The sequence below is a fragment of the Flavobacterium sp. 245 genome (genome assembly GCF_004362055.1).
GTDB lineage: Bacteria > Bacteroidota > Bacteroidia > Flavobacteriales > Flavobacteriaceae > Flavobacterium.
The window spans coordinates 115,344-346,029 of the sequence record NZ_SNXB01000004.1 but is presented as its reverse complement, the minus strand read 5'-3'; the positions used below and the strand labels follow the sequence as shown (position 1 = coordinate 346,029).

The 230,686-nt window shown below is 33.2% G+C and carries 187 protein-coding genes (2 of these 187 only partly in view); 84 read left to right on the top strand and 103 right to left on the bottom strand.

Going from position 1 to position 230,686, the window contains the following annotated elements; all coding sequences use genetic code 11:
- The 6 genes from asnB (EV145_RS10260) to secDF all read left to right on the top strand — a co-directional run.
- Window positions 1-192, top strand: the end of a protein-coding gene (gene asnB / locus EV145_RS10260) for an asparagine synthase B (protein ID WP_133525126.1). It extends 1,485 nt beyond the left edge of the window; the window shows 192 of its 1,677 coding nt (coding positions 1,486-1,677); its start codon lies off the left edge, out of view; its stop codon occupies window positions 190-192.
- Window positions 193-506: 314 nt separating this feature from the next.
- The gene (gene asnB, locus EV145_RS10255; RefSeq protein ID WP_133525125.1) at window positions 507-2,114 is read left to right on the top strand and encodes an asparagine synthase B; all 1,608 of its coding nucleotides are present in this window, start codon (window positions 507-509) and stop codon (window positions 2,112-2,114) included.
- A 207-nt stretch (window positions 2,115-2,321) separates the two neighbouring features.
- The gene (locus EV145_RS10250) at window positions 2,322-5,054 is read left to right on the top strand and encodes a M16 family metallopeptidase (RefSeq protein WP_133525124.1); all 2,733 of its coding nucleotides are present in this window, start codon (window positions 2,322-2,324) and stop codon (window positions 5,052-5,054) included.
- A 358-nt stretch (window positions 5,055-5,412) separates the two neighbouring features.
- A complete protein-coding gene (gyrB, locus tag EV145_RS10245; RefSeq protein ID WP_133525123.1) occupies window positions 5,413-7,353 on the top strand; it encodes a DNA topoisomerase (ATP-hydrolyzing) subunit B in 1,941 nt (646 codons plus the stop codon).
- A gap of 109 nt (window positions 7,354-7,462) precedes the next feature.
- Entirely contained in the window at window positions 7,463-8,398 is a 936-nt protein-coding gene (gene mdh / locus EV145_RS10240; RefSeq protein WP_133525122.1) for a malate dehydrogenase, read from the top strand.
- Window positions 8,399-8,625: 227 nt separating this feature from the next.
- The gene (secDF, locus tag EV145_RS10235; RefSeq protein WP_133525121.1) at window positions 8,626-11,598 is read left to right on the top strand and encodes a protein translocase subunit SecDF; all 2,973 of its coding nucleotides are present in this window, start codon (window positions 8,626-8,628) and stop codon (window positions 11,596-11,598) included.
- Between the two features lie 455 nt (window positions 11,599-12,053).
- Here the strand turns inward: secDF and lgt are convergent, their stop codons facing one another.
- The 6 genes from lgt to EV145_RS10205 form a co-directional block, all read right to left on the bottom strand.
- Complete coding sequence (gene lgt / locus EV145_RS10230) at window positions 12,054-12,986, bottom strand: prolipoprotein diacylglyceryl transferase (protein ID WP_133525120.1); 933 nt, start codon at window positions 12,984-12,986, stop codon at window positions 12,054-12,056.
- A gap of 66 nt (window positions 12,987-13,052) precedes the next feature.
- Window positions 13,053-13,301, bottom strand: a complete 249-nt coding sequence (gene yidD / locus EV145_RS10225; RefSeq protein ID WP_133525119.1) for a membrane protein insertion efficiency factor YidD — start codon at window positions 13,299-13,301, stop codon at window positions 13,053-13,055.
- 162 nt (window positions 13,302-13,463) lie between these two features.
- A complete protein-coding gene (cysS, locus tag EV145_RS10220; RefSeq protein ID WP_133525118.1) occupies window positions 13,464-14,942 on the bottom strand; it encodes a cysteine--tRNA ligase in 1,479 nt (492 codons plus the stop codon).
- A gap of 104 nt (window positions 14,943-15,046) precedes the next feature.
- Window positions 15,047-15,412 carry a four helix bundle protein gene (locus tag EV145_RS10215; RefSeq protein ID WP_133525117.1) on the bottom strand — a complete coding sequence of 122 codons (366 nt, stop codon included), beginning with the start codon at window positions 15,410-15,412 and terminating at the stop codon, window positions 15,047-15,049.
- Between the two features lie 94 nt (window positions 15,413-15,506).
- Window positions 15,507-16,178 (bottom strand): GTP cyclohydrolase I FolE, encoded by a 672-nt coding sequence (gene folE, locus EV145_RS10210; protein ID WP_133525116.1) that lies wholly within the window; start codon window positions 16,176-16,178, stop codon window positions 15,507-15,509.
- A 185-nt stretch (window positions 16,179-16,363) separates the two neighbouring features.
- Complete coding sequence (locus tag EV145_RS10205; RefSeq protein WP_133525115.1) at window positions 16,364-17,560, bottom strand: pyridoxal phosphate-dependent aminotransferase; 1,197 nt, start codon at window positions 17,558-17,560, stop codon at window positions 16,364-16,366.
- Window positions 17,561-17,683: 123 nt separating this feature from the next.
- On the opposite strand from EV145_RS10205, the gene EV145_RS10200 reads away from it, so the two are divergent.
- The 5 genes from EV145_RS10200 to EV145_RS10180 all read left to right on the top strand — a co-directional run bounded on the left by EV145_RS10200 (window position 17,684) and on the right by EV145_RS10180 (window position 25,479).
- Window positions 17,684-19,012, top strand: a complete 1,329-nt coding sequence (locus tag EV145_RS10200) for a PDZ domain-containing protein (protein WP_133525114.1) — start codon at window positions 17,684-17,686, stop codon at window positions 19,010-19,012.
- A 150-nt stretch (window positions 19,013-19,162) separates the two neighbouring features.
- Window positions 19,163-21,790, top strand: a complete 2,628-nt coding sequence (locus EV145_RS10195) for a gliding motility-associated C-terminal domain-containing protein (RefSeq protein ID WP_133525113.1) — start codon at window positions 19,163-19,165, stop codon at window positions 21,788-21,790.
- A 32-nt stretch (window positions 21,791-21,822) separates the two neighbouring features.
- The gene (locus EV145_RS10190) at window positions 21,823-22,752 is read left to right on the top strand and encodes a type IX secretion system membrane protein PorP/SprF (protein WP_133525112.1); all 930 of its coding nucleotides are present in this window, start codon (window positions 21,823-21,825) and stop codon (window positions 22,750-22,752) included.
- Window positions 22,753-22,762: 10 nt separating this feature from the next.
- Window positions 22,763-24,895: an OmpA family protein gene (locus EV145_RS10185; RefSeq protein ID WP_133525111.1), complete on the top strand. Its 2,133-nt coding sequence runs from the start codon at window positions 22,763-22,765 to the stop codon at window positions 24,893-24,895.
- A gap of 98 nt (window positions 24,896-24,993) precedes the next feature.
- On the top strand, window positions 24,994-25,479 hold the full coding sequence (locus EV145_RS10180) for a hypothetical protein (RefSeq protein ID WP_133525110.1): 486 nt from the start codon (window positions 24,994-24,996) through the stop codon (window positions 25,477-25,479).
- 118 nt (window positions 25,480-25,597) lie between these two features.
- On the opposite strand, the gene EV145_RS10175 is transcribed toward EV145_RS10180, so the two are convergent.
- On the bottom strand, window positions 25,598-25,978 hold the full coding sequence (locus EV145_RS10175; protein WP_133525109.1) for a DUF1573 domain-containing protein: 381 nt from the start codon (window positions 25,976-25,978) through the stop codon (window positions 25,598-25,600).
- A gap of 244 nt (window positions 25,979-26,222) precedes the next feature.
- Between EV145_RS10175 and EV145_RS10170 the strand changes: the two genes are divergently transcribed.
- The gene (locus tag EV145_RS10170) at window positions 26,223-28,859 is read left to right on the top strand and encodes a valine--tRNA ligase (RefSeq protein ID WP_133525108.1); all 2,637 of its coding nucleotides are present in this window, start codon (window positions 26,223-26,225) and stop codon (window positions 28,857-28,859) included.
- 90 nt (window positions 28,860-28,949) lie between these two features.
- Here the strand turns inward: EV145_RS10170 and EV145_RS10165 are convergent, their stop codons facing one another.
- From EV145_RS10165 to EV145_RS10145, 5 genes are all read right to left on the bottom strand, one after another.
- Window positions 28,950-30,266 carry an APC family permease gene (locus tag EV145_RS10165; RefSeq protein ID WP_133525107.1) on the bottom strand — a complete coding sequence of 439 codons (1,317 nt, stop codon included), beginning with the start codon at window positions 30,264-30,266 and terminating at the stop codon, window positions 28,950-28,952.
- Between the two features lie 193 nt (window positions 30,267-30,459).
- Window positions 30,460-32,688 carry a TonB-dependent siderophore receptor gene (locus EV145_RS10160; RefSeq protein ID WP_133525106.1) on the bottom strand — a complete coding sequence of 743 codons (2,229 nt, stop codon included), beginning with the start codon at window positions 32,686-32,688 and terminating at the stop codon, window positions 30,460-30,462.
- A 256-nt stretch (window positions 32,689-32,944) separates the two neighbouring features.
- The gene (locus EV145_RS10155; protein ID WP_133525105.1) at window positions 32,945-33,670 is read right to left on the bottom strand and encodes a DUF4198 domain-containing protein; all 726 of its coding nucleotides are present in this window, start codon (window positions 33,668-33,670) and stop codon (window positions 32,945-32,947) included.
- A gap of 323 nt (window positions 33,671-33,993) precedes the next feature.
- The gene (locus EV145_RS10150; protein WP_133525104.1) at window positions 33,994-34,557 is read right to left on the bottom strand and encodes a PepSY-associated TM helix domain-containing protein; all 564 of its coding nucleotides are present in this window, start codon (window positions 34,555-34,557) and stop codon (window positions 33,994-33,996) included.
- 94 nt (window positions 34,558-34,651) lie between these two features.
- The gene (locus tag EV145_RS10145; protein WP_133525103.1) at window positions 34,652-36,976 is read right to left on the bottom strand and encodes a TonB-dependent receptor; all 2,325 of its coding nucleotides are present in this window, start codon (window positions 36,974-36,976) and stop codon (window positions 34,652-34,654) included.
- 238 nt (window positions 36,977-37,214) lie between these two features.
- Between EV145_RS10145 and EV145_RS10140 the strand changes: the two genes are divergently transcribed.
- Complete coding sequence (locus tag EV145_RS10140) at window positions 37,215-38,375, top strand: MFS transporter (protein ID WP_133525102.1); 1,161 nt, start codon at window positions 37,215-37,217, stop codon at window positions 38,373-38,375.
- Window positions 38,376-38,445: 70 nt separating this feature from the next.
- On the opposite strand, the gene EV145_RS10135 is transcribed toward EV145_RS10140, so the two are convergent.
- From EV145_RS10135 to EV145_RS10110, 6 genes are all read right to left on the bottom strand, one after another.
- Window positions 38,446-38,934 (bottom strand): hypothetical protein, encoded by a 489-nt coding sequence (locus tag EV145_RS10135; RefSeq protein ID WP_133525101.1) that lies wholly within the window; start codon window positions 38,932-38,934, stop codon window positions 38,446-38,448.
- A gap of 23 nt (window positions 38,935-38,957) precedes the next feature.
- Window positions 38,958-39,455 carry a hypothetical protein gene (locus tag EV145_RS10130; RefSeq protein WP_133525100.1) on the bottom strand — a complete coding sequence of 166 codons (498 nt, stop codon included), beginning with the start codon at window positions 39,453-39,455 and terminating at the stop codon, window positions 38,958-38,960.
- A 4-nt stretch (window positions 39,456-39,459) separates the two neighbouring features.
- A complete protein-coding gene (locus EV145_RS10125) occupies window positions 39,460-39,936 on the bottom strand; it encodes a DUF6265 family protein (protein ID WP_133525099.1) in 477 nt (158 codons plus the stop codon).
- A gap of 132 nt (window positions 39,937-40,068) precedes the next feature.
- Window positions 40,069-42,369 carry a type IA DNA topoisomerase gene (locus EV145_RS10120; protein WP_133525098.1) on the bottom strand — a complete coding sequence of 767 codons (2,301 nt, stop codon included), beginning with the start codon at window positions 42,367-42,369 and terminating at the stop codon, window positions 40,069-40,071.
- Between the two features lie 269 nt (window positions 42,370-42,638).
- A complete protein-coding gene (locus EV145_RS10115; protein WP_133525097.1) occupies window positions 42,639-43,739 on the bottom strand; it encodes an acyltransferase family protein in 1,101 nt (366 codons plus the stop codon).
- A 144-nt stretch (window positions 43,740-43,883) separates the two neighbouring features.
- The gene (locus EV145_RS10110; RefSeq protein ID WP_133525096.1) at window positions 43,884-44,312 is read right to left on the bottom strand and encodes a copper resistance protein NlpE N-terminal domain-containing protein; all 429 of its coding nucleotides are present in this window, start codon (window positions 44,310-44,312) and stop codon (window positions 43,884-43,886) included.
- Window positions 44,313-44,578: 266 nt separating this feature from the next.
- On the opposite strand from EV145_RS10110, the gene EV145_RS10105 reads away from it, so the two are divergent.
- Window positions 44,579-45,595 (top strand): hypothetical protein, encoded by a 1,017-nt coding sequence (locus EV145_RS10105; RefSeq protein ID WP_133525095.1) that lies wholly within the window; start codon window positions 44,579-44,581, stop codon window positions 45,593-45,595.
- A gap of 88 nt (window positions 45,596-45,683) precedes the next feature.
- Here EV145_RS10105 and EV145_RS10100 read toward each other — a convergent pair whose 3' ends face one another.
- The 7 genes from EV145_RS10100 to EV145_RS10070 all read right to left on the bottom strand — a co-directional run bounded on the left by EV145_RS10100 (window position 45,684) and on the right by EV145_RS10070 (window position 51,965).
- Window positions 45,684-47,594 carry a S9 family peptidase gene (locus EV145_RS10100; RefSeq protein ID WP_133525094.1) on the bottom strand — a complete coding sequence of 637 codons (1,911 nt, stop codon included), beginning with the start codon at window positions 47,592-47,594 and terminating at the stop codon, window positions 45,684-45,686.
- A 258-nt stretch (window positions 47,595-47,852) separates the two neighbouring features.
- The gene (locus EV145_RS10095; RefSeq protein WP_133525093.1) at window positions 47,853-49,319 is read right to left on the bottom strand and encodes a hypothetical protein; all 1,467 of its coding nucleotides are present in this window, start codon (window positions 49,317-49,319) and stop codon (window positions 47,853-47,855) included.
- Window positions 49,320-49,390: 71 nt separating this feature from the next.
- Complete coding sequence (locus tag EV145_RS10090) at window positions 49,391-49,630, bottom strand: hypothetical protein (protein WP_133525092.1); 240 nt, start codon at window positions 49,628-49,630, stop codon at window positions 49,391-49,393.
- An 18-nt stretch (window positions 49,631-49,648) separates the two neighbouring features.
- On the bottom strand, window positions 49,649-50,143 hold the full coding sequence (locus tag EV145_RS10085; protein ID WP_133525091.1) for an SRPBCC family protein: 495 nt from the start codon (window positions 50,141-50,143) through the stop codon (window positions 49,649-49,651).
- Window positions 50,144-50,161: 18 nt separating this feature from the next.
- Entirely contained in the window at window positions 50,162-50,518 is a 357-nt protein-coding gene (locus tag EV145_RS10080) for a lysozyme inhibitor LprI family protein (RefSeq protein ID WP_133525090.1), read from the bottom strand.
- 203 nt (window positions 50,519-50,721) lie between these two features.
- Window positions 50,722-51,051: a hypothetical protein gene (locus tag EV145_RS10075; RefSeq protein ID WP_133525089.1), complete on the bottom strand. Its 330-nt coding sequence runs from the start codon at window positions 51,049-51,051 to the stop codon at window positions 50,722-50,724.
- A 434-nt stretch (window positions 51,052-51,485) separates the two neighbouring features.
- A complete protein-coding gene (locus tag EV145_RS10070; RefSeq protein ID WP_133525088.1) occupies window positions 51,486-51,965 on the bottom strand; it encodes a hypothetical protein in 480 nt (159 codons plus the stop codon).
- 632 nt (window positions 51,966-52,597) lie between these two features.
- Between EV145_RS10070 and EV145_RS10065 the strand changes: the two genes are divergently transcribed.
- Window positions 52,598-53,152: an REP-associated tyrosine transposase gene (locus EV145_RS10065; RefSeq protein WP_133525087.1), complete on the top strand. Its 555-nt coding sequence runs from the start codon at window positions 52,598-52,600 to the stop codon at window positions 53,150-53,152.
- A gap of 381 nt (window positions 53,153-53,533) precedes the next feature.
- Here the strand turns inward: EV145_RS10065 and EV145_RS10060 are convergent, their stop codons facing one another.
- The 7 genes from EV145_RS10060 to EV145_RS10030 form a co-directional block, all read right to left on the bottom strand.
- Window positions 53,534-54,424, bottom strand: coding sequence for a DUF2971 domain-containing protein (locus tag EV145_RS10060; protein WP_133525086.1), 891 nt, complete (start codon window positions 54,422-54,424; stop codon window positions 53,534-53,536).
- A 366-nt stretch (window positions 54,425-54,790) separates the two neighbouring features.
- Window positions 54,791-55,111 carry a hypothetical protein gene (locus EV145_RS10055; RefSeq protein WP_133525085.1) on the bottom strand — a complete coding sequence of 107 codons (321 nt, stop codon included), beginning with the start codon at window positions 55,109-55,111 and terminating at the stop codon, window positions 54,791-54,793.
- Window positions 55,112-55,368: 257 nt separating this feature from the next.
- A complete protein-coding gene (locus EV145_RS10050) occupies window positions 55,369-55,989 on the bottom strand; it encodes a hypothetical protein (protein ID WP_133525084.1) in 621 nt (206 codons plus the stop codon).
- A gap of 164 nt (window positions 55,990-56,153) precedes the next feature.
- Entirely contained in the window at window positions 56,154-56,360 is a 207-nt protein-coding gene (locus tag EV145_RS10045) for a hypothetical protein (protein WP_133525083.1), read from the bottom strand.
- Window positions 56,361-56,805: 445 nt separating this feature from the next.
- The gene (locus EV145_RS10040; RefSeq protein WP_133525082.1) at window positions 56,806-57,390 is read right to left on the bottom strand and encodes a hypothetical protein; all 585 of its coding nucleotides are present in this window, start codon (window positions 57,388-57,390) and stop codon (window positions 56,806-56,808) included.
- Window positions 57,391-57,481: 91 nt separating this feature from the next.
- Window positions 57,482-58,297, bottom strand: a complete 816-nt coding sequence (locus EV145_RS10035; RefSeq protein WP_133525081.1) for a hypothetical protein — start codon at window positions 58,295-58,297, stop codon at window positions 57,482-57,484.
- 80 nt (window positions 58,298-58,377) lie between these two features.
- Window positions 58,378-59,925: a DUF262 domain-containing protein gene (locus EV145_RS10030; RefSeq protein WP_133525080.1), complete on the bottom strand. Its 1,548-nt coding sequence runs from the start codon at window positions 59,923-59,925 to the stop codon at window positions 58,378-58,380.
- Between the two features lie 420 nt (window positions 59,926-60,345).
- On the opposite strand from EV145_RS10030, the gene prfA reads away from it, so the two are divergent.
- Entirely contained in the window at window positions 60,346-61,422 is a 1,077-nt protein-coding gene (gene prfA, locus EV145_RS10025; RefSeq protein WP_133525079.1) for a peptide chain release factor 1, read from the top strand.
- 778 nt (window positions 61,423-62,200) lie between these two features.
- Window positions 62,201-63,532, top strand: a complete 1,332-nt coding sequence (locus EV145_RS10020) for a DUF5723 family protein (RefSeq protein ID WP_133525078.1) — start codon at window positions 62,201-62,203, stop codon at window positions 63,530-63,532.
- A 360-nt stretch (window positions 63,533-63,892) separates the two neighbouring features.
- Here EV145_RS10020 and EV145_RS10015 read toward each other — a convergent pair whose 3' ends face one another.
- The 11 genes from EV145_RS10015 to EV145_RS09965 all read right to left on the bottom strand — a co-directional run bounded on the left by EV145_RS10015 (window position 63,893) and on the right by EV145_RS09965 (window position 70,446).
- Window positions 63,893-64,276 carry a hypothetical protein gene (locus EV145_RS10015; RefSeq protein WP_133525077.1) on the bottom strand — a complete coding sequence of 128 codons (384 nt, stop codon included), beginning with the start codon at window positions 64,274-64,276 and terminating at the stop codon, window positions 63,893-63,895.
- Window positions 64,277-64,306: 30 nt separating this feature from the next.
- Complete coding sequence (locus EV145_RS10010; protein ID WP_133525076.1) at window positions 64,307-64,669, bottom strand: hypothetical protein; 363 nt, start codon at window positions 64,667-64,669, stop codon at window positions 64,307-64,309.
- A gap of 46 nt (window positions 64,670-64,715) precedes the next feature.
- Window positions 64,716-65,000: a YtxH domain-containing protein gene (locus tag EV145_RS10005; RefSeq protein WP_133525075.1), complete on the bottom strand. Its 285-nt coding sequence runs from the start codon at window positions 64,998-65,000 to the stop codon at window positions 64,716-64,718.
- 48 nt (window positions 65,001-65,048) lie between these two features.
- A complete protein-coding gene (locus EV145_RS10000; RefSeq protein WP_115886438.1) occupies window positions 65,049-65,201 on the bottom strand; it encodes a lmo0937 family membrane protein in 153 nt (50 codons plus the stop codon).
- 38 nt (window positions 65,202-65,239) lie between these two features.
- Window positions 65,240-65,884, bottom strand: a complete 645-nt coding sequence (locus EV145_RS09995; RefSeq protein WP_133525074.1) for a porin family protein — start codon at window positions 65,882-65,884, stop codon at window positions 65,240-65,242.
- A gap of 37 nt (window positions 65,885-65,921) precedes the next feature.
- Complete coding sequence (locus EV145_RS09990; protein WP_243739243.1) at window positions 65,922-66,494, bottom strand: DUF4142 domain-containing protein; 573 nt, start codon at window positions 66,492-66,494, stop codon at window positions 65,922-65,924.
- A gap of 212 nt (window positions 66,495-66,706) precedes the next feature.
- On the bottom strand, window positions 66,707-68,491 hold the full coding sequence (locus tag EV145_RS09985) for a CHASE3 domain-containing protein (RefSeq protein ID WP_133525072.1): 1,785 nt from the start codon (window positions 68,489-68,491) through the stop codon (window positions 66,707-66,709).
- Window positions 68,492-68,505: 14 nt separating this feature from the next.
- Window positions 68,506-68,955, bottom strand: a complete 450-nt coding sequence (locus EV145_RS09980; protein WP_133525071.1) for a response regulator — start codon at window positions 68,953-68,955, stop codon at window positions 68,506-68,508.
- Window positions 68,956-68,976: 21 nt separating this feature from the next.
- On the bottom strand, window positions 68,977-69,528 hold the full coding sequence (locus EV145_RS09975) for a helix-turn-helix domain-containing protein (protein WP_133525070.1): 552 nt from the start codon (window positions 69,526-69,528) through the stop codon (window positions 68,977-68,979).
- Between the two features lie 159 nt (window positions 69,529-69,687).
- Entirely contained in the window at window positions 69,688-69,873 is a 186-nt protein-coding gene (locus EV145_RS09970) for a CsbD family protein (RefSeq protein WP_133525069.1), read from the bottom strand.
- A 99-nt stretch (window positions 69,874-69,972) separates the two neighbouring features.
- Window positions 69,973-70,446 carry a Dps family protein gene (locus tag EV145_RS09965; RefSeq protein ID WP_133525068.1) on the bottom strand — a complete coding sequence of 158 codons (474 nt, stop codon included), beginning with the start codon at window positions 70,444-70,446 and terminating at the stop codon, window positions 69,973-69,975.
- A gap of 348 nt (window positions 70,447-70,794) precedes the next feature.
- Here EV145_RS09965 and pyrF point away from each other — a divergent pair, with 348 nt between their 5' ends.
- The 3 genes from pyrF (at window position 70,795) to EV145_RS09950 (ending at window position 74,836) form a co-directional block, all read left to right on the top strand.
- Window positions 70,795-71,622 (top strand): orotidine-5'-phosphate decarboxylase, encoded by an 828-nt coding sequence (gene pyrF / locus EV145_RS09960; RefSeq protein WP_133525067.1) that lies wholly within the window; start codon window positions 70,795-70,797, stop codon window positions 71,620-71,622.
- Between the two features lie 159 nt (window positions 71,623-71,781).
- Entirely contained in the window at window positions 71,782-72,582 is an 801-nt protein-coding gene (locus EV145_RS09955) for an ABC transporter substrate-binding protein (RefSeq protein WP_133525066.1), read from the top strand.
- Between the two features lie 760 nt (window positions 72,583-73,342).
- Complete coding sequence (locus EV145_RS09950; protein WP_133525065.1) at window positions 73,343-74,836, top strand: catalase; 1,494 nt, start codon at window positions 73,343-73,345, stop codon at window positions 74,834-74,836.
- A gap of 262 nt (window positions 74,837-75,098) precedes the next feature.
- Here the strand turns inward: EV145_RS09950 and purU are convergent, their stop codons facing one another.
- From purU to EV145_RS09925, 5 genes are all read right to left on the bottom strand, one after another.
- The gene (gene purU, locus EV145_RS09945) at window positions 75,099-75,953 is read right to left on the bottom strand and encodes a formyltetrahydrofolate deformylase (RefSeq protein ID WP_133525064.1); all 855 of its coding nucleotides are present in this window, start codon (window positions 75,951-75,953) and stop codon (window positions 75,099-75,101) included.
- A gap of 162 nt (window positions 75,954-76,115) precedes the next feature.
- Window positions 76,116-76,832 (bottom strand): DUF4197 domain-containing protein, encoded by a 717-nt coding sequence (locus EV145_RS09940; protein WP_133525063.1) that lies wholly within the window; start codon window positions 76,830-76,832, stop codon window positions 76,116-76,118.
- A gap of 294 nt (window positions 76,833-77,126) precedes the next feature.
- Entirely contained in the window at window positions 77,127-77,552 is a 426-nt protein-coding gene (locus tag EV145_RS09935; RefSeq protein ID WP_133525062.1) for a cytochrome c oxidase assembly factor Coa1 family protein, read from the bottom strand.
- 249 nt (window positions 77,553-77,801) lie between these two features.
- A complete protein-coding gene (locus EV145_RS09930) occupies window positions 77,802-78,143 on the bottom strand; it encodes a hypothetical protein (protein WP_133525061.1) in 342 nt (113 codons plus the stop codon).
- A 175-nt stretch (window positions 78,144-78,318) separates the two neighbouring features.
- Complete coding sequence (locus tag EV145_RS09925; protein WP_133525060.1) at window positions 78,319-79,869, bottom strand: murein L,D-transpeptidase; 1,551 nt, start codon at window positions 79,867-79,869, stop codon at window positions 78,319-78,321.
- Between the two features lie 296 nt (window positions 79,870-80,165).
- On the opposite strand from EV145_RS09925, the gene EV145_RS09920 reads away from it, so the two are divergent.
- Window positions 80,166-83,606 carry a methylmalonyl-CoA mutase family protein gene (locus EV145_RS09920; protein ID WP_133525059.1) on the top strand — a complete coding sequence of 1,147 codons (3,441 nt, stop codon included), beginning with the start codon at window positions 80,166-80,168 and terminating at the stop codon, window positions 83,604-83,606.
- 80 nt (window positions 83,607-83,686) lie between these two features.
- Here the strand turns inward: EV145_RS09920 and EV145_RS09915 are convergent, their stop codons facing one another.
- Window positions 83,687-84,073, bottom strand: a complete 387-nt coding sequence (locus EV145_RS09915) for a flagellar motor protein MotB (RefSeq protein ID WP_133525058.1) — start codon at window positions 84,071-84,073, stop codon at window positions 83,687-83,689.
- 306 nt (window positions 84,074-84,379) lie between these two features.
- Here EV145_RS09915 and EV145_RS09910 point away from each other — a divergent pair, with 306 nt between their 5' ends.
- Window positions 84,380-84,793, top strand: a complete 414-nt coding sequence (locus tag EV145_RS09910; RefSeq protein WP_133525057.1) for a hypothetical protein — start codon at window positions 84,380-84,382, stop codon at window positions 84,791-84,793.
- Between the two features lie 53 nt (window positions 84,794-84,846).
- Here EV145_RS09910 and EV145_RS09905 read toward each other — a convergent pair whose 3' ends face one another.
- The 4 genes from EV145_RS09905 to EV145_RS09890 form a co-directional block, all read right to left on the bottom strand.
- The gene (locus EV145_RS09905; RefSeq protein ID WP_133525056.1) at window positions 84,847-85,233 is read right to left on the bottom strand and encodes a secretion protein; all 387 of its coding nucleotides are present in this window, start codon (window positions 85,231-85,233) and stop codon (window positions 84,847-84,849) included.
- A 374-nt stretch (window positions 85,234-85,607) separates the two neighbouring features.
- Window positions 85,608-86,015 (bottom strand): T9SS type A sorting domain-containing protein, encoded by a 408-nt coding sequence (locus tag EV145_RS09900; RefSeq protein ID WP_133525055.1) that lies wholly within the window; start codon window positions 86,013-86,015, stop codon window positions 85,608-85,610.
- Window positions 86,016-86,375: 360 nt separating this feature from the next.
- The gene (locus EV145_RS09895; RefSeq protein WP_133525054.1) at window positions 86,376-86,777 is read right to left on the bottom strand and encodes a T9SS type A sorting domain-containing protein; all 402 of its coding nucleotides are present in this window, start codon (window positions 86,775-86,777) and stop codon (window positions 86,376-86,378) included.
- A gap of 437 nt (window positions 86,778-87,214) precedes the next feature.
- Window positions 87,215-87,616 carry a T9SS type A sorting domain-containing protein gene (locus EV145_RS09890; RefSeq protein WP_133525053.1) on the bottom strand — a complete coding sequence of 134 codons (402 nt, stop codon included), beginning with the start codon at window positions 87,614-87,616 and terminating at the stop codon, window positions 87,215-87,217.
- Window positions 87,617-88,066: 450 nt separating this feature from the next.
- On the opposite strand from EV145_RS09890, the gene EV145_RS09885 reads away from it, so the two are divergent.
- From EV145_RS09885 to EV145_RS09875, 3 genes are all read left to right on the top strand, one after another.
- Window positions 88,067-88,939, top strand: coding sequence for an AraC family transcriptional regulator (locus tag EV145_RS09885; protein ID WP_133525052.1), 873 nt, complete (start codon window positions 88,067-88,069; stop codon window positions 88,937-88,939).
- A 169-nt stretch (window positions 88,940-89,108) separates the two neighbouring features.
- Complete coding sequence (locus tag EV145_RS09880) at window positions 89,109-89,978, top strand: alpha/beta hydrolase (RefSeq protein WP_133525051.1); 870 nt, start codon at window positions 89,109-89,111, stop codon at window positions 89,976-89,978.
- An 85-nt stretch (window positions 89,979-90,063) separates the two neighbouring features.
- Window positions 90,064-90,573, top strand: coding sequence for a hypothetical protein (locus EV145_RS09875; RefSeq protein WP_133525050.1), 510 nt, complete (start codon window positions 90,064-90,066; stop codon window positions 90,571-90,573).
- 59 nt (window positions 90,574-90,632) lie between these two features.
- On the opposite strand, the gene EV145_RS09870 is transcribed toward EV145_RS09875, so the two are convergent.
- The 3 genes from EV145_RS09870 to EV145_RS09860 form a co-directional block, all read right to left on the bottom strand.
- The gene (locus EV145_RS09870) at window positions 90,633-92,018 is read right to left on the bottom strand and encodes a T9SS type A sorting domain-containing protein (RefSeq protein WP_243739242.1); all 1,386 of its coding nucleotides are present in this window, start codon (window positions 92,016-92,018) and stop codon (window positions 90,633-90,635) included.
- Window positions 92,019-92,419: 401 nt separating this feature from the next.
- On the bottom strand, window positions 92,420-93,391 hold the full coding sequence (locus EV145_RS09865) for a TerC family protein (RefSeq protein ID WP_133525048.1): 972 nt from the start codon (window positions 93,389-93,391) through the stop codon (window positions 92,420-92,422).
- A gap of 174 nt (window positions 93,392-93,565) precedes the next feature.
- Window positions 93,566-94,582: a glutamine synthetase beta-grasp domain-containing protein gene (locus EV145_RS09860; protein ID WP_133525047.1), complete on the bottom strand. Its 1,017-nt coding sequence runs from the start codon at window positions 94,580-94,582 to the stop codon at window positions 93,566-93,568.
- A 427-nt stretch (window positions 94,583-95,009) separates the two neighbouring features.
- Between EV145_RS09860 and EV145_RS09855 the strand changes: the two genes are divergently transcribed.
- The 12 genes from EV145_RS09855 (at window position 95,010) to EV145_RS09800 (ending at window position 108,794) form a co-directional block, all read left to right on the top strand.
- Complete coding sequence (locus EV145_RS09855) at window positions 95,010-97,199, top strand: glutamine synthetase III (RefSeq protein ID WP_133525046.1); 2,190 nt, start codon at window positions 95,010-95,012, stop codon at window positions 97,197-97,199.
- 424 nt (window positions 97,200-97,623) lie between these two features.
- Entirely contained in the window at window positions 97,624-98,211 is a 588-nt protein-coding gene (locus tag EV145_RS09850) for a hypothetical protein (RefSeq protein WP_166638435.1), read from the top strand.
- 64 nt (window positions 98,212-98,275) lie between these two features.
- On the top strand, window positions 98,276-98,761 hold the full coding sequence (locus tag EV145_RS09845; protein ID WP_133525044.1) for a hypothetical protein: 486 nt from the start codon (window positions 98,276-98,278) through the stop codon (window positions 98,759-98,761).
- Between the two features lie 4 nt (window positions 98,762-98,765).
- Window positions 98,766-99,500, top strand: coding sequence for a CsgE family curli-type amyloid fiber assembly protein (locus tag EV145_RS09840; RefSeq protein WP_133525043.1), 735 nt, complete (start codon window positions 98,766-98,768; stop codon window positions 99,498-99,500).
- A gap of 72 nt (window positions 99,501-99,572) precedes the next feature.
- The gene (locus EV145_RS09835; RefSeq protein ID WP_133525042.1) at window positions 99,573-100,037 is read left to right on the top strand and encodes a curli assembly protein CsgF; all 465 of its coding nucleotides are present in this window, start codon (window positions 99,573-99,575) and stop codon (window positions 100,035-100,037) included.
- Window positions 100,038-100,090: 53 nt separating this feature from the next.
- Window positions 100,091-101,467, top strand: coding sequence for a CsgG/HfaB family protein (locus tag EV145_RS09830; protein WP_133525041.1), 1,377 nt, complete (start codon window positions 100,091-100,093; stop codon window positions 101,465-101,467).
- 73 nt (window positions 101,468-101,540) lie between these two features.
- Entirely contained in the window at window positions 101,541-103,043 is a 1,503-nt protein-coding gene (locus EV145_RS09825; RefSeq protein ID WP_243739241.1) for a carboxypeptidase-like regulatory domain-containing protein, read from the top strand.
- A 153-nt stretch (window positions 103,044-103,196) separates the two neighbouring features.
- The gene (locus EV145_RS09820) at window positions 103,197-104,375 is read left to right on the top strand and encodes an AIR synthase related protein (RefSeq protein WP_133525040.1); all 1,179 of its coding nucleotides are present in this window, start codon (window positions 103,197-103,199) and stop codon (window positions 104,373-104,375) included.
- A 94-nt stretch (window positions 104,376-104,469) separates the two neighbouring features.
- Entirely contained in the window at window positions 104,470-104,826 is a 357-nt protein-coding gene (locus EV145_RS09815; protein WP_133525039.1) for a hypothetical protein, read from the top strand.
- Window positions 104,827-105,066: 240 nt separating this feature from the next.
- The gene (locus EV145_RS09810; RefSeq protein ID WP_133525038.1) at window positions 105,067-105,678 is read left to right on the top strand and encodes a GNAT family N-acetyltransferase; all 612 of its coding nucleotides are present in this window, start codon (window positions 105,067-105,069) and stop codon (window positions 105,676-105,678) included.
- A 268-nt stretch (window positions 105,679-105,946) separates the two neighbouring features.
- Complete coding sequence (locus tag EV145_RS09805; protein ID WP_133525037.1) at window positions 105,947-108,280, top strand: GH92 family glycosyl hydrolase; 2,334 nt, start codon at window positions 105,947-105,949, stop codon at window positions 108,278-108,280.
- Between the two features lie 70 nt (window positions 108,281-108,350).
- Window positions 108,351-108,794, top strand: a complete 444-nt coding sequence (locus EV145_RS09800) for a hypothetical protein (RefSeq protein ID WP_133525036.1) — start codon at window positions 108,351-108,353, stop codon at window positions 108,792-108,794.
- A 161-nt stretch (window positions 108,795-108,955) separates the two neighbouring features.
- On the opposite strand, the gene EV145_RS09795 is transcribed toward EV145_RS09800, so the two are convergent.
- From EV145_RS09795 to EV145_RS09725, 15 genes are all read right to left on the bottom strand, one after another.
- Complete coding sequence (locus EV145_RS09795) at window positions 108,956-110,815, bottom strand: PDZ domain-containing protein (RefSeq protein WP_133525035.1); 1,860 nt, start codon at window positions 110,813-110,815, stop codon at window positions 108,956-108,958.
- 101 nt (window positions 110,816-110,916) lie between these two features.
- The gene (locus EV145_RS09790; RefSeq protein ID WP_035648923.1) at window positions 110,917-111,195 is read right to left on the bottom strand and encodes a DUF2805 domain-containing protein; all 279 of its coding nucleotides are present in this window, start codon (window positions 111,193-111,195) and stop codon (window positions 110,917-110,919) included.
- A gap of 120 nt (window positions 111,196-111,315) precedes the next feature.
- On the bottom strand, window positions 111,316-112,143 hold the full coding sequence (locus EV145_RS09785) for a sterol desaturase family protein (RefSeq protein ID WP_133525034.1): 828 nt from the start codon (window positions 112,141-112,143) through the stop codon (window positions 111,316-111,318).
- Window positions 112,144-112,340: 197 nt separating this feature from the next.
- The gene (locus EV145_RS09780) at window positions 112,341-112,583 is read right to left on the bottom strand and encodes a GlsB/YeaQ/YmgE family stress response membrane protein (RefSeq protein WP_133525033.1); all 243 of its coding nucleotides are present in this window, start codon (window positions 112,581-112,583) and stop codon (window positions 112,341-112,343) included.
- Between the two features lie 41 nt (window positions 112,584-112,624).
- Entirely contained in the window at window positions 112,625-113,332 is a 708-nt protein-coding gene (aqpZ, locus tag EV145_RS09775; protein WP_133525032.1) for an aquaporin Z, read from the bottom strand.
- Between the two features lie 34 nt (window positions 113,333-113,366).
- Window positions 113,367-113,723, bottom strand: coding sequence for a DoxX family protein (locus tag EV145_RS09770; RefSeq protein ID WP_133525031.1), 357 nt, complete (start codon window positions 113,721-113,723; stop codon window positions 113,367-113,369).
- Between the two features lie 87 nt (window positions 113,724-113,810).
- Window positions 113,811-114,707 (bottom strand): EamA family transporter, encoded by an 897-nt coding sequence (locus tag EV145_RS09765; protein WP_133525030.1) that lies wholly within the window; start codon window positions 114,705-114,707, stop codon window positions 113,811-113,813.
- Between the two features lie 220 nt (window positions 114,708-114,927).
- Window positions 114,928-116,076, bottom strand: a complete 1,149-nt coding sequence (locus EV145_RS09760) for a peptidylprolyl isomerase (protein WP_133525029.1) — start codon at window positions 116,074-116,076, stop codon at window positions 114,928-114,930.
- 33 nt (window positions 116,077-116,109) lie between these two features.
- Complete coding sequence (locus EV145_RS09755; protein ID WP_133525028.1) at window positions 116,110-117,186, bottom strand: peptidylprolyl isomerase; 1,077 nt, start codon at window positions 117,184-117,186, stop codon at window positions 116,110-116,112.
- Window positions 117,187-117,201: 15 nt separating this feature from the next.
- A complete protein-coding gene (gldI, locus tag EV145_RS09750; RefSeq protein ID WP_133525027.1) occupies window positions 117,202-117,891 on the bottom strand; it encodes a gliding motility-associated peptidyl-prolyl isomerase GldI in 690 nt (229 codons plus the stop codon).
- Between the two features lie 6 nt (window positions 117,892-117,897).
- Window positions 117,898-118,905, bottom strand: coding sequence for a DHH family phosphoesterase (locus tag EV145_RS09745; RefSeq protein ID WP_133525026.1), 1,008 nt, complete (start codon window positions 118,903-118,905; stop codon window positions 117,898-117,900).
- A gap of 131 nt (window positions 118,906-119,036) precedes the next feature.
- A complete protein-coding gene (locus EV145_RS09740) occupies window positions 119,037-120,272 on the bottom strand; it encodes a voltage-gated chloride channel family protein (RefSeq protein WP_133525025.1) in 1,236 nt (411 codons plus the stop codon).
- Window positions 120,273-120,432: 160 nt separating this feature from the next.
- Window positions 120,433-120,816: a RidA family protein gene (locus EV145_RS09735; protein ID WP_035648901.1), complete on the bottom strand. Its 384-nt coding sequence runs from the start codon at window positions 120,814-120,816 to the stop codon at window positions 120,433-120,435.
- Window positions 120,817-120,965: 149 nt separating this feature from the next.
- Entirely contained in the window at window positions 120,966-121,271 is a 306-nt protein-coding gene (locus EV145_RS09730; RefSeq protein WP_133525024.1) for a chaperone modulator CbpM, read from the bottom strand.
- Window positions 121,261-122,181 (bottom strand): DnaJ C-terminal domain-containing protein, encoded by a 921-nt coding sequence (locus tag EV145_RS09725; protein ID WP_133525023.1) that lies wholly within the window; start codon window positions 122,179-122,181, stop codon window positions 121,261-121,263. Before EV145_RS09725 ends, EV145_RS09730 begins: the two co-directional genes overlap by 11 nt.
- Before the next feature lie 311 nt (window positions 122,182-122,492).
- Here EV145_RS09725 and EV145_RS09720 point away from each other — a divergent pair, with 311 nt between their 5' ends.
- Window positions 122,493-123,215: a hypothetical protein gene (locus EV145_RS09720; RefSeq protein ID WP_133525022.1), complete on the top strand. Its 723-nt coding sequence runs from the start codon at window positions 122,493-122,495 to the stop codon at window positions 123,213-123,215.
- A 135-nt stretch (window positions 123,216-123,350) separates the two neighbouring features.
- Here EV145_RS09720 and EV145_RS09715 read toward each other — a convergent pair whose 3' ends face one another.
- A complete protein-coding gene (locus EV145_RS09715; RefSeq protein ID WP_133525021.1) occupies window positions 123,351-123,878 on the bottom strand; it encodes a hypothetical protein in 528 nt (175 codons plus the stop codon).
- A 212-nt stretch (window positions 123,879-124,090) separates the two neighbouring features.
- On the opposite strand from EV145_RS09715, the gene guaA reads away from it, so the two are divergent.
- The 4 genes from guaA to EV145_RS09695 all read left to right on the top strand — a co-directional run bounded on the left by guaA (window position 124,091) and on the right by EV145_RS09695 (window position 130,192).
- The gene (gene guaA / locus EV145_RS09710; RefSeq protein WP_133525020.1) at window positions 124,091-125,620 is read left to right on the top strand and encodes a glutamine-hydrolyzing GMP synthase; all 1,530 of its coding nucleotides are present in this window, start codon (window positions 124,091-124,093) and stop codon (window positions 125,618-125,620) included.
- A gap of 61 nt (window positions 125,621-125,681) precedes the next feature.
- Window positions 125,682-127,598 carry a LysM peptidoglycan-binding domain-containing protein gene (locus EV145_RS09705; RefSeq protein ID WP_133525019.1) on the top strand — a complete coding sequence of 639 codons (1,917 nt, stop codon included), beginning with the start codon at window positions 125,682-125,684 and terminating at the stop codon, window positions 127,596-127,598.
- 96 nt (window positions 127,599-127,694) lie between these two features.
- Entirely contained in the window at window positions 127,695-129,791 is a 2,097-nt protein-coding gene (locus EV145_RS09700) for a LysM peptidoglycan-binding domain-containing protein (protein ID WP_133525018.1), read from the top strand.
- A complete protein-coding gene (locus tag EV145_RS09695; protein ID WP_133525017.1) occupies window positions 129,791-130,192 on the top strand; it encodes an OsmC family protein in 402 nt (133 codons plus the stop codon). The genes EV145_RS09700 and EV145_RS09695 overlap by 1 nt, the downstream gene beginning before the upstream one ends.
- A gap of 53 nt (window positions 130,193-130,245) precedes the next feature.
- On the opposite strand, the gene EV145_RS09690 is transcribed toward EV145_RS09695, so the two are convergent.
- The 5 genes from EV145_RS09690 to EV145_RS09670 form a co-directional block, all read right to left on the bottom strand.
- Window positions 130,246-132,102, bottom strand: a complete 1,857-nt coding sequence (locus EV145_RS09690; protein ID WP_133525016.1) for a glycoside hydrolase family 35 protein — start codon at window positions 132,100-132,102, stop codon at window positions 130,246-130,248.
- Between the two features lie 85 nt (window positions 132,103-132,187).
- Window positions 132,188-133,564, bottom strand: coding sequence for a Gfo/Idh/MocA family protein (locus EV145_RS09685; protein WP_133525015.1), 1,377 nt, complete (start codon window positions 133,562-133,564; stop codon window positions 132,188-132,190).
- Window positions 133,565-133,634: 70 nt separating this feature from the next.
- Window positions 133,635-134,957 (bottom strand): DUF3472 domain-containing protein, encoded by a 1,323-nt coding sequence (locus EV145_RS09680; protein ID WP_133525014.1) that lies wholly within the window; start codon window positions 134,955-134,957, stop codon window positions 133,635-133,637.
- Between the two features lie 81 nt (window positions 134,958-135,038).
- On the bottom strand, window positions 135,039-136,736 hold the full coding sequence (locus EV145_RS09675; RefSeq protein ID WP_133525013.1) for a RagB/SusD family nutrient uptake outer membrane protein: 1,698 nt from the start codon (window positions 136,734-136,736) through the stop codon (window positions 135,039-135,041).
- 10 nt (window positions 136,737-136,746) lie between these two features.
- Window positions 136,747-139,809 carry a SusC/RagA family TonB-linked outer membrane protein gene (locus tag EV145_RS09670; RefSeq protein ID WP_133525012.1) on the bottom strand — a complete coding sequence of 1,021 codons (3,063 nt, stop codon included), beginning with the start codon at window positions 139,807-139,809 and terminating at the stop codon, window positions 136,747-136,749.
- 628 nt (window positions 139,810-140,437) lie between these two features.
- Between EV145_RS09670 and EV145_RS09665 the strand changes: the two genes are divergently transcribed.
- Entirely contained in the window at window positions 140,438-141,076 is a 639-nt protein-coding gene (locus tag EV145_RS09665) for a sugar-binding protein (protein ID WP_133525011.1), read from the top strand.
- Between the two features lie 197 nt (window positions 141,077-141,273).
- On the opposite strand, the gene EV145_RS09660 is transcribed toward EV145_RS09665, so the two are convergent.
- Entirely contained in the window at window positions 141,274-142,311 is a 1,038-nt protein-coding gene (locus EV145_RS09660) for a LacI family DNA-binding transcriptional regulator (RefSeq protein WP_133525010.1), read from the bottom strand.
- 233 nt (window positions 142,312-142,544) lie between these two features.
- Between EV145_RS09660 and EV145_RS09655 the strand changes: the two genes are divergently transcribed.
- The 7 genes from EV145_RS09655 (at window position 142,545) to yidC (ending at window position 152,606) form a co-directional block, all read left to right on the top strand.
- The gene (locus EV145_RS09655; RefSeq protein WP_133525009.1) at window positions 142,545-143,636 is read left to right on the top strand and encodes a galactokinase family protein; all 1,092 of its coding nucleotides are present in this window, start codon (window positions 142,545-142,547) and stop codon (window positions 143,634-143,636) included.
- A gap of 9 nt (window positions 143,637-143,645) precedes the next feature.
- Window positions 143,646-144,521 carry a sugar phosphate nucleotidyltransferase gene (locus tag EV145_RS09650; protein WP_133525008.1) on the top strand — a complete coding sequence of 292 codons (876 nt, stop codon included), beginning with the start codon at window positions 143,646-143,648 and terminating at the stop codon, window positions 144,519-144,521.
- Between the two features lie 174 nt (window positions 144,522-144,695).
- The gene (locus tag EV145_RS09645) at window positions 144,696-146,069 is read left to right on the top strand and encodes a sugar MFS transporter (RefSeq protein WP_166638434.1); all 1,374 of its coding nucleotides are present in this window, start codon (window positions 144,696-144,698) and stop codon (window positions 146,067-146,069) included.
- A 31-nt stretch (window positions 146,070-146,100) separates the two neighbouring features.
- Window positions 146,101-148,029: a glucosamine-6-phosphate deaminase gene (gene nagB, locus EV145_RS09640; protein WP_133525007.1), complete on the top strand. Its 1,929-nt coding sequence runs from the start codon at window positions 146,101-146,103 to the stop codon at window positions 148,027-148,029.
- A gap of 215 nt (window positions 148,030-148,244) precedes the next feature.
- The gene (locus EV145_RS09635) at window positions 148,245-148,478 is read left to right on the top strand and encodes a DUF3820 family protein (protein WP_133525006.1); all 234 of its coding nucleotides are present in this window, start codon (window positions 148,245-148,247) and stop codon (window positions 148,476-148,478) included.
- Between the two features lie 522 nt (window positions 148,479-149,000).
- Window positions 149,001-150,614, top strand: a complete 1,614-nt coding sequence (locus EV145_RS09630; protein ID WP_133525005.1) for a CTP synthase — start codon at window positions 149,001-149,003, stop codon at window positions 150,612-150,614.
- An 81-nt stretch (window positions 150,615-150,695) separates the two neighbouring features.
- The gene (gene yidC, locus EV145_RS09625) at window positions 150,696-152,606 is read left to right on the top strand and encodes a membrane protein insertase YidC (protein ID WP_133525004.1); all 1,911 of its coding nucleotides are present in this window, start codon (window positions 150,696-150,698) and stop codon (window positions 152,604-152,606) included.
- A gap of 55 nt (window positions 152,607-152,661) precedes the next feature.
- Here the strand turns inward: yidC and EV145_RS09620 are convergent, their stop codons facing one another.
- On the bottom strand, window positions 152,662-153,639 hold the full coding sequence (locus tag EV145_RS09620) for a fasciclin domain-containing protein (protein ID WP_133525003.1): 978 nt from the start codon (window positions 153,637-153,639) through the stop codon (window positions 152,662-152,664).
- A gap of 309 nt (window positions 153,640-153,948) precedes the next feature.
- Between EV145_RS09620 and EV145_RS09615 the strand changes: the two genes are divergently transcribed.
- Together EV145_RS09615 and EV145_RS09610 are read left to right on the top strand one after the other, a co-directional pair.
- A complete protein-coding gene (locus EV145_RS09615) occupies window positions 153,949-154,653 on the top strand; it encodes a toxin-antitoxin system YwqK family antitoxin (RefSeq protein ID WP_133525002.1) in 705 nt (234 codons plus the stop codon).
- A 119-nt stretch (window positions 154,654-154,772) separates the two neighbouring features.
- The gene (locus EV145_RS09610; RefSeq protein ID WP_133525001.1) at window positions 154,773-155,330 is read left to right on the top strand and encodes a DUF4956 domain-containing protein; all 558 of its coding nucleotides are present in this window, start codon (window positions 154,773-154,775) and stop codon (window positions 155,328-155,330) included.
- Here EV145_RS09610 and EV145_RS09605 read toward each other — a convergent pair whose 3' ends face one another.
- The gene (locus tag EV145_RS09605; RefSeq protein WP_133525000.1) at window positions 155,331-157,208 is read right to left on the bottom strand and encodes a PEP/pyruvate-binding domain-containing protein; all 1,878 of its coding nucleotides are present in this window, start codon (window positions 157,206-157,208) and stop codon (window positions 155,331-155,333) included.
- Between the two features lie 143 nt (window positions 157,209-157,351).
- On the opposite strand from EV145_RS09605, the gene mnmA reads away from it, so the two are divergent.
- From mnmA to EV145_RS09585, 4 genes are read left to right on the top strand one after another with little or no spacing between them, the layout of a single operon-like run.
- The gene (gene mnmA / locus EV145_RS09600; RefSeq protein WP_133524999.1) at window positions 157,352-158,539 is read left to right on the top strand and encodes a tRNA 2-thiouridine(34) synthase MnmA; all 1,188 of its coding nucleotides are present in this window, start codon (window positions 157,352-157,354) and stop codon (window positions 158,537-158,539) included.
- Window positions 158,540-158,584: 45 nt separating this feature from the next.
- Window positions 158,585-160,189 carry a S8 family serine peptidase gene (locus EV145_RS09595; RefSeq protein WP_133524998.1) on the top strand — a complete coding sequence of 535 codons (1,605 nt, stop codon included), beginning with the start codon at window positions 158,585-158,587 and terminating at the stop codon, window positions 160,187-160,189.
- A gap of 12 nt (window positions 160,190-160,201) precedes the next feature.
- A complete protein-coding gene (locus tag EV145_RS09590) occupies window positions 160,202-161,146 on the top strand; it encodes an NAD(P)H-dependent flavin oxidoreductase (protein ID WP_133524997.1) in 945 nt (314 codons plus the stop codon).
- A 20-nt stretch (window positions 161,147-161,166) separates the two neighbouring features.
- On the top strand, window positions 161,167-161,577 hold the full coding sequence (locus tag EV145_RS09585) for a hypothetical protein (protein ID WP_133524996.1): 411 nt from the start codon (window positions 161,167-161,169) through the stop codon (window positions 161,575-161,577).
- 66 nt (window positions 161,578-161,643) lie between these two features.
- Here EV145_RS09585 and EV145_RS09580 read toward each other — a convergent pair whose 3' ends face one another.
- The 4 genes from EV145_RS09580 to EV145_RS09565 form a co-directional block, all read right to left on the bottom strand.
- Window positions 161,644-163,614, bottom strand: coding sequence for a DUF3857 domain-containing protein (locus tag EV145_RS09580; RefSeq protein WP_133524995.1), 1,971 nt, complete (start codon window positions 163,612-163,614; stop codon window positions 161,644-161,646).
- A complete protein-coding gene (locus EV145_RS09575; RefSeq protein ID WP_166638433.1) occupies window positions 163,595-165,547 on the bottom strand; it encodes a DUF3857 domain-containing protein in 1,953 nt (650 codons plus the stop codon). The genes EV145_RS09580 and EV145_RS09575 overlap by 20 nt, the downstream gene beginning before the upstream one ends.
- Window positions 165,522-168,776, bottom strand: a complete 3,255-nt coding sequence (locus EV145_RS09570) for a toxin-antitoxin system YwqK family antitoxin (protein ID WP_133524993.1) — start codon at window positions 168,774-168,776, stop codon at window positions 165,522-165,524. Before EV145_RS09570 ends, EV145_RS09575 begins: the two co-directional genes overlap by 26 nt.
- Window positions 168,777-169,036: 260 nt before the next feature.
- Window positions 169,037-169,471 carry a DUF4268 domain-containing protein gene (locus tag EV145_RS09565; protein ID WP_133524992.1) on the bottom strand — a complete coding sequence of 145 codons (435 nt, stop codon included), beginning with the start codon at window positions 169,469-169,471 and terminating at the stop codon, window positions 169,037-169,039.
- A 92-nt stretch (window positions 169,472-169,563) separates the two neighbouring features.
- Between EV145_RS09565 and EV145_RS09560 the strand changes: the two genes are divergently transcribed.
- Together EV145_RS09560 and EV145_RS09555 are read left to right on the top strand one after the other, a co-directional pair.
- A complete protein-coding gene (locus tag EV145_RS09560; RefSeq protein WP_133524991.1) occupies window positions 169,564-170,214 on the top strand; it encodes an NUDIX hydrolase in 651 nt (216 codons plus the stop codon).
- Window positions 170,215-170,340: 126 nt separating this feature from the next.
- Window positions 170,341-171,150 carry a lysophospholipid acyltransferase family protein gene (locus EV145_RS09555; protein ID WP_133524990.1) on the top strand — a complete coding sequence of 270 codons (810 nt, stop codon included), beginning with the start codon at window positions 170,341-170,343 and terminating at the stop codon, window positions 171,148-171,150.
- Between the two features lie 216 nt (window positions 171,151-171,366).
- On the opposite strand, the gene EV145_RS09550 is transcribed toward EV145_RS09555, so the two are convergent.
- Together EV145_RS09550 and EV145_RS09545 are read right to left on the bottom strand one after the other, a co-directional pair.
- A complete protein-coding gene (locus EV145_RS09550; protein ID WP_133524989.1) occupies window positions 171,367-171,999 on the bottom strand; it encodes a hypothetical protein in 633 nt (210 codons plus the stop codon).
- Between the two features lie 8 nt (window positions 172,000-172,007).
- Complete coding sequence (locus tag EV145_RS09545; protein WP_059118031.1) at window positions 172,008-172,502, bottom strand: RNA polymerase sigma factor; 495 nt, start codon at window positions 172,500-172,502, stop codon at window positions 172,008-172,010.
- Between the two features lie 149 nt (window positions 172,503-172,651).
- Between EV145_RS09545 and EV145_RS09540 the strand changes: the two genes are divergently transcribed.
- Both EV145_RS09540 and EV145_RS09535 read left to right on the top strand, forming a co-directional pair.
- On the top strand, window positions 172,652-175,414 hold the full coding sequence (locus EV145_RS09540) for a carboxypeptidase-like regulatory domain-containing protein (protein ID WP_133524988.1): 2,763 nt from the start codon (window positions 172,652-172,654) through the stop codon (window positions 175,412-175,414).
- A 4-nt stretch (window positions 175,415-175,418) separates the two neighbouring features.
- Window positions 175,419-179,963 carry a TonB-dependent receptor plug domain-containing protein gene (locus tag EV145_RS09535; RefSeq protein WP_133524987.1) on the top strand — a complete coding sequence of 1,515 codons (4,545 nt, stop codon included), beginning with the start codon at window positions 175,419-175,421 and terminating at the stop codon, window positions 179,961-179,963.
- A 71-nt stretch (window positions 179,964-180,034) separates the two neighbouring features.
- Here the strand turns inward: EV145_RS09535 and EV145_RS09530 are convergent, their stop codons facing one another.
- Window positions 180,035-181,096 carry a DUF3810 domain-containing protein gene (locus tag EV145_RS09530; RefSeq protein ID WP_133524986.1) on the bottom strand — a complete coding sequence of 354 codons (1,062 nt, stop codon included), beginning with the start codon at window positions 181,094-181,096 and terminating at the stop codon, window positions 180,035-180,037.
- 176 nt (window positions 181,097-181,272) lie between these two features.
- Here EV145_RS09530 and EV145_RS09525 point away from each other — a divergent pair, with 176 nt between their 5' ends.
- On the top strand, window positions 181,273-182,733 hold the full coding sequence (locus EV145_RS09525) for an aminoacyl-histidine dipeptidase (RefSeq protein ID WP_133524985.1): 1,461 nt from the start codon (window positions 181,273-181,275) through the stop codon (window positions 182,731-182,733).
- Between the two features lie 276 nt (window positions 182,734-183,009).
- Here the strand turns inward: EV145_RS09525 and EV145_RS09515 are convergent, their stop codons facing one another.
- From EV145_RS09515 to EV145_RS09480, 8 genes are all read right to left on the bottom strand, one after another.
- Window positions 183,010-183,564 (bottom strand): GrpB family protein, encoded by a 555-nt coding sequence (locus EV145_RS09515; RefSeq protein WP_133524984.1) that lies wholly within the window; start codon window positions 183,562-183,564, stop codon window positions 183,010-183,012.
- A gap of 135 nt (window positions 183,565-183,699) precedes the next feature.
- Entirely contained in the window at window positions 183,700-184,095 is a 396-nt protein-coding gene (locus tag EV145_RS09510; protein WP_133524983.1) for a hypothetical protein, read from the bottom strand.
- A gap of 205 nt (window positions 184,096-184,300) precedes the next feature.
- Window positions 184,301-185,029: a carbon-nitrogen hydrolase family protein gene (locus tag EV145_RS09505; RefSeq protein ID WP_133524982.1), complete on the bottom strand. Its 729-nt coding sequence runs from the start codon at window positions 185,027-185,029 to the stop codon at window positions 184,301-184,303.
- Window positions 185,030-185,244: 215 nt separating this feature from the next.
- Window positions 185,245-186,555, bottom strand: a complete 1,311-nt coding sequence (locus EV145_RS09500) for a DUF389 domain-containing protein (protein ID WP_133524981.1) — start codon at window positions 186,553-186,555, stop codon at window positions 185,245-185,247.
- A 178-nt stretch (window positions 186,556-186,733) separates the two neighbouring features.
- The gene (locus EV145_RS09495) at window positions 186,734-187,507 is read right to left on the bottom strand and encodes a carboxypeptidase-like regulatory domain-containing protein (RefSeq protein ID WP_133524980.1); all 774 of its coding nucleotides are present in this window, start codon (window positions 187,505-187,507) and stop codon (window positions 186,734-186,736) included.
- A 208-nt stretch (window positions 187,508-187,715) separates the two neighbouring features.
- Entirely contained in the window at window positions 187,716-189,617 is a 1,902-nt protein-coding gene (locus tag EV145_RS09490; protein WP_133524979.1) for a DEAD/DEAH box helicase, read from the bottom strand.
- A 204-nt stretch (window positions 189,618-189,821) separates the two neighbouring features.
- Window positions 189,822-190,400, bottom strand: a complete 579-nt coding sequence (locus EV145_RS09485) for a non-canonical purine NTP diphosphatase (RefSeq protein ID WP_133524978.1) — start codon at window positions 190,398-190,400, stop codon at window positions 189,822-189,824.
- Window positions 190,372-190,770, bottom strand: coding sequence for a DUF2809 domain-containing protein (locus tag EV145_RS09480; RefSeq protein WP_133524977.1), 399 nt, complete (start codon window positions 190,768-190,770; stop codon window positions 190,372-190,374). Before EV145_RS09480 ends, EV145_RS09485 begins: the two co-directional genes overlap by 29 nt.
- A gap of 215 nt (window positions 190,771-190,985) precedes the next feature.
- Here EV145_RS09480 and EV145_RS09475 point away from each other — a divergent pair, with 215 nt between their 5' ends.
- The 5 genes from EV145_RS09475 to EV145_RS09455 all read left to right on the top strand — a co-directional run bounded on the left by EV145_RS09475 (window position 190,986) and on the right by EV145_RS09455 (window position 194,943).
- The gene (locus EV145_RS09475; protein ID WP_133524976.1) at window positions 190,986-192,164 is read left to right on the top strand and encodes a glycoside hydrolase family 88 protein; all 1,179 of its coding nucleotides are present in this window, start codon (window positions 190,986-190,988) and stop codon (window positions 192,162-192,164) included.
- 132 nt (window positions 192,165-192,296) lie between these two features.
- Entirely contained in the window at window positions 192,297-193,076 is a 780-nt protein-coding gene (locus EV145_RS09470) for a hypothetical protein (RefSeq protein WP_133524975.1), read from the top strand.
- A complete protein-coding gene (locus EV145_RS09465; RefSeq protein WP_133524974.1) occupies window positions 193,076-193,801 on the top strand; it encodes a hypothetical protein in 726 nt (241 codons plus the stop codon). The genes EV145_RS09470 and EV145_RS09465 overlap by 1 nt, the downstream gene beginning before the upstream one ends.
- Before the next feature lie 90 nt (window positions 193,802-193,891).
- Window positions 193,892-194,296: a hypothetical protein gene (locus EV145_RS09460; protein WP_133524973.1), complete on the top strand. Its 405-nt coding sequence runs from the start codon at window positions 193,892-193,894 to the stop codon at window positions 194,294-194,296.
- Window positions 194,297-194,505: 209 nt separating this feature from the next.
- Window positions 194,506-194,943, top strand: coding sequence for a hypothetical protein (locus tag EV145_RS09455; RefSeq protein WP_133524972.1), 438 nt, complete (start codon window positions 194,506-194,508; stop codon window positions 194,941-194,943).
- Window positions 194,944-195,015: 72 nt separating this feature from the next.
- On the opposite strand, the gene EV145_RS09450 is transcribed toward EV145_RS09455, so the two are convergent.
- Window positions 195,016-196,530: an FMN-binding glutamate synthase family protein gene (locus tag EV145_RS09450; protein WP_133524971.1), complete on the bottom strand. Its 1,515-nt coding sequence runs from the start codon at window positions 196,528-196,530 to the stop codon at window positions 195,016-195,018.
- Window positions 196,531-196,567: 37 nt separating this feature from the next.
- Window positions 196,568-197,347 carry an NYN domain-containing protein gene (locus EV145_RS09445; RefSeq protein ID WP_133524970.1) on the bottom strand — a complete coding sequence of 260 codons (780 nt, stop codon included), beginning with the start codon at window positions 197,345-197,347 and terminating at the stop codon, window positions 196,568-196,570.
- A 202-nt stretch (window positions 197,348-197,549) separates the two neighbouring features.
- Here EV145_RS09445 and EV145_RS09440 point away from each other — a divergent pair, with 202 nt between their 5' ends.
- The 4 genes from EV145_RS09440 (at window position 197,550) to EV145_RS09425 (ending at window position 200,815) form a co-directional block, all read left to right on the top strand.
- Window positions 197,550-197,996, top strand: a complete 447-nt coding sequence (locus EV145_RS09440; RefSeq protein WP_133524969.1) for an RrF2 family transcriptional regulator — start codon at window positions 197,550-197,552, stop codon at window positions 197,994-197,996.
- Window positions 197,997-198,035: 39 nt separating this feature from the next.
- Window positions 198,036-198,557 carry an azurin gene (gene azu, locus EV145_RS09435; RefSeq protein ID WP_133524968.1) on the top strand — a complete coding sequence of 174 codons (522 nt, stop codon included), beginning with the start codon at window positions 198,036-198,038 and terminating at the stop codon, window positions 198,555-198,557.
- Window positions 198,558-198,676: 119 nt separating this feature from the next.
- Window positions 198,677-199,408, top strand: coding sequence for an iron-sulfur cluster repair di-iron protein (ric, locus tag EV145_RS09430; RefSeq protein WP_133524967.1), 732 nt, complete (start codon window positions 198,677-198,679; stop codon window positions 199,406-199,408).
- Between the two features lie 183 nt (window positions 199,409-199,591).
- Window positions 199,592-200,815 (top strand): hypothetical protein, encoded by a 1,224-nt coding sequence (locus EV145_RS09425; RefSeq protein WP_133524966.1) that lies wholly within the window; start codon window positions 199,592-199,594, stop codon window positions 200,813-200,815.
- Between the two features lie 39 nt (window positions 200,816-200,854).
- Here the strand turns inward: EV145_RS09425 and EV145_RS09420 are convergent, their stop codons facing one another.
- Genes EV145_RS09420 through nirK form a run of 3 tightly spaced genes read right to left on the bottom strand, consistent with a single transcriptional unit; the run spans window position 200,855 to window position 203,700 of the window.
- A complete protein-coding gene (locus EV145_RS09420; RefSeq protein WP_133524965.1) occupies window positions 200,855-201,445 on the bottom strand; it encodes an SCO family protein in 591 nt (196 codons plus the stop codon).
- 16 nt (window positions 201,446-201,461) lie between these two features.
- Window positions 201,462-202,238: a formylglycine-generating enzyme family protein gene (locus EV145_RS09415; protein WP_133524964.1), complete on the bottom strand. Its 777-nt coding sequence runs from the start codon at window positions 202,236-202,238 to the stop codon at window positions 201,462-201,464.
- 16 nt (window positions 202,239-202,254) lie between these two features.
- Window positions 202,255-203,700 carry a copper-containing nitrite reductase gene (nirK, locus tag EV145_RS09410; protein ID WP_133524963.1) on the bottom strand — a complete coding sequence of 482 codons (1,446 nt, stop codon included), beginning with the start codon at window positions 203,698-203,700 and terminating at the stop codon, window positions 202,255-202,257.
- A 257-nt stretch (window positions 203,701-203,957) separates the two neighbouring features.
- On the opposite strand from nirK, the gene EV145_RS09405 reads away from it, so the two are divergent.
- Window positions 203,958-205,220: an aminotransferase class I/II-fold pyridoxal phosphate-dependent enzyme gene (locus tag EV145_RS09405; protein WP_133524962.1), complete on the top strand. Its 1,263-nt coding sequence runs from the start codon at window positions 203,958-203,960 to the stop codon at window positions 205,218-205,220.
- A 122-nt stretch (window positions 205,221-205,342) separates the two neighbouring features.
- Window positions 205,343-205,825: a hypothetical protein gene (locus EV145_RS09400; protein WP_133524961.1), complete on the top strand. Its 483-nt coding sequence runs from the start codon at window positions 205,343-205,345 to the stop codon at window positions 205,823-205,825.
- Between the two features lie 154 nt (window positions 205,826-205,979).
- Here the strand turns inward: EV145_RS09400 and EV145_RS09395 are convergent, their stop codons facing one another.
- A complete protein-coding gene (locus tag EV145_RS09395; protein ID WP_133524960.1) occupies window positions 205,980-207,098 on the bottom strand; it encodes a GNAT family N-acetyltransferase in 1,119 nt (372 codons plus the stop codon).
- Between the two features lie 50 nt (window positions 207,099-207,148).
- The gene (locus EV145_RS09390) at window positions 207,149-208,117 is read right to left on the bottom strand and encodes a transporter (protein WP_133524959.1); all 969 of its coding nucleotides are present in this window, start codon (window positions 208,115-208,117) and stop codon (window positions 207,149-207,151) included.
- Window positions 208,118-208,241: 124 nt separating this feature from the next.
- Between EV145_RS09390 and EV145_RS09385 the strand changes: the two genes are divergently transcribed.
- The 6 genes from EV145_RS09385 to EV145_RS09360 all read left to right on the top strand — a co-directional run bounded on the left by EV145_RS09385 (window position 208,242) and on the right by EV145_RS09360 (window position 216,412).
- The gene (locus tag EV145_RS09385) at window positions 208,242-208,529 is read left to right on the top strand and encodes a DUF4834 family protein (RefSeq protein ID WP_133524958.1); all 288 of its coding nucleotides are present in this window, start codon (window positions 208,242-208,244) and stop codon (window positions 208,527-208,529) included.
- Between the two features lie 50 nt (window positions 208,530-208,579).
- Window positions 208,580-211,027, top strand: a complete 2,448-nt coding sequence (locus tag EV145_RS09380; RefSeq protein WP_133524957.1) for a YfhO family protein — start codon at window positions 208,580-208,582, stop codon at window positions 211,025-211,027.
- 289 nt (window positions 211,028-211,316) lie between these two features.
- Window positions 211,317-212,603 carry a glycosyltransferase family 4 protein gene (locus EV145_RS09375; protein ID WP_133524956.1) on the top strand — a complete coding sequence of 429 codons (1,287 nt, stop codon included), beginning with the start codon at window positions 211,317-211,319 and terminating at the stop codon, window positions 212,601-212,603.
- A 45-nt stretch (window positions 212,604-212,648) separates the two neighbouring features.
- The gene (locus EV145_RS09370; RefSeq protein ID WP_133524955.1) at window positions 212,649-214,118 is read left to right on the top strand and encodes a lipopolysaccharide biosynthesis protein; all 1,470 of its coding nucleotides are present in this window, start codon (window positions 212,649-212,651) and stop codon (window positions 214,116-214,118) included.
- Window positions 214,119-214,319: 201 nt separating this feature from the next.
- Window positions 214,320-215,867: a mechanosensitive ion channel family protein gene (locus EV145_RS09365; RefSeq protein WP_243739240.1), complete on the top strand. Its 1,548-nt coding sequence runs from the start codon at window positions 214,320-214,322 to the stop codon at window positions 215,865-215,867.
- A 245-nt stretch (window positions 215,868-216,112) separates the two neighbouring features.
- Window positions 216,113-216,412: a hypothetical protein gene (locus tag EV145_RS09360; RefSeq protein ID WP_133524953.1), complete on the top strand. Its 300-nt coding sequence runs from the start codon at window positions 216,113-216,115 to the stop codon at window positions 216,410-216,412.
- A 146-nt stretch (window positions 216,413-216,558) separates the two neighbouring features.
- Here the strand turns inward: EV145_RS09360 and uvrA are convergent, their stop codons facing one another.
- Window positions 216,559-219,354: an excinuclease ABC subunit UvrA gene (gene uvrA, locus EV145_RS09355; RefSeq protein ID WP_133524952.1), complete on the bottom strand. Its 2,796-nt coding sequence runs from the start codon at window positions 219,352-219,354 to the stop codon at window positions 216,559-216,561.
- A gap of 258 nt (window positions 219,355-219,612) precedes the next feature.
- On the opposite strand from uvrA, the gene EV145_RS09350 reads away from it, so the two are divergent.
- From EV145_RS09350 to EV145_RS09325, 6 genes are all read left to right on the top strand, one after another.
- On the top strand, window positions 219,613-222,414 hold the full coding sequence (locus tag EV145_RS09350; protein WP_317128116.1) for a triple tyrosine motif-containing protein: 2,802 nt from the start codon (window positions 219,613-219,615) through the stop codon (window positions 222,412-222,414).
- 241 nt (window positions 222,415-222,655) lie between these two features.
- Window positions 222,656-225,721: a SusC/RagA family TonB-linked outer membrane protein gene (locus EV145_RS09345; RefSeq protein WP_133524951.1), complete on the top strand. Its 3,066-nt coding sequence runs from the start codon at window positions 222,656-222,658 to the stop codon at window positions 225,719-225,721.
- An 11-nt stretch (window positions 225,722-225,732) separates the two neighbouring features.
- Complete coding sequence (locus EV145_RS09340; RefSeq protein ID WP_133524950.1) at window positions 225,733-227,232, top strand: RagB/SusD family nutrient uptake outer membrane protein; 1,500 nt, start codon at window positions 225,733-225,735, stop codon at window positions 227,230-227,232.
- An 11-nt stretch (window positions 227,233-227,243) separates the two neighbouring features.
- Window positions 227,244-228,857: a PKD domain-containing protein gene (locus EV145_RS09335; RefSeq protein WP_133524949.1), complete on the top strand. Its 1,614-nt coding sequence runs from the start codon at window positions 227,244-227,246 to the stop codon at window positions 228,855-228,857.
- Window positions 228,858-228,868: 11 nt separating this feature from the next.
- On the top strand, window positions 228,869-230,539 hold the full coding sequence (locus EV145_RS09330; protein WP_133524948.1) for a family 16 glycosylhydrolase: 1,671 nt from the start codon (window positions 228,869-228,871) through the stop codon (window positions 230,537-230,539).
- An 80-nt stretch (window positions 230,540-230,619) separates the two neighbouring features.
- Window positions 230,620-230,686: the 5' portion of a family 16 glycosylhydrolase gene (locus EV145_RS09325; protein ID WP_133524947.1), read on the top strand. It continues 692 nt past the right edge of the window; only the first 67 of its 759 coding nucleotides appear in the window; the start codon lies at window positions 230,620-230,622; its stop codon lies off the right edge, out of view.

Sequence of the window (230,686 nt, the reverse complement as noted above, 5' to 3'; positions counted from 1 at the left end):
GAGTACTATTACCGTTCAATTTTTACCGAACATTTTCCAAGTGATGCCGCTGCATTATGCGTGCCTCAAGAAGCAAGTGTTGCGTGCAGTACAAAAATCGCTTTAGAGTGGGATGAGGCTTTCAAAAACATGAATGATCCTTCAGGAAGAGCAGTAGCAAGTGTTCATGACGATGCTTACGTAAAAGCTTAAATAAGTTAATTTCTTAGAATTAGTATATATTTTTTTGAAAAACGTTCTCTTAATTGAGGACGTTTTTCTTGTCTTAAATTGTTAGATTATATGTTTTCAGATAGTTAAAAATAATTTAGGCAATAATTTGACTTTCTTTTTATATTTGACATTCGTCGAAATAAAGTTAAATGCCTGATATTATAATAGGATTATAAAGGAAAAGCAGAAAATAATATTTAGTTTTGCTGTAGATTATAAATTATAATCGTTTTTGCAGCTAATTGGCTTCATATAGTGAGTTTGAAGAAAATAATAAGTAAAAAAAATAGAATATGTCTGGATTATTAGCCGTAATAGGCAAAGGAAAAGACCCAAAACTTGTACAAGAGCTTTCAGCAAGAATGTCTCATCGCGGACCAGATGAAAGTGATTTGCACATTATGGATAACGGAAGTGTGCTTTGCCATGAAAGTTTATCAATTGTTGACTTAAAAACAGGCAAGCAGCCTATTCAAGGAACAAATAGAGCGTGGATGATTCATGATGGTGAGATCTACAATTATGAAGAATTAAAAAGTACGATTTTAAAAGATCATACATTCAGAACCAATTCAGATTCAGAAGTGATTGTTCATTTGTATGAAGAATTTGGATATAATTTCTGTAATAAACTTGATGGAGATTTTGCTTTCGTAGTAATCGATGGAGACGATTATATTGCAGGCAGAGACCCAATTGGAGTGAAGCCATTATATTATGGACTTGACGAAAGAGGAAGAATTTATTTTTCATCTGAAATGAAATCAATTGCAGACCAATGCAAATCGTTTTCAACTTTTCCTCCAGGACATTATTATACTGCTAAAACTGGTTTTGTAAAATATTATCAGCCAGAATGCGAGGATCATAAAAAAGCAGTAGAAAATCTGGATTTAGGCTTAATTCGTGAGAGTTTAATTGAGGCAACTCGCAAGCGTTTATTGAGCAATGTTCCCTTAGGAGCTGTATTGTCTGGAGGTTTGGACACTTCATTGATTTCATCTATTACTTCAAGACTTTTGAAAGAAAACGGACAAAAGCTACATTCATTTTCGATTGGTTTAAATGCTGATGCGCCTGATAATATTGCGGCAAGAAAAGCAGCGGCGTTTTTAGGGACCGAACATCATGAAATTCATTTTTCGGTTGAAGAAGGTGTTAAAGTATTGGAACAAGTAATTTATCATATTGAAACGTATGATATTATTTCAGTACGATCTGGTGTGCCAATGTATTTGTTGTCAAAGGCAATTGCAGATGCAGGAATAAAAGTTGTTCTTTCGGGTGAAGGTGCAGATGAGATTTTTGGTGGGCATTTATATTTTAGAAACGCTCCCTCTACAGAAGCATTTCAGGATGAAACTATAGAAAGAGTGCAAAAACTCTTTACTGCAGATTTGTTGCGTGTTGATAAAACAACAATGGCGCATGGTTTAGAAGCTAGAGTTCCATTTTTAGATACTTCGTTTTTAGATGTTGCAATTCGAATCAAACCGGAAGAGAAACAACCAAAAACATATGATGGCATCGAGAAATATATTTTAAGAAAAGCGTTCGATACGCCAGAAGATCCGTATTTGCCGTCAGAAGTTTTATGGCGTCAAAAAGAGCAGTTTTCTGATGGAGTAGGATACAAATGGGTGGATGAATTGATTGAATATTGTGCTTCGCAAATAACAGATGAACAGCTGGCTGGTGCAAGTGCAGAATTTCCATATAATTCTCCAACAACAAAAGAAGCTTATTTATACAGAAGTATTTTTCACAAATATTATCCTCAGGTAAGTGCTGCGCACACAGTGCGTAAATGGATTCCGAAATGGCAGGATAATCTTGATCCGAGTGGAAGAGCCAATGCTGCGCACGTAAAAGCACCAGGCGTTGAGCTTTCAAAATCTTGAATTGCATTTTAAATAAAGTTTTTCAAAACTATACATCATACAAACCGAGACAGCATTTTAATGCAGTTTCGGTTTTTTTTATTCTGAATTTAATATTTTACGGAATGCCGTAAAATATTAAAAGTAAGTTAATAAGGATTTTCTGTTTAAGAAAAATATTATATTTGATTACCAAGAATAATATAAATTCAAACCATTTATCAATTTATGAGAAACTTATTACTAAGCGGAATTTTATGCTGCTCGTTAATTTCTATTAGCTCAGTTTATGCACAAAAATCGGAGGTGCCAAAATTTATTACAAATGTCGAAGGCGTCAAAGAATATTCTTTACAAAATGGATTAAAAGTTCTTTTGATTCCAGATGCTTCACAAAGCAACATGGTGGTCAATATTGTTTACAATGTAGGTTCGAGAAATGAGGGTTATGGTGAGAAAGGAATGGCACATTTGCTGGAACATATGCTTTTTAAAAGCACCAAGAATCTAGGAGATATTAAAAAAATGCTTTCAGATAAAGGAGGGAATGCCAACGGAACTACTTGGCTTGACCGAACAAATTATTATGAAGTTTTTCCATCAAATGATGAAAATCTGAAATGGAGTATTCAAATGGAAGCAGACAGAATGATAAACGCGACGATTCTGCAAACCGATCTTGACAAGGAATTTTCAGTTGTGAGAAATGAGTTTGAAATAGGAGAAAATAATCCGGATCGTGTTTTACAGGAAAGAATCGTTTCTACAGCTTATTTATGGCATAATTACGGAAATAGCACTATTGGAAGTAAAGAAGATATCGAACGTGTAAAAGCAAATACGCTTAGAGTTTTTTATGAAAAGTACTATCAACCAGACAATGCAACGCTAATTGTTGCTGGTAAATTTGATGAACAAAAAGCACTACAATATGTTGGTCAGTATTTTGGAGCTGTTCCAAGACCTAAAAGAGTTTTAGATAAAACCTATACAATTGAGCCTGCACAAGATGGTGAAAAATTTGTAGAGTTAAAAAGAGCGGGGGAAAGCAAAAATATAGGAGCATTGTATCATACAGTTTCTTATGCTGATAAAGATTATGCTGCACTAGATGCTTTGGGAGAAATTTTAACCGCAGATCCATCAGGATATTTATATAAATCATTGGTTGAAACTCAAAAAGTGTCTAGCTTGTATTTTTGGCAACCAACAGTGAGAGACGCGAGTTATATGTATTTTGGATTTAATGTAGCCAATGATAAAGATATTAAGGCAACACAAGATATTGTACGAGCGGAGTTGGATAAGATTATCACAACAAAATACACTGATCAAGATGTAAGCAGAGCTCAGGCGAAAATAATTAAACAAATTGATGGAATTAAAAATAACACGATTTCATTTGCAATCAACTTGACTGAAATTATAGGTTCTGGAGATTATAGATTGGGGTATTTGTACCGTGATGCTGTTGAAAAATTAACTAAAGAAGATATTCAGCGCGTTGCAGAAAAGTACTTTAGAAGCAATAATAGAACAGTAGGTATTTTTATTCCATCAAAAGACGAACAAAGATTAAAACCAGTAGAATATACAGATGAGCAAATTGTTGCAATAACGAAAGATTATAAAGGAAAAGCTTTAGAAAAAGAAGTTGCAGCTTTTGAAGCATCGATTAAGAATTTAAAACAAAATTTGACAGAAGGAAAGCTAACAAATGGCGTAAAATATGGCTTGATTAAAAAAGAAATTAAAGGCGGAAAAGTGCAGGCTAATTTTAGTTTTCCGGTTAGTAATGAAAAAGATCTTGCTGGAAAATCAGATATTGGTGGCATTATGGCGCAATTGCTGAAAACAGGAACAACTACAAGAAGCAAGGAGCAAATTCAAGATCGTTTAGATCAATTGAAATCAAGCGTTTATTTCAATTTTGATCATCAAACTTTGTCTGTTTATGTAAATACTTATAAAGATAGTTTCAAAGAGGTTATGGGCATATTAGAAGATGTGCTTCTTAATTCAACTTTTCCGCAAAATGAATTGACTAAAACAATAGCAGAATATAATACTTATTTGGAAGGAAACTTAAATGATCCACAATCTATTGCTTTTACAGAAATTGCTAGACAAACGACAAAATATCCAAAAGGCAGTATTTTTTACACGTCGACTACACAGGAAGAAATAGATGCTTTTAAAAGTATAAAACAATCTGAAATTGTAGATTTCTACAAAAACATCCTAGGCGGAAATAACGGTATTGGAAGCGTAGTTGGAGATTTAGATGTAAAATCAACTGGAGAAATTCTGCAAAGTACATTCGGGAAATGGAATTCTAAATCTAAATATGAACGTGCTGTTCCAACTTATTTTGAAACACAAAAATTAGATAAAGATATTATTACTCCAGACAAGGAAAATGCAGTTGCAGTAGGAAGAGTCAATTTTAAAATGGACACGAAAAATGCAGACTACCCGGCGTTTGTTATGGCAAATGAAATCTTAGGAAGTGGTGGTTTTTTAAGTGCGAGAATTCCAATGAGATTAAGAGAAAAAGATGGAATAAGTTATGGAGCAGGCTCTTTTGTTACTATTCCAATTTCAAATGATATTGCGTCATGGAGTTATTATGCCTTTTTAAATCCAACGAAAAAAAATGCAGTTGAATCGGCAGCGAAAGAAGAAATTGCAAAAGCATTAAAAGATGGATTTACTGCAGAAGAGTTAAAATCGAATTTGGTAAGCTGGCAGAATGAAAGAAAAACCAGTTTAGGTAATGATAATACTTTGATGAGACTTGTAAATACCTATTTGCAATATGGAGTTCCACTTGAAGATTATGATGATCTAGAAAATAAAGTTAAAGGGCTTAAAGTTGAAGAAGTTAATACTGTTTTGAGAAAATACTTGAGCTTAGATAAAATGACTTCAATTTACGCGGGAGATTTCAATAAAAAATGATAAAAGCGTAAAATTGCAATTTTTCTAAATTCAAATTTGGAATTAAAATATAAAAAGCCAAAATGCATTCAAAAATGTAGTTTTGGCTTTTTTTTATAAAGTATAAAATCCAATTTTGGAGTTTGATATTTTACAAATTGGAATTTTAGAAGAGCTGATTTTTTACGGCATTCCTATTTTTGGAATTTAGAATTTAGGGAAATTAGAATTTGAACCTTCTTTTAGGATTATTTTTTGGTTTTTCAGACAATTGTGTTAATAACTTAAGCGCTTTAAATAGTATTTTAACGGATATATAATTTGCGTTTTTATATATTTGCGTGTTAGACAATAATTACATTTTTTTAGAATAAATTATATGAGCGAAGAAATCAAGAAGAACAATTATTCAGCAGATAGTATTCAGGCATTAGAAGGAATGGAGCACGTAAGAATGCGTCCATCGATGTATATTGGAGATGTGGGGGTTCGAGGGCTTCATCATTTGGTTTATGAAGTTGTTGACAACTCTATTGATGAGGCGATGGGAGGTCATTGCGACACTATTGGAGTTGCTATAAATGAAGACGGTTCAGTAACTGTTGAGGACAACGGTCGTGGTATTCCTGTAGATTTACATAAAAAAGAAGGCGTTTCTGCACTTGAGGTAGTAATGACTAAAATTGGTGCCGGAGGTAAATTTGATAAAGATTCTTATAAAGTTTCTGGAGGTTTGCACGGTGTTGGGGTTTCGGTTGTAAACGCACTTTCGGTTCATATGAAATCGACTGTTTTTAGAGATGGAAAAATCTATGAGCAGGAATATGAAAGAGGAAAATCATTATATCCGGTAAAACAAATCGGAGAAACAGATAAAAGAGGTACGCGTCAGACTTTCTATCCTGATAATACCATCTTTACACAGACTACAGAGTTTTCATACGATACTTTATCTGCTCGTATGCGTGAGCTTTCTTTCTTAAACAAAGGAATCACAATTACGTTTACAGACAAAAGAGAAGTGGATGAAAAAGGGGAATTCAAAAGTGAAGTTTTCCATTCTGATGAAGGATTAAAAGAATATATCCGTTATTTAGATGGTAATCGTGAGCCAATTATTTCTCATGTAATCAGTATGGATCACGAAAAAGGTGAGATTCCAGTTGAAGTTGCCTTGATTTATAATACAAGTTATACAGAAAATATTTTTTCTTACGTAAATAATATCAATACACACGAAGGAGGAACGCATTTGCAAGGTTTTAGAAGCGGTTTGACAAGAACGCTTAAAAAATACGCCGATGCTTCTGGAATGTTGGATAAACTGAAATTTGAAATTTCAGGAGATGATTTCCGTGAAGGTTTAACAGCTATTATTTCTGTAAAAGTAGCGGAGCCTCAATTTGAAGGACAGACAAAAACAAAGCTTGGAAATAGGGAAGTAGTTTCTCCGGTTTCTCAGGCAGTTGGAGAAATGTTAGAAAATTATTTGGAAGAAAATCCAAATGATGCCCGTATTATTATTCAGAAAGTAATCCTAGCTGCGCAAGCTCGTCACGCTGCAAAAAAAGCACGTGAAATGGTACAGCGCAAAACCGTTATGGGCGGTGGCGGATTGCCAGGGAAATTATCAGATTGTTCTGAGCAGGATCCAGCAAGATGTGAGGTTTACCTAGTCGAGGGAGATTCGGCAGGTGGAACTGCAAAACAAGGTCGTGATCGTAACTTCCAAGCAATTTTGCCATTACGAGGTAAGATCTTGAACGTTGAAAAAGCGATGCACCACAAAGTATTCGAAAACGAAGAGATCAGAAATATTTTTACCGCTTTAGGAGTAACAGTTGGTACAGCAGAAGACAGTAAAGCGCTTAATATTGAAAAACTAAGATATCATAAGGTAATCATCATGTGTGATGCCGATGTCGATGGTAGTCACATTTCTACCTTAATATTAACGTTCTTTTTCCGTTTCATGAAAGAACTTATTGAAGAAGGACACGTGTATATTGCTGCGCCACCTTTGTATATGGTGAAAAAAGGAAACAAAAAAGAATATGCATGGAACGATGTGCAACGTGATCAGGCAAATGAAAGAATGGGCGGAAGTGCAAATATCCAGCGTTATAAAGGTCTTGGAGAGATGAATGCAGAGCAATTATGGGAAACCACAATGGATCCTTCATTTAGAACTTTACGTCAAGTAACTATTGATAGTCTTGCTGAAGCTGATCGTGTTTTCTCTATGTTAATGGGTGACGAAGTGCCGCCTCGTAGAGAATTTATCGAGAAAAATGCGGTTTACGCAAATATTGACGCATAAAATGAAAAATTAATAATTCCAATTCGTTTAATTGTTTAAATTTACTAGACAATTAAGCGAATTGTCTGTTTAAGGAATAGACAAATTAATAACCGATAAAGTATAAAATATGAAAGTTACCATTGTAGGAGCAGGAAATGTTGGAGCTACATGTGCAGATGCTATTTCTTATAGAGGAATTGCAAGTGAAGTAGTGCTGTTGGATATTAAAGAAGGTTTTGCCGAAGGTAAAGCGTTGGATATTATGCAATGTGCCACAAACACGGGTTTTAATACCAAAGTTTCTGGTGTTACCAACGATTATTCTAAAACTGCTGGAAGTGATGTAGTAGTAATTACATCTGGAATTCCAAGAAAACCAGGAATGACTAGGGAAGAATTAATAGGTATAAATGCAGGAATTGTAAAAACAGTTGCTGAAAACGTGCTTAAATACTCTCCTGATACTATAATTGTTGTTGTTTCAAATCCTATGGATACAATGACTTACTTAGCTTTAAAAGCGACAGGCTTGCCAAAAAACAGAATAATAGGTATGGGAGGTGCGTTAGACAGCTCGCGTTTTAGAACTTATCTTTCTCTGGCATTGGATAAACCTGCAAATGATATCTCTGCAATGGTAATTGGAGGACATGGCGATACAACTATGATTCCATTAACACGCTTAGCATCTTATAACGGAATACCTGTATCGCAATTTCTTTCAGAAGAAGTGCTTCAAAAAGTTGCAGCTGATACAATGGTAGGTGGAGCAACTCTAACTGGTTTGCTAGGAACGTCAGCGTGGTATGCTCCAGGAGCTTCTGTGGCGTATTTAGTGGATAGTATTTTGAATGATCAGAAAAAAATGATTGCATGTTCTGTTTTCGTTGAAGGCGAGTATGGGCAGAGCGACATATGTATTGGAGTGCCGTGTATAATTGGTAAAAATGGCGTTGAAGAAATTGTAGATATAAATTTAAATGACCAAGAAAAGGCGTTATTTTCGAAAAGTGCCGATGCAGTTCGTAACATGAATGATGCTCTAAAGTCGATTTTAGTATAATAAAAACAGTAAAAAAAAGAAAAGGCTGCACTTTTGCAGTCTTTTTTTTGAGATTAATTAATAAATAAATTGCTTAATCATTTCGAGAATTATATATTTGCTCGGTTTAAAAAAAATGTTGTAATTCGTGATCTCGATTTTTTAGTTTTAAAATCTCATGTCAGGGCTTATTTTAGGGAATTTAGAACCAAAAACAAACAATAAAACATAATTAATTTTTAGTAATAATGCAGAATAAAGGACTTATTAAATTTTTCGCAATTCTATTTGCATTGGTAAGTATTTACCAACTTTCATTCACTTTTGTGGCAAATAATGTCAAAGGTGAGGCTAAAGCTTTTGCAGGAGATAATCCTGATAAAGAGCTAAAATATTTAGATTCTATTGGTAAAGAGAAAGTATTTGATCTTGGTTTTACGGATTATACTTACAATGAAGTAAAAAACAAACAGCTAAATAAAGGTCTTGACTTAGAAGGAGGAATCAACGTGATTCTTCAAATCTCTGTTAAAGACGTTTTAAAAGGTTTAGCAAATAATTCTAAAAATCCAGTATTTAATAAATCATTAGCTGATGCAACTGCAAATTTAGAAGGAAACAAAACGTATTTAAATAAGTTCTTTGAAGCTTTTGAAGCAAATTCAAACGGAACTACAAAATTAGCTTCTCCAGATATCTTTGCAAACAAAAGTATGCAAGGTGAAGGCGGAATCGATTTTAAGATGTCTGATTCTGAAGCTCAAAAAGTAATTAAAAGAAAAGTTGCTGAATCTATCGAAAGTGCTTACAAAGTATTAAGAGAGCGTATCGACAAATTTGGTGTTACACAGCCAAATATTCAAAAATTAGGAGAGACAGGAAGAATCTTAGTTGAACTTCCAGGTGCTAAGGATGTTGATAGAATCAAAAAATTATTAGGAGGAAAAGCTCAATTAGAGTTTTGGGAAACTTATAAAATTGAAGAAATCGGAAACTTCTTAGTAGCTTCTAATGAGGCTTTGAAAAAGACTGAAGTTAAAACAACAGAAACTAAAACTGTTGCTAAAGATTCATTGAATGCTTTATTGACTGATGCTAAAGATTCTGTTGATACTAAAAAAGGAAACAATCCATTGTTTGACAAAATGATTGGTCAAGGTGGTGGACCGGTTTTAGGGTACTTTGCTCCTAAAGATACTGCAACAGTTAATGCATATTTCAAAAGACCAGATATCAGAGTTTTATTGGCTGCTGACCAACACAATGCAAAATTTGTTTGGAGTAAACCAACGACATTAAAAGATGCTAAAGGAAAAGAAGTTGAAGCAGTTGAATTATATGCTTTAAAAGGTAACAGAGATAACGTTCCTGCAATGAGCGGTGGTGTTGTAACTGATGCAAAAGATACTTTTGATCAATTAGGTAAGCCAGCTGTTTCTATGCAAATGAACAGCCAAGGTGCTAAAGTTTGGGAAGAATTGACAGGAAGAGCTTTCAACCAAAAAGGTTATATTGCTATTGTTTTAGATGATATTGTTTACTCTGCTCCTGGAGTTACAAGTGGACCAATTGCTGGTGGAAGATCTGAAATTACAGGATCTTTTGATGTAGCTGAAACTAAAGATTTAGCTAACGTTTTAAACGCAGGTAAATTACCAGCTTCTGCAGATATTATTCAGTCAACTGTTGTTGGACCATCTTTAGGTCAGGCTGCAATTGATGCTGGAACTATCTCATCTGTATTAGGATTTTTATTAGTTTGTTTATGGATGGTATTCTATTATGGTAAAGCTGGCTGGTACGCTAACCTTGCTTTGTTATTGAACTTACTATTCTTATTCGGAATTATGGCAAGTTTTGGTTTTGTATTGACATTGCCTGGTATTGCTGGTATCGTATTAACATTAGGTACTGCGGTAGATGCGAACATTATTATATTTGAAAGAGCAAAAGAGGAACTGCGTGAAGGTAAATCATTGTCAGAAGCTGTTGTGGCTTCTTACGGATGGCACGGTGCAATGCGTTCTATTATTGACGCTAACGTTACACACGTTTTAACTGGAGCAATCTTGTTTATCTTTGGAACAGGACCAATTAAAGGTTTTGCTTTGACATTATTAATTGGTATTGTAACTTCATTGTTTACATCAATTTTTATTGCTAGAATTTTTATCGACAGAAATATTGCTGGAAAAGGTGATTTAACTTTCTCTACAAACATTACTAAAAACTGGTTTACTAATTTCCACTTTGACTTTATTAAAATCAAAAAATTCACTTATATCTTCTCTTCAATTGTAGTTGTTGTGAGTTTAGTTTCTATCTTCTTCGTTAACGGATTAGATGAAGGTGTTGATTTTGTTGGAGGTAGAACTTTCCAAGTTAAATTTGAAAAACCGGTTGATGCTACAGTAATTTCAGATGAATTATCTGCTGCTTTTGGAACTCCTGTTGAGGCTAAAGTTTTAGGTGATGATGATCAGTTGAAAATTACAACTAAATACAAAATTAAAGAAGATGGCGTAGCTGTCGATGAGGAAGTAAACCAAAAGTTATATCAAGCTTTACATAAGTATTACCCAAATACTACTTATGATAAATTCATCAACTCTTTTGATGGTAAAAAAGTTGGGGTTTTACAAGCTTCTAAAGTTGGAGCTTCAATCTCTGAGGATATCAAAACTAACTCTTACTGGGCAGTTCTTGGTGCTATGGCTGTTATTTTCTTATACTTAATGATTTCTTTCCGTAAATGGCAATATTCATTAGGTGCGATTGCTGCTGTTGCGCACGACGTTATCTTTGTATTAGGAATCTATTCATTATGCTATAAATTCATGCCATTCCATATGGAAATGGATCAGCACTTTATCGCGGCAATCCTTACGGTAATTGGATACTCTATGAACGATACTGTAATTGTATTTGACAGAATTAGAGAGTTTATCATTGGAAACCGTAAAGGAAGTTTTGAAGATATCGTAAATGCTTCTATTAATACTACATTATCTAGAACGTTGAATACGTCATTAATGATGATCATTGTATTATTGACGATGTTTATTTTTGGTGGAGAATCAATCAGAGGATTTATCTTTGCGATGTTAATTGGTATCGTTGTAGGAACTTATTCTTCATTATTCATCGCTACGCCAGTATTGGTTGACACGATTTCTAAAGATGATAAGCATACAATCGAAGACAAACATAATAAGGCTTAATTAAACCTTAGTTTATATAAAAAAAGATCCAGTGAAAACTGGATCTTTTTTTTGCGCTTTTTTGGTTTGATCTATATTTTTTAAAGTTCTAATAAAATCAGTAAATCTATTTAGCTTAGTATTTTTTCTCTGTATTGATTTGTGATAATAGGGGCGTAAAAGGTTGTTCTGCGGTCTTGCTAAAACATCTTTTAAAAACAAAAGTATCTAGTCTAGCCCCGATGGAAGCGATATCCTTTTTACTGCTTCTTTAGCAGGAAAAAGATATAGCGTACAGCGGGACGAGTGCTGTTTTGAAAATTAGGCTTCTGCTTCAAATAAAATAAATAATAAGTATCAGTAAAAAAGAGCTTTCATGGGGATTCAATAATAGTCGTAATTTTTAGGAAATAGGAGATATAAAAAAGTCCAATACATTTTTTGTATTGGACTTTAAAACTTTATGAATTATCTTTTTAAGACGTGGCTAATGGATTTCTTTGCGCTCTAATGACAAAGAAAAGGCCTACAATGATAAAAGGTATGCTTAACCATTGTCCGGTTGAGAAATAGCCTAAATCGCTTTCAAAACCGCCTTGACTTTCTTTTACAAATTCAACTATAAAGCGAACAACAAATAAAAGCACTAAAAATAATCCGAATAAGTATCCAGATTTAAGTCTTGCGTTTGTTTTCCAGTATAAGAAGTATAAAATAGCAAATACGAAAATATAACAGAATGCTTCGTATAATTGTGTTGGATGTTTTGCTGGAACCAGAGCTAATAAATCGGCAAATTTTGGATCATGAGCGATTGCGCTGTATGCTTCTGATGGGTTTTCAATTCCGGTTTTTTGTGCCGCTTCATTTTTACTGAATGTATCATGTAAAAAACGAATTCCGAATGCAGATGTTGTTTCGTGTCCGATAATTTCAGAATTGAAAAAGTTTCCTAAACGAACAAAAATGGCGCCACTTGCAACCGGAATAACGACACGGTCTAAAATCCATAATAAAGGACGCTTTAAAACTTTTTTGCTGTAAAAATACATTGCCACAATAATTGAAATTGCGGCTCCGTGACTTGCTAACCCTTGAAATCCTGTGAATTCAAATTTTGGTTCAAATCTGAAAGGCAAGAAGATTTCAAGTAAATGATTTCTAAAATATTCCCAGTCATAAAAGAAAACATGTCCTAGGCGTGCGCCTGCTAAAGTGGCTAAAACGGTCCAAACAAATAGGGAATCTAGTTTGTCAAGAGATTCATTTTCACGTTCAAAAATCTTTTTCATTAGGAACCATCCCAAACCAAAAGCAATTACGAACATTAAACTGTAATAACGAATCATAAAAAATCCCAGATCTATTCCTTCAGAAGGATTCCAAACCAAGTTTAAGGCGTGTGTCATGTAGTATTGTGTTTTTTATTAATTGTAAAAATAAATATTTAAAATAGAGCTCCTCTTTATAAAAAGTTAATGTTTGTGTGAACATTTCTTTTCTGGAACGGGGTCATAACCGGTTCTTCCCCACGGATGGCAACTTAAAATACGTTTCATTCCTAAATATCCTCCGTAAAATAATCCGTGTGTTTGCAATGCCTGAATCATATAAGTAGAACATGTTGGTTCGAATCTGCATGATGAAGGTGTAAAAGGTGAAATCGCAGTTTGGTAAAAGCGCACAAGCATTACAAATGGGTATATTAGAATTTTTGAAAACATACTATTTAGTGATCAGTGTTCAGTTTTTTAGTATTCATTTTAACTTGCAGTTCAAAATCCAAACCTTCTTTGTTAGTAACCAGTGGTCAATTTTTTAGCTTTCGGTTTAACTTATAGTTCAAATCTGAACACTAAAAAACTGAATACTGCGCACTTTTTTTGCTAAATACTAAAAGAGGTTCCTTCTTTACCATCTTTAAGCTGAATTCCCAAAGCGATTAACTGATCACGAATTTGGTCAGAAAGGGCAAAGTTTTTGTCAGCTCTGGCTTGATTTCTCATCCCGATAAGCATGTTTACAACGCCTTCTAATTTATCATTATTGCTATCGGCTCCTTTTTCATCACTTAGTCCAAGTACATTAAAGACAAAAGCATTAATTGCTGCTGTAAAAGTTTTTAGATCTTCGGCAGTGATTGTTTCTTTTCCGTCTTTTAATAAATTGATATAACGCACTCCTTCAAATAACTGAGCAATTAAAATTGGTGTGTTGAAGTCGTCGTTCATTGCGTCGTAGCACAGTTGTTTCCAGGCTTGAAAATCAATAGAACTTGAATTACTTGCTGCAATAGTTGGCAAAGCATCAAGTGCTTCCATTAATCTTTTGTATCCTTTTTCTGCAGCTGTGATGGCATCATCAGAAAAGTCTAAAATGCTTCTGTAATGTGCTTGAAGCATAAAAAATCTAGTTACTGATGCAGAAAAAGCTTTGCTTAATATTGTATTATCTCCGCTTAGAATTTCGCCTGGCAATATATTGTTTCCAGTTGATTTTGCCATTTTCTTTCCGTTTAAGGTCAGCATATTGGCATGCATCCAATAATTAACTGGAGATTGTCCTGTGCAAGCTTCATTTTGAGCAATCTCACATTCGTGATGCGGGAATTTCAAATCCATTCCGCCGCCATGAATGTCAAAATGATTACCTAAATATTTTGTACTCATTGCAGTACATTCTAAATGCCAGCCTGGGAAACCATCGCTCCAAGGCGAAGGCCATCTCATGATATGTTCTGGTTCTGCTTTTTTCCAAAGTGCAAAATCCTGTGGATTTCGTTTGTCAGATTGGCCGTCAAGATCACGTGTATTGGCAAGCATATCTTCGATATTTCTTCCGCTTAGAATGCCGTAATTGTTGGTTTCATTGTATTTTACAACATCAAAATAAACTGATCCATTGGCAACATAACCAATCCCTTTGTCAATAATTTTTTTGATGATTTCTATCTGTTCGATAATATGTCCAGTAGCTGTTGGCTCAATGCTTGGCGGTAAAAAATTGAAAGCTTTTAGAATATCATGAAAATCGACAGTATAGCGCTGTACAACTTCCATTGGTTCTAATTGCTCTAAACGTGCTTTTTTAGCAATCTTATCTTCACCTTCATCAACATCATCTACAATATGACCAACATCGGTAATATTACGAACATAACGAACTTTATAATCTAGATGTAAAAAGTATCTGAAGATTACATCAAAAGACATAAAAGTTCTTACGTTTCCTAAATGCACATTACTATAAACTGTTGGTCCGCAAACATACATTCCAACATTTCCTTCATGGATTGGTTTGAAATTTTCTTTTTCACCTGATAGTGAATTGTATATTTTTAGAGGTTGACTGTTATATAGTGGCATATTATTTTTTACTGTTTAATCGTTTAACTGTTTAATCGTTTAATCGTCTAACTGTTGATTTGTTTAATCGCAGTAAACGTCTGATCGTTTTAATTAACTTCTTGTTATTCTTTAGAAAGATAGTATTTTTTTAAACTGTTTATTTGATTGCAGATTTTTTCAATTTTTTCACGAGATTCGATATATTCTGTTTCAGAAACGTAATTTAAATCTTTTGAAATAATTAAATGATTCAGAGTTTCCATCGCAGATGAATAAGATATCGTTAAAAAATGCGCTTTATCTTTATTCGTATTTCTTGAAGTTCCTTCAGCAATATTTGTTGCAATTGATGATGAACTTCTTTTTATTTGAGATGTTATTCCAAATAATTCATTCGATGGAAATTTAGTAGTTAATTTGTAAATATCCAAAATGAATATTCTTGCATTTTGCCAGACTTCTAACTTTTCAAATGAAAAAACGTACATTCTTTTCTGTTTAACTGTTGAATTGTTTAATCGTTTAATCGGAAATTATACTTTTGACAAAGCGATTAAACAAATTAACGATTTACCGATTAACCTAAAACTGAGTTTCTAGTTTAATATAATCAAGAAATTCTCTTTTCGTTTGAGGGTCTTTGAATTTTCCGCCAAATTCAGAAGTTACTGTACTGCTTTCAATATCTTTGATTCCTCTTGAGTTAACACAAAGGTGTTTAGCATCAATAACGCAGGCTACATCTTCGGTACCTAAAGCTTTTTGAAGTTCCTGAACAATCTGCATAGTTAAACGCTCCTGAACCTGAGGTCTTTTAGCATAATATTCAACAATACGGTTCATTTTTGATAAGCCAATAACTCTTCCGCTTGAAATATAAGCAACGTGAGCACGCCCAATGATTGGCAGTAAATGGTGTTCGCAAGTAGAGTAAACGGTAATGTTTTTTTCCACTAACATTTCACCGTATTTGTAATTATTATCGAAAGTAGAAGCTTTTGGCTGTTTTGCAGGGTTTAAACCTCCAAAAATTTCTTTTACAAACATTTTAGCTACTCGGTTAGGAGTGCCTTTTATGCTGTCATCTGTTAAATCCATTCCAAGTGTCTGCAGAATGTTTTCAACATCTTTTTTAATTTTTTCTATTTTTTCTTCATCAGTTATGTCAAAAGCGTCCGCTCTTAGAGGGTTTTTTGCATTACTGCTGAAATGACTGTCACCTATTTCGTCTAAAAAATCTTCGTTGTTTATCATTAAAAACTACTATTATGATGGGTATATCTTTTTAAGGGGGTAAAGATAATTAATAAATAGGAAACCTTTTCTATGGTTTTTATTATTTAATCGATCCTTTTTGGATATAATTTAAAATTGATACAAAAAACAAAAGACAATAACGTTTATGGTTATTGTCTTTTGAAAGTTTAAGTTTAGTTTGTTTATCTATTGTTGTACGCTAGCAAAGCTTCTTTTAAGATGTTTACCGCTGTAATTAGATCTTTTTTGTTTAAAACGTAAGCAATTCGAACTTGATTCAAGCCCATTCCGGGAGTCGAATAAAATCCTTTTGCAGGTGCAATCATAACGGTTTCTCCATTTAAATTGTAGTTTTCTAAAAGCCATTGCGCAAAATCATCAGAATCTGCAATTGGTAATTGAGCAATACAGTAAAAGGCGCCTTTTGGCTTAGTTACAATAACACCTTCAATTTTATTTAATTCTGAAATTAAAGTGTCGCGACGTTCTTTGTATTCTGCAATAACTTCATCAAAATAACTTTGAGGAGTGTCAATAGCAGCTTCGCAGGCAATCTGTTCAATTGTTGGCGGACTTAAACGTGCTTGAGCAAATTTCATAACCGTTGCTAAAACATCTTTGTTTTTTGTTACCAAACAGCCAATTCTTGCGCCACACATACTATAACGCTTTGAAACAGAATCAACCATGATAACATTTTGTTGTACATCATCAAGATTCATAACAGAAAAATGCACATCGTCTCCGTCGTATAAAAATTCACGATAGACTTCATCAGCAATTAAATACAAGTCATGCTTTTTGATTAAGCTTGCTAGCTGTTTAATTTCTGTTTCAGAATATAAATATCCGGTTGGATTACCCGGATTACAAATTAAAATCGCTTTTGTTTTTGGTGTGATCAGTTTTTCAACTTCCTCAATGCTTGGCAAAGCAAATGCCGTTTCAATAGTAGAAACAAGAGGCACTACCGTTGCACTTGTTGAAGATGCAAATGCATGGTAATTAGCATAAAAAGGTTCTGGAATAATAATTTCATCTCCAGGATCAGTAATTGTGGCCAGCGCAAATAGTAAGGCTTCAGAACCACCAGTTGTTATAATGATGTCTTCTGTGTTAACGTTTACATTTTGGCGCTGGTAAAATTTTGCTAATTTTTTTCTATAGCTTTCATATCCTGCTGATGGACTGTATTCTATAAGAGTTAAATCAATATTTTTTACCGCCTCGATGGCCACTTCGGGTGTCTTGATATCCGGTTGACCAATGTTTAAGTGATACACTTTGTGTCCTTTTTTCTTTGCTAAATCTGCAAAAGGAGCCAGCTTGCGTATCGGAGATTCAGGCATGTTTCTGCCTTTGTGTGAAATTGTTGGCATGAGTATAAATTATTGAAGTGCAAATTTGCATTTTTTTTTCGAATTTAACGTAAACATTATGAGGTGTTATCGAAATGTAACAATTATCAATATTTTTATTAATTTTATATTAAAATATTAGCAATGAAAAAATATTTCATGTTGTTTTTTGGGCTTTTGGTATCTTTTAACATTCACGCTCAAGGTGATTTTTTGATACAAGGCCATTCCAGTAAAATCACAATCCCGTTTAAATTGATTAATAACCTCGTTTTTATTCCGATAAAAGTAAACGGGGTTGAATTGAATTTCTTATTGGATTCTGGTGTTGAAGAGACAATTTTGTTTAGTATGGAAGAGCAAAAGGAAGTCAGCTTTAATAATGTTGTAAAAATTAAACTTAGAGGATTAGGAAGCGAGGAAGAAATAGAAGGTTTGAAATCAACTAATAATATTCTAGAAACGCATGGTATAAAATCTGACAATCATTTGGTGTATATTATTTTGGATCAAAATTTTAATTTGTCATCGCATATTGGAATTCCAGTAAATGGCATCATTGGATATAAATTTTTTAAAAATAATTTAGTCGAAATTAATTACGCAAAGAAAAAGGTTTACGTTTATCAGAATAACAATGAAATTAAAGAGAAATTGGCAAAGAAATTTAAGGAAATTCCAATTTCCATAGAAAGATCTAAACCTTATATTACTACACATGCAGTGGTTGACAGTGTCGAAATTCCTGCGAAACTGCTTATTGATATTGGAAATAGTGATGCTTTTTGGATTTTTGAAAATAATAAAATCAAATTGCCTAAGAAAAACTTTCCTGATTTCTTAGGAAAAGGCTTTAGTGGTGATATTGAGGGACATCGTGCGAAAATATCTAAATTTTCAATTGATGAATTTGATTTTAAAAATCCAATTGTTTCGTTTCCAGATTCGACTTCTATTCGCAATGTAAAGATGGTGCCCGGACGTATTGGCTCAATAGGTGGCGAGGTTTTAAAGCGTTTTACTGTAGTTTTGGATTATAAAGACCAAAAACTCTATCTTAAAAAAAACAGTAAATTTTCTGAACCATTCACTTATAATAAAAGCGGTATTACAGTGCAACACAATGGATTGCAATGGGTGCAGGAAACAGTACATTTAGAAACCGTACAAGTCGCGACATCAATTTCAGATGTTAATCCTTATGATGGTAAAAAAGATGATAATTTTAAATATAAGTTTTCGTTAAAGCCAGTTTACGAAATTGTGAATATTCGCAAAAAATCGGCTGCTGAAAAATGCGGTCTGCAAAAAGGAGATGTAATTGTCAGTATAAATAGTACACTGCCATATAAATATTCATTACAGCAAATAAATAGTCTTTTAAAATCGGAGGAAGATGTTTGGATAACTCTTGAAGTTGAACGCAATAGCCTGATACTGAAATTTAGGTTTAGACTGGAAGATGAACTGTAATAAAGGACATTTTAGAAAGTTTTTTGCGTCATAATCAATAGAATGACTATTTTTGGAACGTAACGACACTTTTGTGATAAAATAATTGTTAAATTGTTTTTATTATTTACATAGTGCTTCTAATTATAATGTTTAGCCAAATATAATTTTATGGTCAAAAAATACATTAATTGCCTTCGAATCATACTTTTTTTTGCTTTTTTATCTGTAATCCCAAATAAAATTTATGCACAATGTGCAGGTGAGGACGGAATATTAACCGTTTGTGATATTCCGGCTGCAAGCAGTAAAGCAATTGATTTATATGCACAGCTTACAGGCTCTCCTCTTTCTGGCGGCGTTTGGACAGATGTTGATAATTCAGGAGGTTTAGATCTAGATACAGGAATTTTAAATGCACAGCAAATCCGCCGAAGCGGGATTTTTAGATATCTGTACACTGTTGACGGAATTGGACTTTGTCCTGATAATACAGCAACTGTTACGGTGACTATTGGAGGATATTCTGGAGTGACTTCTCCTAATGTATCTGTCTGTAGTGCAATTGGTGAGTTTAATCTTTTTTCTGCCTTTAATGGAGTAGACATTAGTCCGCAATCAAACGGACAATGGCATAATGATACTACAAATCAAAATGTAAATGCTATTGTGAATGTTACAGACATGGTAGGAACTTTTCAGTATACCTACACCATGCCTGCAAGAGGAACATGTCCGGCTATGTCATCAACAGCCTTTGTGACCATTTTTAGAGCACCAAGATCCGGTACTGCTGGAAGTTTGCGATTGTGTGCAAGCGACGGTTTGTCAGCTTATACTGATTATGATTTGAATAATCTTCTTTCAAATCAAGATCCTGGAGGCACATGGACTGAAGCCAGTAATACTGGTGAGCTTACATATGTAGGAGATCATTTTGTAAATGTTCAGAGGATTTATACGAATCGCGGAGCAGGTAGCTACAGTTATAATTATACAGTAAAATCTACTAATCCAATTTGTTCAGATGAACAGACAACTGTTAGAATCATATTGGAACAAAAACTTGATTTTACAGGTGCAAAACTTAAAATTGATGCCAATAATATTTGCGAAACCGAAATACCCACAGCAACTTATACAGGAACTATTACAAAAGGACCAGCTGCAATCCCAAATGGCGATTACAATGTTTCATTTAGTGTTTCTGGTCCAAATGGTGGAAGTGAAACTTTGCCAGCAAATTTTATTAATGGCATTTTGGTTTTCCCATTAAAATCAGATTATTTTCAAAAAGTTGGCAGTTATACGGTTACAATTACAAATCTTTATGCAACAAATAGTGTAAGAGCATGCCGTAACATCATTAATAATCTTTCAGAAGTTGTAAATATATATCCAATTCCTGATTTAGCGGGAGCAAAAATAACACCGATAAATACCTGTCAAAATACAATTACAGAAGTTAAAATAATAGATGCTGTAAAAATTGTTGACGGGACTTATGATATTCTTTACAACATTTCGGGGGTTAATAATGCTTCGTCCCAAACGGCCTCTGCGACTTTTGCTGGAGGAAATGCCTCTTTTTTTATTCCTGCCATTTTAAGTTCTCAAAGCGGAAATGGAACTATTCAAATTGTCAAAATCACTCATACAATTTCTGGTTGTACGAATAGCGCAAATGTACAAGGTGCCATTGTTGTAAACCCTTTGCCTAATGTTTTAAATTTAAGAATACAAGCACCAACGGTTTGTTTTGGATCTGCAGTTACGGCTTCGGTTACAGGCTTAGGCGCATTGACAGATGTTACATTGTCGTACACGCTTTCTGGCGCAAATACTGCTACGGTACAGACAATCTCTTTACTACCTGTAAGCGGTAATGCAAGTTTTGTTATTCCTGCTGGTTTGCTTGTCAATACTGGCTCAACAACAATTACAGTTTCTAACTTAAAAAATAATATTACTGGTTGTGAGAGTGCTGTAACAGGAACTGCTTCAACATTTGCAATAAACCCTATTCCGTTTGCACCAATGGCAACAGATCAAACTTTTTGTAAGTCGGATAATGCTATAATTGGTAATTTGGCGCCAAGCGGAACACAGTTTAAATGGTATAATTCACCAACGTTAACAACGCCTCTAGCCAATACGTATGTTCTAAAAAGCGAAACATATTATGTTACCGAAACTACTTTGTCATGTACTTCGTCGGCAACAATGATTAAGGTTACAGTAGAAGATACGCCTGCGCCCGAATTGGCAGATCAGGCCAAATTTTGCGGAATAGATAATCCGACGCTTTCCGATTTGTCAAATAAAACAAATGTGCCTTTGTCTGTTGTTTGGTATGATGCTCCTAAGAATGGAAATATTCTTCCGGCAACTACTCTTTTGCGTGAGAATATTACTTACTACGGATTTGATTTTGATACAACAACTGGTTGTCTTTCTTTTGATAGCCTTCCTGTTATTCCTGATTTAACAGATTGTAATACGGTACCTGATACCTTCTTTGTGCCAGATGGATTTTCACCAAATGGCGACGGTATAAACGACACTTTTGTTATTCCGGACATTGATTTTTTATATCCGGATTATACACTTGAAATTTTCAACCGATACGGAAATGGAATGTATAGAAGTTATAAAAATAAACCAGGCTGGGACGGTATAAATTACGAAACGCAAGGGCTTAGCCATGGCGTTGCACCTAATGGAGTTTATTTTTACATTCTCAATTTTAATAAAGACAATAAACCTCCACAACAGGGACGTCTTTATTTAAATAGATAATTTCTTTCTTGCATTCCTAATATATTTTTCAAATGAAAAAAATAATACTCTTTATAAGTTTTCTCTTTTATATAAGCACCGTTTCTGCGCAACAAGATCCAGAGTATACGCATTATATGTATAATATGAGCGTAGTAAATCCTGCCTACGCTACAGGTGTTCCGGCGATGATGAATTTTGGAGGATTGTATAGAACGCAATGGGTTGGTGCAGTTGGAGCTCCAAAAACGTTTACTTTCTTTGGACATAGCGCTTTAACTGAAAAGGTCGAAGTTGGTCTATCCTTTATTTCTGACGATATTGGAGACGGTGCTAAAAAAGAAAATAATATTTACGCCGATTTTGCTTATGTGTTGAACTTAGGAGGAAAAAATAAACTTTCTTTAGGACTTAAAGCTGGTGTATCTTCAATGCAGACGAACTTTAATGGATTCCGATTTAGTGATCCCGATGTTGATAGGGCTTTCGCCGAAAATATTAATGCAACAAAACCAAATATTGGAGTTGGAGCTTATTATTTTAGAGACAATTTGTATCTGGGATTTTCAGCGCCTAATTTATTGAAGACAAAATACATCGAGGAAAAATCAGGGGTAAATGCTTTTGGCGCTGAAGAAATACACATGTTTTTTACAGGAGGATATGTTTTTCAAATTAATGATAATTTAAAATTGAAACCGGCATTTATGTCTCGACTTGTAAAAGGAGCTCCAGTTTCTGTTGATTTGACAGCAAATGCATTGTATAATGAGAAGTTTGAATTAGGGGTGGCCTATAGAATTGATGATTCAGTAAGTGCTTTATTTAATTTTAATGTTACGCCTACTCTTAGAGTTGGTTATGCATACGATTATACATTATCAAATTTAGGGCAGTTTAATTCTGGCACGCACGAAATTATGCTCCTTTTTGACTTAGATTTATTAGGAAAAGGATTTGATAAATCACCTAGATTCTTTTAAAATGAAAAATATGAAAAAACTCCTAGTTATTATATTCGTATTTTCAATACAATTTACAAACGCCCAAGATAAAGAATTGGCCAGAGCCAAGCGATTCTTCGATAAAACATATTATGCCGAATCGATTGTTTTATATGAAAAATTAGCAGAAGAAAAACCTTCGCAGGAAGTCATTAAAAACTTGGCAGACTCTTATTATTATACCAATAATTTAGTAAAAGCACAGCGTTATTACAGACTTTTATTTCAAAATTACAGTAAGGATTTAAATCGTGAATATTATTTCAGATATGCTCAGACTTTAAAAGCAACAAATAGTTATGCCGATGCAAATGTGGCACTGAAACAATATTACGCTTCCTCGACTACTAGCAAAGATTCTGTTTATTTTCAAAAGGAACTAAAAGAGCTTGAAAATGTTTCGGCCATAGGAAACCGATTTGAAATTAAAAATCTAGCACTAAATACGCCAAATTCAGAATTTGGAGCTGTTAAGTATAAAGACAATTTGGTTTTTGCAGCTGTAAAATTAAAGCCAGGATTATTTGATAAAAAGTTTAAATGGGACAATGAAACCTATTTAAATTTAGTTTCAGTTCCTTTGAATGAAATTAATGCAGCTGAACCAAACATAAGTTATTTTGCATCAGAATTAAAAACTGGAATGCACGAAGCAAATGCAGTTTTTACAAAAGATGGAAAAACAGTTTATTTTACGCGAAACAATTCAAAAAATAAAACAAGAAAAACAAACGATCAAAAAGTTTCGAATCTTCAAATTTTTAAAGCGGAATTAGTTGAAGGAAAATGGACTAATGTTGCCGCACTTCCGTTTAATAGTCCAAATTATTCTGTTGAGCATCCAGCATTGAGTGCTGATGAGAAAGTGTTGTATTTTTCTTCCGATATGCCGGGGTCTGTAGGATCTTTTGATATTTATTCAGTAAATGTCAACAAAGGAGCGTTTGATACACCAAAGAATTTAGGTCCAATTATCAATACCGATAAAAGAGAACAGTTTCCTTTTGTGGCTTCTGATAACAAACTTTATTTTTCTTCTGATGGACATTTGGGTTACGGATCGCTTGATGTTTTTGTTTCAGAGATTAGCGGAAATGAATATTCAGAACCCGTAAATATCGGATTGCCTCTAAACTCTAATTTAGATGACTTTTCTTTTAATATTGACGCCACTACAAAAGAAGGATTTTTTGCTTCTAACAGAGAAGGAGGAAAGGGAAGCGATGATATTTATCAATTTAAAGAAACAAAAGAACTAATTGTAGAAGACTGTAAACAGTTTATTGCCGGCACAATCACAGATATTGATACAAATTTGGCGCTAGAAAATGCCACAGTAATGCTACAAGATGCTGATAAAAAGACATTAAATACAATTACAACTTCAGCAGATGGAAAATTCAGTTTTACGGTTGCCTGTGAAAGTTCCTATACTGTGGTTGCTTTTAAGGAAAAATATACAAACGAATCTAAGACTTTGACAATCGGGATAACCCGAAATATTACCAATGATGGTTCATTGGCACTTAAATCTTTAGAAGCAATTAAATTAGAAGAAAAACAGCTTGCTGAGAATAAAAGAAAACAAGAACTTATTTTAGAAGAAGAGAATAAGAAAAAAGAAGCGTTGGCAATTATTGCGTTAAATGAAGCTACTAAAAAAGCGAAAGCTGACGAAATAAAAGCGGAAGAAGTTAAGAAAAAAGAGAAGGTAACAGAGATTTTAAAACAGGAAAAAGACGTTGTAAAAGATGATAAGGACCGATTGATTATCAAAACAGATCCTATTTATTTTGATTACAATATGTGGTACATCCGTAAAGAATCAAAAGTTGTTTTAGGCAGAGTTGTTGCTTTAATGAACAAATATCCAGGAATGGTAATCGAAATTGGTTCTCACACAGACTCGAGAGGAAATGCTAAATTTAATGAAGAACTCTCGCAAAAAAGAGCCAATTCAACTAGAGAATTTATTATTCAGTCGGGAATAAATGCAAGTCGAGTTTCAGCGAAAGGTTATGGAGAATCGGTGCCAATTATAAAGTGCAAAACAGATGACGCCTGTTCAGAAGAAGATCATGAATTAAACAGAAGATCTGAATTTGTTATTAAGAAATTATAGATTTTATAAAAAACATAAATTTAATTAAGAAGCCTTTTTTTTGGCTTCTTTTTTATTTAATTTTATAAAATAACCGTATCAAAATAAAACATCAAATTATGAAAAATCTGACCTTATCATGTTTGCTTATTACCTGCATTGGATTGCAAAGCTGTAAAAATGAAGAAAAACAAAAAGAAATTGAAGCAGCAAAAGCCGAAGGTGAAAAGGTGGTTAGCAGTGAATGTTATCGAGCAATTTATGAAAAAGATACTCTTCAGTTAAAGTTAAATACTTTAAAGAATGGGAAAATAGCTGGAAATATGATTATGAAAGTGGCTCAGGCAACAGAAACAACTGGTGAGATTGCAGGTGAATTTCACGGAGACACTTTGTTTGCCGATTATACTTTTGTTGAAGTAACCAATAAAAATAAAACCTTCAAAAATCCAATGGCGTTTTTAAAACGAGACAATAAGCTTATTTTAGGAAAGGGAGAGATGCAGACTACAATGGGAGTTACCTATTTGCTAAAAGATAAACCAATTGATTTTGATCGTGTAAAATATAAATTTGACAGCGCGGAATGTGCTGATAAAAAATAAGAGAAAGATTTTACAATATTAATTATAGGAACCTGTTGGGTTTAACCTAAAAAGAGATAATAAAAAAGCCGTTTCTATATTCAGAAACGGCTTTTTGTATTTTAAGATTTTAATTTATTTATAAAACTTCACCTTTGATTTTTAAGGCAACTCTTCCGTCAGGATAATTGACAGCATTGGTTTCTACTGTAATTGTTTTACGAATAGGACCAGAAGCCATGTTATATTTTACATCAATTTTTCCTTTTTTGCCAGGCTGAATCGCAGCGGCTGGTTTAGTAACTACAATAGAACTTACAGTTGATTCTGCTCCAATAATTAACAGTGGGGCATCACCAGTATTAGTGAATTCAAAAGAGCGTACTCCATTATCACTTTTCGAAATTTTTCCATAATCAATTGTATTGTCCTGAGCCGAAAATTCAATTTTTGGACCATTTTGTGCGTAACCGATTGCACTAAACAATACGATTGCAATAAAAGAGGCAACATTTTTCATTTTGAAAATTATTTTAAATTGTAAGTAAATATACATTCTTTTAATTAACACACAAATTTATAATTCGCTTTTTATAGTGTCTTTAATTATTTACTTTTGCTGTCAGTTATAAATACAAAAATTGAACCAAAGTTTTGTTGGTTATTTGTTTAACTGTTTAATCGTTTAATTGAATCATTCAATACGATTAAACAAATGAGCGAATTAACGATTAAACGAATTAACGATTAAACAACCTATTTAAATGACAATTCCAGCACAATTTGACGCTAAGACGATTGAGAATAAATGGTATGATTACTGGATGAAAAACAATTATTTTCATTCAGAACCAGATCATAGAACGCCATACACTATTGTAATTCCGCCTCCAAACGTCACTGGTGTCCTGCATATGGGACATATGCTGAATAACACTATTCAGGATGTTTTAATTCGTCGTGCACGTTTAAAAGGTTTCAACGCTTGCTGGGTTCCGGGAACGGATCACGCATCAATCGCAACTGAGGCAAAAGTTGTAGCAAAATTAAAAGCAGAAGGAATCAATAAAAATGATTTGACTCGTGAAGAATTCCTAAAACATGCTTGGGAATGGACAGATAAATATGGGGGAACAATTCTTGAGCAGCTTAAGAAATTAGGTGCATCTTGTGATTGGGAAAGAACCAAATTTACAATGGACCCGGATATGTCAGCTTCAGTAATTCGTTCTTTTGTTGATTTATATAACAAAGGATTAATCTACAGAGGATACCGAATGGTAAACTGGGATCCGGAAGCCAAAACAACGTTATCTGACGAAGAAGTTATTTACGAAGAACAACAAGGAAAATTATTTTTCTTAAAATATAAAATTGAAGGTTCAGAAGATTTCCTGACGATTGCAACAACACGTCCGGAAACTATTTTTGGAGATACTGCCATTTGTATAAATCCAAATGATGAGCGTTTTACACATTTAAAAGGAAAGAAAGCCATCGTTCCAATCTGTGGTAGAGTAATTCCGATTATTGAAGATGAATATGTAGATGTTGAATTCGGAACAGGATGTTTGAAAGTAACGCCTGCGCATGATATGAACGATAAAACTTTGGGAGAAAAACACAATCTTGAAATCGTTGATATCTTTAATGAAGATGCTACACTAAATAGTTTCGGATTACATTATCAAGGAAAAGATCGTTTTGTGGTTCGTACTGAAATTGCAAAAGAACTAGAAGAAATTGGAGCTTTGGCGAAGACCGAAATCCATTTAAATAAAGTTGGAACATCTGAAAGAACCAAAGCGGTAATCGAGCCAAGATTATCAGATCAATGGTTCTTGAAAATGGAAGATTTGGTAAAACCTGCAATCCAATCAGTATTGGTTGATGGTGATATTAAATTGCACCCAAAACGTTTTGAAAATACTTACGCTCACTGGTTAAATAATATCCGTGATTGGAATATCTCTCGCCAATTATGGTGGGGACAACAAATCCCGGCGTATTATTATGGAGACGGAAAAGAAGATTTCGTAGTTGCAGAAAATATTGAAGATGCCTTAGTTTTAGCAAAAGAAAGAACCAACAACCAACAACTAACAACCGACAACTTAAAACAAGATGTTGATGCCTTAGATACTTGGTTTTCGTCTTGGTTATGGCCAATGTCAGTTTTTGGCGGAATAATGGATCCTGAAAGTGCAGATTATAAATATTATTATCCAACAAACGACTTGGTAACGGGTCCGGATATTTTGTTTTTCTGGGTTGCGAGAATGATTATTGCGGGTTACGAATATGCAGGAGAAAAACCATTTACAAATGTATATTTGACTGGTTTAGTTCGTGATAAACAACGTCGTAAGATGTCTAAATCATTAGGAAATTCTCCTGATCCTTTAGACTTGATCGAAAAATTCGGTGCCGATGGTGTTCGTGTAGGATTGCTTTTAAGTGCTTCTGCAGGAAACGATATTATGTTTGATGAAGAATTGTGTAATCAAGGAAAAGCATTCTCAAACAAGATTTGGAATGCCTTTAAATTGATTAAAGGCTGGGAAGTTTCAGAAACTATTCCACAACCGGAATCATCAAAAGTAGCGATCGAATGGTACGAAGCGAAGTTGCAACAAACTCTTGTTGATATTGAAGATAACTTCGAAAAATACAGAATTTCAGATTCATTAATGGCGATTTATAAATTGGTTTGGGATGATTTCTGTTCTTGGTTTTTAGAGATGATCAAACCGGCGTATCAACAACCAATAGATAAAGTAACGTTTGATAAGGCGATTGAAATGTTAGAGAGCAACCTGAAATTGTTGCATCCGTTTATGCCTTTCTTGACAGAAGAAATTTGGCAGATATTGGCAGAAAGAACTCCGGAAGAAGCTTTAATAGTTTCAACTTGGCCAGAATTAAAACCTTTTAATGCAGGTTTAATTGCTGATTTTGAAAGTACAATTGAAGTAATTTCAGGAATTAGAACTATTAGAAAAGATAAAAATATTCCGTTTAAAGATGCTATTGAATTGAAAGCCATAAACAGCGAGAATATCTCAACTTATTTTGATTCAATCGTAACGAAATTAGGTAATATTTCAGCTTTTGAATATGTTTCAGCTAAAGTTGACGGTGCATTATCTTTCCGTGTAAAATCAAATGAATATTTCATTCCAATTTCAGGAGGAAATATTGATGTTGAAGCTGAAATCGCAAAATTGACAGCAGAATTAGTTTACACACAAGGTTTCTTAAAATCAGTTCAGGCAAAATTGTCTAACGAGAAATTCGTTGGCGGAGCACCAGAAAAAGTTTTGGCAAACGAAAGACAAAAAGAAGCAGATGCTTTGGCAAAAATTGCTACAATCGAGCAGAGTATTGCTGGTTTGAAATAAGAAATAAAGTTACTTTTAAATAGAAAAGCTGTCCAAAATGGACAGCTTTTTTTGTTTTTTAGTTATTCCCAGGAACGAGTAATGACAAAATTATTGCTTCTTCTTCCTCAAAATCAAAAACAAAGGATAGGAAATCAAAGTAATTCCAACGATAATAATAAAGCTTTTAGGATCACTGTAAATGAAACCTGCAAGCAATGCGATAGAAAATATAATAGCTATTATAGTTGTCCACGGATACCAAAATGACTTATACGGTCGTGCTAAATCAGGTTCTGTGGTTCTTAATTTTATAAGTGAGTAATATGCCAGTCCCCAAACAATTATTGAGATAAAAGCAGCGAAAGAAAATAATACTTCAAAAGAACCAATACAGATTAAAAACAAGCTGAAAAGCGACGAAACCAGAAGCGCAACTATTGGCGTTCCGCCTTTGTTTACTGTTGTGCCTTTCTCAATAAAAAAGCCATCTCGACTTAATCCGTAAAGAATTCTTGGCGGAATCATCATAAAAGCATTCAAAATGCTAATTAAAGAGAAAATGGAAATCACCGTTACAACTATAGCGCCGTTTTCTCCAAAAAGAACTTTGGCGACATCGGCAGCAGCCAAATTTGATTTTGCTAAAGTTTCAATAGGCAATACGTGAAAAAAGGCAGCATTTACTAAAACATATATTGCTACAACTAGCAAAACACCGCTGTATAAGGACTTCGGAATATTTTTGCTCGGATCGTCATTTTCTTCAGCAAAAAAGCAAACGGCGTTCCAGCCATTATATGTTCCGATAATAAGCTGTAAGGATTTAAAAAACCCAAAAATAAGTCCGATTTGAAAGATTGAACTATCGGTTTTGATTTTTGGAACTTCAATTCCTGAATACATAAAACACGCAATTACCAAAGCCACAAAACAAATCACTTTTAAGAAACTTGTAATTTGCTGAATAACACTTCCGTTTTTCACGCCACTTAAATGCAACAATACAAACGCCGCTAACAAAGCAATCGATATTATGGTAGAATAACTGGAAAGTGACGGAAATAAAATTATAGTATATTCACTAATTACAATGCAGTAAAAAGCGGGAGGAATGGCATTGACAATATAATCAAACCAGCCAGATAAAAAACCAGCATATTCTCCTAAAGCTCTTTTAATATAATTATAAGATCCGCCGGCTTTTGGCAACATTGTCGCCAATTCTGAATAGGAATTGGCCCCAAGCAAAACGTATAAACCTCCAAAAATCCAGGAAGCAAGAATGAGCCAATAATTATCTAATAATCCTGCAATAGATCCAGGCGTTCGCAGAATTCCAACTCCAATCGTTCCGCCAATTAATACTGCAATGTTAAAGCTTAATCCAAGTGTTTTTTTTAATTGGTTTTGTTTGGAATCTGACATAGAATTTGCTCTTGTTTAAAGTGGATAATTTAAAACAAAAATAGAGATAATTAAGAGCAATTTCTTCTGTTAAAAAATAAAAACCTCATTTATTGCAAAATGAGGTTTTTATCGAAATTTAAACCAAACTTTCACAGAGTTAAAAAAACAAAGTGAAGAATAGTTTTAACAAATTAAAATCTAATTCAAAAATTTAGAATTTGTATCGTAAGCTTGTCATGATTTGACGAGGTGCAATTGGGTTTACACTATAGTTTTCATGAACTGTATAGTTTAACTCGTTAGTAATGTTTGATAATTTACATAAAATCGAGATTTTTTTCCAAGTGTAGCCAGCTGAAGCATCAATTGTAGTGTAGCCTTTTATCGGAATTTCTCTGTGGTAGATACCATCAGGATACTTCGTAGTATCTGTACTGTATTGATCATTCCATCCACCTAAACGGTCACCAATGTAATTTCCTATTGCTCCGAAAGACACTCCTTTAAAGAATCCATCTTGTACCGTGTAAAAGAAGCTCAAGTTTGCAGTATTGGCAGGAGTTCTAACAAGACGATCGCCTTCAATAAAACTTCCGTTTAAACCAGATGTTTTAGAATAACGCATATCGTTGTAGCTGTATCCAGCGATAATATTTAAACCTTCGATAGGTCTTGCTGTAACATCAATTTCAATACCTTTACTTTTAGTTTCACCGCTCAAAACTTTTACGTTTGTATCAGTGTTTAAACTTCCGTCAGCTTTAAATTCAGCTGTTTGAGCCAAATTGCTGTTTACGATTTGATAAACTGTAACGTTAGTACTTAATAATCCTTGTAAGAAATCAGTTTTAATACCGGCTTCATACTGATCAATAATAGAAGGCTCAATTGGTTTTAAATCTGCTGTCGTTCCTGTGTTTGGAGTAAATGAAGTAGAGTAACTACCAAATATAGAAATGTCTTTTCTTGGTTGGTAGATTAATCCAAATTTTGGAGAAAATGCATTGTCTAATTTTTTATTTCCAACTGTTGGAACTGCATTTTCTGGAGCTACCGTTTGTTTTCCGTTAACCAATGTTTCTTTGTACGTTGTAACTTCAGCTTCCTGCCATGACCAGCGCACACCAGCTAATACTTTAAACTTTTCTGTAATTGAAATCAAATCCTGAAAATAGACACCAAAACGGTTAGTTTCTGTTTTTGCAATTTGCGTTGCTCTGGCATCTGGAATGTCATTTCGTTGTGTTGACGGATCAAAGTTGAAAAGATTAATCGTGTCGTAATTTGCTGGGTTAAATGCAAAAGTATAAGCTGTTGCAAATGAATTTTCCCAGTCTGAACCTGTAAATATTTGATGTTTTACGGATCCCGTATTAAAATTCCCTTGAAGACTTAATTGATCTCCTAATACTTGTTCTAAGTTTTCATTTTGAACCAATGGTCTTGTCCAGTCTCCATTATCTTTTACTGCAGACAATTGCGCTGTAGATTTTGAAGCTCTATTATAGGTTTGATAAGAACTGTTGAAATTAAGCTTCCAGTTTTTATTGAAATCGTGATTCAATAATACAGAAGCGCTGGCAGATTTGGTAGTTCCATTAGACCAAAGTGATCCGTAAAAAGCATTACGAGGCAAATCAAGAATTTGTGTACCAATAATTCCAGTTCCAAAATCTGGCGTCCAATCGGCTGTTAAATAATCTCCCTGCACTGTAATTTGCGTTTTTTGGCTTATAACAAAAAGCAACGATGGGTTTACATACAAACGCTCATTTTTTACAACATCTCTAAAACTTTCTGAATTTTCATAAGAACCGTTAATTCTGAAAGCAATTGATTTAGTAAGGCCTCCATAAAAATCAAAAGAAGGTTTGTAATAAGCAAAACTTCCTATTTGCATTGCTACTTCACCACCAGTCTTAAATTGAGGAGTTTTTGTTACAAGGTTAACGATTCCACCAGGAGCTACATTTCCAAATAATAATGCAGAGCCTCCTTTAAGAAATTCTACTTTATCTAAACCTGAAACATCTGGAATAGAACCAGCGTTGTAACGAAATCCATTTTTAAACATATTGTTGGCTGACAAGTCATAACCTCTTGAGAAAAAAGATTCCTGAGCACCACCTCTCGCAGAACCAACATATACACCATTTGCATTTTTTAGAACTTCACTTAATCTGATAGCTTGTTGCTGTTCGATAATCTCAGAACCAATAACTTGTATCGCTTGTGGATTATCCATTGGTTTTAAACCTGAACGAACGGCAGTCACAGGTTTTGGCTCTTTATTTTTGGTTACAATTACTTCATTAAGGATTTCACCTTTTTTGTTTTTTACCGTGTCATTTACAGAAAGATTATCTTGAGCGTTTGCATATTCTTGACTGTATGATGCAAAACTTAAAAAGGATAAAACGAGTAGTAAATTATATCTCATGTTGCTTTATTAAGAATAATTAAAAATAATTTTGCGCAAATATAATCAGGTGTTCGTTCTTTAACAAAGTTTATTTAGATTAATTATGATTAATATTATAACTTATTATTTGTTAATTACTTATATATTTAATTAATAAGAAAAATCTTTTTAATATAATGAGTATGGGTCGCTTTTTATGTTAAAAACAAAAAAAAACCTCACTGAACAAGCGAGGTTTTTTGGAGGAATTATGTTGATCAAAAGAAAAACGCAATTATTTTACAGTGATTAAATAAGTAGCCATTTTCCAGATTTCATCATATTTTTTGCCATTATGATCACCCGAAGCTTTTTCAGTATAAGCAAATTCAACCATATAGTTTCCTGGCCAGATTGGTGTAAATGAAACTTCTCCGTTTTCATTGCTCCATAATTCTTTTTCCCATCCGTTTGGAGCGATTACTTTCATTTTTTGCTCTTTTGCAATTTTACCTTGATACAAAGCATTTACATTAATTTTTGTGTTTTGTTTTGCTGTTAAAACATCTTTAGAAAATAAACTGATAATATTTGTGTTTGCTACAGCTTCATTTCCTTTCGCAGCATTTCCAACGGTAACAGTAGCACTTGAGTTATAATCTAAAACCATAGTTCCGTAAACATCTTTTACTTTATGATGCATTGCAATAGTATAAACGCCATCTTCATCTGGAGTAAAAAAAGCTTGGTATTTATTGTCTAGTGCTTTTGATGTAAGTTTAATTTCTTTTTTTGATGGGCTGATAACTACCAACGAAAAATCTTTTAAATCTGAAAACCATTTGTCAGCTTTTGTAATATCGTTATCTGAAAATTCTCCAAAATAAACTGAAATTTCTTGTGCTTTCCCTTTAACTCCAGTAGCTTTTGTTTCGATCCAAAGTGCGTGAGCAAATAATTGAGGGCTGGCAATTAACATTAAAAATAAAAATGCAATTGTTTTTAAAGTTTTCGATTTCATAATAATTTAAGATTAAGATTAATAGTTTTAGAAAATTCTTGGCATTTCAAATGCAGAAGAAATCAATAATTGACAAGCTTTACTAGCCTGCCGAAATTAAATGCAAATATAAAGTTTAAAATCAGTTTTACAATTCTTATTTAGAATAAATACTAATAATGTTTGTAAAAAGAACTAAAGAAGAAAGATGCCTTATTTTATAAAGTGAATCTAAAAAATAAATTTGAATTTCGAAGGAAAAGTTTCTATTCGCTCTAGTTTTAATTTTGAATCTGTTTTCTGAGGTCAACTTCTATTTTTTGCTCTTTTTTTCAGTATGTGCTTCAAGAGTTTACAGACGATTTTTTCTTTTTATTATTTCGCCCCCACCAAAGTATCAATCCTGTAATCAATGAAATGATAAATATAATAGTAGCAGTTCCTACTATTGGGTCGCCTATTTCGCTCCTTAAGCAAAGTGTCTGGTGAAGCATTCTAACAAAAACAAAAAACTCAAAATTATAATTTTCGAGTTTTTTGACACTTCCGGTATAAGGATCTACATACACATAGGTACTTTGATAACGGTTCCAATACCAAATAGCATCTTTATCTAATTCTTCAAAAAACCAGATGATGGCTGTACGTTTATCGTCATTTAGCACTCTGCATCCAGAAAGTGTCTGTTTTGGATTAATTTTGTTTGCTTCCGTTGCAATCTGTATTAATTGGCTAACCGGAAGTTTTTTGTTTTTTATCTGATCAACATAATAATAGTCATGAATTATTGGGCGCAATTCTTCTTCAAAAACATACAAACAGCCTGTAATACCAAGTATAATCACAATGATGCCTGAAGATAATCCCAGCCATAAATGCGTTTTTTTTATAAAATTTTTAAATGTCATGTTTAGTAATGCTATAGCAGTTTAAATAATGCCACTATTGTTATTAAAAAAACACCTCATAACTTGTGTATAGAGGTGTTTTAAAAATTTAGGTTTAAAATTTAAGAATTAAATTGGCCAGTATATTTGTGGGTGCCTGCGATGTGCCCCAGAAATCCCAGTATTTTTCATTGCTGATGTTATTAAATTTCAATCCAACTCTCCAAGTAGAATGATCATAATAAACAGATGCATTGTAAGTAGTATAGGATGGCATATAGAAAGTATTTTCGGCAGTAAAATAGTTTTTATCAACATAATTTGCGCCAGCTCCAATTCCCAAACCTTTTAATTTGTTTTGGAAAGTATAAGAAGTCCAAAAGTTGACCACATTTTCAGGAGATCCTGTTGCTTTGTTTCCTTCAATAGCAGCAACAGATGCTTTTACAATTCTATTGTCATTATAGCCATATCCTGCTACAATATTCAATCCGTTGATTGGGTTTGCAATTAATTCAAAATCAAAGCCTTTGCTTACTTGCTTGCCATCCTGAATCGTATATCCGGCAGCATCAACTCGTGTAGCATTGTCGATTGTAATGTTGTAATAACTTACAGATCCTGTCAGTTTTTTATGAAAAGCTTCTGCTTTTATTCCGCCTTCATATTGTACGGCATAAATTGGATCTAAAACTAATTGTGTAGCATTTGGCTGTGTTACAGGCTGCATATTTTGGAAACCGTTCATATAATTTCCAAAAACTGAAACCTGATCTTTTACCAATTCATAAACTAATCCAAGTTTTGGTGCTAATGCAGTTTGGTGATAACCTTCAACTGTTCCAACCTTTTCACGATCAAAATTATCAAGACGTAAACTTAGCATAGCAGAAAGTCTATCAGTAAAATTAACCACATCACAAGCATAAACACTAAATGTTTTTTGATCTGCAACCGGAGATGCAGTCAGCACAAGTCCAGCATCAACCGCTTTTCTTCTGATAGGAGCAAAGTTGGTTGTGACATCAATATTATCAAGCGTAAAGGTCGTTCCTCCAGAAAAATTTGAACTGTAAAGTCTATAATTTACACCTGCCAAAAATTTATGTTTAATACTTCCTGTATCAAACTTTCCGTTTATGTTTTCCTGAATGTTAGTGTAGTTATTATAAATAGGTCCCCAGAGTCCAACTCTTCTTGCAACTTGGGTTGGAGAACTCCAAACAGCATAACTCTGGTAACTGCGTTCTACATCTTCGCCTACAAATGAGAAAACGGTGGTTGATTTCCAGTTTTCAGACAGTTCATATTCTGCTTGAGCAAAAACTTTTGTCGCTGTCGATTTTGCGTCGTTATCATCATGAAACATAGATTTTCTATAATCTATTTTTAAATCATTTGGATTTGTAATTCCCGAAGTCGTCGCATACGTATTATAAGTGCGTCTTGTGTTGTTTACATTATAAAGCTCAGCATCAAAGTTGAAAGTAAGTTTTTCTGATGCTTTATAAGTAAGGCTTGGTGCAAAAAGCAAAGTATTATTAAAGCCATAATTAAGAAAGCTTTTCTCTCGGTTAACGGCCATATTGATTCTGAACAAAACCGTTTTGTCCTTATTCAATGGCGTATTTACATCAGCTGTAAGTCGGTTCAAATTATAGCTTCCCGTTGTATAGGATATTTCGGTAGCAGTTGTTTCAAAAGGTTTTTTTGTAACTAAATTGACAACACCTCCAAATGAAGAAACAGACGAACCAAATAAGGTTCCAGACGGGCCTTTCATGATTTCAATTCGCTCCACATTTCCAAGATCTACAGAAGAACGGCCCGAAGCCGTTTCCATTCCATTTCTAGCATTTACTCCTGTAGAAAATCCTCTAAAAATTACTCCAACTCCTCCAGAAGGATAACTGATTGAAACAACTCCTGGCGAATTCTGGACAGCACTTCTAATATCTACTGCAACTTGCTCTTGCAGAAGCTCTTTATGGATAACGCTGTAAACTTGTGGGTTTTCAAGATTTTTTAATGGCATTCTGGCAACATAATCTGTTTTTTTAGAAACGATGCTTTTTTTACTGCTTATTACAACTTCTTGAAGTTCTTTATTAGAAACTTTCAATTGCAGATTAAGCGTATTGGTTTCGTTTTCGGTTACAACAACTGTACTTTCTGAAGTTTCATAACCTGTCAAAGATATTTGAAGGGTATAATTTCCTGCTTTTACTCGGTTAAACTCAAAAGTACCGTCATCATTGGTAGTCGTACCGTATTTAGAATTTTTTAAAATGATATTTACACCGGCAGCCGCATCGCCGTCTGAAGTAGTAATTGTTCCTTTAATTTTCCCATGATTTTGTTGGGCAAATAGGCTTAAAAACGAAAATAGAAAACTGAATGAAATTAGAAAACGTGTTGTTCTCGGTTTAAAGTTATTCATGATTATTTTAATTGGTTTATAATTAGTTTTTATTTAGAATAAATAAAAACAGTGCAAATGTAAAAATTAATATTTCCTTAACAAATATTATTTTACTTGATTTGATATACTTTTTGTTATATAATTACCGATTTGCTTTTTTTAAAAAGCTGGCATTTCAATTTTTATTCAAAAACCTTAGAAAAGGATAGAAGTTCGTTTTTAAAAGCCTTAATTTTGCAGTCAGAAAATTGACTTCATGATTTTACCTTTCTTAAAAAAGTATCAAAATACCCCCAAAGGCTATCGTATTGCTAACACGGTTTTTTTCTTTCTCTCCGGAATTGGCTATTCGTCTTGGGTTTCCCGAATTCCACATATACAGGCACAATTGCATTTGTCTGAAGCGCAATTTGGAGCTGTTTTATTCGCCTTCCCTATTGGTTTAATGCTTACAATGCCTTTTACAGGAAAGCTTTTAAATAAATACAGCAGCCGTTATATCATGCTTTTAGGGGCAGTCATGTTTAATATTGTACTGGCTTTACCGGGTTTAGTTGCCTTTGTATGGCAATTGGTTATTGTGCTTTTAATTTTTGGAGCTTCTCGAAATATTTTCAATTTGTCAATTAATGCGCAGTCGCTGGAGGTTCAAAAATTGTATCCAAAATCAATTATAACGCGTTTCCATGCGGTTTGGAGTATTGCTATTTTTACAGGTGCTGGTTTGGGTTATGTAATGGTTACACAGCATGTTGCACCCTCGCATCATTTATTAGGAGTAAGTGTTTTTATGATGGCGCTTACGGCTTGTTTTTATCCAATGAGTATTCATAATGAACCTGTTCCGGTCAAAAAGAAATTCTTTTCAATGCCTGAAAAAAACTTAGTAAAGTTTGCCTTGATTTGTTTTGTTTCAATGGCTTGCGAAAATACAATGTACGATTGGAGTGGGATTTATTTCGAAAATATATTAAAAGCTTCGCCAAAATTGACCAGCGCTGCATTTGTGTTTTTTGCAACGGCAGTTACTTTAGGACGCATATTTGGAGATTATGGCGTAATGAAATTCGGAACTAAAAAAATCCTGCTTTACAGCGGTATTTTAATTACAGTAGGTTTTGGTATTTGTTTTATTCTGCCCTACATCTATCCAACTATTTTTGGCTATATGTTAATAGGGTTTGGGGTTTCCTGCGTGGTTCCGCTAGTGTTCAGTATTGCTGGAAGATCTTCAAAATTAAGCAGTGGTTCGGCATTAACTTCTATTTCTACTATTGGTTATCTGGGATTTTTATTGGTGCCGCCAATGGTGGGTTTTATCTCTGAATATTTAAGTATGAAATGGGCTTTTTTGGTTATGGCGCTTTTAGGTATTCTGATGATTTTTATGGTGAATAAAATCGGGGAGAATGAATAATTTTCAATCTAAACTGGACTGAAGTCCAGCTCTACAATATTTTTCGAACCTTTGGTTCTTTTTCTATTTATTAAAATTCCGATTGCCCAATTTCAGCTAATTCGTCTTTTTGTTCTTTTGTAATTTTTTCTTTCAGATTAAATGAAACGTTCATTAAAAGCAACGCAATAATATTAAAACTAAAGGCAGCATCTTTTGGGTCAGAATTCCATTTAAAATTGAACGTTGTTAGCCCTGCATTATAAGTAAGCAAAGTATCTTCAGTTAAATTCAAACCGAAATAAAAGAACATTCCTGATGTATATGCAAAGGTGAAGCCTAAAACAGAAAAACTGATTATTTGCAAGGCTTGATTTACAATAGATAAATTTAAACCCTGCATATACTTTTTTTGAAGTAATAAAAAGCCACAATATATTGAAAATGAGTAAATTGTTAAAATGAAAATGTTTAAAACACCAGCATTTCTTGTAAAGTATAAACTTAAAAGAATTCCAAATGAACCTCCAATAATTTGGTAAATTCCAAAGATTTTAATTCGTTGTTCTGTTTTTTGCATTATTGATTTTAAAAAAAAATATTTTAATGTTGCGTGATTTCTTTTTGAATTAATTTATTTGTCCATTTTGAAAAGAAAATTACAAGTCCAATAATTAAAAAAAGTGATCCGGTTATGATAAAATTTAAGTGATAATTATCTACAAAACGACCTATTGCAAATAATCTAAAATAATCCCAGCCCAGAGAAGTAAATCGATATAAAAGATAAATTGTTATTAGAACGATGAAGCTATTTAAAACAGACCATTTTTTAATTTTTGATATTACAATTGATATAATAAAAGCAAAAACAATTCCTGCCAAACTATAAACACCTGGCCAAAAATTAAAAAAAGCGATTTCTGCAGGAGTGATTCCAAGTTTTTCATGGTTTTTCATAACATATTGAGGACCATGGATATCTGCTAGTTCAATCAGTTTAATGTCGTTGAGCCATGAAAATGTCCGAAAAGAAAATATAATAAAGTAAGCCGCAATGAAATGAAAAATTATCTGGATGTAATTTATTTTCTGTTTCATTGATTTACTTCTTCGTCATCACAAATTTCTCAGAACTCGGTTTTCCATTCAATTTCCCAGAAATCTCCGCTGTCAAAGTATTATTTGCACCTTTTGTATACGTAATTTTTTGAGGATAATCGTGTTTTGGATTTTCGAAAACTAATTTTTGATCTGTTTCAGAAGTTGAGGGAAATGAAACAGGTTTGTCGTCATTTTGTCCTTTTACAGTAGCCTTATACGTCAGCGTTTCTCCTAATTGAGCGAGAATAATAGATTCAAAATGCAAAGTATCTTTTCCTTTTATAAAATACGAAGAAGCACTAAAAGTACTGTCGTTTAGTTTTTGCCAGTTTTCAGTCAAAACACCGTCAGGCGAAGTGTTTTCCCAGTTTCCGATAAGCCAGTCGGCAACTTTGATTTTATCTTTTTCAACGGATTCTTTTTTCTGACAAGAAACAACAGTTAATATAAGCGCTAAAAGAGTAATTTTCTGAAACATAATGTATAGGTTTTGATAATACTAATGTATGAAAAAAATAGAATTAGATAATGTGGCAATTCGAAAATTAGACAATGTCAATTGTTGAGATATATTTCTACCCCATAACTCATAACCTTAAACTTCTATCCTTTAACCACAAAGTATTGCATAAACCAATTCCTTAGTTGGTTTTTGATCTTTTAGTTTGGCTCGAACCTCATCAAAAGATACTTTAAAATCGCAGCCGAGTTTATAATCGCTGCAGCCGTAAGCTGTTTTTCCTTTTAAAATAGTTCCTTTTTTACATTTCGGACACATTAAATCATCTGATGATTCTTTTGGAGTTGACTTCGCTTCGGTTTTTTTGGGCTCTAATTTGAGTTTGTAATTTTCTTCAAAACGAATCAAACCTTCAACCGTTCCAGAATCGGTTTTAAAGCCTTTTATGTTTACTGTTGAACCTTTTTGTACCAATCGTAAATATTGGCTTTCAGTGATTTTTTTATCCGAAAAAACAAAAGGCAGTACAAAATCACAGCCTGATTTATATTCGCTGCATCCAAAAGCCGATTTCCCTTTTATCAGATTTCCTTTTTGGCATTTCGGACAAGTTTCTGCCAAAATTCCTCCCGTCGCTTTCTTTTTTTCTGGTTTTACAACCGGTTTTTGAATGGTTGCAGCATGAGAAATATTAGCATGTCTAGTTTCACTTCGAACTTCAGTAACCAAAGCTTCAACCATGCGTTTCATGTTTCGGATAAAAGCAGCAGCGGTAAAAGTGCCTTTTTCAATATCTTTCAATTGTTTTTCCCAAGAACCTGTAAGTTCAGCCGATTTAATCAATTCATTCTGAATCGTATCAATCAATTGAATTCCTGTTGTTGTTGGCAAAACTTGTTTTTTATTTCGGACAATATATTGCCTTTTAAAAAGTGTCTCAATAATATTCGCACGTGTTGACGGACGTCCAATTCCGTTTTCCTTCATCAGTTCGCGTAAATCTTCGTCGTCAACTTGTTTTCCTGCGGTTTCCATGGCACGCAGTAAAGTTGCTTCGGTAAAATGATTGGGTGGTTTGGTTTCTTTTTGAAGAAAAGAAGGTTCATGTGGGCCTTTTTCACCCACAACAAAACTCGGTAGTAAATCGGGTTCTTTTTCTTTTGCATTCGGATCTTCAAAAACAATTCGGAAACCTTTTTTCAGGATTTCTTTTCCTGTGGCTTTAAAAGTAACATCGGCTGCTTTTCCTATAACTGTAGTATTGGCAACTAAACAATCATCATAAAAAACTGCAATAAAACGTTTTACAATAATATCATAAACCTGCTGTTGGTTGTACGGCAGATTAATCTCGATTCCAGTTGGAATAATAGCATGGTGATCGGTTACTTTTTTATCGTTGAAAACCTTTGGTGATTTCTTGATTTTTTTTCCTAAAAGCGGTTCTGTTAAATGAGCATAATGCGTCAGTTTTTGCAGAATCCCTGGAACTTTCGGGTAAATATCTCCCGGAAGAAAAGTAGTATCAACTCTGGGATAGGTGATGGCTTTTTGCTCGTATAAAGTCTGTGCAATTTTAAGCGTTTCTTCTGCGGAAAACCCGAATTTTTGATTGCAATAAACCTGTAAACCTGTTAAGTCGAAAAGTTTTGGTGCATATTCGTTTCCGTTCTTTTTATCGACCGAAATAATTTCGAAATCACTTTCTTTTACTTTTTCGGCCAAAATTTCTCCATCTTCTTTTTTTAAGAATCGGCCATCTTCATAACTAAAAAGTGTTTCTCTATATAAAGTCTGCAGTTCCCAATACGGCTGTGGTTTGAAATTTTCAATTTCTTTAAATCTTTCCACAACCATAGCCAATGTTGGTGTCTGCACACGTCCAATAGACAAAACTTGTTTGTAACCGCCGTGTTTTACGGTATACAAACGAGTTGCATTCATTCCGAGAAGCCAATCGCCAATCGCTCTTGAAAACCCGGCGTAGAATAAGTTATCGTAGTTTTCAGAAGGTTTCAGGTTGTCAAAACCTTCTTTTATCGCTTCTGTGGTTAGTGATGAAATCCATAAGCGTTTTATTTCGCCTTTGTAATGCGCTTCGTTCATTACCCAACGCTGAATCAATTCTCCTTCTTGTCCGGCATCCCCGCAGTTTATAACCAATTCGGCTTTGTCAAAAAGGGTTTTGATAATTTTAAACTGCTTTTGTATTCCCGAATTCTGAACGACTTTAGTTTCAAATTTTTCAGGAAGCATTGGAAGATTATTTAAGTCCCAGCTTTTCCAATGCGGTTTGTAATCGTTAGGTTCTTTTAAGGTGCATAAATGGCCAAAAGTGTAGGTTACAGCATAACCATTGCCTTCGTAATATCCGTCGTGCTTGGTATTGGCACCCAAAACGGATGCGATTTCGCGTGCTACACTTGGTTTTTCAGCAATACATACCTTCATTTTCTCCTTTTCTTATTGAGGAGCGAAGTTAGGATTTTTTTTGGTTTGCCACAAAGACGCTAGGACGCTAAGGTTTTTGTTTTTGGTTCACGCAGCGTCGCAACGTCGCAAAGTTTATGCTGCTAGTAAAGCTTAAAAATTAATCTCGCAAAGTCGCGAAGGAGCAAAGTTTTCTTTTACAAAATTTTAAACTTGGTGTTTTCGCGACTTTGCGTGAAAATTTCGCAGTGCAATTGAAGCTTAAAATTTAATTTAGAAAACATCAATTTTTAAGCCTTCTTTCTTCTCTCCGTTAAATATTTTCGAATTGGCGTATCATAAAAAGCCATAGTTAAATAAGCGATGCCAAGAAGAAGAAGTGTTCCAATAATTATAATAAAAGCCAGTTGACTTGTTTCTGGTTTGTACTTCGCATAATAGCCCGCAAATACCCACATTACGGCATAATGGGTCATGTATAACGGATACGATATTTTTCCGAAGAAGACACATAACTTTCTATAACCTTCTGATAGTTTTGCTCCGGCTCCCAATACAATTAATAGCGGAAAATAAAGCAATACAACGAGAGGTTCTGTAAGCCAATTCCAGTCTGTAAAAGGCATTAAAAGTGCTGCTAACATTAATATTGATAAACCTATAAACCCCAGTTTTGTATTAAGAATCCAGTTGGAGCGATAAATTAACATGCCGGCTAAAAAAGAGTAGGAAATACGGCCAAATCCATCCCAAAAAGTTTCACCGCTCCAGCCTCCCATAAGCGAACCGCCAGCGCGATTGCTGATAAAACAAATTCCCAAGGCAGCAACAATGGTTAATGAAAAAAGAACGCGACGGCTCAGTTTATGAAGGAAAAGAGCATAACAAATATTAGCAATATATTCCCAAAATAAAGACCACGCAGGCGCACTTAAACCGAATAAATTGAAATAACGATCTGGCATTACGGGAAACGGAATCAAAAGAAGAGAACTTATAACAACCAGAATTAATTTGCCAGTTTCGTAGTTTTGAAAATGATTATTGAACGGATCAAAAATAAAAGTCAGCAAGCCTAAAATCGAACCAAAAAGAACCAAAGGATGTAATCGGATTAACCTTAATTTGAAGAATTCAGTAAGACTCATTTTGCCAATTCGATCATGATAAGCATAAGCAATAACAAATCCGGAAAGACAAAAGAAAAAGTCGACCGCTAAAAAACCATGTGCAATGAAATTTTCCTTTGGCGGATAAACGATTTCCATAAAATGAAAAACTACAATGGCTAAAGCGGCAATTCCTCTTAAGCCGTCAAGAATTTCAAAATGTTGTTTTGGTTTTACCGTTTCAGTATTCGAATTTTCGTTTAGTTGAATTTGGGGAGTCATATTAGCCTTTCGGTTTTCAATTTAATAGTTTGATAGTTTTTAGTCCATCTCTACAAAGATTCATTTTTCTATTGATAAAAAACAAAAAGCTGCAAAAACATTTTCTCGCAGCTTTTTAGTTTTATGTGAAAAATTAAAATTGTGCTATTCTTTAAAAATATCAATTCTGCTCATCCAAAAAATTTCTGATTCTAAAAATTGAAGTTTTGTTTTAACGATTTTATCGCTTTTATCTCTCGGATTTTTAGTTATAAATCTTGCGGTTGATTTATTAAAATCTAAAGTGTATTTTTCATCAAAATCTTCTTGTTTATTCGAATAAAACGTTATTAAATCACCTTTTGCGCTCCATTTTCCTTTTCCGTATTGGTCTGTTTCTGCGGGAACTCCGCCTTGTAATTTTGAATGCGAATGAAATACAAATGTACCATCTGGATTTAAAGTCAAAGTGTATTCGATTTTATGTTTTTCTCCATCAGAAAGTATTCTGTTGTAATTGCCTGCAAACTGACTAGTTTGTGCCAATAATGTTAGGTTTGAAATTAAAAATAGAGCAATGATTAGCTGTTTCATAAGTTTGGTTTAGATATAATGAAAAATAAAAATAAGTAAAAATCTTCTGATGATTTGTAATTAAAATTTATATATTTTTGGTTTGAAATGTGTTTACTTATATTAACTAAGATAGTGCTTTATTTTTATGATTTTGGCATATATGTTGATTAAGTAGTATGCTATTTTGTAAATATAATGTATTAAAAACAATGATTTGTATTAAATAAAAAAGCACAGTTCAATTAACATCAACCAAATCACCAATTAAGAAATCACTACTTTTTATGAGCAACTCTACTACAGAAACCAGTTTACCGAAATTCTACAACATTACCGCATTAATAGCCTTTATTTATGCTGGTTTTACAATTCTCTTTGGAGTTTATAAACTATTTTTTTATGTTGATAAAACATGGTTTCATGGTCTTACAGCAAATAGTTTATCCCTTGTAAGCACTTTGGTTTGGATGGGAATTCTGATCGTTTTTAAACTTTTTCTAAATAGAATTCTAAAATATAAAAAAGCAGATTCATTGATAAATGTTTCTTTGGTATTCTTATTAATCGGACTTTATTCAGTGGTCTTAGTTGTATTTAAATCGGTACAGCTATATTTATCTCTTGAAGGGGAGCAAGATATTAATTCCTTAATGTCTTTTGCTTCAATCTCTATTTCAAGTGCCTTAGTGCTGGTTTTTTCTAATATTGGATTGATAATTGTTAACATTTTATTGGGAATTCGTATCCTAAAAATTGATATTATTTTAAAGAAATTTTTCCAGGTTTTGGGTTTTTCATTAATATTACTGGGTGTATTTTCTGCATTTGCAGTTGTATCTATTACAGGTAGTGAAGTACTAACATTTTTGCTGAAAGCTTTTACGGCAGCTGTTTTAGGCTATATTTTGAAGGAAGCTTCTCAAATGGATTATGCTGCTTTACCAGTTTCCAGAGAGCCTGAAAAAACGATTGATTTGAGTATTTCTCAGGGAAATTCTAATGCTAAAATTTCATCTCAAAATGGAACTGAAAAAATAGAGAAAAGTACTATTTTGAACAGAAAGAAGGAGGCAGCGCCAGCGCCGGAAGTAGTTCCTAATATTGATATTAACGATCTTGAAGATAAAGATGTAATACTTTCTTATTTTGAGAATTTGTCACAAGATGAATTAAAAAGGTTAGAGATTGTTGTTGCTAAAAAATACACGCAAAGTTTAAATGAAGATCAAATCAAGAATCTTGTGATACAGCACATTGCAGAGAAAAAAATGTACGACCATAATCGATTTGCGCCAAAATAAAAGAATTTTGATGTAATGTTTATGAAATAAAAAAGCTGCAAGAAATACACTTGCAGCTTTTTGTTTTATATAAACTTAGTTTTTAAAACTATTTGCTGTTTTGTTTTAAATGTTTACCAAGGAATTTCTCCATAGCCGAATAAAAATCAAAACGGTTATTCTGATTTCTGAAACCATGTCCTTCATCATTTTTAACCATATATTCTATCACAACGCCTCTTTTTTTCAGCGCTTCAACCATTTGGTCGCTTTCTGCTTTGTTGACTCTTGGATCGTTTGCGCCCTGCGCTATAAACAATGGTGTTTTAATTTTGTCAGCGTGCAATGCAGGCGATGCAGATGCAAGCAGTAAACTGTCTTTTTTAGGATCGCCCACCATTTCATGAAACTGATCCAAGTAAGGTGTCCAGTAAGGCGGAATCGTATTCATGAAAGTAAACAAATTACTAACTCCCACATAATCTACCGCAGCAGCATATAAATCGGGAGTAAAGGTAATTCCGGCAAGAGTGGCATAACCGCCATAACTGCCACCGTAAATAGCAATTCGTTTTTCATCGGCGATACCTTCTTTTTTAAGCCATTCAACACCATCTGTAACATCGTCTTGCATGGTTTTTCCCCATTGTTTGAAACTTAACTGCCAAAATTTCTTTCCGTAGCCCGTACTTCCTCTGTAATTCATTTGTAAAACAGCATAACCGCGATTGGCTAAAAACTGAACTTCCGGATTGTAATACCAGCCGTCTCTTGCCCAAGGTCCGCCATGTGGATTGATAATTACGGGCAGATTTTTTGGTTCAATGCCAAGCGGCAGCGTTAGGTAACCATGAATTTCTAAACCGTCTCTTGATTTATACGTAATAGGTTTAATATGGCTCATTTGATTTTCCTTAATCCAAGGATATGGATCAGCAACCTCTTTAATTTCAGTTGATTTAAAATCATACAAATAAAATTTCCCTGGAGTTCTGTCATTTCCAGCCCAAACAATAGCTTTAGTTCGAGCATCATCATAACTTACAATTTCGGTTTCGTAGCCTTCAATTTGTTTTTTCAGATTATTGTTGATTCCTTCCCAATCCTTATCAAAGAAATGTTTTTCTTGTTTTTCTCCTTCCCAATCAACAGAAACCAAAGTTTGTTTTTTTCTGTCGTAGGTAATGCCGTCTAAATCGTATTTGCTGTCAGCAAAAAGTTCTTTTACATTTTTTTTGCCAACAGGATCATATTCAACCAAAACCACTTTGTCCTTTCCGACATTGCTGAGTGCATAAATATTCTTATTGTTTTTATCAAAAGACGAAGGCGTAAAAATATCTTTGAAAGTCGTCGTGATCAAAGGTGTAAAAGGTTCTTTATCTGAATTTCTATAATTCCATGTAATGTTTACACCATCTGTTTTTGACGCAAGGCGAATAACACCATTATTGTCGGTAACCCAGCCGTCGTAGTTTTCTTTGTTGTCATAAAGGAGTGTCAAAGTTCCCGTTTCGACATTTAAAAGATACGGGTCAAAATATTCTTTTACCCTTTTGTTGATCTGTACAATCAACTCTTTTTCTTTTCCTTTAATGTCAAGCAAAGCATCAGTAATATCGCTTCTTACGCCAGGAAAAGGAGTTAATTTTTTTAAATCTGTTCCGTCGGCTTTAACCGAAAAAAGCTGAAAATTTTCATCTCCGCCAATGTCCTGAGCATAAACAATTCTGTCGCCTTTCCAGAAATAATTGAAAATACTTCTCAAAGTGTCATTGGTAACACGAACTGATTTTTCTTCGCCCACTTTTTGAACAAAAATGTTGGTTTTTCCTTTATAATCGGCACGATAACTAAAATAATTGCCATCGGGCGAAATTCGGAAAGTGCTTTTTTCTCCATTTTTGAAAAAAGTCTTCACATCAATTAATGGGGCAGGAGTTTCTTTTGGTTCCTGTTTGCAGGAAATAAAGAGTGTTGCCAAAACAACTAAAACGGATAAAACGGATTTTCTAATCATATTTTGCTTTTTTTGGTGTTTCTAGAATTATAAAAGATTCTTTAATATACAATTTTAAGGTTTTGTATAGTATTGAAAATGTGGTTTGTATAATTCCAAAAGTAAGAAAAAGTTTCTGATATTGGATTAGAGAAGATTTAAAATATTTAACCGAATTTTTTTGTTGAGAGGGAACTAGAAATTAAATCAAAATAAATACTTTACGAACTATAGGCTCACATTGCTTCGAGGCAAACGGACTAAAGTTTTCAAGAATACTTATTCTACAATTTTTACATTTAAATTCAGATCTTTTATTGCTATTTTTTGTTCTCTGTTTAGAATAATAGTTCCGTCCGAAAGCAAATCAGGATTTATCATTTTCAGTTTGCTAGTAAAGACATTTTCTATAATTCTGTCATCAAAAACGGCAAATTCTATTTCATTCTTTTTTTTCAAACTTAATCCTGTAACACCACCAATATAAAGTATGGATTTCCCGTCTGTGAGGTAATTTGAATTTTCGATTTCTCGAAGATTTTTCAGATCCAATTTTGAAGTTTCAACAGGCATTCCATTAAAATACAGTACATTTTTATATTGAATAAATTGATTCTTGTAGATTTTTAGATATTTGTCATCAAAAGCTTTATTGGTTTTGGTTTCAGAATGATAGAATAATGGTTGGCCTATTTTTGTTTTCTTTTTATTTGTCAAAATGTAATTCTCGTTGTTGATTACCGCAACCAAATCCATTGATTCTTTAGGATTACGTTTATTAAAAACAACCGAATTGTTTTCCTTTACAAAAGGAAGCGATCGCGAATATATTTTTTGCAGATTACTTCCCGAAAACAATACAGGAAACCACATGCCGAAAACTCCTTTTCCGTTTTGGCCGCTATAGCCATAATTTGCATTGGTATAAATGTTTTTTCCATCAGTAATTAACGACTGTCTGTTAGTGAAATGTATTTCAATTAATTTTTTAGGATCGATGTCTAACTTTTTTATTTCCCTGTCAGCTATTGCAAAAACTTGATTATTAAAAATGATATAATTTTTTGAAATTTTGGGAACAACTTTTTTTGCATCAATTATTTTTTCTGATTTATCAATATAATCTCTTTCATTGCTTTTTGCGTTTTTCTTAGCATGCGCACCAAAAAAGTAAAGACCGTTTTTGTCAGCATAATAATTTCCGGCTAAATGCTTAATCGAGTTTTCATCGATATTTAATTTCACAGGATTAAGCTTGTACGTTTCTATATCCAGAAAAAAGAGTTCGCCGCTTTTTGCTTTATAGATAAAATCATTTAGCGGCTTGTAGTCGGCAATATGAATTTGCGCTGGCGTTACACGGTAAGAAATGCGGTAAATATAATTATCGTCTCTGCAGATCGACCAAATATCATCACTGTAAATCAACTTTAGTTTATCTAAGTTAAACGGAAAGGGAAAATACTCTTTAAACAAAATGCTGTTTCCAAGTACCAATAAAGTTGTTTTTTCGTAATCGATTTTTGGGTCTTTTTGGTACGTATATCCATCCCAAGTTTCACCTCCAACCATAGTGTAGGTTCTAACTTCCTTCAATTTAGGAACAAGCATATAATCTCCAATAATGAAATCTTTTACAGTGTCTTTAGGAGTGCTTTTTACAACGTCTTTTTGTTTTTCATGGCCTTTACAAGAAGTGAAAATAGATAATAAAGTAAGAAATAGTACGAGTTTATTTGGGTTCATCGGTTAGGTTTAGTTGTACGGTCGTTTGAGAATATTTTTTAGGATTGATTTATTTTGAAGCGATTCATCAATTACGCATTAAAGATGATCAATAGCATTATCAAAGCGCCAAAAAATAAAACGCCAATCATATGATTCATTTCACTGTTTTCATCTTTTTTCTTGTTGCTTACACTTGGCGACCAGAAACTTGAAAATGTTCTAAAATCATTGTCATTTAGCAAAGTTGATAAGTTGAAATACAGAAATCGTGCAGAAGCTCCCAAAAACTCGAGAATAATTCGGCCAGATAGTATTGCTATAAAATCCATTTTGAAATAGTATTTAACTTAGTTGTTTATCATTGGGTTCAAGTCGCTGTCTTTGTTTCGTAAATCTAATCCACCCTCGTAAACCGATTTAAGATTAGTCAAATAAAAATGCCAGCCGTTTGAACAGCCCAACCTAATATTTTGTTTCGAACTATCATCAGTTGGAATATTATGATGGTGGAGTTCAACGATCGTATAGCCATTACTTTCGCTCAATTTTATATCAACAAGACAAGTTCCTTCAAATGTAAATTGTAAGTAGTCCTTTCCGTTGGCAGCCATTATTTTTCCCTTCATTGCGTCTTTGTATAAATACCAAAGCCATTCATAAGTATTGCCTTCTGAAGTATTTTTGTCTTCGCCAATTGGTTCTTCATTTGGATTAAAAAAAACTACTTTTTCGAGAAACCATTTTTCTAATTCTGCTGCAATTGTCCAAGCATTATAAAGATCGCCGATTGTAGCTTTAATGGCTATTTTTTTGGTGAAAGATGTCCAGTCGAAGTTTTCCATGATAAACTTAAATTTTTATTAGCGGTTGTAATCGTCTAAATTTCTTTTTAGATCTTTAATTCGATCTTCGGTGCATTCAGCCAGACAGGTATAATATACTAATGGCTGAATACTACCTCCTTCAGATCCTTGTTTTTCAAAATCACATTTCGAATCTCTAAATTTTATCCAGTCTTTCTGCGCTGTAATCAGTAAATTTTTCTCTTTTTCATCTAATTTTTGTACAAGTTTCTTGTACACTTTGTTAAGTTCATTATCCGCTTTTTTTAAATTATCCATAGCGATCTGATTCATTTCGAGTTGTGTTTGGGCAAATAAAGTAGTGCTAAAGCTAAACAGGAATAATATGGAGAAATATAGGAAGAGATTTTTCATTTCATTTAAATTTTACTGATTTACGGTTTTGAGAATGCGTTCTAAAACTATAAACAAAGCTCTTATAGATTGATTTGTTCTTTGTAAATATAAATAAAAGCGATATGATTTTTGTAGCTTTTGTATTTGATGATTTTTATTGTTGCAGGCATGGATTGCAAATCTGCGCTATAGTATTAATGCGATTTGTTATTTTCCATATTTTAATATACGTAGTTGTAATTACCCTCAGAAAACACATTTCCTGTAATCGCATCAATTTGTATAAAAGGACAATGATTACATTTTTTAGAAATATCCCAGTAATACAGTTTTCTTTTTCCTTTTTTATACCCTAGACTGGTTTTTGAGTAGCTATAGGTTTTAAAAAATATGTCTACACTATCTCCAGTAATACCATATCGTTCAGCAATTTTTAAAGCCTGACTTTCGGTAATCTTAATTTTATTTTCGTCTTTTTCTTTACAAGAAGTGAATGAAAAACAAATTATAAATAGAAGAGCGATTATTGTAGTTGAAAAATTCTTTTCCATAGTTGAAATCTACATTTTTGTTAAATTCTCTGAGTTATAACCATAACTTACCCCGCTGCGCAAATGTCTCTAACTTTGCGCCAATTTACTATAATTTATTCAAAGCAACGACGTCTCAAAGTCTCTGACTTTAACTCGTTCATGCTTATAAAAATAATTATTTTAGATCAATTCGTAAAAAGTCGGGAGACTTTTGACAGGATTATGGTTTTAAGATGAAAAAAAATACGCAAAGTCAGAGACATTTGCGTAGCGTTTCATCAGATATTCTTCGCGGAGCGGGCATTTTTTTTACAATTTAGATTTGAAGAAAAAATATTTCTTTGTCAACAAATTAGTTTGTTCTCTATTTAAATATAAAAAAAACTACATGATATTTGTAAAAGAAAAGTCGCCTAATAGGCGACTTCTTTTTAATTCATAATTTATCAAGCTTACTTAGTTAATCTAACATACGGGCTGTCGAAACGTTTTGTGCCTTCTGAAACAAGCTTACCATTAAGCCAAACATCTTTAGGATAAATAAAGGTTTTGCCTCTAGCAAAAGTAGCTTCAATCGTATCTGTATCTTTTTCGTTCCATTGAATATAGGTGATTGATTTACCATTTTCGGAGTGATTCAGACCTACTCCAATAACATATTGTTTTCCTTTTTTTAAAATCCTGATATTTTTAGGATAGTCTAAATTACCTTCAAAAAATTCCTCAGTAACGCCATTTACTACATAAAATAATTTTATTTGGGATTCGTCTAAATGATTTGGGGTTTCTGGATTTAAAAGATCTTCTCCATCGGCATTAAAGACTGAAAAATCAATATCTGTATTAAGATAAAAACTGTTAACATCATTGTCATCTTTTGAATCGCATGCGAAAAAAGTTGTAATTGTTAAAATAATCAATAGTTTTTTCATAATGTTATGATTTTATGTTATAAGTCATTTCTAGGGCTTAGTGAAGTTGCTAATTTTTTCCTGATTAATTGTTTCATAATGAAAAGCTTAAGGTTGTGATTTAATTTAGTTAAGTAGAGGTAATTTCTTACATTTGTGTAAAATAAAATAAAGCAAGATGCTTAAGTAACCATAAAAAGTTTTTTTTGTAATAAAATAAGACAAGAAGAAGATTACTGATAGTTTGTAAATCGGCGCTATGAGGTAAAAATGACCTTTTTTTAAGCTGTATTTCCTCAATAAGACCGAAATTTGTATAAATCAGCTGTAATTATTTTGATATTAAACTAACAATATGAAAGAAATCAGACATTACGATGCAGTTTTCAAAGAGAATGCCGTACAGTTAAGTTATCGAAGAGAACCCGATCGCGCAGATTTATCTCAGAAACGTTAGCGCGGATTTGCAATCCGTGCCCACAAAGATTGGTTTGGATTAGTTCTCTTTGCAAAAAATACCTTTAGCATATATATATTTCCGCAACGATAGCGCAGATTTGCAATCTGTGCCCACACAGTAATTCCTTAACTATTCCAAAAATAAAAAAGTAAAATTTTCTATTATACTATTTATTTTTGTAAGAAAAAAGAACGTGTCGACAAAATGCAAAGCAACAACAACTGAGGAAGCATATTTTATAACTGTAACTGCTGTAGGATGGATAGATATTTTTACAAGACTAAATCAGAAAAACATCTTAATAAGTGCTTTAAAGTATTGTCAGGAAAATAAAGGTTTAGAAATTTATGCTTATTGCATTATGAGCAGCCATATTCATTTGCTTTGCAAAGGAACGAATGGTTTTGTGTTATCTGATATTATTAGAGATTTTAAAAAATTTACATCAAAAAAAATAATACAAACTATAATAGATGAACCTGAAAGCAGAAGAGAATGGATGCTTGAATATTTTCAAAAGTCCTGTGAACATTTAAAAAAGAACCAAACTTATAAAGTATGGCAAAATGGCTACCATGCAGAACATATTTACAGCAATAAATTTATTAAGCAAAAAATAGATTACATCCATAACAATCCTGTAAAAGACAAAACTGTTAGTTCCGCTGAAGATTATTATTTTAGTTCGGCAAGAAATTATTCAGGATTAGAAAATGATTTAGATGTTGTTTTGTTATACTTATTTTAAAAACGCTCTACTGTTGCTTTTACTCAGCTTTGCGAGCACAGATTGCAAATCGGCGCTAAGGAGCGAGTTGATTAATTCTCTTTGTAAATATGAAAAAGCACATATAATTTGTGTAACTTTTGCATTAGTGATTTGCTTTGAGTCTTACTGTTGCGGGCACGGATTGCAAATCCGCGCTAACGAATCGTACGGATATATCTGCGCGATCGGGATTATTTACATAAGTTAAGTTTGAAATAATATTACGAAAGCATATTACGTACGATAGCGCGGATTTGTAATCCGTGCCCGCAAAGATTGGTTTATATTTTTGATGATTTTTATTGTGTCTTGTTGTTGCGGGCACGGATTGCAAATCCGCGCTATCGGGGTCAAAAAATATTAATCAATAATTTCATTTGTGTAAAGATCAATTGAATCTTTAAAACGATTAAATTTTTGATCAGGAGAGATTATTCCCATTGCTTGAAATAATTTTCCTTTTGATAGCATTGTTTCCCTAAAATTTCTAAGCGTAAGTTCTTCTTTGTTATAAACCATACTTGATTCATCCGAAAAAGTTGAAGATAAATAATCGATATCAATTTCAAAATTACTATCATCTAGATCTGAAACATATTGACCTACATGTGAGTAGCCTGGATGATTAAGAGCTTTACAAATTGAGTTGCGATCGTTTGGATTAATAAGAGGGCCATAGATTACACATCGAATGGCTGAAGGACGAAATTCAGAAACGTAAATGCCATCCTTAACTTGTAATAAGCGTTTTAGAGGTCTGACAATTCTCCATTCATTTTCGTATTCCCAGCATTTATCTTTGTGAAACATAAGATTGCTATCAGGATTTTCATTAGGATATAGAAATCTTTTATTGCTATATTTTACTTTGTCAAAAATATATCTTTCATAACTAGAAGGAATGAGTCCTTCTTCTACATCAAATCCGATTACAACACCAGTATAATTTTGACAATAATGAGCCCACATTAATTGAATTTCAAAACTAGAGCTTAGTGACAATATACCTTTAGTAGAATATGATTCAAATAATGTATTTGTGATTTCTAATGTAAAATTCTCAAGGCCTTTTAAGTCTGTGTTGTTAGTTTTTTTTAAATAATCTTCTTTTATTTTTTCCATATCAAGTGTTGGTAACAATTCAAAAGCATCATTAAGAACATTTGGTTGTGAAAAACGAATTTGTTTTGAAGAGATTATTTGTAGGGCTCTTTCTGCGGTAACATATTTGAAATAAACTTTTTTTGTCATATTAAGTACTTGTTTATTATATTATTGGTAAAGCTTTTATAACTCGTTAGCGCAGATTTGCAATCTGTGTCCGCAAAGATTGGTTTGTTCTCTTTGTAAATATAAAAAAGCTACATGATATTGTAGCTTTTGTTTTTTTATGATTTGTATAGTGTATTACTGTTGCGGGCACGGATTGCAAATCCGCGCTAACGAATCGTACAGATATATCTGCGCGATCGGGGTTTTGATGATTTGTATTGTGTTTTGCTGTTGCGGGCACGGATTGCAAATCCGCGCTAACGAATCGTACAGATATATCTGCGCGATCGGGATTGCAAATCTGTGCTAACGGGATTAAGTAAATTTATGCATTCTATTTATTAATTAAGATTTAGTATTGTAAGAGTTATTAATTATTTCTTTTAAGTTGTCGTAATATTTCTCTTCAATTGGATCATGAGTCCAATGTGCGCAATATAATCCCCAGTATAAATAATGTAAATCACGGAAATATTGATATTCGTCTAGATAATTTGCAATAGATTGTATACCTATTAAGCCATTAATTTTGTTAATTGAATAGCCTTTATTCATAAAAAAATCTATAGCTAAATGGAATTCATTGCTAATTATTAGAAAAAAATCTTTTTTAGTTTGCGTATTGTTTAATGCTGTTATTAACCCGGATGTTGTTTTATAATTCATTTATTTTTATATTTAAACGGCTGTATAATAAAAAAGTTTATTTTGTTTATAATTAGGCCATATGTTTATGCTGCTTAGAATAATTGTTAGTGATGTATTAAGAATTTTTTTGTTCTTCAGATGAGGTTTTAATATATTCTCCGGCTAGCGCGAGCGTCCCGCTCGTGCCCAATGCAGTTTTTTAAATTGATTTGGATTGCGTTCACGAGCGGGACGCTCGCGCTAGCTTGGGAAGTTTATAATATATCGTTGATCTCTTATTGCTTTTTTTCGGTATAGAACCACTCTAAATTAGATTCTTTAATTTCTTTTCTGTCTTTTATTAAAGAATTAAATTCCCAAATCATAGCAGAAGTTAGATATAAAAACATCCCTCTTTCTCCATCTTTTATATCTTCTCTTTTTATATTATCAATGTTTTGTGATATTATAAATGAATTTTCTAATTCTTTGATTCTAGATTTAACAGAACCATTTGAAAAACTGCATCCATATATGTCATGTGCAAAAGAATTTCTTATTTTTCTGACGATATGTAAATCTCTTGCAAACTTTCCACTAATTAACCCTATACGATATGTAATGTCAATTTTGGCACTAAACGTAGATAAGGGACTTGTAGCATTATCAAATAAAGAATCTTCAGATGATGGAACTGGTACAAGATAAGATTTTAATAGTGTTTGAAGAGTTTCATCTATTATTGAAGCAACTAAGATAACGGCGGCTCTATCGCTTTCTTTTTTAAATTGTTCTAATAAATAAACTAGTTGCCAATTTTGATCTTTAACTACTTCTTTTGTTGTTTTCTCTTTTATTGCTGACTTTGTTGTTGTTTTGGGTTCTGATTTTTGATTATGTTTTTCTTCTTCTGCCATAATATTCAATTAAAAATATTTTAAATTTTTCAACAATCTTATCATTTGACATTTTAGCATTATTAATGTCATTTTGTTGAAATGATTCTACTTTTTCGTTCTCATATAATTCTAAATTATGATTATTTGATTAAGCTCTAATGCATTTTTAATTTTTTAGTAAATTATATGTTTGCAAGGTATTCTTCAAATTGTTGGTCAATAAAAAGACACTGTTCAGTATACTCTTTCATTTCCACATCTAAAGTATCTTTGATCTTTTCCTTGGTTTCATTAATAATTGTTTCAAATTCGGTTGTTAATTGACCGTTGAATCTTGTATTAAGAGCGTTGTCGAACATATTGAAATAAAAATTTAGTAAATTATCCATTTGATTAAAATTATTAGATTCTGTATTGTTTAAATTATTCTAGATGTAATTTTTTAAAGCTACTTATTTAAAAATCAAATACTTATTTAAGTTGTAATTTCGAAAGATAAATCATAAACACAAATGTTTTGTATCATATTTATTTAGATGAAAGTAGCTAAGAGATAAAAACAAACATCGGATTTAATTTAAATTTACAATCACGTAAAAACACCTGTTTTGCTTAAACAAAACGTTAAATTTTCCCTACGCTGTGCGAAGTCGGGAGACTTCGCACCCGTTGCTATATTCCGTTTGGAATAGTTTTTATTTTTCTTTGTGAATAATTGGAGTGGGTACGAAGTCGGGAGACTTCGCACAGCGATTATCTAATTTTATAAAAGAACACTTTGTAGAGCCTGGGAGCGGGTAAACCTATTTTGGACAAGACACACCAATCACGTGTTTAAGATTTTTCCACTACTTTTGCTAATCGTAAAAAGAAAAGTTTTATTTTACTAAAAAAAGAATTATTTTGTTTAATTTTAGTTAATGACTCACTTTTATTATCAAAGTTCATTCTTGTTATATTAAATTTGTTCAATAATTGAATAAAATCATTTTCAAATAATTGATGATCATTTATTAATTTCTCTGCAATGCTTTTTAGGGCCTTTTTGTTTTCATTAATTTGTAAAATTGTAGCAGTAGTTTTAATTGAATTTCGAATAAAATTTTCTTTGTCTATTATCTTTAAATGCGAGAGTAGATAATCTATATTTTCTCCATCTTTACCTAATGTATCAATGTTAAGCATTGAGTTGTTTTCGTAAATAGCCTGCGATATTGGACCTCCCAGTAAACATAATATTCTTCGATTAAGATTAGCTTGAGTGTTAATTTCATCATCATTGAAATTATATGTTGTTAAGCCATAAATTAATTCTTCATTTTCAAATTTCAAAATTACTGATTTTATTGACCAACCTGTAATATATGACATTAATGCATGACCTGCTTCGTGATATGCAGTTCTAGTAGTGTTACTCATGTTTTTTTTAATTTCAATTTTTATTTTTAAGAAGAATTAGTATTGTTTATTACTGCTGCAGAAATAAATATAATATAGTCCCTATCTGGTTTTATGCATTTGCATAATCACTTAATGAATCAATAAGATCTATACCAAGTTGTGATATTTCAACAAGTTGGTATAGTTCAGCAGCATATCTCATTCCATTATCTACTAACAATCCTTTATTACATAGGTCTTGAATAAGAAAATAAAATTCATATTGAGGGATATTATAAGTATTAGATTTCCATGGTTTTTCAGAATTTTCTATTTTATTATTAAGTGTTTCTATCTCTTCTTGAATAGAGTTTAATTCTTCTTCTAGTTTTGGAATTATTTCTGAAAATGTAGCTTCATCGTGTGAATCAAGTTTCCAATATTCAGCTTTTAAATTTTTTTTAATTTTATTCAGTTGTCTTTCTTTATCCAATAATTCTCCTCTATCTTCAATGTACGATGATATGTAAGCTTCATTAAGACCTCTTAATATTGGAATTTGTTTTTCGTGAAGATTACTGATAATTTCTAACAATAACTCAGAATAGTTTATTTCTTTAGGTCTTAACAATTGGTTGGCTAGTAAGTTTCTTATCGCCAATTTTTTTATTTCAGAATGAGTTTTCGAGACCTTTATAATAACTTCCTCAAAAAAATCTCCAAACTCTTCTTTCTTAATTTGCGCAATATCTATTTTATCTTCCTTGAATTGCGCAAGATATTCTGAAAAATTATTTATAAAATTATTTACTCTTTCTTGTTTAATACGTCCTCTCGCTTCAAATGCGTATTCATTAATTGCTCCACCAATAAATGGTATAGCACTTATAGCTCCTTTTAATGTTGATATTCCTATTTGAGTTGCGATTTCTTTATTACTCATCATTTAAATTATGGGATTTTTAAGCAGTATTAAAATGTGCATTTTATTATAATTTTAAAATTGATCTAGATAGTAGATAATACTTAATTTTTATAAGTCGTGTTACAAAATGGATGGGTAATTTGTCCATTTTCTGGATCTCCCTTTCCTCCATCTGATTGTCTGTCAATATGATCAATTGAAATTGAATTTTTATGTATAAAACCATTACAGATCTTACATTTTAAACCATTTTTAATTGCTTCTTTAATGAAAACTTCAGATTTTGAATCCGTTGTAAAATTGCTGTAAATATCCTTATCTTCTTTTAACGTTTGAAGGGTTAAATATTTATATTTTTCACTTTTTATAATTTCGTCAATTACTTTTTGTGGATTTGATTCAGTTTTTAAATTACTCATAATTACAAAGTAGAAATCAACAACATGGGGGATTGCAGAAAATGCACTCCTATATTTTCTAGATATTTGTTGTATCAAATAATCGAAATTTAATAAGAATTCTTCAAATTTATCTCTGATTTCGATAAAATCTTTGTATTTGTTTTTCTTTTCTAATTCAATAATAAATGCTAAAGTAAAATAGAAAGATGCAGGTTTATGTTTGCCTTCAACTGAGTAGAAATATACTATAGGATGTAGACCTAAAGAAGAAGGATGAACACTATTTATCCTCCAAGCCAATTTTCTAGTGTTTTTTAAATATCTGAGTGTTTCAGAGCCATTTATGTCATCATTTAAATTTTCAGAAAAGTCGGGTCCAATATTGTTCGACATATTTACAAATTCGAGAATTAAAGGCAAACTTTGAGCAGAAACTAATTTTCCACCAATTGGGATATCTAATGTTTTTACTGGAGTTCTTAACGTTGGGTTATAAATGATTTCATTTATTTCCTTAGATAATTTTTGAATTTCAGCTTGAATTTCGGCGGAAAAATCAGACCAGTATTTATGTCCTTGCCCTCCACGAATTATTGCTCTTGCTGCAATGCAATTACCTTTTTTGCGAGATTCAAGAATTTTTAATTCTGTTGGATCAATCTTTGAAGGTTGTTGATTTATTTTAAAAAAAGATTTTTCTGCTTTTTTTGCATCACCATCGACCCATTGTACCTGAATTGAGTATGCACCAAGATTTTTAGCTTTTTGAATTAATTGCTCATTTGGTTTCTCAGTATATGGAGCATTTATTATATCATCATATCTACCAATTTTCTTATTGATAATCTTTCTTGTTTTTTCTGCAATTTCTTTTTGTTCCTCATTAATACTATCACCATAAAATTTTTTAGAAATTTCACCATCTCCATAATCGTCTTTTATCCAGCTTATTAAAGCACTTAATCTATGGGCACCATCTATTACAAAGTATAGCCCTGAATTATTTCTCCATAAGATAATTGCGGGTATTAATTCTCCATTTATATAGCTTTCAATAAACTCAACAATTTTTTTTGCATCCCATTCATTCGTTTCTCTTTGAAAATCAGGTTTTCTTAAAAAAGGGTAGAAAAAGCCACCTGTAAAATTTGAAATTGAAATGGAATTAAATAAGTTTGTTGAGTTCTGATTTCCAATAACTTCAAAATCTTCTCTAGGTATAATTGCGTCTAAGTTTACTTTTGCCATATGGTTGGGTTAATTGTTTTTTACTGATCTATAATTTTATTACTAAGAATACATTCTGTATAGATTTCTTTTTTGATAATTTATAAATATATAAAAAAAGTTACTATGAACTTTTTGATAGGATTATTTTATTTTCAAAACTACTTTTACTCAGATTTAAAACCTTACGGAAAACCGTAAAAGCAATTTTAAAACCAAATCCCTAGCCCTGATAGCAGCGGCATCCTTTTTAGGCAAACGAAAACAGCTAAATTAAAACCGTAAACATGCTGCCTAAAAAGATATAGCGGATAGCAGGAATAAGCTCCTAAAAACCATCCTAATTCCACTAAATATCAGACTTAAAAAACACAAAAAATAACCACTAGAATTTTCCACAAAAATTTTGTAATTTTGCAGTCCAATAAAAGGAATTAGAAAATGTTAGATAGACTTCAATATGTAAAGCAGCGTTTTGATGAGATTTCGGATTTGATTATTCAGCCGGATGTAATTGCTGATCAAAAACGTTATGTGCAACTCAACCAAGAATATAAAAGCATAAAAGCTTTGGTTGATAAGAGAGAAGAATACATTCTTGTTTTAGCAAATATTGACGAAGCAAACGAAATTATTGCTGACGGAAGCGATGCTGATATGACCGAAATGGCCAAAATGCAGCTTGACGAAGCAAAAGAACGCTTGCCTCAACTAGAGGAGGAAATCAAATTTATGTTGATTCCTAAAGATCCTGAAGATGCTAAAAATGTTATGGTGGAGATTCGCGCCGGAACGGGTGGGGACGAAGCGAGTATTTTTGCAGGGGATTTATTTAGAATGTATACTAAATACTGTGAAGGCCAAGGATGGAGAACATCTGTGGTGGATATGAACGAAGGTACTTCGGGAGGTTTCAAAGAGGTTATTTTTGAGGTTTCGGGAGAAGATGTTTATGGTACTTTGAAGTTTGAAGCGGGTGTTCACCGTGTACAACGTGTTCCTCAGACAGAAACGCAAGGTCGTGTGCATACATCGGCTGCTACTGTTATGGTTTTACCAGAAGCAGAAGAGTTTGATGTTCAAATCGATATGAACGATGTTCGTGTAGATTTCTTCTGTTCGTCAGGACCTGGTGGACAATCGGTAAATACTACGAAATCGGCTGTACGTTTAACGCACATTCCAACAGGATTGGTGGCGCAATGTCAGGATCAGAAATCGCAGCATAAAAATAAAGATAAGGCGTTAACGGTTTTACGTTCTCGTTTATACGAAATGGAATTGGCTAAGAAAGAAGCTGAAGATGCTACAAAACGTACTTCTCAGGTTAGTTCTGGTGACCGTTCGGCTAAGATTCGTACGTACAACTATGCGCAAGGCCGTGTAACCGATCACCGTGTTGGTTTAACGCTTTACGATTTAGGAAACATCATGAATGGTGATATCCAGAAAATTGTTGCCGAGCTTCAGTTGGTTAACAATATGGAGAAATTGAAAGAAGCTTCGGAAGTATATTAATCTGAGTTGCTAAGATTCTGAGATTCTGTGATACTAAGGTTTATTTTTGGAATCTATAAATATTTGAAAAGCCGAACTTACGTTCGGCTTTTTTGTTTGTATCTGATTTTGGACGATGTATATAATATAGCCAATGGTTTCAACCATTGGGACGCAGTTCATTCACGATTCGTTTTAAACGATATATTTATAATTCGTCTCCCGTGGTTGAAACCACGGGCTATGTATTATGCTTTTTTTTGAATTCCTCTTATTTTATATAGCCAATGGTTTCAACCATTGGGACGCATTGATTCACGATTCGTTTTAAACGGTATATTTATAATTCGTCTCCCGTGGTTGAAACCACGGGCTATATTTCAAATCCTTTACATTGGCCCAACAAGAAAAAACTTAGAACCTTAGCAACTCAGAATCTTAGTATCTTAGGATTAGAGTCTTAGCAAAAAATGCAAGAACCTTCTTAGGTTTTTAAATTTTATAGTTTTTTATCTGTAAAATTGTTAAATTTATGAGATTAAACTGTTAATAGTTGCGGAGCGAATTTTCTTTCGCTTTCTAATTTTAACTAAGAGCATTACTACAAGAAGTTTTTACGAAGTAAGATTAATAATATTTTTTATTAAAACTTAGAATCTTAGCGGCTTAGTATCTTAGCGTCTAAAAAAAACTTGCTTAATCGATCGGATTAAGCAAGTTTTTTTTTGCCATTTTTTTGTTAATATTTGTGTGCTTTTTGAAAAAAAGGCGCAACCAACCAACCCCTTATAAAAAATCTATGAAGAGAACTTTACTATTATTTTGCTTCTTTGGAAGCTTTTTTTATGCGCGATCGCAATCGTATTTCGGATTCAGGGACGACAATTATGCCGGAATCCAGTCGGCTTTGTTTAATCCGTCTGTTATCGTAGATTCAAAATACAAAGCCGATGTCACTATTTTTTCAGCCAGCGCAACAGGACAAAATGATTTGTACGGCTTTAATTTTGCTGAAGTTCTCGACGGAAATTATGATATTCAGGCAGACGCAAGCAAAAACATCAAAACGAACAATCGAGGAAATGTAAATTTCGACATTTTAGGACCTTCGTTTATGCTGAATATTACGCGCGAACATAGTATTGCTTTTTTTACAAGAGTTCGAAGCGTTACAGGAATTATAAATGTAAACGGACAGTTGATTGATGAGTTAAACAAAGATCTTGATGTTTCAAATAGTTTTATGATTCAAGGCGGCAACCCAAATGGAGTAAGCAATTCTTGGGCAGAAATTGGCGCAAGTTATGCAACAATTTTCTTAGATGAAGAGGATCACTTTATTAAAGGAGGTTTAACTGTGAAATATTTGCTGGCTGGTGTAAACGGCTATATGAGTGGAAATGACTTGAGCGTTGTTTTCAATAAGAATAATGCAAATCCCTCACTAAGTGAATATTATTCGACGGGAACATTAAAAACGGCCGCAAGTTATGATTATCAAAACGGAAATGACCCTAAATTTAGTGGCGCTTCGGCAGGAGTTGGGCTTGATTTGGGTTTTACGTACGAATACCGCACAAATTGCCATACTTGTATAGGAAACCGATACAAATTTAAAGCAGCGGCTTCGGTAACGGATATCGGGAAAATAAATTATAAAAACGTTACTGAAAACACTTATAATTTGGCCGGAAGGGTAACGCAGGATGATATTGACGATGCAGAAAGTATTTTTGAATTCTTCGATACACATTATACAAAGGTTTCGTCAAGAACTGGTGTTAAAGCTAATTTGCCAACGGCGCTTCACACCAATTTCGACTGGAATATCGATAACAAATTCTATCTGAATTTAAGTACTGATTTTAGTTTAGTGAATGCAAAAAACATAAACGGAACTGCACTTCCAAATTCGATTACATTTACGCCTCGATATGAAACCAGACAATTCAGTTTTTATATTCCGGTAACGTACATGGAATTCAGTGGCACGCAAGTAGGAACTGGTTTTAGAGCGGGTCCGTTGTTTGTAGGTTCTGGTTCGCTGATTTCAAATTTGTTTTCGAATACTTCAAAAGCCTGCAATTTATATGTGGGTTTGAAATTGCCAATTTATCAAAATTATAACTGAGATTCTGAGATACTAAGATACTAAGTTACTAAGGTTTTGAGATGCTAAGGTTTTGAGTTTTTTATATAGAAAAGAGACTGTTTCACATAAATGAAACAGTCTCTTTTTTGGTTTAGAAAAAACTTTCGCTTTCGCTAAAACCTTAGTCCCTTAGAATCTTAGTCCCTCAGAACCTTTAAATATATAATCATGTATTAACCGTTTAATCGTTTGTTTTAAAGAAACGTATAAACAAGTTAGATACCGAGAAATACTCTTGTGTATTCAAAACATTTATATAGATTAGAGTACATGTATACTCCGTTTTTTAATACAATATGGCTAAATTTTTCCATGATATAAAATTTGAAGTTAGACAAATTACTCTTTAGATGGTTCGTATTGAGATGTTTCTTCTTGTGAAGATGCATCTGAAGATTCGTGATGTGGTTTCGAAACCAAATTGGTTACGACCAGCTGAACGATTGAGCCCAAAATTCCCTTGAACATTGAATCGCCTTTTCCGACGATGAATCTTTTTGCCAAATATCCAATTCCGATACTGATGGCAGACTGCGCAATGTGGCTTTTAAAACCAACAGTTTCGTTGATTTCTTCAACCGTATTCCGAATCAGGTTGAGAGGTTTTAAATTTTCTTTAATATCCTCAATTTCGTCTTTTATAGAGCACCACTCGGTGTCTTGAAGATTTTCTAAAAACTTTATTCTCTGATTTAATTGATCAATAGTGTAAATAGGCTCCATTATAGTCTTTTTTAGTTATTAATAGTTAAATCAGTTTTTATTCTCTTCTTTTAAAATGCTTGAAATAATAGTGTTTCCAATTGGTGTTTTAATCAAGCTGTGATGCGTTTTATGAATCACAATGGCAACAATTAAGTAAAAAAGTGCCATGATAAAAAAACCGTAGTAATACTCTCCAAGCTCTTTGCCAACCCATAAACTGATCCCAATATTAAGAAACAAGGTAAAAAATGCAACAACTACGCCAACTGCGATCTTTGATGTTAAGGTTGAGACCACATCTGCGACTGAACATACTGTTTTGAGCTTAAGTAATTCTAAACTTGTTTTAGTATAGTTTTCCGCTTTTTCATAAAGATTTAAATTCTCGTTTGTTGTTGCATTTGATTCCATGATATAAGGTATTTATGGTTTAAAAATCTCACTTTGTACTATAATACTAGTAGTTTGATTTTACTGTTTTTGCCTCGTCTTTAATTGAATTGTAGTCTTCTTTAACTTGGTTAAATTTTGCTTTTCCCTCATCTACAATTTCTTTTCCGTTTGATTTGATAGTATCTACAATTCCGTCAAACTTTGTTTTTAAGTTGTCTCCGTAATCTTTCGATTTATCTTTTATTTTTTTACGAGTTTCTGAACCTTTATCTGGTGCGAATAAAACTCCTAATAATGCTCCTGCAGCTGCAGCGCCAACAATTCCTAAAATGGTGTTACTTGCTTTCATAATATTTGATTTTAATGATTAATATATAATTGTTAATATGATTTGTTTTTAAATTTCCCTGCCTTTGATCAATCTAAGCAATACAGCGACAATGGCAATCACTAATAAAATGTGAATGATGCTTCCAAAGCTGTAAACAAAGAAACCAAGAGCCCACAGAATAACTAATATTACTGCGATTGTGTATAATAAATTTGACATGGTTTTTATTTTTTAGAGGGTTAATTAATTCGTTTTTACTAATTCAGTTTATACGACAGGTATAAAGATAAATTACTGTTTTTAGCATCTGGAACAGTAAAAGTTGTTCCCGCAACGGTTCTTTCTTTTCCTATCGTTGTTAATCCGTAATTGTATCGTAAACCAATACTGATTGGATTAAAATCGACTCCCACACCGGCAGATAAACCAGCATCAAATCTATTTAAATCATCGGCTTTAATTTCTTCGTCAAAGTTGAAATCACCGTCGCCAGAAACTTTAGAACTTACCAGGTATGATGCGTATCCACCGGCATGAATATTAAAATTTTTGGTAACATTTACTCTCACTAACAAAGGAAGTTCGATGTAATTCAATTTAAATTTTCCGGTTCCGCTAGCAAAGGCATTGTTATATTCTAATTCGGCACCTTTTGTAGTAAACAAAAGTTCTGGCTGAATTGCGATAAAATCTGAAATAGGCAATGTTGCATAAACACCGGCATTAAATCCGTATAAAATATTTTCGTCGTCGGCATTATTGTTATATAAATTAGACATGTTAAAACCTCCTTTTACACCAAACTCGGTAGTAACATTTTCATCATTTTGAGCTTGAAGCATTCCGAATGAAGCTGAAAAAAATAAGGCTAAGGCGCATAAAAAATTAGTGTGCATTTTCATAGTAAAAAATTTAGTTAATAATAGATTGTTAAGGCGTTTAAATAAATTCTGTTTTTAATCGTTGTGTTTCTCTCAAAAGCTGATACTGCTCTGGCAAATACTGAAGCACTAATTTTAAAATTTTCTCATCATTTGTTTCAGATGAAATTTTTTCAAATAAATTAATCTGTTCTGACAGCGACTCTGAAATTGAATTCAGGTATGTTTGGTCAAATGAACTTGAATCAGTAGCAATTAAATCATATAAATCTCTTTTGTGGGCTACATTAATATCAGTTATAATAATGAGCTTTTTGTTTGCCATTTCTGATATTCTTTGAAGCAATTGATTTTGATGATCTTCAATTTTTTTGCTTAATTCCTGTATCGGACTTTGAGAACGTTTTTGTGCAAATTGACTTTTTGAAATAAGAGTATTACTCACATTTGCCACAGCAATAAAAAACGAAGATTCAACTTGGTCTTTATCAATTTGCTGTCTTTTGTTTTGGCTAAAAACTTCATTATTAAACGGACTTGCTTTTTGATGTTCTTTCTTTCCGCATGCTGAAAAAGAGATTATAATCAATAAGAAAAAGACGCTTAAAATAGATGCTTTTATTAGGGGCATTGTTTTCATTGTTACTTCATAAAGTATTACATTACAAAGGTGCTAACGAATAACTTATTTTGCTTTACAGCATAAAAAAGAATCGTTATATAATTCCCATAATCTGTTTATATAAAGGTCTTAAGAGATTTTTAAGCAGAAAAAAAAAGAGCGTTTACTGTAAATAAATGATTATTTGCAGTAAACGCTCTTTGTAAGATTTTGAGTATTTATTAATCTGGAAGAAAAACAGTAAAGAGAGAACCTTTTCCTGGAACACTGTCGGCTAAAATATAACCTCTGTGATTTTCGACAATTTTTTTGCAGATCGCTAAACCAATTCCAGTTCCCGGATAATCGGTTTTAGAATGCAGACGCTGAAAAAGAACAAAAATAGTTTCTTTAAACTGCGGATCAAATCCCATTCCGTTGTCTGAAAATGTAATTTTGTGGTATTTCTTTATAGACTGTTCCAATAAATCAGGATAATTGATCGCAAGTACTTTTTCACTTTCAATAATAATTTCCGGAATTCGGTCATGCTGACTGTATTTTAATGAATTTCCGATTAAGTTGATAAAAAGCTGTTCAATTTGATACGGAATCACTTCTAATTTTGGAAGTTTTGAAACATTAATAACTGCTTTTTTCTCATGAATAATTTCGGCTAAATCAGATTCGGCATTTTCCAGAAGTTCATTTAAATTTGATTTTATAAACTCCTTTTTAGTCGTATTGGTTCTTGAAAATAAAAGAAGATCATCAATTAAAACACGCATTCTTTTTGCTGAACTTTCAATTTTAAAAAGATATTCGCGGGCACTGTCAGACATTGCGGCTTTATCAGCATCAGAAACTCTAGAAATAAAAGTCTGTATTTTTCTAAGTGGTTCCTGTAAATCGTGACTCGCAACGTGATTGAAAGAAGCCAGTTCTTTATTGCTTTTTTCTAATTCTCTGTTTCGTTCCTGTAGTTCAATATTCAAAAGATGCTCATCGGTAATATCAAAATTGATTCCCAATAAAATTTTGCTTCCCTGTTGATCTGTCAATAATTTTCCGGTCGATTTAAAATACCTGATTTCATGATCCGGGCGCACAATTTTGTAATAAATAAACGGAAGGTTCTTTTTTTCGATAATTCCCTGCATCGATTTTGCAACGGCATCTTTGTCATCTGGATGCACAAAATCAAGAAATGTTTCTTTTTCGGGAACAAATGCATTCGGCTCAACGCCTAATATTCGAAACTGATTGTCGGAATAATCGATTTTATTGGAATCCAAATCCCATTGCCAGGTGCTGAATTTTCCAATAACTTCAGACTCGGCCATCAAACCGCTGGAAATTAAAAGTTTTTTGTTGTATACTTTCAAGCGCTCAAAATCACGGCTGATTTGTCTGTAGGCCAATAATATAAAAGTCAATGCCGTTAAAAATAAGGAAACAGAAAAAATAGGGCTTAACGAAATTTCCTGATCGTAAATTTTAAGTCTTTTTTCTAAATATTTTTTTTCGATATCATTCATTTTATCCACTTGAAACCGAATATTTTCCATTAAAATTCGGCCACCAAACATATGATTGTCAAGTTTTCTTTTATCGTATGTTTTGGGATCGCTGTATTTTAGGCAATTTTCAAAAGAAACAAATCGCTGAATAATGAGCTTGAATAAATTTTCGAGATTTTGCTGCTGAATCGCATTGTCTGCAGTCAGTTTTTTTAAGGTAATAAAAGAAGCATTTACCTTGTCGCGCGAATAAAGATAAGGCGCTAAAAAACGGCCATTGCGTGTTATGATATAACCGCGCTGGCCTGTTTCAGCATCTTTAATGGCTGACATTAATCGTTCTAATTGAATGTTTATTTCATAAGTATGCATCACAAGCTTGCTGGACTCATTTAAGTCCTGATTGTGTTTGTAAGCAATGGATGAAAGAAATAACAGAATGAAAACTGCGATTACAAAAATAACTCTCAATGAGTTTGAAGAATTAAAATTTGGTATCCATTTCATGTGGCAGGCTTATACTATTTTAGTCGCAACAGGAAATTATCACGGTTTAACCCAGAGGTATGATAGTGCCAGTTTACGGTCACGACTTCATTAATTATTTTTTTAAGCGTATTAAAATCGCTCGGCTTTTTGATGTAAATATTGGCACCTTGAATAAATGTATCTTCAATATCTTCTTCAGATGATGAAGTAGAGTAGATGGCAATAATGATATTTTTTAGACGTTCGGTTTTTTTGATTTCAATCAAACATTCTTTACCTGTTTTTTTTGGCATGTTCAAATCCAGAAACAAAATATCCGGAAGTTTGTTGTCAAGATTGTTTAAATGATCCATTAACTGCATTCCGTCGTGAACAAAATCTACATTAGTCTGAATTTTTATTTCTTCAAATGCATCCTTAAAAAAAAGACGATCATCTTCATCATCATCGGCCAATAAAATATATAATGCGTTTTTTTGCATTTTAGTGTGGTATTTAGGTTTTTATTTTAAATTTTCTCTTCGTTTCTTAATTATTCGCTGAAAAGCCGAAGGTGTAATTCCGGTTGTATTTTTAAATTGCGTGCTTAAATGGGCAACACTCGAATAATTTAGTAAAAAAGCAATTTCAGTCAAGCTCATTTCATTTATTATGATGAGTTGTTTTGCTCTCTCAATTTTTTGTAAAATGATAAAATTTTCGATAGAAGAATAAGTTACTTCCGAAAATACATTAGATAAATAGCCGTAACTGTGATTAAGTTTTTCGGCCAAGAAAACAGAACTTTTGTAATTGTTGCTGTCTTCCATGAAAACCAGTTCAATTATGGCATCTTTTATTTTTTGTACCAAAACACTTTTTTGATTTTCCACGATTTCAAAACCGCACGGACTCAAATTGTTTTTTAAAGTTTCAAGAGCATCAGCATCAAGGTTGTCAGCAATCTCGATCTCACCAAACCCAAGACTTGTAAAATTAATATTTTGTTTGTCAAGGTTGTGTTTTAGATAAAGAGAACAAATGGTATTAATGTCGAACTTTATAAATACTTTCATTTTATAAAAATTTGGTTAAAGATACTTAATTTATTTTTGGTTATTGTATTTAAGATTTGTTATAAATGACGAAAATCGAAGAAAAGCAAATTAAATTTTCATAAAAAATACCGTCTAGTACAAGTATTAGACGGTATTCCCTGATTGAGTTCAAAGGTTTTACAAATCTGATAAGATTTGATGAAATTCTTCTTTAGTTTTTCCCAGTTTTTGCTGAAGTTTTCCATACATTTCGTCTTCTTTTCCTTCAGCATACATCAAATCATCATCTGTTAGATCTGCGTATTTTTGCTTTAATTTTCCTTTAAGCTCATTCCAGTTTCCTTTTATTTCGGTAGTATTCATGATAGTCTTATTTTAGATAATTAATGTTTTGTAAAGTTGCAATTTTCGACTTAAGACGGCGTTACATTTATTTTGATTAACGCTGCATAATTCACATTTTTAAACTTGATAACGTCGCAGAATCCAAGCCATTTTTTCATGTTCCTGCAAAAGTCCCGTGATAAAATCAGCAGAACCGATGTCGTTGGCTTCATTTTCAAAAACCGGAATGTAATCTCTAAATTCGGTTACTAATTGTTCATGATTTTCTAAAAGTTCTTCGAGCATATGTTTTTGTGAAGCATATTCTTTTGGGGATTCTTTTAAAGTCGAATTTTCAATAAACTCTTTCATTGTTCCAATGGTCTTTTCACCAAGCTGACTTATTCTTTCTGCAACCTCATCAATCTGCGCTTCTAAAATTCGATATTGATCTTCAAACAATTTATGCAGTTCCATAAAACTGTTTCCTGAAATGTTCCAGTGAAATTTTCTCGTTTTCACGTACAGTGTCATTTCATTTGATAAAATCGTGGCTAATATGCTAGTGCTTTTCTTTAAATTTTTCGTCGATATTCCGATGTTGGGACTCATAATTGTCTGATTTTTGGGTTCTTTCCAAAATTAGAAAAGACAACCTCTTTTTTTCTTACACAATTTTGAGAAGTTGTTATAGGAATTCAATGTTAATGAGGTAATTAGAGAATTAGGTAATTAGAGAATTAGGTAATTAGAGAATTAGAGAATGAGTCAATTAGATAATTGAACTTGAAACATCTGTTATGTCGCCCTTAGCAAAGTCGAAGGGCGCTCCAATTGTAACGTGGGCTTCGACTTCGCTCAGCCTGACAAAAGTGAGCAAACCTGAAACCTGAAACTTGAAACCTGAAACTTGAAACTAATAATATTATTCGTAATTTTGCGCGACTATTAAAACACACTATGACAACACAACAGCTTCACGAACAAATACTTCAAAAAAAATCATTTTTATGCGTTGGCTTAGATCCTGATTTAAGCAAGCTTCCATCACATTTATTAAAGACCGAGGATCCAATTTTCGAATTCAATAAAGCAATAATCGATGCCACTCACGATTTAGCAGTTGGATACAAACCAAACACTGCTTTTTTTGAGGCATACGGAATAAAAGGATGGATGTCATTGCAGAAAACGATTAATTATATCAACGAAAATTATCCTGAGGTTTTTACAATTGCCGATGCAAAACGCGGTGACATTGGAAACACTTCAAGTATGTATGCAAAAGCTTTTTTTGAAGACTTAAATTTTGACAGTGTAACCGTTGCACCTTATATGGGAAAAGATTCGGTTGAGCCTTTTCTGGCTTTCGAAAACAAACACACGATCATGCTGGCTTTAACTTCAAATGAAGGTGCATTCGATTTTCAGACTTTAAATACAAACGGAACAGAATTATACAAACAAGTTTTGGAAACTTCTAAAACATGGAAAAACAGCGAAAACTTAATGTATGTTGTAGGTGCAACAAAAGCAGAATATTTTGCTGCTATTAGAAAAATTGTTCCAGACAGTTTTTTACTAGTTCCAGGAATTGGCGCTCAAGGCGGAAGCTTATCAGAAGTTTGCAAATACGGAATGAATGATAAAATTGGGTTACTTGTAAATTCAGCTAGAGCGATTATCTATGCTTCAAAAGGAACTGACTTTGCTGAAAAAGCTAGGGAAGAGGCTTTGAAAGTGCAGCAGGAAATGGAAAGTATTATTGGTTTAAGGTTTCAGGTTTAAAGTTTCAAGTTTACTTTGAACTTAATTAACCGCAAAGTTCGCAAAGGTTTTTCGCAAAGGGTCGCAAAGAAATGAACTTTGCGTTCATAGCGTAAATCTTAGCGAACTTTGCGGTTAAATACACACCCCAATTAACTTGAAACCTGAAACAAAGAAAACATGAAAGAACTAAAAGATCAACTAGGAACTATTCATTCTTTTGAAACAGCCCCAAAACGAATTATTTCGTTGGTTCCTTCTCAAACAGAATTGCTTTATGATTTAGGTTTAGAAGAAAAAATCATCGGAATTACGAAGTTTTGTGTGCATCCGTATCATTTGAAATCGACCAAAAAGATTGTCGGCGGAACAAAGAAGATTCATTTCGAAAAAATAAAGCTTTTACAGCCCGATATTATCATTTGCAATAAAGAAGAAAACACAGAAGAAATCGTAAATCAATTACAAGAAATCTGCCCAGTTTGGGTTACGAATATTGTTTCAGTGGAAGATAATTTTCAAATGATTTCAGATTTTGGTCAAATCTTTAATTGCCGAACCGAAGCTCAAAAATGGAATGACAAATTGGTTTTCGCCTTGAGCGATTTCAAAAAATATATTCAGAATAATGAAGTAAAAAAGGCAGCTTTTTTTATTTGGAAAAATCCCTATATGGTGGCAGGAAATGATACTTATATAAATGAATTATTAAAGCTGAATCATTTTCAGAATATCTACGAAGACAAGGGGCGTTACCCTGAAATAGAATTAAAAAAAATGCGTTTAGACGGCGATCCTGATATTGTTTTTCTCTCTTCAGAACCTTATCCTTTTAAAGAAGAAGATGCTTTCGAAATTGGTAGATTTACGCATCACGCCAAAACCGTTTTCGTTGACGGAGAAATGTTCTCTTGGCACGGAAGCCGATTATTAAAGGCATTCGCTTACTTTAAGTTACTACACGAAAGATTAAAGAATTAATGTAACGTGGTTTAATCGCAAAGAGCGCTAAGATTTACGCAAAGTTCGCAAAGTTGTAACACAAAGCTTTGCGAACTTTGCGTTTTATATGAGTCTCGTAGATAAAAAAACTTGCGTTCTTTGCGGTTAAATTATGCTCAAAGTAAAGCAACTTGAAACTTGAAACAAAGAAAACCTGAAACCAAATTAATACAAAAAAGAATGCCGACATCAAGAAGACGCCGGCATTATTTAACTAACCAAAACCAAAATAATAAATAACCAGTTTATTACATTACAAAGATCCGACATATATCGATCTCATGCTGTTAAGGTCTTGTTATTACTTTGTTGGATATAAGTTAATGTTATGGTTGTAAAATAAGTTTATAATTTTCATCCAATAAAATTGCGCTTTCAAAGGTAAAATTAGGTTCAAAGTGGGTAACTTGAAACAAAGAAAACCTGAAACTTGAAACCAAACTTTCATAAAAAAAGAATGCCGGCATCTCGAAGACGCCGGCATCATTTAACTAACCAAAACCAAAATAATAAATAACCAGTTTATTACATTACAAATGTCCGACATATATCAATCTTTTGCTGTTAAGGTTTTGTTATTACTTTGTTGACCATAAGTTAAGATTTGTCAAAACCTATTTCTGAGCTTTATGCAGCGTTAAATAACTTTTGATTATTAAAATATAATAACAATCAATTTTGTTTATTAATATGCTAAAGATAAGTTTGTATATTTGATAAAACATTAAATATCAGCAATATGGAATCAAACAAAAAATTAACAACTGCAACAGGAACTCCCGTTCCAGACAATCAAAACATTCAAACTGCTGGCCCTCGCGGCCCTGTTTTATTACAAGATTTTTGGTTCTTAGAAAAGATGGCACATTTTGACCGTGAAGTGATTCCGGAACGAAGAATGCACGCTAAAGGATCTGGAGCTTATGGAACTTTTACTGTTACTCACGATATTACAAGATATACGAGAGCAGATTTATTTTCAGAAATTGGGAAGAAAACCGAAATGTTTGCTCGTTTTTCTACCGTTGCAGGAGAAAGAGGTGCTGCAGACGCAGAAAGAGATATTCGAGGCTTTGCTTTGAAATTTTACACCAATGAAGGAAATTGGGATTTGGTTGGAAATAATACACCGGTATTCTTTTTCAGAGATCCAATGAAATTTCCTGATCTGAACCATGCTGTAAAACGTGATCCAAAAACCAATTTGAGAAGTGCTGATAACAATTGGGATTTTTGGACATTATTACCAGAGGCTCTACATCAGGTTACTATTGTAATGAGCGATAGAGGAATTCCGAGATCGTACAGACAAATGCACGGATTTGGAAGTCATACTTTTAGTTTTATAAATCATCAAAATGAAAGACATTATGTGAAATTTCATTTTGTAACGCAACAAGGAATTGATAATCTTTCTGATGAAGAAGCAGCTAAATTAGTTGGAGGCGACCGAGAAAGCCACCAAAGAGATTTATTCGATGCAATTGAAGAAGGAAATTTCCCTAAATGGAAATTATTTGTTCAAATCATGAGCGAAGAACAAGCTGAAACGTATCGTTTTCATCCTTTTGATTTAACGAAAGTTTGGTTAAAAGGTGATTTTCCTTTGATTCCGGTTGGAGAATTTGAATTGAATAAAAATCCTGAAAACTATTTTGCAGAAGTAGAACAAGCGGCTTTTAATCCGGCGCATGTGGTTCCTGGAGTTAGTTTTTCACCAGATAAAATGCTTCAGGCGCGTTTATTCTCTTATGGAGATGCGCACAGATATCGTTTAGGAGTAAACAATTTCCAGATTCCGGTAAACGCAGCAAGATGCCCTTATAACACTTTCCACAGAGACGGAGCAATGCGTGTAGATGGAAATAACGGATCTAAAAAACACTACGAACCAAACAGTTTTGGTGAAATGCAAGAACAACCTGAATTTAAAGAACCGCCATTAAAACTTCATGGAGATGCGTGGGCACATAATTTTAGAGACGATGACAATGATTATTTCACGCAACCAGGTTTGCTATTCAATTTATTAACGCCAGAGAAAAAACAATTGCTGTTTAAAAATACTGCAGCACAAGTTGGAGGAGCGCAGAAATTTATTCAAATTCGCCACATCAGAAACTGTTTCAAAGCTGATCCAGCATATGGAGAAGGAGTGGCAAATGCTCTAGGCTTGACAATGGCCGAAGTTGATGCTTTTGATGATCCGAGATTGTCGATTGTGGTTAGATAAAAGGTTTTGAGATTCTGAGATGCTAAGATTTGAAGCACTAATTTTTATCTTTTAATAGTAAATCCGGCAGGTTCTAAAACCTGCCGGATTTATTTTTTGTTGTCTTGTTTAAACTGGACTGAAGTCCAGCTCTACAATATAATTTGTTCCTTCGGAACTATAAAAGGAGCCTTTGGCTCTGTGGGTATTGTAGGGCAGAATTTTAATTCGATTTATTTAATATAAAAAAACTTAGCATCTTAGCATCTCAGAACCTTTGAACCTAAGAAAAAACAACCGTTTTATTGCTATAAACCATTGTTTTACGTTCCGCATGTAGTTTTATGGCTCTTGCCAAAACAATTCTTTCTAAGTCTCTTCCTTTCATAATAAAATCTTCGACCGAGTGAATGTGCGAAACCCTGGCAATATCCTGTTCGATAATTGGCCCTTCGTCTAATTCTTCGGTAACATAATGACTTGTTGCGCCAATAATTTTTACGCCACGCTTAAAAGCCGAATGATATGGTTTTGCGCCAGGAAATGCTGGTAAAAACGAATGGTGAATATTGATGATTTTATTCTCGTAAAGCGAAATCAGATTTGGCGTAATAATCTGCATATAACGCGCCAAAACAATAAAATTGATTTCGTATCTTTTTAAGAGCTCAATTTGTTTGGCTTCGCCTCCTTCTTTAGTATCTTTTGTAAAAGGAACACAGTGATACGGAATATTAAATCTTTCGGCAACAGATCTTAAATCATTGTGATTGCTTATAATAACTGGAATTTCTGCATTTAATTCACCAGCGCTGTAACGTCCTAAAATATCAAAAAGGCAATGGTCGTATTTAGAAACAAACAAAGCCATTTTTGGTTTTTGTTCCTGATTGTACAAATCCCATGACATATTAAAGTCGGTAGCGATGGTTTGGTTAAAATCGGCTTTAAAGCTTTCAATTGTAGTTTTGTGATTGGTGAATTCACATTCCAATCGCATAAAAAACACATTTTGCTCCACATCAACATGCTGATCGATATAGGTGATATTTCCTTCTACTTTAGCAATAAAAGTAGTCACTGCAGCGATTATCCCTTTTTGGTCTTTACAATGAATAAGAATGGTAATTTTTTGCATTTTGTTTTTTTGGTTTAATCGGTTAATCGTTTAGCTGTTTAATTGTTGATTTGTTTAATCGTTGATTTGTTTAATCGTTGATTTGTTTAATCGATTTTTATGGTTATACAGCTAAACGATTAAACAAATCAACGATTAAACAGTGAAACAGAAAAAAAAAAACTATTTTCCGTCCTGCATGGCAAAAACACTTTTCAATAAAGGTGTTGTTCTAGCACTGATATTATTTCGGATTTCTTTTTCTTCTACAGCAATCATTTTAAAAACACCAGATAAAGCTTGATTCGTTGTATAATCAGTCAAATCTGGGTTTACTTTTTTCACTAACGGAATAGTATTGTATTTCGTAATGATTTTTGTCCAAACTGCATCAGCACCAACTTTTGCGAATGAATTTTTAATCACCGGATTAAATTTTCCGTATAACGCTGTTGTTGTACTTCCTTGCAAATACGTTGTTGCAGCACTGTCATTTCCTAGTAAAATATTTTTAGCATCCGTAAATGACATATTTTTCACAGCCGTTACAAATATTGGAGTTGCTTCCTTAACGGCATCTTCGGCAGCACGATTCAGCATTTTGATTCCTTCATCAGCAAGTGAACTTAAACCAACTTTTCGTAGAGTCGCATCTACCTTTTGCAATTCCTCAGGCAATAAAATTTTTACGGTTTCATTTTTGTAAAAACCATCAACCGCAGTTAATTTGCTAACTTGTTGTGTAATTCCTTTATTTAGAGCTTCTTTTAATCCAGCTGAAATGTCAACACCACCAACTGGAATTTGTGATGCTATTTGTGGGAGCTGATTTAAAGTTTGCTGCATTTCTGCGCATGAAACAAGTGAAAATGTAACGGCTAATAATAAAATCTTTTTCATTCGGGGGTTTTTATTTAAGTTTCAAAAATACTACTTATTCAAAAACAACGCCACAATTTTATTTTAGGAGCAGAAAGATTTTGTTTCATAAATAACTTTTTCTAAGATTCTAAGACACTGAGATGCTAAGGTTCTAAGATTTTAAATTTTTGAAGCTTGTAGAATATATTATTGCTTTGTCGAAAGACAAGAAAAAATAAAATTTTACGACACATCTTTGCATGCAAATGCTTAAGCAAAGAAAAAAATCGGAGAATCTCATAAAACCTGTGTATAAAAAAGTTATCGGTAAAATTACTTAGTCAGCAAATTAATTTTCTCTCCTGTTTTTTCAATATACACAGACATTTCACTGTATTTCCAGGTTCCTCTTTTTTCGCCAACAACAAAGAGTGTTGCTTTGCCTTTAGGACCTTTTAGCGGTACTTGTACATCACATTTTCTAATGTCGTTTGTTGAACTGACAGTTCCAGAAACCATTCCATCTGTTTCTATAGGCGATCCAAGTTTCTCGATTATTATTTTATTGTGTTCAACTCTTGTCATCGATTCTTTATAAGCATCAGAATCTTTGATGATTGAAGTCACTTCAAAGAATACTCCAACTAAGAATAAAGCAAATAATACAATAAGACTTAAACAACCAGTAGGAACAAACCATTTCCAGTTTCGGTTCCACCAGCTTCTTTTATCTACAATAAGTTCGTTTGAATCTTCCATATTTTAGAATTTACTTTAATTGATTGAATATCAAAGCTAAAATATGGAATTTCTTAATAAAATTCAATTTAATTTTATATCCTAATTCTTGTAGACTCTTTATGTCATACAAAGCATTTAAATTTAAAAAATGTACTGTTTTTTAAAATGCAAAAATGAGCTAAAAATTGACTTTGATTTTTTACACAAAATCTTTTTTTAACTCATCGCATAATAACCTTAAAAAATGTTTTTAGAATAAAAAGACATTTAAACGTATTGTAAACAGTACAAATTAGGATTGTTGATTGGGTTAATCTGCTGTAAATCAGCTAATATATTTTGGGTGTAATCTTTACCGCCAATTGTTAAGTAGAACAAAGATTTTGAAAGGTAAAAAGGTCTCAACGGAAGCGAACGCCAGCCAAGTGTTATGTTTTTTAGAAAATGTTTTAACGCATACTTAAATGTTTTTTCCTCAGGACGAATAAAATAAATGGTATAACTTTTAATCTTTGTCATCAAATTTGGAAACATTACAAATCTTCCGCCCTGTTGAATCAATAAATTTATTTCGAATAATGTTAAACCTTCGATATTTTCTGTTTTCATGATCTATTGTTTTTGCAATTATATTAGTGGTATTATTATAGTGCAAAGTTGCGACAGAAATTAAAACAGAAAAGGACTTAAAAGTTTTAAAATTAATAAGTTAAGGTGTTTTTGTAATGAAAAATCGAGAACCCACCTAAATGAATTCTCGATTTGTTTTTTCTCGATTTAAATATTAATTTGAAGTAAGAGATACTTGACTATTCAATTCAGAGTCTTTTTCATATACATCTTGGAAGAATCCAATTTCACCATTTTCATTTACTAATGATGTAAAGTAAGTAATGTAAATTGGAACTTTTTTAGCTAATTTAAAACTGTTTTCTGTTTTTCCAGCCATAGCTTTATCAATTTTATCTTGTGTCCATTCTGGATAGTCTTTAAGCATTGCTACTGCTAATTCTTTTGCCAGTTTTACGTTTACACAACCATGGCTGAAAGTTCTTTTTTCAAAATCGAATAAAGTTTTAGCAGGCGTATCGTGCATATAAATATCATCGGGATTTGGGAACATAAATTTCACTAAACCTAAAGAGTTTTCTGGTCCCGGTTTTTGTCTTACCTGTCCGTTTACCATTTCCATATTATGATCGGCAAGATAATTTGGGTCGGCAGCGATTTTAGATTTCAATTCGTTTTGTACAATACTTTGTGGCACTGTCCAATAAGGACTGAAAACGATGCGGTCAATTTCGCCATTAAAAATGGTAGTTTTAGTTAAAGGCGAACCAACGAATACATTAGATCGTAAAACCACATTTCCGTTTTTAACGTAAACCAATTCGTATGAAGGAACATTTACAAAAACATATTCGTCGTTACCAGCCATTTGAGCCGAAATAGCACGACATCTTTCTATGTTAAGCATCAACGTTTTTACTTTGTCAGAAAGTGGCACATTCATTTCTTTAATATGTTCTTCTGCCAGAATATAGTTGGGTTTAAATCCGTTTCTCACTTTGTATTTCATTACCGCATCCATTAATTCACGGTCATAAACATCGCTTTTAGAATCCTGTTTTAAATCTCCTAATAAATATAAACGAGTTCTTACTTGAGCAATTGTATTTGAAACAGCATCAGGACGCAAATCTTTATAGGGAGTTTCTGTAACAATAGGTTTCCATTTATTTGATTTTTCTATTTTTTGGTATTGTTTTAGAACGCCTTGTAATTTATAATATTGATCAAAAGTTACTTTATTATCTTCTGGTGCAACAGTTGATTCTTCAATTGTGCTGTAATTCATAAAGTCTTTCAGCATCGTATCATAAGATACATTTTTAGCAGAACTGCTTTTTTTAGCATACATAATATATAAGGAGCTCAAAAGCATATCCGCATCTGTTTTAGAAAGATTTGTTGTTGACGAAGAATCAAAAAGCTGTTCTATTTCTTTTTGATAAGGAATTACTAAATCATTTGTTTTTTTTGCTTTTAGATATAAAGCAGAAGCAAATTCATTTATTTGATCTTCATCATACCAAATTGTGCCAAGAGTTCTGTTTTTGTACAATGACATGATATCAGATTTATATTTTTTCAAGTCCGAGTATCTTTTAAAGAAGTCGTTTGAAATTTCATTTTCGTCATCATTTGGGGAAATATTGATGGCGGCAACGTTTGGAGTTTTTGTATTTAAAAAATTTGTGTTTTCAATTTTACTATAAGACGATACAAAAAAACTCAAACCTAGAATTACGGTGAATGAATATAGTGTTTTCATTTTTTTAATTTTTACGTTAATACTTTTTAATTCGTTAAGTTTTCGGTAAAAATTTGGGGTTTTCTACACTGCTAAATTACTATGAGAGAGCTTAAAACACGTTTTGAGATTATGTTTAAATGTTGCGAAATTGCCATGTCTTTAAGCTTTCTTTAACTTATATCAATTCATCTTCAAAATTGTTACCCCTATAATCAAAAAAAGATTTTCTTTTTTTTGTTAACATAAAGCTATTCTCTTCATCAAATATTAAAATAATTTGTACATTGGTCGCTTAAAATTATCATATTCATAAAATGGAACCACAAATACCATATATTCCTAAAAATAAAGTAAGAATTGTCACAGCCGCTTCGCTATTTGACGGACATGATGCTGCAATCAATATCATGCGCAGAATTATACAGTCAACCGGAGTTGAGGTAATACATTTAGGTCATGATCGAAGTGTAGAAGAAGTAGTAAATACCGCTATTCAAGAAGATGCAAATGCGATTGCAATGACATCTTACCAAGGAGGACACAATGAATACTTTAAATATATGTATGATTTGCTTCACGAAAAAGGAGCAGGACATATTAAGATTTTTGGAGGCGGAGGCGGTGTAATTCTGCCAAGTGAAATTTCCGAATTGCACGAATATGGAATTACTAGAATTTATTCTCCAGATGATGGACGATCTCTAGGACTTCAGGGAATGATTAATGATTTGGTGCAACGTGCTGATTTTCCTATTGGAGATAAATTGAACGGAGAAATTGATCATATCGAAAATAAAGTTCCAACGGCAATTGCGCGTTTAATTTCATCAGCAGAAAATTTCCCGGAAATTGCAAAGCCTGTTTTTGATAAAATTCACGAAAGCAATGCTAGTTCTAAAATTCCAGTTTTGGGAATTACAGGAACAGGCGGTGCCGGAAAATCTTCTTTAGTAGATGAATTAGTTCGTCGTTTTTTAATTGATTTTCCTGAGAAGACAATTGGATTAATTTCTGTCGATCCTTCGAAAAGAAAAACGGGAGGAGCACTTTTAGGCGACAGAATCCGTATGAATGCTATCAATAATCCTCGCGTATATATGCGTTCGCTGGCAACGCGTCAGTCAAATTTGGCTTTATCTAAATATGTAGCCGAAGCGATTCAGGTTTTAAAAGCCGCAAAATACGATTTGATTATTCTGGAAACTTCAGGAATTGGTCAATCTGATACAGAGATTATGGATCATTCTGATGTATCCTTATATGTAATGACACCAGAATTTGGTGCAGCAACGCAATTGGAAAAAATCGACATGCTTGATTTTGCCGATTTAGTAGCTTTAAACAAATTTGACAAAAGAGGCGCGCTGGATGCTTTGCGCGATGTAAAAAAACAATATCAGCGCAATCATAATCTTTGGGATAAAAATCCTGATGAAATGCCAGTTTTTGGAACGATTGCTTCGCAGTTTAACGATCCAGGAATGAACACGCTATACAAAGCGATTATGGACAAAGTGGTCGAAAAGACGGATTCAGATTTGAAATCGACTTTTACAATAACGAAAGAAATGAGCGAGAAAATCTTCGTGATTCCGCCACACAGAACACGTTATTTATCTGAAATTGCAGAGAATAACAGAAGTTATGATGAAACAGCCATTTCGCAGCAAAAAGTAGCGCAGAAATTATACGGAATTTTCAAAACCATTGAATCGGTTTCTGGAAAAGTTCCTCAAATAAATAAAGCTGGAATTGATGATGCAACTGTTTTGCCAAGTGGCATTCAGGAGCATGACGAAAACAGAATCTTTTTAAATCTTTTACTGAATCAATTTGATAAAGTAAAAATGGACTTAGATCCGTACAATTGGGAAATTATCTTGAATTGGGACGAAAAAGTAGCGAAATACAAAAATCCAGTTTACTCCTTTAAAGTGCGTGATAAAGAAATCAAGATTGCAACGCATTCTGAAAGTTTATCGCATTTACAGATTCCGAAAATTGCTTTACCTAAATATGAAGGCTGGGGCGATATTTTGCGTTGGAATTTACAGGAAAATGTTCCTGGTGAATTTCCTTTTGCTTCGGGATTGTATCCGTTTAAACGTGAAGGCGAAGATCCGTCAAGAATGTTTGCGGGCGAAGGCGGGCCAGAAAGAACGAATAAGCGTTTTCATTACGTAAGTGCGGGAATGCCTGCAAAACGTCTTTCAACAGCTTTTGACAGTGTTACTTTATACGGAAACGATCCAGATTTGCGTCCGGATATTTATGGGAAAATTGGAAATGCAGGAGTTTCAATCTGTTGTCTAGATGATGCCAAAAAACTATATTCAGGTTTTGATTTGGTTCATGCGTTGACTTCGGTAAGTATGACAATTAATGGGCCTGCGCCAATGTTGTTAGGTTTCTTTATGAACGCAGCAATAGATCAGCAATGTGAGATTTACATCAAGGCAAATGATTTAGAAAAAGAAGTTGAAGCAAAAATCAACAAGTTATATAAAGATAAAGGAATCGAAAGACCAAAATACCAAGGCGATTTGCCAGAAGGAAACAATGGTTTAGGATTAATGCTTTTAGGTGTTACCGGCGATGAAGTTTTACCTCTAGAAGTTTATAATGAAATAAAAATCAAAACATTATCGCAAGTTCGTGGAACGGTTCAGGCTGATATTTTAAAAGAAGATCAGGCTCAGAATACTTGTATTTTTTCAACCGAATTTGCTTTGCGTTTAATGGGCGACGTTCAGGAATATTTTATTACTAAAAACGTTCGTAATTTTTATTCGGTTTCGATTTCAGGATACCATATTGCAGAGGCAGGAGCGAACCCAATTACACAGTTGGCGTTCACGCTTTCTAATGGTTTCACTTACGTGGAATATTATTTGAGCCGCGGAATGAATATCAACGATTTTGGTCCGAATTTATCGTTCTTCTTCTCGAATGGAGTTGATCCAGAATATTCAGTTATTGGTCGTGTAGCGCGTAAAATTTGGGCAAAAGCCATGAAAAACAAATACGGAGCCAACGAAAGAGCGCAAATGCTGAAATATCATATTCAAACTTCTGGACGTTCGTTGCATGCGCAGGAAATTGATTTCAACGATATCAGAACGACTTTACAGGCTTTGTACGCGATTTATGACAACTGTAATTCATTGCATACCAATGCTTATGATGAAGCGATTACAACACCAACGGAAGAGTCTGTACGTCGTGCGATGGCAATTCAATTGATTATTAATAAAGAATTAGGTTTAGCGAAAAACGAAAACCCAATTCAAGGTTCGTTCATCATCGAAGAATTAACAGATTTAGTGGAAGCGGCAGTTTTACAAGAATTCGACAGAATTACCGAAAGAGGAGGAGTTCTAGGCGCAATGGAAACCATGTACCAAAGATCTAAAATTCAGGAAGAAAGTTTGTATTACGAAACCTTAAAACACAACGGCGATTTTCCAATTGTGGGTGTCAATACCTTTTTGAGTTCTAAAGGTTCACCAACGGTGATTCCGGCTGAGGTTATTCGTGCCACCGAAGAAGAAAAACAATATCAAATTACGATGTTGGATAACTTGCATAAATTCCACGAAGAAAAAGTGAACGAACATTTAAATACGTTACAACAAGCCGCTATTAAAAACGAAAACTTATTCGACCATTTAATGGAAGCAGCAAAGGTTTGTTCTTTAGGCCAGATTACTTCAGCGTTGTTTGAAGTGGGCGGGCAGTATAGAAGGAATATGTAATTTTTGATTTTTTAATGATAAATAAAAACCTCTCAGAAATGAGAGGTTTTTTTATGATTTCCTGAAAGTCAGTACAATACTTAAACTTTCTTCTTGAATGTTACTTTCGATTTTCGTTTCAACTTTTCGATAACTGCATCGGCTTTCTCATTTTGGCAAATAAAGCGTAAAGATTCAGCGTAGCGGTAGTAATAAACAGGCTCTAAATCAGTTGTCATGGCAAATAATTGATCATACCAATCGGCGGCTTTTTCAAGTTTATCGTGTTGATAAGAGGAATCTCCCAGTTTCTGAAATAAGTCTACAGATTTGTAGCCTTTTGCGGCAATTTTTTCGTACGTTTTTATTACGTCAACATAAGCATATTTGTCGCTTATTTTATCAGTTATATAAACATTTTCATTTTGAGCAACGGCACTAAATGAAAAAACAATCAATAATACTAAAACAATAAGTTTTTTTTGCATAAGTATTAGTTTAGAAGATTGGTTTTGATAGTCATTTTTTCTCTGATAATTTTATTGTAAACTGCAATTTCATTTTGCAAATATATCTAAATCAATGATATAACGTGTAATTGAGCGGTTGTTTTTTCATTTTATCGATTTAAATATAGTGTCAAAACTATTATTTTTCAGTTTTAGTATGTTTTTGAATAAAAAAAGGTTTTTGCAAAAGCTATTTTTATGAATTTGAAAATTATAATTTAACTTTATAGTTGTAATGTAATCAGTATCATGACAATACAGCAATATTTAATCAAAATCGATCTCTTGCAGAAAGAAGAAAACAGAAATGCATTTTTTGTTAATTCTGATCTGGAGAAATTTGTTTTGAAAATATCCTCAAATAGTGCTGAAAACTATTTTCTGCTTGATTATTTTCTTCAGAAATCAGTTTCTAAACCAATTGCAATAAATTCAAAAATTATAGCACAGTTTTCAAATCATATGGGTTTGCTTTTTTTAGAAGAGGAAGAAATAGGAAACGTCTGTTTTGCGGCAAGTAATGAGTTAAGATCGGAATACAGGCAAAGTTTCAGATTACTAGATGTATTAGATTATATATATGCTTTTGCAGATTCCTCTATTTATAAAAAAACGAAAAAAATCATACTACCACCCGATGCCGCTTCTTTTTGGAACTTGGTAGAAATTGTCAACAACATTCGAAAAACAGAAGAATAAAAAAAGCAGCTCCTGGAACGAGCTGCTTTTGTTTTTGTTGGGGACAAAAAGGGTTAGCGACGGAAAGACGGGCTTTGGTTTACTGTTTCGTCTAACTTAACAGCTTTCACTTTTTTTGCTACAACTTTAATTTCGTGTTTCGCAATTTTACCGTTTTCTGATACTTCTAAAACATAAGTTCCGGCTGGATGACCTTCTAAGCTTATTGTTTTTGAAATTTCTAATTTATCTGCTGCCGAAGCTCCAGTATAAACTAAATTGTGATTTTCATCAAAAATAGAAAAAGAGGTGTTTTCAACGGTGTCTAAAGTAAAGCTTACTACTTTTCCGTTTCCAGTAACTATATTCAAAATATAGTCTCCTTTTCCATTAAATGCGTAGGTAAAAATTGTGGTAAATAAAAAGGCGGCGATTAAGCCCATTTTGGTAAATTTTGTCATGTTTTTTTAATCGTTTTTTAAATGTTTAATACTAAATAGTGGCACGGTAAAACTACAAAACAAATTTAATTTTCTGCAAAAAAAAGCCGTTTTCAAACACTTAAGTTGCTGAATTGAAGATGTTTCAATAATTTTCTTACATTATATACGAAAAAACGTTGTTTTTGGATTTTTTTTGATGAAATTTTTTAAAAGTGTAGAAATCAGACTTTTAAAATTATTAGGAAATGTTTTGTGAAAAAATAAAGAAGTACATAAATAAGGTAAAAATTAGGCATAAAAAAACAGCTCAATAACCACAAAGAGCTGTTTGTAAAACAATCACGTTTTTACTAACTATCTAACCTTATACTCTTATGAGAAGTATAACTTTTTTAGTGTACTGCTACACTAGTATTTTTAGCAGCGTTACCTGCTTTATAAACTGACGAAATTGCTTTTGATGATAAAATTGAGGTATCACCAGTAATAATAATTTCGTGTCTTACTTTTTTTGTACTGTCTTCAATCTCTAGATAGTAAGTTCCTTCTGGAAACTCTTCTAAGCTAAAAGTTCTTAGGATTCCGTCTTTACCTGAAGCAGTTTCAGAGTAAATCAATTCTCCATTTTTGTCATAAATCGCTAAATTGGCTTTTGTAACCTGATTAAGAGCGAACGTAATTAGTTTTCCATTTCCTTTCAACACGTGAACGTTCAAATTGTCATTCCCGCCGATTGCAAAAGCGCTGCTTCCTGCAAAAAGTACTGCACATACTAAACTTAATCTTAAAATCTTTTTCATAATCTTAGTTATTAAATTAATAGTTCTAATTATCTGATGCTAAATTACTCTTGATATCGCTTTTTCAACACAACTCTATTTGCAAATTTCTATGCTGTATTCTCATTTACGAAACCGATATAGGTTAAAGTTTGAATTATATTCGGTGTTTTTGTTAAATTGGTTCTTATTTTTCAAAGTTTTTAATTGACTCATAATAAGGATTTTCGGTGTAGAAAAGAGAAATCCTGATTTTTTCAAATTAAAATCCTGAAACCAGTCAGCAAAAAAAACGATGCAAAAAAAAACAGCTCCCTTGATATAGAAAGCTGTTTTAAAGAATATAAAATCTAATTTGTTTTTTTAATACAAGCATCATATTTAACGTGCAGCTACGCTTGTATTTTTAGAAAATCCTGATTTGTAAACAGACGAAATTGCTTTTGCTGATAAAACTGTTTTTTCATCAGTAATAGTAATTTCATGTTTTACTTTCTTTACATTATCTTCTACTTCTAAATAGTAAGTTCCTTCTGGAAATTCTTCTAAATTAAAAGTTCTCAAAATTCCATCTTTACCAGTAGCACTTTCTGAATAAATTAGAGTTCCATCTTTGTCGTAAATTGCTACGTTTGCTTTTTTAACTTGATTAAGTGCAAACGTGATCAGTTTACCATTTGTTTTTAACACGTGAACGTTCAAATTATCGTTCCCGTCAATTGCAAAAGCGCTCATTCCTGTGAAAAGCACTGCACACACTAAACTTAATTTTAAATTTTTCATAGCATTAGTTTTTAAATTAATAGATCTAATTCTCTGATGCTAAATTAGTTACGATATAATGATTTTTGTACAACTCTATTTGCTGATTTCGATGCTATATTCTCATTTACGAAACCGTTATAGGTTAAATTTTGAGTTTAATTTAATGATTATGTTAATTGGGTAATTATTTTTTAAAGTTTTGATGATTTTGACTTTGCATTGAATTGATAATTTGTTTACAAAGAACCAAAGCAAAAACGCGGAGCATAGTCTTAAATTGAAGTTGGCAAAACCTTAGAACCTTAGCATCTTAGAACCTTAGTATCTTTAAGAAAAAGTTTAAAGCAAAAAAAAACAGCTCAATAACCACAAAGAGCTGTTTCTAAAACCTGACGGTTTTTAAACTTTACTAACTATCTAACCTCATTTTTATACTGTGTTCGAGTATAACTTTTTTAGCGTACTGCTACGCTTGTATTTTTTTCAGCAGTTTTGTAAACAGATGAAATTGCTTTTGATGATAAAACTGTAGCATCATCAGTAATTGTAATTTCGTGTCTTACTTTTTTAACGCTGTCTTCAACTTCTAAGTAATAAGTTCCTGCTGGAAATTCTTCTAAACTGAAAGTTCTTAAGATACCATCTTTTCCAGATGCATTTTCAGAATATAATAAAGTACCAGCTTTATCGTAAATTGACAAATTAGCTTTTTTTGTCTGGTTTAAAGCAAACGTAATTAGTTTACCATTTCCTTTTAATACATGAAGACCAAATTCTCCTTCACCATTAATTGCATAAGTATTTAATCCTGATAATAATACCGCAACTACTAAACTTAATTTTAAAATCGTTTTCATAATTCTCTATGTTTAAATTATTAGTTCATTTCTCTGATGTAAAATTACTTCAAGAGCTGCTTTTTAAACACAACTCTATTTTCCAATTTATATGCTATATTCTCATTTACGAAACCGATATAGGTTAAAATTTGAATTATTTTAGGTGTTTTTGTTAATTGCGCTAATATTTTTCAATGTTTTGATGAAAATAGAGTTTGTTAAAATATTCCTGTTTTCTTACAGAAATGCTATATCAATATAAAAAAGTGGTTTTAAATATGATATTTTGAAAAAATCATGGATAAAAAAATCAGACCCTAAAAAAAAGGCTATTTTGGTATAAAATCAACAACGCTATTTTGTTTGTTTTCGTGAATAATTCTCATTTACGAAACCGTTATAGGTTAAAATTTGAATTATTTTAGGTGTTTTTGTTAAATTTGCTATTATTTTTTAAAGATATATATCATGAAAACAGTCGCCCCAGCTCTGGAAGTGATATCAAACTCATACGGAAGTTCTTTTACCTACACTAAACATGCCGAAAAGACCAACAGTAAAGCCCATTTATGGCATTATCATCCAGAAATTGAGTTGGTTTATATTAATGGAGGTGCGGGAAAAAGACAAATAGGAAGCCATGTTTCTTATTACACAAATGGAGATTTGATATTAATAGGTGCAAATTTGCCGCATTGTGGTTTTACAAATGAACAAACGGGAAATAAAAAAGAAACCGTTATTCATATTAAACCTGAATTTTTAGGTAATGATTTTTTTGTTGCTCCCGAAATGAAAAGGGTGCAAAATATTCTTAGTCAGTCAAAAGCCGGAATTGCTTTTAACGGAGAGACTAAAAAACAGATTGGCAAAAAAATCGAAATGATGGAGCATCAGGTTCCTTTTGAGCGCTTGCTGACACTTTTGAGTATTTTAGATGAATTAGAGTCATCTGAAGAATATACAGTTTTAAACGCTGACGGATTTTCGTTAGAGTTGCAGACACAGGACAGTGATCGTATGAATGTGGTTTTTAATTATGTTAAAGATCATTTTCAGGAATCGATTGCTATTGACGAGATTTCAAATCTGGTTAGTATGACGACGCCTTCGTTTTGCCGTTATTTCAAAAAGATTTCAAATAAAACGTTTACCGAATTTGTAAATGAATATCGTTTGGTTCACGCTTCGAAGCTTTTAGCCGAAAAACAAATCAGTATTAATGAAGTTTGCTACGAAAGCGGCTTTAATAATTTCAGCCATTTTAGCAAATCTTTCAAACAATATACAGGTAAAAGCGCATCGCAATATCGTTTGGAACACAAGATTATAATTAGTTAGTACTTTTTATATTGCTGGTAGCATAATTTTTAGCCATGTCTTCAAGAATTGATAAAATTCGTGAATTCGTGGCTATTTCTTTTTTGCAGAAAAGCAGTCGGATTTTTCATATATTTTATTTTGAAAAAGGTATATTTACATTCCCTAATCAGAAAAAAAATATATTAAAATGAAGAAATTTAAAATGCTGTTGTCTGTGTTTTTGCTTTGCGCGACTACTATGACATACGCAGCAAAAGTTGACACTTTGCAAGTTGCTAGTACCGCTATGGGCAAAACTTACAAAGCGGCTGTAGTTTTACCAAATTCTTATGCTAAAAGCAAATCGGCTTTTCCGGTTATGTATCTTTTACATGGTGCTTACGGACATTTTAGCGACTGGTTAAAAAATACGCCAAACAAAAAATTAGTTCAAACTTTGTCAGATCAGTACAATATGATTATTGTGATGCCCGAGGGTGAAGTGTTTAGTTTTTATCTCGACAGTCCAGTGAATAAAGAAAGTCAGTTTGAAACCTTTATAACTCAGGAAGTAATTCAGAAAGTAGACAAAACTTACCGAACCATTAGTAATAAAAACGGAAGAGTGATTACCGGACTTTCAATGGGAGGTCACGGTGCCTTGTATCTTTCAGCAAAACATCCCGATTTATTTTGTGCAGCCGGAAGTATGAGCGGTGCAGTAGATATGAGTACAATGCTGAATAGAGATTCGGCGGCTCAAGTTGTAAAATTAATGCAGCCGGTTTTTGGCGATAAAAGTGGCAGTACAGAAATGTACGAGCAATACGCCGTTATGAATATGCTGGATAAAATAAAAGCAAATAAATTACCGTTGATTATAGATTGCGGTGTTGATGATTTTTTAATTGAACCAAACAGAGAATTGCACCGAAGATTGGTTTACAACAAAGTTGAACACGATTATACTGAACGTCCTGGCGCTCATACTTGGGATTATTGGGAAAATTCACTACCTTACCATATATTATTTTTCAACAAAATCCTTCTTAAAAATCAGGTTGTTGCAAAAAAATAATTAAAAATTTTATTCTGAAACCCGTTTAACAAAATTTTTGGTTTGGTTTTTGGAATGCTTTTATAAACTTTAAAAAACAAATATTATGAAAAAGATACTTACCTTATTTGCCCTTGTTGGATTAATCGTGTTTTCAAGCTGTGAAGGACCTGAAGGGCCTCCGGGACCAGTATATGAGTCGGAAGTTTTTGAAGTTGGGCCAGATTTCACTGCTGCAAATGGTTATTCAGTTACTTATCCTTTGGATCCTGTGATGCTTTCGGGAGATAATATTCTAGTTTATGAATTGGTTAGTTCAAATGGCGTTGATACTTGGGCACTATTGCCTCAGGTTTATTATTTTAATAATGGTCTTGAGAGTGCTCAGTATAATTATACTTTTAGCTATAATCAATTTAGAATTTTTATTAAAGGTAGTTTAAGTGACTATTCACAGTTGCCAAGTAGCTTTAGATTGGGAAAAACTTTTAGAGTTGTAATTATCATAGGTAACGATGGAATAAATGCCAAAAAAGCAAAAGTTGATTATTCAGATTATAAAGCTGTAATCGCAAGATATAATATTGATGATAGTAATATTAAAAAGTTAGACTAAATTATTCCATAGAAAAAAAGGAAATCGTAAGATTTCCTTTTTTTTATGATTTGAAAATTTTATTGTTTTATGAATGTTCTTTGATTAAATCCTAATGAATTGTTTTCAATGCTAATAAAGTAAGTTCCTAATGGTAAATTTGACACATCAATACTTATAAGATTAGGTGCTATTAATGAGTAATTTGAGTTCATTTTGACACCCATAATATTTGAAATTACTAGTGCTGTATCGGTCATATTTGAAGTGCTTTCGATATTAAGAACAGAGCTAGTCGGGTTTGGGTATATTTTTAGATAAGGATCATTTTTACTGCCTGTTAATGAAGTCTGATTACTGTAACTAGATACTATTTCGTTTACCCATTTACTATTAATAGTATGATAATATTGATAATTAATTTTTGCAATTCTCCTGTAGTTGTAAGAGGTTTCAAAGCTGTTTCCTGAGCCTCTACCGTTATTAATTACTGTAAGAGGTTGTGAAGGGAGATAATCTTTAGATGTTGCTCCAGCGATGTCAGACCAAGCGGTTGGAGTTCTTTGAATGTTTTGAACTTGCCATTGGTAAATTATCGAATTTATTTTAAAATTATTACCTGGGATATTTGTACTTTCAAAAATAGGAGTTGATCCAGTAATTATTTGCGGTTTTTCATATTCAGTAAGAGAATTTATTTTTAAAATTTGATCGCAACATATGGTATTTTCGTATCTCACAGCTCTAATTAGAACCTTAATAGGTTCACTTACGCTACTTAGGTTTTGATAAACAGCAACTCTTCTTATTAGATAATATACATCTTCAGAATTTAAGTTTTCGGAGGGGTCATAAAAATCTAAATTTGATAAATTTTCATTTGGAATTGTAATCCATGTTTTATATCCCCCAAGAGCAGAGCTTGTTTTTGTATATTCCCATTTATATCCCTCCGCATTTACAATATTATCTGTTCTTTGATTAGTATGAAAGGGATCTTCTAAAATGTTTAAATTAATTTTTGCTGTATATCCCGTAATATTCAATTTTTTGATACTTGATAATTCTATAAAACCTTCTGAATTTATTGGTTCTGTTGCGGTGATTATATTACTTAATACTGGTGAGGGTACAACTTTAATTGTTACTGAATTACTTTTATTAGGGAAAGTGCCTCCGTAGTTATAGCCTAAAGCACGAGTTATAGTAATGTTTTTTAGTTCTGCTATGTAATCTAATTCTAAAGTTTTTGTTTGATTATTTACATTTAATATGTCGCCACCAGAAATTGACCATTGACTATTAATACCATAAGGCTCGTTTTTGTAAGGGTTAAGATAGTTAGAACCAGTTATAGGTGCTGGTTTTTCCCCTACTCTGACGGTTTGGTCACAACATACTGTGTTTGGTATGTTTGTTGGCTTTGGTGCATCAGCAGGAGGATTTAAAGTTGTGCCTGATGTCATCGTTGCGTTTTTTACCACAGCAACGCTTGAGCTGTTGTAAGATGTACCACTTTTGTATTCAGCATAAATATAGCCACCAGAAGTTGGGAAATCTGTCCAATTTAAGTTGATAACAAAATCTTTAATGGCAACTTTTCCACCTCCAAAATAGAGTGAGCCTCCATCGCCACCAATGGCAACACTTCCACCTAGCGCTAAGCCTTTGGAAAGATAAATTTTTATTGTACCATTATCTCCAACCGCAACATTAGCTGGAATTTCTACTTTGACCCCTAGTGAAATTGTTGAATAAGGAATAGATGCTAAATTTATTGGACCGGAGCTATAATTTGTTCCATTTACGACTGTAGGTGTTAATGTAACTTTTTGACCAAAAAGTATGATTGTATGTTTTATAAAAATTACTGCTCAGTAGAATCTGAATCAGTCAATAATTTTTCTTTTCCAAATTTAAGAGAAACCAATATTCCCACTAAAAGTGACAAGGCTATAAATCCTAAAGAAGCCCATTCTGGTACGTGAATCCAATCGTGTAAAAGCATTTTTAATCCCACAAAAGCTAAAATTGCTACTAAACTGTATTCCAAATAACTGAATTTTGTCAGCATATTTGCCAAAAAGAAATACATAGAACGCAATCCTAAAATGGCAAAAATATTTGAACTAAATACTAAAAACGGATCTGAAGTAATCGCCAGAATCGCCGGAACACTGTCAACGGCAAATAAAACATCCATTACTTCAATTACAATTAAAGCAACGAAAAGTGGAGTAGCAGCTTTTTTTCCTTTTTCGGTTAAGATGAAAAACTTCTCATGCTCCATGTGAGAAGTTATCGGAATAACTTTTCCTAATAGTTTATATATAAAAGAATCTTTTGGGTGGAAATCTTCATCTTCGCCAGAAAATAGCATTTTTAGAGCGGTAAAAATCAAGAAAGCGCCAAACAAATAAGTTGTCCAAGTGAATTGATTGATCAACATAACGCCGAAGAAAATCATTAAGCCTCTGAAGACAATCGCGCCCAAAATTCCCCAGAACAAAACACGATGCTGGTATTTTTGCGGAATTTTGAATGAGGCGAAGATAATTGCAATTACAAAAATATTGTCAACGCTAAGCGAAAGTTCTATTAAATAACCCGTAATGAACTTCATCGCCGCCGCTGAAGGAAGCAGTTTGTCAGGATTGGCAATATAGTCTGTAGTGTACAGCCAATAAATTACTCCCGAAAACAAGAAGGATAAAGTAACCCAAATCAATGTCCATTTACTGGCTTCTTTGGTGCTTATAATATGTGGCGTTTTATTGAAAACTCCTAAATCTAAGGCAAGAATTAAAACAACAGCTATTAAAAATAAAGTCCAGACCATTGTGATGAATTTTATAGTGACTTACAAAGATAAGTTTTTTAAAAATTAAATTCTTCCCAAATTTCTGATATCAAAGGTTTTTAATGCTGAAATAGTTTGATTGAATTAAAAAAAATAAAAAAAAAGTGCCAGCAATTAAGCAGGCACTTTTTAGAATATAATTTAAGCTTTGAATTAGATTGCTGATTTAACAGTTTTGATAATTCTAGCAGCAATTTTGTATGGATCTCCGTTTGAAGCTGGTCTTCTGTCTTCTAACCAACCTTTCCATCCTTTTTGAACAGTCATTAAAGGAATTCTGATTGAACATCCTCTGTCTGAAACTCCATAAGAGAAATCGTGGATAGAAGCAGTTTCGTGTTTACCAGTTAAACGTTGGTCATTGTAAGCTCCGTAAACTGCGATATGCTCAGCAGTAACAGGACGGAAAGCCTCACAAATTCTTTCGTAAGTAGCTTGGTCTCCACACGTTCTTAAAACTTCGTTAGAGAAGTTAGCGTGCATTCCAGAACCATTCCAGTCAGTATCTCCTAGAGGTTTTGGGTGGTATTCAATATAGTAACCATATTTCTCAGTCAAACGGTCTAATAAGTAACGAGCAACCCAAATTTCGTCTCCAGCTTTTTTAGCACCTTTAGCGAATAATTGGAATTCCCATTGTCCGCAAGCAACCTCTTGGTTAATACCTTCAAAGTTGATTCCAGCAGCGATACATAAATCAGCATGTTCTTCTACTAATTTTCTTCCGTGAGTGTTTTTTCCACCTACAGAACAGTAGTACATACCTTGTGGAGCAGGATAACCTCCAACAGGGAAACCTAATGGCAATAAAGTTTTAGTATCCATGATGAAATATTCTTGTTCGAAACCAAACCAGAAATCATCATTATCATCATCAATAGTAGCTCTACCGTTAGAAGGGTGTGGTGTTCCGTCAGCATACATAACTTCAGACATTACTAAATATCCGTTGATACGAGTTGGATCTGGATAGATTGCAACAGGAACTAACAAACAGTCAGATGAACCACCTTCAGCTTGTTTTGTTGACGAACCATCAAATGACCAATTTCCAAGTTCTTCTAATGTTCCTTTGAAATTTTCGTGTTCTTCAACTTTAGTTTTACTTCTAAGATTTTGAGTTGGTTCGTATCCATCTAACCAAATGTACTCTAACTTAATTTTAGCCATAATAATATAAATTTATTTTTTTTGTTTTTTCGCTGGGTCAAATATAGATTTATTTTTTTACTCCTAAAAATTAGGGGGCTATTTTGTTTTACGGAGTATAATTTTTTAGAGAAGCATAATTTTCGCAGGGGTATATTTTTAAAAAAGCAATTTTTAACCACTATAAAAAATAAATTCGTAATAATTAAGCACTATTTTTGATTTTTTGGGTTAAGGAATTATGAAAAAATGTTTATTTAATGGGGATTATTGCTGTTTTTTGTTACATTTCTTGAATGTCTTTATTTATTCTCTGAAAAAAGCATGATCTGTTGAGAAATTGTAGTTCAAAAATCTGGAACTTATATTCTAAACAGGCACTTTTATTGTTTATATTTGTTCCTCATTTTTCAATGAAAATTATTACGAATTCTTAAAATTAATATACATGTCAACATTACGTTTTCAAGCTTTAAAAGAAGCTTCTACTAGAAAGCCAGTACACTTTGAAGAAATGGATAGAAAATCAAATCTTTTTGGTTCAAATGTGTTTAATGAAAAAGCAATGAAGCAGTACTTAACTTCGGATGCTTTAAAAGGAGTGAGAGATGCAATTCAGCATGGAACTAAAATAGAAAGAAAACTGGCAGATTATATTGCCATGGGTATGAAAGAATGGGCTTTGGCCAAAGGCGTAACACATTATACACACTGGTTTCAACCTTTAACAGGAACTACTGCAGAAAAGCATGATGCTTTTTTTGAAGTATCGTATGACGGTAGTGATCCTGTAGAGAAATTTGGTGGTGCGCAATTGGTGCAGCAGGAGCCAGATGCATCAAGTTTTCCAAACGGAGGAATCAGAAACACATTTGAAGCAAGAGGTTATACAGCTTGGGATCCTACATCTCCAGCATTTATATATGGTACAACTTTATGTATCCCAACCGTTTTTATTGCCTATACCGGTGAAGCTTTAGATAATAAAATACCTTTATTAAGAGCACTATCTGCAATTGATGAAGCGGCAACAGAAGTTTGTAAATATTTTGATAAAAACGTAAAAAAAGTAACTGCAACTTTAGGATGGGAGCAGGAATATTTCTTGATCGATAAAGCGTTGGCAAATTCTCGCCCTGATTTAATGATGACAGGAAGAACCTTATTAGGACATACGTCTGCAAAAGGACAGCAGTTAGATGATCATTATTTTGGATCAATTCCAACTCGCGCTCTTACTTATATGAGAGATTTAGAGCAGGAATGTATGTTGTTGGGAATTCCGGTAAAAACGCGTCATAATGAAGTCGCTCCAAATCAGTTTGAGCTGGCACCAATTTTTGAAGAAACCAATTTAGCGGTTGATCACAACTCTTTATTAATGGATGTAATGCAAAGAGTGGCAGAACGTCATGACTTTAAAGTGCTGTTTCACGAAAAGCCTTTTAAAGGAGTAAACGGTTCTGGAAAACACAATAACTGGTCGTTGGCTACAGATACAGGAGTTAACTTATTGAGTCCGAGTAAAACACCAATGAGTAATTTACAGTTTTTGACTTTCTTTATTAATACAATAAAAGCGGTTAACGATTACGAAACTCTATTAAGAGCTTCTATTGCAACTGCAAGTAATGATCACAGGTTAGGAGCAAATGAAGCACCACCTGCAATCATTTCTGTTTTTATTGGAGCGCAATTAACTAAAGTTTTGTCTGAATTGGAAAGTGTTACTACAGGTAAATTATCTCCAGAAGAAAAAACAGATCTTAAATTGAATGTTGTCGGAAAAATTCCAGACGTTCTTTTAGATAATACAGACAGAAACAGAACATCGCCTTTTGCCTTTACAGGAAATAAATTCGAGTTTAGAGCAGTTGGTTCAAACGCAAACTGTTCGAATGCCATGACAACGCTTAATGCCATTGTTGCAAAACAGTTAAAGGATTTTAAAAATGAAGTAGAGAATCTTATCGATTCGAAAGACATGAAAAAAGATGATGCTATTTTTAATGTTTTAAGAGAATACATCAAACAATCAAAAAAGATTCTTTTTGAAGGTGACGGATACAGCGAAGCATGGGAAAAAGAAGCAGCGAAAAGAGGTTTAAGTAATTTTAAAACAACTCCAGAAGCCATTAAAGCTAAAGTTTCAAAACAAGCTTTGGATTTATTTGAAGAATTGGGAATCTTTAATCACGTCGAAGCAGAAGCACGCTACGAAATTGAATTAGAAGAATATACCAAGAAAATCCAGATTGAAGGAAGGGTTTTAGGAGATATTGCTAGAAATCATGTTATTCCGACAGCAATTCGCTATCAGAATACTTTAATTGAAAATGTCAAAGGCTTAAAAGAAATCTTTGGAAAAGAATTTGAAACGATTGCAAAAGAGCAAATTACTTTAATTAAAGAAATCTCAGGTCATATTGAAGGAATCAATTCTAAAGTATTGGCGATGACAAATGAAAGAAAGAAAGCTAATCAATTGACTGATGCTCAAAAAATGGCAGAGGCTTATTGCAATAAAGTAAAACCTTATTTTGAAGATATTAGAAATCACTGCGATAAATTAGAATTATTAGTAGATGATGAAAACTGGACATTAACAAAATACAGAGAATTGCTGTTTACGAAATAACGTTTACCAAACATTTAGTTAAAGCCTGTCTTAAAAAAGACAGGCTTTTTTTGTGAATATGTTAAAATAAGTGCTTTTATAACTTTTTTTTAACGTCTGTTTAGCTGTAAATGTAAATAAATTTAAAGAAATAAGTATTTTCTTACTAAGTAAAAAATCAAAAACGGCAGTTCATCGAGATAGTTTCACAGTTCATCGAAAACACGTTAAGTTCTTGTAAAATACGTATTTATACCTGTTTTGATTTTCGATAAGTTTCCTAATTTTGAAAAAGAAATCAAGAAATAAGTGCAATTTTAAGCCTTAATTTTATTTCTAACCCACCCAAATTTCGCATCCCCAAATTACAACCTGCATAATAATTTGTATTAATAACCAATTAAATATATTTATTATGAAAAAAGTAATTCTAAGCATCTCCGCGATGCTATTTGTAGGTGTCGCAATTGCGCAAAACACTAGTAATGTAGACCAAACAGGTTTATTAAATGGGGCATTAGTTGTTCAAGTTGGATCAAATGATTCAGATGTTAACCAAGATGGTATTTTAAATTCTGCAACTGTTCTTCAAATCGGTGTTGATAATACATCAACTATTGATCAATTAGGTATTGCAAACTCTGCTTCAGTTACACAAATCGGATTTGGAAATACTTCTGATATTGACCAAGGTCCACTATTAGGAAATAGTGCTACAGTTTTCCAATTTGGAATTGGCAATGATGCTGATCTAACACAAATCGGATTCTTTAATAGCTCTAGTGCAACTCAAGTAGGTTGGGGCAACGATGCTACAGCTTATCAATTTGGATGGGGCAACGAATCTGAAACTAATCAAGAAGGATTATTCAATTCAGCTACAACAATTCAACTTGGAATTGGAAACTCTTCTAGTATTGATCAATACGGAGTTGCTAACTATGCTTTGACAGCACAATTAGGATGGGGAAATGTTAGTACTGTTACTCAAGCTGGGTTCTTAAATGGCAGCGTAGTACTACAGGCAAACTAAAAAAAACCAAGAAAAGGAAGAACTAGATATATCAGTTCTTCCTTTTTTTATTATTTAAAATATTATGAAAGGTATTGTAATAATCATTTTGTTTCTAAGTATTGGAAATATGTTCTCGCAATCTATTGACGGGAATGTAAATGATTATGTTTTGGCCTTTAATGAAACAAACAGCCGCAATCAAAACCAGAATACAAATCAATATATTATAAGTCATAATATAGTCAAAATTGCACAAATTGGAAATTACAATCAAGCCAATTTAACCATCATCAGTAATAATGCTAATGTAACTGCACAGCAAACTGGTAACAATAACTACATGAATGTCTACAAAAAAGCAGACGAAGTAAACCAATCCTACATACAGTCAGGCAACAACAATTATATAAGTGATGTTTCATTATACTCTCGGGGAGCTGAACAAATGAAAGTCAATCAAGAAGGCAATAATTTAACGATTTTTAGTACTGGATCAAATTCGATATCAAGAGATATGATCATTAATCAGTCTGGAAATTCTGGAATAATTTACGTATTCAATCGATAAGATTATGAAAAGGTATTTAAACATAATTGTTGCAGTTTTTTTACTATTTTTTTCTGAAAATGGATTTTCGCAGGCCGTTTACAAAGAGGTAAAAGCGAAAATAGAAGTTAAGGAAATAGAAAATATGTTGTTCATAACCGGAACTGTAGAAAATTTAAAATCAGAGTTTAAGAATATTTCATATAAACTAAGTGTATTCAAGAAAAACAAATCAAATTCAAACAAATCAACAAATGCTCAAGACGGAAGAGCAACATTAGAACCTCTTCAAAGAATAGAATTGTCCAAAACGCAGGTAAATTATACCAAACAGGATGAAGTAATTGTAATGTTGTTGATTTATGATGAGAGCAATGCCATAATAGGCAAAGACCGAATTGTTTTTAATGAAGAAACAGAATCAGACGAAGGAAAATCTGTTCCTGTTGATGGTATCGAAATGGTTGGAATTGTGGCCAATGATACCAAAACAAAATTAGGAAATGATTTTTATGATATGTTTTATGCGCAATATTCTAAACTAAAAGTTCATACTATTAAAATTGTAACCGTTCAGGAAGAATTGACTTTTGGACGCACAACAAAAATTACAATATTAGTTGACAGTGATATTATAGAGGAGTTTATTTCACGTCCTGAAGAAGATTTTTTAAAATACATGGCAGAGTCAGCCGCTTCAAAATTATTCAAGTATTTTAAAAATCAGGAAAAGCAAAATAAAATGATTACTCAATATTAAAAATTATAATTGAGAGTCTTTTTTCGATAAAGAGTTTACTATTTAATGTTCAAAATATAAAAAAGTATCTATATGAAAACTATAGCGTTACTCGTTTGCTTATTTGGTTTTGCTACTGTATCAATAGCACAAAACTTAGCGTATAAACCGGCAAATCCAAATTTTGGAGGAGAGACTTTCAATTATCCTTGGCTCTTAAGCTCAGCTCAGGCTCAAAATGATTATAAGGAAGATAATTCCAATGCTTATAAGCAACAGACTGATTTGGAGCGTTTCAAAAGCAATTTAAACAATCAATTGCTGAACAAACTTTCAAATTCCTTATTTGATAATCAATTTGGAACCAGCACTGGAGGTACTGGAACTGGTACGGGAACAGGAACCGGTACAGGAACTGGTACAGGTCAGCTTTCTCCGGGCACTTATGTATTTGGAACTTTATCAATTGATATTTACCGTTCTAATTTAGGATTAGTGGTCGATGTACTTGATACAGATACTGGCGAGCAGACACAAGTAATTTTGCCAGGCCAATAAGATTATAATTTAGAGACAGTTAGGTTCATGTAGTATTGTAAATAATTAAGATTATGAATAAAAGTCCCCTTTTTCTATTTTTATTAATTTGCCTATTCTCAGGATGTGGAGCATATTTTAATCAGCCCACTGGGGTACAGAAAGCGGTTTATGGAGAAAATACTCCCGCAACTGCTAAATTGGTAGACATGCCAAAACCAAAAGAACAGGTAGTTGTAGGTGTATATAAATTTAAAGACCAGACGGGTCAATATAAACCTACCGAATTAGGGAGCACCTTTAGTACCGCTGTTACACAAGGAGCAACATCAATTTTGATTAAAGCACTTCAGGATTCAAAATGGTTTATACCTATTGAACGTGAAAATCTAGGAAACCTTTTGAATGAGCGAAATATTATTCGTTCAACGCGTCAGGAATATGCATCAAAAACAGAACCGAATGAGGCAGTCTTGACACCTCTTTTGTTTGCAGGAGTTCTGCTCGAAGGAGGAATTATTTCTTATGACACCAATATTATTACAGGTGGTTTTGGAGCTAGGTATTTTGGAGCTGGAGGCTCAACACAATATAGACAAGACCGCGTTACCGTTTATTTGAGATTAGTTTCTACTTCAAACGGAAAAATTTTAAATACCGTTTACGTTTCTAAAACTATTTTATCGCAAAGTATTGACGCAAGTTTATTTAGATATGTTAATTTAAACCGACTTCTGGAAGTTGAAACTGGTTTTACTCGAAACGAACCAATTCAGATGGCCGTTACAGAAGCAATTGAAAAAGCGGTTGAAGGTCTTATCGTAGATGGAATCAAAGATAAGCTTTGGGAAGTAAATGCACCACAAAAGCAAATAGACGATTTTGTTGCCGAATACGATAAAGAAAAAAGCGATGCCGATTTAGCACAGTTATATGACAGAAATTTAAGCGAAAACAGACGAGCACGATTTGGAATTGAAGTTGTAGGAGGAACAACCCTAATGCAAGGCGATTACCCAAATCCGAAACCTATGCCCATGATAAGAGGAGCATTGAAGTTCTTTTTCTCGCCAACATTTAACCTTAGTGCTTCATCAAATGCTTTTCAGGTAGCAAATAAAAATTATATGGATTATGGTTATCTGTCTTTAGATTTAAATGTAGAATGCATCGTATTGCCCCGGGACGTATTTACTCCTTTTGTTTTTGCTGGAACAGGATTCGAATTCGATCATCATCGTGAAAACTTTCATGCCAAAGTTCAGGCTGGAGCAGGAGTCGAATATCTTGTATCACCACATGTTGGACTCAAATTATACGGCGAATTTAATGCCGCCTTCAGTGATAATGTCGATCATAAGATAGCCGGAGTCCGGGACGATTATTTCTACCGGTTTGGTTTTGGAATGACATATTATTTTCCTAAAAACCTCAATTACAAGAAAAAATAAGCAGCTTTTAATCTTTAATAACTAATGATTAAAGGATTTAGTTCAATATAAGTTTAATAAAATTCAGTCTCAAATGAAAATAGGATTAAAAATTTTAGCGTGCTTTATTCTTTTAATTTCTTGTAGTGAAGAACAACTTGACGTAGCAGGAACGGGATCTATAAAAGGAAGAGTTGTTGATGTTCGAACCTACAAAGGAATCGAAAATGCCCGTGTGTCTTCAAACCCCACAACAAGCACTGTTTATACGGATAAAGATGGATACTTTAAAATTGATAAAGTAACGTCGGGTAAATATGCTTTTCAGGCTCAAAAAGATGGTTTTATAGCCAGATTTGTGCCCGCTACAATTGAAAAAGATATTGAAATAGAACTTATTTTTGAGTTAGAAGTGTCAACTGCTACGAATAAACCGCCAGAAGTTCCGGTACTTACGGCTCCTGCAGATAATGCTGTTGGTCAGGCGTTAAGTTTAAATTTAACTTGGACTGCAAAAGATCCAGAAGGAGATCCGCTTACTTACACAGTGACCGTGAAAAACGGAACTACTGATGAAGTCAAAACCTATTCTGATCTTAAAACTACAACTTTAGCTATTAAAGATTTAAGTTTTAGTACCAAATATTATTGGCAGGTAACTGTGGATGACGGAATTAATAAGCCTATAAATAGTGTAACAAATTCGTTTACAACATTGGCTTTCCCAAATCCGAGATACATGTATGTTAAGAAAATAAAAAATAACAATGTGATTTTTACAGCAGATGATGCCGGAAATGAAGTTCAATTGTCTTCTGCTGAAGTCAATAGCTACAGACCACGAAAAAATTTAAGCATCAACAGAATTGCCTATATCAGTTCTGATGGATCTTTAAATCAAATTTTCAGTATGAATCCAGATGGTACAGATGTCAAAAAAATAACAAATTTTGTCCCTATAGCCGGCTTTAATATGGATAATGTTAGTTATGCATGGAGCACAAACGGAAAACAGATTATTTATCCAAATTTTGACAAACTCTATCGTATTGATTCTGATGGATCAGGATTAGTACAGCTGTTTAAAACGCCAAATGGCAAATTTATTTCAGAATGTGAATGGAGCCGCGACGGAAGTCAGATTATCTTAAAAGTAAATGATGTTTCAGGATACAGCGTCGAAATTTATGCAATAGACTTGAGTGGAAATGTTTTATATACAGTGCTTTCTGGCGTGACCGGAGGAGCAAGCGGAATAGATATTTCTATTGACAATAGGAGAGTTGTATATACCCGAGATGTCTCCGGATTTGAAAATGCAACTTACAGACGATTAGATTCCCGAATATTTATTTACACTGTGGCAACAAATACATCTGCAGAATTAGATACTCAAAAGGAAAATGGTTTTAACGATTTAGACGTTAAGTTTTCACCAAATGAAGCAAAGGTGATTTTTGTCAACACTTCTAATGATGGTTTATCAGCCAAGAATATTCAGACCGCAAATACAACTGTTACTACAGGAACTGGCGGTACGACAACTAGCTCAAGAACTACATTATTTGAAAATGCATCAATGCCAGATTGGAAATAAGAGAGAATAGTATAGTTTTCAAAACAATTAAGTGTAAAAAAATCGGCAGTTTAATAATTACTGTCGATTTTTTTTGTGAATCAAACATCCGAATCAATCAAAGAATTAAAAAAAGGGATTATCTTTGCACCACATCAACACAAACTAAGTTTCATGAGTTCAGATTCTAGCAAAAGGTACGCACAAAGAGGTGTTTCGGCATCAAAAGAAGACGTACACAACGCCATAAAAAACATCGATAAAGGTTTATTTCCTCAGGCATTTTGTAAAATTGTTCCTGATTATCTTACCCAAGATTCGGAGCATTGTTTAATTATGCATGCTGACGGCGCTGGTACAAAATCGTCATTAGCCTATATGTATTGGAAAGAAACAGGAGATCTTTCTGTTTGGAAAGGAATCGCTCAAGATGCTTTAATCATGAATATTGACGATTTATTATGTGTTGGAGCAACAGATAATATCTTGCTATCATCAACAATCGGGAGAAATAAAAATTTAATTCCTGCCGAAGTTATTTCAGCAATCATTAATGGAACAGAAGAATTAATCAACGAATTAAAATCTTTTGGAGTTACAATTCATTCAACAGGTGGAGAAACTGCCGATGTTGGAGATGTTGTACGTACAATAATTGTTGACTCTACTGTAACGGCAAGAATGAAACGTTCTGATGTTGTTGACAATGCAAACATTAAAGCTGGAGACGTAATTGTTGGTTTGGCTTCTTTTGGCCAAGCATCTTATGAGAAAGGTTATAATGGCGGAATGGGAAGCAACGGATTAACATCTGCACGTCATGATGTTTTCGGGAAATATTTGGCTAAAAAATATCCAGAAAGCTATGATGCAGCCGTTCCCGAAGAACTTATTTATTCAGGACAGGTAAATTTAACTGATGAAGTAGAAAATAGCCCAATAAATGCGGGTCAATTAGTGCTTTCGCCAACTAGAACGTATGCACCAATTATTAAGAAAATTTTAGATAAATATACTCCAGCAGATATCCACGGAATGGTGCACTGCAGTGGAGGAGCGCAGACTAAAATTCTTCATTTTGTTCAAAATTTACACATTATAAAAGACAATTTATTTCCGGTGCCACCATTGTTCAAGTTAATTCAGGAACAATCAAAAACGGACTGGAAAGAAATGTATCAGGTTTTCAACTGTGGTCACCGTATGGAGATCTATGTTCCAGAAAACATTGCACAAGATATTATTGAGATTTCAAAATCATTCAATGTTGATGCACAGATAGTTGGAAGAGTAGAAGCCGCAGATGCTAAAAAGCTTACTATTACCAGCGAGTACGGAACATTCGAATATTAAAATTTTAATGTAGAGGCGCACAGCAGTGCGTCTTACGTTATGTTAGACGCACTGCTGTGCGCTTCTACAAAAAATAATTGTTAAAAAACTTGTTATGTACGAACTGCTTTTTTGGAGATATTTAGATGAGATTTATTTAAATCATCACGAAGTTTATGAAGCACTTCTTGAAAAAGAGGAAGTTGACGGATTAGAAACACTTCCTGTTGACGTAATCATCAACCGAATCAATTCTGTATTTTCAAAATGGGAAAGAGTCGACGAAAACAGCTGGAAAAATAATGCTGGAAAAGGTGCTTTTCAAGTAATCACAACTTCTCAAAGTGTGAAAATTGACTGTTACGGAACCGAAGGCAAAACTATGAATCAATTGGTTTCTGTAATGGAAGAATTCAAATGTCCGCTTTACGATCCACAAGTTCCAGAGCGTTACGATGAAATGAGCGAATAATTTTTTTTAAAGAAATTATGGACCATAGAAAATAATAGCAAAATGTAAAGTCCCTAACGGGACTTTTTTTATTAAAATGCTTTTTTTGCTACCAATATTTTACTCCTATAGGAGTAAACAAATTAGAATAAATATCTCGTAGAGATACTATATTGGTAGATTAAAAAAAAATCAATTTATTATTTGTCCCGTAGGGACTTTACCTATAAGGAAAGAAGAATTTACAACCAAAAATAAATTATGAATAAAATATCAAATTTCAATTTCACAGATCCAATTATTTTAGAAGATGATTTCGTTTTGTTACGTCCGCTTCAAGAATCAGATGTAGAAAATTTACTGGATATTTCAATCAACGAGCCAGAAACTTGGAAATACTCATTAGTTGGCGCAGATGGAGAAGAAAATTTGATCAATTATATGCAGCAAGCAGTTAAAGCCAGAGAAAACGAGAAAGAATTTCCATTTATCGTTTTTGATAAAAAGTCTCAAAAATACGCAGGTTCAACACGTTTCTACGATATAAATCTTGAATTTAAAACTTTACAGTTAGGTTATACTTGGTACGGCTCGGCTTTTAGAGGAACAGGTTTGAATAAACATTGCAAATTTTTACTGCTTCAGTTTGCCTTTGAAACACTCGGTTTAGAAAGAGTTGAGTTTCGTGCAGATAATAACAATGAAAGAAGTATAGCGGCTATGAAAAGCATTGGCTGTAAAGTAGAAGGTGTTTTAAGAAGCAACATGCCAACAAGAGAAAACAACCTAAGACGTGATTCAATAGTTTTAAGCATTCTTAAAAACGAGTGGTTTGATGAGGTAAAAGAAAACCTAAAAAGGAAATTAAAATAAAAAAGAGCAAAGCAAAAAAGAGCCAGCGGCTCGAACCATATTGTAGGGCTGGACTTCAGTCCAGTCTAAACAAAGATTCAAAATAAAAAAGAGCCAACGGCCCAATCCATATTGTAAGGTTGGATTTCAATCCAGCAATCTCATAAAAAATTATATTTTTTAAAAGCATATTTTGTTGTATTTTTCTAAACTAAAAATACAGGTAAATCGTTTTAGTAAATACCTGATTTGTTTTAGACAAAAAAATAATGATTTTAAAAAATACCCAATGAATAGAATAAACTGCAAAAATTTTCTTTTTGGATTTTCATTTTTGATGCTTGGTACGATTTCAAATGCACAGAAAAAAATTCCCGAAAAACGAAACTTGATTCAATATGTTGATCCAATGATAGGAACGGCCAAAATGGGGCACACGTATCCTGGAGCGACAGTACCTTTCGGAAGCGTTCAGCTGAGTCCAGAAACAGATACGATTGCTTACGGCTTAAACGGAAAATACAACGGTGAAGTCTATAAATACTGTGCAGGTTATCAATATGAAGATAAAACAATTGTAGGTTTCAGCCACACACATTTTAGCGGAACAGGGCATTCCGATTTAGGTGATTTTTTAATCATGCCAACAACTGGAAAACTGCAGTTAAATCCGGGCGTGGCTTCAAAACCTTTGTCTGGTTACAGATCTGCGTTTTCACATACAACAGAAAAAGCAGCACCCGCTTATTACAGCGTCTTTTTAGAAGATCATAAAATTAAAGCAGAACTTACAGCAACAACAAGAGTAGGAATGCATCAATATACTTTTCCAAAGTCAGATGAGGCGCATATTATTCTGGATTTAACGTCAGGAATTTACAACTACGACAAGAAAAACGTTTGGACATTTGTTCGTGTTGAAAACGATACTTTAATTACGGGTTATCGCCAGACAAACGGCTGGGCAAGAACCAGAACCGTTTATTTTGCAATGTCTTTCAGCAAACCAATAAAAAGCTACGGACAGGCTGCGCAGGAAAAAAGCGTCTACAGAGGGTTTTGGGGAAGATTTGACCAAACCAAGAATTTCCCAGAAATGGCAGGACAAAATTTGAAATTATTTTTTGATTTTAATACAGAAGAAGGCGAGAAAATCAAGATAAAAATGGCTTTATCGCCAGTAAGTTCGGCTGGAGCTTTAGAAAATATGAAGAAAGAAGTTCCGGGCTGGGATTTTGAAAAAGTAAAAAAACAAAGTCAGGAAATTTGGAATAATGAACTGAATAAAATTCAGATTGAAGCCATTCAAAAAGAAGATTATGTGAATTTTTATACTGCAATGTATCATGCCTTTTTAGGCCCAACAGAATACATGGACCTTGATGGAAATTACAAAGGTCTCGATATGAATGTACATAAAGCAGAAAACTTTAAAAATTACACTAGTTATTCCTTGTGGGATACTTACAGGGCTTTGCATCCATTTTTTAATATCGTACAGCCAACTAGAAACTCAGATATGGTAAGTTCGATGTTAGCACATTCAGATCAAAGTGTGCATAAAATGCTTCCAATATGGTCACATTATGCCAATGAAAATTGGTGTATGATTGGGTATCACTCGGTTTCTGTAGTAGCTGATGCGATTGTAAAAGGCAATACCAGTTTTGATCCTGAAAAAGCGCTTCAGGCGTGTGTGAATACCGCAAAAGTTCCTTATTATGATGGATTGGAATATTATATGAAAATGGGTTATGTTCCTGAAGATAAAAACGGTGCTTCGGTTTCAAAAACTTTAGAGTACGCTTATGACGATTGGGCGATTGCGCAGGCGGCAAAGAAATTAGGTAAAACTGAAATTTATAATGAATTTATCGAAAGGTCTAAAAATTATAAAAACGTTTATGATGCCAAGACAGGTTTTATGCGTCCTAAATTAAATGACGGAACTTTCAAAAAAGAATTTGACCCTTTAGATACGCACGGACAAGGTTTCATTGAAGGGAATTCGTGGAATTACAGTTTATATGTACCGCAAGATCCTGCCGATATGATTAAAATGATGGGAGGAAATGACAAATTCAAAGTCCGTTTAGATTCATTATTTAATATGCATTTACCGGATAAATATTTCGAAAACACAGAAGATATTACAAGAGACGGAATTATCGGGAATTATGTTCACGGAAATGAGCCTTCACATCACGTAGTTTATTTATACAATTGGACCAATTCGCCTTGGAAAGCACAGGACAAAATCAGAATGATTTTGAAAAAAATGTACCGAAATGGAGCAGACGGTTTAGGCGGAAATGACGATTTTGGGCAAATGAGTGCCTGGTATATTTTCAGCAGTTTAGGATTTTATCCTGTTGCTCCGGGTTCTGATGAATATGCATTGGGAAGTCCGTTGGTTAAGAATGCTGTTTTTAATTTAGAAAACGGAAAAAACTTCGAGGTTGAAACCGTAAATCAATCAGATAAAAATGTTTTTGTGAGCAAAGTGCTTTTAAACGGAAAAGAACTTTCTAAGCCTTTCTTGAAACATTCCGATGTTATGAATGGTGGGAAAATTACGTTTTATATGAGCAGTAAACCGAATAAGAAGAATTATCAAAATTAATAAAAAGACAAACGTAACAGAGTTTGAAAAAACTTCACGAAATTTGCGCCTCAAATAAAAGATACATATTATGAAAATAAATCTAAAATCAGGAATCGATAAACTGCTTTTCGGAATGAAACAAAACGACGTCACAGCCGTTTTTGGAAAACCTGATAAAAACTACAAAGACGAAGATGATAATGTGATTTTTGTATATAATTCACATAAAATCAGATTGACATTTTATGAAGAAGAGGATTTGAAATTAGGTTATCTTGTAGCTTCAAGCAATGATTTAGAAGTTTTCGGATTCAAAATAATCGGAAGAAAAATTGCCGATGTAAAAAAAGATTTAGCCACAAAAGGTATTACAAAATACAATCAGGAAACTTTTGACACTTTTGAAAATTACTTTAATGAAGACAATTGGTTCATTCTTCAAACTGAATTTGATGAAGTGGTAAAGTTTGAAATTGGCGCAATTATTAATGAAAAAGATGAATTTGCTTGGAAGTTTCCAGTGAAGAAATAAGAAGAGATCTAAACACAAAGTCATTGCGAGGAACGAAGCAGCCACACTAATATAAGTTCTAATCAAATCAAATATTCAAGATGAGATTGCTTCGTTCATCGCAAAGACATAAAAAAAACCGACAATCACTTGTCGGTTTTTTTTATAGTCGTTAAAAGTAATTATCCTTTTAACCATGCATTTTTAAGTTTTTCTTTTGAAGCATCAGTAGCTTTAAATGTTTCTGATTCTTCATAAGGAAGTTTTACCGTTCCTTTAATAGTTTCTTCTTTTCCAGCACGTTTAATTTTTACTGTAATAGGATCATTTTCTTTCCAGTTTTCACTTTCGGTAATAAGATCGTAAATATTAGCCAAAGAATATGGTTTATCATTTATTGCAACAATAACATCTCCGCCTTTTAAATTAAGATTTTTGAAAAAATCATTTTGCTCAATGTCAGAACGAACAGAAATTTCTTGAGTTTGTTTATTTACAGAGATATAAGGAGTTTGGCCTTTAAGGAAAATTGGACTAGCTTTTTTCTCGGTTGCTTTTGTTACACCTACTTTTGCTAAATAAACATCGTAAGGAATTGGTGTAGTTCCGGCAACATATTTAGTTAAGAATTCTCCAACTTCAGGATAAGTAAGTTGTGTGATTTTTGCAAAAAGTTCCTCATCGTTAAATGGTTTTTCAATTCCATATTCGTTCGATAATTTGTGCATTAAATCAAGAATTCCTCTTTCGCCATTGCTTTTTTCTCTAATGATTATGTCAATACACATTCCAATTAAAGCACCTTTTTGGTACACATTTAAATATTGATCTTTATAAGGTTCCTGCAAAACATTTTTGCTCATTACAGTAAATGACATAGTATCATTTAAACTTTTTGATTGCTCAATTTTGTCTGCAATACGAGTGTAAAATTCAGCTTCGTCGATCAAACCTTGGTTGATTTGAAAAAGATTTGCAAAGTATTCGGTTACACCTTCATACATCCATAAATGTTCAGACATTTTAGGCGCATTGTAATCAAAAAACTGAATCTCTTTTGAGTGAATTGTCAACGGTGTTACGATATGGAAAAATTCATGAGAAACCACATCTTTCATTGATTCTACCAGTTTTTCTTTTGGCAAAGATTCTGGCAATACAACCGTTGTGGCAGTAGGATGTTCTAAAGCTCCAAAACCATGTGCATCATCTTTTGCCATGCTTGATAAATACAATAAAACAGTATATTTTTTAGTCGAATTAATTTTGCCTAAAAAGTTTTTCTGCGCCGTCATCATCGTTTTCATTTCCGGAGTAATACTTTCAGCAGTAAATTTTCCTGTTGGAGAATACACCGCAATTAAAATATCCATTCCATTTACGTTGAATGTTGTGTAATCCGGCTTAGAATACATGATTGGATTTTCAACTAATACAGCATAACGAGGCGTTACAAAAACATCGCTTGTTTTGCTTGCATCTTCATCCGTCATCGAAGTTGCTCCCGAAAGTGTTTCAGGGTGCGTAATTGTAACTTTATAAGGAACATCTAGCTTATCTTGAAAGTAACCAACAAAACCGTGCGTATTAACCATAAAGTTTACTCCGGCGTTGATATTTGTTCCCGCTGGTGAAAATACGTCATCATTGCCAAAACCGGTTCCTTTTTCAGTATCGAAAGTGTCGCCAACTAAATAAGTTATTTTTTTAAGCGTTTTAGCATTCGAAATTGACCATGAATTATCATCAATTCTTTTTACGGTTAATTCATTTCCTTTTGCATCAAAAGCTTTGAAACCGTCAGAATATTTACCATAATTGTCTGTAGAATAAGTGCCAGGTACTGTTTTTGGAATACTGTAAATAATTTCATCCGTTTTGATTGCCGGAGGTGTTACCGTTACCAAGACTTTATCGTCTTTTACATCAACAAGATTAATGTTGACATCTACAGTTTTGCTTTTTGCATCTCCTGATGTACTTCCGGTTTTACAGCTCCATAATGTTACAGCCAGAGCCAGTGTGTAGATTATTTTTTTCATTTGTTCGCGTTTAGTTTTGTGTATTTGACTTCTAAATTATCAAATTGTTACACACTTTATATAAATATAAAAAAAAACTCCTGAATTTCAGGAGTTTTCTTTTAGTCTAGCTTGTTTTTTATATAATATTTACCGTCCAAATCTTCATCAAAGTCATCTATTTTGACAGGCTTTGGTTTAGGTTTATTTGCAATTGCCTTCTTTTTCCACATTTCAAATTTTTCTACAGGCATCTTCTTTTTCATGATTTCCAGAACTTCCTTTTCTGCTAATCCAAATTCTTTTTTTATAATTTCAAATGGATTTTTTTCTTCTAAAGCTAAAGAAACAAGTCTTTCGGTTTGTTCCCAATTCAATTCTTTGCGGCTACTCTTTTTCATCTCGTGAAAATTAATTCAAAATAGAGGTTAATGATTAATAGATTGATTTTCATTTTATATACCAATATTAATAAAAAAAATAATTAGTTGGTACGCTCGACTATATTTTTTTTACTGATTTTAACTGTTTTTTGCTGATCTTGATTTTTGAAACGGAATTTGTAATAAATTTTTCAACTTGTTATGTTCTTCGGGCTCTGGGTGAGTATCTACTCCATAAATAAGCTCTTCTTTTGGCAAAGTGGTAAAAGTGCTGAAAAGTCGATCCCAAACTGAAAAAATATTTCCATAATTACTATCCGTATAAGGCAATACATAATGATGATGAACCTTATGCATATTTGGCGAAACAATAAAATAACTTAAAAAAACATCCAGCTTATTTGGCAACGAAATATTTGCATGATTGAATTGTGAAGCGATCACAGATAATGACTGATATAGAAAAACCATCCACATTGGACTTCCTACAATTAAAACGCCCAACGTTGTAAATACAAATCGAATTACACTTTCGCCCGGATGATGTCTGTTTGCTGTTGTAGTGTCGATCCAGGTATCTGTATGATGAATGAGATGAAATCGCCATAAAAATTTTACTTTATGCTGTACAAGATGAGCCAAATATGCGCCAATTAAATCGAGTAAAAGCAAACCCACTATGGCATAAAGCCAAAGAGGCATTTCTGGCAACCATTGTAAAATTCCAAATTGATTTTCGGTTGTCCAAGCTGCAGTTTTAATCAGAATAAAAGCCAAAACAAAATTTACAATAATTGTAGTAACAGTAAAAAAGATATTTATTCCTGCGTGATGCCATTTTTTATACTGCATCTGAAAAAGCGGAAAAGCATTTTCAATCAGCCAAAAAATAGTTATTCCTCCTATCAAAATTAAACTTCGATGCGAAGAAGGAATGGTACCGAAATAAGTGATAATATCATTCATAATTCTATAATGTATTTTTTCAAATGTAATGAAATTGATGAAATAATAACATTAATTTTAAGAAATGTAAATTTTTATTATCACTTTAATGTTTATTGCTTAATTAAGGAAAATTGCTAAGCAAAAAAAGAGAAAAAAGGTCAATAAGACTTCTTTTTTCTCTTTATAAGATATTAGGTCAATTAATTTATTTTGATTTAAGACTTTTTAATAAGGCTGATGATAAAGAGTAAAACCCACGCACCACCAACAGCAATTAAAATCTGCCACAGAAGTCCGCCACCGCCAATTCCAAGTTTACCGGCAATCCAACCACCAATAATTCCGCCAATAATTCCGACGATAATATTACCAATTAAGCCAAAGCCGGCACCTTTCCAAATTTGGCCTGCCAGCCATCCAGAAATAGCACCTATAAGTAAGAAATATAAAAATTCCATATTTGTAATGTTTTTAGTTTGTATCTGAGTTATTTTAAGGATTATGCTTCAGCGTGATTTTGCAACAAATTCTTATAGATAAATCCAGCTACAATAGCACCTAAAATTGGGGCAACCCAAAACAGCCAAACTTGAGATAATGGTTCACCGCCAGTAAAAATAGCCTGAGACAAAGATCTAGCAGGATTTACAGAAGTATTTGTAATTGGAATACTGATCAAGTGAATTAATGTTAAAGCTAAACCTATTGCAAGACCAGCAAATCTTCCGTTAGCAAACTTATCTGTAGCTCCTAAAATAACTAAAAGGAAAAACAAAGTCAGTACAAATTCAGCAATAAAAGCAGATTGAAGCGAATAACCGTCTGGAGAAAAAGCACCAAAACCGTTTGATGCAAATGCCCCCGCTTTAGTATTATCAATTACAAAACCAGCTTTTCCAGAAGCAATAGTGTACAGAGTTCCCGCTGCAGCAATTGCTCCAATACACTGAGCGATGATATAAGGAATAAGGTCTTTAGCTGAAAATCTTCCGCCAGCCCATAATCCAAACGAAACGGCAGGATTAAAATGTCCGCCAGAAATGTGTCCAACAGCATAAGCCATTGTCAAAACTGTTAAACCAAAAGCTAAGGCGACACCCGCAAATCCAATTCCTAAATCAGGAATTCCTGCTGCAAAAATAGCGCTTCCGCAACCTCCAAAAACTAACCAAAAAGTTCCAAAAAACTCTGCAAATAATTTTTTCATAATTAAGTAATTTTAAATTAATAGATTCCGATTGTTAAAGGGTATATTGGTATGCCCAAAAAATCAAAACAATTTGTAAGGGCAAACGTACAAATAAAATCCATTTTGGTAAATTAAAACTTGCTTTTTTATTTTGATACATGTACCAATTGGAAGGAAACACTGCAATTAACAATGCAATAATTCCCCATGCGGCAAAATTTTTTGTAAAAGGAAGCAATAGGAGGCAGCCTAATATAACTTCGGCACCTCCACTTAAATTATTTATTAATTTGGGGTTTTTAAAAATAGGAGGAATGATTCTGATGTACATTCCGGGTTTTCTAAAATGATTGATACCAGCAAGTATATATAAAAAAGCCATTAAATATAAATGCCAAGGTTGTTTCATGATATCTTGTTGTTTATCACGAATTTATAAAAAAATTAACAATTATTGCATTACAAGGCGCTTTTTTTTAAAGCTATGCAAAATTGACTATTTTTTAGCCTTGAAATTTATGTTCATAATAATAATAGCAAGAATGATTAAAACGATTCCAACCCATTGCAGAAAAATTACTTTTTCATTCAAAAGAATAAAAGCCATTGTGACAGAAACCGGTAGTTCAAGGGCAGAAACAATACTTCCTAATCCAATTCCGGTCAAAGGAAAACCTGCGTTCATAAGCATTGGCGGAATTATAGTTCCAAACAAAGACAAAACAATTCCCCATTTCATGAAAATGGCAAGATTAAAAGTTTCTGTTTGAGTTGCTAATGCAAACGAGAATACAATTACAGCTCCACCCAAAAGCATATATAAACTGCGTTGCGCCGAGGAAATTTCGGTAGCGACACGATTTGCAGTAAACATAGTTGTGGTGAAAGAAGCAGCAGCTAATAATCCCCAAACAATTCCTCTCCAATCTAGTTTAAAATCAGCATGAACAAGATTGGTTGCCAAAGCAGTCCCAATAAGAACAATAAAAACGGCAATTACTTTTTGTTTTGAAGGCAGTTTCTTTTCTAAAATCATTTCAAGAAAAACACCCATCCAAACCGTCTGCATCAATAAAACGATTCCAATTGAAACCGGAATATATTTTACAGCCAAGTAGTAAAACAAACTTGTCATTCCTAATGAAGTTCCAGCAAGCATTAAACTGAAAATGTTTTTTGAAGAAGCTTTTACAACATTTTTTTTATGCTTTATTTTTTGAAATGCATTGATTATTAAAATTCCGATTATCCCTAAAACAAATTGTGAAGTGGTTACTTCTGCAGTAGTATAACCTTCCGTATAAGCCATTTTTACAAAAGTGGCTAACATTCCGTAAGTTGTAGCTCCTAAAGCAACTAGAAAAACTCCTTTTAATACATTGTTTTGTGACATCTGAAATTTCTGTTTTAAAAATTAAGGCCGGCAAAGGTAAGCTATTTTGTTTGCGATTTAATAGAAAAACGTTGTAAATATTGGGATTAATAGTATTGATGCTGTATTTGGTGTTTCTAAATTGTTTATTTTTCAAAAAATGAAGAACCTGTTAAAATCAAAAAACCATCAAAACTTTTGCTTTGATGGTTTCTGTTTTTTAATAAATCTTTCAGGCTAATTATTTGACTGGCTGATTTTTATATGTTTCAATTTCGAAAATTAAAGTTGCGTTTGGCGGAATTACACCTCCAGCACCTTTTTCTCCATAAGCTAAATTTGAAGGAAGAAAGAAAATTGCTTTTTCTCCATCCGTCATCATATCTAAAGCTTCAATAAATCCGGGAATCATACCATCTTTTTTTCCAACAGTGAAAGGGAAAGCTTTGTATCCTCCGCCAGCATCTCTGTTAGCATCGTATTTACCATAATCTTTAGCTACTTTAGCGATACTGCTGTCAAAAAGATTTCCGTCTTCAAAATAGCCTGCATAGTGAAAGTAGATTGTAGATCCTTCAGCTCCTTTTACACCAGTTCCTTTTTGTGTAATAACATATTTTAAGCCTGATGCAGTTGTAGTCGCTTTTGCTTTAGTCGCTGCAAAATAAGCTGCCTTTGTTGCGATGACTTTTTTTGCCTCATCTTTTTTTGCTGCTTCTTTTTTCACATCATCAGCTAAAACTTTTACCGCATCAAATTTTTTGGCTGCAGCACCTTTACGAGTAATAGTGATTTTGTTCATGATATCGCCCTGAACAATTTTGTTTACATTATCCATTCCAGAAACTACATGGCCAAAAATAGTGTGTTTTCCATTTAGCCAAGGTGTGTCTTTATGTGTAATGAAAAACTGGCTTCCATTAGTTGCAGGGCCAGAATTTGCCATTGCTAAAATACCACCTTTGTCAAATTTCAATTCTTCGGTAAATTCATCTTTAAATGAATATCCAGGACCTCCTGAACCGTTTCCGTCTGGATCTCCTCCTTGAATCATAAAATCATTGATAACACGGTGGAATTTTAAACCATCATAAAAAGGTTTTCCTTTTAGTTTTTCTACTTTAACATTTGGGTTAGTCCCTTCGGCCAAAGAAATGAAATTCGCTACCGTAATAGGAGCTTTTACATATTCTAAAGAAACAACGATATCACCTTTTGAAGTTGAAATTGTTGCAAAAATACCATCGTTTGGGTCAGCAGGAAGTGCTGGTTTTGCAGCAACAGCAGTTTTAGCTGGAGCAGCTTTTGGTTTTGCTGCTGGTTTTTTTGTTGTTTGTGCCTGAAGATTTACAACTGCCAAACAGAATAATAAGAGAAATTTAAATTTCATTTTGTTTCAAATTTAAGTCTGCGAACTGATTTATTATTGTGGTTTTTCTAATAATTGAATTTCGAAAATGATATTTGCATTTGGCGGAATAACTCCTCCGGCACCTGTTGCTCCGTATGCTAAGTGAGATGGGATAAACAGCACCGCTTTATCTCCAAATGAAAGTTGCTCAATTCCTTCAATAAATCCAGGAATTAAACCGTCTTTTTTTCCTGCTTGAAATGGAATTGGCTGGTAGCCATTTTGTTCAGCTCTTGCAGTATCATATTTCCCAAAAGCCTTTGATACATCAGCAATACTTGAATCAAATAAAGTTCCGTCTTCAAGGAAACCTGCATAATGAATATAAATTTGAGTTCCAATAGCTGGTTTTTTGCCTGATCCTTTTTCAGTGATAACAAACTCTAAACCTGAATTGGTTTTAGTTGCTTTTGGTTTAATAGAAGCGTAATAAGCAACTTTTGCTGTTTGAACTGCGGCATATTTGCTTTTTTCTTTCGCAATTTCTGAGAAATAATCACCAAATACTTTTACAGCATCAAATTTCTTCGCTGCTTCACCATTTCTGATAATAGTAACTTTTACAATTGTATCGTCTTGTTTTACTTGGTTTACGACTTCTTGGCCTTTCTCAACTACATGACCAAAAATAGTATGTTTTCCAGTCAGCCAAGGTGTTTCAACATGTGTGATGAAAAATTGGCTGCTGTTTGTTCCTGGGCCGTTATTTGCCATTGCCAAAACTCCGGCTTTATCAAATTTCAAGTCTGTGATTTCATCTTTAAATTTGTAGCCAGTATCTCCAGAACCAGTTCCTTCAGGATCTCCAGACTGAATCATGAAATCTTCAATAACTCTGTGGAATTTTAATCCGTCGTAAAATGGTTTGTTTTTCTTGTAATCTTTAGTTACAAATTCGTTTTTTCCTTCTGCCAGAGTCACAAAATTAGCAACAGTTACAGGTGCTTTTTTATAATCTAATTCAACAATGATATGTCCTTTGTTTGTTTCAATATCGGCATATAAACCATCAGGTAAATTGCTGTGTTCATCTTTACATGAATAAAGTGACGTTACGGCTAATAGTAATACTAAAATGCTTTTTTTCATTTCTAAAATGTTTTTTTAAGGGTTTACTGTGTCTTTTTTAATTTGCGTGGCTGGTTTTACAGCAACAGGTTTTGGAGCAGCAGGTTTTGGTGTTTGTCCTGCAGGAGCTTGTTGGGTTGCAGTTTGTTCTGCAGGTGCAACAGTTTTTGGAGCTGCTGGATCTGGAACAAAATTACGAAGCGTTACAGTACACATTAATGATTCATTTGGCCCAATTTTGTTATTGTCACCATGATATCCATAAGCAATGTGCGACGGAAATAAAAAGGTAACAGTTTCATTTTTATGCATATACTTGATCCCGTCACGCAATCCCATCATAATATCTTGTTTGTCTACAAAATAAGTTTGCGGACCAAGATCGGCTTCTGAGTAAATTAGCTTGCCTTGAATGTCTTTTACCTCTAAATTGAAATAAGCAATATCTCCTTTTTTTGGCGTTAAAGTTTCGGTTGGATTTTTTTCATCATAAAAGAACCAATAGCCTTTTCTTGTCGCGTAATATTTTACTTTCGGATTGCTTTTTATGATTTTTTTGATGACTTCTTCTTCATTGGCTACCAATTTTTTATTTCGGTCAGCTGATTTTTTCATGAAAGTGCCTGACGCTCTCGAAAGCGGTCTTCGGGCTTCTTCATGCTGTTTGCAGCTAGCTAATAAAATAGTAAAAAGAAGCGTGTAAATACTGATTTTTAAATACTTCATATGCGGTTATATTGTTAGTTTAGTTACTAAATCTTCAAATTTACTTAGTGTTTCTTCCATCGACAAAAGCGATTTTCCTCCAGCGGCATTGCTGTGGCCTCCGCCATTAAAATGATCTCTTGCAAATTGGTTTACGTCAAATCCTCCTTGTGAACGGAAAGATATTTTGATGATTTTCTCCTCTTTATTTTCGATAAAAATAGCAGTAAAAACAATACCTTTTATGCTTAGGCCGTAATTTACAATTCCTTCAGTATCGCCTTTAACATAATCAAAAGAGTCTAGTTCGTCCTGCGTTAGTGAAGTATATGAAGTTTTATGCTCTTCGAGAACTTTCATATTCTGCAGCGCGCGCCCAAGCAATTGAAGACGGCTGTAGGAACTGTTGTCAAATAATAAAACAGGAATTTGTGTGTTTTCAACTCCCAAATCAATCAATTCAGCAATAATTCGGTGCGTGTCTCCAGTTGTTCCAGGAAAACGAAATGAACCAGAATCGGTTAAAATCCCCGTGTAGATGCAAGTTGCAATAGTTTTGTCAATATCTCCTTTTTTGTTTAAAAAAGAAATAAAGTTGTAAACCATTTCGCAGGTTGATCCAAATGAAGTGTTAGAATACATGTAAGTCGCATAATCATCTGGTTTTTGATGATGATCGATCATAACAAAAGGAACTGTCAGCTTGGCTAAAGTTTGCTCCATGATCTCACCTGTACGATGAAATGCATTAAAATCAAGGGTAAAAATCAGCTCCGCTTCTTCTAATATTTTGGTACAGTTATCAGTATCTTTTTCAAATATTTTTACTGTTTCTGAACCTGGAAGCCAGGCTAAAAAATCAGGAAAATCGTTCGGCGCAATTACTGTTGGCTGATGATTATTTTTGAGTAAAAAATGGTATAATGCTAAAGTTGAACCCATAGCGTCGCCATCTGGTCCTCTGTGTGGGATTATTGCAATTTTCTTTGGGGCAGAAAGCAACAATTGTATTGCCTGAATATCGTGTATTTTCATAGTGTGCGAATTTACATTTTTTTAATGTAATGCTGAAAACATTTTGGAGATTAACACACTTTTATTAGTTGTCAGTTTTCTGTCTCGGTTTTCAGTGCGAACTATGAACGAAAACTGCGACTGAGACTAAATTAAAGCCATTTTTGATACAATTTATATTTCGCGCCTTTTACAATTTGTGATTTGTAAATTCCAACAGAACCCGAGGAAAAATAAGCAATTGTACAGCCAATTGCAATAAAGATTCCCGGCTGAATCCCAAATAATTCCATTCCCATAATGGTGCAGGCGATAGGAGTGTGGGTGGCGCCCGAAAATACGGAAACAAATCCAATTCCGGCCAAAAGAGCAATTGGCATTGGAATAACTAATGATAAAGCACTTCCTAAAGTTGCGCCCACAAAAAATAGAGGTGTTACTTCGCCACCTTTGAATCCGGCTCCAAGTGTGAATCCGGTGAAAAGAATTTTTAGTAGAAAATCATACCATGGATTTGCATTTGAAAAAGAATCGACAATTACCGGAACGCCAAGACCAGAGAATTTTGTAAATCCGAAACCCGCGATTGCAATGGCTAAAATCACGCCGCCAATCACTGGACGAAGTGGTGGATATTTTATATTTTTTGAAAAAAGAGAGCTCCAAAAATGTGTACTTCTTGCAAATAATAAAGCAGCAAAACCAGATAAAAGACCGATTAGTACCGTATAAAAAATGGTGCTGAAATTAAGTTCAGGTACAACCGGAATACTGTAATGTGTATGTTTTATTTCCCAAAATTCTACAGTAAAGTAGGCGACATAAGCCACTAAAAAAGAAAGAAAAATACTTTTGAAATTAATTTTGCTGAAATACAAAACTTCCAAAGCAAAAATGGCGCCCGCTAAAGGCGTTCCAAAAACCGATGCAAAACCCGCACTGATTCCGAGAATAATTAAGATTTTACGTTCGGAATTATCTAGTTTGAAAATTTTAGTGAATTGATCAGCAATGGCGCCTCCCATTTGTACAGCAGTCCCTTCTCGACCTGCAGAACCTCCAAATAAATGTGTCAACAAAGTTCCTAGAAGAACTAAAGGAGCCATCTTGAAGGGAATTGTTTTTTGTGGATTTTCGTATTCTTCCAGCAATAAATTATTGCCTTTTGCAACAGATTTTCCCCAGTAATAATAACTCAAACCAACTAATAATCCGCCAAAAGGCAAAAACCAAATAATCCAGTCGTGCTGAATTCTAAATTGTGTAACCCATTCAAGTGAAACTAAAAAAAACGCTGACGCTGATCCCGATAAAACACCTATCAAAAAACAGATCAAAATCCATTTGAAAGTAGTGAGGGATATGTCTTTTAGTTTTTGAGAGACCATTAATTATTTAAAGGAAAGTTTGCCACGAATTTCACGAATTTTTACGAATTTAAAAAAGCTAGTAAAGCTTAAAGCTCATCAAAAATAATCTTTTTAATTCTTTTAATCTGTGGCAGAAAAATAATTAGTGAAAATTCGTGAAATTCGTGGCAGAAAAATATTATTGTACTACAGCAGTAAATTCGATTTCAACTAAATATTCAGGTGCAACTAATTTACTTATTTCATAAAAACCAGTTGTAGGTTTTACATCTTTAAAGAAAGCGGAGTGTGCTCTGGCAACTTCTTCAAAAGTTGAAACATCAGTTGTAAAAATTCTAGTTCTGATAACGTCTTTTATTCCCACATTCAAATCCTCCAAAACTTTTTCAACGCGTTCGATTATATTATAGGTCTGTGCATACGCGTCATCGGCTTTTACTTTATCGCCGTCAACGATTGCAACAGTTCCCGAAACTTCGATGATATTACCAATTCTTACAGCACGGCAGTATCCCATCTTGTCTTCCCACGGTGATCCTGTTAAGATGTTTTCTCTTTTCATTTTATGAGTTTTTTTGAATTGTTTTAGGTTGTTTTAAAAAACAAATCAGGTTAATTAATGCGTTGCAATTTATAAAATAAGCCAGTGAAAAAGAATCATTTTAGTTTGAAATCACTCTTGAAATCAGCCTTTTTTGTGATATTTTGGAATCAGCTGTTTTGTTGTTCTTCGTAAATTCGGAGTTTGTTTTGCGTGGTTGTCAAGTGTTGTTGTAGCGCTTCAATTTTATTCAGCAAATGATAAATGGCATCAATTCCTTCTAAATTGATATTAAGATCGTAATGCATTCGCATCATTTTTTCGATTGCAGGCAATTGTTCCGGTTCTAGGTATTCGTCATTTTCTTCGAAAATAATTTCGACCAAACCATAATTATTAAGTTCTTTGATAAAGGTATTTTCAATTTCGTGATACAGACAAAATTGTTTTATTTGGATTAAATTTTTACTGCTCATGATTTCTTAGTTTAGATAATTCGGCAAATAATTCTTTTTCTTTTTCAGATAATTTGGTAGGTATTTTTAAGTTGTACGTCACATATAAATCACCAAATTGATTGTCTTTTTTATAAACAGGAAAACCTTTTCCTTTTAATTTGACTTTTGTTCCTGTTTGAGTTTCGGCGGGAACTTTGATTTTTACTTTTCCATCAAAAGTCTTGATGCTGATTTCTCCGCCTAAAACAGCTGTGTACAAATCTAAATCAACATTTGAATACAAATTATCTCCCTCTCTTTTAAAATCAGAATTATTAGAAATTGAAAAAGTAATATATAAATCACCGTTTGGTCCTCCGTTGACTCCAGCGCCACCATGTCCCGGAATTTTTATAACCTGGCCATTTTCAACTCCGGCCGGAATTGTAATTCTGATATTCTTGCCATTTACGGTCAGACTTTGTTTGTGAGTCGTGTATGCCGATGCTAAGTCCAACTGTAATTCGGCATTAAAATCTTGGCCTCTGTATTTGGATTGGCTTCGACTGCTTCGTCCAGATCCATACATCGAATTAAAGAATTCTGAGAAATCACTTCCTGAAAAATCGCCGTCAAAACCAGAAAAATCTTGTCCGCTTTGCTGTCTTGAATATTGCTGTTGTTGCTGATTTGGGTCATAACCTGCCTTTTCAAATTCGTCAGCATGTTTCCAGTCTTTTCCATATTTATCATATTTTTTACGATTTTCAGGATTGCTTAAAACCTCATTTGCTTCGTTGATTTCCTTGAATTTTTTTTCCGCTTCTTTATCATTCGGATTTAAGTCAGGGTGGTATTTTCGGGCTAATTTCCTGTAGGCTTTTTTGATTTCGGCCTCAGTTGCAGCTTTTGTTATTTCTAGTGTTTTATAGTAATCGATATAATCCATCTTTTTGATTTTTTATAAACGTGAATTAAAACCTTGAATTTAAGAATAAGTTGTTAACTATCAAAATACTAATAGGTTTTAAAATAAAAAAAATAAAGAGCTGATCCGGAAAATTTTGGATTTTTAAATTTTATTATTAGAATTTAATCTGAGAAAGCAATAATTATTTGGCAGGTTTTTTGATTCTAAAAATTAGCCCAAATTATTGTTATAAAATACTTAAAGTTAAAGTGCGTAAGTAAATTATATTATTTTTGCTTTGCTATACTATTTTATAAAATCAGAAAGGCGAGATCGATAAAACTTTTTAAATGAAGCATATTTTATTTTTCATATTATTTTTTACCGCTGTAACAATCTCAGCCCAAACAGAATTTAGTACTAAATTCAAGAGTATTCCAGCGCCAAAATTTGGTGCCGAACCAAAAAAAATGCCTGCTCCAGATATGCCTGATCTTAATGATCCTGCCGCTCCAACTGCTGAAATTCCGAGTATCAAAACGCCAAATGTTTACGATAATACTAAGTTGACTACAAAATCAAAATTTCAGGTAGGCGAAGAAAAAAGCAAATTCACGATGTCAACAGAAACTGAATTTGCTAATCCTGGCGATCGTTATGTTGCCAAAATGGAAAAAGATTTAGATAAAGCCTTAAAAGATGCAGGACTTCGCGAAGGCCGAGGGACATTGGTAAAGAAAAATATTTCATTGGGTGATTTTAAAACAAAATCGCAATATTTTATCGTAAAGTTTCGTGATTTTGGAGCAATCGACGGCGATTTAGTAAAGGTTTCAAATAATGATCTGGTAATTAGGGATCAAATATTTTTGGACTCTAATTTTAAAGACGTAAAAATAAATCTCTCTGACGGATTCAATAAATTAGATTTTGAAGCTTTAAATATTGGAACCCTCGGAGGAAATACTGCCGAGATTCAAGTGTATGATGATAAAGGGCAATTAGTAACTAATGACTATTGGGATAATCTTGCCGCTGGATTCAAAGCTTCTATTGTAGTTACGAAAGAATAATTTTTTAAGATACTAAGATACTGAGGTTCTAAGGTGCTGAGAAAGAACAGCATTTTAGAACCTTGTTAGTTTAAGGCTAAATCCAAATATCCCAGTACAAAAAAACTTAGAACCTTAGTATCTTAGCATCTTAGACTAAAACGGATCCGCAGTAACCTTAAACTTCATATCGGCTTTTACAGTTACATCTTTAGTCAATGTTTCTTTCAAAGTTACCTGAGTTCTTATTTTGTAGCTGCTGGCTTTTATATACTGATCCAGTTTTTTATCGGTACAAATCAAATCAATTGTGTTGGTTGTTGCCATAATATTGTCTTGATAAGCCAATTCTATTTCGTCTGAATTTGTTGTAGAAATATACAAATGAACCGATTTTAGAAACGTAAAAGTTTTATCAGAAGGATCAGAAATCGATAATTTTAATGACCTTAGTTTTACATCTTTTACAAGACTTGCTTTTGTTTTATTGTTTTCAAATTCGGCAGATGAATTTGTTGTTACTTCAGGAGTGATAATTTCCGAAGGCAGATTAATTGGTGAAGTACTCTTGATTTTTATTGAAGTTTCATTAGAAATATTGAAGGTCAATAAGTCATCAACAGCATCGCAAGAGATAAAAAAGATTGACAGTAAAACCGTCAAAACAATAAATTTTGATTTCATAGTTAAATTTAAATTGGGCTTTTCTGTAGATACGAAATATTTTGGGTTTTGGATTTTTTGTGAAGATACTAAGTTGCTAAGGTTCTAAGATTCTAAGTTTTTTATTTTTGTGGTTTAAAAAAAAACTTAGAATCTTAGAACCTTAGAGCCTTTTTAAGAAAAAAAATCAAAATTCCATTTTTAAGATTGAAATATAAAAAGTATTTTTGCGCATGCAACACAACGTACTTATTTTAGATTTCGGATCGCAATATACACAGCTTATTGCGCGTAGAGTTCGCGAATTAAATATATTCTGCGAAATTTTCCCTTACAATCACTTTCCTAGTGATTTATCACCTTATAAAGCCGTAATTTTAGGAGGAAGCCCATTTTCTGTTCGTGCAGAAGACGCTCCACATCCTGATTTATCTCAAATTCGTGGCAAACTTCCAATGTTGGCAGTTTGTTATGGAGCACAATATTTAGCACACTTTAGTGGTGGAGAAGTAGCAGCTTCAAACACAAGAGAATACGGAAGAGCTAATTTGTCTTATATTAAAGAGAATGAAGTTTTCTTTGATGGAGTTTCAGAAAACAGCCAAGTTTGGATGAGCCACAGCGATAGTATAAAAGGACTTCCAACAAATGCGGTAAAACTTGCAAGCACGCATGATGTAGAATTTGCTGCTTACAAAATTGAAGGCGAAACAACATACGGAATTCAATATCATCCAGAAGTTTTCCATTCTACTGATGGATCAAAAATGCTGGAGAACTTTTTAGTTAAAATTGCCGAAGTTCCTCAAAACTTTACACCAAATGCTTTCGTTGAAGAAATGGTGGCAGAATTAAAAGAGAAACTAGGAAATGATAAAGTAGTTTTAGGATTATCAGGCGGTGTAGATTCTACTGTTGCAGCGGTTCTATTGCATCAGGCAATTGGTAAAAACCTTTACTGTATTTTCGTAAACAACGGACTTTTGCGTAAAAACGAATTCCAAAATGTATTAGATCAATATAAAGGGATGGGATTGAACGTGAAAGGTGTTGATGCCGGAGATCGTTTTCTTTCTGAACTTGCTGGTATCAGTGATCCTGAAACCAAACGTAAAACTATTGGACGTGTATTTATCGAAGTTTTTGATGATGAATCACATTTGATCGAAGACGTAAAATGGCTGGCTCAGGGAACTATTTATCCTGATGTAATTGAGTCGGTTTCTGTAAAAGGACCATCGGCTACAATTAAATCACACCACAATGTGGGCGGATTGCCAGATTATATGAAATTAAAAATTGTAGAACCGCTTAGAATGCTTTTTAAAGATGAAGTAAGAAGAGTTGGAGCTACTTTAGGAATAGATCCAGAATTATTAGGAAGACACCCTTTCCCAGGACCAGGATTATCAATCAGAATTTTGGGAGATATTACACCTGAGAAAGTTCAGATTTTACAAGATGTTGATTCTGTATTTATTGAAGGATTAAAATCATGGGGATTATACGACAAAGTTTGGCAGGCTGGCGCGATTTTGCTTCCTGTAAACAGTGTTGGTGTTATGGGAGATGAGCGTACATATGAAAAAGTGGTTGCACTTAGAGCTGTAGAATCTACAGACGGTATGACGGCTGACTGGGTTCATTTACCTTACGATTTCTTGATGAAAGTGTCAAATGACATTATAAATAAAGTAAAAGGCGTGAATCGTGTGGTTTACGATATAAGTTCAAAACCACCTGCAACAATTGAGTGGGAATAGTAAGATTTTTCAAATTAAGGCGTTACATTTGTAATGCCTTAATTTTTTAAACCTACTATTTATGAGAGAATTTTTAACGTTTTTTCTTGTCTTTATTTTGTCTTTTAACAGAATAACTGCACAAGATTCATTTATTGAGCACAAAATTCAAAAGGGAGAAACCGCTTATTTTATAGCCCAAAAATATAAGGTTTCGGTTGATGAAATCTACAAACTCAACCCCGAATCACAAAACGGAATCAAAGACAATCAGATTATAAAGATTCCACTTCATTCTTCAGAAAAACCAAAATCAGATTCTCCAATTATTCATACTGTTGCTGCAAAAGAAACGCTGTATGCTTTGTCAAAAAAGTATAATGTTTCTCAAGAAGCTATTCAGGAAGCTAATAAAGAAATTCTTGCCGGCGGGCTTCAAATTGGCCAAGAATTGGTGATTCCGCAAAACAATTCAAATACTTCTAAAGCTGAAAATGCAAATGTTTCAAAAGCGTCACATCTTGTTGTAGCTAAAGAATCTTTATTCAGTATTGCGAGACAATACAATGTTTCAGTTCAGGATTTAGAAGATTTAAATAAAAATTTATTGCAAAACGGATTGCAGATTGGTCAGACGATTACAATTCCGAATAAAAGAAAAACAATAGACGGAAGAGTTCGTGTGATTAATCAGGAAACTATTTTTCATGTGGTTGAACCAAAGGAAACTAAATTTTCGATTTCTAAAAAATACGGAATTTCAATTGATCAGCTGGAATCTCAAAATCCAGAAATTGTAAACGGATTAATTGTGGGCAATAAATTGGCCATCAATACTACAGCGATTAAGCCTGCAAATGAAAGTGAAGAACTGATGCTGGCTCTTGCCGAAAAGCAGGTTGTGGTTGAAAAAACAAAAGCCAAAACAGTTGAAATTGATGATTTAAAAGACCGATTAGTTGTTCAGAAAGAAATGAATCAGAAGATTATAAAAATTAATGATTTGAAAGTGAATCTGAATGATATGAATGGCTCTAAAGAAAATTCGGTTGAAAAACTTCGATTGGTTTTGGAAGCAAACAAAAACGTTCAGGATATTTTAATGGCAAAATTAGATTCATTAGTGAATACAATGAATAATGATTTAGTTGAATTAAAACGCATGGATATTTTAAATGTCGATGAATCAAAACGTCTGGAAAAGCAATCGTATGAAAGTATCGGAAAAACAAGTGAATTGTCTTCTCAGCTTAAAAAAGAATTGGCAGAAAATAGAAAAGCCTATGCTGGTTTGATGAACAAAGTAGAAAAAATTGCTGTTGAAGAAAATCAGGAATACAAGAAGAAAATCCGCGAAAGCGAAAAAAATAATAATGTCACTTCAATTCAGCAAAGGCTTTCTTTAGAAGAAATTAAACGTTACAAAATTGAGCAGGAGCAGGGCGATGCACAGAATCAGTTACTGATTGCAAAAATTGATTCATTAGATATTCAGAAAAAGATTGAAGTAAAAAGACACATCAGCAAAGCTTCTTATTATAGTATGGAAGCAAGGAAATTTGATGATAAATTGGCTTTGGTAAAATTGAAAAAGTATCAAGATGAGGCAATTAAAAACAGAAGCATATCGAGTTCAGCCGAAAGTTCCAAAACTATTTCGTTAGAAGAAATGAAACGCGAGCTAGAGGAAAATCCGCTTAAAAAAGGCAAAACGGTAAACGTTGAAGTTTTTGATAATCTTAAAGAAGTTTCCAATGGGTATTACTTAGTTTTGGGTATATTTACAGACGCAACACTAAGAGATAAGTTTATTATGAAACTTATTGATTCTGGTGATTTTAACGCAAGTTTCTTTTTCAATATTAATAGTCTTTCCTATTATGTTTACTCAGATAAGTTCGGAAATATGGAAGAAGTTTTATATAAATGCAAGAAAAAGGAAGAAGATGAGTTATATAAAGAAATAATTATTGCTAAAGTTGAAATCGATCTGAGGTAATTTTTAGGTTGAAATTAACAGTGGCCCGAATCTTGCTCTAACAAGAATTTAGTAACTTGTTTTTGAATTTTAAATTAAATTGTTTTAAGTCCTATTATGAAATATTATTCAACATTATTGTGTCTCGTTTTTTTTGTAACCTGCTCTGCTTTTTCACAGGAAAAGGTGGTGAAATATACAGTTTCGGGTGGAGAAACGGTAAATCAGATTGCGGTAAAATTCAAAGTTACACCTTATGATATTTATGCCTTAAATCCAGATGCTCGAAATGGAGTAAAGCCTAATACGGTTTTGCTGATTCCTGCAAATGGCGCTAAAGCAACGGTTAAATCTGAAACTGCTGTGGCGAAAACATCGGCTAATTCAAAAGAAATTATTCATGAAGTACAGCCAAAAGAAACTTTTTATAGTATTGAACATAAATACGGAATATCTGATGAAGCCCTAAAAGCGGCGAATCCTTTTTTAGAAAAAGATGGCGTTCAGATTGGGCAAAAGCTTGTAATTCCTGCAAAAGGTTCGACTTCTAAAGCAGTAGCAACAAGTGCAAAAACGGTTAAAAATACTACGCAGGAAAAATATGTTTATCATGATGTGCAGCCAAAGGAAACTAAATTTGGTATTGCAAAACAGTACAATATGAGTGTTGCTGAACTAGAAAAGCGTAATCCAGAAATCGTTGAAAATTTGCCAGTTGGTTACCGATTAACGATAAAAGGAACTGCACCTAAAACGGAAGCAGCGCCAGTTGCAAATGCTGTTAAACCTGCTGAAACTAAAAAAGGAACTGAAACCCCTAAAAAGGCAGTTTCCTATATGGATTATCAAGTAAAGCCAAAAGAAACTTTTTATAGTTTAGGAAGAACATTTCATTTGACTCAGGAAGAACTGACAGCATTAAACCCGTCACTTTCTGAAGGTGTAAAAGAAGGAATGGTTTTAAAAGTTCCGACAGGATATTTAGCGCCACAGCCAATTATTGCTCAGGCACAGCCAATTGAAAAAGCTGTTGAGAAACCAATTGAAAAAGCAACAGAAATGCCAAGCGGTATTAAAATTGTCGACAAAGTAAAGTCAGAAACGGTTTCTGCAGCTCCTGAAGTAGTCGAGCTTACAAAGAAAAGAGGTCAGAATGAGCGTCAGAAAGTAGTTTTATTATTGCCTTTTAATTTGGCAAAGCTTCAAAGTGATACAACAAGTATGGGTACTAAAATTAAAAATGACAAATTTTTAAATATGACTCTTGATTTTTATTCTGGAGCTATGATGGCAATTGACTCGGCTAAAACTTTAAAATTGCCAATTGATGTGGCTATTTATGACTCTCAGGAAACCAAAACGTCATCAAATATTTCAAGTTTAATTGCTCAGAATAAATTGCAAAATGCAAATGCAGTTATTGGGCCATTTTATCAAAATAATGCCGAAGCGACTGCAAATATGCTGCGTTTAGATAGTGTGCCTGTTATTTCTCCATTATCAAAAGATGCAGCAAACCCAATTGATAATTTGTATCAGGCGATTCCGTCAAATGATGTAATCCGAAATTCGATTTTTGATTATATGCGTGCTAAAAATGGAAACATTGTGGCAGTAGTCGACAAGAAAAAAGAATCTGTAATTAATTATATTAAGCAAAATCAAAAAGGTGTTGTATTTGCTGCATTGACTGAAACTGGCGGATTGGATGTTGCTAATTTAAAAAGTCTGCTTTTGCCAAATAGAATGAATTACGTTGTAATGGAAACCGGAAATACAGCGATGGTAAAAACAACGATAAAAGCATTGCTTGATTCACAGAAAACATGTCAAGTACAATTGGTTATTTTAGAACCAAACAGTACATTAGATACAGACGAAATTAGTTTTGATAATTTAATTAAGCTGAAATTGATGTATCCATCTGTAACGCGCGAGAGCGATGAGGCTGGTGCTTTAATTTTCAAAAAAGCATATAGATTGAAAAACAAGGTAAATCCGAGTACTTATGCAACGAAAGGGTTTGATGTTACTTTTGATACCATGATGCGATTGGTTCAAGGGAAAACCTATCAGGAAACGGCAGATTTAATGACCACAGAACAAGTGGATAATAAATTTCAATATTACAAAAAAGAAGATGGCGGACACGCAAACAAAGGTGTTTACATTTTATATTACGACACCGATTTAACTTTAAAAGCAGCAAATTAATGACATCAAAAGTAACCTATTTAGGCGATTTAAGAACAAGTTCAATTCACGTGCAATCTGGAAGTGAAATTATCTCAGATGCACCATTAGATAATAACGGAAAAGGTGAAGCTTTTTCTCCAACAGATACAGTTGCTAATGCTTTAGCAAGCTGTATGATGACTATCATGGGAATTAAGGCCCGCGATTTAGAAGTTGATTTTATTGGCTCTACAGCCGAAGTGACAAAAATCATGAACGCAGAACCAAGACGAATTGGTGCAATTGAAATTGTGTTTGATATGAAGAGCAATGCTGATGAAAAAAGCAAAACAATTTTAGAACGTGCAGCAATGACTTGCCCAGTATTCTTGAGTTTAAGTAGTGAAATTGAAAAGAAAATTACTTTTAACTGGAGTTAATTTTCGACTATATAAAAAAAAGCCATTCATCGAGGTGAATGGCTTTTTTGTTTCTATCCTTTTTCAGGTTTTAAATCTTGTAAAATTGGTGTTGCAATAGTTTTGGCTTCTTTTTGAAGGGCTTCATTTTTTTGTTCAAAAATGGTAATTTGGTTTTTACCCTTTTTAAGCCAACATCCTGGAACGTACAAGGTTTGTTGTGGGCCAACGCTCCAATAACGCCCAATATTGATTCCATTTATAAAAACAATTCCTTTTCCAAAATCTCGCATATCCAAAAAAGTATCTCCAGTTTTTTTCAAATCAAAAGTTCCTTGATATAAAACAGGACGATTTGCTTTTCCTGAGTTTCTGTAAGCGGCTAAATCAGGCTCTTTATTCATTGGAAATTTGTACATCTCCCAGTTGCCTGTAATTGTTTCTCCATTGATAATTACCGGACTAATAATTCCTTTATTGTTAGAATTAATTTGAGAACCGTAATTGATGCGTCCCATATTTTCGATTAAAATATCTAAAGTCGCATTGAAAGGAACTTCAATTTCGCAGCTGTATTTTTTGTAATATCGATTTAATTCAGCAACCTTTTTTCCATTAAGATAAACGATGGCATAATCGCGTAATCCGTTTAATTCTAATTTTCCGCTTATAGGTTGTGTGAATTTTTTACTGTACCAGACATAGCCGTCGCCTTGATTTAGTTGTTCAAAAGTTTGTGGCGTATCTTCAATAACGGGTTCTATTTTCGATTTTAAATCTTCTAAATCGACAACTTTCGACAGAGAAATATTCGGAATCGTGATGACAGCAATTTTTTCAGGAGTAGCCGGAGTTTCTTTCGTTTTTAAAAGTTCTCTCAAAGCATTATACTTTGGAGTTGCCCAGCCAGCTTCACTTATTGGGGCATCATAATCATATGATGTCATGTCGGGCTGAATATCGTGCTCTTTATCGTAATTGGCACCAGAAGTAAATCCGAAATTAGTGCCGCCATGAACCATATAAAAATTGAAAGACACATTGTTGTCTAAATATTTTTTGGTTTGGCGAACTGTTTGTTCTGGTTTTTGAGTAGGAAAGGGTTCTGCCCAATGATCTAACCATCCGGGATAAAATTCGGCAACCATATAGGGACCTTGTCCATTATTAAATTGATCGACCACTTTTTTTAGTTTTGCCACATCATCTTCACCATTTGCAGTTGGTAAAGCTCCGGGTAAAGCGCCACCTTCAAAAAGCCAGCTTCCATCTGAAGTAAAAAACGGAACTTCAAACCCAACATCTTTTAATTGCTGAAAAACCGCAGCGCTGTATTTTTTATGTTCTTCTAACGGAATATCTTTTCGCTGTGAAACATAGGAACCGAATTCATTTTCGCCCTGAACCATAATAATTGGACCTCCTTTGGTGATTTGTAAATTGGCAACCTGTTTATATAATTCCGTAAAATAAGCTTTTGTAGCGTTTAAATAGGCTGTGTTATTACCGCGAATAACCATATTTGGAACATTCTGCAAAAACCAAGGATAACCGCCAAATTCCCATTCGGCGCAAACGTACGGACCCGGACGCAAAATCACAAATAAACCTTCTTCCTGCGCGGTTTTAATATATGCAGCTAAATTTTTATTGCCTGTTTTAAAATCCCAGACTCCGGGAGCAATTTCGTGATAATTCCAAAAAACATAAGTGGCAACGGCATTTAAACCCATCGCTTTCATCATTTTTAAGCGATGTCTCCAATAGGGCTGTGGAATTCGGGAATAATGCATTTCACCAGAATGAATTTGTATTGGATTTCCGTTTAAGAGAAAATTCCCATCACGAATCGCAAAAGTTTGTTTTTGCTGCGCCGATACAGTAAGGGAAATCAGAAGAAAAAATAGGACAGTACAACAGATTTTTTTCATAATGATTTTATTTAAAGATGGATATAATGAACAAGAGAGCACTTTTTTAATAGTGCTCTCTCATCCTCTAACTAACCAATATTATTTATTCTGAAAACTCTAATTTTTTCAATTTGTTCCAGCCTCCACGAGTGAAATCTGGTATTTCAACAGGAGCAGAATTATTGTCCAATGAAATTTCTGTTAAAGGACCAAGACAAGACCATTCGGCTAAATCGTAAACATCCATATCTAACGGAAGCCCTTTTTGTAAACAATGAATTAAACGATAATCCATAATAAAGTCCATTCCGCCGTGACCGCCCACTTTTTTAGCTTGCTCCTCAATTCCTTTTGCAATTGGGTGTTTGTATTTTTCCATCAAAGCTTTTTTAACTTCTTCTGGAACAAAAGAGTGTGCGCTTAATTTTTCGTGATTTGGTTTAACATCGTCTCCTAATTCTTTTCCGTCTAAAGCATAACCTTCTAAAGGATATTTATTTGCAAAACCTTTTGTACCGCTCAATTGGTACATTCTGCTGTATGGACGTGGTGAGGTAACGTCATGCTGAATCTGAATTGTTTTTCCGTTTTCAGTACGAATCATTGTCATAGTATGATCGCCATTTCTAAAATCTTTGATTTCCTGACCTGATTTTTGTTTGATGTAAGCTGGGTTTCCAACTGCTTTTGTATCCATAGAAACCAAGAAATTCATTTTGTCTCCTCTATGAATATTTAATGCCTGGCAAGCCGGGCCCATACCATGTGTTGCATATACATCACCGCGGTGTTTGATGTTGTAATCCATTCTCCAATTGTTCCAGTATTCTCCCCAAAAAGGTTGTAAACCATGAATGTAAGAACCTTCAGCGTGAAGAATTTCACCAAATAAACCTTGCTGTGCCATGTTTAAAGTGGTCAATTCGAAGAAATCGTAAACACAGTTTTCTAACTGCATACAATGTTTTCTTGTTTTTTCTGAAGTATCGATTAGTTCCCAGATTTCTTTCATAGTCAATGCTCCAGGAACTTCAATTGCAACGTGTTTTCCGTCTTTCATAGCCTGAACTCCAATTACGGCATGATGAAGCCAATCTGTTGCAACATAAACTAAATCTACATTTGGCAATGCTGTTACTTTTCTCCAAGCATTTTCATCGCCATAAAATTCCTGTGCTTTAGGAAGTCCGGCTTTGGTTAAAATTTCATTCGCTTTTGAAGTATTTTCCTGAGTCATGTCGCATAAAGCAACAATTTCTACACCTGGAATATGCGTCATACGCTCTACAGCACCTGGTCCGCGCATTCCTAAACCAATAAAGGCGATACGAACATTTGGAATTGGTGCGGCAGCCATACGTAAAACATCTTGCTGGCCTTTTGCACGTGGTGGTGTCTTGGTCTTGATCATTTGTGCCGATGCTGTCCATCCGAACAAAAGACATGCGATTAACATGAATCTTAAAATACTAGTTTTCATAATTGTATTAATTTGATTTAATAATTGATAATCTAAATATTGATTATCTGGAAATATTTTTTTTGTTTTTTTATGGCAAAGTGGCAAAATTTATTTCTGGTTTTTTATTTGCTAAAGGTCTTATAAAATTCGTTTTTGGAATTGTAAAATCATTAAAAAAGCCTCCATTTTTAAGGAAGAAAGATTTATTATCTAGACCACCTGCAAAATCCATTCGATATTCTTTTGCTCCTGTGTTGTCAGTAGTAAATCGGGCAGTGTTGATTTCTGTCCAATCGCCTTTATCATCACAAACCCATTGATTATCGAATAAAACTTTACGAGACAAATCTCCTTGTTCTGGAATAAAATTCTCTAAAAATGAATGGAATCTTTTCAAATAAGTATTGGTTTCAGGACGATTAAAACTAGCAATTAATAGCCATTTTTGCAACTCTGGCGCATAAAAATACGCAGTATATGTAGTTGTATTATTGCCTTGCGGAAATCCTTGCAGCAAAAATTTATAGGTAGTTCCAGCTTTCCAATTGTATTTCAAATAGCTTTGGCCTCCTGAACCTTCGTTCCCGAATTCGCCTGTATGCACGTTTTCTCCTTTTTTAAGCATTTTTATTTTATGAGATTCAGGAATACTTTTAGGATCATCTGTTTGAAATGGGCTCCAAACAGAAAATAAAACTCTTCTTTCGGATGCCGAATTAACCTGAATTCCAAAATAACCTTCTCCAAAACCATTTGCCATAAAATAAGAACCTATTTTGTCTTCGTCCTTTGGAACGGTAAGTTCATTATAATACCATTTTGCATTTATGGTTTCTGGAACTTGGTAATTTAAATGTACCGATGGTCCGCGGCGCCCCCAATGGTAGAAGTTTCCTTCATTATTTGGAACAAAAGATATTTTTGCGTCATAATCTGCGCTTGAAATGGTAAGGCGGTTAATTGATGGAAATTGATTTCCGGTTTTGCTAATTCCTTTTATTTTTAAGGCAACATAACCTTCCTTATTGATTTTCCAGTTGCCAATAGTAATTGCTTTTTTTGAAGCAGTAAATTGTACTTTTTTAGATTCGTTTTCAATGGAAAACTCAAGTTCTGATTTTCCAAAAACTTCAACAGATTCTTCAACGGTAAATTGAAATGTTCCCGCTTTTGAAATCTTAAAATAGACCGTAAAAAATTCCTCAGCGCTGGTCCAATTTTCAATACCATTATCAGTAATGGTTTGGTTTTCTTCTAAATGTTTAGAACTGTAGGCATTTCCAGCCAATGGCAACGAAATACTCGTTTTTGGATTTTCCTGAATGTTCTGATTTTTGTTTGCAGTATTATCTTCAGCACAAGAAAATGAAACTAATAAAGAGGCTAGAAATAAGTAAAATAAGTTTTTCATTTTTGGGATATTAGATTTTCTAAAATTACCTCTCTAATCAAAAAATTAGAGAGGCTTCAAAAAACAACTAATTCTAAATAATTAAGGATTTTGTGTCAAAGTTCCCGGATAAGCATTGATTTCTGACTGTGGAATATATTGTACCACTCTTAAACTTGTTGCAGGAACATCATTCATTGGCAAATGCGGACCTGGATAGCGACGCGTCATGGTTTGTCCATTTCTGTAAACATCATAACCACGGTGTGCTTCAAAAGCTAATTCCAATTGGCGTTCTTCGTCAATAAGCTGTGAGGCGTTTGTACTGTTTAATGAAGCATAACCTCCACCAACAATTGATCTTTCGCGAATGATATTCAAATTTGTTCTTGCACTTGCATAATCTCCTTTTTTAGCATAAGCTTCTGCCATGTTCAAATACATTTCGGCTAATCTTGAAATAGTAGGTGAGTGCAGGTGAGAATCATTATTTTGTAAAGAACATTTTGTAATGTAAAACATTGGATAAACACGATTCAGCAGCATCATATAATCTTTTTCACCTGTGTAGGTTTTGCCAGCATAGACAATAGAATATTGGTTTTCTGCAGCATTTACAACAGTCAAGTTATAATTTGTGTTCGAAATCGTAATATAATACGAGCCGTCAGGATTCGTTTTAAGAGGCTGTTGCATATAATTGTAACCCGTTTGTGTGCCGCCTGCATTAAAAACGTCGTAAATAAAACGGAACGCAGCAGTTTTGTTTCCAGCATCATCAGTAACGTATTGCGGATCGATAAACGCCCAGCGTGCATCTTTTTTCAAACCTGATTTTCTCAACAAATCAAGATATTCAGCACTTGCATACATTTCTCCCCAGCCCTGACCTTGTATATTAGCATACATACCGCCAATTCCGTAGTAATGATCATAACCTGAAAACTCTGAAGCAACTTGTTTTACTGCAAAAATAGTTTCAGTCTGCTCATCAGAATCGGGTGCATAAGTGTTGTATTTCATAAAACTGTCTCGGCTCAATAAACTATAACGTCCGCTTGCAATTACTTTGTTTGCATAATCAATAGAAAGCGTTGCATATTCTTGATTTGGAGTTTGATAGGTACCACTCATATACAAGTAAACTCTTGAAAGCATTGCTTGAGCAGCTTCTTTAGTTGCATAAGCTGCAGGTCTGTCAGCAGTCATTAATGATTCTGCTTTTTTCAAATCACTTATTGCTTGCGCGTAGGTATCTTTTACAGTCGATCTGTCTGGAAGCGTCAAATTGTTCAAGTCTGCAGGTAATCCATTTACGATTGGCACTCCTAAATTTGTTTCTGGTGATTGAGAATAAGGTCTTCCATACGTACGGCATAAGTAAAAATAAATCATACCTCTTAAATAATAAGCTTCACCCAATTGCTGATCTACGGCAGTACTTTCTCCTTCTTTAATAATTTTGATCAAATCACTAGATTGAGAGATTATTTTGTAACTGTTGTTCCAAAAGACAGATAATCGACCGTTATCAGGAATATGCTGATACGAAATAAAAGAGTAAAATGAGTCCGTAGATGTACCTCTAATCATGATGTTGTCACCTGGATATTCTCCAACTCTGTGCATAACATCCGCCCAGCCTTTTAATTGTGCGTAACATCCGTTTAGTAAAACTTCGATGGATGCTTCTTTATCTTCCTGAATTTTATCTTGAGTATAGGAATCAAATGGTTCTCTGTCTAACTCACATGAGGACAGGAAACTAATTGCCATGCATAATATAAATATCTTTTTCATGATTTTGTTTTTAAAGAGTTAAGTTAAGTCCTAATACAATTTTACGTGTTGAAGGATATACTTGTGTTGCAACACCAGTAATTTGATTGTTTGCAGGTGGTATTTCAGGATCAACTCCAGAATAATGTGTAATTGTAAATAAATTTTCTCCTGCGATATACAATCTTAAATTTGAAATGTGCAAACGCTCAACAGGCATATTGTATCCAAAAGTGATGCTTCTCATTTTCAAATATGTACCGGTTTCTAAGAAACGAGACGAAGCTTTGTTTGAATTGCTTGAGTTATTGTAAAGTGCTTGCGGATGTGTTGCAATATCTCCTGGCTTTTCCCATCGGCTCCATCCGCTATGAAGATTCATTTGATTTCTGTCAGTATAAGCACCATCTGAATCAAATTCTGCTCTTGCATAGTTATAGATTTCACCTCCGACAGAATAACTGAAAATAGCAGCAAAATCAAAATTCTTATAGTTTAAGTTCGTTGAAAATCCCCCAAAAAAGTCAGGCGTATAAGCCCCAATAACTTTTTTATATTTAGAGGCATCACCATAGTTATATGTTTTTACACGTTCGCCAGCTGTGTTTGTTGTATACCATTGTGGTTTTCCGTTTTCAGGATCAACACCAGCCCATTCTGTTAGATACCAGCTGTCAACATCGTTGCCCGGTTTTAAAAGTTTGTTTGCAGAACCTGCAATACCGCTTCCGTCTCCCACAATAATTTCCTGTTTGTCTCCGTAAAGACTTGTCACTTTATTTTTGTTAGTACCAATATTAGCATCAACAGACCATTTTAAATTATCAGTTTTGATGATATCAACGTTAACAGAAGCTTCAAACCCTTTATTATTTACGGCACCAACGTTTCTCCAGATACTGGTTACCCCAATAACTCCAGGAAGTGGTACTCTGTACAATAAACCAGAAGTATTTTTATTGTAATAATCTAAAGTAATATTAACACGATTAAAGAAACTTACATCAACACCAACACCGCCAGTATATGTTTTTTCCCAGCTTAAATCAGGATTTGCCAACTGAGAAATCAAAGCTCCCGGATTTTCATTATAACTTTGTGAAAAAGAATATAACGGAAGATGCGGATATAAACTGTTTGGACGATTTCCTACTGAACCGTAACTAGCTCTCAATTTTAAATTGTTGATGTAATCTGCATGGAAAAAAGCTTCTTTATGAATGTTCCATCCGCCACTAACAGAAAAGAAATTTCCGTATTGTGCATTTTTTCCAAAATTTGAAGCACCATCACGACGGAAAGATACTTGTGCTAAATAGCGATTATCAAAAGAGTAATTAACATTTGTCAGCAAAGACTGTACGGCCCATTGAGATCTGTTTCCACCCACTTTTTCAGGAACCGCTGCAGCATCAGGAACTATAATTCCAGGAGGAATTCCTGTTGCAACTCCAGTACTGTATTTTGAATTGTATTCATTCCATTCGTAACCAGCAACCGCATTTATGTCATGTTTGCCAAACGATTGGTTGAACTTGAATAATTGGTTAGTATATAATCTGTTATAGGTTGAAAAATAATCTTCAATTCTTCCTTTTACAGCTTCTCCTGCAGATGATCTTGGATCAGAATAATAAGTTGAATTGTAATTTCCGAAAATATAATTATTTACAGAAGAGAAAGTAAGCCAGCTAGTAAACTTAATATCAAAATCAAGATTAGTACGAACTGTGTAACTTTCAGATTCACCATAATTCCATTGTAAATCATATAAATAGTTTGATCCTGTAGTATTTACCCAAGTTGGATTTGGAGCATTTCCTACCAGAGTACCATCTTCTAAATAAGGACTGTCCCAAGGCATATTTCCGTACAATGCACCAACAGAGTGCTGTTGATCATAAGTAGTTTCCTTAGTGATATTAGCCATTGGTTTAAAAGTAAACCAGCTGTTAGGTTTGTATTCAAATTTTAAAAGGCCATTGTATTTTTTGTATTCATACCCTTTAACAGCCCCAGTTTCATCGTATACGTTAATAGAAGCATAGCTTTTAAAGTTATCACCTCCGCCGCTGATAGACAAATTATAGTCCTCAGCAATTCCTGTTTGTGTAGCATTATCCCACCAGTCGAAATTTTTATTTCTTAATTCAGGATTCCACCACCATACAGTTTGAAAATCTTGTTTATTAGCAAATGAATCATATAAATCATATAATTCGGCACCATTCATGATTTTAAAATTTCCATTATTAAGAGAGGTTAATGCCGTTTTAGCGGTAAAGTTTATAGTCGCTTTACCTGCTTTTCCACTTTTTGTGGTAACGACAATTACACCATTTGCTCCTTGAGAACCATAAACTGCGGTAGACGCAGCATCTTTAAGAACCGTCAAGGTTTCAATATCAGATGGATTCATATTGGCAGAGCTATTCCCCACAATAACTCCGTCAATAACCCATAACGGATCTGTACTTCCGTTGACGGTTGTTCTTCCTCTAATAATTATTTTTGCCTGCGATCCGGGTTGGCCTCCGCCTGTGTTAACAAAAACACCGGTCGCTTTTCCTGCAAGCATATTTTCGACATTTGGCGTGGTTACATCTACGATTTTTTTATTATCTAAAGTCTGCAAAGATCCTGTTAAACTCTCTTTTTTTACTTTACTGTAACCCACTACAACAACTTCATCCATTTGTTGTCCCGCTTCTTTCATTATGACATTTAAAGAAGAATTTCCTGCAGCAACTTCTACTTCTTGCATTCCAAGAAATGAAAATACTAATATTGTTGAGGCATTTGGAACTTCGATAACAAAACCGCCATCCATGTCGGTTTGAACGCCCGTTTTACTTCCTTTAATTATAACATTGACTCCAGGAATTGGATTTCCTTTCTCGTCTGTTACTTTTCCTTTTACAACTTTTTGAAATGCTGATAAACTGGTTTTGTTTAAAGCATTTTCACTAATTGATGCTGCAGACGCTGCTTGAATACTTAAAGCCAACAATGAAAATAAAGCGGTTTTTAAGCTTTTTTCAAGTACTGAATGCATTCTAAAAGCACTGGACTTTTTAGTGAATACTTTTTTCATACTCTAGGTTTGGTTTTGGTTAATAATTGAGTTTTTGTCTAGTTGTGTTTTTTTCTTTTTTACCAATTAAAATTTTGATTTTTTTGACGTTTTTGGATTCCTTTTTTTAGCCCAAAATGATCTAAAATGAATACAATTTTTGTCGCCTAAATTCTAATTGTTCGACGAAACTATAGATTAAAAATTTATAAAACAAGAAAAAACACAAAAAATGTGCTCGAACACACAAAATTTATGTTCTCGAGCACATAAAATTGTGCAAAACGTTTTTTTAAACCTAAATTGATGTGATTTTTATAAAATATTTTAGATATAAAAGTAGCGCTCCATTTTTAGGTTTTTTAAATGAATTTCTTGTTTATCTGAATTATAAATGATGTTTTAATGAATTGTTGTGAATTTCGCAATTATGAATTCGAAAACGTAATTATTTTGCAGTATTTTCTGATGTGTTTTTTTGTAATAAAATTGATTTTAGACCATTTCATTAATTATTTAAAACACTTTTTTTTTTATAAAATTTACGCTATCTTGGGAATGGAAAAAATGGAACTTAAATTGGAAGGCAAAATTGGATTGAATAGCTTTTTCAAGAAGCGAAAAAGGAATAAAATTTAGAAGTAAAATTATGAAAGAATATCAAGTGGTTTTAATAGATCAAAATCTCAAAAAGGATAGCAGAATTTTGGATGTTTCTGTTTGGGAAAACGCAAATTGTCTGACTGATTTTTCATCGCCTTGGAACAGCGATTCAATTTCTAAAATTGAATTTCGGTCGCTTTGGGATTTTGAAAATCTCTATTTTAAATTTAGAGTTTTTGATACTGCTATTTATATGGATAAAAAAGACAATAGTTTTGACAGTATTGGAAATTCTGATCGGGTGGAGCTCTTTTTTAGAGCAAACGATTCTCTAGATCCTTATTATTGTCTTGAAATAGATACTGCTGCGAGATTAATGGATTTTATGGCAAAGCCGAATAAAGATTTCGATTTCGGATGGAAATGGCCAAAAGAAGATTTAAACATAAAAGCATCAAAAGATGAAATTTCTTTTACCGTAGAAGGAAATATTAGTATTGAATCATTAAACAGACTGAATCTCATTCAGAACAATACAATTGAAACGGGAATCTTTAGAGCAAAATTTTCTAAAAATGAAAATCAAAACTATGAACCAACCTGGATTTCATGGGTAAATCCAAAAACTGCTGAACCTAATTTTCACATTGCTTCTTCTTTTGGAAAATTGATTTTGATGAAGTAGTTTTCAAAAAGGTTCAAAGGTTCAAAGGGACAAAGGTTCAAAGGTTCAAAGGGACAAAGGTTCAAAGAAACAAAGGTTCAAAGGGGCAAAGAAACAAAGGTTCAAAGGGACAAAGAAAGAAAAGTCTGGAAATATATTTCACCAGAAATTAAAAAACTTAGCATCTTAGTACCTTAGAATCTTAGTGTCTTAGCATCTCAAGAATAAAAAGTCGCATTTTCGACATTAATAATATCGATAGGAAGCAAAATGGTTTCCGGAATTTCTTTTCTGAATAAAAAATGATCCACTAAAGTGCTTACTCCCAAATAAGCCTGTCTTTTTTGATTTTGATGAATTAAAAAATGAACCAATCCCTGATTTAGGAAATTGACATTTTTTTCAATTAAATCATAACCAATAAGTGCAATTTTTTTGTTTTTTGCCAAAGATAAAATAGAGGCTATTTGATAGGCTTTTGAAGTTGTAATGAAAATACCGCTTAGATCTGGATTTTCTTCTATAAAAGAAGCAAATTTAGTTTCGATGTTTGAAAATTTGAGTTTCAGAGTCGTTAAGGAAAAGTCAGAAAGTTTTTTTTCTTCAAAATAATTTCTGAAGCCTTTTTCCTTTTCCTGCATGTGAACTGCATTTTTAAGACTTTCATCAATATGGATAATAGCAATTTGGCCTTTGCTTAAAATCAGATTCATTAAACTCGCAGCAACACGTCCGCTTTTATGAAGATCTTGTCCCACGAAACTTTTAATAGACGATGATTCGACTTGGTTATTAAAAGTATTCACGATAATTCCTAATTCATCATACTGTTTAACGATTTCAACAGTTTCTTTATGAAACAGCGGTGCCAGTAAAACAGCATCAGGTGATTGTGCAATAATGGTTTCGTGTGTTTTTAAAAAAGATTTTGTACTTTCAGGATTAAAATAATAGGTTTCGATAATAACACTATAAGCTTTAAACTCAACAATAGCATCTTGAATTCCGTTTACACATGGAAGCCAGTACGGATCGATTGCAGGATCGGGCAGGAGTACACAAATGCGATAGACTTTTGTATTTTTTAAATTTCGGGCGATTAAGTTGGGCTCATAATCTATAACGTTCAAAACTTCGTTGATTTTTTCAAGCGCTGTAGGAGAAACCTTTCCTCTATTATGCAAAACCCGATCGACAGTTCCCTTAGAAACGCCCGCCATTTTTGCAATATCCTTTATCGTGTACTTTTTATCCATATAAGCAAATATAGAAACTTTGATTTAATTATTTTGAAAAAACTTTATTGAAATTAAGTAGTGTGCTCGAGAACATTATTTAAGTGTGTTCGAGCACATTTTTTATTTTTTTCTTGTTTTATCAAAATATAATATATAGTTTCGTAGAATCAAAACTGAAAATATAAAATTAATTCATAACCTATAAGCATTGTAAAATATTGATTTGCAATGTTTTAATGTAAAGTTTTTACGTGAAAAAAATTACTTCATTAGCCCCGGGCCGTACCTGTCTCTTTGGAGATCATCAGGACTATTTAGGATTGCCTGTTATAGCCTGCGCCATAGATCGAAATATAAAGTTGACAGCAGAGCAAAATAACACCAATACATTTGTTATTAATATGATTGATATTAATGAGGTTCGCGTCATTGATATTAATGCAACTTTTGAAAAATTAGAACCGAGAGATTATTTTGCCTCCTCATTGCGCGTTTTACGCAGGCATGGCTGTATTCCAACATCAGGTTATAACATTACAATTACTGGAGATATTCCAATTAATTCAGGAACATCAAGTTCATCGGCCTTATTAATGGCTTGGATTCGGTTTTTAATCGAAGCTTTTGGAGCTGATGAAAAAGCAACTCCTGATTTTATTGCCAAAATTGGATATGCATCTGAAGTTTTAGAGCATGGAGAACCAGGTGGCATGATGGATCATTTTAGTATTGGAGCTGGAAATATCGTTTATATAAATACGAAAATTCCTTTTTCGTACCAATGCATCGGCACAGAATTAAAAGGTTTGATTACCGGTGTTTCTGGTGTCCCAAAAGAAACAATCGGATTAATTGGCGAGTTAAAAGGAAATGCTTTGATGGCTATCGATATTGTCAAGCAAAACTATCCTGATTTCGATTTGAATGCTTCTGAAATTGAAGATGTTGACCGATATAAAAATTGTCTTCCTGATCGCTTAATTCCGTTTTTTGAAGCCGCGTTAAAAAATTATCACTATACAAAAGAAGCTTTAAAAGAATTTGAAAAACCAGTTTTAGATCTTAAAAAAATTGGATTCTGGATGAATCAGCATCATGAAGTTTTGCGTGATTTATTGAAAATTACAGTACCACGTATTGATGATATGATAAGTGCAGCTTTGCGAGCGGGTGCTTACGGAGCAAAAATCGTAGGTTCTGGCGGTGGCGGAAGCATTGTTGTTATTGCTGATCCTGAAAAAGAAGCTTCAGTTATCGAGGCTATTTTACAAGCAGGTGCGCAAGAAGCTTATGGCGTAGCGGTTGATCCGGGCGTGCGAATTATTGAAAATATTGAAATTTAGAAAAAAAATATGCACAACAATTTAGTTATTCTTGCGGGCGGAGCATCGTCTCGTATGAAAAAAGAAGCCATTACAGATAATTTAACTCCAGAAGAAATCGCTCAGGCAAATGAACGAAGCAAAGGTTTAATTGGCGTTGGATCTAGCGGAAGACCTTTATTAGATTATCTTTTATTGAATGCAAAAAAAGCAGGTTACCAAAATATTTATATTATTATTGGTGAACAAGGACAATTGTTTAAAGAGTTTTATGGAAATCACGACACTGATAATGATTTCCATGGTTTGAATATTTCATTTGCAATTCAATATATTCCCGAAGGAAGAATTAAGCCTTTTGGAACTGCAGATGCATTATTTCAGGCTGTTGAGCAGTTTCCGGAGCTGAACGAATTAGAATATTCCGTTTGCAATAGCGATAACTTGTATTCGGCTGAAGCTTTGCTGGCTTTAAGAAAAACAACTAGTCCAAATGCATTTATAAGTTATGATCGTGATGCATTAGAGTTTCCTTTAGAAAGAATTTCGCGTTTTGCTATTGCAAAATTAGATGAAAATAATCAGCTGTTGGATATTTTAGAAAAACCAGAAGCTTCAGATTTGGAACATTATAAAGATGTTGAAGGGAAAATAAGAGTGAGTATGAACGCTTTTAAATTTACCGGAAAAACATTGTACACCCATTTGAAAAATTGTCCAGTAAATCCCGAAAGAGACGAAAAAGAATTACCAACTGTGCTTTTAAATACTGTAAAAGCAAACCCAAACACCACTATTGGAATTCCGTTTTCTGAGCATGTTCCTGATTTGACAGCAAAAGAGGACATTGCCGACGTTAAACAATATCTTAAAAAACATTATCCAGTACTTGACTGGGAATCTTAAAAAATATTAACAAAAATTTCATATCTATTTTAGGGATAAGTTTAACTTAAAACATTACTTTTGTATTGCAAAAAAATCGCAAAATATTGCGTAAAAAACGCATTATAATTATTTAGTGTTGATTCTATCATAGATTGAAAGCGAAAAATCTATTAACAATCAACCCAAAGTATTATGTCGAACATTGAAAATGTCATCCAAGCAGAAAAAAGGAATGCAATTATTCCGATGGTTATCCTGACCGCATTATTTTTTATTCTCGGATTTGTAACCTGGCTAAACGGACCATTAATTCCATTTTTTGAATTGGCTTGTGAGTTGTCTTCTTCTCAGGCTTACTTTGTAACTTTTGCATTTTATATTGCCTATTTTGTCATGGCAGTGCCATCATCGTGGGTCATCGAAAAAGTAGGCTACAAAAACGGTATTTCGCTAGGATTATTGATTATTGCTTTAGGAGCATTTTTGTTTTATCCAGCAGCCGAAAGCCGTACTTTTTTACTGTTTTTAATAGCGCTTTTTGTTATGGGAACCGGTTTAGCAATTTTACAGACGGCTTCAAATCCGTATGTAGTTGTAATTGGCCCGAGGGAAAGTGCAGCCGCGAGAATCAGCGTTTTAGGAATTGCCAATAAATTAGCAGGATTTGTGGCCCCAATTATATTAACAGCCTTGGTTTTGTCAAATATGCAGGAGTTCACGGCAGATAAGATCGCGATGCTGGATTCTGTTTCAAAATCAAATGCTCTAAATTCTCTTGCATTGCAATTACAAAGACCTTATCTTTATATGGGATTGATTATTATAGTGTTAGCTTTATTTGTGAAGCTTTCGCCACTCCCAGAAATAGATTTGGATGAAGAAGGAAATATTTCAAATTTGAGTATTTTCAAACAAATAAAAAATGCGTTTAAACGTCCTCAACTGGTTTTGGGAGTGATAACTTTAATGCTGTATTTGGCAGCCGAAGTTTTGGCTGGAGATTCAATTGGAGGTTTTGGAAAACAATTAGGTGTTTACGGCGACGAAGGTAATTTTTATTTAAAACTAACTTCTTTTACAATGTCGGCGATGGTTGTGGGGTATATTTTAGGAATAACACTGATTCCAAAATACCTTTCGCAGGTCACGGCTTTAAAAGGATCGGGAGTTTTAGGAATCATTTTGGTTCTGGCTATTGTTCTGATTTCGCCTAAATTGGCAATTCAGCTGCCAGGAATTCCAAGCTTGCCAATTGTGATTCTGTTGGTTGCATTATTAGGTTTGGCAAATGCACTTTGTTGGCCAGCGATTTGGCCAATGGCGTTAGAAGATTTGGGTGGATACACTAAAATAGGAAGTGCTATTTTGATTATGGGAATTATTGGCGGTGCTATTTTTCCTTTGTTTTATGGTTTGATTACCGAAACAATAAATACAGCAAATATGGAAGCAGGAACAGTAGCAACTTCCCGAAGCGGTAATCAATTGGCCTATTTAATGCTTTTGCCATCATATGTAATGATTCTATTTTATGCTGTAAAAGGGCATAAATACAGAAGATGGTAGAATAAAAACGAGAAATTAAAAAAACTATATCATGTTAAAAAGTAAAATCGACAAAGCAACAGGATTCGAAAAACGATTCGAAAACATCAATACGGTTGTTTTTGAAAATTCGTCAGATGCTTCAAAAGCAGTTGCTCAAGAAATTGCAGCTTTAATTCAGTCAAAACAAAAAGAAAATCAGCCTTGTATTTTAGGTCTAGCTACAGGTTCTTCTCCAAAAGGGCTTTATGCTGAATTAGTTCGCTTGCATAAAGAAGAAGGTTTGAGTTTTAAAAACGTAATCAGTTTTAATTTGGATGAATATTATCCGATGGAACCAAACTCAATTAACAGTTATGTTCGTTTTATGAAAGAATTGCTGTTTGATCATGTTGATATTTTACCTGAAAACGCTCATGTTCCAGACGGACTTTTGACAAAAGAACAAATCGCTGATTATTGCCACGAGTATGAAGCTAAAATTGAAGCTTTAGGAGGAATCGATTTGCAGATTCTTGGAATTGGAGGAAACGGGCATATCGGTTTTAATGAATCAGGTTCACTTCAAAACTCTAAAACACGTTTAGTGGCTTTAGATCATATTACAAGAGTTGCAGCAAGTAAAGATTTCTTTGGATTAAACAATACGCCAAGAACGGCAATCACGCTTGGAGTGAAAAAAATTATGGAAGCCAAAAGAGTAATTTTATTGGCTTGGGGTGAAGGAAAAGCAAATATTGTAAAAAGATCTGTTGAAGACGAAGTTACAAACAGAGTTCCAGCTTCATTTTTGCAGGAACATGATAATGCTGTTTTTATTTTAGATAAAGAAGCTTCTTCAAAACTGACAAGAATCAATAAGCCATGGTTGGTTGAAAAAATTGTCTGGACAGATAAATTAACTCGTAAAGCGGTTTTAGGATTAGCATTAGATCTTAAAAAGCCAATTTTAAAGCTTACTGATGCTGATTATATCGAAAACGGAATGAGCGATTTACTAGCAGATTCTGGTCCGGCATACGACATTAATATTAAAATTTTCAATAAACTTCAGAATACAATTACGGGCTGGCCAGGTGGAAAACCAAATGCAGACGACGCAAATCGTCCTGAAAGAGCAGAACCGGCTAAAAAACGTGTATTGATTTTTAGTCCGCATCCTGATGATGATATTATTAGTATGGGAGGAACTTTCATGCGTTTGCAGGAGCAGGGACACGAAGTTCATGTTGCATATCAGACTTCAGGAAATATCGCTGTCGCGGATGATGAAGCATTACGTTTTGCAAGATTCGTAATTGATTACAATGAAAAATTCGGAATTAAAAGCGAAGAAGCAGATAACATTTACAAAAAAGCACAAACCTTTTTAGAAAATAAAAAGAACAGCGAAATTGATATTCCAGAAGTTCGTTACATTAAAGGATTGATTAGAAAAGGCGAGGCGAGAGCAACAAGTCATTTTGTTGGTTTAACTGACGATCAGATTCATTTTATGGAATTGCCTTTTTATGAAACTGGAACAATCGAGAAAAAACCAATCGGACCAGAAGATATTCAGTTGACTGTTGATTTAATTGAAAAAATCAAACCACATCAAATCTACGCAGCCGGAGATTTAGCAGACCCACACGGAACACACAAAGTTTGTCTGGATGCTATTTTTGAAGCTGTAAAAGTTTTAAAACCAAAATCATTTATGGATGATTGCTGGTTATGGTTATACAGAGGAGCATGGCAGGAATGGGGAATTGACGAAGTTGAAATGGCAGTGCCAATGAGCCCAGACCAAGTTTTAGCAAAACGTCATGGAATCTTCAAACACCAATCGCAAAAAGACGGTGTTGTTTTTCAAGGAACCGATGCCAGAGAATTTTGGCAAAGAGCCGAAGACAGAAACAGCGAAACAGCAGCTTTGTATCAGCAATTAGGTTTAGCGACTTATGCAGCGATGGAAGCTTTTGTGAGATGGCACTACTAAGATTCTAAGTTTCTATATTCGCCACGAATTAAACTAATTTTCACTAATTAAATTCGAGCTAATTCGTGAAATTCGTGGCAAAAAAAAACACGCACAGATTATAAAATCATTTTAATCTTTTAATCTGTGGCAAAAAATAATAGCTTTGTACCAACAAGAAGCAAGAGAGAGAATAAATCTATATTCTTTTCTCTTGCTTCTTTCTTCTTAAAAAAATGGAACAAGACAAAAAACTTCTCATAAAATTAGCACACACTAAAATGCCTTTCGGGAAATACGAAGGCCGTTTTTTAATTGATTTACCCGAATATTATGTCGTTTGGTATCACAATAAAGGTTTTCCAAAAGGCGAATTAGGTCAGCAATTACAGCTTATTTATGAATTAAAATTAAATGGTCTCGAAGAATTGATTCGGAATATTAAGAAGCAATATCCTAAGCTAAAATAAAATAGTAAGAAAAATCTTTGGTCATATCATTTTTTTTATTTAAGTTTGATATATATAGTATTATAATTTTTAAAAACTAATTGATACCACAGAATTCAAGACTGAATTTATAAATGTGTACAAGTCAATATTTTGTAATTATAATACATGTAAAAAATATTATAATTTTTGAAAACAAATTGGCACCACAGAGTTCAAGACTGAATTTGTAAATGTGTACAAGTCGATGTTTTAAAATTATAATATTTTTTTTGCTTAAAACTTTCCTGTGCAACTTATACTTTAGGCAGAAAGTGAAATGATTCTGCAATTATTATTAAATTGGAGCGTAATAGTTAATCTCAATTTAAATACATTCTTCAAAAATAATCCTAATAAATCCTTAAAATTATCGATTACAAAACCAAGTAATCGATCTGTTTAAAAATTTGCAAATTATCTCATAATCTAATTGATAAATTGTCTAATTAAATTTGTACTTTTGCCAAGTTTTTTACACAACTACTTACAAACAACAACAGAATGAATCAAACAAAATATATTTTTGTTACAGGCGGTGTGACTTCTTCATTAGGAAAAGGGATCATTGCAGCATCTTTAGCAAAATTGTTACAAGGAAGAGGATACCGTACAACTATTCAAAAATTTGATCCTTATATTAATGTGGATCCAGGAACTTTGAATCCGTACGAACATGGAGAATGTTATGTGACAGATGATGGTGCAGAAACAGATTTAGATTTAGGTCACTACGAGCGTTTCTTGAATGTTCCTACTTCTCAGGCAAATAACGTTACTACAGGAAGAGTTTATCTTTCGGTTATTGAGAAAGAAAGAAGAGGAGAATTTTTAGGAAAAACAGTTCAGGTTGTTCCTCACATCACAAACGAAATCAAAGACAGAATGCAATTGCTAGGTAAATCTGGTGATTATGATATCGTTATTACCGAAATTGGTGGAACTGTTGGTGATATCGAATCACTACCTTATATAGAGTCTGTTCGTCAATTAGTTTGGGAATTGGGAGAAAATAACGGAATTGTTATTCACTTGACGTTAGTTCCTTATTTGGCTGCTGCAGGTGAGTTGAAAACAAAACCAACGCAGCACTCTGTAAAAACATTGATGGAAAGCGGTATTAAAGCAGATATTTTAGTTTGCAGAACTGAGCATGAATTGTCTCAGGAATTACGCCAGAAATTAGCTTTATTTTGTAATGTTAAAAAAGAAGCAGTAATTCAATCAATTGATGCTTCTACTATATATGAAGTTCCAAATTTAATGCTTGAAGAAGGATTAGATGTTGTGGCTTTAAAGAAATTAGATTTACCTAAAAAAGCAGCTCCAGATTTAAAAAACTGGAATACTTTCTTACGCAGATTAAAAAATCCAAAACATACCGTAAATATTGGTTTGGTTGGTAAATATGTAGAAATGCAGGATTGCTATAAATCTATTTTAGAAGCATTTATTCATGCAGGTGCTGCAAATGAAACTAAAGTAAATGTAATTTCAATTCACTCAGAGCATATCAATGCAGATAATGTAGAAGAGAAATTAGGAGCTCTTGATGGGGTTTTAGTTGCGCCAGGATTTGGAGAAAGAGGTATTGAAGGAAAAATCGAAGCAGTTCGTTATGTTCGTGAAAACAATATTCCGTTTTTCGGAATTTGTTTAGGAATGCAGATGTCTGTTATTGAATATTCTAGAAATATTTTAGGTTATGCTGAAGCGAATTCTACAGAGATGAACGATAAAACGCCTCATCCGGTTGTGAATTTAATGGAAGAACAAAAAACGATTACAGATAAAGGTGGAACAATGCGTTTAGGAGCTTGGAAATGTGATATTAAACCAAACACTCTGGCATATAAAATTTACGGACAGAAAACAATTTCTGAGCGTCACCGTCACCGTTATGAATACAATAACAAATACGCTGATGAATTGCAGAAAGCTGGTTTAAAAGCTTCTGGAGTAAACCCAGATACAGGATTGGTAGAAATTGTAGAGCTTGAAAACCACCCGTTCTTTATTGGAGTACAATACCACCCAGAATACAAAAGTACAGTTGCAAATCCGCATCCGATCTTTGTAAACTTTGTGGCCGCAGCAGTTAATGCGCATAAAAAATAATAATTAATATTCGAGGAAATGTAACTTTTGTGATCGACTCGTTACTAATTGTTTTCAAAGAATAACTTTTTTAAATTAATAATGGAAGAAAAAAAATTTGACCTTAATTCAATCATTGGTTTTGTATTGATATTTGGAATTTTGATTTGGATTATGTATCAAAATCAACCTTCTGAGAAGGAAATCGCTGCTGAAAAAGCCAAGAAAGAATTAGTTGCTAAACAAGAAGCTCAGGCAAAAGCGGATAAGACAAAAACTGCTGTTGCGCCCGTTGTGGCTGCAACGCCAGGCGATACAGTTCAATTAGCGCAATTGCAAAAAACTTTAGGAGGGTTTGCTTATTCTGCAACACTTCCTTCTGCAAAAGAATCTTTTACAACAATCGAAAACGAAAAGATTAAACTTAAAATCGCTAACAAAGGTGGTTATATTGTTGAAGCTACTTTAAAAGAATTCGAAAAATTTAAAAAAGGTTCTAAACAATTAGTAGAGTTAATTAAAGACAATAATTCAAACTTAAATATTCAGTTACAGACTGCTGACAACAGAACTTTAAATTCTAAAGATTTGTATTTTGAACCAACACTAGAAAAAGTGGGTCAAGATCAGGTTTTGTCAATGCGTTTGAAAGCAGGTGCTAATGAATTTTTAGAGTACAAATATGTTTTGAAACCAAATGATTACTTAGTTGGTTTTGATGTTCGTTCTCAAGGACTTAATAAAGTTTTAAATGTTGCTAAACCATTAGATTTACAATGGGACTTAAAAACATACAGAAACGAGAAAAGTATTTCGTATGAGGGACGTTTCTCTCAGATTGATTACAAATACGAAGAATCAAAATACAGTAATGTAAATGGAAATGGAGAAGGAAAAGAAGAAACTCCAACAAAAGTGAGTTATGTAGCTTTCAAACAACACTTTTTCACTACCATTTTAGCGACTGAAAAACCTTTTGAAACTTCAAAATTACAATCAGATAATTTAGTTAAGGACGAAAAAATTGATACTGTATTTACAAAACAATTCAGAGCTAATTTGCCTTTAGCATTTTCAAATGGAGAAGTTGACTACAAAATGAGTTTGTATTTTGGTCCGGCTGATTATAAAACATTAAAAGCTTACGATAAAAATTTCGAAAAAATTATTCCATTAGGATGGGGAATTTTTGGATGGATCAACAAATGGATTTTTATTCCTTTATTCGGGTTTTTAAGTTCAACAATAGGATTATCATTAGGTATTGCGATTATCATCTTTACTATTATTATCAAATTGGCTATGTCGCCAATTACATATAAGTCGTTCTTGTCACAGGCTAAAATGAAAGTTTTAAGACCTGATATTACAGAGTTGGGAGAAAAATACAAAAAAGACCCAATGAAAAAACAGCAGGAAACAATGAAACTGTACAATAAAGCAGGAGTAAACCCAATGGCAGGATGTATCCCGGCATTGATCCAACTTCCTTTTATGTACGCATCGTTCCAGTTTTTCCCTGCGGCTTTTGAGTTAAGACAAAAAGGTTTCCTTTGGGCAGACGATTTATCATCATTTGATGCTGTTGTAAAATTACCATTTACAATACCAGTTTATGGAGATCATATTAGTTTGTTTCCAATCTTGGCTGCAGTTGCAATTTTCTTTTATATGAAAATGACTTCTGGAGATCAGCAAATGGCAGCGCCTCAACAAGAAGGAATGCCAGATATGGCTAAGATGATGAAAATCATGATTTATATTTCGCCATTAATGATGTTGCTTTTCTTCAATAATTACGGTGCAGGTTTAAGTTTGTATAACTTTATTTCAAACTTAATTACTATCGGTATTATGTTTGTAATCAAGAATTATATCGTGGATAGTGAAAAAATTCATGCTCAAATTCAGGAAAACAAACAAAAAGAGCCTAAGAAACCAAGCAAATTCCAACAACGTCTTAATGAAGTAATGGAACAACAAGAAGCTGCAAAAGCGAATAAAAAGAAATAATATTTAGATTGATAAAAAAACCGTCTCGTTTTTTAACGAGACGGTTTTTTTATGCCTAAAATTTAGGCAATAAAACCTTGTCAATGAAATGAATAACTCCATTTGAGCATTGAACATCGGTAGCAATTATGTTGCTGACTCTAGCACTTGCGTCTGTAATTTTTGCTCCGCCAGTGAGGCCAATTGTGAAATTTTGTCCAGCAAAAGTGCTAACTACCTGTCCGTTTGTTAAAGAAGTTGAAAGTACATTAGCACCGGCAACTACGTGATATTTCAGTGTTGTTTCTAAAACATTAGCAGGAATAGCAGCAAGTCCTGAAAATCCAGTTTCGGTTAAAAAACTTGAAAAAGCAGTATTCGTAGGAGCGAAGACAGTGAAAGGGGAATTGGTTTTTCCAGATAATATTCCAGCAAAACCAGAAGATGGATTATAGGTCAAGGCAGCTACTAGTGTTGTGAAATTTTTATTAGCCACTGCATGATTAACAATAGTCGGCAAACCAATTACACCGTCAACTACGTGAATGATTCCGTTTGAAGCTTCAATATCTGCGATAGTTACGGTTGCACCGCCATTTGCTTTTCCGCCATTAATATCAACGCCAGTAGCTTTTTCAAGATACATACTAATTGTATTTGAAGAAGAAGCACTTCCTTTTGCTAAAGTTTTTACATAACCAGTTGCAATATCAGTCGATTTTACTTTTGCACTTAAAACGTGATTCAATAATATTTCTTTTAATGCTTCAACAGGAACTGCATTAAGATTGGCATAGCCATTTGCTGTCAAAAAAGCACTAAAAGCCGCATTAGTAGGCGCAAAAACGGTATAAGAACCGGAAGTGTTCAAAGTGGTTGCTAGATCTGCTTTTTCTAAAGCAGCAACTAAAGAGCTTAGATTAGGATTTGCTTTCGCAAGTGAGACAATCGTTTTTGGGGTCGCTGATGAATCGTTGTCATCATTGTTGCATGAAATACTGACGCAAGCAATTAACGCTAATAAAGCAATTAATTTAATTTTGATTGTTTTCATAATATAGTTTTTTTTTCGTTTGTACTGCTAAAGTTATTTATTTTTGTTTAATCTTTTTTAGAAAAGTCTAGACAAATATTAATTTTAAGATATATTTAACTTTTTTGTCTATTGTTTTAAAATGATGAATTTCAGATAATTACGATTTAATTAGGCTTAATTGAGAGTTTTTTAATTCTTTTGCAACATTTTGAAGATTAGACAAAATTTAAAGTAATTTTGTAAGTTTAAAAGGCTTAATTAGGGGCAAAATGGCCTGCTTTTGAAATACTAAAACTTAATTTTTGTTGTTATATAGATAAACAGGATATGAAAAATTTTTTGATTTTATTTTTTTTAAGCTTTGCAGCTTTTTCTCAAGACTTTAATAAAGTCGATGCTAATGGTAAAAAAGACGGAGTTTGGAAAGGAACTTACGAATTATCAAAGCGCGCGCGCTATGAAGGTACTTTTAGTCACGGAAAAGAAACAGGAGTTTTTAAATTTTTTGATGATACTAAAAAAGGCGACGTAATTGCAACGCGCGATTTTACAGCAAATGATGGAAGTTCGTACACCATTTTTTACGATCAGAACAAGAATAAAGTAAGCGAAGGAAAAGAAGTTGGAAAATCACGAGAAGGCGAATGGAAATATTATCATAAAGCGTCGAAGATTGTAATGACGCTTGAAAATTATAAAAATGGAAAGCTTGAAGGGACGCGCTCTGTGTATTATCCCGATGGGAAAATCGCCGAAGAAATGATTTATAAAAATGGTTCAAAAGAAGGGATTTATAAAAAATATGGGCAAAATGCAATTCTGCTAGAACAATCAACTTATAAAAATAATGTTTATAATGGTGATGCGGTTTTTTATGATTCTGATGGCGTTATGGCATCAAAAGGAAAATTTTTGAATGGCAAAAAAGTGGGAATGTGGCAGTTTTACTTAAGAGGAAAATTAACTAAAGAAGTTAATATGAGTGACCCAAAAAGCAATTACCAAGCTGACTCCAAGCCTAAAATGGAATAAATTACCTTTTTGTATAAAAGTTTTTTTGCCACGAATTCACGAATTAATTTTTGAAGAAAAAATAATTGTGAATTCGTGGCAAACTTTTTTTAAATTTGATAGTCTAACATTTTGAAAGAATGGATTTAAACGAATTAATTGGCCGATTTTTATTGTTATTTTTTTCGATTTTGGTTTTGTATTTTTTCTCTAACAGAAAAGATAATGAAACTATAAATCCATTAATGGTAATTGTTGGATTGTGTACTTTTTCACTTTGTTATTTGTTTACCAAAATTGAAATCGGAGTTGGAATTGGTTTTGGTTTATTTGCTATTTTTTCCATTTTAAGATTCAGAACGCAGTCTTTTACGGTAAATGCGATTATTTTTCTTTTTGCAACAATTACACTTTCTATTTTAGATATCATGTATCCCTATGAAAAAATTGAAGTTCTTTTATTTTTTCAGTTGATTATTATTGGATTTTATATTGCGGCGTCACTTATCGTCAACAAAAAAGCTTCTAAATATTTGAATACTGTCGATGTTAAAATCCCGCTCTTAAATGATTTTTCTTTAGAGAATGGAAATGTGCGAAAAGCGATTCAGGAAAAAATAAACATTCAAGATTTTGATTTTAAAATTGTTTTGGTAAACACGGTTTTAAATGAAATTGAACTTCAGGTTTTTTATTGATTATTCATTAAAAGGCCGCACCTGTTTAATATATAAATCCCTGTTTTCTCCCACAATTTTAAATTCAATATCGACCGGATTAAATCGGTTTTTCTTCCAGTAACGATACATCTTGGTTTCAATTTTTTTGCTGACTAAAAATAGATTGCTCATTTCTTTTCGGCTCAATAAAGGATCATTATTGTTCAAATTTGAGTTGGATGTATAGTCAACATCAAAATCAGTGTCATCTTTTCCATCATTAAAATGAGAGGCAATAAACTGCTCACAGATTTCTCCTTTTTCTGGTTTCACGACTGAGTTTTCTCCTTCTTGTACATTTACAGTAATCCCAGGAAAGTCTTTTCTAAAGATATTTTTTGTAATAACAACGCCATTTGCCAGTTCGTCCGGAAAGGAGCGCTGCACTAAAACTCCCATTGCAATATTATGCTGATCAATTCCAAAAAGTTCTCTTTCAGTATAAGAAGCTTCATTCCAGACACTGGCCCAGACTTGTTTTATTGCTTTTTCAAAAGTTTTAATAGTGTCGCCCATAATTCCTGTTTTAGAATCATACAGTCCGGCGCCATTAAAATCGTCTAGATCTTCAGCATTAGTTGATGATCTGAATCTGAAGTTTTTAAATTTAGCATTTTTAAAAGATTGATTTAATTTGGCAATCAATTCGGGATCAATTGGTTCTTTTTTTATTGCATCTCTTATCTTTTTCAATTGCTGATGAATCCAAATTGCAGAATCTTTTTGCTGAAAAGCTAAAAGTTCTTCAATTAACGGCGAAATAGATTTTTTCTGAATGTGTTTCGTGTAAAAATAAAACGGAATCGCATGCGCATCTTCAGGTGTTTTGAATGGAATTTCTTTTGAAATCGCAATTAAATAAGCCACATTCTGAGCTTTTGAGCCAATGTAATTCACGCCGTTTTTTGGAATTGTATTCAAATTGACTAAATCGGTAACCGTTTTGTCAATTACCAGTGTTTTCTTTTTTGAATTCGTTTTGTGAACTATTTTTTTGTTGGTTTCTTTGATATAAAAAGTGTCAATTAGGATTGTTAGCTCTACTTTTTTAGAAAGCAATCTTTTGATATTGTTATCATTAAAAGCTTTGGTATAAGCCATAATCGGAATCTTTCTGTTTTTGCCTAAAAGCACCAAATGACTCAATGGCGTCTGGAGTTCATTCACAATAATTCCTCTCACATTTGGCAATATATCTGGCGTTCCATCCAAAACTATAATTTCGTCAGCATTTGGTTTTATGGTTTCCAAATCCTTTATTTTATATTGTTTCAAGATTCCGATATTGCTTCCAGAAACGACTTCCTGATACTTGACTTCGTTAAAAATATAATCTGATTTTACACACGGAATTTTAAATTTCTGCTGCTGAAACCATTCCATTTTTTCAGGATTATTGAGATAAAAATTTAAACGCGGACCAATGAAAGTTGACTGCACAATTAGATTGTAAAACTTTTCAATTAAAGGAATTGGCATATGATCTGAAGCTGCCAATTCGAAAACCCATTTATCAGTTCCTTTTATATGGTTTAGGTTTCCTAGCAGATAATCTCGATTTTTTTCAGTGTCGCTGTAATTTTCATCATTAAAAACTTCGACGCCTCTGTCATAGCCTAAATAATCGGTTACAAAATCAAAATGAAGCGGAATTAAAGTACTGTTGAAATAGTATATTTTCTTCTGTTTTAAATCGTAAATAATCTTTACCGATTCGATATTTGAAAATTTATCCGATAATGGTTTTCCCTTAAAAGCTTTATAAGAGTCGTAATCAGGCAAAGAAGCGCTGAATCTTTGTGCACTCAAAGATGCTGTTAAAAGCAGTAAAATAAAGCTGTAAACAATTTTTTGCATGACTTTTTTATTGATTATTAAAAGTAATTAAAAAAAACGATAGCTTTTGTCTACTGTGGGATTATATAAACTAATCAAAACGGTTATAATTTTCTATTATTTGGCTTATCTTTGCACCCTTGTAAAAATATAAACGATTTAGAATGAAACGTGTAGTTGTTGGACTTTCTGGTGGAGTAGATTCTAGTGTTGCGGCTTATTTATTGCAGCAACAAGGATACGAAGTTATTGGCCTTTTTATGAAAAACTGGCATGATGATTCGGTTACTATTTCTAACGAATGTCCTTGGTTAGAAGATAGTAATGATGCTTTATTAGTAGCAGAAAAACTTGGAATACCGTTTCAGACTGTTGATTTAAGCGAAGAATACAAGGAAAAAATCGTTGATTATATGTTCAACGAATACGAAAAAGGGAGAACTCCAAATCCTGATGTGCTTTGTAACCGTGAAATCAAATTTGACGTTTTTATGAAAATTGCTTTAAGTCTTGGTGCAGATTATGTTGCAACGGGACATTATTGTCAAAAAAATGAAATTGAAGTTGACGGAAAACCTGTTTATCAGTTGATTGCCGGAAGTGATATCAATAAAGATCAGTCCTATTTTTTATGTCAGTTATCTCAGGAACAACTATCAAAAGCATTGTTCCCAATTGGAGCTTTGACAAAACCAGAAGTACGCGAAATTGCGGCTGAAATGGAATTGGTAACAGCCGAAAAGAAAGATTCGCAAGGATTATGCTTTATCGGAAAAGTTCGTTTGCCTGAATTTTTACAGCAAAAATTACAGCCAAAAGATGGCAAAATTGTTCAGATTGATAAAGATGATTCAATTTATGCCGATAAAGAAACAGCAGGATTATCTTTAGAAGAACAACTAAAAGCAGCATCTGAAAAATTGAATTATTTGCCAACGATGGGAAAAGTGGTTGGAAAACACCAAGGTGCACATTATTTTACAAACGGACAAAGAAAAGGCTTGAATGTAGGTGGAACTACAGATCCATTGTTTGTAATTGCTACAGATGTTGATACAAATACTATTTATACAGGTTTGTCGAGCAACCATCCAGGTTTGTTTAAAAAAGCTTTGTTTGTTGGGAATTCTGAAGTTCACTGGGTTAGAACTGATTTAGCTTTAAAATCAGGTGAATCAATGGAAGTGATGGCGAGAATTCGTTACCGTCAGCCTTTGCAAAAAGCAGTTTTATACCAATTTGAAGACGGAATGTATGTTCATTTTGATGAACCTCAATCAGCTATTACTGAGGGTCAATTTGTTGCGTGGTATTTAGATAATGAATTAGTTGGTTCGGGAGTAATTTCTTAGCTTTATACTTTTTTATAGGGATTTTCCCTTTTTAAAAAGTAAACTATGAAATACTGTTTCACCTTTTTTCTTTTACTTTTTTCTTCTGCGATGTTTTCGCAAGAAGATGCATGGGTTTATTTTAAAGACAAACCAAGTTCGCAATCTTTTTTAGCTAAACCTTCAGATATGCTGACACAGCGTTCTTTAACCCGAAGAACAGCTCAGAATATTGCATTAGATCTTACAGATGTTCCCATTGAAAAAAACTACATAACCCAAATAAAATCAAGTACGGGAATTACAGTTTTAGCCAAATCAAAATGGCTGAATGCGCTTCATATACGAGGGACTCAAACGAATGTTTCGGCACTTAAATCACTATCATTTGTTGATAAAGTTACTTTTACTAATAGAACTTTGAATACAGCAGGAAAAAGAGTGAATGCAAACAACACTGTACAAATAAATAAGAAACTTAAAACCACTATTGATTATGCGTATGGAAATGCTGCAAATCAAATTCAGATGCTAAACGGACAGGCTTTACACAAGCAGAATTATACCGGAGCAGGAAAAGTTATTGCGGTTTTAGATGCCGGTTTTCCAGGCGTAGATACAGCACAGCCTTTTCAAAACCTTCAAACAAACAATAGGATTTTAGGTGGTTATGATTTTGTAAACCGAAACTCCAATTTTTACACCGGCGATGATCACGGGACTTTAGTGCTATCAACGATGGGCGGCTATATGGAAAATGCTCTGATTGGTACAGCTCCAGAGGCCTCTTATTATTTATTTATAACCGAAAATGATGCTTCTGAAAATCCAATTGAGGAATCACTTTGGGTCGAAGCAGCAGAAAAAGCAGATAGTCTTGGTGTCGATATTATTACAACCTCATTAGGATACTTTGGATTTGATAAAGCAGGTGAAAGTCATACATATAGTGATATGAACGGAAGTACCACTTTTATTTCAAGAGGCGCAGAAATAGCTTTTAGCAAAGGAATAATTGTATTAGCTTCTGCAGGAAATGAAGGAAGAACTTCTGAACCGCATATCGGTGCTCCTGCAGATGCCGTTTCAGTACTTACTGTTGGTTCAGTGACTTCGGCAAAAGTAAAATCTGATTTTAGTTCTATTGGACCAAGTTTTGACAATCGGGTAAAACCAGATATTATGGCTCAGGGAACCGCAACAGCAATTTCTGATCCTTCGGGAAATATTGGTACGGCAAATGGAACTTCGTTTTCATGCCCAGTTATGGCCGGATTGGTCGCATGTCTCTGGCAGGCTTTTCCATCAAAAACAAATAAAGAAATCAGGCAAATGATTTTGCAGTCATCAGATCGTTATACGACGCCAGATTTTAATTATGGTTATGGAATTCCAAATTTTGGAGCGAATTTAGGGGTTAATGATTTCGTCTTATCTTCCACTTTTTCAGTATTTCCAAATCCAGCGAAAACGACAATTTCTTTTCAATTTCCTGAGGAAAATTATACAGCTTCAGTAGTAATTTATTCGCTTTTGGGACAAAAATTAATTGAAAAACAAATCACAAATCAAAATCCATTTCTTTCTGTAGAAGCCTTAAACAGCGGTCTTTATTTTTATACTTTTGATGCCGAAGGTTTGCATAAAACAGGAAAGATTATCAAACAATAACAGCCTATTTGCATGAATAAAATTACGAAGCTTTTTAATATAAAATATCCCATAATTCAGGGAGGAATGATTTGGAACAGCGGTTACAAATTAGCTTCTGCCGTTAGTAATTCTGGAGGTTTAGGTCTTATAGGTGCTGGTTCAATGTATCCAGAAGTTTTGAGAGAGCATATTCAAAAATGCAAAAAGGCGACAGACAAACCTTTTGGAGTCAATATTCCGATGTTGTATCCAAACATTGAAGAAATTATGAATATTGTTGTTGAAGAAGGCGTGAAAATCGTTTTTACTTCGGCCGGAAATCCTAAAACTTGGACTTCATTTTTAAAAGAAAAAGGGATTACCGTTGTTCATGTCGTGAGCAGTTCTGTTTTTGCTTTAAAAGCGCAAGAAGCTGGAGTTGATGCTATTGTGGCCGAAGGCTTTGAAGCTGGCGGACATAACGGGCGTGATGAAACAACGACCTTAACGCTGATTCCTATGGTGAGAGAAAAAATCCACATTCCGCTTATTGCTGCGGGAGGAATTGCAACGGGAAGAGGAATGCTGGCTGCAATGATTCTTGGTGCTGATGGTGTTCAAGTTGGAAGTCGTTTTGCTGCTTCTGTAGAATCTTCCGCCCACAATAATTTTAAAGAAACGATAGTTAATATAAAAGAAGGCGATACGCATTTGACTCTGAAAGAATTGGCACCTGTTAGATTGGTGAAAAACAAGTTTTATCATGATGTTCAAGCTTTGTATGAAAAATGTCCTTCAAAAGAAGATTTAGTACAGCTTTTAGGCAGGGCCAGAGCTAAAAAAGGAATGTTTGAAGGTGATCTTGAAGAAGGTGAACTTGAAATAGGGCAAATCGCCGGACTCATTCACGAAATTTTGCCTGTTGAACAAATTGTGCAGCAAATGATAGCCGAATTTGAGGATGCTAGGAAAGAAAAGGCTAAATTTGAATTTTAATTATCTGTAAGAAATATTTCATGAATTTTATTCGCACTACTATATTATTATCATTTTTTATTTTTGGACTGCAAGACGTTCAAAGTCAGTCTTATAATTTTAAAACTTCGGGTTTTAGTGTTTTAGAAAAAAATCAAAAAGGGAAGTGGGGCGAATGGTCTAATCTGGATTTAGTAAATCTGAGTGTAGTTTTAGATACCAATAAGCATAGAATTGTGGTTTATTCTCAGGAAATTCAGCTCTTTAGTATTTTGAATTATATAGAAAGAGAAGAAAACGATACTGACATTGTCTATTCGTTTATGTGCAAAGATAATGACGGGAGAGAATGCAAACTTTCAATCATTACGCGAAAAAAACAAGACTTCCGTAAACAGCTTTATATCAACTACGACGACCACATTATAGTTTATAATATTTTTAGTGTGTAGTTTTTACGAATAAAAAAGAAGCCCGATATTTTTAAATACCGGGCTTCTTTTTTTATAGTTTTAGATTTATTGCGTCACAATAACCACAATTTTATTAAAATCGGCGGCAGCATTAATAACCGCTTTATATTGATCGAAACTTGCTAGCGGATAATTTACAATATTATAATACTCTGTATTTTCAATCGTAACTTCATTTTTGTTTTGAGAATATTTGCTTGTAAAAGCAGCTTCAGTTTTACCGTTTAAATCAGTTTTAAAGTCCATAACAAACTTGTCCAAATTTTTGATTTTAGCGCCTTCCGGTAAAACAATTTTTATTTTACGGGTGTAATAATGTGGATAATCAATTTCGATAGGAAGCATACGTTTGTTTTCCTGATAAAACTCCATTTGGCGTCCAATAGTTTGTCCTACAGAAAACAAATAATTTTCTCCGGCTTTCTGAATCATATCTTTTCCATCAAACGTCAAGTTCAGTTTGTATGGTTTTTTTCCAATAAACTCTGTACCGTCATTTTCTGTTGTAAGCGTTTTATATTCGCTTTGAAGCGTATAGTTTTCAGAAACACTTTTCAGCATTGTTTTATATTGTTCTGCCGAAACGAAATCTTTTATTGGCTGAAAATTCAAACCAGAGTAACCGCCATAGGTCATGTGGCTTGTAATTAATGGATTTTCAAGATCTTTTGTAAAATCAACTGTAATATCCATATAATCATGCGTGATTTCAGTACCTGGAATTTCAATAAAATTAATTTCACCAATTCCCATTGCAACGCCTGCAAACACTTTTTCTTTTATAAATAACCCATTGTTATTTCCTAAATAATTAGGAAAAAGAGGTAAACGATATTCAATTTCTGTTGGAGAAAGATATTTTTTGATTGTTGGAAAATAAAACAAGAAATCATTTAAGTTTTCATAGCTTTCAAAATCTTTATCAAAAGGCACTTTGTAACGGCTTGAAGTAAAAACGAGATTTTGCTCTATTTTGAAATATTTAAAAACCGCAACATACAATTTTATAATATCAACACTATTTGCCTGTTTTTTGCTGATTACATCGCTCAAAGAAGGCTGCATGTCGGTATATTTATCGTAAATGATTGTCTTTTTGATTTTGTTTTCAATATTCCAGATTTGCTCTTGAGGATCTTTAGATTCAGGAATAGAACTGCAAAAAGTAGCAATTGCTTTTTCTTGCTTTTTGTCTAAAACAGGATTGATTCTTTCATAAGTTGCCGTCGCGTATTCCTTAAAATTGTTCAGATTTTTTGCTCCGTTATAAAGATTTGCATCTAATTTGTAACGGAAAAGTCTTAGTTTAACGTCCCAATTTGAGTATTCTTCATCATCTTTTAAAGCGGGAATATCTTTCTCAGAAATGCTGATTACCTTTTTGTTTTCCAGTTTTTTATCATCTAAAACAGGTTCGCTCAAACCATTATATGATTTTGTTTTAAAAACAAGATGTGCAGGTGTGATAAGCTCAAAATTGTACTCAGCTATTGGATATTCATCCTGTATTTTAATGGTGTTTCCTTTTAAATCTGGGTTTTCTTCAAGAACATACAGTTTTTCGATTACAGCGCCTTTTTCAAGTCCGTTAAGAGCGAAATAATTATATTTCATTCCTTTTTCCTGATCAACCTCTTCTTTAATATCTTTTTTATCTAAAATAATCGTTTTCCCATTTTTTAAGATAACGCGAACTTTTGTAACCAGTACATTTTCGTTATCGCCAAACGGAATATAAATTTTGTTATTTCTTTCGATTGCATCATCAGAGTTGATGTACTTTTTTTCATGAATCAGACGATATTGAGAAGCAGTGTTTTTATCCACTAAAATTTCAATTTTTATAGTACGGTTCAGAATGATTTCTTTTTCTGTTTCATACTTTTGAGGCACTTCGATTTTTACATCTTTTTCATTCCAGTCATAATTCTTGAAACTATATTCCTGAGCAAAAAAGAGTGTAGTGCACATTAGTGCAGCAAAGGTAAAAATGGTTTTAAGGAAGTTTTTTTTCATTATTTTCAAGTAAAATGATGGTTTCGCTATAGTTAGATTTTAGTTTTTTGATGGTTTCATTCCAAGGCTCAAAATCGGTTTTATTGAGCAATAGTTTCTTTTGTTGTAAACTGATATTTAAGTACATAATGTTATTTTTAAATTCATAAACAAAATGTGCTTTCAAATAATCATTATCTAAATCAAAGTTCTTTGGAAGATATTTGATTTTAAAGTTTTTCGGAATTTCAAGCGCATATTGCGTCGTGAACTGCGTTAGATATTCATACTCATATTGTGCAACTCTGTCTTTTGCAAGTGTTGCTTTTTCTAGAAATTTATCTAAAAACAAATTCACATAAATTTCCTTGTCAACTTTTACAATATAATTATCAAGATCAAAATTGTAGTCAATCACATAAGGCAAATCTTTATCTGATAAATTTTCTTCTTTATAATCTTTTAAAATGAATTTATTGTTTCCTTTTAAAACTAGAGATTTGATCATTTCCTGACGCGCTTTGTTTGTTGCATCACCAATTTGCATTAAAATATGGCTTCGGTTATAACCAAAACGTTCCATTTTTGCATTTCCAATCAATTTGCTGTTTTCAATTTTTAAATTGACAGTTTCTTTAACTTCATTTTTGCTGGGAGGAACAACCGGAACTGGATAAATTTTATATTGATCATTTTCACTAAAAAGAACTTCTTTTCCTTGTATAAAAGCTGTTGGAATACCATAGCGGGTTTCCTTATCAGTTCCATCTAAAAAGATATATTGATCGTCTTTTTTAAAGATAGCAATCATGTGATTATCTACAGAAGGTGTTGCCAAATCATTGTATGTGTACGGAATACTTCGGGTGCCAATCCAGGCCACCGTCACGTTTTTTACGCCGGCATAATTGGCCATACAGGAAATAATGCTTGCCATATCTTTACAGTCACCAAATTTTCGCTCAAAAACCAGATTGGCTTCACGCGGTATAAATCCTTCGTAGCCATTTTCAAAAGCAATGTATTTAATGTTTGCTTTAACCCAGTAAAATATGCTTTTTACTTTCTCTTCATCCGTAGTTTTATCTTTAATAAGATCCATTGTAAGCGCTTTCAAATCTGGATCTTCTTTTTTATTCAAGTCTTTTACAAAGGCTTTATAATAGTTGAATAGCTCAGAAATAGTACCTAAAACTGGAGTTGTAACATTGTTGATGGTGTATTCTTTAATATAAAAATCAACATGAGGAACTTGGTATAAATAGCCTGGAGCCCCTTCTTCATATTTTACTGGTTTTATATCACTCAATGTCCATTTGTGAATCCATTTGCCTTTTTTTTCTGTTTTAGAATAGACGATTGTTTTGTTAGGATCATTAAAAATTTTATAATCAATCACAATATTTTTATCCGTTTTGACTTCCAAAGTCGAATTTTGAATAGGTAAAACATCACCAAAAATAAATTTGTGCAGCAAATGCGGATCTAAGAATTGAGTCTGATAATTGTATACTTTTTTTGCTCCCGTTTCTAAATTTGGAAAAGTAAGCTGACGTTCTTTTACATCATTATAAAAGATTGAACTCTGTTGTGACTGTTTTTCAATTGTCTGGGTTACTTTTATTTTTTTCTCTTTCCCGTTTTCATTAATAACCGTGTACGCATCGTAACTCTTAAGGGGAATCAAACCGGAATAGGAAAATGATTCTTTGTTATTGATAATTCCGTTTTGAGTCAAGATCATAGCTTCATAATGATTATCAAGCATGATTTTAAGGCCGTTGTTTTCAAAGGTAATATCATACGCTTCCGTATTATCGAGAATGATTTCGTTATAATCCGGGTAAAGATTTTTTGTCTCCTCAAATGATTTTTGTGCCGTACCCAAAACAGAGTAGAGAACACAAAAAACACTCAGAATTAAAGGTTTATTTGATAATTTCAACCAATTCATCTGAATCATATTTTTTAGTTTCTACTAGTTTTCCGGCATTATAAACCAAAGTATTTCCGTGAAGTTCATCATTTTTGAAAGATACATCGGCCCATAATTTTCCGTCTTCTTTAAAATATTGTTGCTGCCCTTCAAAATTGTTATTTACAAAATGCTCTTTTTTGTACAGCTTGCCATTTACATAATACTCAAATCGGTCGCCTTCTAGACTGCTGTCTTTATAATTACATTCATATTCCGGTTTCCCTTCTGCAGAGCTGATAAGGAATTTTCCGTTTAACTGTCCTTTGTTCAAAGCAAGCTGTATTGCTGGTTTTCCATTTGGATAGTATGATATGATTTCAGCAGTTTGATTGCTAATAGGTTTTTTATCAGTCAGTTCACCAGTTTTACTTTTTGTGATGAAATACTGAGGCATATTATTTTCGTAGCCAATAATAACCAAAGGCTCTCCTTTTTGATTGTAATAAGTGGTTTCTCCTTCGCGTGACTCATTAAGCAGCGAACTCTCCATCATTTTTGATTTATTGTTGAAATATCGCGTTGTTTTTCCATTTTCATTACCAAAAGAATACTCTTCAGTAAGCCTTAAGTTTCCAACAAAATCAAATTGTTTGCTAAGACCATTTAATTTTCCGCAATAGTAATTTTGATCTAAAAGGAGTGCTCCCGTCGGACCATATTTTTTATATGCATTATGAAGTTTACCATTAACATATTGGGCATCTTTCATTATGTTTTTATACTTATCCTGCGAGATTGCTTTACCATTTAAAACCCCATTTTTCATTTCAAAGTTTTCGATAGAAACTCCGTTATTAAATGATAAGCTGAATTTTCCTGTTTTGTTTTTATAGTCAAAATCATTTTCCAGTTTTTCATTAGGACCAAACGTTTTTCTGTTGGTTATATAGGCGTTTACATAGTGCTCTATAGAAGCTACATTTCCGTTTTGGTTATAAATATATTTATCATTTGAAATACTGTTTTCGTTCATAAAACCTTCTGTACTCACTTTTCCGTCTGCATAAAAAGTTTGAAAAGGACCGTTTTGCTTTCCTTTTTCATAATAAAAAAGCTGATTTACTCTGTTGCCGTCATATGCTTCGTAGCGTCCGTTCAAAGTATCATTTTCAAAATGAGCGATGCTTGAAAGTTCGCCGCTTTCTGTATAATTAGTACTTAATCCGTTGTTTTTTCCGTTAATATAAGATTCTTTTAATCTCGGAAATCCAGATGAAAACAAATAACTCCATTCACCTGTTTTTTTACCTTTTTCAAAGTTTCCTTTAATTCGGGTTGAACCGTCAAAATTTTTCATTTCAAAACCTTTTTTGGCAAGATTTATCTCTGTTCCTTTTGGCGCATTTGCAGTATATTGAACTCCAGATTTGAGTTCACCAGATTTGTATTTTTCTTCAAAATATTTGTTTCCAAAAGTGTCAAAACAGCTGTAACTATCCATTTCGCCTTTAGCAGTATAAAAAGTCTCAGCAGATTTTTTCCCATTTTCATAATAATCTGTAGATTTAGAAATATTGCCCAGCGAGCAGATATTTTCTTTTTCTAAAGACTTGTTTGTGTAATATGTTTTGTAGCTGCCTTCGATAAAACCATTTTTGTAAACAGCTTCTGATTTTAAAGTTTTACCGTCAAAATATTCCGCATAATTGCCTTCAATTTTATCGTCTTTACAGTTATACGTTTCGGTTATATCGCCGGCTTCATTATATACATTGTACTTTCCGCTCAATTTTCCATTGGCAAAATCAATTTCATTTTTTTTCGTTCCAGCTTCATACAAACAAATTAAAGTACCATTACGTTCATCATTTGTAAAATTTATTTCGCAGGTTTTGCCACCATTTGGATAATACGATGTGCTAATTCCGTCAAGCTTGTCATCTTTATAGTTTTCATACAAAGACATATTTCCATTCTCATAATAAACCTTTCTTTCACCGCTTAATTTTCCGTCAGCAAAATATTTTTCTTCGGTAATACGGCCTTTATCATCATAATATTTTTGAAGACCGTCTAAGTTTCCATTTTTAAAATTAAGTTCGCCAGCTAAGTTTCCAAGCGCATTTAAATATTTGCATTTACCGTTAAATTCGCCATTAATTTGCGGGCCAATAATAAAAGGTCTCTCATTTCTGATCGTAACCACAACCTCCTCAGTTTTGCCAAAAAGATCTAATTTTCTTGTAGCAAAAGCAGGCCAGAATCCCTTTAGAATATAATCCTCATTAAAAGACATTATCTTTTTCTTTTGCTTAGTCAGCTCTTTTCCAATTTTATCTTCTAAAGAAAGCAAACTGTAATAAGAATAATTTTCAAGCTGATTTTTTGCAACCATATCTTTTACCCACGGGATATAAGTGGTTTCAAAAAAACCGTCGCCCATTTTATGTTCCACAGCATATTCTGCAACTGCTTGAACCTGACGCGTAATAACATCATCAATGCTTGACTTTATTTTATAAACTTTTTTTAACGGAAGCTGATTTCTTAAGATGGTTTCGATTTCCTCAAAATTATCTCCAGATTTTGAGAAAACCAGTTTGTTTTCGTCCAGATAATTTTGTCCAAAGCTTGCATTTAACTGTATAACTGCTTTAGATGCAAACTGGCCAGTAGGTGCAATGGCAAGGTAACTCATTAAGGCTAGAGTTCCTTCGGTGATTTTACCATTTTCAAAAGCCATGATTCCTAACAAATAATGCGCTGAGGCATAATTAGGATCATTTGTAATGATCTTTTTTAGTATATCAAGCGCTTTTTGAGTTTCTTTTTTACGAATATAAAGTATCGCAAAATTGTATTGGAAGGTTGAATAGTTTCCAATATATTTTTCACCTTCTTTAAATATTTTTTCTGATAAATCGTATTCTTTTTCGTTGCTTAAAAAGATCGCATACATTTTATACAGCTCCGGAAATTCTTGCATTTTTCCCTTAGCATATAAATTTTCTAAATGCGTTTTAAGTTCCGGTTTTTTCTCCTGAGCATTCAGGACAAGACCTATTTCGTATTGTGCATTGAGGTATCTTGGGTCAATTTTACTGATTTTTTGATATTCTTTTAAGGCTTCATCATACTTTTGGGTATCATATAATCTTTCACCTTTTTTGATTATGGAATCATTGTTGTAAACAAAAGCATAATCAGTTTGTGCATAGTTTTTTGAAAATGAAACTAAAAAAAACACCAGTAAAAGTTTTCTCATTGCAGATTTAGGTTTTTCAAATATAAAAATTTTGACCAAATCTGCATCAATTATAGGTATTTCTTTATTAATTATTTTTAAGATATCTTAAAAACAAAATAAATATCATGTAATCGCTCGAAAATAGTGAATTTTAGGTATTTTTTTAATAAATATTTAATGCTACAATTATAAAAATGAAAAACCCCGTAAAAATAAATTTACAGGGTTAAAAAAAATCTTAGAAGCTCAGTATCTTAGTGTCTTAGCGTCTCAAAAAACTACTCTATATCCTTAATAAATTCATCATACTCTAAATAGAACATTTCAAGAGCATGCATATTTTCATTGAAAAAATCAAAAATGGCATCCCAATTATTGCGGTTGCTGAAACCAATTCCTTGTTTTTCGATCCAGATTCGGCTGATGGTTTTACCGCTTTCTAGAGTATAGTTTTTTTCGAAAACTAAATCCTTAATAAATTCCTCTTCCAAAATATTTTTTAAGGCTTCGACTTTTTCAAAATAAGCGTTTCGTTTTTCATCGCTTCTATGTTCGATATCAATTAAAACCTGAGCTTTTTTATTATCAACAAAAAACTTAAAAGAGAAATCTTTGATTTTTGTATCATAAAGAACCCATTTTCTTGGATACTTTTCTGCAAAAGCTACCCAAAATTCTCTTTTCATGCGTTGTGATTCTTCTTTACTGTACATTATCTATGGCTTTATCTTAGAAAATTTGTAGAACCGCATTTTCTAGAGTATATTTATATTTTTAATTGAAAGTACAAAAATAAACTTTGAATATGGATTTTCAAGATTTTTTGCAATATGTTCCTAATTTAATTCCGGTTGAACTGCCAGCGACGAGTTCTCATTTAAAAATGGCGCCAAAGGAGCGCATGCAAGAGCTTAAAAACCTTGATTTAAGTACAAAAAATCCGAGAATTGCGGCTGTAATGATGCTGTTTTATCCTAAAAATGGCGAAACGCATTTGGTTTTAATTGTCCGTAATGCTTATAATGGTGTTCATTCCTCGCAAATTGCATTTCCAGGCGGTAAATATGAAATATCTGATTTTGATTTTAAAGATACTGCATTGAGAGAAACCAATGAAGAAGTTGGGGTTCTTCCTGAAAAGATAGAAGTTGTAAAACATTTTACGCCAATGTATATTCCGCCGAGCAATTTTTTAGTTCATCCTTTTATGGGAATTGCTAAAGAAGAGCTTTCGTTTTACCCTGATATTCGCGAAGTAGCCGACATTATTGAACTCCCATTATCTGTTTTTTTAAATGATGAAATCATCATCGAAGCCACATTGTCAACTTCTTACGCGGCAAATATTCCTGTTCCAGCTTTTAGTATTCAAAATCACGTTGTCTGGGGTGCCACAGCGATGATATTGAGTGAACTGAGAGACGTTCTAAAAACAGTTTTAGATGAAAAATCATAAAAACAGAAAATTAACGATTTGATATTCATTGTTATAGCGATTTATTTCCGAAATTGCTTTATAGTATTGCTAAAAGAATAATTTTTGTATGTTTGCGACTTAACAAAAAAAATACAATAAACAGCTATGGGATTGTTTAAACGAAATCCTTTTGGACATATATTATTCATCAAGAAATGGTTAATCCGTGTCTTGGGAGCTATGACGCACCGCAGATACAGAGGATTTAATGAATTACAGATTGAAGGATCTGAAATTATTAAAACATTGCCTGATACTAATGTGCTGTTTATTTCAAATCATCAGACTTATTTTGCTGATGTTGTGGCGATGTTTCATGTGTTTAACGCAAGTTTAAGCGGACGTCAAGATACTATTAAGAACATTGGTTATTTATGGCAACCAAAAATGAATATTTATTATGTTGCTGCTAAAGAAACAATGCAAGCTGGTTTACTGCCAAGAATCTTAGCTTACGTTGGAGCTATTACTGTTGAAAGAACGTGGCGCGCAAAAGGTGTTGACGTAACTGAAAAGAGAGATGTGAACCCAAATGACACCGAAAATATCAGAATTGCTCTTGAAGATGGCTGGGTAATTACATTTCCGCAGGGAACTACAAAATCGTTTAAACCTGTTCGTAAAGGAACTGCCCATATTATTAAACAGCACAAACCTATTGTAATTCCTATTGTAATTGACGGTTTCCGCCGCTCGTTTGATAAAAAAGGTTTACGAATGAAGAAAAAAGGAATTCTACAGTCTTTCATTATCAAAGAACCTCTTGAAATTGATTATGAAAACGATACAATTGAAGAAATCGTTGAAAAAGTAGAATACGCAATCGAACAACATCCGTCATTCTTAAAAGTTATTCCAGCCGAAGAAATCAAAGCTCAGGAAGAACTTAACAGATTGAGACAGTGGGAATATTAAGAGGTTAAGTTTTTGTTTCAGGTTTCAGGTTTCAAGTTTCAAGTTTCAAGTTTCAAGTTTCAAGTTTCAGGTTTCAAGTTTCAGGTTTCAGGTTTCAAGTTTCAGGTTTCAGGTTTCAGGTTTCAAGTTTCAGGTTTCAGGTTTGAAAAAACTTAGAACCTCAGTATCTTAGCATCTCAGCATCTCAGAACCTTAGCATCTTAGAACCTCAGTATCTTAGAAATCAATTTTCTTCAGCTCTTTATAATTAGTGTATAATCTGCGTAATAAAGTTCCGTACACCAATCTGTAAATACACCAGAATAGACCCAATATGCCTACTATTATCAGAAATAAAATTCCGATAGTAAAAAACATTGTTTTTCCGCTTTCAGCAAGTTGCTCTCTAAAAAATGCCATATCTGGATTGTAAACAAAAGCAATAAAGTAGCTTAAAATGGTTATTAAAACAAGCATTCCAAGATTATACCACACATAATACTGAACTGTTTTTCGAGTTCTTAAAATCGCACTCATAAGAGATTTTGTTGCTACTGTAGTTGAAATTGTTTTGTAATTTTTATAAAAAACAACAATAAAAAACAGCACAACTATATAGTTGAAATAGGTAAGGATTTCCATTGCCAATACAATCTCCGGATGATTCATTTTTTGCAATAAATCGTCAGTATTGATAAAAAGATTTGAGAAAGTCCAAAAGGTGACTTCCAAAATACTGATAATCAAAATCCATTTCACAATTGAAGATGATTTTTTGTGAATCATTCTGTAGATTTCTTTTTCAGAAATTTGCTCAAAAGAATCCGAGTTCTTTTGCCAGTCTTTTTTTAATAAATCCAGTTCTTTCATAATAATTTTTAAGGATTTAGTATTTTTTTAAGTTTCCCTTTGATCCTGTTCATTTTCACGCGCGCATTCACTTCGCTGATCCCTAGAGTTTCAGCTATTTCTTGATAATCTTTGTCTTCTAAATACATAAAAACTAATGCTTTTTCGATGTCGTTAAGCTGATAAACCGCTTTGTACATCAATTTAATCTGTTCTTCTTCTTCATAGTTGTAATCAACATCTTTTACAAAATGTTGATGACTTTCATATTCTACTGTCGATATGGTTCTTTTGGTTTTTCGATATAAGGTAATGGCAGTATTTAAAGCAACACGATACGTCCAGGTCGAAAATTTACTGTCGCCTCTAAATTTTGGATACGCTTTCCAGAGCTGAATGGTAATTTCTTGAAACAAGTCTTTGTGAGCATCTTCGCCAGCAGTATATAATCTACAAATCTTGTGGATTATATTCTGATTTGCTTGCAATTGCGCAACAAATGACTGTTCTAGATTTTCGCTCATAAAGTATTAGTAGTGTTGAAATCACTTTTGTTACAGTGTGAAGTTAAAAAAAATTAACATAAAATTAAATTTTTGCTGTATTCTTACATTTTTTTATTTAGCTCCCAACCTTTTAATCAGAATTGGGCTCTATAGTATAAAACAGCAGTATGAAAAAACTATTACTATTTCTTTTTTTATCAGCCATTGGTCATTCTCAATCTATTTTTAAAGGCACTGTCAAATATGAAGGGGAGCCGATTCCGGGCGCGCAAGTGTGTGTGCTTCATACAAAAAATTGTGTAGTTACAGATTTTGACGGAAATTATTCTATTGCAGTAAAAGAAGGTGATTTATTGCAGATTTCCTGTATTGGAATGGAAACAAAAGTAATTAAAATTACCAATAGGACTTTACTGGAAAACGATGAAAGAGTAGTACCTATAGTAAGTGATGATTATACTGATAAAATAGAAAAATCTAGTGATTCAGTGCCAATTTCTAAACCTTCTGGATACTATGATAATAGTCTGACATTGAATTTTAATGGTCAGGACATAAAGAATATTATTCGGAAAGAAAATGGTTTTTATCTGCTGAAAAATCAAGCCGACTACAATAAAACATCTTTTGAAGTCGCTCAGGAACTTTTAATTTCATCACCATTTCGTCTTCCAAAATATCAAAATTTATATGCACAGGGAAGAAGCCAAAATGGTGCGTTGACGTATCAGTCGCCACAGACAAATGAAATTTTCAGCTGGGGTCCGCAAGTCAGTTCATTGCAGCATTCTCAGAATGTTTCAGAATATTATCCTCAGGGTGATATTGTGAATAGGACTTCTGCTGGTGCAAATCAGTTGGAACTTTATAATCCGAATCATTTTTTTCAAAATACTGTAGATAGCAAAACCTCTTTAAGCGCTCAGATTATTGGTCCAAAGAAAAACTTCTTAAAAATAAACTTTGCTTATAAAACCGGAAATATTGCGATTCCAGATACTCGTAATAATGAAATTACAACCTCTTTGAGATATTTCAGACAGGTTTCAGACAAGAGTAAAATAGACGCTATTTTGAGTTACAACAATTTTAAAAATAATTTATCGAACTCCAATTTTGCGATTAATAAAATTGTTTTTGCAAATGCCGTTACTCCAATTCATTTTGATAATAGTATTGCTTCCATTTTATCAAATGGTTCACAGAGAAATTATTCGGCCTTAGAGAATAATCCCTATTATTTATTGCAGAACAATCTCGACAGAAATAAAAGCCAAATGCTGTCATTTAATTTTAATCACGATTACGATGGTTTGTATAACGAAAATAAGATAAACGTAAGTTTTCAATCTTCTGAAATAAAAAACACAAACGGACAGCCTTTTTATATGGCTGGAATTACTGCGCCAAATTTTAATGAAAGAACCGAGAATTTTAAAAGCATTTCGGTGTCAGATGTTTACCGACATAATTTTGGTTATATGAAGTTTATAGAATCAAAGATTGATTTCAGATTTTTTGATCGGGAATTGAATCGTGATTATTTCAGCGGATTTGCTTTTTCTTCTGATTTTCCAAAAAACAGTCAAAATCAGACTAATCTTGATGTCGCTCAGGATCGATTTGAAGTTTTTTATAATATAAATGGTTCGTTTGTTATTGAGAATGTAACTGGTCGAAACAATGATATGATTATAAAAGCGAAAACCGACTTGAATTATTCGTCGACGGTTCAAAATCATTTTATGACAAATTATTACGGATCAGCCGAATTAAAAAATATTCTCGACACTCGTCTGAATTTTGGAATTGATTACGGTTACAATGAAATCGAGCCTTCGTTGCAAAACAATAATTTAAATTTTAATTCAATGCGTTTTCAAATCAATCAATTTAAACAACTTGAAAATGATTTGGAATTAATAACGCCAAGAGGTGCAGCGCCTACAAAAGAACAGATTACGAATCTTAAATTGAGTTATGAATTTAATTATTGGAATGTAAATCTGAATTATTATTCTAAAAAAGTGGATAATTTGTACACTCCAATTCTAAATTCTAATACAGTCAGCTGGTCGCCAGATGTTAATTACAAACAAAACGGAATCGAATTTGAAATTCAGAAACCATTTTCTTATTACCACGACATTAACTATAATTTCAATTTAAATTTTACTTATTATAAAAATAAAGTAACAAGCTTAAATAATCATTTGAGCAGTATTCCATTTGCCGGTTTTGCTGATGTTAATAAAAATTATATAGTGGGACAGCCACTTGGAGTTATCGTTGGAAACGGTTATTTGAGAGACAGCAATAAAAACGTAATTATCGGCAATGACGGTTTTCCTATAAAAGATGCACAGCCTAAAATTTTAGGAAATCCAAATCCAGATTTTGTTGTGGGATTTTTTAATGCTTTTAAATATAAAGAGCTAATGCTGAATTTAACTTTTGAATGGAGTCAGGGAGGAGAAATTTGGAACGGAACACAGCAGACCTTGAATTATTATGGAAAATCTGAATTGACAGGAAATCAGCGTAATGTTACCAATTACATATTTGATGGCGTAACACAAAATGGTTTGCCAAATACAAAAGCGGTTTCGTTTTATGATGCCGGACTTCCGGTGGAGCAGAATCGCTGGGTGAGATACGGAACTGAAGGAATAGCCGAAGATGCAATTGAAGATGCAACTTATTTTAGATTGAGTTCAATTAGTTTATCGTACTCAAAAGCAACAAATTGGACACGAAACAATCTAAATTTTACTCTTACAGTTTTTATGAACAATGCTTTTATTGCCTCTAAAAGTAAATCGGCTTTTAGTAGTAATTCCATGTTTAATTCAATCGATACCACCGGATTAGAGTATTTCAATTCGCCAATGATGAAAAGTTTTGGTTCGTCTTTAACTATTAAATTTTAATCCGATGAAAAATATAAAATACTTATTCATTTTATTAGCGTTTCAGACTATTTTTTCTCAAAATATTGAAAGTGATTGGAATGCAGTGTATAAATGGTCAATAACAGAAAAAGTTTATTTGCAGTTCAATAACGTATTGTATTTTCCGGGTGAAACAATTCATTTTAAAGCCTATATAACAAAAAGTGACAACAGGCCCACAACTTTGAGCGATTATTTATATGTTGATTTATTAGACGGCAGCAACAAGAAAATAAACAGTCAAATCTATCTTATAAAAGATGGAAATGCCGTAGGATCGTATGCAATTCCAGAAAATGGAGCTTCAGGAATTTATAAAATTCGGGCTTATACAAGAATTCAGGATCAGGTTGCTGAAAATATTTTTGAGAAAACGGTTTTTGTGCAAAAAGTGATTTCGCCAAGAATTTTAATGACTTTAGATTTCAACAAAAAAGCCTACGGAAAAGGAGAAATCTGTGAAGCCGATTTTGAGCTTAAAAATCTGGAAAATCAGCCTATTAAAAATTATGATTTTAAATACGATGTTTTTATTGGAGGAACAAAAATGGATTCGCTTCACGCAAAAACAGATGATTTAGGAAAAGCAGTGATTCAATTTAAACTTCCAGAAAATTTAAAATCTATTGATGGAATTTTGAATGTTATGCTGGATTACGATAATTTCAAAGAATCGGTTACGCGTTCTATTCCAATAAACCTGAATTTTGTTGATCTGCAGTTTCTGGCAGAAAGCGGTAATTTAGTTCTGAACGAAGCGTCGTCATTGTTTTTTATAGCAAAAAATGAATTTGGGCTTCCAATGGATGTTGCTGGATTTATTGAAGATGAAAAAGGGAATAAAATTACAGATTTCAAAAGTTTTCACGACGGAATGGGGAACGTCGCATTAAAATCAGAAGAAAATAAAAAATATTTTGCTGTTGTGACTTCTCCCTTTAAATCGGAAGGAAAAATTGCATTGCCCGTGGCAGAAAAAAATCTGTTTGTATTAAATGCAGAGAAAAATCAGGAAAATGTTCTTTTGAAAATTTATGCGCCAACAGACGCTTCCGGAAAATTATTAGTTCGTAATACGGCAAAAATTAACAAAACATTGGTACTGAATTTAGTTCCAGGCTTGAATACTATTTCGATCAATACAAAAGAATTTCCAATGGGAATTCAGTCTTTTTCATTATTGATTCAAGACAAAATTGTAGCTGAAAGATTGGTTTTTGTAAACTATCAGGACGGACTTAAAATTCAAATAAAAACTGATAAGGAAAATTATCTGCCAAGAGAAAAAGTAAAAGTTTCGATTGTTACAAAAGATAAAAACAATGCGCCAATTGCGTCTAATCTTTCCGTTTCGGTGGCCGATTCAAAGCTGTTGACGTATATTGATGACAAACAAGATAATATAGTGTCGTGGCTTCTTTTAGGTTCTGAATTAAAAGGAAAAATTCATGAGCCAAGGTTTTATTTTGATGAAAACAAACCGCTTCAAGAAAGAGAAAAAGCCATTGATTTGCTTTTGAATACCCATGGATGGAGAAAATACGATCAAAAAGAGCTACAAAAACTTTTGTCAGAAGCAGCCAATATTCAGCCGGAAAAAAGCAATACCATTGAAGGATTTGTCCTGACTAAAAAAGGAAAACCGGCCAGTGTAAAAGTGATGTTTTTTACAGATCAAGGAAAAGTTTTTGAAACAAAAAGCAACAAAAGTGGTTATTTTAAATTCAGCCGAATTCATTTTTCTGATTTTGGTTTTCTGATCGCTGAACATAAAAGTAATCGTGAGCTTACAATTAAAAATTCATACACAGATGAACGCGAATTTTGGAAATTAAAAGACACCCTTACAGATATATCAATATCAAATATACATTACAAGTACACAGAAGAGAAAGAAAAAACGACCAGAAATGTCCAATTATCTGGGAGCAGTATAATTTTAGATGCTAATTCTAATGCATTACAGGAAGTTGTTACAATAGGTTACGGGATGACAACTAGAAAAGCACTTACAGGCTCAATTGTGAAGATTTCTGCTCAGGAAATTTTTTCAAATGCATTGAGCGGGCGCGCCGCAGGAATTCAGATTTCGTCATCTTCGGGTCAGATTGCTTCGGCAGATAAAGTTGTTATAAGAGGATTGTCATCTATTTACGGAAACAGATCGGGTGGTCAGCCCTTAATTGTCGTTGATGGAATTGCGTATGCAAATAATGAAAATTCATCCGTATTTGGCAGTCTTCCTTTAAATTCTATAGAATCGGTAACAATATTAAAAGATGCTTCTGCTACTGCCGTTTACGGGTCAGCGGGTGCTTACGGAGTTATTTATGTTACAACAAAAAATAAGGCAAATCCGGCCAATATTATATTTGGCAAAACGCACAATTATACATTTCAGGAAATTAAGCGATATAAAGCAAAAGATTTAAATGAAGCGGAGACTTTTTATGCGCCAATATACAAATCAGTAATCACCGAAGAAAAAACCGATTTTAGAAACTGTATTTATTGGAATTCTATTATTCAGACAAATAATCAAGGCGAGGCTCATTTTGAATTTTATAATTCAGATGATAATACGTCTTTTAAAATTTTAGCCGAAGGAATATCATATAAAGGTGATGTTGGGAAAGCAGAAGCTGTTTTTACAGTAAAAGATTTAATTCAGACTGATGTAAAAGTGCCTTTATATGCATCTCAGAAGGACAAAATGGTATTGCCACTTTGGTTAAAAAACAATTCTGATAAAATTTTGAAACTAGATTGCCAGGTCAATTTCAATAAACAAAATCTTATCCTGAAAGATTCCTTAATCAATTTAAAACCAAATGAATCAAGAACTATTAACATAACTGTAAAGACAGACAAAACAGGTAAACAGTTGCCATTGGAAATTCTGCTGAATGCTGAAAATTTTAAGTCAAAAATCAAAAAAAGCATTGATGTATTTTCAAAAGACTTTCCTATGAATATTGCTATTTCGGGAGGCAGATCGCAAACAAAAGATTTTACTGTTGCAGAAGTTGTTCCGGGTTCAATAGATTCTGGATTTAAGTTATTCCTGAATCCATTTTCTTCCATTTTTGATGGTCTCGAAAGCATGATGCGAGAGCCCGGAGGTTGTTTTGAACAGGTTTCATCTTCAAATTATCCAAATATTATGGCAATGCAGTTGTTGAAATTTAAAAATACTGCTCCAGAGTTTAAAGAAAGAGCTTTGAAATATTTAGAAAGTGGTTATACGAAATTAAAAAATTACGAATCAAAAGATGGCGGTTTTGAATGGTATGGCGGTAATCCCGGCAACGAAGCTTTGACGGCTTACGGCTTACTCCAGTTTCATGAAATGAAAGAGTATATCAATATTGATCAAAAATTAATTATTCGATCAATGAACTGGCTAGATTCCAGAAAAGATGATAAGGGAGGATTTAAGCAAAACCATGCAAAATACGGCTTTTCAGGAATCAAATATGTTGTAAACAATGCTTTCATCGTTTATGTTTTGTCTGAAATAGGGCAGGTAGATATTGAGAAACAATATAATGTAGCTTTAACCGAAGCCTTAAAAAGCAATGATTTGTACCGAATGAATTTGCTGGCTCTGGCTTCGTTTAATCTTAAAAAAATGCCTGAATACAAACAACTTATGGATTTGATTAGAGCAAAAGTTAATAAACTCGGATTTCAAGGGCTTTACGCAGAACAATCGGTTATTAACAGTTACGGCAGATCGATGAATATTGAAATTGCGTCATTGTATGCGCTCGCTTTATTAAAGGAGAAAAATAATGCAAAAGAGGATTTGAAAGAGATTTACGATGTTTTAGATTATATTCAGCGTGCAAGAAATTCGTATGGTTTTGGTTCTACACAAGCTACGGCACTTGCTTTGAAAGCGATTACAGAATTTACTAAAATCAATGTTGAATCGAGTATTTCAAATGATATAGTTATGAAGCTCAATAACGAAGCGATTGATTTAACAAAAAGAGATGTCAGTGAAAATGTGATCTTAAAAGATTTAAAGATTAATGTTGGGAATAATAAATTTTCAATTCAAATTCCTGAAGAAAAATCGATTCCCTACTTATTTTATGTCCAGTATCAAACTCTACTGCCAAATAATGCTAAAGAATGCAAAGTGAATTTAAAAACAAAATCATTGGTAAGTAAACTGAAAATAAGTGAAACAGCAAGAGTCGAAATCGAAATTCAGAATAAAAGCAATGAACAAGTTTCAAACCCGATTGCCAGAATTGGAATTCCAGGAGGCTTAACTCCAGAACCTTGGCAGCTTAAAGAATTAATTGAGAAAAATGTAGTAGATTATTATGAAATTTTTGGAAATGAATTAGTGCTTTATTTCAGAAAATTAGATGCCAAAGAAATAAGAAAAGTAAATATTGATTTTAAAGCACTTATTCCTGGGAAATACAAAGGCGTTGCTTCATCAGCTTATTTGTATTATGAAAATGAACACAAAAATTGGAATTCTGGTTTAGAAATTGAAGTTTTGCCTTAATTTAAAAGTGGATTATCCTAACAGGTTTTCAAAACCTGTTAGGTATTTTTCGTTGCAACATAAGCAAAGAATCAGAACTCTTTCCCTTTATAATAATTAATCATCAAATCAATAAACTTGCTATAACTTTCCATACCATCTTTTTGATTATTTGATTTTAAGAAATTATCATAAACAAAATGAAAACCCTCGTCAATAACAGTGTCGTATTTCTGCCAGAAATCATGACTTTCTTGATAGTTTTTTAAAATCCCAACATGAACTGTTTTCTTTAATTGATTAAAGATTTTTTCGTTTTTAAACTGCCATATTCCGAGGCAATAACGCAAAGCAAAACTATATCCGGAATATTGATAATATAAATTGTCATTTTTTACAGTTGCCAAAACTCCAATGAAGTTGCATTCATTTTCACTTGCAAAACCGATTTGATGCGCCATTTCATGCGAACTTGTAATGGGGAAATTATACATTGGCAGTAAGTCATTTACTTGGGCTTCATTTGTAAACGGATTTAAATAACCGCCAAATCCCATGTAAGTCAAAGGAACGCTGAACAATGATTTTTTGACACTCAAAATTTCGTATTTAAAATAAGGATGTTCTTTTGCTAAATGATCATATCCGCTGACATTCATTTTAAAAACTTCTTTTTGAGAATAAGGAAAAACTACTTTCGCAGAATCGTTTTTTGCAAGCTGAAGTTGAATTTCATTGGTTTTACTAATTAGTTTTTTTGTAAAAGCTAATAGATCGGCATCGGTATATTCTTTTTTAATTCCCATTTTTTCGAACAATGGTTCGCGATAATAGTTGAACGCCCAAAGCACATGAAATAGAAAATAAAAAACAGAAATTTTTCCTAAGATTTTTAGAATGTGATCTTTCCAATCTGTTTTCCACGTTTTTCTTATTTGCCAAAACCAACTGATAATGGAAAGAATTAAAATAGCATAAATACAGTCACCAACAGAAAACGGAATTTTACCCAAAAGTGTTCTCGAAAAATGCGAAATTCTGATATAAAGATTATTGCTATAGGCGCCTTCAACAAAATCCGGAAAAAAGGGAAGGATTTTTAGAAAGATAATTTGAATGACTAGAAATAAGGGCAAAATATATTTTGATTTCACATTGTAAATTTTGGTTACGTAAATATAAATACAATATTAGTACTAAAAAAAGATTGTATTTGTGGAATTTGATTTTAAAGCAGATAATTAGTGCTAATTCGTGAAATTTGTGGCAGAAAAAAATATAAACTTTGTAACTTTGACATTCTTAATTGTTAAACTTCAAACAAAATATAATGAGTCAGGAAATTAGAAATCTGGAGCCTAAAGCGCTATGGAATAAATTTGCAGATTTAAATGCTGTTCCGCGTCCGTCGAAAAAAGAAGAACGTGTTATCGAGTTTATGAAAAACTTTGGAAATAGCTTAGGTCTGGAAACTTTTGAAGATGAAATCAGAAATGTAATCATCAGAAAACCTGCAACTCCAGGAATGGAAAACCGCAAGCCAATTGTAATGCAAGGACACCTTGATATGGTGCACCAAAAAAATGCAGATACTGTTTTCGATTTTGATACCCAAGGAATCGATATGTATGTTGATGGTGACTGGGTTCGTGCGCGCGGTACAACTCTTGGTGCAGACAACGGACTTGGAGTAGCTACAATTATGGCGATTTTAGAAAGCAAAGATATTCCACATCCTGCAATCGAGGCTTTGTTTACAATTGATGAAGAAACTGGAATGACGGGAGCATTAAATCTTAAAGGAGGTATTTTGCAAGGTCAGATTTTGCTGAATTTGGATACTGAAGAAGATGACGAAATTGATATTGGATGCGCTGGCGGAATTGATGTTACGGCGACAAGAACGTATCATGAAGAAGAAGTTCCGGAAGGGTCTGTTGGTTATACGATTACAGTAAAAGGCTTAAACGGAGGACATTCAGGAATGGATATTCATAAAGGTTTAGGAAATGCTAATAAAATCATGAATCGTTTGTTATTTGACGCTTTTGAAAACTTTGGTTTACAGATCGTTGAAGTTAACGGAGGAAGCTTAAGAAATGCAATTCCGAGAGAAAGTGTTGCTAAAGTAATTATTTCTCAAATGTTTGATGAAGCCTATGTTTACGATATGCAGGAAATTATTGCTGATATCAAAGCAGAATATAAAACTACTGAACCAAACTTATCGATTGAAATCGTGAAAGGCGATTTGCCGGAAAAAGTGATGGATTTAGGTGTTCAGGAAGGAATTATCAGAGCGATATACGCGGCTCAAAATGGTGTTTACAGAATGAGTGCTGATATGGCCGATTTGGTTGAAACTTCAAACAATATTGCTCGTGTAATCATCAAAGACGGAGAAGTATTAGTAGGATGTTTAACGCGTTCTTCTGTTGAATCTTCAAAATTTGATTTGGCTAATTCTTTACGTTCGGCTTTTGAATTAGTTGGATGCGAAGTAGAACTTACAGGTTCGTACCCAGGATGGACGCCAAATGTAAATTCTGAAATTCTAGAAGTTTTAAAAGAGATTTACGAGAAACAAAATGGTGAACTGCCTAAAGTTGTTGCGTGCCACGCTGGTTTAGAGTGTGGTATCTTAGGAACTAATTATCCAGATATGGACATGATTTCTTTTGGCCCGACTATTCACGGAGCGCATTCTCCAGACGAAAGAGCAAGTATTTCATCTGCTCAAAAATATTGGAAATTTGTATTGGAAATTCTATCGAATATACCAGTTAAATAGAGTATTCAGTTTGCAGTCGCAGTGATCAGTTAGAAAGTAAACTGAAAACTGCGACTGCGACTGAAAACTTAATTAATCTCTCTTCGGAGCATTTTTCTTTTCTCTCTTTTCTTCTTTCTTTTCTTTAGCCGTTTTTAACGGTTCTTTTTTTGCTGTTTTTTTAGCATCTTGACCTTTTGACATGACTTAGCTTGTTAAAGTTATTACAGGTAAATATAGTGTTTTAAGATACTGAAAAAACATAAAAAATCTTCACTTTCACAAATTGAGGATTACCTATTGAAGATTTAATTTAGCTGTTGTGCGTTCGTTTTTTTCTTTTTCTATAATTGAATCAATAAAATCATTAACATTTAGTTCTTTCAGTTCAGCATATTTTTTTCTATCCTGATTTGCTTTTTCGGCTAATTCGTATTTCATTTGTTGATATTCTAATCTTGCCGAATCATTATGTCTTAAAAAATTTCGAGATAAGATGTGTCTTTCTAATGCTTTACTGTTAATTGGGCAAACATAAAGATGATGCTTTATTTTGTCTAATATTTCATTTGTTAATCCACTATTCCTTTTGAATACGTCACGGTCTTCAATTCCTTGATTTCCATTATGGTAATATCCTATTTTCAAAAGTTCTGACTTTATTTTTTGAAAGTCTAATTGTTTAGAGTAGATAATGTCAATGTCGATTATGGGTTTTGAATCTAAATTTGGAACAGAAGTACTTCCAACGTGTTCAATAGCAAAATAAAGACCGTGTAGACCATTTTCAATTTCACTTTTTAAGTTCTCAAAATCTTTAATCCAATTTGATGTATATTTTTCTATCAGCATTCTGTTTTACAATTATTTGATATTTCTAAATTATTGTCAGTCAGGTTACTTTCGGGTTAAAATGACGCACAACGTTTTCACGCCTCAACGAAAATAGCAATTAAAAAACGATAATTCCACTAAAATTGTAAGTAGCTAGATACGTGTGTTGGCTGTAGGTTTTTTTATGTTCAATTTATGTTCGCTCCAATAAAGTTTATAATAATCTTTTCCGATAAAAGCTTCTATATTAAACTTATATTTTCCGCTTTTTATTTCTTCAACTCCAGTACCACAAAGAAAATAAGATATTGTGTCACGTTGCATATTTTTTATTATTCCATCAGGAGTTCCAAAAGGAAGATTATCTTGTATTGATAATTTTTCACAATCAATAACTAAAGATTTTCGTTTTTGTATTTTATAAAATTTACCCTCAATATTTAGAGAATCGATGTCAAAATCAGTTTTATTGTAAACTTCTATTTGAAGTCTTGAATAGAAAAACAAAAAGTATATTGTCGCGATTGTGAAGCAAAGTATTCCTATCAAATATAGTCTCTTTAAATCCATATGTTTTCTAATTGATTTTATTCATTCGTTAGTTTTGCTAAACTTAGTGCCAACGTTCTAGTACTACAGTGGGTTTGGGACTAAATTAAGCCCATTCTTCGGATTTGACAAATATTCTAAATACAAAACCAACTTTCCATTAAGCTAATTGTCCAAATCCGTTGTAGTAGCTGTTAGTGGCAGTTTATATTGTTTGTTCAATAGCTTCTTCTGTTTCGGTGTCAAAAATTAATATCCCTTCACATTTTTCGTTAAGTTGCCCTGCCAAAATACCTTGCTTTGTCCAAACAGAACTTTTTCCAACACTTTGAAAGTTGTCACAATAACCAACACAATTAGACATTAAAACTGGCATTGAAAATTTCATTGCAACTGCTGGATAGTGTAGCATTGCTTTGTCAATACCATTTTGTGATTTTGCAACGCTTGTCACATAAATTTCAGCTCCAAGCTTGTTTACATTTTCTGAATGGTCAGTTTGTAAGCTTTCATAGCAAATTGCAGGGGCAATTTTTTTATTGTCAACTTTCAAAATGATTTGCTTCTCACCATTAACAAAATAAGGAAATTCGTCAGAATGTAATTGTTGTTTTGAATAAATCTGTCTTGGTGTGTCTGGTTGAAAAATTATCATACTAATTTTTATTCCTGAATTTGTCTTTGTCGGCATACCAATTCCAATAGTAATTTTGTGTTTGTTGCTAATTTCTTGGAAGTCGTCAAATTCTCTGTCGTCTTGATTTTTTGCTAACTCTTTTGCAAGTTCAGGTTCATAACCTGTTATAGAAAGTTCAGGAAAAAATATTGTGTCTGCATTATGCAAAATAGCAAGGGCAATCAATTTTTTATGTGTCTCAATATTTGCAGGAATATCTCCTTTGATTGGTTTTGTCTGTGCTACTGAAATTTTCATTCTTTCGTCATTTTAAATTGCCACTAACGTTCTGGTACTACAGCGGGTTTGGGACTAAATTAAACTCATTCTTCGTATCCCCAAATAAAAAAAAACATTTTCCCATTAAGCCAATTGCCCAGATCCTTTGTAGCATCTTGACCTTTTGACATATTTTTTGATTTAGCTATTTTATTTATTTTCAAGTAAATGTAAGCGCTAATTTTTGATTTATATTATTTATTTTGCAGATATACTTCAATTGAATCCTTGGCAAGCCTTTCTTTTATCCACAATTTCATTTTCTTTTGAGTTTGTAAATCCAGCTCTTTTTGTGTCTGATAAAGGATTATCGGAATTATTTTAGACTTATTCTCTTTTGTTTCAATAGTATAATTTCCAATTGCAATAGAAATTACCGATGGAAAAAGTATTTTAACTTCGTTATTAATTTGGTTAGTATTGAATTGATATTGAGACAATTGATTTCTAAGGTTGTTGATTAAAATATCTTTTTTATCAACAACTGTTTGATTATTATTAATCTGGTTCATAATGTCTCGGCTTAAATTAACCGTATCTTGTCTAATAATCAGTTTGGTGTTTGTCAGGTCGTAATCTATTAATCTTTTATTTATAGCCACAATTTCACTGTCACTAAATTTCTTGGTCAAAAAAGCTAATTCAATTTTTTTAGGATCGGAGTTGTATCGTATTTTTTTATAAATAATTGGGTAATCTCTATTGTGGAATTCATTTAGAAGAAAAACTTCTACTTTAGAATTGTAGCTTTTTTGATCGTACAATTGGTAGGCAAAATAAACACTAGGCGTAATTAAGAATAAAATTAAAATTGTAATTCCATATTTGACACGTTTTTGATGTTTTTGATCCAATTGTTTTGTAATGGGATATTTTAAATATTTTACAATCAAAAAAGTTGCAATACAAATAAAAACACAATTAATAGTGTACAAATACATGGCTCCTAAAAAGTAAATGTAATTTCCTAATGCCAAGCCATATCCTGCTGTGCAAAGCGGAGGCATTAAGGCTGTCGCAATTGCTACTCCTGGAATCGGATTTCCTTTTTCTACGCGTGTTACGGCTATCACACCCACTAATCCACCAAAAAAAGCAATTAAAATGTCATAAATATTGGGTGAAGTTCTAGCTAGTAATTCAGATTGGGCTTCTTTAAAAGGGCTTATATAAAAATATAACGTCGAAGTAGCTAAGCTCACTAAAGTGGCAATAATCAGATTTTTAACTGATTTTTTTAAAAGCTCAAAATCGTACATTCCTAAACCAAAACCGGCACCAACAATAGGTCCCATTAAAGGAGAAATTAGCATCGCTCCAATAATTACTGCTGTCGAATTTACATTTAGTCCAACAGAAGCGATAATGATCGCGCAGGCTAAAATCCAGATATTAGAGCCTCTGAACGATACCGAACCTGTAATATTTTCTATTACTGATTTTTTATTTTCTTCGCCTTTGTGAAGATCAATAAAATTTAAAATTTTTTGAGTTAAATCTGTCATAGTATTGCTGGAAAGAGGTGAGAATGTCTAATTTAATCAAAAAAAGGCATCTAATACGTTATTTATGGGAGAAAATATCCTAAATGATGAAATTTGAAAATTAAAAGTTTCGGTTTTAGACAAAAAAAAATCCTCAATTAAAATTAAGGATTTTGATATTTGAGTTTTAAATTAAAACTTAATTACGTTTCAATACTTTATATTGTTCATAACAGCCACTAATAGCATCAAGAATCTGCAAGTCATTTGCTTGCTGAACAAAAGATTCTGAGTAGTTGCAGCGCTGTAAAATCTCCGGAATTTCTTCTTTTGTTATTCCTAACAGCAGGGCAAGAGTTTCTCGGTCATATTTACTTTCAAGAAGATTCCTGATGGTATCATCTTTTTTCATGTCTTTAAGCTTCTTGAGCTCTTTTCCATTTTTTCCAAAGAAATTATAGAGCATATCGGCGGGGTTGAAAATAGATCCTAACACTTTCCCGAAAGCATTTGGAGCATATTCACCAGCTTCATAACCTTGTGTAAGGCCTGAAATACTATAACGGTAGTTTTCTTTTGTCGGAATTAATTTTGAATCGATTTCAAGATATCCAGTCAGGTTGAAAGGAGCAATAACAACTTCTTCAAGTGCAATTGCTTTTTCTGTCAGTTGAATTCTTGTGATTTTGTTTTTTATCCAGTCGTTGGTTACCCTGATACGTAAAGATTGAAATCCCAGAAGAGAGAATTGCAGTGTGTCATTTTGCTGAACATCAATTTCAAAATAACCTTTAGCATCAGACTTTGCGCCTAATACTTTGTTTTTATTGATGATATTTACATTAGGAAGAGGCTGTTTGGTATTATCATTAAAGATATAGCCTGAAACTCTTTGTGGAGCTGTTGATTCTGTTTCTTGGGCAAAACCAATAGTCGTAAATAATATAAAAAAGAAAACTGCGAAATATTTCATATCCTGATTTAAAGCACTAAAAGTAATAAATCGGGATTAAATATTTCGTAGTCTTTGAATTTAATTATAAGAAAATTAACAAAGGATAGCTGTGTTGCTTTTAGTATTTAGTTAAAAAGTGGTAAGGAAAAAGATTGTTGGCATAAAAAAATCCCAAATTCCAATTATGTCTGGAATTTGGGATTTTATATTTTAAGATATTAAAGTATTAATCTCTTCTCGGTCTTCTTGGTCTTGGTGAATCACCAAAGCTTTCAGAACGTCTTGGAGCTCTGTCCGAACCACCTTCGTTTCTTCTGAAACCGCCTTCTCTTGGAGCAGCGTTTCTGTCGCTTCTAAATCCGCCACCAGAACCTTCACGTCTTGGAGCTGCGTTTCTATCGCTTCTAAATCCGCCTCCAGAACCTTCACGTCTTGGAGCAAAGTTTCCTTCTCTTCTTGGTCCGCCAGAATTTCTTCCACCACCACGGTTGTTGTGATCGCGTCTTCCTCCACCATCATTTTTAGAGATTTCAACATTAATACGACGTCCTTCTAATTGAACGTTGTTTAAAACTTCCATTACTTTATCAGTGTGTTCAGGATCAGTGTTAAAGAAAGAGAATCCTTCTTTTACATCAACTTTGAAAACGTCATCACGACCTAAGTCTAATGTTTCTTTCAAGTAATCTTTAAGTGTCATCCAGTCGAAGTTGTCTCTTGAACCGATGTTTACAAAATAACGAACTGCTCCATTATTATTGAATTCTCTTGGTTCAGAATCACTTCTTTCACGTCTTTCACCAGATTGAGCTGAAATATCTCTGTTCTTTTTATAGTAAGCAATAAAACGATTAAATTCTACTGAAACCATTTTCTTAATCAATTCTTCTTTAGATAAATCTTCAAGAACATTGTTGATTGCTGGCAAGTAGTTGTCAATTTCGTGATCAACTTCAGTATCTTTAATTTTGGTTGCTAAGTGCAATAATTGAATTTCGCAGATTTCGATTCCAGATGGAATTGTTTTTTCTTCGAATTTTTGTTTGATGATTCTTTCGATAGAAGAAATTTTACGCAACTCACTTTTTGTAACTATCACAATAGAAGTTCCTAATTTTCCAGCTCTACCAGTACGACCAGAACGGTGGTTGTACGTTTCAATTTCATCAGGTAATTGGTAGTTAACAACGTGTGTTATGTTATCTACGTCAATACCACGTGCAGCAACGTCAGTAGCAACAAGCATCTGAATTTGTCTTCCACGGAAAGATTTCATTACACCATCACGTTGTGCTTGAGATAAATCTCCGTGCAATGCAGCAGCGCTGTATCCATCTTCAATTAATTTTTCAGCTACAGCTTGAGTATCTCTTTTAGTACGACAGAAAACCACAGAGAAAATATCTGGATTAGCATCGGCTAAACGTTTTAAAGCTTCGTAACGGTCACGTGCATTTACTAAGTAAAATTCGTGAGAAACTGTTGCAGAACCTGAGTTCTTAGCTCCAACAGTAATTTCAACTGGTTCGCTCATGAATTGTTTTGCAATTCTAGCAACCTCTTGTGGCATAGTTGCAGAGAACAACCATGTGCTTTTTTGATCTGGAGTATCTGATAAGATAGATACGATGTCTTCATAGAATCCCATGTTCAACATTTCATCAGCCTCATCAAGAATACAGTAATCTATATTTTTAATGTTTACTAAACCTCTATTGATCATGTCTTGCATTCTTCCCGGAGTAGCTACAATAATTTGTGCGCCTCTTTTAATGTCTCTAGCTTGCTCTGTAATACTAGCCCCGCCGTAAACTGCTACCACATTAATACCTTTTTCGTATTTTGAGTAGTTTTTAAGTTCGTTGGTAATCTGTAAACAAAGTTCTCGTGTTGGCGATAAAACTAATGCTTGTGTGTTTCTATTGTCAGCATCAATTTTTTGAATTAGCGGAAAACCGAAAGCTGCCGTTTTCCCTGTCCCTGTCTGAGCCAACGCAACCATATCTGTGTCTTTTTCCAATAATAGGGGAATCGCTTTCTCCTGTACTTCTGACGGATTCTCAAATCCTAGATCTAAAATCGCCTTCAGTAACGATTCATTCAATCCTAATTGTTCAAATTTATTCATATATGTATTTAAAATAGGGTGCAAAATTACTGTTAATTATTCAGATAAACTAATGCTATTTTAAGAATTATGTATTTCTTATGATTTGATAATCAAAAAGTTATGTTTATTGTAAAATGATTTTTGCAGAAGATTGAAGAATTTTCGGAAAAATTACGTCGTGAAATATAAATTTTAGCCTTTAAAATGTTGTATTTTAAACAATTATTTTATTGTGTTCAGAAAATCAATTAGTTGCTCAGTTGCTTTTGCCCGATGGCTGATTTTATTTTTGATTTCTGCCGATAATTCTGCAAAAGTTTGCGAATAATTTTCTGGCTGAAAAATAGGATCGTATCCAAAACCATAATTTCCAGATTTTTCATGCATGATTTTTCCTTTTGCCAAACCTGTAAAAAGATGCTGTTCTCCATTTAAGTTCAATGCAATAACAGTTTTGAACTGCGCATTGCGATTTTCTTCTGCTGATAAAGCCTCTAAAAGTTTATTCATATTATCGTCAGCATTTTTTTGCTCGCCCGCATATCGTGCTGAGTAAACTCCAGGTTCGCCGTTTAATGCAGCGACTTCTAATCCTGTATCATCGGCAAAACAATTGTAGCCATATTTTTCGGTTACATAATTGGCTTTTAAAATAGCATTGCCTTCAATGGTATCGGCGGTTTCAGGAATTTCTTCAAAACAGCCAATTTCTTCAAGACTTAATAATTCTATTGAGCCATTTAGGATACTTTGAATTTCTTTGATTTTGTTTTTATTGTTTGATGCGAAAACGAGTTTCATAACTGCTATATTTAAAAATGATTTTTTCGATAAAAAAGATACATAGTATTCCTGCTGTGTAAGCAAAAATATCTGACCATAAAAAGCCTTGGCCTAAAACATATCTTCCAAAAAGTGTTTTTCTGATTTCAATAATCCATTCTCCTTGATAAAGCTGTAAAAATTCAATGGCATAACAAATCAATAAGGAAAGAAGTACTATATGAATTGCTTTTTTATAGACAAACACAATTCGGACAAGAGCATAAATCATTACTGCATACAGAAAATCACCAATCCATAAAGGAATGAATGAAATTTTTCTTGAAGTGATGCCGAGAAAAACAATCAGTAGAAAAAAAATGAAATAATGAAGTCTGGATTTTTTCAAGTTTACTTTAGATTTTACCCTTCAAACAAAACTACAATTAATCTTTCACTTTTTAGTATTGGTTGCTCTATTTGTCAAAGTTTTGAACTTTGATGCCAAAAAAGAGTAGCCTAATAGTACACTTTTAGGGAATGAAAAATACAAACACTAAAATAAGTTCCCTTTATTTTATAAATTTATCGATTCAATAAACTATACTATTAAAAAATAACCACATGAATGCAAAAATTTTCACTCTGCTTACCGCTTTGTTTTTACTTGGAAATCAGGGTTTCTCTCAAAAGAACACTTCGTTTAATATTAAAAAACAGCTTGATTACTGCGCAGAACAGGCATCAAAAACATTAAAAGTGATTCCGAATGACGGAACTTCTCCAAGAACAGTTCCAAATGGGAGCAAAGATTGGAAATTTGTTGGCTATAAAGATTGGACAAGCGGTTTTTGGCCGGGAGAGTTGTGGTATTTATATCAAGCAACGGGAGATAAAAAATGGGAAAAAGAAGCCGATAAATTCAGCCGATTTTTAACACCTTTATCTGTAAGCAAAGCTGGAGATCATGATTTAGGTTTTCAAATTTTCAATAGTTTTGGAAACGGATACCGTTTAACAAAAAACAAAGAATATAAAGAAATTATCCTTAAAACGGCTGATACATTGGCCACACTTTTTAATCCGAAAGTGGGAACAATTCAATCTTGGCCTCATAATAAAATGGGTGGCCACAATACAATTATTGACAACATGATGAATTTAGAAATGCTTTTTTGGGCATCTAAAAATGGTGGCAGTAAAAAATTGTATGATATTGCAGTAAAGCATGCCGAAACAACAATGAATAATCATTTTAGACCTGATTATACTTCTTATCATGTTGTGATTTATGATTATGAAACGGGAAAAAAGATAAAAGGCAGAACGGCTCAAGGATACAGTGACGATAGTATGTGGGCGAGAGGCCAGGCGTGGGGCATCTACGGTTTTACAATGGTGTACAGAGAAACAAAAGATCCTAAATTTTTAGATTTTGCACATAAAATTGCCCGAGTTTATTTGGATAAATTGACAACAGAAGATTTGATTCCGTATTGGGATTTTAATGCGCCAAATATTCCAAATGAACCGCGTGATGCTTCGGCGGCAGCGATTGTGTCTTCTGCGCTTTTAGAATTAAGTTCTTATACGAAAGATAAAAATCTGAAAAATGAATATTTAACCAAAGCTAAAAAAATGATCGTTTCACTTTCAGATAAATATCAGAGCGGTGACGTTAATTCTGCATTTTTACTTCATTCAACAGGCCACAAACCAGCAGGAAGTGAAATTGACTGTTCTATTAACTACGCAGATTATTACTATTTAGAAGCGCTTTTGAGACTTCAAAAACTAAAATAATTATAAAATGTTTAAAGGAATTATTTTTTAGTTCAAATCATTACAATTTTATAGGTAAAGATTTGGATAAGATTTACTATTGCTTATTTTCGTAGTAAAATATCTATTATTTTAAACGAAAAAAATTGAACTATGATTAGAAAAATTACTCAAGTCTTATTTGTTTTAACGATTTTATTGTCTTTGTCAAGTTGTATGGATACGAAACAAAAGACGCAAGCCTTTGTAAATTCATATAATAATTCGGCAGCTAATTTCAGTAATGAAATAATTACTTCAACAGAAGCAAAAGCATTTCATGATGAAAAAAGAATTGAAATCAATGTTGAAACTACCATAGAGCAAAATGAAAACAATAAATATGTTTATGGACAAATGTTTCCTGCTTTTTTAAAAGAAACACTTTCAACCGATCGCGCTGTTAAGGAATTAGTAGAGGAAGGTGTCGTTTTTGACGTTAATTTTCTAGCAGCAGATAATACATCGATTGCAGAATTTAAAATTGATCAGAAAGAGTTGACTGCGTTAATGAAAAAGAATGGTGGCAAACCGGCAATTTCTGCAGAATCATTAGCAACTGACAGTAGTTCTCAGCTGGATCAGATATTGGTTATGATGAATAAGAACATGCCAATAAAAAATAATGACGGAAGTAAAATTTTAAAAATTTATCTTAATAAAGAAAATCAGCTTGTTTATCAAGTTGAAATGCCAGAAGATGTACTTGAGGTACTAAAAAATAAAGCGGCCAATTCTTTGGTTAAAGAAAGTATTCTAAGAGAAGGTCAGGTGCAAAAAGTAGTTGGTATTGTAAGTCGTTACGGTATTAAAGATATAAAATATGAATATCTAAACGCAAAAGGTAAGATCGTTAATAGTATGATTCTAACCGAAAAAGATCTTAAATTATAATGAGTGGTGAATCAACCAGCTGGAGAACTGTTTTAAGTGTTATTTTTGTTATTGTTAGCGCGGCCAGGCTACTGTACACTTGTTCAAATATGGACAGAAGAAGTACTAATGCACAAAATAGTGTTGATGTCAGCCCCTATGTTATGTCTCAGGATCAAGTGGAGGCAATTGCTGAGCAAAACCGAGTTAATAACCAGATTATAAAGTTTCAAAAGAATAAACTTTCTAACAATTTATTTTATAGCGATTACGCCACATTAGATAGTTTAACTATTTCAGAGCAAGAAGACTATGGAGTTTGCAAGCTAAAAAAAGATTCTTTGATTTTTATTGATATAAAAACACAATTAAATGTTTCAAAAGAATATTATTTGCAAAATAATAATGATGACTCACTTCGTGTAGCCTTTAAATCACCTCGAAACTTAACGATTTTTATTCACGATTTTGAAACCAAAGAAAGCGTAGTGAATGGCCTTAAAAGTCTTAAAAGATATAGTAATCTTCAGAAATTAAAAGTTGAGAATGATCTAGAAATGGGTAAAGTTTTTTCGTATAAAATTTCTAAAGAAGGTAAAAAATTCAATGGTTATGCTCTGGGATTTCAAAGTAAAACAAGAGATTACCAAACTTTTTATGAATTTGAAAGCAGTACGCTCTCAAAAGACATGTTAAAGGACAAAGCATTAGAATTTTTGCTTCAAAATATGAAGCAAAGAAAATAGCGTTTTTTTTGAATCAGATCCCTTTATTAAGTGAATTTGATACGATTGTTAAATTAAATTCCTAAATTTATTTCGTTTAAAATTAAAGTTATGATAAAAAAAATGTCCCTAATTTTCTGTGTTTTTGCAGTTGCAATACTATCTGTAAATTGTAAAAACGCCAAACAAAAACTTCAGGAATATGTTGTTGCCTATAATATTGCTGCGCCAAGTTTTAAGGCCGATAATGTTACATTGACAACCGCAAGAGGTTATATTAACGATAATAAAATTGAATTGCGATTTGAAGCAGGCTTGGAGCAAAATCAAGCCAATAAGATGGCTGGAGACTTGGCATTTTCAAAGCTTCTAAAGGAAATGATCAATAAAAATCAGATTCCAAAAGATTTAGTTGAAGAAGGAATTCAGTTTGATGCTTATTTCTTAGCCAATGATAATACCGTTCTTTCAAAGAAAATTATTGATAAAGAATCTATTTCGGAAATAATAAAATAAAGGAGCTCCTCATATATCAGGCAGTTCAAAGGATTCAAAAACCTCTTTAGCTTTCTAAAGAGGTTTTTTGTTTTATATATTTTGTCTTATTTGTCTCTATGTTATTTGTAATTAAATAATTATATAATTTATTTTTTTGAGCCAATGTTGTTTTTGTGTTATAAGTTTGTTATGTTTGAGTTAAAAAATAACCAAAAACCTAAAAAATTATGAAAAAAATTACCCAAATCGCATTTGTGTTTGTTTTAATTTTAGTGCTTGCCAGTTGCAAAAATACTAAGCAAAAAATTCAGGAGCACGTTAGTAATTACAATACAACAGCTTCTATAAAAGGAGGAAATGTCGTGTCGACCAGCGCGAAAGCATTTTTAAATGATAATAAAATTGAAATTAGAATTGAAACAGATTTGGAAGGAACAGAAGAAAACAAATCGGCATATCAGGAGACCTTCCCAAGTTTGCTTACAGAAATGATTAAAAATGACCAAATCTCTAAAGAGTTAATCGAAGAAGGTGTAAAGTTTGATGTCTATTTTATTTCGTATAATAACATCATTCTTGCAAAACAACTAGTTGACAAAGAAGAATTGGCAATTTTAGAAGGTTCTGCAGGTGCCGGGAACGGAAAAGAAACTGCAAAACTTTAATGCCTGGAAAAGAAAATTACTTTAAAATACATACATGTAAAAAGCCTCTCTGATTCAGAGAGGCTTTTTAGTTTAATTTCTTTTGGTAACGTTTGTTAAGTTATCAGGGAAATATAATTCGGATAAATTGGTAAACTCATCACCTCGCATGAAGATATTAATATCAACATCGGCAAAAGAAGTTTTTCCTGCAGCGGCCAAAAGTTCATTTGCAGAGTGAAGTGTATTTTTATGGAAATGATAAACACGTTCTGATTTATCAGTTACAACCAAACCTTTCATCAGCATTTTATTTTGAGTTGCAACTCCCGTTGGGCATTCATTATTATGACAGCGCAATGCCTGAATACAGCCTAAAGAAAACATAAAACCTCGCGCACTGTTGCACATATCGGCGCCAAGCGCTATGGCGTGTAAAATCGAATATCCCGAAATGATTTTTCCGCTTCCAATAATTCTGATTTTATCTCTAATATTTAATCCTACCAAAGTTTTATTTACAAAAATTAAAGCGGGCTCAAACGGCATTCCAACTCCGTCTGCAAATTCTAGCGGTGCAGCGCCAGTACCACCTTCAGCTCCGTCAACGGTAATAAAATCCGGATAAATATCCTCAGCAATCATTTCGTGGCAAATTGCTTCAAATTCGGCTGTATTTCCAATGCATAATTTAAATCCAATTGGTTTTCCGTTTGACAGTTCACGCAATTGTTTTATGAAATGGATGAGTCCTTTTGAATCCGAAAAAGCATGATGACCTGGAGGAGAAAGAATCATGGTATGTGGTTTAACGCCTCTGATTTTAGCAATCTGCTCTGTATTCTTTTTAGCGGGAAGTACGCCTCCGTGACCCGGTTTTGCACCTTGCGAAAGTTTAATTTCAATCATCTTCACATTTGGAAGATTCGCTTTTTCTGAAAATTTTTCTGGGTTGAAATTCCCGTCATCATCACGGCATCCAAAATAACCTGTGCCAATTTGCCAAGTGATGTCGCCGCCTCCGGCAAGATGAAATTCGGTTAATCCGCCTTCTCCGGTATTTTGATAAAAATTTCCTTTTTGCGCGCCAATATTTATAGCACGAACGGCATTTTCACTTAAAGAACCAAAACTCATTGCCGACACATTAAATAAAGAAGCTGAATAAGGTTGTTTACAGTCTTTTCCGCCAACTAAAACACGTGGAAGTTCTTCATTTACTTTTGCGGGAAAAATAGAATGTTTAATTCCTTCGTAGCTTTCTGTGTTTAAGTTTTGCTGTGTTCCAAAAGGCGTACTCGAATCAATATTTTTGGCTCTTTGATAGACCAACGAGCGCTGATTCCTTGAAAAGGGTTTTCCATCAGTAGATCTTTCAATAAAATATTGCTGAATTTCCGGCGCTATCATTTCAAATAAATACCTGAAATAACCCAGAACTGGAAAGTTTCTTAAAATGGCATGTTTTTCTTGTGCAGCATTATAAGCTCCCACAATTAGGAGAACAGGAAGAATAATGACAAGTAAAAATCCACGACCGGTGTAATAATAAATTGCAGCGACAATTAGAAACAATAAGAATCCGTAAATAAAGAATTTTTTTCTCATGTTTTTAAAAAATTAAATAGATAATAAACGCAATAACTTAGTTGAATCTCAAACGTACGTAAACGTGTTTGATTCCTTTTTTGTCCGATTCTCTTTCATCAATTTCAAGAAAATCAGTCAATGATTTCAACATTGGCGTAAGTTTAGAATAGCCATAATTTCTTGGGTCAAATTCTGGTTTTTTCTTAACAATCAAATTCCCAACATCTCCTAAAAATGCCCATCCATCGTCGTCTTCAAGATCTTCAATTGTGGTTTCGATTAGTTCAATGGTTTGTTTATCAACTTTATGAAGCGCTTTTTCGGTTGGTTTTTCAATAGGTTTTTTAGTGTCGGAAGGAGTTGTTTTTGGTTTCTTCTTCTGAATTGCTCCATCCAAAACTTCAATGTAAATAAATCGGTCACAGGCCACAATAAACGAATTTGGAGTTTTCTTTTCGCCAATACCAATAACTTTCATGCCTGATTCTCTTAAACGAATAGCCAAACGTGTAAAGTCGCTGTCGCTTGAAACAATACAAAAACCGTCTAGTTTTCCAGAATAAAGCAAATCCATTGCATCAATAATCAAGGCAGAATCCGACGAATTTTTTCCAACCGTGTAACTGTACTGCTGGATAGGAGTAATGGCATGTTCGAGTAAAACGCCCTTCCATCCGTTTGCATTTGGTTTTGTCCAGTCGGCATAAATTCTTTTTGTAGTTGGAGTTCCTAGCTTTGCAATTTCTTCCATCATACCTTTTACATTGCTGTAGGGAACATTATCGGCGTCTATAAGAACAGCTAGTTTTAAATCTTTTGAAGTGCTGAAGGCCATTTTTTCAATATTAGAAAATTAAGTATTCTCAAAGTTAAAATTAAAATTTGTTTTTATGTGATTTTAGTTATGAATTAGTGTTTTAATAATACTTAATTAGTTTGGTTATAAATAAGTTTTTCAATTCTAAAAATTAATTAAAGATAAATTTGTCTTTTATTATAAAACTGCATATCTTTGTTTGGAATTAATGAATTAATATATGTTTTCAAAAGCGTGTGAGTACGGAATTAGAGCTTCTATTTTTATTGCTGCCAATTCTTCAAAAGGAATCAGAGTCGGTATAAAAGATGTTGCCAAAGAAATTGATTCACCAGAGCCCTTTACAGCCAAGATTATGCAGATTTTGACTAAAAATGGAATCATCCATTCGGCTAAAGGAGTTGGAGGAGGATTTGAAGTTTCAAACGAAGCGCTAAAATCCATTAAACTGATCCAAATAGTTGATGCTATTGATGGAGATAAAATTTATAGCGGATGCGGCATTGGATTAAAAGAATGTTCTGAAGAGCATCCTTGTCCGGTTCATCATGAATTTAAAAAAATTAGAAGTCTGCTTTTAGAAATGCTTTCAAAAACAACTTTAGAACAGCTTGCTTCTGGAGTAAAATCTGGAGATTTTTTTCTGAAAACATTAAATATGGAATAACATTTAATACAAAAGATTAATATTTATAAATTACAAAAAATGAATACAAAAACCAAAATTTCACTATTGATCCTAATGGGATTTTTAACAATAACTTCTTGCGGTAAAAAAGAAACTGCTCCGGCAGAAGAACAAACGGAAACTTCTACAGAAGGAGAACCAGCTCCAACAACTGCATCGACTGAAGAAAATGTATTGGTTATTGAAGGAAATGACCAAATGCAGTACAATGTAAATGAATTAAAAGCAGTTGCCGGAAAACCAATAAAACTGACGCTAAAACACGTTGGTAAAATCCCAAAAGAAGCAATGGGACATAACTTAGTAATTCTTCAAGAAGGAACAGATGAAGCTGCTTTTGCGCTTAAAGCGAATGAAGCAAAAGCTACAGATTATATTCCGGAATCTGAAAAAGCTTCAATTATTGCTCATACGAAGTTATTAGGTGGAGGCGAAGAGGATACAATCGAGTTTACAATTGATAAAAAAGGAACTTACAAGTTCGTTTGCTCTTTTCCTGGCCACGTAGCTATGATGAAAGGAGTATTAATTGTTGAATAAATAATAAAACTCCAATTCCGTTTTGGCTTGGAGTTTTTTTAAATACTAATAAAAGATAAAATTGTCTTTTATTAAAACCAAAAAAGAAAAATAAAACAAAATTTTAAAAATAGATTATCATGGAAAATTTAAAAAACAAAACAATCGGATCATTCGTTGCTGAAGATTTTAGAACAGCTGCAGTTTTCTCTAATTATAAAATAGATTTCTGCTGCAAAGGAAACAGAACTGTTGCCGAAGTCTGTGAAAAACAAAATATAGATGCAGATGCTTTGTTGGAAAATGTTCTTCAGGTTATGCAATCAGAAAATCAGGGAAATATCGATTTTAATTCTTGGCCTTTAGATTTATTAGCAGATTATATTGAAAAAACGCATCACCGTTATGTAGAAGAAAAAACAAATGTATTGCTTCCGTTTCTAGATAAATTGTGCAAAGTTCATGGTGCAAGTCATCCAGAATTATTCAAGATTAATGAATTGTTTATTGGATGTGCCGGAGAATTATCACAACATATGAAAAAAGAAGAATTGGTTTTATTTCCTTTTGTAAAACGAATGGTAAAAACGAAAGAATCTGACGGAATTTTGCACCAGCCTTCTTTTGGAACCGTTTCAAATCCTATTGCCATGATGATGAACGAACATGACAATGAAGGGGAACGTTTTAGAGCAATTGCCGAATTGACAAATAATTACACACCGCCCGCAGATGCTTGTACAACTTACAGAGTAACGTTTGCAATGCTGAAAGAGTTTGAAGAAGATTTGCACAAACACATTCATCTTGAAAATAATATCTTATTTCCAAAAGCGGTTGTTTTAGAAAAAGACTTTGTTGAAGTAGAGTAAATTAATTTTAATAGTTCGAAAAGCACCGATAATCCATCTGAAAATGATAGCTATCGGTGTTTTTTTATTTGAAGTAATGTTTTGAACCATATATACAATATCAGAAATTTTAAGGTTTGCTGAAATGAACTTATATTACTTATATAGTTTTATAATTATTCGATTTGTTTAAAAAATCACAATATGAATTCTCAAAAATCTTGGATTATTTGCTGTTTTTTTAATTTTCTGATTGCCTGTGTTTTCGGATTAATAATGCGGTTGATGCATCTTTTTTCAATAGATTTTTTAAATTATAGTTTTCTGCTTCATGCGCATTCGCATGTGGCTATGCTGGGCTGGGTTTATTTGATCATTTATGTTTTAATTGTCCGTTTTTTTATTCCGAAAGAAAAAAGTCAAAAGTCAATTTATAATCGTTTGTTTTGGCTGACAGAGTTTTCGGTTATTGGAATGATGATTGCTTTCCCAATAAAGGGATACGCTTTGTTTTCAATCCTTTTTTCGACAATACATATTTTACTGAGTTATGTTTTTTGCCGTTTGGTTTGGAAGGATTGTTCGAATGAAAAATCTCCAGCACAAAGACTTTTGCTAGCTTCAATTCTGTTTATGGTTTTATCAACTTGTGGCGTTTGGTGTTTAGGTCCGGCAGTAAGTACATTAGGAAAACAAAGCGCTTTTTACCAGATTGCGATTCAGTTTTTCTTGCACTTTCAATTTAATGGCTGGTTTATACTGGCGATTTTAGCTCTTTTTTTAAAACAATTTCAAGATAAAATTGATAAGACAAGGTTTAATAAGTTTTATCTTTTAATGATTGTTTCGACATTGTTGACGGTTGCTTTTCCAATACGTTGGTTTGTCAAAAATAATATTTTGAATTATAGCAATGCTTTGGGAGTTCTAACGCAAGTAGGAGCTTTTATTTATTTTTATAAAATGCTAAAACCTCAAAAGGGTTATTTTAAAAGTACTTTAGATAAAAACACAAAAATAGTTTACGGTTTAGCACTGTGTTCTTTGTTTTTGAAAGTCGGAATTCAATTGCTTACCATTTTTCCGAATCTGGCTGAAGTTTCGCATCAAATTAGAAATTTTGTAATCGGATTTATTCATTTAACAACTCTGGGAATTATAACCGGATTCGTGTTCGGATTATTGCTTCAGAATAAAATACTGCCTGCCCATTCTTCAATATTAAAAATAGGAGTGAAGTGTTTTATTTTAGGATATATTGCCACCGAAGTACTTCTTTTTTTGCAAGGCTGGCTTTTCTTCTTTGCAAAAGGAAAAATTACATTTTATTATCAAAGTATTTTAGTTTTCAGTTTGCTTTTGGTTTTAGGGTTAAGTTTAATTATGGCATCTATTATAAACAAAAAACAAGAGCCAATTTATTACTAAATCTGCTCTTGCTTCTTACTAATCAACCTATTTAAAGTTCTATATTTTTGCTGCTTCCTGATTTATTGTTTGTATGGTTTTTTCGTTATTCACGCCTAAACCCTCCTGCTGAAAAATTAATTCTCCTTCTGGATTAAAAACACTGATAATATTAGAATGCGAAAAATCAATTGGAGAAATCTGTTTGTAGTTTACAGCCAGAACTGCTGCAAATTCTCTTGTGTTTTCTTCTGTTGAACGAAGGAAAAGCCAAGGATCCTGATTCATTTTATTTTCAATTGCAAAAGATTTTAATCTTTCCGGAGTATCTGTTTTCGGATCAATACTGACTAAAATAAGTCTTACGTTTTGTTTGTACTTTTTATCTAGTTTAGATTCGATGTCGCGCATATCAGCAACCAATCGTGGGCATGCAGCTTTGCAACTTGTGTAAATCATTACCATAACCAAAACATTTCCTCTAAGCGATTTTAGTTCGATATCTTTTCCATTTTGCGTTGTCCATTTTGAAGGCAGATTGTAAATAGATAAATCACTGATTTCCTTTTTTGTTTCCGTTTTGCTTTCGGCCTTTTTGCAACTGTAAAATGATAATGTAAGAGCAAGAAAAGCGATTGTTATTTTTTTCATTGTGAATTAATTTAATTTAGATCTTCGGTTTAGCTGTACTGGCGCATCTAAAACCAAGATTTCGTGTTGAATATTGCGCTTTTAGACTTCCTCGAAATGCATAACGCATAAAAGCAGCATAATCCATCAAATCGGTTGCGTTTACCGATGCACCGCCGCAGAAAAGGTTTTTGTCATTGCTTTTGTCTTTTCTTGATTCTCCCGATAAAAAAATGCTGTTAAAGTCGGCTGTCCATTCCCAGACTAATCCATGCATGTCGTAAACGCCCCAATAATTTTTGAACGTTTTTCCAATTTCATTTTCGTAGGTTTTTGATTTTTCGTACCAAGAGAGAATATATTCGTTGAATTCTTTTTTGGTTCTTGCATCAATTTTTTTCGTGTCGGCCATTGCGGCATATTCCCATTCATCCATTGTTGCTAAGCGCTTTCCTTCGCATTCGCAGTATTTTTTGGCAGCAAACCAAGAAACACTTGTCACAGGAGAATTTGGTTTTGCATTTCCAAAATCAAGATCAGCTGTCCAATAAGACAAATAGCTTTTATCACCAAAAATTCCTTTAATTTTTGATTTTCTATACGAAGGATTCTTTTTTACAAACGCTAAAAACTGACTATTCGTTACAGGATAAACATCCATGTAAAATGACTTTACTTCAACAGGATTTTTAGAAATGGATCCATAAAGAGGGACAAAAGATCCCTCTTTTATGAAAACCATTCCTTTTTCCTGGGCCTTCATGACACTGAACATAGAGAAAAAGAGCGTTAGTATGAAAATGTATTTTTTCATGCTGCTTGTTTGCTGTTTATCTTAATGCTTTTACCATTTCTGGTGTAACTTCAGTTTTATTATTTCCCCAGCTGCTATAAATATAGGTCAGTACATTGGCGATTTCATCATCAGATAAATTCTGAGATGGCATTACGTTATTATATTTTTTGCCATTAACAGTAACTTCGCCAGTTAAACCATGTAAAATTGTTTTGATTGCACGTTTAGAATCGGCATTTAAATAATCTGATTTTGCCAGAGGAGGGAAAGTGCTTGGAATTCCTTGTCCTTCAGATTGATGACAGGCAAAACAAGTTGTTCCAAAAATTTCTTTGCCAATTTTTATTTTTTCTGCTGCCGTACGTTTAGGAACTGTCACTTTTGCAGGAGCATTGTCCGGCATTTTTTGAATTGTTCCACCTTCAGGCAAATAAATACCTTCCTGAATTGTTCCCGAATAAATGTTTTTGTTTTCGTTTCCTTCTACTTTCAGCATTCCCAAAGCGCCTTTGTTGAATGCTCTAAAAATGGAATGATCTACAAGAATAAAAGTTCCTGGAGTTTCAACTTTAAAATCAACAATTGCAGATCCGCCGGCCGGAATTAAAGTAGTCTGTACATTATGATTTATTGTGCTTCCGCCTTCAATATGAACATTGTCAAATATTTCACCAATAACATGGAAAGAAGAAACCAAGTTTGGTCCGCCGTTTCCAACAAACAAACGTACCGTTTCGCCTACTTTAGCAGTTAATTCATTTCCATTAGTAAGAGATCCTACTTTTCCATTGAATACAACATAATCAGGAGTTTCTTTAACTGCTTTATTCATGTCAAAAGGCTGAAGTCCTTTTGCGCCATATTCACCTTGAGTGTAAAAATCACCCTGCATTACATAATATTCTTTATCAACAGGCGGAAGTCCGCCTTCTGGTTCAACCAAAATTAATCCGTACATTCCGTTTGCAATATGCATTCCCACAGGAGCAGTTGCGCAATGATATACATACAATCCTGGATTTATCACTTTAAAACTGAATACCTTTTCATGTCCCGGAGCTACGAGAGAAGAAGTTGCGCCTCCGCCTGGACCTGTTACGGCGTGTAAATCAATATTATGAGGCAGTTTATTGTCTGGATGGTTTTTTAAGTGAAATTCTACTTCATCGCCAACACGTGTTCTAATGAAACTTCCCGGTACCGAACCTCCAAATGTCCAATAGGTATATTTAACACCATCGGTCATTGTTCCTTCTTTTTCCCTAATTTCCATGTTTAATTTAAGTTTCATGGCGGGTCTGTTTCCAATTGGTTTTGGTACGTGAGGAGGAGAAGTCAGCTCAGCGCTCATCTCTCCTTTAGTCATAATGTTTTCATAATTAACGCTTTCTTCTTTTTTACAGCTTGTTAGAAACAAGGCACTAAAAATAAGGCATGCAAACAGTCTCATTTTCATCGAAATGTCTTTTTTGTTTTTCATAATATTTGGTTTTACTAGGGTTTTAATCAAAATCAAAAATAAAAGACTATTTTATCTTTTATTATGATAAAAATCATGATTTGAAAACAACTATATGCCTAAATTATAAAGGTTTGGAGATGTATTATAGGTTTAATCTTGTTAAATATAGCAAGATGAATTATTTTCAATAAAAATAATAGTGGTTCTTCATTTTAAATTAATAATCATTATTTTTGCACCCTGTATAAATAAAATTATTACTTCAAAATATATTTATGGTAAAAGATTTATTCGAAAGAATTCAGAACAATAAAGGACCATTAGGAAAATGGGCTTCACAAGCTGAGGGTTATTTTGTATTTCCTAAATTAGAAGGTGAACTTGGTCCGAGAATGCAGTTTGGTGGAAAAAATATTTTAAACTGGAGTATTAACGACTATTTAGGTCTTGCAAATCACCCAGAAGTTCGTCAAGCCGATATTGATGCAGCAAAAGAATTTGGCGCAGCTTACCCAATGGGAGCTCGTATGATGTCTGGTCATACTAAATACCATGAACAATTAGAAAATGAACTAGCTGAATTTGTAATGAAGCCAGCTGCTTATTTATTGAATTTTGGTTACCAAGGAATGGTTTCTACAATCGATGCTTTAGTTACTAAAAATGATATCATTGTTTACGATGTAGATTCGCATGCTTGTATCATTGATGGTGTTCGTTTGCATATGGGTAAACGTTTTACATACAGACACAATGATCTTGAAAGTATGGAAAAAAACCTGCAGCGTGCTACTAAAATGGCCGAAGAAACAGGTGGTGGTATTCTTTTTATTACAGAAGGTGTTTTCGGAATGAGAGGCCAGCAAGGAAAATTGAAAGAAATTGTTGCATTAAAAGAAAAATATAATTTCAGATTATTGGTTGATGATGCACACGGTTTTGGTACTCTTGGTAAAACAGGTGCTGGAGCAGGTGAGGAGCAGGGAGTTCAAGATGGCATTGATGTTTACTTTTCAACTTTTGCAAAATCAATGGCTAACATTGGAGCATTTATAGCCGCAGATCAAGACATAATTGATTATTTAAAATATAATTTACGTTCTCAAATGTTTGCAAAAGCATTGCCAATGATTCAGACAATTGGTTCTTTGAAACGTTTAGAATTATTGCGTAATCACCCTGAATTGAAAGACAAGCTTTGGGAAAACGTTAATGCATTACAAAACGGATTGCGTTCTAGAAACTTCAATATTGGTGACACAAATACTTGTGTAACACCAGTTTATTTAGAAGGAAGTGTTCCGGAAGCAATGGTAATGGTAAATGATTTAAGAGAAAACTACGGTATTTTCTTGTCTATTGTTATTTATCCGGTAATTCCTAAAGGGATTATCTTGTTGAGAATGATTCCAACAACTTCACATACTTTAAGTGATATTGATGAAACATTAACGGCATTTGAAGCAATTCGTGAAAAGTTAGAAAATGGTACATATAAAGAAATTGCTAGTAAAACTACTGTTGATTTAGACGCTTAATTGCCAAAAAAAATATTCTCTTAAGTGGGAATTATGTAAAAAAATCCATTCGTTATACGAATGGATTTTTTTTTATTTGAAGTAACTTTATCTTATAATCAACAAAATAAAAATAACGAATTATGAAAAAAGTATTAATAATAACAACACTTGTTTTAACGGTTCTTATTTCCTGTAAAAAAGCAACTGATACTGAACCAGTTCAAATTGAGCCAAAAGCGCCAAAAGAAGCTGAAATTGTTGAACCTGCAGGAGATCAATGTTATGCTTCGAGGTTAAATGGATATATCGTTGCAATAAGTTTCAACGTGAATTCACATCAAGAAGTCAACGGAAAACTGAGCTATAATTTAACGGGAAAAGATAAAAACGAAGGAACTTTAGTAGGTAATATGAAAGGGGACACACTAGTTGGTGATTACACATTTATTTCTGAGGGAGTTTCATCAGTAAGAGAAGTTGTCTTTCTTCAAAAGGACGGAACTTTAATAGAGGGATATGGAGATGTAGTTTCGACAAATGATAGAGTTACTTTTAAAGATAAGTCAAAATTAAAATTTGACGCAAAAAACACTTTGACTAAAGTGGACTGCAAAGTAGAATAAATAAAAGTAGAATAAATATAGGTTATAATTGAAAAATCCATTCGTTTGGGGGCGAATGGATTTTTTTATGTTTTAGTTTTCGGATTTTAATTTGTTTAATCCATCTTTATTATTTTTTAAACTGAACACTCAAAACTGCGTACTGACCACTATTTTACAAGTTCTTCAAATACGTTTTTCTTTGGCAGTGAATTTTTGGATCAAAGTTTTTCCATAACAAATGAATCGCATTATTTTCTAATAATTCAGGAGTTCTAATGCAGTTTCTGATTCCTTTTTCTGAAAAAGTTTTGTAATATTCATCAAAAATTAATGCTGTTACACCTTTGTTTTGATAATCAGGATGAACACCAATTAAGTAAAAAACAACATCTTTGCTGTGTTTTTTGGCTTTTAATAATTGCAGAAAGCCAAACGGAAATAATTTTCCTTTTATTTTTTGCAAAGCCTCTGTAAAACTTGGCATTACGATACTAAAAGCAACTAAATTATCATCTTTGTCTACCACGAACTTAATGTATTCAGGATTGATAAAACTGATGTATTTCTTTTTAAAATACTCTTTTTGAACATCAGAAATCGCTACAAATGAAGCCAGTTTTTCGTAGGATTCATTAAACAAATCAAACATTTTGTCAACATGTGGCATAATGTCTTTTGTTTTAGTAAAAGTAAGTGATCTCAGTTCGTAACGCTTTTTAATTAAAACTACAGCTTTCTGAAAAAACTCAGGTTTTACATTCGAAAAAGGGAAAATACTTTCGATATATTCTTTTTCAACTTGAAAACCCAGCTGTTCAAAATGTGTTACATAGTAAGGATGATTGTACCATGTAATCATTGTTCCAACTTGGTCGTAACCTTCTGTCAGCACACCAACTTTATCTAAATTTGAAAATCCCATAGGGCCTTCAGCATGCTCCAGATTATGTTTTCGGCCTAATTCGTATACTTTTTCAAGTAGTGCTTTGGTAACTTCAATATCATCAATTACATCAAACCAGCCAAAACGCACTTTTCTTTTGTGTTGATTATTAACCTCAGACCAATTGATAATGGCCGTAATACGGCCAACCGCTACATTATTTTTATATGCGATATAAAAATAAGCTTCTGCGTTATCAAAAGCAGGATTTTTTGTTTTGTCAAAAGACTCCAGTTCGTCAGCAATAATAGGAGGTACCCAATAAGGGCTGTCCTTATAAAGTGAAAATGTAAATTTTATATATTCAGTTAATTCTTTTTTAGTTTTGGCTTCTTTAATTGTAATCATTAAGGTGGTATTATAAGATTCTCTTTTTTGCAGAGATCTAGTTATAAAATTTATTCGTATTTAGATTTTCGTTTTCTTTCCTTTTCTTGATAGTCAACTTCTTTTTTATTGTCAGCGTTTTTATCTGCCTTTTCTTTGTTTTTGACTTCTGTCAGTTTTTCTTTGTACCAGCCATCATAGCGCCAAGAAACACCAATTCCACCATATAATACAGACGGTGTATTTTTGAAGTTTGTACTTATCGAAGCATCAACCTGCATATTTGTCGAAAGCAGATAAGCAGCACCGCCACGAACAATTGCGTCACTATAAAAATCGCTTTTGTATCCTTGGTTTTCTATAAATCCGGACCATTTTTCATTAAATCCATGTGTCAAAGTTAAAATATATCCATAACTAGGATAATCGGTTCCAATATAATCTGCAATAATATTAGTCACAAAAACCCATTTTCCTCCTCCAAATAAGTTTTGAGTTACCAATGCTACTTTAGGCGAAATGGCGCTTTGTGCAGAAAAATAATATGGATTATCTGCGGCAACAAAATTTGCTCCTGCAAAGATAGAAACTGCTGGAATTAATTCATGCCAGTTAAACGCATGATTTGCTTTGTAGCTGTAAATATTGTTTTCTCTTTTGTAATTTTTATAAGGATCATAAATCAAATATTTAGCTCCTAAAACGGTTTGTCTGAAATCGTTTTTTTTGTAGCTCGTGTACGGAGTATCAAAGTTTTCCATTTGATATTGCACATCAAGCACAAATTCTAATTGTTCTAGAAAAGCACCGTATCTAAGTGTAAAATCGGTGCCAAAACCACTGGCATCATAATCTAATAAATCATGTTTTTCTTTGATTCCGTAAATACCAAGTTCGGCTTGAATTACTGTTTTTCCAACGGCATAAGCTGACATAGTTTCACCTGGACGATTTGAATTGATTACATCGGTATATTGTCCGAAAAAGAAATGGGGCACAAAAAAAAGAGCTGTGATAAATAATTTTTTAATTTTTAACATAAATGTATTTTTGGATTAAAAAGTTATAACGCATTTCAAATGTACTATATTTTATTATTTATTTAAGATTGATATTTTAATTTTAAACAGCGGATTTACTAATTTTGGCAAAAATTATATAGTTATGCAAGAAGCATCTTTTACAAATTTGTTTAAAACGATAATGTGGATCATTGCGTTTTATTATATTTTTAAATTTTTAGCTAGAATCTTTTTGCCAGTATTGGTAAAGAAAGCGGTTGAAAAAGCAGGCGAAAATTTTCAGAAACAACAGCAATATAGCCAGGATAATTCATGGCAAAGAACTCAAAATAATAATAATGACGAAATAATCATTAACACTGCTAATGCTAAAAACCCGCGTGAGACCAAAAAAGTGGGTGATTATGTTGATTACGAAGAAATAGATTAAGTTTGTATCCTGATAAAATAGGATTCATCATTTAACCAAACCTGCCAAAATTGAAAATAGTAAATAAGTTCATTCCGCACGCCCTTGTAGTATTGGGCTTCATTCTCGTTTCATTAATTTATTTTTATCCGTTACTGCAAGGAAAACAAATCTTCCAGTCAGATATTGCACAATATACCGGAATGGCAAAGGAGCAAAATGACTTCAGAGCCGCTGAACACGCTGAGCCTTATTGGACTAATTCTGCTTTTGGCGGAATGCCAACCTATCAGTTGGGTGCAAATTATCCAAATGATTTTGTTGGAAAAATTGATGATGTTTTGCGTTTTTTACCAAGGCCAGCTGATTACTTATTTCTATATTTCTTAGGTTTTTATGGTTTGTTATTAGTTTTAAAAACAGATCCGTTAAAAGCTTTTATAGGTGCAATCGCGTTTGGATTTTCTACTTATTTAATTATTATTCTAGGTGTTGGGCACAATGCAAAAGCGCACGCAATCGCATATATGCCTCTTGTTATTGCCGGATTTATACTTGTTTTTCAGAAAAAATATGTCTGGGGAGGTTTGCTCACCATGTTTGCAGTTGCATTAGAAGTTAATGCAAACCACTTTCAAATGACGTATTATCTTTTGATTTTCTTGTTGATTCTTTCGGGTTATTTTGCTTTTAATTTTTTAAAGGACAAAGAATATAAACCGCTTTTAATTTCGATTGGAACTTTGATGGTAGCAGGAATTTTTGCTATTGGTGCCAATGCCGGAAATTTATTAGCAACGAGCGAATATGCAAAGTACAGTATTCGTGATAAAAGCGAGCTGACTTTTAATCCTGACGGAACTAAAAATGAGACGACAGCAGCAATGACAACAGATTATATCACTGAATATAGTTATGGAATTGCAGAAAGTTTAAATTTAATTGCTCCAAGAATTTTTGGAGGTTCAAGCCATGAAAATGTTGGTACAGACAGTCGTATGTATTCCTTTATGATGGAGCAGGGTGTTCCTTCTGATCAGGCTCAAGACTTTGTTTCTGGAATGCCGACTTATTGGGGAGACCAGCCAATTGTTTCTGCACCTGCGTATATTGGAGTTGTAGTTTTCTTTTTAGCCGTTTTAGCATTATTTATTGATGACCGAAAAATAAAATACGTTTTCCTTTCAGGAGCATTATTTACTTTGGTACTTTCTTGGGGAAAGAACTTTTCATTACTGACAGACTTTTTTATTGAATATGTACCAATGTATGATAAGTTTAGAGCTGTATCATCAATACAGGTAATTCTGGAATTATGTTTTCCTGTCTTGGCAGTTATGGGTCTACAGTCATTTTTTAAAGCAAAAGATGAGCCTAAATTACAGCAAAAAGCATTAGTACAAACAGGAGTTTTTGGGCTTGGTATTTTATTGATATTAGTATGTGCAAAAAGTTTCTTCCATTTTACCGGAATGAACGATAAAAGTTATTTAGAAAGTTACGGTCCAGCTTTTGTTGATGCTTTAAAGGAAGATAGAATGTCGCTTTATTCAGCTGATTTGTTGCGTTCAGGATTCTTTATTGTGGTAACTTTTGGAATTTTATGGCTTTTTATTAAAAACAAATTTTCACAGACAACTACATTGATTATTGTTGGGATTTTAATGATTTTCGACTTGTTTTTTGTAGATAGAAAATATGTTTCTGCTAAAGATTTTGTTAGCCCGGTTCAAATTGCGGCTCCATTTCAAGAAACTCCAGCCGATACTAAGATTTTGGAAGACAAATCAATTTACCGCGTATTTGATCTTCAGGGACAATTGCAGGGAAGATCTTCTTATTTTCATAAAACTATTGGTGGTTACAGTGCTGTTAGACCTAGAAGAATGCAGCAGTTATACGATTACCAAATTGCTAAAAATAATCTAGAAATACTTAATATGCTAAATGTTAAGTATGTGATTCAGGTTGATAAAGAAGGGAATCAGATTCCAACAATAAATCCTGAAGCAAATGGAAATGCTTGGTTTGTAAGTGATTTAAAATTAGTGAACAAGCCAGACGATGTGATGAAAGCTTTAGATCATATTGATACTAAAAAAGTAGCTGTTTTTAACGTTCATGAACATGAAGCGAAGTTTAAAAATGCTCGCATGAAAAAGCAATGGGATACAACTGGAACTATTAAAGTTGTGGAGTATAAGCCAAATTATATTAAATATCAGTCTGATAACAAAAAAGATGGTTTAGCTGTTTTCTCTGAAATGTATTATAAAAACGGATGGAATGCTTATGTTGACGGTCAGTTGACAGACCATTTCCCTGTTGATTACGTTTTAAGAGCAATGGAAGTTCCTGGAGGAAAACATACAATTGAGTTTAAGTTTGAGCCACAGGTTATTAAAACTGGAGGAACAATTACTTTAATAAGTTCAATAGGAATGTTGTTGCTTTTAGCTGGTGGTATTTATTTTGAGAATAGAAAACTTAATAGAAACAAAAGCGAATTTAAGATTTAAATTGCTCAATGCGATCTTCTAAGATTCTAAAGATAATTCTCTTTATCATTTTCGACTTGTTGATTTTTGCTTTTTGCGGCACCTATATGATGGGATATGACGACTTTTATGATAAAAGTCAAGGAGAATACTTTAGTTATTCAAGTATGAAAACGGAGTATAAAATTGTCTGGGCATTTTATAATTTTTGGATAGTTTTAAATTGCGTGCTTTTATTTTATATCATTTATCGAGTTTATAAAAAGATGACTTTTAGATAAATTTTACTTTAAACAATAAACAATTTTCATTGGAACAAAAAAAGCTTTTAATTATTACGTATTACTTTCCGCCAGCAGGAGGACCGGGAGTACAGCGTTGGCTGAAATTTGTAAAATATCTGCCAGATTTTGGTATTCAGCCGATTGTTTATGTTCCAGAAAATCCAACTTATCCAATTGTTGATGAAGGTTTAGTTAGTGAAATATCAGATAAAGTTATTGTTCTTAAAAATAAGATCTGGGAGCCTTATCAGCTGGCTTCTGTGTTTTCAAAAAATAAGACAAAGAAAATCAGTTCGGGTATTTTTCCACACAAAAAAAAGCAGACATTTTTAGATAAAACTTTCCTTTGGATTCGTGGTAATCTTTTTATTCCAGATGCCCGCGTTTTTTGGGTAAAACCTTCTGTTGCTTATCTTGAAAAATACATCAAGGAAAATAATATCGATACGATTGTAACCTCTGGACCGCCACATAGCCTTCATTTAATTGGTTTAGAATTAAAAGAAAAATTAAATGTAAAATGGTTTGCAGATTTTCGTGATCCTTGGACAACTATTGGCTATCACAAAGCATTGCGTTTATCATCTTATGCTGAAAAAAAACATAAAAGTCTCGAGCATAAAGTACTTAACACTGCAGATACTATTATTGTAACAAGCAAAACTACAAAAGCTGAATTTCAAGCGATTACAAATAAGCCAATTTCAGTAATTACAAATGGTTACGATATCGAAAAGGTTGAAAAACAGCCTTTGGACACGAAATTCACGCTTGCACATATTGGATCTTTTTTATCAGAGAGAAATCCTAGATTTTTGTGGGAGAGCCTTGTTGAACTTCTTCAAGAAATTCCTGATTTTAAATCTCATTTAGAAATTAAGCTAATTGGCGCAGTTAGTCAGGAAGTTTTAGATGCTATTGAAGAATTTAAATTGAATGACTATTTGAATCTTTTAGGTTATGTTTCGCATAATGAGGCGATTGCTCATCAAAAGAAATCTCAGGTTTTGCTTTTGATCGAAATTAATTCTGAAGACACGAAAAGTATTATTCCTGGAAAACTGTTTGAATATATGGTGTCAAACCGCCCAATTATTGCGATTGGACCTCAAGGTTCTGATTTTGCAGCTATTATTACAGAAACGAATACAGGAGTATTTTTTGATTATTCTGAAAAAGCGAAGTTAAAAAGTGTAATTTTGGACTTTTATAATCAATTTTTAGAGGGAAGACTACAGTCTAATGGTGTTGGATTGCAACAATATTCACGAAAAAACTTGACAAAACAATTAGCACAATTGATTAGTGAATAATCGTAATTTTGCAAAAATCTAATATCTAAATTCAGAAATCCAAAAATGGGTATTGTCTTAAATCAATCTTTTAAAAATACTATTATTACCTATATAGGTTTCGCAATTGGAGCCATCAATACACTTTATTTGTATCCTGTTTTTCTTGGTGCAACTTATTACGCATTAACAAATTATATTACTTCGGCAGCAAATGTTATTATGCCTTTGTTTGCTATCGGGATGCAAAACACATTAGTAAAATTCTATTCACAATATAAAACAGAAGAGGAGCGAGAGCAATTTTTGTCGTTTACAGCGCTTTTCCCTATCTTGATGTGTATTCCGTTAGGGATAATTGGTCTTTTCTTTTTTGATGATATTACTGCTTTTGTATCAAAAGAAAATCCTGTTGTAAAAGAATTTATGCTTTTAATTCCATTTATCGGAATTTGTATGGCCTATTTTGAAATTTTCTATGCCTGGGCGAGAGTGCATATGCATTCGGTTTTTGGAAATTTTATCAAAGAAGTTGGTTTAAGGCTGCTTTCGACTATCGCTTTGATTGGTTTGTATTTTAAATGGATTTCATTGGTTGAATTTGTATATGTTACTGCAGTGATTTATTTTCTGGCTTTCATGGTAACAATGTTTTATGCGTTTTATATCAAAAGACCAAATTTCCAGATTACAATTCCTGAGAATGTAAAGTCAGTAATGGAATATACATTTTATATTATTCTTTCAGGAAGTGTAGCCAATTTGCTTTTGGATGGTGACAAGCTGATGCTTAATCAATATATGAAAATTGAAAATATTGCTTATTATTCGGTTGCAACCTATATTGCTTTGGTAATTTCAGTTCCAAGCCGAGCAATGCACCAAATTGTGTATCCAATTACAGCAAAATTGATGCATGAAAATAAGCATGATGAATTGAATTCACTTTACAAAAAAACTTCTATCAATCTGCAAATGGTTGGTGGGTTTGTCATGTTATGTATTTTTGTGAATATCAGCCAGCTTTATGAATTGGTTCCAAAGGAATACAGTGGCGGAATTGCAGTTGTATTTATGATTGGGCTATCTAAATATTTCGATCTTATTTTAGGCAATAATAATGCAATAATTTTTAACACTAAATATTACCGAATGGTTTTATATTTAGGATTAATGCTAGTTGTATTGACTGTGATTCTGAATATGATTTTTATTCCTATTTTCGGAATTTTTGGTTCAGCATTCGCAACATTGCTTTCTATAACTTTATATAGTTTGGCAAAACTTCTTTTTGTGGTTAAAAAGCTTCATCTATATCCTTTTACAAAAGAAACAATCTATTCGGCATTGCTGACGTTTGCATTGTTTTTAGTGTTTTATTTCTGGGAATTTCCATTTTTTCAATTAATTAGTATTGCTTTAAAATCGATTTTGGTTACGATTTTATACGTGTATCTGAATTATAAATTTAAAATATCGCCAGACATTAATAAGGTTATTGATAGTTTATTGAAAAAAGTAGGAATTAAAATTTAATACGATTTCTTTTAGAAAACGAAAAGTAATTTACTTTTCAATCAATTTTGTTTTTATATTTGTTAGAAAGGATAACCAATTTATTTCTAATGAATTATGATGAATAAATTTAATTGTTTTTTAGCGTTTTCTATTCTTTTATTTTCCTCATTTTTATTTGCGCAAAAAGATAAGCCCCAAAATGCAAATATTGAGACTAAAGTGTCAAAACCCAAAGGATATCCTGTTGTTCCTTTTAAAGACACGCTTTTTTATGTCTATAATAAAGTAGGCTCTTTTTCTGCAGAAAATAGAGCCAAGGCAATTTCAGAGAAAATAAAATCTTTGTATGAAAATGATCTTTTCGCTCCAGATTCGTTAAAGGCTATTCCTTCTGATATTAGTGTTGATATTGTTTACAAAGGCGATTTAATACTAATGTCTGTTTTAAATGCTGATGCAGCTTCAGAAAGTAAATCGGCTAAAGAAATTGCTGTCCGCAATCTTAATGCGATAAAAAAGGCAGTTATTTATCAAAACGAAAATCATTCGCAACTCCCAAAAAGACTTGGATTTACAGCATTACTGATTTTTATAATTGGTTTGGTTTTATATCTTGTGTCGAAAGTTTTTAATTGGATAAAATTTTATATACTAAAAAATAGTGACCGATATTTTAAAGGAGTCAAGTACAATAATATCAATTTATTAGCGGCGCATAAACAGCAGTTTCTCATTATGCGATTATTTGGTGTTATAAAAGTAATTGCATTAATTTTTATAGTTTACCTATCACTTCCTGTTTTGTTCAGTATTTTTCCTGCAACAGAGGTTTACACTACAACTTTGCTGCGATGGATATTAACGCCTGCAAAATTGGCCGTTATGGGATTTGTTGGGTTCCTGCCAAGTTTGGTTACTATTATTGTCATTATTATTATTTTCCGATTCAGTGTTAGAATTATTAAATTCTTTTTTGAAGAGATTAAAAATGAAAATATTAAAATTGATGGTTTCTACAATGATTGGGCCATGCCCACATTTAATATTATTCGGTTTTTGATGTTTGCTTTTATGCTAGTAATTATTTTTCCATATTTGCCAGGATCAGATTCAGATATTTTTAAAGGTGTTTCTGTATTTGTTGGTATCTTATTTTCATTAGGTTCTTCAAATGCTATTGCAAATATGGTGGCCGGATTGGTGATTACATACATGAGGCCATTCAAAATTGGTGATTTTATAAAGATTGGAGATGTTAGCGGAGAAGTAATTGAAAAAACGGCTTTGGTCACCCGAGTAAGAACGCCAAAGTTTGAAGATATTACAATTCCGAATGCCACCGTTTTATCCAGTACTTCTACTAATTATTCTGCCAACACTAAACAGTCTACAAATGGATTGCTTATTCACACAACTGTAACTATTGGTTATGATGTGCCATGGAAAGACATTCACAAAGCTTTAATTGATGCGGCTCTAAAAACAGAATTAGCTGAGCAGACCCCCCCGCCATTTGTTCTTCAGACTAGTCTGGATGATTTTTATGTATCCTACCAAATTAATGTTTATACCAAAGAACCAACAAAACAGCCTAGAATTTATTCATCACTGCATCAAAATATTCAAGATTCGTTTAATGCAGCAGGTATCGAAATTATGTCGCCTCATTATAGTTCACTTCGTGACGGGAATACCACAACAATTCCCGCTGATTACTTGAAGTCAGATTATGAAGCGCCTTCTTTTGAAGTCAAGAATAAGAGTTAAGATATTGATATTAAGTTGTTAAGTTTGAAATTTTAACACTTATTTTCTTTGCAGTTAATTTTATTAAAACTAACTTTAGCTGAGAATTTAGCAACGATTTGCTAGCATTGATAAAAAATATCATTCATAAAGCAATAAAAGTTGATATTCTTATGTTTTATTGAGATTGAAGCACTATTCGAGATCTGAAAAGTGTTAAGTAGTGTAGTAGTATTTAGATTAATCTTTTAAATGAATTAATGATTATGAAAGGCAATCCACTTAGTCAAGAACAAAGCTTGCAAGTGTTTTCAAATATGATCTCAAACAAAGTTCATAATGGATTTACACTGGAAGAAAGAAATGATGAATTACTTTTTGCCGTACTTTCAAAAGGCGGAAAAGTAGTAAATCATAGTTTGAATTTTATTATTTTTTGCTTGACGTTAGGATTGTGGTCGTTCGCATGGCTTTATCTTACTTTAGAGGCCTCAAAGCAGAAAAAAATATTAGTTGCCATCGATGAGGATGGCGTTCCTTTTGAAGAAAAATGTTTAGTAGCTTAAAGCTTTAGGCTTTATGCCGTAAGCTATAAGCAAAATCAACCTTTAAAAAAAAACAGCCATAATTGGCTGTTTTTTTTGCATCGTACTTAGCACTGATCAGTCTGTAAAAAAAGCCTAAAGCTTATTGCCTAATGCCTAAAGCATTTTCAAAGTTTATCTTTCAAATAAATTCCAGTGATAGATTCTTTTACTTTTACAATGTCTTCTGGCGTTCCCACGGCCAACAAATGCCCTCCGTTTTCACCGCCTTCAGGTCCAAGATCAATGATCCAGTCGGCACATTTTATTAAATCGAGATTATGTTCGATGACAATTATCGAATGGCCTTTTTCGATTAAAGCATCAAATGAAGCTAATAATTTCTTGATATCGTGAAAATGCAGTCCCGTTGTAGGTTCATCAAATACAAATAGAGCTTTGTCTTTTGTTGCACCTTTAACTAAAAAAGAAGCTAATTTGATACGCTGGGCTTCACCGCCAGAAAGGGTAGAAGATGATTGTCCTAATTGAACATATCCTAAACCTACGTCTTGCAAAGGCTGTAATTTTTGAGTGATTTTTGATTGTTTGTTTTTTTCAAAGAAAGCAATTGCATCATCAATAGTCATAGTTAAAATGTCATTGATGTTTTTATTGTCAAACGTAACTTCCAAAATTTCTTTTTTAAATCGTTTTCCACCACATGTTTCGCAAGGCAGTGAAACATCGGCCATGAAAACCATTTCAATGTTTATTGAGCCTTCTCCTTTGCAAGTTTCACATCGGCCTCCATCAACGTTAAAAGAAAAATGTTTGGCTTGATAGCCTCTTATTTTTGAAAGTTTTTCTTTAGCATACAAATCTCGGATATCATCATATGCTTTGATATACGTCACCGGATTTGATCTTGAACTTCTTCCAATAGGATTTTGATCTACATATTCAATATGTTTGATTTGTGAAAAAGAACCTTTTATTTCGCTGAACTGGCCTGCTTTTTCAGCAGCATTTTCCAGTTTTTTCTGCATGGCAGGAAACAAGATTTTCTTGATCAAAGTACTTTTTCCACTTCCTGAAACTCCGGTTACAACCGTTAAAACATCAAGTGGAAATGTAACGTCAATATTTTTTAAATTGTTTTCTCTTGCACCAATAATATCAATGTGATTTTTGAATTTTCGTCTTTTCTTTGGAACAGAAATTTCTAAATCACCGTTCAGGTATTTTGAAGTAAGCGAATCTGATTTCAAGATTTCTTCATAAGTTCCTTGAGCGACCAAATTTCCTCCAAAAGTTCCTGCTTCTGGACCAATATCAATAATCATATCGGCTGCTTTCATGATATCTTCGTCGTGTTCAACCACAATTACCGTATTTCCTAAATCACGAAGAGAAAGCAATACTTTAATAAGACGTTCAGAATCTTTTGGATGAAGACCTATACTTGGTTCATCTAAAATGTACATCGAACCAACAAGACTGCTTCCTAATGAAGTTGCAAGATTAATACGCTGTGATTCTCCTCCAGAAAGTGTTGAAGAGTTTCGGTTTAACGTAAGGTAATCCAAACCAACTTCTGTCAGAAATGATAAACGATTGTTGATTTCGACCATCAAACGTTTTGCAATTTGCGCTTCATAAACATTTAAATCAATATTTTTGAAAAAAGTAACCAAATGCCTAATAGGCAAATCGACTAATTCTGAAACCGTTTTGCCATTAATTTTTACGTATGAAGCTTCTTCGCGCAAGCGTTTTCCGCGACATGCGTGGCATTTAGTTTTGCCTCGATAACGCGATAACATTACGCGATTTTGGATTTTATAATTTTTCTCTTCTAATTCTCTGAAAAAATCATTTAATCCCTGAAAATATTGATTTCCTTTCCAAAGCAAATCTTTTTGCTCTTCTGATAATTGAAAGAATGGCTTGTGAATTGGGAAGTCAAATTTGTAAGCATGTTTTACTAATTCATCTTTATACCAGCTCATGCTTTCGCCTCGCCACGGATAAATGGCACTTTCAAAAACAGATAAAGAAGTATTTGGAACTACTAAATCGGCATCAATGCCTATAATATTTCCATAGCCTTCACAAACCGGACAAGCACCGTAAGGATTGTTGAAACTGAACAAATGAACATTTGGTTCTAAAAACGTAATTCCGTCCAATTCAAAATTATTAGAATAAGAAAAACGCTTTTCGGTACCTAATTCCTGCAGAAAACAAATTCCTTTTCCTTCAAAGAAAGCAGTTTGTACAGCATCTGCGAGACGATTGTAGAATTCTTCTTCCTCTTTAACAACAATTCGATCAATGATTAATAGAATATCCTTATTGTCTAAAGTATGAAGATCTGAAGCTGTAAATTCATCCAGACGAACCATTTCATTGTCGACTAAAATACGAGCAAAACCTTGCTGTAAAAGGACTTTTAGTTTGTCTTCAAGCTGTCTTCCTTCTTCTAAATGAATGGGAGCCAGTAAAAGCCATTTGCTGTCAATTTCTAAAGTTTTAACATCAGAAATAACATCGGTTACGGTATTTTTTTTGACTTCCTCTCCAGAAACTGGAGAAAAAGTGCGGCCAATTCTGGCATATAAAAGTTTGATATAATCGTAAATTTCAGTAGAAGTACCAACAGTCGAACGAGCATTTGTCGTATTGACTTTTTGCTCGATTGCAATTGCCGGTGCAATACCTTTTATGTATTCCACTTTTGGTTTGTCCAGACGTCCCAAAAATTGACGTGCGTATGATGATAAACTTTCTACATAACGGCGCTGTCCTTCGGCATATAGCGTATCAAATGCCAAACTGGATTTTCCTGATCCTGAAAGTCCTGTAATTACAACAAGTTTATTTCGCGGAATAGCAACACTTACATTTTTTAGATTATGTACCTGTGCTCCTTTAATGATGATATTTTGCTTTGGGTCGAGTGTAGAAAGATCGATTTGCATAAAAAAAGTCAATTTTTACAAAAGTAATCAATTTTGAGGAGAGTTTTGTTAAGGATATTGTTCCAAATCTTAACAGAATTACCATGTTAGATCTTGAAATTTAATTTCTTGTAAGCCCTTATAAATATTTTTTTTTTAACATCGTTTCAACCGCAGGAACGCAATGTATTCGCGTATTTTAAAAAAAAGTATTGTTTCAAATATAAAATATCCTATTTTAGAACTGTTTTAGTACTATTTTAATATCCTGACCAAATTTTGAAAACTAAACTATCTACTTTATTTCTTTTATTTAATTTCCTGATGTTTGCACAGGAATTTCCGCCAATTATTAAGTATTCGTCTTCTGTTTATGGAGCTGGTAATCAAAGCTGGATGATTTCACAGGACGATCAGAATTACTTGTATTTTGCTAATAATGATGGACTTTTAGAATATAACGGAACAAATTGGCAACTGTATCGTGCTCCAAATGAAACAATTCTGCGCTCTGTAAAAGTAATTGGAAATAAAATCTATACAGGAACTTACATGAATTTTGGTTATTGGACCAGAAAACCAGACGGCAGGCTGAAATATACTTCGCTTAGTAATACAATCAAAAGCAAAATTTTAGATGATGAGCAATTTTGGAACATATTAAAATATGATCAATGGGTTTTGTTTCAGTCGCTTAACCGAATTTATATTTACGATACAAAAACGGGACAGTTTAAAATTATTGCACCAAAAAATGGCGTTATAAAATCATTTGCGCCTAAAAATGCGATCTATTTTCAAACGATGAAAGAAGGTCTTTTTGAAATTGAAAGCGGAAAAGCAAAGTTAGTTTCAGATAATCCAATTCTGAAAAAATTTACAATTGCCAATATTTTCAATACCGATGATGGTTTACTAATTCAGACGCAGCTCGATGGAATGTATAAATTGGTCAAAAATACACTGACTCGTTTTGTTACCGATGTTGATTCAGAATTAAAATCAAGTTTTGTTTACAGCAGTCAGCGTCTTCAGAATGGGAATTTTGCTTTGGGAACTGTTTCTAACGGGATTTTTATTTTATCAGATAAAGGAAAGTTAAAATACCATCTTTCGCAAAGTAAAGGATTGAGCAATAATACTGCTTTGTCGCTTTTTGAAGACAAAGATCAAAATTTATGGGCAGGACTTGATAACGGAATTAACTGTATCAATATGCAGTCGCCTGTACATAGTTTTACTGACGATTCGGGGGTATTAGGAACGGTTTACGCTTCGGCGGTTTACAAAGGACTTTTATATATTGGAACAAATCAAGGACTTTTTTGCAGACCGCTTGAAAGCAATAGTGATTTTAAATTTATAAATGGAACAAAAGGTCAGGTTTGGTCACTTTTTGTTTATGATGATGCACTTTTCTGCGGACATGATTCTGGAACATTTCTAGTAGTAAATGATACCGCTCGAAGCATTTTTTCAGCATCTGGAAGCTGGAAATTTGAACCAGTTCCGCATAATAAAAATCTTTTGCTTCAAGGAAATTACTACGGGATTTCGGTTTTAGAAAAAGTAAATAATCAGTGGGTATTTCGAAATAAAATTAAAGGATTTGACTATTCATCCCGATATTTTGAAATCGCAAATAATTTAGATGTTTATGTCAGCCATGAATATAAAGGGATTTTTAGGCTAAAACTTGACAATTCGTTATCTAAAACAAATAATTTTTATACTTATAAAGCTCCTCAGAAAGGGATTCGTGCAAGTTTGACAAAGTTTAATAATTCAATTTATTATGCTTACAAAGGCGGTATTTTTAAATTAAATGCAACAACGAAACAATTTGAAAAAGATAGCGTTTTAAGTTCCATTTTTGAAAATGATGAATATACATCGGGTAAGTTAATTGTTGACAATTCGAATAAAATATGGCTTTTTTCTAAAAATTACATTCATTATTTCTCAGCCAGCAAACTTAGCAGTCAGCTTAAGGAAAATGTAATTCCGATTCCCGCATCGTTGACAAATTCAATGTTGGGCTATGAAAATATTACCCAGATTTCTAAATCAAATTATTTAATAGGGACAACAGATGGTTATTATACTTTAAATATTGATGACTTAAGTTTTAAGAACTACACAGTTTTTGTCACAGATATCACAATGAATAAGCAAAATGAAACCCTGAAAAATGTTGCTATTCAAGAAGAAGGAAGCTTTGCATCAAGTGAAAATAATATCACATTAAACTACACAGTTCCGGAGTACAATAAATACATTAATACAGAATATCAATACTTGCTTGAAGGTTTTCAGAATGAATGGAGCGAATGGAGCACAAAAGCAACTGTGAATTTCAAAAATCTTTCTCCGGGAAAATACACCTTTAAGGTTAGGGCAAAATATGCCAATACAATTTTGGAGAATACGGCCGTTTATACATTCGTAATTTCAAAACCTTGGTATTTGACAAATCTGGCCGTTTTTATTTATTTCCTTTTGATGTTGGCCATGGCATATTTGATTAATAAGGCATACCGAAATTACTATCAAAAACAGAAAGAGAAACTTATTGAAGAGAATAATCTTTTGCTTGAAATCAAAGAATTAGAAAACGAACAGCAATTAATGAAATTGAGAAACGAACAGCTTTCTCAGGATGTTGATAACAAAAGCAGAGAATTAGCCGTTTCGACCATGAGTTTAAATAGTAAAAATGAATTGCTGGCTTTTATTAAAGAAGATTTGCAGAAAACAGCTCCGGGTGAAAACAAAAACATCAAATCGGTTATTAGTACGATTAATAAAAATATTACCGAAGAAGATTCCTGGAATGTTTTTAAAGAAGCTTTCGATAATGCCGATAAGGATTTCTTAAAACGAATCAAACAGCTTCATCCTTTATTGACTCCAAATGATCTTCGTTTGTGTGCGTATCTTCGTTTAAATCTTTCTTCAAAAGAAATCGCACCGCTGTTCAATATCTCGGTACGAAGTGTTGAGATTAAAAGATACCGTTTGCGCAAAAAAATGGATTTGCAGCACGAAATCGGTTTAGTGGAATATATTCTTGCTGTATAGTAGCGCAAAAAAGCAACCAAAAAAACTATACATTACCACAACATTATGACTTTGTTAGGTTTTTGTAACGCAAATGTTAAAGAAATTAACATTCGTAATTATTAGTTGTATCACGATTTTTTTTGCGAAATCTTAAAATTAGTTGCATTTTTTTTATGATGTATGTTTTTTGTTGAGGTTAAATTTAGCGGATTCCTAATTGGAACGAATAAATTTATCTTTCAATAAAAACTAACTAATTATGAAATCTAAATTATTACTAATTGTACTATCGTTGTGTACATCATTTGCCTTTGCGCAATCATATGATGTAAGCGGAACGGTAGTAGATGGGTCAGGATTATCACTGCCTGGCGTAAATGTAAAAGTTAAAAGTTCCTCTCAGAGTACAACCACAGACTTTGACGGATCTTTTAAGTTAACTGGAGTTCCAAAAGGAGCTTCAATTGTCTTTACTTATATTGGTTACAGAACGCAAGAAATTGCAGTTTCTGGAACTAAGATAAATGTAAAGATGGCCGACGACTCCAAATCACTCGAAGAAGTGGTTGTTATTGGGTACGGTACTCAAAAGAAAAGAGAAATTACCGGAGCTGTTTCTGTCGTTGACAGCAAAACGCTGGATATTTTAAAACCAGCAAGAATTGAGCAGGCTTTACAAGGAACTGTTTCCGGAGTGAATGTAACTACACAGTCTGGTGCGCCGGGAGCGGGATTGGATATTCGTATTCGTGGTATTGCAACAAACGGCCAAAATTCGCCAACTGCCATAATCGACGGCTATGTAGGAGATTTTAGTTTGCTAAATCCAAATGATATTGAAACGATTACAGTTTTAAAGGATGCTCAGGCGGCAATCTATGGAACAATTGGTGCAAACGGAATTATTTTGGTGACAACCAAAATGGGAAAAAAGAATTCTAAAACTAAAGTTTCTTTTAACAGCTATGCAGGATTTCAGGAAACATCTAGAAAACTTCCGACTTTAAATGCAACAGAATATGCACTTTTATTAAATGAAAGTTATGCAAATGGAGGGAAACCAATTCCTTATCCAAATGTAAGCGGACTAGGAAAGGGTACAAACTGGCAAGATGAAGTGTTCCAGAAAGGCGCTCCTATTATTAATAATGATTTGACTATTTCTGGAGGTTCAGAAAATATTACGTATTCAATCAGTGGATCACATTTAGATCAAGAAGGTATTGTTGGAGGTGATAAATCAGGTTATTTGCGAAATACGGCAAGAATTGGTTTAGGCGCTGATTTAAGCAGTAAAATTAAACTGAGAACAAATGTTATTTATACTTATTTTACCAGAAAAACATTAAATGAAAATGGTCTAGGATCTGTATTGTTTAATGCGTTGAATGTTCCTGCAACATTGACTCCTTATAATCCAGACGGCAGTTTTACTCTTGTGCCAAATACAACAGGATTAGGAAACGAAATCATTAATCCGCTGGCGCAAATTGCCAATACGTATAATGATTATAATTATAAAAAACTGAATGGAAACTTTGGTTTGGATTATAAAATCTTCAAAGGATTCACTTTAGCAAGTGCTATTGGTTTTAATACTTCAAACAGTGAAGGAAAAGACTTTGCACAACAGATTAGCTACGGCGGAAAAGTTTTTGATGTTCAAAGAAGTACAGTTACGCAAAGAGCTGTAAATGATAATAATTATTCATTTGACCTTTATGGTACTTATACAACAAAAATTGCAGATGCACACAATATCACGGCAACTGTAGGTACAACAATCTTTAAAGAATGGGGTAATGGACTTACAGCAACAGGTTTTGATGTTCCAAACAATTCTTGGCAATTTGCTGATATCTCGTTGACGAAAGGAATTTCGGAAACGCTTACAAACAGTTCTTATAATTATGATCAAAGAAGATTGTCCTATTATGCAAGACTTCAGTACGATTATAAAGAGAAGTATTTATTGTCTGGAATGACCCGTCGCGATGCTTCGACTAAATTTGGGCCAGGAAATAAAATCGGATATTTTTCATCGGTTACTGGTGGTTGGATTATTTCTAAGGAAGAATTTTTCGGAGAGCCTAAGTTTATAAATTTCTTAAAGCTAAGAGCTAGTTATGGAACGTTAGGAAATGATCAAATTCCGAATTATGGTTATTTAGGACTTTTGAACGGTGAAGCTACTTATGTTTTTGATGGCGCAATTGTAAACGGAAGCTCTACAGGACAGGTTCCAAATCCAAATTTAAAATGGGAAGAAGCTGAGAAATTTGATGTTGGTCTTGATATGAAAATCTTAAACGACAAAGTTTACATCGTTGCCGATTATTTCAGTGATATCAGAAAAGATTTATTAGTGCCAAATATTCCGGTTTCGGGAATTAACGGTACAGGAGCTCCGGGCGCAAGTGCTCCAACTCTTAATGCAGGATCTGTTAAGAATTCAGGTTTTGAATTCGCAATCGATTATAAAGATAAATTCTCAGATGCTTTTAATTTCAGCGTTGGCTACAATGTAACTTTCCTTAAAAATGTTGTACAAGAAGTAAATAATGGTACAGGATTTATTGAAGGAGGAGCTTTTGGCGTTGGACAACCTGCACCTTCTCGTATGGAAATAGGAAAGCCAATGGGGTATTTCTACGGATATAAAACCGATGGAGTTTTCCAAAATCAAGCAGAAATCGATGCACATCCATCACAAATTGCTTTAGGTGCAAATGCGGCTCCTGGAGATCTTCGTTATGTTGATGTAAATGGTGATGGAAAAATTGATACAAATGATAAAACCAATATTGGCGATCCAATTGCCGATGCAACAATGGGTTTCAACATACAGATGAATTATAAAAATGTGGATTTTGCAATGTTCACATTTGCTTCAGTAGGCAATGATATGGTTCGTAATTATGAAAGAACACTTTCAGATGCTAATCGTTTAAATTATGTTTTAGACCGATGGACAGGCGAAGGATCAACAAATTCAACTCCAAGAGTTACAACAGGTGCAACTGCAAACAATGTTTTTTCTAATTATTTTGTAGAAGATGCTTCTTATTTCAGAATCCAAAATATTCAATTAGGATATTCTCTTAGTCCAAATGTGGCTCAAAAAGCAGGGCTTACAAAATTAAGACTTTACGTAGGGGTAAATAATTTATACACATTTACAAAATATAAAGGTTTTGATCCAGGCGCTTCATTTGGTCCGCAAAATCGTGATAATGTTTCTCAGTCTCCAATTGGTGCGGGAATCGATTATGGTTTTTATCCAATTCCAAGAACCTACTTAATGGGACTTAACCTTAATTTTTAATTTCAATTAAAATGAAAAAATATTTATATACAACCGTTATAACGCTTACTCTGTTTTCGACTTTAAGTATTTCTTGTTCGGATGAGTATGTTGATCCTACACCAGAATATTCTATCGATTCTGAAAACTATTTTAATTCAAAAGCCGATTATGATCAGGCATTAATTGCAGCTTACGATTTGCTTCAGGCTTCTTATGTAAATGTTTTATTAGGCGAAATTGCCTCGGATAATACATTATGCGGAGGAGAAAGCCCAACAGATGTTATAGGTTTTCAGCAAATCGACGATATGATTCATACTCCAGTAAACAGCAATCTAAGAGATGTTTGGAACTGGATGTTTGCAGGTGTTCAAAGAGCAAATTATATTCTTGAATTTCAAAATAAAACCGATTTTCAAGGAAAAACACAAATTATAGCCGAAGCACGTTTTCTTAGAGCATACTACCAGTTTGAGTTAGTGAAATGGTTTGGTGGTATACCAATGAAAGGCGATGCTAGGTTTAAAATTGGAGATGAAAAAACAGTACCGCGTTCAACTAAGGAAGAAGTTTTCGCTTCTATTGAAGCTGATTTGACTTTTGCTGCTGCTAATTTATCTCCAATTGCTTCTCAAAAAGGACGCGCTACAAAAGGTGCAGCTTTAGCACTTCTTGGAAAAGCGTATTTATATGAAAATAAATTTTCTCAGGCGGCAACTGCTCTTGAAGGCGTTATTACATCAGGAAAATATTCTTTGGTAACGGATTACAATTCGATTTTTGAAATGGACGGAGAAAACGGAGCAGAATCTGTTTTTGAAGTGCAGTACACAGATGTTGAAGGAGCTGGTTTTGGATGTCTGCAGTGTAGTGAAGGAAACGTTGCGGTAGGATTCAGCGGTGTCAGAAATTTTTCGGGTCCACTTTTTTCTTCAGGATTCAGTTTTAATATTCCAACAAAAGAAGGAGCTGATGCGTTTGAAACAGGTGACAAACGTAAAGATGTTGCAATTTTAGATATTGCGGCTTTTGCTGCAGCAAATACTAATTATGATGGCGGAAAAGGCGTAAGCTTCGGAAAAGGAAATGAGGATACGGGATACTTCAACAGAAAATATCTTCCAAGAAAAAGAAGTTCAAGTGCCGCAGGTGATTTGAACCTGACTAACCCAAATAATTACAGAGCAATTCGTTACGCTGATGTTTTATTAATGGCTGCAGAGGCTTACAGTCGCGCAGGAAATAATGATGCGAAAGCAAAAGAGTATCTAAATCAGGTAAGAAGACGTGCTTTTGGCGATAATAATCATGATATTACAGCTTCAGGAGCCGCATTGACCGATTTTATTTATGCCGAAAGAAGAGTCGAACTTTTTGGAGAAGGACACCGTTTCTTTGATTTGGTAAGAACTGGAAAAGCTGTTGGAAAAATACCTGGTTTTACAGCTAATAAGAATGAATTATTTCCACTTCCAATTGAAGAAATTCAATTTGCAAACGGAAACTGGCAACAAAATCCTGGATACTAAAAAATACAATTATGAAAAAAATATATTTAATACTAAATCTATTCGTTTTAGCAACACTGATCGCTTGCGCAAACGATGATGCTCTTGATGTTGATTTAGACAGTGCCGCTGCACCATCTAATATTTCGGCATTGACAACTGTTACTCAGGACAACACTGGGAAAGTTACTTTTATACCTACAGGAGAAGGAGCAACGCAGTACAAAATTAATTTTGGAGACGGAACTCCAGAATCAGCTTATGTTCCTTCTGGAGGTACTTTAACGCATACTTATAAAGAAGGAACTTATAAATCGAAAATTACCGCAATGAATGTTAATGGAAAAACAACTGAAGTAACTCATGATGTTGTGGTTTCATTTAGAGCACCGGAAAAGTTAGAAGTTGTAATCACGAATGATTTATCAGTATCTAAAAAAATAACAGTAAAAGCAACAGCAGATTTTGCTTTGTTTTATGATGTTTATTTTGGAGAAGCAGGAAAACCAGATCCAATTTCGGCAAATAATGGTGAATCGGTTTCTTATACTTATAAAGAAGCAGGTGTTTATACTGTTCGTGTAGTTTCTAAAAGCGCCGCTATAAAAACTACTGAATATACAGCTCAGGTTACGGCAAAATTGGTTGTAGCACCTTCAGCATCAGCACCGACGCCTCCAAACAGACAACCGGCAGATGTTATCTCGATTTATGGTTCTAAATATACCAATGTTGCAGGAACAAATTATTTCCCAGACTGGGGTCAGGCAGGACAAGGAAGCAGCTGGGCAGAGTTTGATTTGAGCGGAGATAAAATGCTGAATTATATTAAATTAAGCTATCAGGGAATTGAATTGGCAAACAATGTGACAATAGATGTTTCAAAAATGGAATATTTACACATGGATGTTTGGACAGCTGATTTGCAAAAAATTGAAACTTCATTAATTCAGACTGGACCTTCAGAAAAACCTGTTACCAAAGATCTTACTGCAAATCAATGGACAAGTATTGATATTCCAATTTCGGCATTTACAAGTCAAGGGTTAACAGTGGATAAAATTTTCCAATTGAAATTTGTTGGAACACCTTGGGCCGGAGGAACTGTTTTTATTGATAATATCTATTTCTACAAAGCACCCGCAGAATCAATTGCATTGCCTATAGATTTTGAATCTACAAACTTAACGTATGCTTGGGGCGGATTTGGAAATGTTATTGCTTCGATGACAACAAATCCAGATAAAACTGGAGCGAATGTATCTGATAAAGTAGTGAAATTAGAGAAAAAATCAGGTGCTGAAACTTGGGCGGGAGCAAGCTTAAATCTTGATGCTTCACCAGATTTTTCAAAAGGAACTAAAGTAAAAGTTGCCGTATGGTCTCCAAAAGTTGGTGCCGACATTTTATACAAAATGGAGCTTTCAACGTCTCCAAAAGACGGCAACGGGAATCCAAGCGTTAATTTTGAAGTGCATGCATCTACAACCGTAGCAAATGCTTGGCAAATTTTAACTTTTGACCTTACAAGCGCAGCGAGTTTTGATGCTAGTGTAAAATACGACAGAGTAATTTTATTTCCAGACTTTGGACAAACAGGAACTGGAGTGAATTATTATTTTGACGACATAAAACAATCCAATTAAAACAAGAAATCATGAGCAAAAATATAATTATAAAAATAGTATCCATATTTACGATTCTCTTGATGACGGGTTGTCAAAAAGATGATTTTACTTTTGGATCAATAGATTCACCAACAAATCTTAAAGTTACTGCTGAGATTATTGGTAAAACAACCGCCGCTCCAAACGGAGACGGTTCAGGAACTGTAAAGTTCACTGCTATAGCAGATGGTGCAATATCATACAAATATGTGTACAGTGACGGAACATCAGATAATGCGCCAAACGGAGTAATAACAAAACGTTTTACAAAAACCGGCGTTAATACTTATACGGTAACGGTAATTGCTTCTGGAAAAGGCGGTGTGAGTAGTACAACTACAACTGACGTTACCGTTAAAAGTGATTTTAGCGATCCTGAAGCTGTACAGTTTTTAACTGGCGGTACTTCTAAAAAATGGTATTGGTCAGCTTCAGAGGCTGGACATTTAGGTGTTGGTCAAAATGACGGTGATGCTACTAAAAACTATTATGGGAATTATTATCAGGCTGGAGCTTGGGAAAAAGCAGCTTCGCCAACAAGCAGCTGTTTGTATGAAAATGAATTGACATTCTCTCTTGAAGGAGAGCAGCTTAAATTTCAGTTAAACAATGGCGGAGCAACTTTCTTCAACGCTGCTTTTGAAAGTGTAGCAGGAGGTAGCTCAGGTTCTGATGCTTGTTTAGCTTATGACACTTCAGGAAAAAAATCGGTTTCATTAAGTCCTTCAGAATCTGTTGTGATGCAAAATCCAAATCATGCAACGCAAACTAGAGGAACAATGATGAATTTTTCTGATAACGGATTTATGGGGTATTATATAGGTCAGAGTTCTTATGAGATTTTATCGATAACAGCAAACAGAATGGTTGTTAGAGCCGTTATGGGCGGAAATGCATCTTTGGCTTGGTATCATATTTTTACAACTACAAAACCAACGCAAAATCCAACAACTCCAGATAAGGATTATACTAATCTAGTATGGTCTGATGAGTTCAACACAGATGGAGCGCCAGATGCTTCAAAATGGGTTTATGATTTAGGACGTGGCGATAATGGATGGGGAAATAATGAAAAACAGAATTATACTAATTCATCAACAAATGTAATTGTTCAAGGAGGTAATTTAAAAATTACAGCTAAAAAAGAAGCTTCAGGAGGCGCTGATTATTCTTCAGCCAGATTGAAATCTGAAGGGAAATATAAATTCACGTATGGAAAAGTTGAGGTGCGCGCAAAACTTCCAAAAGGTGGTGGAACTTGGCCCGCTATCTGGATGCTAGGCGCAAATTATGCAACAAATGCTTGGCCTGCATGCGGAGAATTAGATATTATGGAGCATGTAGGAAACAGCCAGAATGTAATTCACGGAACGCTTCATTATCCTGGACATTTTGGCGGAACTGCTAATACAGGTTCTAAAACAATCGCAAATGTTTCAACAGAATTCCATATCTATAAAACAATCTGGAGTCCTGAAGCAGTAAAAATATATGTAGATAATGAGTTAATTCATTCGGTTCCTAATGATGCGAGTTTGCCTTTCAACAAAGACTTTTTCTTAATTTTGAATGTTGCTATGGGAGGTAATTTTGGCGGTAATATTGATGCAGCTTTTACGCAGTCTTCAATGGAGATTGATTACGTAAGAGTATATCAATAGATTAAATTAATTAGTAAGAGTGAAATGAGAAGGTCAGTTTAGGCTGGCCTTTTCAATTTTTATAATTTTAAAATAAAACTATGAAAAAGGTGTTTATATTGCTGTTAATCAGTAGTTATTGTTTTGCGCAGGAAGTAAAAAGGAAGC

Bases quoted from the DNA above. Each gene is read 5' to 3' on its own strand.
- uvrA (WP_133524952.1), bottom strand. From the start codon at position 219,354: ATGCAAATCGATCTTTCTACACTCGACCCAAAGCAAAATATCATCATT.
- EV145_RS09770 (WP_133525031.1), bottom strand. From the start codon at position 113,723: ATGAAACAACCTTGGCATTTATATTTAATGGCTTTTTTATATATACTT.
- EV145_RS09425 (WP_133524966.1), top strand. From the start codon at position 199,592: ATGAATTCTCAAAAATCTTGGATTATTTGCTGTTTTTTTAATTTTCTG.
- EV145_RS09500 (WP_133524981.1), bottom strand. From the start codon at position 186,555: ATGACAGATTTAACTCAAAAAATTTTAAATTTTATTGATCTTCACAAA.
- EV145_RS09475 (WP_133524976.1), top strand. From the start codon at position 190,986: ATGAATGCAAAAATTTTCACTCTGCTTACCGCTTTGTTTTTACTTGGA.
- EV145_RS09620 (WP_133525003.1), bottom strand. From the start codon at position 153,639: ATGAAAACAATCAAAATTAAATTAATTGCTTTATTAGCGTTAATTGCT.
- EV145_RS09760 (WP_133525029.1), bottom strand. From the start codon at position 116,076: ATGAAATTTAAATTTCTCTTATTATTCTGTTTGGCAGTTGTAAATCTT.
- EV145_RS09965 (WP_133525068.1), bottom strand. From the start codon at position 70,446: ATGAGTCCCAACATCGGAATATCGACGAAAAATTTAAAGAAAAGCACT.
- EV145_RS10095 (WP_133525093.1), bottom strand. From the start codon at position 49,319: ATGAACCCAAATAAACTCGTACTATTTCTTACTTTATTATCTATTTTC.
- EV145_RS09405 (WP_133524962.1), top strand. From the start codon at position 203,958: ATGGTAAAAGATTTATTCGAAAGAATTCAGAACAATAAAGGACCATTA.
- EV145_RS09440 (WP_133524969.1), top strand. From the start codon at position 197,550: ATGTTTTCAAAAGCGTGTGAGTACGGAATTAGAGCTTCTATTTTTATT.
- EV145_RS10160 (WP_133525106.1), bottom strand. From the start codon at position 32,688: ATGAGATATAATTTACTACTCGTTTTATCCTTTTTAAGTTTTGCATCA.
- EV145_RS09395 (WP_133524960.1), bottom strand. From the start codon at position 207,098: ATGATTACAATTAAAGAAGCCAAAACTAAAAAAGAATTAACTGAATAT.
- EV145_RS10145 (WP_133525103.1), bottom strand. From the start codon at position 36,976: ATGAATAACTTTAAACCGAGAACAACACGTTTTCTAATTTCATTCAGT.
- EV145_RS10000 (WP_115886438.1), bottom strand. From the start codon at position 65,201: ATGTCAAATTTATTATACACAATCGCAGTAATATTAGTTATTCTGTGG.
- EV145_RS09850 (WP_166638435.1), top strand. From the start codon at position 97,624: ATGCTATTTGTAGGTGTCGCAATTGCGCAAAACACTAGTAATGTAGAC.
- EV145_RS09360 (WP_133524953.1), top strand. From the start codon at position 216,113: ATGAAAGGCAATCCACTTAGTCAAGAACAAAGCTTGCAAGTGTTTTCA.
- EV145_RS09515 (WP_133524984.1), bottom strand. From the start codon at position 183,564: ATGCTGATAGAAAAATATACATCAAATTGGATTAAAGATTTTGAGAAC.
- EV145_RS09545 (WP_059118031.1), bottom strand. From the start codon at position 172,502: ATGAGCGAAAATCTAGAACAGTCATTTGTTGCGCAATTGCAAGCAAAT.
- EV145_RS09955 (WP_133525066.1), top strand. From the start codon at position 71,782: ATGAAAGAACTAAAAGATCAACTAGGAACTATTCATTCTTTTGAAACA.
- EV145_RS09800 (WP_133525036.1), top strand. From the start codon at position 108,351: ATGAAAATAAATCTAAAATCAGGAATCGATAAACTGCTTTTCGGAATG.
- EV145_RS09630 (WP_133525005.1), top strand. From the start codon at position 149,001: ATGAATCAAACAAAATATATTTTTGTTACAGGCGGTGTGACTTCTTCA.
- yidD (WP_133525119.1), bottom strand. From the start codon at position 13,301: ATGTTTTCAAAAATTCTAATATACCCATTTGTAATGCTTGTGCGCTTT.
- EV145_RS10070 (WP_133525088.1), bottom strand. From the start codon at position 51,965: ATGAAAAAACTATTGATTATTTTAACAATTACAACTTTTTTCGCATGC.
- EV145_RS10010 (WP_133525076.1), bottom strand. From the start codon at position 64,669: ATGGAATCAAATGCAACAACAAACGAGAATTTAAATCTTTATGAAAAA.
- secDF (WP_133525121.1), top strand. From the start codon at position 8,626: ATGCAGAATAAAGGACTTATTAAATTTTTCGCAATTCTATTTGCATTG.
- EV145_RS09705 (WP_133525019.1), top strand. From the start codon at position 125,682: ATGAGAGAATTTTTAACGTTTTTTCTTGTCTTTATTTTGTCTTTTAAC.
- nagB (WP_133525007.1), top strand. From the start codon at position 146,101: ATGTTAAAAAGTAAAATCGACAAAGCAACAGGATTCGAAAAACGATTC.
- EV145_RS09615 (WP_133525002.1), top strand. From the start codon at position 153,949: ATGAAAAATTTTTTGATTTTATTTTTTTTAAGCTTTGCAGCTTTTTCT.
- EV145_RS09535 (WP_133524987.1), top strand. From the start codon at position 175,419: ATGAAAAATATAAAATACTTATTCATTTTATTAGCGTTTCAGACTATT.
- EV145_RS09495 (WP_133524980.1), bottom strand. From the start codon at position 187,507: ATGAAATATTTCGCAGTTTTCTTTTTTATATTATTTACGACTATTGGT.
- EV145_RS10005 (WP_133525075.1), bottom strand. From the start codon at position 65,000: ATGAAAGCAAGTAACACCATTTTAGGAATTGTTGGCGCTGCAGCTGCA.
- EV145_RS09605 (WP_133525000.1), bottom strand. From the start codon at position 157,208: ATGCAAAAAATTGTTTACAGCTTTATTTTACTGCTTTTAACAGCATCT.
- EV145_RS10030 (WP_133525080.1), bottom strand. From the start codon at position 59,925: ATGGCAAAAGTAAACTTAGACGCAATTATACCTAGAGAAGATTTTGAA.
- EV145_RS09790 (WP_035648923.1), bottom strand. From the start codon at position 111,195: ATGAAAAAGAGTAGCCGCAAAGAATTGAATTGGGAACAAACCGAAAGA.
- EV145_RS09465 (WP_133524974.1), top strand. From the start codon at position 193,076: ATGAGTGGTGAATCAACCAGCTGGAGAACTGTTTTAAGTGTTATTTTT.
- EV145_RS10115 (WP_133525097.1), bottom strand. From the start codon at position 43,739: ATGACTCCCCAAATTCAACTAAACGAAAATTCGAATACTGAAACGGTA.
- EV145_RS09995 (WP_133525074.1), bottom strand. From the start codon at position 65,884: ATGAAAATGCACACTAATTTTTTATGCGCCTTAGCCTTATTTTTTTCA.
- EV145_RS09525 (WP_133524985.1), top strand. From the start codon at position 181,273: ATGAGTCAGGAAATTAGAAATCTGGAGCCTAAAGCGCTATGGAATAAA.
- EV145_RS09570 (WP_133524993.1), bottom strand. From the start codon at position 168,776: ATGAGAAAACTTTTACTGGTGTTTTTTTTAGTTTCATTTTCAAAAAAC.
- EV145_RS10250 (WP_133525124.1), top strand. From the start codon at position 2,322: ATGAGAAACTTATTACTAAGCGGAATTTTATGCTGCTCGTTAATTTCT.
- EV145_RS10080 (WP_133525090.1), bottom strand. From the start codon at position 50,518: ATGAAAAATCTCTTCCTATATTTCTCCATATTATTCCTGTTTAGCTTT.
- EV145_RS09575 (WP_166638433.1), bottom strand. From the start codon at position 165,547: ATGAATTGGTTGAAATTATCAAATAAACCTTTAATTCTGAGTGTTTTT.
- EV145_RS09585 (WP_133524996.1), top strand. From the start codon at position 161,167: ATGAATTTTATTCGCACTACTATATTATTATCATTTTTTATTTTTGGA.
- EV145_RS10125 (WP_133525099.1), bottom strand. From the start codon at position 39,936: ATGTTTCAGAAAATTACTCTTTTAGCGCTTATATTAACTGTTGTTTCT.
- EV145_RS09820 (WP_133525040.1), top strand. From the start codon at position 103,197: ATGAGTTCAGATTCTAGCAAAAGGTACGCACAAAGAGGTGTTTCGGCA.
- EV145_RS09980 (WP_133525071.1), bottom strand. From the start codon at position 68,955: ATGCAAAAAAACGCATTATATATTTTATTGGCCGATGATGATGAAGAT.
- EV145_RS09895 (WP_133525054.1), bottom strand. From the start codon at position 86,777: ATGAAAAATTTAAAATTAAGTTTAGTGTGTGCAGTGCTTTTCACAGGA.
- EV145_RS09810 (WP_133525038.1), top strand. From the start codon at position 105,067: ATGAATAAAATATCAAATTTCAATTTCACAGATCCAATTATTTTAGAA.
- EV145_RS09900 (WP_133525055.1), bottom strand. From the start codon at position 86,015: ATGAAAAAGATTTTAAGATTAAGTTTAGTATGTGCAGTACTTTTTGCA.
- EV145_RS09785 (WP_133525034.1), bottom strand. From the start codon at position 112,143: ATGAATGATATTATCACTTATTTCGGTACCATTCCTTCTTCGCATCGA.
- EV145_RS10105 (WP_133525095.1), top strand. From the start codon at position 44,579: ATGAGCAACTCTACTACAGAAACCAGTTTACCGAAATTCTACAACATT.
- EV145_RS10165 (WP_133525107.1), bottom strand. From the start codon at position 30,266: ATGTCAGATTCCAAACAAAACCAATTAAAAAAAACACTTGGATTAAGC.
- EV145_RS09335 (WP_133524949.1), top strand. From the start codon at position 227,244: ATGAAAAAAATATATTTAATACTAAATCTATTCGTTTTAGCAACACTG.
- prfA (WP_133525079.1), top strand. From the start codon at position 60,346: ATGTTAGATAGACTTCAATATGTAAAGCAGCGTTTTGATGAGATTTCG.
- EV145_RS09735 (WP_035648901.1), bottom strand. From the start codon at position 120,816: ATGAAAAGAGAAAACATCTTAACAGGATCACCGTGGGAAGACAAGATG.
- EV145_RS09610 (WP_133525001.1), top strand. From the start codon at position 154,773: ATGGATTTAAACGAATTAATTGGCCGATTTTTATTGTTATTTTTTTCG.
- gldI (WP_133525027.1), bottom strand. From the start codon at position 117,891: ATGAAGTATTTAAAAATCAGTATTTACACGCTTCTTTTTACTATTTTA.
- EV145_RS09780 (WP_133525033.1), bottom strand. From the start codon at position 112,583: ATGGAATTTTTATATTTCTTACTTATAGGTGCTATTTCTGGATGGCTG.
- EV145_RS09970 (WP_133525069.1), bottom strand. From the start codon at position 69,873: ATGAATACTACCGAAATAAAAGGAAACTGGAATGAGCTTAAAGGAAAA.
- EV145_RS10140 (WP_133525102.1), top strand. From the start codon at position 37,215: ATGATTTTACCTTTCTTAAAAAAGTATCAAAATACCCCCAAAGGCTAT.
- EV145_RS09990 (WP_243739243.1), bottom strand. From the start codon at position 66,494: ATGCCCCTAATAAAAGCATCTATTTTAAGCGTCTTTTTCTTATTGATT.
- EV145_RS10200 (WP_133525114.1), top strand. From the start codon at position 17,684: ATGAAAAAATATTTCATGTTGTTTTTTGGGCTTTTGGTATCTTTTAAC.
- EV145_RS10100 (WP_133525094.1), bottom strand. From the start codon at position 47,594: ATGATTAGAAAATCCGTTTTATCCGTTTTAGTTGTTTTGGCAACACTC.
- EV145_RS09590 (WP_133524997.1), top strand. From the start codon at position 160,202: ATGAATAAAATTACGAAGCTTTTTAATATAAAATATCCCATAATTCAG.
- EV145_RS09925 (WP_133525060.1), bottom strand. From the start codon at position 79,869: ATGAAAACACTATATTCATTCACCGTAATTCTAGGTTTGAGTTTTTTT.
- cysS (WP_133525118.1), bottom strand. From the start codon at position 14,942: ATGCCACTATATAACAGTCAACCTCTAAAAATATACAATTCACTATCA.
- EV145_RS09860 (WP_133525047.1), bottom strand. From the start codon at position 94,582: ATGGCTAAAATTAAGTTAGAGTACATTTGGTTAGATGGATACGAACCA.
- EV145_RS10035 (WP_133525081.1), bottom strand. From the start codon at position 58,297: ATGATGAGTAATAAAGAAATCGCAACTCAAATAGGAATATCAACATTA.
- aqpZ (WP_133525032.1), bottom strand. From the start codon at position 113,332: ATGAAAAAATTATTTGCAGAGTTTTTTGGAACTTTTTGGTTAGTTTTT.
- lgt (WP_133525120.1), bottom strand. From the start codon at position 12,986: ATGACACACGCCTTAAACTTGGTTTGGAATCCTTCTGAAGGAATAGAT.
- EV145_RS10040 (WP_133525082.1), bottom strand. From the start codon at position 57,390: ATGAGTAACACTACTAGAACTGCATATCACGAAGCAGGTCATGCATTA.
- EV145_RS09560 (WP_133524991.1), top strand. From the start codon at position 169,564: ATGGATTTTCAAGATTTTTTGCAATATGTTCCTAATTTAATTCCGGTT.
- azu (WP_133524968.1), top strand. From the start codon at position 198,036: ATGAATACAAAAACCAAAATTTCACTATTGATCCTAATGGGATTTTTA.
- gyrB (WP_133525123.1), top strand. From the start codon at position 5,413: ATGAGCGAAGAAATCAAGAAGAACAATTATTCAGCAGATAGTATTCAG.
- EV145_RS09890 (WP_133525053.1), bottom strand. From the start codon at position 87,616: ATGAAAACGATTTTAAAATTAAGTTTAGTAGTTGCGGTATTATTATCA.
- EV145_RS10175 (WP_133525109.1), bottom strand. From the start codon at position 25,978: ATGAAAAATGTTGCCTCTTTTATTGCAATCGTATTGTTTAGTGCAATC.
- EV145_RS09855 (WP_133525046.1), top strand. From the start codon at position 95,010: ATGTCAACATTACGTTTTCAAGCTTTAAAAGAAGCTTCTACTAGAAAG.
- EV145_RS10060 (WP_133525086.1), bottom strand. From the start codon at position 54,424: ATGACAAAAAAAGTTTATTTCAAATATGTTACCGCAGAAAGAGCCCTA.
- EV145_RS09845 (WP_133525044.1), top strand. From the start codon at position 98,276: ATGAAAGGTATTGTAATAATCATTTTGTTTCTAAGTATTGGAAATATG.
- EV145_RS10205 (WP_133525115.1), bottom strand. From the start codon at position 17,560: ATGCCAACAATTTCACACAAAGGCAGAAACATGCCTGAATCTCCGATA.
- EV145_RS09695 (WP_133525017.1), top strand. From the start codon at position 129,791: ATGACATCAAAAGTAACCTATTTAGGCGATTTAAGAACAAGTTCAATT.
- EV145_RS09390 (WP_133524959.1), bottom strand. From the start codon at position 208,117: ATGTTAAAAATTAAAAAATTATTTATCACAGCTCTTTTTTTTGTGCCC.
- EV145_RS09870 (WP_243739242.1), bottom strand. From the start codon at position 92,018: ATGACATCAGGCACAACTTTAAATCCTCCTGCTGATGCACCAAAGCCA.
- EV145_RS09415 (WP_133524964.1), bottom strand. From the start codon at position 202,238: ATGAAAAAATACATTTTCATACTAACGCTCTTTTTCTCTATGTTCAGT.
- EV145_RS09580 (WP_133524995.1), bottom strand. From the start codon at position 163,614: ATGAAAAAAAACTTCCTTAAAACCATTTTTACCTTTGCTGCACTAATG.
- EV145_RS10130 (WP_133525100.1), bottom strand. From the start codon at position 39,455: ATGAAACAGAAAATAAATTACATCCAGATAATTTTTCATTTCATTGCG.
- EV145_RS09670 (WP_133525012.1), bottom strand. From the start codon at position 139,809: ATGAAAAAAGTATTCACTAAAAAGTCCAGTGCTTTTAGAATGCATTCA.
- EV145_RS09715 (WP_133525021.1), bottom strand. From the start codon at position 123,878: ATGAAATCAAAATTTATTGTTTTGACGGTTTTACTGTCAATCTTTTTT.
- EV145_RS09725 (WP_133525023.1), bottom strand. From the start codon at position 122,181: ATGGATTATATCGATTACTATAAAACACTAGAAATAACAAAAGCTGCA.
- EV145_RS10085 (WP_133525091.1), bottom strand. From the start codon at position 50,143: ATGGAAAACTTCGACTGGACATCTTTCACCAAAAAAATAGCCATTAAA.
- EV145_RS09650 (WP_133525008.1), top strand. From the start codon at position 143,646: ATGCACAACAATTTAGTTATTCTTGCGGGCGGAGCATCGTCTCGTATG.
- EV145_RS10055 (WP_133525085.1), bottom strand. From the start codon at position 55,111: ATGAATTATAAAACAACATCCGGGTTAATAACAGCATTAAACAATACG.
- EV145_RS09865 (WP_133525048.1), bottom strand. From the start codon at position 93,391: ATGGTCTGGACTTTATTTTTAATAGCTGTTGTTTTAATTCTTGCCTTA.
- mnmA (WP_133524999.1), top strand. From the start codon at position 157,352: ATGAAACGTGTAGTTGTTGGACTTTCTGGTGGAGTAGATTCTAGTGTT.
- EV145_RS09680 (WP_133525014.1), bottom strand. From the start codon at position 134,957: ATGAAAAACTTATTTTACTTATTTCTAGCCTCTTTATTAGTTTCATTT.
- EV145_RS09985 (WP_133525072.1), bottom strand. From the start codon at position 68,491: ATGAAATGGATACCAAATTTTAATTCTTCAAACTCATTGAGAGTTATT.
- EV145_RS09765 (WP_133525030.1), bottom strand. From the start codon at position 114,707: ATGTCACAAAACAATGTATTAAAAGGAGTTTTTCTAGTTGCTTTAGGA.
- pyrF (WP_133525067.1), top strand. From the start codon at position 70,795: ATGACAACACAACAGCTTCACGAACAAATACTTCAAAAAAAATCATTT.
- mdh (WP_133525122.1), top strand. From the start codon at position 7,463: ATGAAAGTTACCATTGTAGGAGCAGGAAATGTTGGAGCTACATGTGCA.
- EV145_RS09795 (WP_133525035.1), bottom strand. From the start codon at position 110,815: ATGAAAAAAATAATCTACACACTGGCTCTGGCTGTAACATTATGGAGC.
- EV145_RS09665 (WP_133525011.1), top strand. From the start codon at position 140,438: ATGAAAGAATATCAAGTGGTTTTAATAGATCAAAATCTCAAAAAGGAT.
- EV145_RS09455 (WP_133524972.1), top strand. From the start codon at position 194,506: ATGAAAAAAATTACCCAAATCGCATTTGTGTTTGTTTTAATTTTAGTG.
- EV145_RS10185 (WP_133525111.1), top strand. From the start codon at position 22,763: ATGAAAAAACTCCTAGTTATTATATTCGTATTTTCAATACAATTTACA.
- EV145_RS09915 (WP_133525058.1), bottom strand. From the start codon at position 84,073: ATGCAAAAAAAACTTATTGTTTTAGTATTATTGATTGTTTTTTCATTT.
- folE (WP_133525116.1), bottom strand. From the start codon at position 16,178: ATGATAAACAACGAAGATTTTTTAGACGAAATAGGTGACAGTCATTTC.
- EV145_RS09685 (WP_133525015.1), bottom strand. From the start codon at position 133,564: ATGAAAACTAGTATTTTAAGATTCATGTTAATCGCATGTCTTTTGTTC.
- EV145_RS09505 (WP_133524982.1), bottom strand. From the start codon at position 185,029: ATGAAAATTTCAGTAGCACAGACAAAACCAATCAAAGGAGATATTCCT.
- EV145_RS10045 (WP_133525083.1), bottom strand. From the start codon at position 56,360: ATGGATAATTTACTAAATTTTTATTTCAATATGTTCGACAACGCTCTT.
- EV145_RS09840 (WP_133525043.1), top strand. From the start codon at position 98,766: ATGAAAAGGTATTTAAACATAATTGTTGCAGTTTTTTTACTATTTTTT.
- EV145_RS09675 (WP_133525013.1), bottom strand. From the start codon at position 136,736: ATGAAAAAGATATTTATATTATGCATGGCAATTAGTTTCCTGTCCTCA.
- EV145_RS09460 (WP_133524973.1), top strand. From the start codon at position 193,892: ATGATAAAAAAAATGTCCCTAATTTTCTGTGTTTTTGCAGTTGCAATA.
- EV145_RS09595 (WP_133524998.1), top strand. From the start codon at position 158,585: ATGAAATACTGTTTCACCTTTTTTCTTTTACTTTTTTCTTCTGCGATG.
- EV145_RS10050 (WP_133525084.1), bottom strand. From the start codon at position 55,989: ATGGCAGAAGAAGAAAAACATAATCAAAAATCAGAACCCAAAACAACA.
- EV145_RS09740 (WP_133525025.1), bottom strand. From the start codon at position 120,272: ATGGTCTCTCAAAAACTAAAAGACATATCCCTCACTACTTTCAAATGG.
- EV145_RS10150 (WP_133525104.1), bottom strand. From the start codon at position 34,557: ATGACATTTAAAAATTTTATAAAAAAAACGCATTTATGGCTGGGATTA.
- EV145_RS09400 (WP_133524961.1), top strand. From the start codon at position 205,343: ATGAAAAAAGTATTAATAATAACAACACTTGTTTTAACGGTTCTTATT.
- EV145_RS10135 (WP_133525101.1), bottom strand. From the start codon at position 38,934: ATGCAAAAAACAGAACAACGAATTAAAATCTTTGGAATTTACCAAATT.
- EV145_RS09690 (WP_133525016.1), bottom strand. From the start codon at position 132,102: ATGAAAAAAATCTGTTGTACTGTCCTATTTTTTCTTCTGATTTCCCTT.
- EV145_RS09815 (WP_133525039.1), top strand. From the start codon at position 104,470: ATGTACGAACTGCTTTTTTGGAGATATTTAGATGAGATTTATTTAAAT.
- EV145_RS10075 (WP_133525089.1), bottom strand. From the start codon at position 51,051: ATGGAAAAGAATTTTTCAACTACAATAATCGCTCTTCTATTTATAATT.
- yidC (WP_133525004.1), top strand. From the start codon at position 150,696: ATGGAAGAAAAAAAATTTGACCTTAATTCAATCATTGGTTTTGTATTG.
- EV145_RS09950 (WP_133525065.1), top strand. From the start codon at position 73,343: ATGGAATCAAACAAAAAATTAACAACTGCAACAGGAACTCCCGTTCCA.
- EV145_RS10090 (WP_133525092.1), bottom strand. From the start codon at position 49,630: ATGGATTTTATAGCAATACTATCTGGCCGAATTATTCTCGAGTTTTTG.
- EV145_RS09345 (WP_133524951.1), top strand. From the start codon at position 222,656: ATGAAATCTAAATTATTACTAATTGTACTATCGTTGTGTACATCATTT.
- guaA (WP_133525020.1), top strand. From the start codon at position 124,091: ATGCAACACAACGTACTTATTTTAGATTTCGGATCGCAATATACACAG.
- EV145_RS10015 (WP_133525077.1), bottom strand. From the start codon at position 64,276: ATGGAGCCTATTTACACTATTGATCAATTAAATCAGAGAATAAAGTTT.
- EV145_RS09555 (WP_133524990.1), top strand. From the start codon at position 170,341: ATGGGATTGTTTAAACGAAATCCTTTTGGACATATATTATTCATCAAG.
- EV145_RS09385 (WP_133524958.1), top strand. From the start codon at position 208,242: ATGCAAGAAGCATCTTTTACAAATTTGTTTAAAACGATAATGTGGATC.
- EV145_RS09805 (WP_133525037.1), top strand. From the start codon at position 105,947: ATGAATAGAATAAACTGCAAAAATTTTCTTTTTGGATTTTCATTTTTG.
- EV145_RS10020 (WP_133525078.1), top strand. From the start codon at position 62,201: ATGAAGAGAACTTTACTATTATTTTGCTTCTTTGGAAGCTTTTTTTAT.
- EV145_RS09730 (WP_133525024.1), bottom strand. From the start codon at position 121,271: ATGAGCAGTAAAAATTTAATCCAAATAAAACAATTTTGTCTGTATCAC.
- EV145_RS09885 (WP_133525052.1), top strand. From the start codon at position 88,067: ATGAAAACAGTCGCCCCAGCTCTGGAAGTGATATCAAACTCATACGGA.
- EV145_RS09905 (WP_133525056.1), bottom strand. From the start codon at position 85,233: ATGACAAAATTTACCAAAATGGGCTTAATCGCCGCCTTTTTATTTACC.
- EV145_RS09490 (WP_133524979.1), bottom strand. From the start codon at position 189,617: ATGAATAAATTTGAACAATTAGGATTGAATGAATCGTTACTGAAGGCG.
- EV145_RS09330 (WP_133524948.1), top strand. From the start codon at position 228,869: ATGAGCAAAAATATAATTATAAAAATAGTATCCATATTTACGATTCTC.
- EV145_RS09700 (WP_133525018.1), top strand. From the start codon at position 127,695: ATGAAATATTATTCAACATTATTGTGTCTCGTTTTTTTTGTAACCTGC.
- EV145_RS09830 (WP_133525041.1), top strand. From the start codon at position 100,091: ATGAATAAAAGTCCCCTTTTTCTATTTTTATTAATTTGCCTATTCTCA.
- EV145_RS09745 (WP_133525026.1), bottom strand. From the start codon at position 118,905: ATGAAAATACACGATATTCAGGCAATACAATTGTTGCTTTCTGCCCCA.
- EV145_RS09485 (WP_133524978.1), bottom strand. From the start codon at position 190,400: ATGAAACTCGTTTTCGCATCAAACAATAAAAACAAAATCAAAGAAATT.
- EV145_RS10180 (WP_133525110.1), top strand. From the start codon at position 24,994: ATGAAAAATCTGACCTTATCATGTTTGCTTATTACCTGCATTGGATTG.
- EV145_RS10190 (WP_133525112.1), top strand. From the start codon at position 21,823: ATGAAAAAAATAATACTCTTTATAAGTTTTCTCTTTTATATAAGCACC.
- EV145_RS09930 (WP_133525061.1), bottom strand. From the start codon at position 78,143: ATGAAAACAGAAAATATCGAAGGTTTAACATTATTCGAAATAAATTTA.
- EV145_RS09825 (WP_243739241.1), top strand. From the start codon at position 101,541: ATGAAAATAGGATTAAAAATTTTAGCGTGCTTTATTCTTTTAATTTCT.
- EV145_RS09940 (WP_133525063.1), bottom strand. From the start codon at position 76,832: ATGAAAAAGATTTTATTATTAGCCGTTACATTTTCACTTGTTTCATGC.
- EV145_RS09540 (WP_133524988.1), top strand. From the start codon at position 172,652: ATGAAAAAACTATTACTATTTCTTTTTTTATCAGCCATTGGTCATTCT.
- EV145_RS10120 (WP_133525098.1), bottom strand. From the start codon at position 42,369: ATGAAGGTATGTATTGCTGAAAAACCAAGTGTAGCACGCGAAATCGCA.
- nirK (WP_133524963.1), bottom strand. From the start codon at position 203,700: ATGAAAAACAAAAAAGACATTTCGATGAAAATGAGACTGTTTGCATGC.
- EV145_RS09450 (WP_133524971.1), bottom strand. From the start codon at position 196,530: ATGAGAAAAAAATTCTTTATTTACGGATTCTTATTGTTTCTAATTGTC.
- EV145_RS09920 (WP_133525059.1), top strand. From the start codon at position 80,166: ATGGAACCACAAATACCATATATTCCTAAAAATAAAGTAAGAATTGTC.
- EV145_RS10110 (WP_133525096.1), bottom strand. From the start codon at position 44,312: ATGAAACAGCTAATCATTGCTCTATTTTTAATTTCAAACCTAACATTA.
- EV145_RS09445 (WP_133524970.1), bottom strand. From the start codon at position 197,347: ATGGCCTTCAGCACTTCAAAAGATTTAAAACTAGCTGTTCTTATAGAC.
- EV145_RS10195 (WP_133525113.1), top strand. From the start codon at position 19,163: ATGGTCAAAAAATACATTAATTGCCTTCGAATCATACTTTTTTTTGCT.
- EV145_RS09880 (WP_133525051.1), top strand. From the start codon at position 89,109: ATGAAGAAATTTAAAATGCTGTTGTCTGTGTTTTTGCTTTGCGCGACT.
- EV145_RS10155 (WP_133525105.1), bottom strand. From the start codon at position 33,670: ATGAAATCGAAAACTTTAAAAACAATTGCATTTTTATTTTTAATGTTA.
- EV145_RS09635 (WP_133525006.1), top strand. From the start codon at position 148,245: ATGGAACAAGACAAAAAACTTCTCATAAAATTAGCACACACTAAAATG.
- EV145_RS10170 (WP_133525108.1), top strand. From the start codon at position 26,223: ATGACAATTCCAGCACAATTTGACGCTAAGACGATTGAGAATAAATGG.
- EV145_RS09340 (WP_133524950.1), top strand. From the start codon at position 225,733: ATGAAAAAATATTTATATACAACCGTTATAACGCTTACTCTGTTTTCG.
- EV145_RS09420 (WP_133524965.1), bottom strand. From the start codon at position 201,445: ATGAAAAAAATAACAATCGCTTTTCTTGCTCTTACATTATCATTTTAC.
- EV145_RS09875 (WP_133525050.1), top strand. From the start codon at position 90,064: ATGAAAAAGATACTTACCTTATTTGCCCTTGTTGGATTAATCGTGTTT.
- ric (WP_133524967.1), top strand. From the start codon at position 198,677: ATGGAAAATTTAAAAAACAAAACAATCGGATCATTCGTTGCTGAAGAT.
- EV145_RS09975 (WP_133525070.1), bottom strand. From the start codon at position 69,528: ATGAAAGTATTTATAAAGTTCGACATTAATACCATTTGTTCTCTTTAT.
- EV145_RS09835 (WP_133525042.1), top strand. From the start codon at position 99,573: ATGAAAACTATAGCGTTACTCGTTTGCTTATTTGGTTTTGCTACTGTA.
- EV145_RS09935 (WP_133525062.1), bottom strand. From the start codon at position 77,552: ATGGAAGATTCAAACGAACTTATTGTAGATAAAAGAAGCTGGTGGAAC.
- EV145_RS09645 (WP_166638434.1), top strand. From the start codon at position 144,696: ATGTCGAACATTGAAAATGTCATCCAAGCAGAAAAAAGGAATGCAATT.
- EV145_RS09370 (WP_133524955.1), top strand. From the start codon at position 212,649: ATGGGTATTGTCTTAAATCAATCTTTTAAAAATACTATTATTACCTAT.
- asnB (WP_133525125.1), top strand. From the start codon at position 507: ATGTCTGGATTATTAGCCGTAATAGGCAAAGGAAAAGACCCAAAACTT.
- EV145_RS09720 (WP_133525022.1), top strand. From the start codon at position 122,493: ATGAAGCATATTTTATTTTTCATATTATTTTTTACCGCTGTAACAATC.
- EV145_RS10215 (WP_133525117.1), bottom strand. From the start codon at position 15,412: ATGTACGTTTTTTCATTTGAAAAGTTAGAAGTCTGGCAAAATGCAAGA.
- EV145_RS09550 (WP_133524989.1), bottom strand. From the start codon at position 171,999: ATGAAAGAACTGGATTTATTAAAAAAAGACTGGCAAAAGAACTCGGAT.
- EV145_RS09660 (WP_133525010.1), bottom strand. From the start codon at position 142,311: ATGGATAAAAAGTACACGATAAAGGATATTGCAAAAATGGCGGGCGTT.
- purU (WP_133525064.1), bottom strand. From the start codon at position 75,953: ATGCAAAAAATTACCATTCTTATTCATTGTAAAGACCAAAAAGGGATA.
- EV145_RS09470 (WP_133524975.1), top strand. From the start codon at position 192,297: ATGATTAGAAAAATTACTCAAGTCTTATTTGTTTTAACGATTTTATTG.
- EV145_RS09565 (WP_133524992.1), bottom strand. From the start codon at position 169,471: ATGTACAGTAAAGAAGAATCACAACGCATGAAAAGAGAATTTTGGGTA.
- EV145_RS09755 (WP_133525028.1), bottom strand. From the start codon at position 117,186: ATGAAAAAAAGCATTTTAGTATTACTATTAGCCGTAACGTCACTTTAT.